Origin of the sequence: Achromobacter sp. HZ34 (assembly GCF_002209485.1) — a bacterium.
In the GTDB taxonomy this organism is placed as follows: Bacteria; Pseudomonadota; Gammaproteobacteria; order Burkholderiales; family Burkholderiaceae_B; genus Bordetella_C.
On the sequence record NZ_NJIX01000008.1, the window covers coordinates 1 to 230686 of the forward strand.

General features: G+C 65.3%; 194 protein-coding genes, 3 tRNA genes and 1 pseudogene (1 of these 198 cut by a window edge). 80 read left to right on the forward strand and 118 right to left on the reverse strand.

Going from position 1 to position 230686, the window contains the following annotated elements:
* A partial coding sequence (locus CEY05_RS31310) for a hypothetical protein (protein ID WP_233161716.1) occupies positions 1-241 on the forward strand: 241 nt, incomplete at its 5' end.
* A gap of 408 nt (positions 242-649) precedes the next feature.
* Positions 650-2134 carry a ribonuclease G gene (gene rng / locus CEY05_RS25990; protein ID WP_088600184.1) on the forward strand — a complete coding sequence of 495 codons (1485 nt, stop codon included), beginning with the start codon at positions 650-652 and terminating at the stop codon, positions 2132-2134.
* 2 nt (positions 2135-2136) lie between these two features.
* Here the strand turns inward: rng and msbA are convergent, their stop codons facing one another.
* Positions 2137-3915 (reverse strand): lipid A export permease/ATP-binding protein MsbA, encoded by a 1779-nt coding sequence (gene msbA / locus CEY05_RS25995; protein WP_088600185.1) that lies wholly within the window; start codon positions 3913-3915, stop codon positions 2137-2139.
* A 124-nt stretch (positions 3916-4039) separates the two neighbouring features.
* On the opposite strand from msbA, the gene CEY05_RS26000 reads away from it, so the two are divergent.
* The 5 genes from CEY05_RS26000 to CEY05_RS26020 all read left to right on the forward strand — a co-directional run bounded on the left by CEY05_RS26000 (position 4040) and on the right by CEY05_RS26020 (position 13088).
* A complete protein-coding gene (locus CEY05_RS26000) occupies positions 4040-5122 on the forward strand; it encodes a glycosyltransferase family 9 protein (protein ID WP_088600186.1) in 1083 nt (360 codons plus the stop codon).
* Positions 5123-5156: 34 nt separating this feature from the next.
* Positions 5157-5924, forward strand: a complete 768-nt coding sequence (locus CEY05_RS26005) for a YdcF family protein (RefSeq protein ID WP_088600187.1) — start codon at positions 5157-5159, stop codon at positions 5922-5924.
* Positions 5924-6193 carry a YkgJ family cysteine cluster protein gene (locus tag CEY05_RS26010; protein ID WP_088600188.1) on the forward strand — a complete coding sequence of 90 codons (270 nt, stop codon included), beginning with the start codon at positions 5924-5926 and terminating at the stop codon, positions 6191-6193. The genes CEY05_RS26005 and CEY05_RS26010 overlap by 1 nt, the downstream gene beginning before the upstream one ends.
* Before the next feature lie 216 nt (positions 6194-6409).
* Positions 6410-9718 (forward strand): S8 family serine peptidase, encoded by a 3309-nt coding sequence (locus CEY05_RS26015; protein ID WP_158219433.1) that lies wholly within the window; start codon positions 6410-6412, stop codon positions 9716-9718.
* 307 nt (positions 9719-10025) lie between these two features.
* The gene (locus tag CEY05_RS26020) at positions 10026-13088 is read left to right on the forward strand and encodes an autotransporter domain-containing protein (protein WP_088600190.1); all 3063 of its coding nucleotides are present in this window, start codon (positions 10026-10028) and stop codon (positions 13086-13088) included.
* 93 nt (positions 13089-13181) lie between these two features.
* Here the strand turns inward: CEY05_RS26020 and CEY05_RS26025 are convergent, their stop codons facing one another.
* From CEY05_RS26025 to dnaE, 6 genes are all read right to left on the reverse strand, one after another.
* Positions 13182-13907: a polysaccharide deacetylase family protein gene (locus CEY05_RS26025; protein WP_088600191.1), complete on the reverse strand. Its 726-nt coding sequence runs from the start codon at positions 13905-13907 to the stop codon at positions 13182-13184.
* A gap of 81 nt (positions 13908-13988) precedes the next feature.
* Entirely contained in the window at positions 13989-15110 is a 1122-nt protein-coding gene (locus CEY05_RS26030; protein WP_088600192.1) for a glycosyltransferase, read from the reverse strand.
* Positions 15107-15964: a glycosyltransferase family 2 protein gene (locus CEY05_RS26035; protein ID WP_088600193.1), complete on the reverse strand. Its 858-nt coding sequence runs from the start codon at positions 15962-15964 to the stop codon at positions 15107-15109. The genes CEY05_RS26030 and CEY05_RS26035 overlap by 4 nt, the downstream gene beginning before the upstream one ends.
* Entirely contained in the window at positions 15961-16890 is a 930-nt protein-coding gene (locus CEY05_RS26040) for a polysaccharide deacetylase family protein (RefSeq protein WP_088600445.1), read from the reverse strand. Before CEY05_RS26040 ends, CEY05_RS26035 begins: the two co-directional genes overlap by 4 nt.
* Before the next feature lie 35 nt (positions 16891-16925).
* The gene (locus tag CEY05_RS26045; protein WP_088600194.1) at positions 16926-18029 is read right to left on the reverse strand and encodes a glycosyltransferase family 4 protein; all 1104 of its coding nucleotides are present in this window, start codon (positions 18027-18029) and stop codon (positions 16926-16928) included.
* Positions 18029-21520 carry a DNA polymerase III subunit alpha gene (dnaE, locus tag CEY05_RS26050; RefSeq protein ID WP_088600446.1) on the reverse strand — a complete coding sequence of 1164 codons (3492 nt, stop codon included), beginning with the start codon at positions 21518-21520 and terminating at the stop codon, positions 18029-18031. The genes CEY05_RS26045 and dnaE overlap by 1 nt, the downstream gene beginning before the upstream one ends.
* Before the next feature lie 96 nt (positions 21521-21616).
* Here dnaE and lpxO point away from each other — a divergent pair, with 96 nt between their 5' ends.
* Positions 21617-22516 (forward strand): lipid A hydroxylase LpxO, encoded by a 900-nt coding sequence (lpxO, locus tag CEY05_RS26055; RefSeq protein ID WP_088600195.1) that lies wholly within the window; start codon positions 21617-21619, stop codon positions 22514-22516.
* A gap of 13 nt (positions 22517-22529) precedes the next feature.
* Here the strand turns inward: lpxO and CEY05_RS26060 are convergent, their stop codons facing one another.
* The 3 genes from CEY05_RS26060 to CEY05_RS26070 all read right to left on the reverse strand — a co-directional run bounded on the left by CEY05_RS26060 (position 22530) and on the right by CEY05_RS26070 (position 29662).
* Positions 22530-23189, reverse strand: coding sequence for a hypothetical protein (locus CEY05_RS26060; protein WP_088600196.1), 660 nt, complete (start codon positions 23187-23189; stop codon positions 22530-22532).
* Positions 23190-23686: 497 nt separating this feature from the next.
* Complete coding sequence (hrpA, locus tag CEY05_RS26065; RefSeq protein WP_088600197.1) at positions 23687-27775, reverse strand: ATP-dependent RNA helicase HrpA; 4089 nt, start codon at positions 27773-27775, stop codon at positions 23687-23689.
* Positions 27776-27847: 72 nt separating this feature from the next.
* The gene (locus CEY05_RS26070; protein ID WP_143220661.1) at positions 27848-29662 is read right to left on the reverse strand and encodes a DUF342 domain-containing protein; all 1815 of its coding nucleotides are present in this window, start codon (positions 29660-29662) and stop codon (positions 27848-27850) included.
* 497 nt (positions 29663-30159) lie between these two features.
* Here CEY05_RS26070 and CEY05_RS26075 point away from each other — a divergent pair, with 497 nt between their 5' ends.
* From CEY05_RS26075 to CEY05_RS26085, 3 genes are all read left to right on the forward strand, one after another.
* On the forward strand, positions 30160-30936 hold the full coding sequence (locus CEY05_RS26075) for an SDR family oxidoreductase (RefSeq protein ID WP_088600199.1): 777 nt from the start codon (positions 30160-30162) through the stop codon (positions 30934-30936).
* Between the two features lie 234 nt (positions 30937-31170).
* Positions 31171-32526, forward strand: a complete 1356-nt coding sequence (gene argA / locus CEY05_RS26080; RefSeq protein ID WP_088600200.1) for an amino-acid N-acetyltransferase — start codon at positions 31171-31173, stop codon at positions 32524-32526.
* 182 nt (positions 32527-32708) lie between these two features.
* Positions 32709-32981, forward strand: coding sequence for an oxidative damage protection protein (locus tag CEY05_RS26085; RefSeq protein ID WP_088600201.1), 273 nt, complete (start codon positions 32709-32711; stop codon positions 32979-32981).
* A gap of 104 nt (positions 32982-33085) precedes the next feature.
* Here CEY05_RS26085 and phoU read toward each other — a convergent pair whose 3' ends face one another.
* From phoU to rmuC, 3 genes are all read right to left on the reverse strand, one after another.
* Positions 33086-33820 carry a phosphate signaling complex protein PhoU gene (phoU, locus tag CEY05_RS26090; protein WP_088600202.1) on the reverse strand — a complete coding sequence of 245 codons (735 nt, stop codon included), beginning with the start codon at positions 33818-33820 and terminating at the stop codon, positions 33086-33088.
* Between the two features lie 193 nt (positions 33821-34013).
* A complete protein-coding gene (rpiA, locus tag CEY05_RS26095) occupies positions 34014-34691 on the reverse strand; it encodes a ribose-5-phosphate isomerase RpiA (protein WP_088600203.1) in 678 nt (225 codons plus the stop codon).
* Between the two features lie 69 nt (positions 34692-34760).
* Complete coding sequence (gene rmuC / locus CEY05_RS26100) at positions 34761-36113, reverse strand: DNA recombination protein RmuC (RefSeq protein WP_088600204.1); 1353 nt, start codon at positions 36111-36113, stop codon at positions 34761-34763.
* A 246-nt stretch (positions 36114-36359) separates the two neighbouring features.
* On the opposite strand from rmuC, the gene CEY05_RS26105 reads away from it, so the two are divergent.
* A complete protein-coding gene (locus CEY05_RS26105) occupies positions 36360-37118 on the forward strand; it encodes a YrbL family protein (RefSeq protein ID WP_088600205.1) in 759 nt (252 codons plus the stop codon).
* A 60-nt stretch (positions 37119-37178) separates the two neighbouring features.
* Here the strand turns inward: CEY05_RS26105 and CEY05_RS26110 are convergent, their stop codons facing one another.
* From CEY05_RS26110 to alr, 13 genes are all read right to left on the reverse strand, one after another.
* Positions 37179-37922, reverse strand: coding sequence for a DNA-3-methyladenine glycosylase (locus CEY05_RS26110; protein WP_088600206.1), 744 nt, complete (start codon positions 37920-37922; stop codon positions 37179-37181).
* A 54-nt stretch (positions 37923-37976) separates the two neighbouring features.
* Positions 37977-38333, reverse strand: a complete 357-nt coding sequence (locus CEY05_RS26115; RefSeq protein ID WP_088600207.1) for a Spx/MgsR family RNA polymerase-binding regulatory protein — start codon at positions 38331-38333, stop codon at positions 37977-37979.
* Positions 38330-39133: an ABC transporter permease subunit gene (locus tag CEY05_RS26120; protein WP_088600208.1), complete on the reverse strand. Its 804-nt coding sequence runs from the start codon at positions 39131-39133 to the stop codon at positions 38330-38332. The genes CEY05_RS26115 and CEY05_RS26120 overlap by 4 nt, the downstream gene beginning before the upstream one ends.
* Positions 39133-40038 (reverse strand): ABC transporter permease subunit, encoded by a 906-nt coding sequence (locus CEY05_RS26125; RefSeq protein ID WP_088600447.1) that lies wholly within the window; start codon positions 40036-40038, stop codon positions 39133-39135. Before CEY05_RS26125 ends, CEY05_RS26120 begins: the two co-directional genes overlap by 1 nt.
* Before the next feature lie 11 nt (positions 40039-40049).
* Entirely contained in the window at positions 40050-41177 is a 1128-nt protein-coding gene (locus CEY05_RS26130; protein WP_088600209.1) for an ABC transporter ATP-binding protein, read from the reverse strand.
* A gap of 6 nt (positions 41178-41183) precedes the next feature.
* Positions 41184-42230 carry a polyamine ABC transporter substrate-binding protein gene (locus CEY05_RS26135; RefSeq protein ID WP_369825998.1) on the reverse strand — a complete coding sequence of 349 codons (1047 nt, stop codon included), beginning with the start codon at positions 42228-42230 and terminating at the stop codon, positions 41184-41186.
* Between the two features lie 149 nt (positions 42231-42379).
* Positions 42380-43108 carry a 3-deoxy-D-manno-octulosonic acid kinase gene (locus CEY05_RS26140; protein WP_255407788.1) on the reverse strand — a complete coding sequence of 243 codons (729 nt, stop codon included), beginning with the start codon at positions 43106-43108 and terminating at the stop codon, positions 42380-42382.
* The gene (locus CEY05_RS26145; RefSeq protein WP_088600211.1) at positions 43098-43526 is read right to left on the reverse strand and encodes a group II truncated hemoglobin; all 429 of its coding nucleotides are present in this window, start codon (positions 43524-43526) and stop codon (positions 43098-43100) included. Before CEY05_RS26145 ends, CEY05_RS26140 begins: the two co-directional genes overlap by 11 nt.
* The gene (locus CEY05_RS26150; protein WP_088600212.1) at positions 43523-46075 is read right to left on the reverse strand and encodes an ABC transporter permease; all 2553 of its coding nucleotides are present in this window, start codon (positions 46073-46075) and stop codon (positions 43523-43525) included. The genes CEY05_RS26145 and CEY05_RS26150 overlap by 4 nt, the downstream gene beginning before the upstream one ends.
* Positions 46076-46216: 141 nt before the next feature.
* Positions 46217-46414 carry a hypothetical protein gene (locus CEY05_RS26155; protein ID WP_088600213.1) on the reverse strand — a complete coding sequence of 66 codons (198 nt, stop codon included), beginning with the start codon at positions 46412-46414 and terminating at the stop codon, positions 46217-46219.
* Positions 46415-46912: 498 nt separating this feature from the next.
* Positions 46913-48283, reverse strand: a complete 1371-nt coding sequence (gene radA / locus CEY05_RS26160) for a DNA repair protein RadA (RefSeq protein WP_088600214.1) — start codon at positions 48281-48283, stop codon at positions 46913-46915.
* Between the two features lie 122 nt (positions 48284-48405).
* Positions 48406-49125, reverse strand: a complete 720-nt coding sequence (locus CEY05_RS26165) for an SDR family oxidoreductase (protein ID WP_088600215.1) — start codon at positions 49123-49125, stop codon at positions 48406-48408.
* Positions 49126-49287: 162 nt separating this feature from the next.
* Positions 49288-50436, reverse strand: a complete 1149-nt coding sequence (gene alr / locus CEY05_RS26170; protein ID WP_088600216.1) for an alanine racemase — start codon at positions 50434-50436, stop codon at positions 49288-49290.
* A 181-nt stretch (positions 50437-50617) separates the two neighbouring features.
* Here alr and hpnC point away from each other — a divergent pair, with 181 nt between their 5' ends.
* From hpnC to hpnE, 3 genes are all read left to right on the forward strand, one after another.
* Positions 50618-51463 (forward strand): squalene synthase HpnC, encoded by an 846-nt coding sequence (gene hpnC, locus CEY05_RS26175; RefSeq protein WP_088600217.1) that lies wholly within the window; start codon positions 50618-50620, stop codon positions 51461-51463.
* A 127-nt stretch (positions 51464-51590) separates the two neighbouring features.
* Positions 51591-52454, forward strand: a complete 864-nt coding sequence (gene hpnD / locus CEY05_RS26180; RefSeq protein ID WP_088600218.1) for a presqualene diphosphate synthase HpnD — start codon at positions 51591-51593, stop codon at positions 52452-52454.
* Positions 52451-53890 carry a hydroxysqualene dehydroxylase HpnE gene (gene hpnE / locus CEY05_RS26185; protein WP_233161717.1) on the forward strand — a complete coding sequence of 480 codons (1440 nt, stop codon included), beginning with the start codon at positions 52451-52453 and terminating at the stop codon, positions 53888-53890. The genes hpnD and hpnE overlap by 4 nt, the downstream gene beginning before the upstream one ends.
* Positions 53891-53906: 16 nt before the next feature.
* Here hpnE and crcB read toward each other — a convergent pair whose 3' ends face one another.
* Positions 53907-54296, reverse strand: coding sequence for a fluoride efflux transporter CrcB (crcB, locus tag CEY05_RS26190; RefSeq protein WP_369825993.1), 390 nt, complete (start codon positions 54294-54296; stop codon positions 53907-53909).
* 261 nt (positions 54297-54557) lie between these two features.
* Here crcB and CEY05_RS26195 point away from each other — a divergent pair, with 261 nt between their 5' ends.
* The gene (locus tag CEY05_RS26195; RefSeq protein WP_088600220.1) at positions 54558-56216 is read left to right on the forward strand and encodes an AMP-binding protein; all 1659 of its coding nucleotides are present in this window, start codon (positions 54558-54560) and stop codon (positions 56214-56216) included.
* 90 nt (positions 56217-56306) lie between these two features.
* Here the strand turns inward: CEY05_RS26195 and thrC are convergent, their stop codons facing one another.
* The 3 genes from thrC to alaC are packed head-to-tail and all read right to left on the reverse strand — an operon-like array spanning position 56307 to position 60201.
* The gene (gene thrC / locus CEY05_RS26200) at positions 56307-57716 is read right to left on the reverse strand and encodes a threonine synthase (protein ID WP_088600221.1); all 1410 of its coding nucleotides are present in this window, start codon (positions 57714-57716) and stop codon (positions 56307-56309) included.
* Positions 57713-59017, reverse strand: a complete 1305-nt coding sequence (locus CEY05_RS26205) for a homoserine dehydrogenase (protein ID WP_088600222.1) — start codon at positions 59015-59017, stop codon at positions 57713-57715. The genes thrC and CEY05_RS26205 overlap by 4 nt, the downstream gene beginning before the upstream one ends.
* Positions 59014-60201, reverse strand: a complete 1188-nt coding sequence (gene alaC, locus CEY05_RS26210) for an alanine transaminase (protein WP_088600223.1) — start codon at positions 60199-60201, stop codon at positions 59014-59016. The genes CEY05_RS26205 and alaC overlap by 4 nt, the downstream gene beginning before the upstream one ends.
* Before the next feature lie 190 nt (positions 60202-60391).
* On the opposite strand from alaC, the gene CEY05_RS26215 reads away from it, so the two are divergent.
* Genes CEY05_RS26215 through CEY05_RS26225 form a run of 3 tightly spaced genes read left to right on the forward strand, consistent with a single transcriptional unit; the run spans position 60392 to position 63126 of the window.
* The gene (locus tag CEY05_RS26215; RefSeq protein WP_088600224.1) at positions 60392-60850 is read left to right on the forward strand and encodes an Mth938-like domain-containing protein; all 459 of its coding nucleotides are present in this window, start codon (positions 60392-60394) and stop codon (positions 60848-60850) included.
* Entirely contained in the window at positions 60850-61314 is a 465-nt protein-coding gene (locus CEY05_RS26220) for a peroxiredoxin (protein WP_088600225.1), read from the forward strand. The genes CEY05_RS26215 and CEY05_RS26220 overlap by 1 nt, the downstream gene beginning before the upstream one ends.
* Positions 61315-61368: 54 nt before the next feature.
* A complete protein-coding gene (locus CEY05_RS26225; RefSeq protein ID WP_088600226.1) occupies positions 61369-63126 on the forward strand; it encodes a PhoH family protein in 1758 nt (585 codons plus the stop codon).
* A gap of 141 nt (positions 63127-63267) precedes the next feature.
* Here the strand turns inward: CEY05_RS26225 and ggt are convergent, their stop codons facing one another.
* The 3 genes from ggt to CEY05_RS31535 all read right to left on the reverse strand — a co-directional run bounded on the left by ggt (position 63268) and on the right by CEY05_RS31535 (position 66680).
* Positions 63268-64866 carry a gamma-glutamyltransferase gene (gene ggt / locus CEY05_RS26230; protein WP_088600227.1) on the reverse strand — a complete coding sequence of 533 codons (1599 nt, stop codon included), beginning with the start codon at positions 64864-64866 and terminating at the stop codon, positions 63268-63270.
* A 138-nt stretch (positions 64867-65004) separates the two neighbouring features.
* Complete coding sequence (locus tag CEY05_RS26235) at positions 65005-66042, reverse strand: tripartite tricarboxylate transporter substrate binding protein (protein ID WP_088600228.1); 1038 nt, start codon at positions 66040-66042, stop codon at positions 65005-65007.
* Between the two features lie 218 nt (positions 66043-66260).
* Entirely contained in the window at positions 66261-66680 is a 420-nt protein-coding gene (locus CEY05_RS31535; protein ID WP_198952914.1) for a hypothetical protein, read from the reverse strand.
* A gap of 17 nt (positions 66681-66697) precedes the next feature.
* On the opposite strand from CEY05_RS31535, the gene CEY05_RS26245 reads away from it, so the two are divergent.
* From CEY05_RS26245 to CEY05_RS26270, 6 genes are all read left to right on the forward strand, one after another.
* A complete protein-coding gene (locus CEY05_RS26245; protein ID WP_088600229.1) occupies positions 66698-67597 on the forward strand; it encodes a LysR family transcriptional regulator in 900 nt (299 codons plus the stop codon).
* A gap of 354 nt (positions 67598-67951) precedes the next feature.
* Positions 67952-69049: a 4-hydroxythreonine-4-phosphate dehydrogenase PdxA gene (gene pdxA, locus CEY05_RS26250; RefSeq protein ID WP_088600451.1), complete on the forward strand. Its 1098-nt coding sequence runs from the start codon at positions 67952-67954 to the stop codon at positions 69047-69049.
* A 19-nt stretch (positions 69050-69068) separates the two neighbouring features.
* Positions 69069-69971: a LysR family transcriptional regulator gene (locus tag CEY05_RS26255; RefSeq protein ID WP_088600230.1), complete on the forward strand. Its 903-nt coding sequence runs from the start codon at positions 69069-69071 to the stop codon at positions 69969-69971.
* A 204-nt stretch (positions 69972-70175) separates the two neighbouring features.
* Positions 70176-71153 carry a tripartite tricarboxylate transporter substrate binding protein gene (locus CEY05_RS26260; RefSeq protein ID WP_088600231.1) on the forward strand — a complete coding sequence of 326 codons (978 nt, stop codon included), beginning with the start codon at positions 70176-70178 and terminating at the stop codon, positions 71151-71153.
* Positions 71154-71249: 96 nt separating this feature from the next.
* Complete coding sequence (locus CEY05_RS26265) at positions 71250-72617, forward strand: MmgE/PrpD family protein (protein WP_088600232.1); 1368 nt, start codon at positions 71250-71252, stop codon at positions 72615-72617.
* A gap of 204 nt (positions 72618-72821) precedes the next feature.
* Complete coding sequence (locus tag CEY05_RS26270; protein ID WP_088600233.1) at positions 72822-73817, forward strand: bile acid:sodium symporter family protein; 996 nt, start codon at positions 72822-72824, stop codon at positions 73815-73817.
* Between the two features lie 111 nt (positions 73818-73928).
* Here the strand turns inward: CEY05_RS26270 and CEY05_RS26275 are convergent, their stop codons facing one another.
* The 11 genes from CEY05_RS26275 to CEY05_RS26325 form a co-directional block, all read right to left on the reverse strand.
* Positions 73929-75317: a replicative DNA helicase gene (locus tag CEY05_RS26275; RefSeq protein WP_088600234.1), complete on the reverse strand. Its 1389-nt coding sequence runs from the start codon at positions 75315-75317 to the stop codon at positions 73929-73931.
* Between the two features lie 52 nt (positions 75318-75369).
* Positions 75370-76206, reverse strand: a complete 837-nt coding sequence (locus tag CEY05_RS26280) for a hypothetical protein (RefSeq protein WP_088600235.1) — start codon at positions 76204-76206, stop codon at positions 75370-75372.
* A 181-nt stretch (positions 76207-76387) separates the two neighbouring features.
* A complete protein-coding gene (rplI, locus tag CEY05_RS26285; protein WP_088600236.1) occupies positions 76388-76843 on the reverse strand; it encodes a 50S ribosomal protein L9 in 456 nt (151 codons plus the stop codon).
* A gap of 13 nt (positions 76844-76856) precedes the next feature.
* Positions 76857-77129 carry a 30S ribosomal protein S18 gene (rpsR, locus tag CEY05_RS26290; protein WP_057650238.1) on the reverse strand — a complete coding sequence of 91 codons (273 nt, stop codon included), beginning with the start codon at positions 77127-77129 and terminating at the stop codon, positions 76857-76859.
* Positions 77130-77213: 84 nt separating this feature from the next.
* On the reverse strand, positions 77214-77528 hold the full coding sequence (priB, locus tag CEY05_RS26295; RefSeq protein WP_088600237.1) for a primosomal replication protein N: 315 nt from the start codon (positions 77526-77528) through the stop codon (positions 77214-77216).
* A gap of 62 nt (positions 77529-77590) precedes the next feature.
* Positions 77591-77965, reverse strand: a complete 375-nt coding sequence (gene rpsF, locus CEY05_RS26300; protein WP_088600238.1) for a 30S ribosomal protein S6 — start codon at positions 77963-77965, stop codon at positions 77591-77593.
* A 426-nt stretch (positions 77966-78391) separates the two neighbouring features.
* Complete coding sequence (folE2, locus tag CEY05_RS26305) at positions 78392-79189, reverse strand: GTP cyclohydrolase FolE2 (RefSeq protein WP_088600239.1); 798 nt, start codon at positions 79187-79189, stop codon at positions 78392-78394.
* A gap of 237 nt (positions 79190-79426) precedes the next feature.
* Positions 79427-81325, reverse strand: a complete 1899-nt coding sequence (gene dxs, locus CEY05_RS26310; protein WP_088600452.1) for a 1-deoxy-D-xylulose-5-phosphate synthase — start codon at positions 81323-81325, stop codon at positions 79427-79429.
* 71 nt (positions 81326-81396) lie between these two features.
* A complete protein-coding gene (locus CEY05_RS26315) occupies positions 81397-82308 on the reverse strand; it encodes a polyprenyl synthetase family protein (RefSeq protein ID WP_088600240.1) in 912 nt (303 codons plus the stop codon).
* Complete coding sequence (locus tag CEY05_RS26320; protein WP_088600241.1) at positions 82305-82595, reverse strand: exodeoxyribonuclease VII small subunit; 291 nt, start codon at positions 82593-82595, stop codon at positions 82305-82307. Before CEY05_RS26320 ends, CEY05_RS26315 begins: the two co-directional genes overlap by 4 nt.
* Positions 82596-82734: 139 nt before the next feature.
* Complete coding sequence (locus CEY05_RS26325; RefSeq protein WP_088600242.1) at positions 82735-83571, reverse strand: IclR family transcriptional regulator; 837 nt, start codon at positions 83569-83571, stop codon at positions 82735-82737.
* Positions 83572-83690: 119 nt separating this feature from the next.
* Between CEY05_RS26325 and CEY05_RS26330 the strand changes: the two genes are divergently transcribed.
* The 3 genes from CEY05_RS26330 (at position 83691) to CEY05_RS26340 (ending at position 86942) form a co-directional block, all read left to right on the forward strand.
* Positions 83691-84653: a tripartite tricarboxylate transporter substrate binding protein gene (locus CEY05_RS26330; RefSeq protein WP_088600243.1), complete on the forward strand. Its 963-nt coding sequence runs from the start codon at positions 83691-83693 to the stop codon at positions 84651-84653.
* 175 nt (positions 84654-84828) lie between these two features.
* On the forward strand, positions 84829-85986 hold the full coding sequence (locus tag CEY05_RS26335) for an aromatic ring-hydroxylating dioxygenase subunit alpha (protein WP_088600244.1): 1158 nt from the start codon (positions 84829-84831) through the stop codon (positions 85984-85986).
* A gap of 215 nt (positions 85987-86201) precedes the next feature.
* Positions 86202-86942, forward strand: coding sequence for an HD domain-containing protein (locus CEY05_RS26340; protein WP_088600245.1), 741 nt, complete (start codon positions 86202-86204; stop codon positions 86940-86942).
* On the opposite strand, the gene CEY05_RS26345 is transcribed toward CEY05_RS26340, so the two are convergent.
* Together CEY05_RS26345 and CEY05_RS26350 are read right to left on the reverse strand one after the other, a co-directional pair.
* Positions 86908-87783, reverse strand: a complete 876-nt coding sequence (locus CEY05_RS26345) for a sulfurtransferase (protein ID WP_088600246.1) — start codon at positions 87781-87783, stop codon at positions 86908-86910. The two genes, CEY05_RS26340 and CEY05_RS26345, sit on opposite strands and share 35 nt — an antisense overlap.
* Positions 87780-88661, reverse strand: coding sequence for a DMT family transporter (locus tag CEY05_RS26350; protein WP_088600247.1), 882 nt, complete (start codon positions 88659-88661; stop codon positions 87780-87782). The genes CEY05_RS26345 and CEY05_RS26350 overlap by 4 nt, the downstream gene beginning before the upstream one ends.
* Before the next feature lie 250 nt (positions 88662-88911).
* Here CEY05_RS26350 and htpX point away from each other — a divergent pair, with 250 nt between their 5' ends.
* The 10 genes from htpX to gspN all read left to right on the forward strand — a co-directional run bounded on the left by htpX (position 88912) and on the right by gspN (position 96029).
* On the forward strand, positions 88912-89790 hold the full coding sequence (gene htpX / locus CEY05_RS26355) for a protease HtpX (RefSeq protein WP_088600248.1): 879 nt from the start codon (positions 88912-88914) through the stop codon (positions 89788-89790).
* A 1-nt stretch (position 89791) separates the two neighbouring features.
* Positions 89792-90229 carry a type II secretion system protein N gene (locus CEY05_RS26360; protein WP_088600249.1) on the forward strand — a complete coding sequence of 146 codons (438 nt, stop codon included), beginning with the start codon at positions 89792-89794 and terminating at the stop codon, positions 90227-90229.
* Between the two features lie 188 nt (positions 90230-90417).
* A complete protein-coding gene (gene gspG / locus CEY05_RS26365; RefSeq protein ID WP_304528860.1) occupies positions 90418-90849 on the forward strand; it encodes a type II secretion system major pseudopilin GspG in 432 nt (143 codons plus the stop codon).
* Positions 90842-91384, forward strand: a complete 543-nt coding sequence (gspH, locus tag CEY05_RS26370) for a type II secretion system minor pseudopilin GspH (protein WP_369826000.1) — start codon at positions 90842-90844, stop codon at positions 91382-91384. Before gspG ends, gspH begins: the two co-directional genes overlap by 8 nt.
* The gene (gene gspI / locus CEY05_RS26375; RefSeq protein ID WP_233161718.1) at positions 91371-91760 is read left to right on the forward strand and encodes a type II secretion system minor pseudopilin GspI; all 390 of its coding nucleotides are present in this window, start codon (positions 91371-91373) and stop codon (positions 91758-91760) included. The genes gspH and gspI overlap by 14 nt, the downstream gene beginning before the upstream one ends.
* A 49-nt stretch (positions 91761-91809) precedes the next feature.
* Positions 91810-92481, forward strand: a complete 672-nt coding sequence (locus CEY05_RS26380; protein WP_088600253.1) for a type II secretion system protein J — start codon at positions 91810-91812, stop codon at positions 92479-92481.
* The gene (gene gspK / locus CEY05_RS26385) at positions 92478-93572 is read left to right on the forward strand and encodes a type II secretion system minor pseudopilin GspK (protein ID WP_233161719.1); all 1095 of its coding nucleotides are present in this window, start codon (positions 92478-92480) and stop codon (positions 93570-93572) included. The genes CEY05_RS26380 and gspK overlap by 4 nt, the downstream gene beginning before the upstream one ends.
* Positions 93569-94576 (forward strand): type II secretion system protein GspL, encoded by a 1008-nt coding sequence (gene gspL, locus CEY05_RS26390; protein ID WP_088600254.1) that lies wholly within the window; start codon positions 93569-93571, stop codon positions 94574-94576. The genes gspK and gspL overlap by 4 nt, the downstream gene beginning before the upstream one ends.
* Positions 94573-95166 carry a type II secretion system protein GspM gene (gspM, locus tag CEY05_RS26395; protein WP_088600255.1) on the forward strand — a complete coding sequence of 198 codons (594 nt, stop codon included), beginning with the start codon at positions 94573-94575 and terminating at the stop codon, positions 95164-95166. Before gspL ends, gspM begins: the two co-directional genes overlap by 4 nt.
* A 62-nt stretch (positions 95167-95228) precedes the next feature.
* Entirely contained in the window at positions 95229-96029 is an 801-nt protein-coding gene (gspN, locus tag CEY05_RS26400; RefSeq protein WP_088600256.1) for a type II secretion system protein N, read from the forward strand.
* Positions 96030-96273: 244 nt separating this feature from the next.
* Here gspN and gspE read toward each other — a convergent pair whose 3' ends face one another.
* Entirely contained in the window at positions 96274-97704 is a 1431-nt protein-coding gene (gene gspE, locus CEY05_RS26405; protein ID WP_198952915.1) for a type II secretion system ATPase GspE, read from the reverse strand.
* Positions 97701-100379 carry a type II secretion system secretin GspD gene (gene gspD / locus CEY05_RS26410; RefSeq protein WP_088600257.1) on the reverse strand — a complete coding sequence of 893 codons (2679 nt, stop codon included), beginning with the start codon at positions 100377-100379 and terminating at the stop codon, positions 97701-97703. Before gspD ends, gspE begins: the two co-directional genes overlap by 4 nt.
* Positions 100380-100589: 210 nt before the next feature.
* Between gspD and gspF the strand changes: the two genes are divergently transcribed.
* The gene (gene gspF, locus CEY05_RS26415; protein ID WP_088600258.1) at positions 100590-101807 is read left to right on the forward strand and encodes a type II secretion system inner membrane protein GspF; all 1218 of its coding nucleotides are present in this window, start codon (positions 100590-100592) and stop codon (positions 101805-101807) included.
* Between the two features lie 131 nt (positions 101808-101938).
* Here gspF and CEY05_RS26420 read toward each other — a convergent pair whose 3' ends face one another.
* Positions 101939-103330: an L-serine ammonia-lyase gene (locus tag CEY05_RS26420; protein ID WP_088600259.1), complete on the reverse strand. Its 1392-nt coding sequence runs from the start codon at positions 103328-103330 to the stop codon at positions 101939-101941.
* A 217-nt stretch (positions 103331-103547) separates the two neighbouring features.
* Here CEY05_RS26420 and CEY05_RS26425 point away from each other — a divergent pair, with 217 nt between their 5' ends.
* On the forward strand, positions 103548-105221 hold the full coding sequence (locus CEY05_RS26425) for a Na/Pi cotransporter family protein (protein WP_088600260.1): 1674 nt from the start codon (positions 103548-103550) through the stop codon (positions 105219-105221).
* 86 nt (positions 105222-105307) lie between these two features.
* Here the strand turns inward: CEY05_RS26425 and CEY05_RS26430 are convergent, their stop codons facing one another.
* Complete coding sequence (locus CEY05_RS26430) at positions 105308-106099, reverse strand: dienelactone hydrolase family protein (protein ID WP_088600261.1); 792 nt, start codon at positions 106097-106099, stop codon at positions 105308-105310.
* 80 nt (positions 106100-106179) lie between these two features.
* Positions 106180-108897 carry a DNA polymerase I gene (gene polA, locus CEY05_RS26435; protein ID WP_088600262.1) on the reverse strand — a complete coding sequence of 906 codons (2718 nt, stop codon included), beginning with the start codon at positions 108895-108897 and terminating at the stop codon, positions 106180-106182.
* A gap of 55 nt (positions 108898-108952) precedes the next feature.
* Between polA and CEY05_RS26440 the strand changes: the two genes are divergently transcribed.
* The 9 genes from CEY05_RS26440 (at position 108953) to ureG (ending at position 116425) form a co-directional block, all read left to right on the forward strand.
* Positions 108953-109579, forward strand: coding sequence for a TIGR00730 family Rossman fold protein (locus tag CEY05_RS26440; RefSeq protein ID WP_088600263.1), 627 nt, complete (start codon positions 108953-108955; stop codon positions 109577-109579).
* A 443-nt stretch (positions 109580-110022) separates the two neighbouring features.
* Entirely contained in the window at positions 110023-110979 is a 957-nt protein-coding gene (locus CEY05_RS26445; RefSeq protein ID WP_088600264.1) for an urease accessory protein UreD, read from the forward strand.
* 123 nt (positions 110980-111102) lie between these two features.
* Positions 111103-111405 carry an urease subunit gamma gene (ureA, locus tag CEY05_RS26450; protein WP_088600265.1) on the forward strand — a complete coding sequence of 101 codons (303 nt, stop codon included), beginning with the start codon at positions 111103-111105 and terminating at the stop codon, positions 111403-111405.
* A 58-nt stretch (positions 111406-111463) separates the two neighbouring features.
* On the forward strand, positions 111464-112063 hold the full coding sequence (locus CEY05_RS26455; RefSeq protein ID WP_088600266.1) for a HupE/UreJ family protein: 600 nt from the start codon (positions 111464-111466) through the stop codon (positions 112061-112063).
* An 81-nt stretch (positions 112064-112144) separates the two neighbouring features.
* The gene (locus CEY05_RS26460; RefSeq protein WP_088600267.1) at positions 112145-112450 is read left to right on the forward strand and encodes an urease subunit beta; all 306 of its coding nucleotides are present in this window, start codon (positions 112145-112147) and stop codon (positions 112448-112450) included.
* A 31-nt stretch (positions 112451-112481) separates the two neighbouring features.
* Positions 112482-114185, forward strand: a complete 1704-nt coding sequence (ureC, locus tag CEY05_RS26465; protein ID WP_088600268.1) for an urease subunit alpha — start codon at positions 112482-112484, stop codon at positions 114183-114185.
* 111 nt (positions 114186-114296) lie between these two features.
* Positions 114297-115076: an urease accessory protein UreE gene (gene ureE, locus CEY05_RS26470; RefSeq protein ID WP_088600269.1), complete on the forward strand. Its 780-nt coding sequence runs from the start codon at positions 114297-114299 to the stop codon at positions 115074-115076.
* A complete protein-coding gene (locus CEY05_RS26475) occupies positions 115024-115740 on the forward strand; it encodes an urease accessory protein UreF (RefSeq protein ID WP_233161732.1) in 717 nt (238 codons plus the stop codon). Before ureE ends, CEY05_RS26475 begins: the two co-directional genes overlap by 53 nt.
* A gap of 58 nt (positions 115741-115798) precedes the next feature.
* Complete coding sequence (ureG, locus tag CEY05_RS26480) at positions 115799-116425, forward strand: urease accessory protein UreG (protein ID WP_088600271.1); 627 nt, start codon at positions 115799-115801, stop codon at positions 116423-116425.
* A gap of 6 nt (positions 116426-116431) precedes the next feature.
* On the opposite strand, the gene CEY05_RS26485 is transcribed toward ureG, so the two are convergent.
* The 3 genes and pseudogenes from CEY05_RS26485 to CEY05_RS26495 form a co-directional block, all read right to left on the reverse strand.
* The gene (locus CEY05_RS26485; protein WP_088600272.1) at positions 116432-117406 is read right to left on the reverse strand and encodes a tripartite tricarboxylate transporter substrate binding protein; all 975 of its coding nucleotides are present in this window, start codon (positions 117404-117406) and stop codon (positions 116432-116434) included.
* 375 nt (positions 117407-117781) lie between these two features.
* Positions 117782-118067 (reverse strand): annotated as a pseudogene (locus CEY05_RS26490) (IS30 family transposase); the annotation flags it as partial.
* Positions 118068-118166: 99 nt separating this feature from the next.
* Positions 118167-125360, reverse strand: coding sequence for an autotransporter outer membrane beta-barrel domain-containing protein (locus CEY05_RS26495; protein ID WP_088600273.1), 7194 nt, complete (start codon positions 125358-125360; stop codon positions 118167-118169).
* A 553-nt stretch (positions 125361-125913) separates the two neighbouring features.
* Between CEY05_RS26495 and CEY05_RS26505 the strand changes: the two genes are divergently transcribed.
* Positions 125914-127404, forward strand: coding sequence for a glucosyltransferase domain-containing protein (locus CEY05_RS26505; RefSeq protein WP_158219434.1), 1491 nt, complete (start codon positions 125914-125916; stop codon positions 127402-127404).
* Between the two features lie 4 nt (positions 127405-127408).
* Here CEY05_RS26505 and CEY05_RS26510 read toward each other — a convergent pair whose 3' ends face one another.
* Positions 127409-128335 (reverse strand): LysR family transcriptional regulator, encoded by a 927-nt coding sequence (locus tag CEY05_RS26510; RefSeq protein ID WP_088600276.1) that lies wholly within the window; start codon positions 128333-128335, stop codon positions 127409-127411.
* Positions 128336-128499: 164 nt separating this feature from the next.
* Here CEY05_RS26510 and CEY05_RS26515 point away from each other — a divergent pair, with 164 nt between their 5' ends.
* The 4 genes from CEY05_RS26515 to CEY05_RS26530 all read left to right on the forward strand — a co-directional run bounded on the left by CEY05_RS26515 (position 128500) and on the right by CEY05_RS26530 (position 135837).
* Entirely contained in the window at positions 128500-129636 is a 1137-nt protein-coding gene (locus CEY05_RS26515; RefSeq protein WP_088600277.1) for an alkene reductase, read from the forward strand.
* Between the two features lie 323 nt (positions 129637-129959).
* The gene (locus CEY05_RS26520) at positions 129960-132551 is read left to right on the forward strand and encodes an NERD domain-containing protein (protein WP_198952917.1); all 2592 of its coding nucleotides are present in this window, start codon (positions 129960-129962) and stop codon (positions 132549-132551) included.
* Positions 132548-134212: a lipopolysaccharide assembly protein LapB gene (locus CEY05_RS26525; RefSeq protein ID WP_198952918.1), complete on the forward strand. Its 1665-nt coding sequence runs from the start codon at positions 132548-132550 to the stop codon at positions 134210-134212. The genes CEY05_RS26520 and CEY05_RS26525 overlap by 4 nt, the downstream gene beginning before the upstream one ends.
* Positions 134213-134262: 50 nt before the next feature.
* The gene (locus tag CEY05_RS26530; RefSeq protein WP_088600278.1) at positions 134263-135837 is read left to right on the forward strand and encodes a Fic family protein; all 1575 of its coding nucleotides are present in this window, start codon (positions 134263-134265) and stop codon (positions 135835-135837) included.
* Between the two features lie 133 nt (positions 135838-135970).
* On the opposite strand, the gene typA is transcribed toward CEY05_RS26530, so the two are convergent.
* From typA to scpB, 8 genes are all read right to left on the reverse strand, one after another.
* Positions 135971-137791 (reverse strand): translational GTPase TypA, encoded by a 1821-nt coding sequence (typA, locus tag CEY05_RS26535; protein ID WP_088600279.1) that lies wholly within the window; start codon positions 137789-137791, stop codon positions 135971-135973.
* Between the two features lie 10 nt (positions 137792-137801).
* A complete protein-coding gene (gene truB, locus CEY05_RS26540; protein ID WP_088600280.1) occupies positions 137802-138539 on the reverse strand; it encodes a tRNA pseudouridine(55) synthase TruB in 738 nt (245 codons plus the stop codon).
* Positions 138540-138575: 36 nt separating this feature from the next.
* Entirely contained in the window at positions 138576-138977 is a 402-nt protein-coding gene (gene rbfA, locus CEY05_RS26545) for a 30S ribosome-binding factor RbfA (RefSeq protein ID WP_088600281.1), read from the reverse strand.
* Between the two features lie 24 nt (positions 138978-139001).
* Positions 139002-142322: a translation initiation factor IF-2 gene (infB, locus tag CEY05_RS26550; protein WP_088600282.1), complete on the reverse strand. Its 3321-nt coding sequence runs from the start codon at positions 142320-142322 to the stop codon at positions 139002-139004.
* An 84-nt stretch (positions 142323-142406) separates the two neighbouring features.
* Positions 142407-143894 (reverse strand): transcription termination factor NusA, encoded by a 1488-nt coding sequence (gene nusA, locus CEY05_RS26555; RefSeq protein ID WP_088600283.1) that lies wholly within the window; start codon positions 143892-143894, stop codon positions 142407-142409.
* On the reverse strand, positions 143891-144373 hold the full coding sequence (gene rimP / locus CEY05_RS26560) for a ribosome maturation factor RimP (protein ID WP_088600457.1): 483 nt from the start codon (positions 144371-144373) through the stop codon (positions 143891-143893). Before rimP ends, nusA begins: the two co-directional genes overlap by 4 nt.
* A gap of 428 nt (positions 144374-144801) precedes the next feature.
* On the reverse strand, positions 144802-146760 hold the full coding sequence (gene rluB / locus CEY05_RS26565) for a 23S rRNA pseudouridine(2605) synthase RluB (RefSeq protein WP_233161733.1): 1959 nt from the start codon (positions 146758-146760) through the stop codon (positions 144802-144804).
* Positions 146761-148103: 1343 nt separating this feature from the next.
* On the reverse strand, positions 148104-149462 hold the full coding sequence (gene scpB / locus CEY05_RS26570) for an SMC-Scp complex subunit ScpB (RefSeq protein WP_088600284.1): 1359 nt from the start codon (positions 149460-149462) through the stop codon (positions 148104-148106).
* Positions 149463-149541: 79 nt separating this feature from the next.
* On the opposite strand from scpB, the gene CEY05_RS26575 reads away from it, so the two are divergent.
* Positions 149542-149618 (forward strand) — tRNA-Met (locus CEY05_RS26575).
* A 652-nt stretch (positions 149619-150270) separates the two neighbouring features.
* Here CEY05_RS26575 and CEY05_RS26580 read toward each other — a convergent pair.
* From CEY05_RS26580 to otnI, 3 genes are all read right to left on the reverse strand, one after another.
* Positions 150271-151392 (reverse strand): GTP-binding protein, encoded by a 1122-nt coding sequence (locus CEY05_RS26580; protein ID WP_369825994.1) that lies wholly within the window; start codon positions 151390-151392, stop codon positions 150271-150273.
* 211 nt (positions 151393-151603) lie between these two features.
* Complete coding sequence (locus CEY05_RS26585; protein WP_088600286.1) at positions 151604-151870, reverse strand: hypothetical protein; 267 nt, start codon at positions 151868-151870, stop codon at positions 151604-151606.
* Between the two features lie 288 nt (positions 151871-152158).
* The gene (gene otnI / locus CEY05_RS26590; RefSeq protein WP_088600459.1) at positions 152159-152965 is read right to left on the reverse strand and encodes a 2-oxo-tetronate isomerase; all 807 of its coding nucleotides are present in this window, start codon (positions 152963-152965) and stop codon (positions 152159-152161) included.
* Positions 152966-153379: 414 nt separating this feature from the next.
* Here otnI and CEY05_RS26595 point away from each other — a divergent pair, with 414 nt between their 5' ends.
* Positions 153380-154054, forward strand: coding sequence for an O-methyltransferase (locus CEY05_RS26595; RefSeq protein ID WP_088600460.1), 675 nt, complete (start codon positions 153380-153382; stop codon positions 154052-154054).
* Here CEY05_RS26595 and CEY05_RS26600 read toward each other — a convergent pair.
* Together CEY05_RS26600 and CEY05_RS26605 are read right to left on the reverse strand one after the other, a co-directional pair.
* Positions 153985-155454: a heavy metal sensor histidine kinase gene (locus CEY05_RS26600; protein WP_088600287.1), complete on the reverse strand. Its 1470-nt coding sequence runs from the start codon at positions 155452-155454 to the stop codon at positions 153985-153987. The genes CEY05_RS26595 and CEY05_RS26600 overlap by 70 nt on opposite strands.
* Complete coding sequence (locus CEY05_RS26605; RefSeq protein ID WP_088600288.1) at positions 155427-156122, reverse strand: heavy metal response regulator transcription factor; 696 nt, start codon at positions 156120-156122, stop codon at positions 155427-155429. The genes CEY05_RS26600 and CEY05_RS26605 overlap by 28 nt, the downstream gene beginning before the upstream one ends.
* 255 nt (positions 156123-156377) lie before the next feature.
* Here CEY05_RS26605 and CEY05_RS26610 point away from each other — a divergent pair, with 255 nt between their 5' ends.
* From CEY05_RS26610 to CEY05_RS26620, 3 genes are all read left to right on the forward strand, one after another.
* The gene (locus CEY05_RS26610) at positions 156378-157001 is read left to right on the forward strand and encodes a hypothetical protein (RefSeq protein ID WP_088600289.1); all 624 of its coding nucleotides are present in this window, start codon (positions 156378-156380) and stop codon (positions 156999-157001) included.
* Positions 157002-157107: 106 nt separating this feature from the next.
* On the forward strand, positions 157108-157758 hold the full coding sequence (locus tag CEY05_RS26615) for a cytochrome b/b6 domain-containing protein (RefSeq protein WP_198952919.1): 651 nt from the start codon (positions 157108-157110) through the stop codon (positions 157756-157758).
* Positions 157759-157777: 19 nt separating this feature from the next.
* Entirely contained in the window at positions 157778-158539 is a 762-nt protein-coding gene (locus CEY05_RS26620; RefSeq protein ID WP_088600461.1) for a molybdopterin-dependent oxidoreductase, read from the forward strand.
* Between the two features lie 89 nt (positions 158540-158628).
* Here the strand turns inward: CEY05_RS26620 and CEY05_RS26625 are convergent, their stop codons facing one another.
* Both CEY05_RS26625 and CEY05_RS26630 read right to left on the reverse strand, forming a co-directional pair.
* Entirely contained in the window at positions 158629-159687 is a 1059-nt protein-coding gene (locus CEY05_RS26625) for an alcohol dehydrogenase (protein WP_088600291.1), read from the reverse strand.
* A 353-nt stretch (positions 159688-160040) separates the two neighbouring features.
* Positions 160041-161018, reverse strand: coding sequence for a tripartite tricarboxylate transporter substrate binding protein (locus CEY05_RS26630; protein WP_088600292.1), 978 nt, complete (start codon positions 161016-161018; stop codon positions 160041-160043).
* 371 nt (positions 161019-161389) lie between these two features.
* Between CEY05_RS26630 and CEY05_RS26635 the strand changes: the two genes are divergently transcribed.
* Positions 161390-161465: transfer RNA gene (locus CEY05_RS26635), tRNA-Asn, on the forward strand.
* Between the two features lie 404 nt (positions 161466-161869).
* Complete coding sequence (locus tag CEY05_RS26640; protein ID WP_088600293.1) at positions 161870-162307, forward strand: helix-turn-helix domain-containing protein; 438 nt, start codon at positions 161870-161872, stop codon at positions 162305-162307.
* Positions 162308-162378: 71 nt separating this feature from the next.
* On the opposite strand, the gene CEY05_RS26645 is transcribed toward CEY05_RS26640, so the two are convergent.
* Positions 162379-162454, reverse strand: a tRNA-Thr gene (locus tag CEY05_RS26645).
* Between the two features lie 260 nt (positions 162455-162714).
* On the opposite strand from CEY05_RS26645, the gene CEY05_RS26650 reads away from it, so the two are divergent.
* The 3 genes from CEY05_RS26650 (at position 162715) to CEY05_RS32030 (ending at position 165418) form a co-directional block, all read left to right on the forward strand.
* Positions 162715-163467 carry a GntR family transcriptional regulator gene (locus CEY05_RS26650; RefSeq protein WP_088600294.1) on the forward strand — a complete coding sequence of 251 codons (753 nt, stop codon included), beginning with the start codon at positions 162715-162717 and terminating at the stop codon, positions 163465-163467.
* Between the two features lie 246 nt (positions 163468-163713).
* Entirely contained in the window at positions 163714-165267 is a 1554-nt protein-coding gene (gene garD, locus CEY05_RS26655) for a galactarate dehydratase (RefSeq protein WP_088600295.1), read from the forward strand.
* Between the two features lie 67 nt (positions 165268-165334).
* Complete coding sequence (locus tag CEY05_RS32030) at positions 165335-165418, forward strand: hypothetical protein (protein ID WP_369826003.1); 84 nt, start codon at positions 165335-165337, stop codon at positions 165416-165418.
* Positions 165419-165427: 9 nt separating this feature from the next.
* Here CEY05_RS32030 and CEY05_RS26660 read toward each other — a convergent pair whose 3' ends face one another.
* From CEY05_RS26660 to CEY05_RS26670, 3 genes are all read right to left on the reverse strand, one after another.
* A complete protein-coding gene (locus tag CEY05_RS26660; protein ID WP_088600296.1) occupies positions 165428-165946 on the reverse strand; it encodes a DUF1993 family protein in 519 nt (172 codons plus the stop codon).
* Between the two features lie 115 nt (positions 165947-166061).
* Positions 166062-167018, reverse strand: coding sequence for a 4-hydroxy-3-methylbut-2-enyl diphosphate reductase (gene ispH, locus CEY05_RS26665; RefSeq protein ID WP_088600462.1), 957 nt, complete (start codon positions 167016-167018; stop codon positions 166062-166064).
* Between the two features lie 17 nt (positions 167019-167035).
* A complete protein-coding gene (locus CEY05_RS26670; protein ID WP_088600297.1) occupies positions 167036-167512 on the reverse strand; it encodes a peptidylprolyl isomerase in 477 nt (158 codons plus the stop codon).
* Positions 167513-167647: 135 nt separating this feature from the next.
* Here CEY05_RS26670 and radC point away from each other — a divergent pair, with 135 nt between their 5' ends.
* The 4 genes from radC to CEY05_RS26690 all read left to right on the forward strand — a co-directional run bounded on the left by radC (position 167648) and on the right by CEY05_RS26690 (position 172034).
* Complete coding sequence (gene radC, locus CEY05_RS26675) at positions 167648-168352, forward strand: DNA repair protein RadC (protein WP_088600463.1); 705 nt, start codon at positions 167648-167650, stop codon at positions 168350-168352.
* Between the two features lie 178 nt (positions 168353-168530).
* Positions 168531-168803: a type B 50S ribosomal protein L31 gene (locus CEY05_RS26680; protein ID WP_088600298.1), complete on the forward strand. Its 273-nt coding sequence runs from the start codon at positions 168531-168533 to the stop codon at positions 168801-168803.
* Between the two features lie 70 nt (positions 168804-168873).
* A complete protein-coding gene (locus CEY05_RS26685; protein WP_088600299.1) occupies positions 168874-170610 on the forward strand; it encodes a glycosyltransferase in 1737 nt (578 codons plus the stop codon).
* The gene (locus CEY05_RS26690) at positions 170607-172034 is read left to right on the forward strand and encodes an MATE family efflux transporter (RefSeq protein ID WP_088600300.1); all 1428 of its coding nucleotides are present in this window, start codon (positions 170607-170609) and stop codon (positions 172032-172034) included. Before CEY05_RS26685 ends, CEY05_RS26690 begins: the two co-directional genes overlap by 4 nt.
* Positions 172035-172098: 64 nt before the next feature.
* On the opposite strand, the gene CEY05_RS26695 is transcribed toward CEY05_RS26690, so the two are convergent.
* The 4 genes from CEY05_RS26695 to CEY05_RS26710 all read right to left on the reverse strand — a co-directional run bounded on the left by CEY05_RS26695 (position 172099) and on the right by CEY05_RS26710 (position 175878).
* A complete protein-coding gene (locus CEY05_RS26695) occupies positions 172099-173052 on the reverse strand; it encodes a 2-hydroxyacid dehydrogenase (RefSeq protein ID WP_088600301.1) in 954 nt (317 codons plus the stop codon).
* Between the two features lie 64 nt (positions 173053-173116).
* The gene (locus CEY05_RS26700; protein ID WP_088600302.1) at positions 173117-174106 is read right to left on the reverse strand and encodes a tripartite tricarboxylate transporter substrate binding protein; all 990 of its coding nucleotides are present in this window, start codon (positions 174104-174106) and stop codon (positions 173117-173119) included.
* A gap of 175 nt (positions 174107-174281) precedes the next feature.
* The gene (locus CEY05_RS26705; protein ID WP_088600303.1) at positions 174282-174860 is read right to left on the reverse strand and encodes an amino acid synthesis family protein; all 579 of its coding nucleotides are present in this window, start codon (positions 174858-174860) and stop codon (positions 174282-174284) included.
* A 127-nt stretch (positions 174861-174987) separates the two neighbouring features.
* Positions 174988-175878 carry an NAD(P)-dependent oxidoreductase gene (locus tag CEY05_RS26710; RefSeq protein ID WP_088600304.1) on the reverse strand — a complete coding sequence of 297 codons (891 nt, stop codon included), beginning with the start codon at positions 175876-175878 and terminating at the stop codon, positions 174988-174990.
* 286 nt (positions 175879-176164) lie between these two features.
* Between CEY05_RS26710 and dbpA the strand changes: the two genes are divergently transcribed.
* Positions 176165-177559, forward strand: coding sequence for an ATP-dependent RNA helicase DbpA (gene dbpA, locus CEY05_RS26715; RefSeq protein WP_088600305.1), 1395 nt, complete (start codon positions 176165-176167; stop codon positions 177557-177559).
* A gap of 80 nt (positions 177560-177639) precedes the next feature.
* Here dbpA and CEY05_RS26720 read toward each other — a convergent pair whose 3' ends face one another.
* From CEY05_RS26720 to orn, 3 genes are read right to left on the reverse strand one after another with little or no spacing between them, the layout of a single operon-like run.
* The gene (locus tag CEY05_RS26720; RefSeq protein WP_088600306.1) at positions 177640-178545 is read right to left on the reverse strand and encodes a LysR family transcriptional regulator; all 906 of its coding nucleotides are present in this window, start codon (positions 178543-178545) and stop codon (positions 177640-177642) included.
* A gap of 20 nt (positions 178546-178565) precedes the next feature.
* Positions 178566-179360, reverse strand: coding sequence for a 2-(1,2-epoxy-1,2-dihydrophenyl)acetyl-CoA isomerase PaaG (paaG, locus tag CEY05_RS26725; protein WP_088600307.1), 795 nt, complete (start codon positions 179358-179360; stop codon positions 178566-178568).
* A 31-nt stretch (positions 179361-179391) separates the two neighbouring features.
* Entirely contained in the window at positions 179392-179937 is a 546-nt protein-coding gene (orn, locus tag CEY05_RS26730) for an oligoribonuclease (RefSeq protein ID WP_088600308.1), read from the reverse strand.
* A 53-nt stretch (positions 179938-179990) separates the two neighbouring features.
* On the opposite strand from orn, the gene CEY05_RS26735 reads away from it, so the two are divergent.
* Both CEY05_RS26735 and rsgA read left to right on the forward strand, forming a co-directional pair.
* Positions 179991-181265 carry a M48 family metallopeptidase gene (locus CEY05_RS26735; RefSeq protein ID WP_088600309.1) on the forward strand — a complete coding sequence of 425 codons (1275 nt, stop codon included), beginning with the start codon at positions 179991-179993 and terminating at the stop codon, positions 181263-181265.
* The gene (gene rsgA / locus CEY05_RS26740; RefSeq protein ID WP_088600310.1) at positions 181262-182197 is read left to right on the forward strand and encodes a ribosome small subunit-dependent GTPase A; all 936 of its coding nucleotides are present in this window, start codon (positions 181262-181264) and stop codon (positions 182195-182197) included. The genes CEY05_RS26735 and rsgA overlap by 4 nt, the downstream gene beginning before the upstream one ends.
* A gap of 75 nt (positions 182198-182272) precedes the next feature.
* On the opposite strand, the gene CEY05_RS26745 is transcribed toward rsgA, so the two are convergent.
* The 16 genes from CEY05_RS26745 to CEY05_RS26815 form a co-directional block, all read right to left on the reverse strand.
* Positions 182273-183004 carry a CoA pyrophosphatase gene (locus CEY05_RS26745; RefSeq protein WP_088600311.1) on the reverse strand — a complete coding sequence of 244 codons (732 nt, stop codon included), beginning with the start codon at positions 183002-183004 and terminating at the stop codon, positions 182273-182275.
* Positions 183005-183226: 222 nt separating this feature from the next.
* Positions 183227-183628, reverse strand: coding sequence for a 50S ribosomal protein L19 (rplS, locus tag CEY05_RS26750; RefSeq protein WP_088600312.1), 402 nt, complete (start codon positions 183626-183628; stop codon positions 183227-183229).
* Positions 183629-183875: 247 nt separating this feature from the next.
* Positions 183876-184298 carry a hypothetical protein gene (locus tag CEY05_RS26755; RefSeq protein WP_088600313.1) on the reverse strand — a complete coding sequence of 141 codons (423 nt, stop codon included), beginning with the start codon at positions 184296-184298 and terminating at the stop codon, positions 183876-183878.
* Between the two features lie 20 nt (positions 184299-184318).
* Positions 184319-185536 carry a PA0069 family radical SAM protein gene (locus CEY05_RS26760; RefSeq protein ID WP_088600314.1) on the reverse strand — a complete coding sequence of 406 codons (1218 nt, stop codon included), beginning with the start codon at positions 185534-185536 and terminating at the stop codon, positions 184319-184321.
* Between the two features lie 211 nt (positions 185537-185747).
* Positions 185748-187046: a sulfate adenylyltransferase subunit 1 gene (locus tag CEY05_RS26765; protein ID WP_088600315.1), complete on the reverse strand. Its 1299-nt coding sequence runs from the start codon at positions 187044-187046 to the stop codon at positions 185748-185750.
* A 26-nt stretch (positions 187047-187072) separates the two neighbouring features.
* Positions 187073-187984, reverse strand: coding sequence for a sulfate adenylyltransferase subunit CysD (gene cysD / locus CEY05_RS31855; RefSeq protein WP_233161720.1), 912 nt, complete (start codon positions 187982-187984; stop codon positions 187073-187075).
* A gap of 108 nt (positions 187985-188092) precedes the next feature.
* Positions 188093-188899 carry a phosphoadenylyl-sulfate reductase gene (locus tag CEY05_RS31860; RefSeq protein WP_233161721.1) on the reverse strand — a complete coding sequence of 269 codons (807 nt, stop codon included), beginning with the start codon at positions 188897-188899 and terminating at the stop codon, positions 188093-188095.
* A 12-nt stretch (positions 188900-188911) separates the two neighbouring features.
* A complete protein-coding gene (locus CEY05_RS26775; protein WP_088600316.1) occupies positions 188912-189994 on the reverse strand; it encodes a sulfate/molybdate ABC transporter ATP-binding protein in 1083 nt (360 codons plus the stop codon).
* Between the two features lie 85 nt (positions 189995-190079).
* Positions 190080-191003: a sulfate ABC transporter permease subunit CysW gene (cysW, locus tag CEY05_RS26780; protein WP_088600464.1), complete on the reverse strand. Its 924-nt coding sequence runs from the start codon at positions 191001-191003 to the stop codon at positions 190080-190082.
* A gap of 41 nt (positions 191004-191044) precedes the next feature.
* Positions 191045-191962, reverse strand: a complete 918-nt coding sequence (gene cysT / locus CEY05_RS26785) for a sulfate ABC transporter permease subunit CysT (protein WP_088600317.1) — start codon at positions 191960-191962, stop codon at positions 191045-191047.
* Positions 191949-193010 (reverse strand): sulfate ABC transporter substrate-binding protein, encoded by a 1062-nt coding sequence (locus CEY05_RS26790; RefSeq protein ID WP_088600318.1) that lies wholly within the window; start codon positions 193008-193010, stop codon positions 191949-191951. Before CEY05_RS26790 ends, cysT begins: the two co-directional genes overlap by 14 nt.
* Positions 193011-193202: 192 nt before the next feature.
* On the reverse strand, positions 193203-193844 hold the full coding sequence (locus tag CEY05_RS26795) for a peroxiredoxin (protein ID WP_088600319.1): 642 nt from the start codon (positions 193842-193844) through the stop codon (positions 193203-193205).
* Between the two features lie 115 nt (positions 193845-193959).
* A complete protein-coding gene (locus CEY05_RS26800; RefSeq protein WP_088600320.1) occupies positions 193960-195819 on the reverse strand; it encodes an acyl-CoA dehydrogenase in 1860 nt (619 codons plus the stop codon).
* A gap of 235 nt (positions 195820-196054) precedes the next feature.
* On the reverse strand, positions 196055-196984 hold the full coding sequence (locus tag CEY05_RS26805; protein ID WP_088600321.1) for an electron transfer flavoprotein subunit alpha/FixB family protein: 930 nt from the start codon (positions 196982-196984) through the stop codon (positions 196055-196057).
* Positions 196985-196986: 2 nt separating this feature from the next.
* Positions 196987-197736 carry an electron transfer flavoprotein subunit beta/FixA family protein gene (locus CEY05_RS26810; protein WP_088600322.1) on the reverse strand — a complete coding sequence of 250 codons (750 nt, stop codon included), beginning with the start codon at positions 197734-197736 and terminating at the stop codon, positions 196987-196989.
* Positions 197737-197933: 197 nt separating this feature from the next.
* Positions 197934-198857, reverse strand: a complete 924-nt coding sequence (locus CEY05_RS26815) for a histone deacetylase family protein (protein WP_198952920.1) — start codon at positions 198855-198857, stop codon at positions 197934-197936.
* A 10-nt stretch (positions 198858-198867) separates the two neighbouring features.
* On the opposite strand from CEY05_RS26815, the gene mltB reads away from it, so the two are divergent.
* Positions 198868-200079 (forward strand): lytic murein transglycosylase B, encoded by a 1212-nt coding sequence (gene mltB / locus CEY05_RS26820; protein ID WP_088600323.1) that lies wholly within the window; start codon positions 198868-198870, stop codon positions 200077-200079.
* Between the two features lie 196 nt (positions 200080-200275).
* Here mltB and cysM read toward each other — a convergent pair whose 3' ends face one another.
* The 15 genes from cysM to gyrA all read right to left on the reverse strand — a co-directional run bounded on the left by cysM (position 200276) and on the right by gyrA (position 217289).
* Positions 200276-201190: a cysteine synthase CysM gene (gene cysM / locus CEY05_RS26825; protein ID WP_088600324.1), complete on the reverse strand. Its 915-nt coding sequence runs from the start codon at positions 201188-201190 to the stop codon at positions 200276-200278.
* A 313-nt stretch (positions 201191-201503) separates the two neighbouring features.
* Complete coding sequence (locus tag CEY05_RS26830) at positions 201504-202043, reverse strand: DUF655 domain-containing protein (RefSeq protein ID WP_233161722.1); 540 nt, start codon at positions 202041-202043, stop codon at positions 201504-201506.
* Between the two features lie 151 nt (positions 202044-202194).
* Complete coding sequence (rfaD, locus tag CEY05_RS26835; RefSeq protein ID WP_088600325.1) at positions 202195-203202, reverse strand: ADP-glyceromanno-heptose 6-epimerase; 1008 nt, start codon at positions 203200-203202, stop codon at positions 202195-202197.
* Positions 203199-204137, reverse strand: a complete 939-nt coding sequence (gene rfaE1 / locus CEY05_RS26840) for a D-glycero-beta-D-manno-heptose-7-phosphate kinase (RefSeq protein WP_088600326.1) — start codon at positions 204135-204137, stop codon at positions 203199-203201. The genes rfaD and rfaE1 overlap by 4 nt, the downstream gene beginning before the upstream one ends.
* Complete coding sequence (gene lapB / locus CEY05_RS26845; protein ID WP_088600327.1) at positions 204134-205372, reverse strand: lipopolysaccharide assembly protein LapB; 1239 nt, start codon at positions 205370-205372, stop codon at positions 204134-204136. Before lapB ends, rfaE1 begins: the two co-directional genes overlap by 4 nt.
* A 15-nt stretch (positions 205373-205387) precedes the next feature.
* The gene (locus CEY05_RS26850; RefSeq protein WP_088600328.1) at positions 205388-205708 is read right to left on the reverse strand and encodes a lipopolysaccharide assembly LapA domain-containing protein; all 321 of its coding nucleotides are present in this window, start codon (positions 205706-205708) and stop codon (positions 205388-205390) included.
* Positions 205709-205959: 251 nt separating this feature from the next.
* On the reverse strand, positions 205960-206328 hold the full coding sequence (locus CEY05_RS26855) for an integration host factor subunit beta (RefSeq protein WP_088600329.1): 369 nt from the start codon (positions 206326-206328) through the stop codon (positions 205960-205962).
* A gap of 6 nt (positions 206329-206334) precedes the next feature.
* Complete coding sequence (gene rpsA / locus CEY05_RS26860; RefSeq protein ID WP_088600330.1) at positions 206335-208059, reverse strand: 30S ribosomal protein S1; 1725 nt, start codon at positions 208057-208059, stop codon at positions 206335-206337.
* Positions 208060-208232: 173 nt separating this feature from the next.
* A complete protein-coding gene (gene cmk / locus CEY05_RS26865; protein WP_088600331.1) occupies positions 208233-208910 on the reverse strand; it encodes a (d)CMP kinase in 678 nt (225 codons plus the stop codon).
* The gene (gene aroA / locus CEY05_RS26870) at positions 208907-210262 is read right to left on the reverse strand and encodes a 3-phosphoshikimate 1-carboxyvinyltransferase (RefSeq protein ID WP_088600332.1); all 1356 of its coding nucleotides are present in this window, start codon (positions 210260-210262) and stop codon (positions 208907-208909) included. The genes cmk and aroA overlap by 4 nt, the downstream gene beginning before the upstream one ends.
* The gene (locus CEY05_RS26875; RefSeq protein ID WP_088600333.1) at positions 210259-211230 is read right to left on the reverse strand and encodes a prephenate dehydrogenase/arogenate dehydrogenase family protein; all 972 of its coding nucleotides are present in this window, start codon (positions 211228-211230) and stop codon (positions 210259-210261) included. The genes aroA and CEY05_RS26875 overlap by 4 nt, the downstream gene beginning before the upstream one ends.
* Positions 211227-212348 (reverse strand): histidinol-phosphate transaminase, encoded by a 1122-nt coding sequence (hisC, locus tag CEY05_RS26880; protein WP_088600334.1) that lies wholly within the window; start codon positions 212346-212348, stop codon positions 211227-211229. Before hisC ends, CEY05_RS26875 begins: the two co-directional genes overlap by 4 nt.
* Positions 212349-212378: 30 nt before the next feature.
* A complete protein-coding gene (gene pheA / locus CEY05_RS26885; RefSeq protein ID WP_088600335.1) occupies positions 212379-213464 on the reverse strand; it encodes a prephenate dehydratase in 1086 nt (361 codons plus the stop codon).
* Positions 213457-214590 (reverse strand): 3-phosphoserine/phosphohydroxythreonine transaminase, encoded by a 1134-nt coding sequence (gene serC, locus CEY05_RS26890; RefSeq protein WP_088600336.1) that lies wholly within the window; start codon positions 214588-214590, stop codon positions 213457-213459. Before serC ends, pheA begins: the two co-directional genes overlap by 8 nt.
* Positions 214587-217289 (reverse strand): DNA gyrase subunit A, encoded by a 2703-nt coding sequence (gene gyrA, locus CEY05_RS26895; protein ID WP_088600337.1) that lies wholly within the window; start codon positions 217287-217289, stop codon positions 214587-214589. The genes serC and gyrA overlap by 4 nt, the downstream gene beginning before the upstream one ends.
* Before the next feature lie 544 nt (positions 217290-217833).
* Between gyrA and ompA the strand changes: the two genes are divergently transcribed.
* The 4 genes from ompA to CEY05_RS26915 all read left to right on the forward strand — a co-directional run bounded on the left by ompA (position 217834) and on the right by CEY05_RS26915 (position 220696).
* The gene (ompA, locus tag CEY05_RS26900) at positions 217834-218421 is read left to right on the forward strand and encodes an outer membrane protein OmpA (RefSeq protein WP_088600338.1); all 588 of its coding nucleotides are present in this window, start codon (positions 217834-217836) and stop codon (positions 218419-218421) included.
* Positions 218422-218532: 111 nt separating this feature from the next.
* The gene (locus CEY05_RS26905; protein WP_088600339.1) at positions 218533-219186 is read left to right on the forward strand and encodes a hypothetical protein; all 654 of its coding nucleotides are present in this window, start codon (positions 218533-218535) and stop codon (positions 219184-219186) included.
* Between the two features lie 122 nt (positions 219187-219308).
* The gene (gene ubiG / locus CEY05_RS26910) at positions 219309-220025 is read left to right on the forward strand and encodes a bifunctional 2-polyprenyl-6-hydroxyphenol methylase/3-demethylubiquinol 3-O-methyltransferase UbiG (RefSeq protein ID WP_088600340.1); all 717 of its coding nucleotides are present in this window, start codon (positions 219309-219311) and stop codon (positions 220023-220025) included.
* A complete protein-coding gene (locus CEY05_RS26915) occupies positions 220022-220696 on the forward strand; it encodes an HAD-IA family hydrolase (RefSeq protein WP_088600341.1) in 675 nt (224 codons plus the stop codon). Before ubiG ends, CEY05_RS26915 begins: the two co-directional genes overlap by 4 nt.
* Here the strand turns inward: CEY05_RS26915 and CEY05_RS26920 are convergent.
* A complete protein-coding gene (locus CEY05_RS26920; protein ID WP_233161723.1) occupies positions 220693-221958 on the reverse strand; it encodes a YbfB/YjiJ family MFS transporter in 1266 nt (421 codons plus the stop codon). The two genes, CEY05_RS26915 and CEY05_RS26920, sit on opposite strands and share 4 nt — an antisense overlap.
* 165 nt (positions 221959-222123) lie before the next feature.
* Here CEY05_RS26920 and CEY05_RS26925 point away from each other — a divergent pair, with 165 nt between their 5' ends.
* Positions 222124-223047: a LysR family transcriptional regulator gene (locus tag CEY05_RS26925; RefSeq protein ID WP_088600343.1), complete on the forward strand. Its 924-nt coding sequence runs from the start codon at positions 222124-222126 to the stop codon at positions 223045-223047.
* A gap of 73 nt (positions 223048-223120) precedes the next feature.
* Here the strand turns inward: CEY05_RS26925 and CEY05_RS26930 are convergent, their stop codons facing one another.
* Entirely contained in the window at positions 223121-223792 is a 672-nt protein-coding gene (locus CEY05_RS26930; RefSeq protein ID WP_088600344.1) for a GntR family transcriptional regulator, read from the reverse strand.
* Between the two features lie 129 nt (positions 223793-223921).
* Here CEY05_RS26930 and CEY05_RS26935 point away from each other — a divergent pair, with 129 nt between their 5' ends.
* The 3 genes from CEY05_RS26935 to CEY05_RS26945 all read left to right on the forward strand — a co-directional run bounded on the left by CEY05_RS26935 (position 223922) and on the right by CEY05_RS26945 (position 226549).
* Entirely contained in the window at positions 223922-224494 is a 573-nt protein-coding gene (locus CEY05_RS26935) for an amino acid synthesis family protein (protein WP_233161724.1), read from the forward strand.
* A 193-nt stretch (positions 224495-224687) separates the two neighbouring features.
* Entirely contained in the window at positions 224688-225656 is a 969-nt protein-coding gene (locus tag CEY05_RS26940; RefSeq protein ID WP_088600346.1) for a tripartite tricarboxylate transporter substrate binding protein, read from the forward strand.
* 14 nt (positions 225657-225670) lie between these two features.
* The gene (locus tag CEY05_RS26945; RefSeq protein ID WP_088600347.1) at positions 225671-226549 is read left to right on the forward strand and encodes an alpha/beta hydrolase; all 879 of its coding nucleotides are present in this window, start codon (positions 225671-225673) and stop codon (positions 226547-226549) included.
* Positions 226550-226646: 97 nt separating this feature from the next.
* Here CEY05_RS26945 and CEY05_RS26950 read toward each other — a convergent pair whose 3' ends face one another.
* The 4 genes from CEY05_RS26950 to CEY05_RS26965 all read right to left on the reverse strand — a co-directional run.
* Entirely contained in the window at positions 226647-226880 is a 234-nt protein-coding gene (locus tag CEY05_RS26950; protein ID WP_088600348.1) for a DUF3820 family protein, read from the reverse strand.
* A 52-nt stretch (positions 226881-226932) separates the two neighbouring features.
* Positions 226933-228549, reverse strand: coding sequence for a methyl-accepting chemotaxis protein (locus tag CEY05_RS31965; protein WP_143220663.1), 1617 nt, complete (start codon positions 228547-228549; stop codon positions 226933-226935).
* 104 nt (positions 228550-228653) lie between these two features.
* Positions 228654-230060: a cytochrome c gene (locus CEY05_RS26960; RefSeq protein WP_088600350.1), complete on the reverse strand. Its 1407-nt coding sequence runs from the start codon at positions 230058-230060 to the stop codon at positions 228654-228656.
* A 9-nt stretch (positions 230061-230069) separates the two neighbouring features.
* Positions 230070-230686: the end of a GMC family oxidoreductase gene (locus CEY05_RS26965; RefSeq protein WP_088600351.1), read on the reverse strand. The gene runs 973 nt beyond the window's last position; the window shows 617 of its 1590 coding nt (coding positions 974-1590); its start codon lies off the right edge, out of view; its stop codon occupies positions 230070-230072.

The window sequence follows — 230686 nt, forward strand, 5'->3', positions numbered from 1 at the left end:
ACTACCTTGCTGCTTACTCACTCGCTTCGCTGCTTTCGCCGCGTTGCTGTTTCAGCAGCAGAGAAACGAGATTATGAAGCAGTTTTTCGAAGTTGTCAAATTCATTTCTGAACTTTTTTTACTTCTTTCAAACGCTGCGTGCTTCTTGGAAGTCACCGCCCTGCATTTGAAACCTGCTTTGCTCGATTCGTTGCCGGATCTCGCTGAAACCGTTTTTGGCGGCGCTAAGCGCTCAACCTGAAAACTGCTTCATCATCTCACTTCACCTTCGCTACCCTGCTTGGCTTCGAACCGTCTACCCTGGGGCTTCTGGTTCGTTGTCGCGTTTGCGTTTGAGCAGCGAAGAAAGAGATATTAGCACGGTTTTTTTGGCGTGCGCAAGTCAGCCGCAAAAAAACTTAAATATCTTGCTGAAGCACCCCTCCGCGCATCTTGAAGCGATGCCTGCACACGCCCACGGAGGTAGCGATATCGCCCCGGCAGGGTAATAAGCAGCTACCTGATTGCCTGGCCATACCGCGCCAACGCCACGGCGGCTCACTTTGTGGATAGACTTCAACCATTAACGGCCAGCCATCCGTCCTCATCCGCCGCATGGCCGCAACCGCTGCAGAACACCACATACATATATATAGAAGAAACATCGACCATGCCCTCTAGCACCGTGCTGCCTCAAGAAGACATACTGATCAACGTCACGCCTTTCGAAACCCGCGTCGCCATCATCGAGCAGGGCGCGGTCCAGGAGTTGCACGTAGAACGCAGCATCCAGCGGGGCCAGGTGGGCAACGTCTATCTGGGCCGCGTGGTCCGTGTGCTGCCCGGCATGCAGAGCGCTTTCGTCGATATCGGGCTGGAACGGGCCGCCTTCATCCATATTGCCGACCTGCGCGAGAACCGCAGCGAGCGCAGCCAGGGCCTGACGCCCACGCCGATCGAGAAGCTGCTGTTCGAGGGGCAGACGCTGATGGTGCAGGTGATCAAGGATCCGCTTGGCACCAAGGGCGCACGGCTGTCGACCCAGATCAGTATCGCGGGGCGCATGCTGGTCCACTTGCCGCATGATCCCCATATAGGCATCTCGCAGAAGATCGAATCCGAGGCCGAACGCGTGCAATTGCGCGAACGCCTGCATGCGCTGGTACCCGCCGAAGAAAAAGGCGGCTTCATCGTGCGCACCCAGGCCGAGGGCGCCACCGACGACGAATTGCAGGCCGATCTGGAATACCTGCGCAAGCTCTGGTCCAGCGTGCAGGCCCAGGCACGCAGCCAGCCCGCGCCGACCGTGTTGCACCAGGACCTGACGCTGGCCCAGCGCGTGTTGCGCGACATGGTGGGCCCGCGCACCGGCACCATCCGTGTCGATTCGCGCACCACCACTGTCAACCTGATTGAATGGGCCAAGCTGTATACGCCCTCCGTGGTCGAGCGCATTACGCACTACAGTGGCGAGCGGCCCTTGTTCGACATGGCCAATGTCGACGAAGAGATTGCGCGGGCGCTGTCGCGCCGCGTCGACCTGAAATCCGGCGGCTACCTGATCATCGACCAGACCGAGGCGCTGACCACGGTGGACGTCAATACCGGCGGCTTCGTGGGCGGGCGCAATTTCGACGACACGATCTTCAAGACCAATCTGGAGGCGGCCCAAGCCATCGCGCGGCAACTGCGGCTGCGCAATCTGGGCGGCATCGTGATCCTGGACTTCATCGACATGGAAGACCCGGAACATCGCGACACCGTGCTGTCCGAGTTGCGCAAGGCGCTGTCGCGCGACCGCACGCGCATGACGGTCAATGGCTTTACCCAGCTGGGCCTGGTGGAGATGACCCGCAAGCGCACGCGCGATTCACTGGCGCACCAATTGTGCGAATCCTGCCCGACCTGCCAGTCGCGCGGCCATGTGCGGACGGCGCGCACGGTCTGCTATGAAATCCTGCGCGAGATCCTGCGCGAGGCGCGCCAGTTCAATCCGAAGGAATTCCGCATCCTGGCGTCGCAGGAGGTGGTCGACCTGTTCCTGGAAGAAGAAAGCCCCCATCTGGCGATGCTGGGCGACTTCGTCGGCAAGAAAGTATCCCTGGAAGTCGAGGCCACCTACAACCAGGAACAGTACGACCTGATCCTGATTTGAAATCAGTCCGGGTCGCGGAACTGCATGCGGTATAGCGCCGCATACAGGCCGTTGGCCGCCAGCAGTTCTTCGTGGCGGCCATGTTCCACCACTTTCCCGGCATCCAGGACCACGATGCGATCCGCATTCTGGACGGTGGACAGGCGATGCGCGATGACCAGGGTGGTGCGGCCCTTCATCAGGCGCTCCAGCGAGGACTGCACCTGGCGCTCCGATTCGTTGTCCAAAGCCGAGGTGGCCTCGTCCAGGATCAGGATGGGCGCATTCTTGATCAGCGCCCGCGCAATGGCCAGGCGCTGGCGCTGGCCGCCCGACAGGCGCGCGGCGTTCTCACCGACCGGCGTCTGCAGGCCCTTGGGCAACTGGGTGACGAAGTCGCGCAGATTGGCGGCTTCCAGCGCGGCCATGACCTGCTCTTCATTCGCCTGCTCCAGCGAGCCATAGCCGACGTTGACCGCGATGGTGTCGTCGAACAGCACCACATCCTGGCTGACCAGCGACAGATGCGAACGCAGGCTGGCCAGCGTCAGGTCGTTGATCTCCACATCGTCCACCAGGATGCTGCCACCCGTGGGCAGGACGAAGCGGGGCAGCATGTTCACCAGCGTGGTCTTGCCGCTGCCGGAACGGCCCACCAGGGCCACCGTCTCGCCGGGCTGCACGCTGAACGAAATATCGCTGACCGTATCCTGGCTGGCATCGGGAAAGCGATGGCTGACACCGCGGAATTCGATCTTGCCGCGCACGGGCGCCGGCAGCGTGCGCGTGCCGCTGTCCAGCTCGGGCACCTGGTCGATCAGCGTGAACACGCTTTCGGCGGATACCAGCATGCGCTGCATCTTGCCGGCCAGGTTGGTCAGGCGCTTCACGGGATCGAACAGCTGCGCCAGGGACGCCATGAAGGCGGCAAAACTGCCGGCCGTGAGCGTGCCCGCGTTGGCCTGCCCCAACGCCACGGCGATGATGGCGGCCACCGAGATGGAAATGCAGACCTGCGTCAGCGGCGTCATGGCGGCGTCGGCGACGGCGCTGCGCATGGCGAAACGGCGCAGGCGCGAATTGACGTAGCCGAAACGGCCGCGTTCGTAGTCATAGCCGTCGAACAGCTTGATGACGCGCTGGCCATCGATGCCTTCGCCGACCACGCGGGTCAGCTCCGCGTTCATGTTCACCGTGTCGCGATTGATCTTGCGCAGGCGCCGGATGAACACCCGGGCGATCAGCACCGACACCGGCAACATGACCAGGATGATCAGGGTCAGCACCCACGACATGTACAGCAGCACGCAGATCAGCGCGACCACCACCAGCGACTCGCGCACCAGCACGGTGATCACGTCGGTGGCGTAGCCGGTCACGTTGCCGGCGTCGATGGTGAAGCGGTTGAGCAGCCGGCCGGTGTCGCCGCGCTTGAATTCGGCATCGGGCAGGCCCAGCAGGCGGTCGAACATCTCCTGGCGCATGCCGCGCAGGACGTTGTTGGCCACCCAGGCCAGCAGATAGTCGCTGAAGAAGTTGCAGGCGCCGCGCAGCAGGATCAAGCCGACCACGGCCAGCGGAATGGCCCAGACATAATAGGGTTTGGTCCCGGAAAAACCATCATCGAGCAAAGGCTTCATGATGACGGCCAGCGTGGGCTGGGTGCCTGCGGCGCCCGCCATCAGCAAGACCGCCAGAATCAGCGCTTTCCAATGGGTCCCGACACGGGAATAGATGCGGGACCAGATGACGGACTTGACCGCGTGGTTACCCGCCTGCGCGTTACGTGCGGCAGAATTCAAGAAATCTCTCGCTTTTATACAATCCTGAGCGGGGATTGTACCGTTGGCTCGCGAAAACCCATGTCGCGTGCTTGCCCGCTTTCCCGATCCTTGACAAAAGCTCCTTTATTCCCCCTCTTCTTTTATGCCGTCGAATCTCCGCCTGTACGTCAGACTGCCCAATTGGGTCGGGGACGTTTGCATGAGCCTCCCCTCCCTGTATGTGCTGCAGGCCACCGGCCTGCCCCTGACGATCTGCGCCCGCCCCTGGGCCCGGGATCTGCTGGCCGGCGTGGCGCCTGCCCACGACTTCGTACCGATGCGCGGGGCGTTCCGCGCGGATCGCGCCGCGCTGCGCCAGCATGTGCGCGACAGCGGCGCGCGCGGGCGCGACTGCCGCGGGCTGAGCCTGCCGGATTCGCTGTCCAGCGCCGCGGTGTTGCGCCTGGCCGGCATTCCCACCGCCGGTTACCGGGACGACGGGCGCAGCCTGTTGTTGCACTGGCCCATCGCCAAACCCAAGGCACCCCTGCATGCGGTGCAGTCCTGGTATCACCTGACGCGCACGGCGCTGGCCGCCTGGGGCCTGCCGGCCGGGGCCGAACAGCCCGGACCGGAGCTTGGGCTGACGCCGACCGCCGAGCAGGCCGCGGCGGCCGACGCCGCCCTTGCCGCCGCGGGGTTGGCCGATACAGGCGTGGACGCCAACGCTGCGGCCTACGGCACCCGGGCATCTGGCGACCAGGCCCATGACGGCATGGCCTCTGCCGCCACGATCCGTCCTTTCGTGCTGATCGCCCCCACCGCCACCGGCCTGCATCGCGGCCGCAACAAGGTCTGGCCGCACTTCGACACCCTGACGCGTAACCTGCAGGCGCAAGGCATCGAGGTCGTCATGTGCCCGCCGCCGGCCGAAGTCGATGAGGCGCGCCGTAATGCCCCCACCGCGCGCCTGTTGCCGGCCTTGGGCCTGGGCGCCTTCGCCGCGCTGACCACCCGGGCCGCCCTGGTCGTGTGCAATGATTCGGGCGTCTCCCACGTGGCGGCCGCCGCCGGCGCGCGCCAGATCACGCTGTTCGGCGTCACCAACCGCGAGCGCACCGGACCGTGGTCGCGCGGCGCCATCTGCCTGGGCTCGGACGAGCACTGGCCGGCGGTGAGCGATGTCGCACCGGTTATCAAAACCTGCCTGGAATCGAGCGGCCAGTCCGCGTGTTTCACTGATTGACAGACCAGCTCTGCCTCGGAACAATCGCTGCAGTATGGAAATCGCAAGTCTGCTGGCAAATCTGATCATTCCCCTGAACCTCTGCCTGACCCTGGTCGCCCTGGGCCTGGTTTTGGCGTTGTTTCGCCTGCGCGTCACCGGCGCCGTCCTGGCCGTCGTCGGGTTGGCCTGGGCCCTGGCGTGGTCGCTACCGGTCACTTCCCTATGGCTGGGCGGCGCGCTGGAGCGGCAGTATCCCTACCGGATACCCGCCGAACTGCCGATGGCGGACGCCATCGTGGTGCTGGGCGGCAATACCGCCAACAGCCGCCCGAACTGGTTCCTGCCCTTCGACCGCGACACGGCGGTCACCCGCCTGCAGACCGCCACCCAGTTGTACCTGGCCGGCCGCGCGCCCAAGATCGTGCTGTCGGGCGGCGCGCTGTCCGGCGACGTCAGCGAGGCCCAGGGCATGGCCCACGCCTTGCGCCAGGCCGGCATTCCCGAACGTGCCCTGATCCTGGAAAACTTCAGCCGCACGACCTACGAGAACGCCACGCTGACCGAGGACGAGTTGCGCGACCACCATCTGGGCACCGTGCTGCTGGTGACTTCCGCCTTGCACATGCCGCGCGCCATGGCGGCCTTCCGCAAGCAGGGCGTCACCGCCATCGCGGCGCCCTCGCTGCCGCAGATCGTCGTACCGACCACGCAGCCGCCCATGGATCTGTGGCTGCCGGACATGCGCACGTTCGAAGCCAGCCGGTCCATCATCAAGGAATATTCGGGCTTGTTCGTGTACTGGCTGCGGGGCTGGGTCTGATGGCCTTGTCCTGTCGCCCCGGCTGCGGCGCCTGCTGTATCGCCCCGTCCATCACCAGCCCCCTGCCCGGCATGCCGCAGGGCAAGCCCGCGGGGCAACGCTGCACGCAGTTGCTCGACGACATGCGTTGCGCGGTCTTCGGCAAGCCGGAACGGCCCGCTTTCTGTGGCGGGCTGCAGGCCGCGGCGGACATGTGCGGGCCGGATCGGGTGCACGCCATCGCGTGGCTGACGCAGTTGGAAATGGCCACGGCGCCTGCGTCGTCCTGATTTCACGCGCACGCGGCGGGCGCGCGAACCGTTTCGGGGCAAATCGTACTCACAGTCGATTTGCACCCCGATCCGTACAGCCAGATGACACCGCACAGGAACACCCCTCCCTCCCGCTCGACCGCCCTCGCCCTGCCCTGGCGCAAAGCCCAGCGCAACCATTTTCGCCTTTTGCCTCACGTCGGCGCGGTGATCCTGGGGCACGCTTGCTGCCCCATGGCATACGCCGAAGGTGACGATTGGAACCTGGATCGGGTCCAGGTCCATGAAGCACACCGCCGGGGCAAGACCGGCGCCGGTGCCCGGATCGGCATCATCGATACAGGCCTGTTCGCCAACGACCCGGCTTTCACCGGGCGCATCGATCCGCGCTCGGCCAATTTTGGCGATGGCGATGCCGGCGCCTATCAAGCGGTCGACCGGCAGGAGACGCACGGCAGCATGGTGGCCGCTATCGCCGCCGCTGGTGGCCGCAACGGCGATGTACGTGGCGTGGCGCCTGGCGCGGCTATCCTGCACCTGCGCGCACTGGAGGTAGGCGGTGAAGACCGGGGCTGGGAAGGCCCCACCGCGCGGGCGATCCGCCATGCCGCCGACGTTGGCGCCCATGTCATCAACGGCAGCTACGGGCCGCTCAGCATTTCCGAAAAATACCTCGTGGATTTGTCCACCGGCCAGCGCATCGCCAACAAGAATTACTTCGAGCAATCTGGGCAATACCTCTTTTTGAACCCGGTGACGGGTCGGCCTGATGAAGACGATTTTGCCGCGATCGACCATGCCGCGGCGAAGGACGTCCTGATGGTGTTCTCCGCCGGCAACGAATATGGCGATCAGCCCCGCGCCTCGCGCCATCCCACCGGTAACGCGCTATTGCCCCTGATCGCGCGGGCCAATCACGGCAGTGGCGTTTACCGCTTTATCGACCTGGACGAATATGCGGTGAACGGCATCGACATGGAGGACGTGCAACGCGAAAGCGACATGGCCCTCATGGACGGCGCCGATCCGCGCCTGGCTCGGGTCGACTATGCGCATCTCAAGCGGACCATCATCGCCGTGGTCGCCACCGATCGCGACAACCACATAGCCAGCTACAGCAACCGTTGCGGCGACGCGTGGCAATGGTGCATCGCCGCGCCCGGCGGCGACGTAGAACCGGGTCCGGAAGACACGAAAGAAATCGCGGCGGCCGGCGACAAGGGTGGCGGTGATACCGCCTATATCGATGCGCGCAACGGTGGCAAGGGGAAGACCGGACCGCTTGGCTTTCGCACGGTCGGCCCGAATGGCCGACGCCTGGTCCAAGCAGTGGGAACCTCTGGCGCGGCACCTCATGTGGCAGGCGCCGCCGCGATCGTGCGCGCCGAGTTCCCCTTCCTGACCGCCGGACAGGCCCAGGAGGTGATCCTGACCACCGCTGACAATAGAGGGCATCTGGGCGACCGCGGCATCTACGGGCACGGCCTGCTGGACGTCGACCGCGCTTCCCGCGGCCCCGGTGAGTTCGGCGCGGAAGGCTACGACAGGCTCTTCGACCTCGATACCAAGGGCGACGACGGCACTTTCTCCAACGACATCAAGGGGACAGGCGGCCTGGTCAAGCGCGGCGCCGGACGCCTGGCGTTGAGCGGGGCCAATACGTACAGCGGCGCCACGGTCGTGGCTGGCGGGACCCTGCATGTCAGCGGCTCGATCGCTGCCTCTGATGTCAGCGTGCAACGAGGCGCCTGGCTGACCGGCACGGGCGTCGTCGGCAACACGGTGTCCAACGGCATCGTCGCGCCGGGCGGCAGCGTCGCGCCGGGCGAAAGCGTCGCGCCGGACGGCAGCGTTACTCCGGAAGGCAGTGGAGCGCCCAATGACGGTGGCGCGCCGGATGCCAGCGGTGCGCGCCGCGCCGGCGTCGGCGGCCGGGGCGTGGCAAGCGCGACGACGCGTGCGGCGACAGGTGCAAGCTTGTCCGTGGCGGGCCACTTTATTCAATTGCCGCAAGGCGTGATTCGATCCACGGTGGCTGGCGACGGGACGCTGGCTCGTCTCGTTGTTGCCGGCAAGGCCGAGATCCGCGGCGGCACCCTGCAGGTTGCAGGCATCACAACTGCCGCGTTGGGCAAGCCGTTGACCCTGATCGACGCGCGGCAAGGCGTGACGGGCAACTTCGAACGCGTGCAAAGCGATTCGCTGTTCGCGTCATTGACGTCCTTCGCCCAGGGACGACGCTTGCAGGTTGCCGTCGGCCTCGACCCCCGCGGATTCGGCATCGTGGCCAGGAACGCCAACCAACGCAGCGTCGGCAAGGCCGTTGACCCGTTGCCGGCGAGCAACCCCGTGTTCGAACGCTTGTTCAACACCTATGACGCCAATGCGGCGCGCGGCAGCCTGATCCGCCTGGCCGGCGATATCCACCCCAGCGTCACGGGCATGCTGGCAGAACAGCAGGCGCAGACCCGCGCGACGCTGCTGGGCCAGGCACGTAGCGCCGGGGACGGCACGCGCGGTATGGCAGGCGCGGCCGGTACAGTGAATACGGTGAGGACGGTGATGACGGTGAGTACGCCGGGTATGCCGGGTACGCCGGGTATGCCGGGTACGGCGGGTACGGCTGGTGCAAACGGCAAGAACGGTGATGTGCGGGTCTGGGGCGAATACCTGAACAGCCGCGGCAACCTGTCCAGCGACGGTAACGCGTCAGGCCTGCGCCGCCGCAGCGACGGTGTGATTTTCGGCGCCGACACCGCTGTCTCGGCCAATTCGGTCAGCATGTCCAATTCAGCCAGCTCGGCCAACTCAGACAGCTCGGCCAGCCTGGCCCCCACGCGCCTGGGTGGCGCCGTGTCGTTCGGCAGCACTACCGCCCACACGCGGGGCTTGGGCGCCGGGCAGAAAGCCGACATCAGCAGCGTCTCGCTATCGGGCTATGGCTCGACCCAGGCAGGCGCGGTCCACCTGCGCTATGGCGCCTCGCTGGGCAGCAGCGAAGTCAAGACACGCCGCCACACCGGCTTCGGCACCGCCAAGGCCAGATACAAGGCTGGCACCGCGCAGATCTTCGGTGAGGCCGGCCTGCCGTTCTCCATGCCGTTCTCTTTCGGCGATGCGACAGTCGAACCCTATGTCGGCGCGGCCTGCGACCGGGCGCGGACCCAGGGCTTCAAGGAGTCCGGGGCGGACGCGGCGAGCCTGAGCGGCAAGCGCTCCACACAGGGCAACATCAGCAGCAGCCTGGGCGTGCGTGCGAATTATGCCTGGGACCTGGGGCGGCGCGGCAGGGTGAGCGTCCATGCGCAACTGGGCTGGCTGCACGCCTACGGCAATATCACACCCGCCACACGGATGCGCCTGACGGACTCGGCCGCCTTCACCACGCAAGGCTTGCCACGCAACCGCGACGCCTTGCTGGTGAGCGCCGCCACCACATGGAATTTCAGCCGCAGGGGGGCGATCGACCTGGCTTATGGCGGCGCTTTTGGCGGCCGTGCCAGGGACCATACCGTGCGGGCAACGGCAGGCTGGCGCTTCTAGGCGATAAGCGATGCCCGGGCATGCCGCGCCGAGGCTGGTAGCTGTGGCCCGGAGAACTCGGGACCTTGGGCCTGCCTGGCCGGCCTGGCCCGGCGCTGGGGCTGGCCTGCGGCTGCGGCTGCGGCTGGGTAGCTTCTATCGATTCATCAGAAAAAACCTCTGCTTTTCAGCCACTTAAGAGTCCATACAGTTCCTGTAGTCGAGATTTTTCTACTATTGACTATGACTGTTCAATAGTCCAATTCAATCACCATTTATCGATGCCCAGACGCATCCATGAACCGATTGAATCGAGAAGAGAACTGTCATGACGCAGACCCAAGCAAATTCCCCCCGAACCGTCGCCGCTGCGCCGTCCACGCGCTTCAACCTGCTTCCCAAGCTGAGCGTCCTGATGCTCGCGCAAGCCTTCACCCCTCTGGCCTTTGCCGCGGACACCGACTGGAACCTCGACCGCGTCCGTGCCAATGAAGCCTTTCGCCAGGGCAAGACCGGCGCCGGCTCCGTGATCGGCATCCTGGATGATGGCCTGTTCGACGATCCGGCTTTCGCCGGACGTATCGATCCCCGCTCGGCCAACTTCGGCCTTGGCGGCGCGGGCGCCTTTCGACCGACCGACCGCGAAAGTTTTCACGGCACCATGGTGGCCGGCATCGCAGCCGCCAATGGGCGCAACGGCGATGTGCGCGGTGTCGCGCCCGGCGCGACCATCCTGGTCGCGCGTGGCATCGGCGTGGAGAACGACAGAGCCGACGATGACAGCGACGACGCCAGCGCGGACGGCACCGAAAACGCCAGATCCCGTGCGATCCGCTACCTGGCCGACGCTGGCGCCAAGGTCATCAACGGCAGCTTCGGCCCACCCACCTTTTCCGAAAAAAAGGAGCTGGACGACACCCCCAACACGAACCACATCGAGCAGTCCGGCCACTACATCGCCTTCAATCCTGTAAAGGGCCAGCTTGACTTCGGCGATATTGCCGCCATCGGATACGCGGCATCGAAAGACGTTCTGATGGTCTTCGCCGCCGGCAACGAATACACGGACCAACCTGTTGCCGCGCGCAATCCTTCCGGCAATGCGCTGATCCCCCTTATTTCACCGGCCAATCACGGCAGCGGCGCCTACCTGTTCGTCGACGGCACCTCGACCAAAGAACGCGAGGACGTCAGGAGCGAGGCCGATATTCCCTTCATCCAACGCGCCGAGCCGCGCCTGGCCAGCATCGACTATTCGCATCTCAAGCGCAACATCATCGCCGTGGTCGCCACCGATCGCGACAACCAGATAGCCAGCTACAGCAACCGTTGCGGCGACGCGTGGCAATGGTGCATCGCCGCGCCCGGCGGCGAAGACACGCCCACCCCGGAAGACCAGGAAAAACCCGAGACGGCCAGCGGCGAAGGCAAGAACACGTCGTCCGATCCGCTCGGCTTTCGCAAGATCTGGCGTGACGGCGAACGCACGGTCGAACACTTTGCGGGTACTTCCGGTGCCACCCCGCACGTGGCAGGCGCGGCCGCCATCGTCCGTAGCGAATTCCCCTTCCTGACCGCCGCGCAGACCCAGGAGGTGATACTCACCACCGCCAACAACTCGGGGCATCTGAACGACCGCCGTATCTATGGCCGCGGCCTGCTGGACGTCGAACGTGCGTCGCGTGGCCCCGGTGAATTCGGCGCGGAAGGCTTCGACAAGGTTTTCGACATCGACACCAAGGGCTTGAGCGGTACTTTCTCCAACGACATCCGCGGCGATGGCGGCCTGACCAAGCGCGGCGCCGGCACCCTGGAGCTGACCGGCACCAATACGTTCAGCGGGGCCACCACCGTTGCCGGCGGCACCCTGCAAGTGAGCGGATCGACGCTGCGCTCCAACACCAAGGTGCAGGCAGGCGGCACGCTGACCGGCTCGGGCGCGGTCGGCAATCTCGTGTCCAGCGGTGTGGTGGCGCCGGGCGGACCGGCCGGCAAGACCTTGACCGTGGGGGGCAACTTCACCCAGCTGCCGCAGGGCGTTATCCGTTCCACCCTGGCCAGCGATGGCACGCTCGATCGCCTGCTGGTCGCCGGTAAGGCCGACCTGCAGGGCGGCACCTTGCAAGTGAACGGCGTCAACGCGTCGCTGCTGGGCAAGCAATTCGCGTTGATCGACGCCAAGGAAGGCGTGACCGGCAACTTCGATCGGGTGCAGGGCGACGAAGCGACGTTGTTCTCGTCGATCAACACCGCCGTCCGAGGCCAGAACCTGGTGGTCAGCGTGGAGCGCAACAAGGGTGGCTTCGGCGCCGTGGCGCAGAACGCCAACCAACGCGCCGTGGGCAAGGCCGTCGATTCCTTGCACGTGAGCAACCCCGTGTTCGAGCGTCTGTTCAACACCAACGACGCCAACGCGGCGCGCAACAGCCTGACCCGCCTGGCCGGTGATATCCACCCCAGTGTCACCGGCATGCTGGCCGAGCAGCAGGCGCAAACCCGCGAAACGCTGCTGGGCCAGGCGCGCGCGGGCAAGAACGGCGGGGGCGCCGCGTCCGGCGCATCCGGCAGCGGCGTCCGGATCTGGGGCGAATACCTGAACAGCCGCGGCACGCTGGCCAGTGACGGTAACGCGTCGGGTCTGCGCCGCAGCGGCAGCGGCCTGATCTTCGGCGCCGACACCGCGGTCTCGGCCAACACCCGTCTGGGCGGCGCGCTGTCGTTTGGCAGCACCACCGTCAACACCCAGGGGCTCGGCGCCGGACAGAGAGCCGACATCAGCAGCTTCTCCCTGTCGGGCTACGGCTCGACCCAGGCGGGCGCGGTCAACCTGCGCTACGGCGCCTCGCTGGGCAGCGCCGACGTCAAGACCCGTCGCAACACCGAATTCGGTACCGCCAAGGCCAAATACAGGGCCGGCACGGCGCAGATCTTCGGTGAAGCGGGCCTGCCGTTCGCCTTCGGCGATGCCACGGTGGAGCCCTATGTCGGCCTGGCCTACGACCGCGCGCTGACCAGGGACTTCAAGGAATCAGGCGCCGGCGCGGCCAATCTCATCGGCAAGGAGTCCACCCAGGGCAACCTCAGCAGCACCCTGGGTGTGCGGGCGCAGAACACCTGGGACCTGGGCTCCAACGGCAAGATAGGGGCACATGCCCAAGTGGCCTGGCAACATGCCTACGGCAACCTCACGCCGTCGACCCGGATGAATCTGGAGCGGTCGGTGACGTTCAACACCCAGGGCCTGCCGCGCAACCGCGACGCGCTGCTGGTGGGCGTGGGCTCGACGTGGGACTTCAGCCGCAACGGGTCCGTCAACCTGGGCTACGCCGGCACCTTCGGCGATCGCGCCAAGGACCACGGCGTCAGAGCGAACTTCACGTGGCGGTTCTGAGGGGCGTGGCAGGCCGGTGGCCGCGGTAAGCGAAACCAGCAAGCAACGCGGCATGGGTGGCCGCGGCTGACCCGGCACGAGCGCCGGCGTCCTTCAAGGGCGCCGGCGTTTGTCTTCGTAGGACGTCAACGTCTTGCGCAGGAAGCTGAACAGGCTGGTGCCGCCAGCGACCAATACGCGCTTCAATTCATAGGGATCGTCGCCGGCATGCACCAGGCCGCGCCGCGTCACGGTGGCGTTGTCGTAGCCGGCCGCGCGCGCCATGCGGCAATGGTCCGGCGTGTACTCGCCGTAGGGATAGCAGAAGGCAGAGACCGCCTGGCCCAGGGCCGCTTCCAGTTCGCGGCGAGACTCGGCGATCTGGCACATGGCGTCTTCCGGCGTCAGTTGCGGCAGGTGGACGTGATCCAGCGTGTGCGATCCCACTTCCATGCCGGCCGCTGCCCATTCGCGCATTTCCTGCACGGACATCAAGGGCGATGGCGGCACGCCTTTCCCTGCATCCCACACATTGGACCCGTCGAACTGGCGCGCGACGAAGTAATTGGTGGCCGTGTAGTCCAGTTCACGCAGGATGGGCAAGGCGTGGCGATGCACGTTGCGATAGCCGTCATCGAAGGTGATACCGATCACCTTGCCCTGGCGTTCGCCGCGCACATAAGGCATCAGGTCGCGCATCGACAAGCCGCGATAGCCGAAGCGGCGCAACCAGGCCATCTGGCGCCGAAAGCGCGCCGGATGCACGGTCAGGCCGCGATACGGCGATCCCGCCGGCGGCATCGGGCCGATCTGGTGATACATGAGGATGGGAATCGGCATGGAATCAGCGCCTGTTGATGTCATGGAGCCCGCGCTTGCCAATGACGAGCCGGCGGATCGGCAAATGATAGTGTCGGCCGGTTATCGCGAAGGACTTCCGGCCAGCGCTGCCTGGTACACCTCCAGCGTGCTGGCGACGAAAGGCGCCAGGCTGAATTCGCGCGCGCTGCGTTCGCGCGCGGCGCTACCCATGGTGGCGACACACGCGGGGTCATCCAGGATGCCGCGCAGCACGCGGGCGATGGCCTCGGGCGCGCGCACCGGCACGATCCAGCCGTCGACGCCGTCGATGACGTTTTCGGGCAGGCCGCCCGCATTGGTCACCAAGGCCGGCAAGCCCAGGGCCATCACTTCACGACAGGCGAAGGACAAGGCTTCGCGGTAGGACAGCACGAAGCCGACATCGCAGGCGGCCAGCGCCGGCCTGACGTCGTCCAGCAGGCCGGGAAAAATCACCAGGTCCTGCACGCCCAGTTCGCGCACACGCGCCATCTTGACGTCGTTGGGCGGATCGCCCGCCACCAGCACGCGGAAGCGTTCGCGCTGTGCCGGCGCCAGGGCCGCCAGGGCCGCCATCAGGTCCAGCCAGCCCTTGTCATAATCGGTACCGCCGGCACTGCCCAGCAGGATCTTGCCGCGCCAGGCCGGGCCGAAGTAACGCTCGCGCAGGGACTCGTGCAGTGATGCCGACGGCGGCGCGAAGTAGTCGGTATCGATGCCGTGCCGAATGGTGGTGATGGGCAAGGCGCGATACGGCGACTGGCGCAGCAGCCCGGCCACGTAGTCGCTGACGGCGATCACGCGGTCGGTGGCGTAGCGCGCGCGCAAGCGATGGCCCAGCGTGTCCAGCGGCAGGTCGTTGTGCTTGGTGAATACGATGCGCGGGCGCTTCATGCCCAACGCCGCCAGCATGATGTGCCGGTGATCGGATGAGCCGTTCACATGCACGACGTCGTAACGCTCGGCCGCCATCAACCGGCGCAGTGCCGCGCGTTCCGCGAAAAAGCCCGCGGCGCGCGTGCTGAAGCGGGCATCCACCACCTTGACGCCGGGGATGGCGCCCGCGTAGCGATACAGGCGGCTGGTGCCAGGCGTCGCCACGGTGATGTCATGCGCCGGCGCCAGGCCACGCACCAGGTTGAGTATGTAGGTGACGTGCCCGCCGCCATTGCGCGGGTGGAAATTTGTATAAAGGATCTTCATGGTCGCGTGTGTGACCCGGCATCGCCGCGGCGTTCCGCGGCGTCCTGCAGGCGCTTGTCCTCATCACCCATGAACATCAGCTTGGCATAACGGGAAAAGCTGCCGGCCGCGGCCGTCACGGCCAGCACCACGCCCTGGCGCCCATCGAGGAAACCGCGCCGGATCAGGTAGATGCGGATGAAGGTCCAGAACCCATGGCCCAGCGCGCTGAAGATCGACGCCCGCTTGCCGCGCGCGTACATCATCGTGGCGGCGTCGGAGGAATAGCGATTGCTCTTGGCGATCAGCGCGTCCAGGTCGGGATAGGAGTAGTGGATGAAATGGGCCTGCAAGCGCCCAGCTCGCCACGTCCCCACGGGCACCACTTTCTCGTGGACGGCGGCATCGGTAAAACGCCCCATGCCGCGGCGGAACAGCCGCAGCACCGGGTCCGGCCACCAGCCGCTGTGGCGGATGAAACGGCCACAGAATTCGGACAGGCGCGGGATTTCATAGGCGTCCTTGGCATCCGTGTCGCGGGACACGCCGGGAGCGGCTCCAGGACCTTTGCCGGCGTCTATCCCGATCTTGCGGCAAATCTCCGCCGCCAACTCCGGCGTGACACGTTCGTCGGCGTCGATGGACAGCACCCATTCGCCTTGCGCCAGATCCAGCGCGCGGTTCTTCTGGGGGCCGAAACCGGGCCAGTCCGCGGTCTGCAGCACCGTCGCACCCATCTCGCGCGCCAGTTCCACCGTGTTGTCGGTGCTGCCCGAGTCGACCACGATGAACTCGTCGGCGAACGTCACCGAATCCAGGCAATCGACGATATTTGCCGCTTCGTTCTTGGTGATCATGATGACCGACAGCTTCATGAACGGCGACCCCGCAGGCGCTTCCTCCAGGATTTCTTCCAGGACTTCCAGGCGTTGTACTTCGGCCCCCAGAAGGGATGCGCCGCCCACCACAGGCGCTTGGCCAGCCACGCGGCGGGCTGGTTGCGCACGGCGAAGCGGTAGATGTGCTCGGGCCCGCCGGAGCCAGGCGTGCCGGTAGCGTCGGGGGTGGCAGGCGTGCCGGGCGCCGCATTCGCCACGTTCTGGCCGAAGGGATCCGTCGTATAGAAATGCCCGAAGCCCGCCGTCCGGCCTTCCTGCATGTAGTCGCCGTCGAAATAGCCTTGCGGCCAGCACAGATGATCGCTGACCTCGCCCAGCCGCGCCTGCAAGGTCGCGCGCGAATCCGCCAGCTCCTTGGCGACGTGCGCCCGCTTGGACGCCACGTCCGGACCGCAGACCTGGTCCCAACGCGTATGGGTATGCGTATGGCTGTGGAACTCGAAGGTCCCCGCCGCGCGCATGGCCTCGATCTCGCTCCAGCGCAGCATGACGTCGTCATGGCGGCCGGCTTCGATCAGCTTCTTGCTGGCATCGTGGTCCGGCGCGGCCGGCAGGCTGGCCGCGGGCACGCCGTCCAGGCCTTCGTAGGGACGCACCGGGCCCTCGCCGATCCAGCCGGTAATCACGAACAGCACGGCATGCATGCCGTAGCGTTGCAGCACCGGATGCGCGTAGACCCAGTTATCCAGATAGCCGTCGTCGAAGGTGATCAGCACCGACTTGTCCGGCACCGGACGTCCCGCCAGATGGCCCGCGAAGCGTTCCGCGGTCAGCGCGGTATAGCCATTGCGCGCCAGCCAGGCGATCTGGCTTTCGAAATTGGCCGGCGTGGTGTTGATCATGCCGCCGGCCGGCGTGATGTGGTGATACATCAGCACCGGCACGTTATGCGCGGCCTTGATGGGCGCCACGCTCAGCGGATCCTTGATCACGTCCTTCATGCGCCGCGCTCCGCCAGCCACTTGCGGTAGACCGCTTCGGTGCGCTCGGCCAGGCGCTCCGGTGAGAAGATGCCTTCCTCGCGGATCATGCGCCGCCCCGCATCGCCCATGGTCTTGCGCAATGCCGGATCGTCGATCAGGCGTTGCAGCGCATTGGTCAACGCGGCCTGGTCATGCAGCTGCACCAGGAAACCGGACACCCCGTCCTTGAACATTTCCGACACGCCGCCCACGTCGGTACCCACCACCGGCAGGCCGCTGGCCTGGGCCTCGACATAGACGGTGCCGGATGCCTCCTGCTCCGTGGCCAGGGCGAACAGGTCGAAGCCGGCCAGCAGGTTGGGCACGTCGCGGCGCGTGCCCATCAAATGGATGTGCGACTGCAGGCCCAATTCAGCGATATAGGCCTGCACCCGCTCGAACGTGGGCGAACCGCTGCCGACGAAGACCAGGTGCAGATTGGGGCGCGTGCGCATCAAGGGCAGCATCGCGTCGATCAGCGCGCGGTGTCCCTTGGCGGGCCGCATCACGGCCACGCAGCCGACCACGATGTCGCTGTCGGACAGCTTCAATTCTTCCCGCAGCGTCGACCTTTCGATGGGCGGCGGCGGCACGATGGGCGAATACAGCGTAGCGACGCGTTCGCGCGGCACGCCACGCGTGATCAGGTATTCGCGCACGTGGTCGCTGACCGTGGTGACCCGATGCGGCAGCCACGTATACGACCACATCGAACCGACCTTGCTGGCAAGGTGACGGGTGCGCACGATCAGCGGCGGCGTGCCCGCCAGCCGCGCCGCCGGCGCGGCGATCACCGTGTCGCGCCGGCTGTGGGTATTCAGCACGTCGTAGTGGCCCGCGCGCAGGATGCGCTTGATGGCGGCGATGCCCTTGAAGTAGTTGGGCACGCCGGCCATGTCCACCTTGTGCACGGTGAAGCCCGCGTCACCCAGGCGTTCCACCAGTTGCGCGCGCGACTGCACCACCGCTTCCATATGGTGGCCACGCTCGCGCATGGCGATCATTTCCTTGAAGATGCGGTGCTCCTGGCCGCCGAAGGCGGTGGCGGCTTCGGAATGGAGTATGCGCAAGGGTTGCATCAGTACGAGATCTCCACGCCGTCTGGACGCGCCCACTGGCTCAGTTGCTCCAGCAGGGTATCCGCCATGCGCACCCGCCATTCTTCGCTCAGGCGTACCGTGCAGCGGAAGTTGTCCTTGTTGTATTCGACTTCGACCGGAATGCCGGCAATGCCGTTCTCCGGCTCGGCGCGATAGGGATTGAGCAGCTTGCGCAACTGTTCGGCGTTGGCATTGCCGTTCAGGCGCACACGCAGCACGCGGGCACGCGCTTCGCGCGCCAGTTGCAGGTCGTACAGCGAGTCGGCCACGATGCGCATGCCGCCCGAGTATTCGTCATTGCTGACCTTGCCCTGCACGATGATCAGCTGGTCCTCGCGCAGGCGATTACGGTGCTTCTCGTACAACTCGTTGAACACCGAGACTTCCACCTGCGCGGTACCGTCGTCGATCACCGCGAACACCATCTTGCCGCGCCGCGTCATCATCACGCGCACGCCGGCCAGCACGCCGCACATCCATTGCAGATCGCGTTGCGGTTCCAGGCGCACCAGCGTCATCGGCACGATGCGGCGCACTTCGTCGCGCCAGGCGTCGAACAGGTGGCCGCTGAAGAAATAGCCCAGCGCCTGCTTTTCCTCGGACAGGCGGGTGTGCAGGTTCCAGGGCGCCACCTTGGACAGCTCGCTGGCCACGACGTCGCTGCTGTCGTCGCCGAACAGCGAAACCTGGTTGGCGCTGCGCGCGGCCTGCTCGGCCGCTTCCATGGCCGTCGGCACCGACGCCAGCATGGCTGCGCGATTCGGCTCGATGGAATCGAAGGCGCCGGCGCGGATCAGGGCTTCGACGGTGCGGCGGTTGACCGCATGCTTGTTGACGCGGCGGCAGAAGTCGAACAGGTCCTTGAACACCCCGTCCTGTTCGCGGGCGCGCACGATTTCCTCGACCGCGCCCTGGCCGGTGCCCTTGACCGCGCCCAGGCCGTAGCGCATGGTGCGCGGCGGCTGGCCCTTGGCCGTGTAGTCGTCCTCGACCGGCAGGAAGCGGTAGCCCGACGCATTGACGTCCGGCGGCAGCACCACCACGCCGTTGTCGATGGCGTCGCGGCAGAAAATCTGCACTTTGTCCGTGTCGTCCATATCGGACGACATGGTGGCGGCCAGGAATTCCGTGGGGTGATAGGCCTTGAGCCAGGCGGTCTGGTAGGAAATCAGCGCGTACGCGGCCGAGTGCGACTTGTTGAAGCCGTAGCCGGCGAACTTTTCCATCAGGTCGAACAGCTTGACCGCCAGGTCGGGATCGTGCCCCTTCTCCACCGCGCCCTTCTGGAACAGCTCGCGGTGCTTGGCCATTTCCTCGGCCTTTTTCTTACCCATCGCGCGGCGCAGCAAGTCGGCGCCGCCCAGCGAGTAGCCGCCGATGATCTGCGAGATCAGCATCACCTGCTCTTGGTAGACGATGACCCCGTAGGTGCTCTTCAGGGTGGCTTCCAGATCGTCGTGGAAGTAGTCCACCGGCGCGCGGCCGTGCTTGCGGTTGACGAAGTCGTCCACCATGCCGGATTCCAGCGGCCCCGGACGGTAGAGCGCCAGCATGGCGATGATGTCTTCGAAGTTGCTGGGGCGCAGCTTCTTCAGCAGCTCCTTCATGCCGCGCGATTCCAGCTGGAACACGGCCGTCGTATTGGCGTCGGTCAACACCTTGTAGGCCGCCTGGTCGTCCAGCGGCAAGGCCATGATGTCGAAGTCGCGCTTGGTCTCGTTGAACTGGCGCACATAGCGCACGGCCCAGTCCAGGATGGTCAGGTTGCGCAAGCCCAGGAAGTCGAACTTCACCAGGCCGGCGGCTTCGACGTCGTCCTTGTCGAACTGCGACACGGCGCTGTTTTCCTGCCCGGGCTGGCAATACAGCGGGCAGAAGTCGGTGAGCTTGCCGGGGGCGATCAGCACGCCGCCGGCGTGCATGCCGATGTTGCGGGTGAGGCCTTCGAGCGGCTGGGCCAGGTCGACCAGGCCGCGCACTTCTTCTTCCTGCTCGTAGCGTTCCTTGAATGCCGGCTCGTCCTTGAGCGTGCGCTCCAGCGACCAGGGATCGGCCGGATTGAAGGGGATCAGCTTGGACAGGCCGTCGCAGAACAGGTAAGGCATGTCCAGCACGCGGCCGGCGTCGCGCACCACGGCCTTGGCGCCCAGCGTACCGAACGTGGCGATCTGGCTGACGGCCGCGCGGCCGTACTTTTCCTTCACGTAGTCGATGACGCGTTCGCGATTGTCCTGGCAGAAGTCGATATCGAAGTCGGGCATGGACACCCGCTCCGGATTCAGGAAGCGTTCGAACAGCAAGTCATAGCGGATGGGGTCGAGGTCGGTGATGCCCAGCGCATAGGCCACCAGCGAGCCGGCGCCCGAACCCCGGCCGGGACCGACCGGGACGCCGTTGCTCTTGCCCCAGTTGATGAAGTCCTGCACGATCAAGAAGTAGCCCGGGAAGCCCATCTGGATGATGGTCTTGCATTCCCAGCGCAGGCGTTCGTAGTACTGCTCGCGCTTGCTGTCACGCTCGGCCGCGTCCGGATAGAGGAACTCCATCCGCTTTTCCAGACCCTCTTCCGACAGCTGGACCAGATAGTCGTCCAGGCCCACGCCTTCGGGCGTGGGGAAGTTGGGCAGGCGCGGCTTGCCCAGCACCAGGGTCAGGTTGCAGCGCTTGGCGATTTCCACCGTATTCGCCAGGGCCGAGGGCACGTCGGCGAAGCGGCGCGCCATTTCCGTGCTGTCGGCCAGATACTGTTCCTCGGTGAACCGGCGCACCCGGCGCGGGTTGGCAAGGATTTCGCCCTCGGCGATGCAGACGCGCGCTTCATGCGCCTGGAATTCCTCGCGGTCGAGGAACTGCACGGGATGGGTGGCGACCACGGGCAGGTGGGCTTCGGCGGCCAGGCGCATGGCGGCCTGGGTATAGGCTTCGTCGCCATCGAAACCGGCCCGGTGCAGCTCGACGTAATACGCGCCCGGAAAGGCCTGCGCCCACACCCGCGCCAGGGCCAGCGCGGTCACCGCGTTACCGGCCTCCAAGGCCTGGCCGACGTCGCCGGCGCGACCGCCGGACAGCACGATGAGCCCGTCGCTGGCCAGCAGCCAGTCGCGCCGCACTTCGGCGCGGCCCTTGTGCTGATTGGTCAGAAAGGCGCGTGACAGCAATTCGCAAAGATTCAGATAGCCTTGGCGGTTGCGCACCAGGACCAGCACGCGAAACGGCTTGTCGCGGTCTTCGTCATTGGTCAGCCACAGATCGCAGCCGGCGATCGGCTTGATGCCGGCGCCGCGCGCGCCCTTGTAGAACTTGATCAGGCCGAACAGGTTGGACAGGTCGGTCAGCGCCACGGCGGGCTGGCCCAGCTTGGCGACGCGCTTGATCAGATCGGGAATGCGGACGAGTCCATCCACCACCGAAAACTCGGAGTGGACACGCAAATGGACAAAGGGGGACGGGGCTGTGACGGCTTCGGACATGACCGCGATTGTACCCAGGGCGCCTTTTTCGCGCGCGGTTTGGAGCCGTGTGTGCAAGAATAAGCGGTTATCTCAGATTGAACGGTGTTTTACGCTATGAAATGGCTGATTCCCGGCCTGTGGCTGGCCGCCATCCTCTATGGTCACTTTAGAGGCAAGGTGCGACTGTCGTGGTCGCGCGTATTCCTGGACCACTCGGTCCTGCTGGCGCCGGTCAACGCCTTCATGGTGCTGACGTCGCGCGTGCCGACGTCGCCCTATGTCTCGACGCGGGAGTTTCCCGAGCTGCAGAAGCTGCAGGACAACTGGGAAATCATTCGTGACGAGGCATTGCGGATGCAGGATCTGCGCCGCATCAAGGCCGCCGAGAACAACGATGACATCGGCTTCAATTCCTTCTTCAAGTACGGCTGGAAGCGCTTCTACCTGAAGTGGTATGACGCCCGCCACCCTTCGGCCGAGGAATTGTGCCCGCGCACGGTCGCCATCCTGAAGTCCATCCCGTCGATCAAGGCGGCGATGTTCGCCGAGCTGCCCGACGGCGGCAAGCTGAACAAGCACCGCGATCCGTTCTCCGGATCGCTGCGCTATCACCTGGGCCTGGCCACGCCCAACGACGACCGTTGCTATATCGAGGTGGACGGCCAGTCTTACAGCTGGCGCGATGGCGAAGGCGTGGTGTTCGACGAGACCTACATCCACGAAGCGCACAATCGTTCGGGCGCCAATCGCGTGATCCTGTTCTGCGACGTCGAGCGTCCCCTGAAATGGCGGTGGGCGGAAGCCTTCAACCACTGGTTCGGCCGCGTGGTGATGTCGGCCGCCAGCTCGCCCAACGACAGCGGCGACAAGACCGGCGCCATCAACCAGCTGACCCACTTCCACCACAAGATCGACCAGAAGCGCAAGCAGTTCAAGGCCTGGAACCGGACGGTGTACAAGAGCGTGAAGTGGGGGCTGGTGGTCCTGGTGATCGGCGCCTTCGTCTGGCTGTAGGCGGAGACGGGCGCTACAGCAGGACTTCGCCGCCCCTGCCCTCGGGGAAACGGGGCTTGGACGGCGGCTTCGGCACTTCATTAACCGCTGTCAACGCCGGCAGGCGGACGGAGGCATGGGCGACGAGCCGTAGCCCGGTCGGATGTTTCGACCTGATGAGATAGGCCCTGCGGTACATCTGCTCGCGGGCAATGTCGCCGATGCCCTTGCTGGCGAGGCCGCCAGCGGGATAGTAGTGCAGCGCGGCATGCAGCATGTCGTACTCCGCCCATTCCTGATCGGGCGGCAAAGGCGGCCGGGCTGACGCGTCATTGCCGGTGCCGGCAACCGTGGCGCCATTCGCGGCCGTTGAGCCACGGCCGAGATACGCGTCGTCCAGTGCCTTTTTGGCATCGTGGTACCAGGCGAACGGTGGCCAGAACGCTTCATTCCCTGGCCGGGGCGCGGGGATCACCATATAGTCGGTGGGTCCGCCCCAGAGACGTTTCACGAAAAATTCGAGCTTGCCGTCATCACGTTGTATCAGGACGTCGCCTGGCTGCATGCACAGGACCCAGGCAGCGCACTTGATGCGCGCGGGCCTGGAAGCGCTGTCGCCCGCCACCGCCCAAGCCGCCAATTCGCGCAGATAGGCGATGGAATAGGTGCTCTCGCCGATGCGGCAGTCATCCACGGGCGCCGCGCTGGCCGGACGGCCAGAGGCTGCGACGCTGGGCCCTTGGTCGGCCAGGACCCGCGCACGGCGCCCGGATGCCCTTGTAAAGGATGAAGCCCCCGTATCGCTGATGCTCGGGGTCGGGGTCTCGGCCGAATTGACGCCACCCGAGCGGCCACGCGCCCGTCCAGGCGACGAGGATGCTGCCGGGGTAGCGGGACCGTAAGGCGGATCCTCGGCGTCCGCATCCGCAGGGTTCGCGTGTGTGCATGACCACGCCATGGATGAAAAAATAGATTGAATCCCGCCCATCGTATGTCCCTCCGCAAATCTTTCAAAAAATAGAAAGATGTTGCTCAGGAACAGACGCGCGGCATCTGGTTCCACGCCGGCGGCGTGACGTAGCAACCGCGCACCTCCCCGCCCCTTTCCTGGCCGGGCCAGGGCGGGTGCAGGCGGAGCCGGGCGGGTCAGCGCGGCCCGACCGATTGGCTCCCGCGCGGCAAAACCTGCAATCAACGCTGCATGCTTTCCCAGGTCTTCATCAAGCGTTTGACCGACACCGGCATGGGGGTGCGCAGTTCCTGTGCGAACAGGGCGACGCGCAGTTCTTCCAGCAGCCAGCGGAACTCGTCCAGGCGCGCGTCGGGCGCGCCTTTCAAGGCACTGCGGGCGCGCTGGTACTGGGTCAGCAAGGGCGCCATCTCCGTCATCAGGCGCTGGTCGCGTCCGGGATCGGCGCGCAGCTTGTCGATGCGCGCCACCGCCGCCTTCAGATAACGCGGAAAGTGCGCCAGTTGCGCATAAGGCGTATCGCGCAGGAACCAGCGATGCACCAGCGCACCGACCTGCTGTTGCAGGTCGGCATAGGCCGCGGCGTGGGCCTTGGCCTGCGGCAGCTTGCGCTGCACAGCGGCCCATTCGGTCAGGATCGCGCCCGCCAGGCGCGCCACTTCCTGCGCCAGCAAGCCCACCCTGCCCTTGCCGTCATTGCGCCGGCTGTCGAACTCCTCGGCATTGGTGGGCCACGGGTCGCCCAGGCAGGCCTGCGCCAGCGCGGCGTCGATGATCTGGTCACGTAACTCTTCCAGCGTGCCCAGCGGCATGAACAGCATGCTGATGCGTGTCAGGTCGGTCAGGTTCTTTTCCAGGAACTTGACCTGCTCCCGCAGGCCCAGGCGGAACAAACGCAGCAGGCCCGCGCGATGATGGCGGCGCGCTTCGTCGGGATCATCGTAGACGTCGAGGTCGCAATGCGTGCCGCGATCGACCAGGGCCGGATAACCGATCACGGACAGGCCCTTGCGGCGGATCTCCATGATTTCCGGCAGCGGGCCGAAGGTCCAGGCCGTCAGGCCCTCCTGGGCCAGGGCTTGCGCCACCTGGGTATCGCGCGACGCCATCTGCTGGAAATCGGCCTGCGCCTGGCGGCCGTGCTCGGCCTTCAGCTGGGCCAGGTTGCGGCTGGCGGCCAGCATGCGGCCATGCTCGTCGACCACGCGGAAATTCATGAACAGGTGCGCGGGCAAGGTCTCCAGCTTGAAGTCCGAAGCCAGCGGGCGCACCTTGATCTGGTCCCACATATCCGCCGTCAGCGCGTCCACCAGGCCCTGCTGGGGTTCGGCCAGGCGGTCGAACCAGCGGTCATAGAAACCGGCCGCATAGTCGGGCAAGGGCACGCAATGGCGCCGGATCTTCTGCGGCAAGGACTTCAGCAGCAACTGCACCTTTTCCTTGAGCATGCCCGGCACCAGCCATTCGCAACGCGGTGCATCGACCTTGTTCAAGGCGAACAACGGCACCGACAGCGTCACGCCATCACGCGGCGAGCCGGGCTCGAAGTGATAGTCCAGCGGCATGGACACGCCCTGCCAGTCCATTTTCTTGGGGAACACCTCGGTGGTGACGCCGGCGGCCTCGTGCCGCATCAGCTCGTCGCGCGTCAGCTGCAGCGCGGCGGCGCCCGCCTTGTCCAGGCCGTTGACCCATTTCTCCAAGGTCGCGGTCTGGCTCATGCCGGCCGGGATCTGGCGGTCGTAGAACGCGTAGATCAGTTCGTCATCCACCAGGATGTCCGGACGGCGCGCGCGGTGTTCCAGCTTTTCGATCTCGGCGATCAGGCGGCGATTGTGCGCCACGAAGGGCAGGCGCGTGTCGATCTCGCCCGGCACCAGGGCCTGGCGGATGAACAGTTCACGGGCATGCTGCGGATTGATGCGGCCGTAATGCACGCGGCGGCCGGAATAGATCGTCAGGCCGTACAGGGTGGCGCGTTCGTTGGCCACCACCTGCCCGGCTTTTTTCTCCCAGCGCGGATCGCCCCAGTTGCGCCGCAACAGGTGGGCGCCGACACGTTCCACCCAGACGGGCTCGATGCGGGCCACGCAGCGGGCATACAACCGCGTGGTCTCCACCAGCTCGCCCGCCACGATCCAGCGGCCGGCCTTCTTGACCAGGCGTGAACCGGGATGGATGTGGAAGCGGATGTCGCGCGCACCCAGGTACTGGCCGGCGCCGGCGGCACTGGCTTCATCGCTCTTGAAACCGATATTGCCCAGCAGGCCCGACAGCAGCGCCAGATGCAGCTGTTCGAACGTGGCCTCGGCGGTGTTGATCCGCCAGCCCTGTTCGCCGATGACGCTGGACAACTGGCTGTGGACGTCGTGCCATTCGCGCAGGCGCAACGGCGACAGGAAGTTCTGCCGCATCTGCCCCGCCAGCTTGCGCTGCGAGGCCTTGTGCTCGACCTGCTCGTGGTACCAGCGCCAGAGCTTCAGATAGGAGACGAATTCCGATTTTTCGTCGGCGAACTTGGCATGGGCCTGTTCAGCGGCTTCTTTCTCGTGCATGGGCCGGTCGCGCGGATCCTGCACGGACAAGGCCGCCGCGATGATCAGCATCTCGGCCAGGCACTGCTGTTCGCGCGCCGCCAGGATCATGCGGCCGACGCGCGGGTCCACGGGCAGGCGGGCCAGCTCTTCGCCGGTGCGGGTAAGGGCGAAACGCGGGCTGCGTTCGGGCTCGGCGGCGGCGCTACGCTTGGGCGCTGTTGCGACGCCGCTGGCGCCGTCCGCATTCGCTACGGCGCCGGCGGCCACTTCCGTCGGATCGCCGTCCTCGTCACCCGCTGCGTCGCCGTCTTCACGCACGGCCTCGATGGCGCCCAGTTCCTGCAGCAGGTGATAGCCGTCCGCGATGGCGCGTCCCGGCGGTGCTTCGACAAAGGGGAAGTTCTCGATGTCGTTCAGGCGCAGCGACTTCATGCGCAGGATCACCGAGGCCAGCGAGGACCGCAGTACTTCGGGATCGGTGAAAGGCGGCCGGGCGTTGAAGTCATCCTCCGCATACAGGCGGATGCAGACGCCCGGACCGACGCGGCCGCAACGGCCCGCGCGCTGGTTGGCCGAGGCTCGGCTGACGGGCTCGATGCGCAGTTGCTCCACCTTGTTGCGCCACGAATAGCGCTTGACCCGCGCCAGGCCGCTGTCGATGACGAAGCGGATGCCGGGCACGGTCAGGGAGGTTTCCGCCACGTTGGTGGCCAGCACGATACGGCGGGCATTGCCGCGCGGGCGGAAGATCTGTTCCTGCTCGGCCTGCGACAGGCGGGCGAACAAGGGCAGGATTTCCGTGCCCGGAGGATGGTGCTTGCGCAGGGCCTCGGCCGCTTCGCGGATTTCGCGTTCGCCGGGCAGGAAGACCAGGACGTCGCCCGAACCGTGCCGCGCGCATTCGTCGACGCCGTCGACGATGGCATCGATCAGGTCGCGCTCTTCGTCGCCGGAACGGTCGCGGTTGCCGGGACGCGGGCGGCGTGTGGAGGTTTCCTCGATATCGTCTTCGGTCTCGTCCTGGCGCACCGGGCGGTAGCGGATCTCCACCGGGTACAGGCGGCCGGACACTTCGATGACCGGCGCCGGCTTGCCGTCGGCCCCGGCGAAATGCTGCGAGAAACGGTCGGCGTCGATGGTGGCCGAGGTGATGATGACTTTCAGGTCGGGCCGGCGCGGCAGCAGTTGCTTCAGGTAGCCGAGCAGAAAGTCGATGTTCAGGCTGCGCTCGTGGGCCTCGTCGATGATGATCGTGTCGTAGCGGCGCAGCAGTGGATCGCGCTGCGATTCCGCCAGCAGGATGCCGTCGGTCATCAGCTTGATGGCGGCGTTCGGGCCGGTGCGGTCGTTGAAGCGCACCTGGTAGCCGACCAGTTCGCCCATCGGCGTATTCAGTTCCTCGGCGATGCGCTTGGCCACGGACGTGGCGGCCAGGCGGCGCGGCTGGGTGTGGCCGATCATGCGCTGGCGGCCGCGGCCGGCGTCCAGGCAGATCTTGGGCAGCTGCGTGGTCTTGCCCGAACCCGTTTCGCCGCTGACGATGACGACCTGGTGGCCGGTGATGGCGCGCGCGATCTCATCGCGCCGGGCACTGACGGGCAGGTCCTCCGGATAGGTGATGGGCGGGATTTCGCGCGGCGGACGGCTCGGGCGGCCGCGGTCCGGCCGCGACGGCGGCGCCTGCTCGCCTGGCGTGGCGGCGGGTTCAGCGGGTCGGGAGGAGGATGCGGGAGCGGCGGGGCGCGTTGCGGAAGGCGAAGGCTTGACGGTCATTGCCCGAATTATAGAGGGGCGCCTCCCTGCCCGCCGGCTCAAGGGAGTCGCCGCCGCCCGCGCGGCAAGCAATCACCGGATGGTGAGCTTGCCCTCGCTGAGGGTGGCCTTGCCGCCGCCCATGTCCTCGATGATTTCCTCGCGGCGATTGCCGATCTGCAGGTCGACACCGCCGTAGATCCGCTTGCCGACCTCGATGGTCGCCCCATCGGTGGCGTCCTTTTCCGCGGCCAGTTCCGCTTCCTTGGCCTCCAGTGCCCCCAGGTCGCGGTTCAGCTTCACATGGGTCTGCAAAGCCCGCGCACCGATCCCGTTGGCGCCCTTCTCCGGATGCTTGCGCAGGAAAATCAGCAGCTGCTCCAGCTTGCCCTTTTCCTCGGTCAGGCGCAGGCGGGTCCGTTCCAAAGCCTCTTTCTGCATGGCCGCATGCGGGTTCACCCCCACCTGCACCAAGGTCTTGACGCCGGCCATGGTACCCAGCGTCACCGCACGCACAGACCGCAGCGCCCGCACCTGGCCACCATTGATGCTGCCCTGGGCGGCGCCCTTGCCACCCACGGTCACGCTGTCGCCGGCCGCTACGTCACTCTGGCGGATCTCGCTTTCCACCACCACATCCTTGCCGGCGCTGACCGTGGCGTTACCGATGAAGCGCGCCTGCACCGACCCCTTGGCGATGACGTGGGCGCTGCGCATCACCGGCTCGCCGCTACCCGACAGGCCGCCTTCGGCCGCGCCCAGGATGCCGCCCTTGACCACCACGTTGCCGCCCGCATCGATGTGCGCGGCTTCCACCGTACCGCTGACCACCACGTCGCCAGTCACCTTCACCTGCATGCCGGTGGTGATGTCGCCATTGACCTGCAGGGTGCCGTCGAAATCGATATTGCCCGAGGACAGGTCGACGGCCTCGACCTGCACCACGGGATTGACCGACATGCCATGGCCATTGGCCAGCAGGGACGGCGCGCCGGCAATGGCGGCGACGAGCACGTCGGGATCCTGCGCGTCACGCGTGACACCGGTCAGCTCGGGATCGTAGGGGATGTCTTCCGGTTCCGGCGCCGGCGCGGCCTGGCCCAGCACATTGATGCCGTCCTTGCCCCGCTTGGCGGGAATACGGCGCATCAGGCGCATGCCCGGCTTGACCAGCAGCAGATTGCCCAGCGTGCGGTAGTCCACCAGCGCGCGGTCATCGACCTTGGCGTGGGGGGCCTGGGAGTCCAGCAGGGATTTGAACTGGGTGGGCTCGCCCTCGCTGGGGGCGATGCCTTCGGCCACCACCAGGTCTTCACAGAAGCCTGCTTCGAGGGCCTGCAGCAGCTGGTCTTCCTTCACGCCGAACACCACTTTGTGGTCGGCCAGGATGGCGCGCACGTCGGCCAGGACGACGTGGCGGCCGCCGCGCGGCGGCTGCATGTTCAGGAACACCTGCATGTGGTCGGGCTCGATCGACAGCTCGAAGCTGCCGTCGTGGACCGCGCCAATGACTTGCTCGACGACGTCGGGGTCGCCTTCGGGCAGGTCCGGCAGGTCGTCCAGGGTGGCGGTATCGGCCAGCACCGGCGCGCTTGCCAGTTCGACCACGGCGCCCAGATGCGCCGCGGCGGATTCGATGGCGGCCAGCTCGGTGACCAGCGCCGCGCCTTCGTCGGCGCCCTGCGATGCCGCGGCCAGGCCACCCGCGTAGCGCGCGGCCACCTCACAGCAGCGGTCGATGAAGCGCGCCACGGCGTCGCCATCCAGGGCGTCGGCCGTCCAGCCGCGGGTCGCGACCACGGTTTCCAGCATGTCGACGCTGGGCGGCTCGGCATCCACGCCCGCGCGGAAACCCGCGCGCAGTTCGTGAGTGACCGGGTCCAGGGTCAACCAGTAGCGTTGCTCCACAGTGTGAACGTCCCCATTATTTACGCAAACGTGCCGAAAGATCCCGGGCTGGCTGAGTGCCGCAGCATAGAATGCCGTTTAGCCACGATCGGCAATTATTTCAAAATATTAATATCATTTTCCACCTTTTCCTTAGCTCGATACAAAATTTTTCTAAGCATAAGAAAACTTGTGAGCGACGCGGTCGTGGACTGTAGCGGCACCCGGGCGGCTGTTCAAAAGCGCCGTGCGCGTCTCCTGCCGTGGACGGCGTGCGGTTGCGCTCCGCATGCGCTGCGCGCAGCGGAGGGTGGCGGGGGTGGCGTGGTTTCCAAGGATAAGAAAACTTGTGAACGACGCGGTCGTGGGCTGTAGCGGCGCAGGCCGCGCGGGCGCGCGGCGGCACTGGTCGCCAGGACGGAAGACCTCTACGATGCAGGGCGCCAGGTTGCCGTCCGTACGCGGGAGGGACGTTGGCCAGGCAGGAACAGAATTTCTAACGGTGAAGGAGCATTTCGATGGATCTGGGTCTGAAAGGAAAGACGGCTTTGGTTTGTGCGTCCAGCAAAGGGCTGGGGCGCGCCTGCGCTTTGTCGCTGGCGCGTGAGGGCGTGAACGTGGTCATGTCGGCGCGCGGGGCCGATGCGCTGGAAGCAGCGGCCGAAGCGATCCGCGCCGAAACGGGCGTTCAGGTCACCACGGTGGTGGCCGACGTCGCTACCGCCGACGGCCGCGCCCGCCTGCTGGCCGCCTGCCCGCGCCCCGATATCCTGGTCAACAACGCCGGCGGCCCCAAGCCGGGCGACTTCCGCGACTGGACCCGCGACGACTGGATCGCCGCCCTGGACGCCAACATGCTGGCCCCGATCGAATTGATCCGCGCCACCGTGGACGGCATGATCGAGCGCCGCTTCGGCCGCATCGTCAACATCACATCGGCCGCGGTGAAGATGCCCATCGAAACCCTGGGACTGTCCAACGGTGCGCGCAGCGGCCTGACCGGCTTCGTCGCCGGCCTGGCCCGCCAGGTGGTGGCCCATAACGTCACCATCAACAATCTGCTGCCCGGGCCGTTCGAAACCGACCGCCTGCTGAACACCATGAAGGCGGCCGCAACGGCCAGCCAGACCGCCGAGCAACTATTCGAGGAACGCCGCCAGCGCAATCCGGCCAAACGCTTCGGCGACCCCGCCGAATTCGGCGACGCCTGCGCCTTCCTCTGCGGCGCCCGCGCCGGCTTCATCACCGGCCAGAACCTGGTGATGGACGGCGGCGCGTATCCAGGCACGCTGTAAAGCCACGCTACCGCGCGCCGCAAGCGAAGAAATGGCACGTCAGCGGAGGCGCCCGAGAAAACGCGTAGCACGCGCGTGCTACGCGTCGAAACGGTTTCTAAGCGCCCCGCCGCGGGCGACCGAAGCGCACGCCAGACCTTTACGTGACTAAATAGGCACGGGCCGTGCGGGTTATCCCTGCGTGGTCCTATAATTTCGAGTTCATTTTTCCTTTGCAGGAAGTCTCGCCGCATCATGTCCGACCAGGAACAAGACACCGTCTCCGCGCTGGAAGCCCCGGGCTTCGCCCCCGCCCAGTTCGTTCGTTGGTTTCGTGAAGTCGCCCCCTATGTCCACGCGTTCCGCGGCAAGACCTTCGTCGTCGCCTTCGGCGGCGAGCTGGTGCAAGCCGGTGCCTTGAACGTGCTGGTGCAGGACCTGTCCCTGCTCTCCTCGCTGGGCATCCGCCTGGTGCTGGTGCACGGCTCGCGTCCCCAGGTAAACGAACAGTTGCGCCTGAAAGGCTATACCCATCAATTCGACCGCGGCATGTCGCCCACCGACGCCGCCTCGCTCGAATGCGCCAAGGAAGCGGCCGGCGAAATACGCCTGGACATCGAAGCGGCGTTCAGCCAGGGCCTGCCCAACACGCCCATGTCGCACGCCCACATCCGCGTCATCTCCGGCAACTTCGTCACCGCCCGGCCTTCCGGCGTCATCGACGGCGTGGACTACAAGCACACCGGCCAGGTCCGCAAGATCGACGTCGACGCCATGCGCCAGGCCATGGAGCTGGGGTCGGTGGTGCTGCTGTCGCCGCTCGGCTTCTCGCCCACCGGCGACGCCTTCAACCTGGCGATGGAAGAGATGGCGACCAGCGTGGCCGTGGCCCTGCGCGCCGAAAAGCTGATCTTCCTGTCGGTGACCGACGGCGTGCTCAACGAAGACGGCAGTGTGGATACCGAATTGGCGCGCATCGATGCCGACGCGCTGCTGGCCAAAGGCGACCTGGACGAGGACACCTCGGCGTTCCTGCAGTACAGCTCGCTGGCGGTCAAGCGTGGCGTGGCGCGGGCGCACATCGTGCCCTTCACGCTGGACGGCGGTGTGCTGTTGGAAATCTTCACCCACGATGGCGTGGGCACCATGGTCGTCGAAGACACCCTGGACGATCTGCGCCCGGCGACGCTGGACGATGTCGGCGCCATCCTCAGCCTGATCGAGCCGCTGGAAGCCGATGGCACGCTGGTGCCGCGCGGCCGCGGCGTGATCGAACGCGACGTCGAGAACTTCACGGTGCTGGAGCACGACGGCGTCATCTACGGCTGCGCGGCCTTGCATCACTTTCCGGAAGAACAGATGGCCGAAATGGCCTGCCTGATCGTGCATCCCGAATGGCAAGGCTCCGGCGAAGGGGAAATCCTGCTGCGCCATATGGAATCGCGCGCCCGCAGCCTCGGCGCCAAGCGGCTGTTCGTGCTGACCACGCGTACCTCGCACTGGTTCCTCAAGCGCGGTTTCGTCAACGGCGGCATCGCCGACATGCCGCGCGAAAAGCAGCAGAACTACAACCGCTCACGCAACAGCCTCATCTTCATCAAGCGGCTGTAGGCAGGGGCTGTGGTGCCGCTGCCGCTGCTCCCGCGCAGCGCCTGCGGCAGCGCCTGCAGCCACGGCTGTAGAGCACTGCCCTTGCAAGCGCGACGCGCCACCGTGCACGCCGCAGGGGCTTTCCGGCCAGCGCCGCCGCCTCGGTTAAAATCCGCCCATTCACTTTTTTAGGCAATTCCGACATGGCCCGTACCGTTAACTGCGTCAAACTCAAGCGTGAAGCCGAAGGGCTGGACTTTCCGCCCTACCCCGGCGAACTGGGCACCCGCATCTGGCAGAGCGTGTCCAAGGAAGCCTGGGAAGAATGGAAAGGCGTGCAGACCCGCCTGGTCAATGAAAACCGCCTGAACCTGGCCGACGCCCGCGCCCGCAAGTACCTGCAACAGCAGATGGAACGCTTTCTGTTCGAAGACGGCTCCGTGGAAGCGCAAGGTTTCGTCCCGCCTTCGGCGTAATATCGCAGCCCCCATGAAAAACCGGCGCCGGACTGCAAAGTCCGACGCCGGTTTTTTTGACTCCGCCTGGCGCGGCAGTCAGTGGATCAGCAGGCTTCCCTGAATCAGGCCTGCACGTCGTTCCCGACCGATTCGTCCTCTTCGCCGCGCGCCTGGCGCTCGGCGTTCTTGGCGCCGGTGTGACGCACGTCGGCACCATGCACCATATAAATGACGCGTTCGGACATGTTCTTGGCATGGTCGCCGATGCGCTCCAGCGCGCGGGCCACGAAGATCACGTCGATGGACGGCGAAATGGTGCGCGGGTCCTCGATCATGAACGAGATCAGCTGGCGCAGCGCGGCCTTCCATTCCTTGTCCACGCTCTTGTCGCTACGCACCACCGCGGCGGCCTGCAGGGCATCCAGGCGGGCAAAGGCGTCCAGGGTCTGGCGCAGCATTTCGCGCACGGCATCGGCCATGTGGCGCAGGTCCACGCTGGGCGTGTAGCGCACTTCGTCATCATGGATACGACGAGCCACGGCCGAGATCTTTTCCGCTTCGTCACCGCAACGTTCCATATCGGTCAGCATCTTGGACACGGCCATCAGCGTACGCAGGTCGATCGCGGTGGGCTGGTGGCGCGCCAGGATCTGGCTGATGCGCTGGTCGATGTCGACTTCGTAGCGATTGACTTCCTTCTCACGCTCGCGAACCTTCTCGACCAGCAGCGTGTCGCCCCCCGTCAGCGCTTCGATGGACTCCTGGATCATGACCTCGACGACTCCCCCCATCGCCAGGAATTGCGAACGGACGGCTTCCAGATCGGCGTCGAATTGTTTGTTTGTATGCTCGGTCATCCGGGCTCCCAGCGGTTTTAACGGCTTGATGTCATGCGCTGCGCGCGCAGCCGGGCTTGGCTGTCGTGTATCAGCGTCGCCCGGAAGGTTATGACTTGTTTATGACAGGATTATGAACCGGTCCTCTCGCCCAGGCACGCGACCCTGACGGAAAGACAGGAGCGGCGGGCATTCATGCCGCCCCACCAGTCGTTCAGTCCGACCCCAGGCGCCGGATGCCATTCTGCGTGGCCAGCAGCGCCAGGTCGGCGCCGGGACGCGAAAACAGGCCGCAGGTCACCACGCCGGGAATATTGTTCACTTCCAGTTCCAGCGCCGGCGCATCGACGATATCCAGTCCGGCGACGTCCAGGATGACGTTGCCATTGTCGGTGGTGAACCCCTGGCGCACGACCGGGCGGCCGCCCAGCTTGGCCAGCGTACGCGCGACCGCGGCGGCGGCCATGGGGATCACTTCGACCGGCAGGGGAAAGGCGCCCAGGCGTTGCACCAGCTTGGATTCGTCGGCGATGCAGACGAAGCGGTCGGCCACCGACGCGACGATCTTCTCGCGGGTCTGCGCGCCGCCGCCGCCCTTGATCATGTGCAGGCGGCCATCGATTTCATCGGCACCGTCGACATAGACAGGCATGTGCTCGACGTCGTTCAGGTCGAATACGGCAATGCCGTGCCCTTGCAGACGCTTGGCGCTACGTTCGGAACTGGCGACCGCGCCGCGCACGCGGCCCTTGAAACGCGCCAGGCCGTCGATGAAAAGGTCGGCCGTGGAGCCGGTACCGACACCGATGATGACATCGGGGCCGGCCACTTGTTCAACGATTTCCAGGGCCGCATCAGCGGCCTGCTGCTTCAATTCTTGCTGGGAAAGCATGGCGGAGACTCAAAAAAGACGGAATGGAAGACGCGGCGGGCCCGCGCCAGCGGACCGCAACCCTGAAATTTAGCAGATCGGGGAGCTTCCCCCGCCGCCCACATCGTCTTCCGTCCCGTCGTGCCCGCCCAGCAAGCGTGCCGCCTGATCCTCCGGCAGGGACTCCACGCCTTTCAAGCTGCGCAGCATGGCGCGCGTGCGCACCTCCGTCTGCCCCAGCTTGTTGCCGGCCGTCTCCAGCGTGCGCTTGACCGCCGCCAGCGAGTCGCCGAAACGGCCGAATTCCGTCTTCACCGCCCGCAGGACCTGCCACACCTCCGAAGAACGCCGCTCGATGGCCAAGGTGCGGAAACCCATCTGCAAGCTGTTCAGCAGCGCCGCCAGATTGCTGGGCCCGGCCACGTTCACCCGCAGGTCGTGCAGGCGGTCCAGCACCCCGGGACGGCGCAGCACTTCGGCATACAGCCCCTCGGTAGGCAGGAACATGATGGCGAAATCGGTGGTGTGCGGCGGTGCGATGTACTTATCAGCGATCAGGCGCGCCTGGATTTCCACCGCGCGCGCCAGGGCCGCGCCGGCAGCCCGCGCGCCCTCGGCGTCGGCCGCCTCTTCCGCCGCGGTCAGGCGCTCGTATTCTTCCTTGGGAAACTTGGCGTCGATGGGCAGCCACACCGGCTCGCCCCCTTCGCCCCGGCCCGGCAACCGGATGGCGAATTCCACGATGGCATCGCTGCCGGGCACCGGCTTGACGTTGCGGGCGTATTGCTCGGTCGTCATGGTGTCTTCCAGCAGTCGCGCCAGTTGCACCTCGCCCCAGGTGCCGCGCGACTTGACGTTGGTCAGCACCCGCTTCAGGTCGCCGACACCGGCGGCCAGCGTCTGCATCTCGCCCAGGCCCTTGTGTACCGCTTCCAGGCGGTCCGACACCAGCTTGAAGGATTCACCCAGCCGCTGTTCCAGCGTGGCGTGCAGCTTCTCGTCCACCGTGCGGCGCATTTCCTCCAGCTTGGCGGCGTTGTCGGTCTGCAGGGCCGCCAACCGCTGCTCGACGGTCTGCCGTACTTCAAGCAGCCGGCGGTCGTTCAGTTCAACCAGATTGCGCAGTTCCTGCCGTAGCTGGCCGGCAAAGCGGTCCAGCGATTCGGCCGTCTCCACCCGGGCGGCCTGGGCATCGCGGCCTAGCGCCCCGCGCAGGGCCTCATGCGCATGCGTCAGTTCCTGGCGCAGGGCGCGATCGGCCGTGCCCAATTCATCACGCAGACCCCGCTGGTTTTCGGCCAGGTCGGCCCGTAGCACTCTTTCGAATTTCTCCAGCCCATCGAGCACCTGATCCAGGCGCCCATCGGCGGCCGGGCGGCGGCGCCAAGCCAATCCCGCCAGCAATGTGGCCAATAGGGACGCAGCGAGGCAAAGCCACAGCATTACATCTAAAGAAATGTTAGGCAAAAGGCCTCCATAAACGGAACAATCGGGGCAATTACGTGAAATTTGGCGCTAAATGCGCTTATGTAACTGCCATTATGTGGGCATAACACCACAGAATTCTGAGATTTTTCTTTGCCCCATGTGATAACGCGTTCAAACTACGGGCAACGTCGAATTTTCGTCATAAACAGGTGGCAACACATTGTGGAAACACATTGTTGTAAAGCCCACACTGCGTCTCTTATGAGCATAGTTCCACTGCAGCGGCGTCGAACCGCCGCCCAGCCCGCTCCGTTCCCCCCCCTCGTCCCCAGCCATGGATTGCCTTTCGGCGCCCTGGAACTGGACGAGATCGTGCCCATCGCGGCCGGGAACGAGCGCAGCGTCTACCAGCACCCTTATGAGCCCAACCTGCTCGTCAAGGTGGTGAACCGCGCGAGTTTCGCGGAGACGATGGACAAGCACCCCTGGCGCCGCCTGATCAAGACCCTGTTCCAGCGCGAAGGCGCCTACAGCGCGTATATCCACGAACTGTCTGAATACGCGGCGGCTTACAACGCCGCCGCCGGCCGCTGGCAGATTCCGATGGCCCGTGTCGTCGGCCTGGCCGAAACCACGCAAGGCCTGGGTTTGCTGGTGGAAAAGATTTCCGACGGCGCCGGCGGCCTGGCGCCCACGGTCGAAGACATGGTCCAGCGCGAAGGCCAGCTGGCTCCTGAGCTGGCGCGCCAACTGGCGTTCTTCTTCGACTCGCTGGCAGACCATCACATCATCCTCAACGACATCTCCGCTCGCAACATCGTCATGGGCGAAAACGCCCAGGGCAAGCGCGGACTGTATCTGATCGACGGTTTCGGCTCCAAGCAGGCGGTGCCGATATACGCCCTCAGCAAGTCCTTGAACCGCCGCCGCATCCAGCGCAAGGTGGATGCGATGATCGACCGCCTGAAAGCCCGCGCCGCGCGCGCCCAGCGGGCCAGCGTTGCCGAAATCTCCGAGTAGGGAAAGAGCGCGAAGCGCCGAGACACAAGCCGGACGGGGTCAGGCCGCGGAGGCCTGACCTCAGCAAGGCTCGCTGGACGGCTTACCCGAGCGCGTCACCCAGCTGTAGTCCTGGCCCGCCACCTGCCCTCTGCGCAGGGGATTGCGCGTGCAGAACACCGCGTAGGCGGGATCCACATAACGGTAAGGCAGATGTTCGTCACGGCCGGGCGGGATACCCAGGCGCGTCGTGCGCAGCAGGCGCGCCGGCCGGGCGCCCACGTCGTCGACGAAGAAGCGGCCGGGATCGAAGCCCTGCCCGTCCCATTCCGGTACTTTCAAACCCAGGGCCTTGCACAGCAAGGTCTGGCCGGCGCAAAGCCTTTGCGGTGAACGCGCCGCGCCGCCCGCGGCCGGACTCAAGGCCTGCATGCGCGCCAGGGCGTCCGCGCCGGACACGTCGTCCAGCCAGGGATGCGCCGACTTGATGAGCACCGCATTGCCCGGACCGGCCGCGCTGAAATTCAGCGAATCGCCGCCGCGCGCGTAGTACATGTAGATGGTGCCGCCATCCATGAACAGCGCGCGCCGCTTGTGCGTGTAACCCAGCGACGCGTGGCTGCCCTTCTCTTCCAGGTAATAGACTTCCGTCTCGATGATGCGCGCCGCCAGCCACAGATCGCCATCACGGCGCCGCAGCACCATGCCTATCAGTTCACGGGCAAGCTGGCGCGCGTCGCGGTGGAAGAAGGCATCGGGCAGCGGACGGCCGATGACCGCATCGGCGCGATACGCATAGGCCGGGTCACGCGCATCATCGGGCATCCACCGCTCCGCGGGCATCAGGCAGCATGGACGGTCTCGTGCGATTCGTACGCGTCAGGCGAAGCGCTCGCCATAGCGTTTTTCCGAAAAACCCACCGCCGCGGTGCCGTCCGGCGTCACGCTGACGGGCCGGCGCACCAGGGCTGGAAATTCCTTGATCAAGGCCAGCCATTGGGCGTCGGTGGTGGCGCCACGGCGCTCCTCGGGCAAGGCGCGCCAGGTCATGGACGTGCGATTCACCAGCTTTTCCCAACCGCCCAGTTGCTCGGCCCATGCCTTGAGCAAGGCCGGCTTCACCGGATGGTCGCGGTAGTCGATGAACTCGTGGCTCACGCCATGCTCGTCCAGCCACGTGCGCGCCTTGACGCACGTGCTGCACTGCTTGAGACCATAGAGGACGACTTGAGTCATGAAGATTGCTCCTTGCGGCGTTGCAGGCGGTTGGCGACGACCACGCAGATGCCGACGGCCAGGATGAACAAGGCGGCCAGCGCGTTGACCTCGGGCTTCAAGCCCAGTCGCACCCGCGAAAACACTTCCAGCGGCAGGGTCGTATAGCCCGGGCCGGACAGGAAGGAAGACAGGATCACATCGTCCAGCGACAGCGTGAACGACAGCAGCCAGGCCGACGCCAGGGCCGGCGCGATCAATGGTAGCGTGACCAGGAAAAACACTTTCAGCGGCGTCGCGCCCAGGTCCAGGGCGGCCTCTTCCAGGGACCGGTCCAGGTCGCGTACCCGCGACTGGATGATCACCGCCACGAAGGCCATGGCGAAGGTCGTATGGCCGATCCAGATGGTGAACACGCCATTGTCCGGCCAACCGATCAGGCCGCGCACTTCGACGAACATCAGCAGCAGCGAAATGCCCACCACCACTTCGGGGATCACCAGGGGCGCGCTGAGCATGCCCAGGTACAGCGAGAAACCGCGGAAACGGCCCATGCGCGCCAGCACATAGCCGGCCCAGGTACCGATAATGGTGGCGGCCGTGGCCGACAGCGCCGCCACGCGGAAAGACAGCCAAGCGGCGCTGAGCAGCGCGTCGTCATGGAACAGCGAGGCGTACCACTTGAACGAAAAGCCCGACCAGGCGGTCACCAGCGGCGAATCGTTGAAGGAAAACACCACCAGGCTGAGGATGGGCACGTACAGGAACAGGAACCCCAGCCCCAGCACCAGGGCCCGCAGCACGGGATTGGGACGCAGCATCATCGCTTGCCTCCCCCGTTCACATCGGCCTGCTTGACCTGGTTGTATTGGAACAGCGCCAGGGGCACCAACAGCAGCAGCACCATCACGCACGTGACGGAGGCGGCCATGGGCCAGTCGGCATTATTGAAGAACTCGCTCCACATCACCCGGCCCATCATCAAGGTATTGGCGCCGCCCAGCATTTCCGGGATGACGTATTCGCCCACCGCCGGAATGAAGACCAGCATGGCGCCGGCGATCACACCCGGCCGCGACAGCGGCACGGTGATCTGCCAGAACGCCTGCCAGGGCTTGGCGCCCAGGTCATAGGCGGCCTCCAGCAGGCGCAGGTCCATCTTCACCAGATTGGCGTACAGGGGCAGGATGAAAAACGGCAGATAGGAATAGACCATACCGATATAGACCGCCAGGTCGGTACGATAGATTTCCAGCGGCTGCGAAATGATGCCCAGGGAAATCAGCAATTTATTGAGCAGGCCGTCGTTGCGCAGGATGCCCACCCACGCATAGACGCGCAGCAGCAGCGAGGTCCAGAACGGCAGGATCACGCCCAGCAGCAGCAGGTTGCGGGTGGCGGGCGTGGACCGGGCGATGTAGTACGCCATGGGATAACCGATCAACACGCAGACCAGCGTGCTGATGCCGGCAATCTTCACCGAGCTCAAATAGGTGGCGAAATACAGGCTGTCCGTGAACAGCAGCACATAGCCGCGCAGATGCAGGCTGAACTGCAGCGCCTGGTCCTTGTATTCCACCAGCGACGTATAGGGCGGAATCCCGAACTGCAGATCGGCCAGGCTGATCTTGAATACCAGCAGGAAAGGCACCAGCAGGAACAGCACCAGCCACAGGAAAGGCGGCACCACCGCCAGCGCGCGTCCGGACGGCACCAGGCGGCGCATCACGCGGCCCATCATGAGGCCAGCACCGTCGCGCTATCCGCCGCCCAGCTGGCATGCACTTCCTCGCCCACCGCCGGCGCATCGCTCTGCGCCAACACGCGGCGCGGCACGGTGGCTTCGATCTGCACGCCCGAATCCAGGCGGATCTGGTACAGCGCGTAGCTGCCCATCCAGGCCATGTGCGACACCATGCCGTGGGCCCAGTTGTGCTCGGTCTGCGGACGTTCGCGCGTCACGATGACGCGTTCGGGCCGGATCGAGACGTGCACCTGCATGCCCAGCGGCTCGCTGACGCCATGGTTGACGTACAGCGGACGCGACAGTTCTTCGCATTCGATGGCCACGTGATCCGCTTCGTCGACCACGATGGTGCCCGTGAACAGATTGGTGGTGCCGATGAAGCCGGCGACGAAACGCGAGTTCGGAAACTCGTAGACGTCTTGCGGCGTTCCGCATTGGACGATCTGGCCTTCGGTCATCACGGCCAGGCGATGCGCCATGGTCATGGCCTCTTCCTGGTCGTGCGTCACCATGATGCAGGTCACGCCGACCTGCTCCAGGATGCGCACCAGTTCGATCTGGGTCTTCTGGCGTATCTGCTTGTCCAGCGCCGACATCGGCTCATCCAGCAGCAGCAGCTTGGGGCGCTTGACCAGGCTGCGCGCCAGGGCCACGCGCTGCTGCTGCCCGCCGGACAGCTGATTCGGCTTGCGCCGGGCATAACCGGCCATCTGCACCAGGTTCAGCGCCTCGAACACGCGATCGTGGATTTCGGCGCGATCCACGCCTTCCTGCTTCAGGCCGAAAGCGACATTGGCCTCGACCGACATGTGCGGGAACAAGGCGTAGGACTGGAACATCATGTTGACCGGGCGCCGGTAAGGGGGCACCGCCGTGATGTCCTCGCCGTCGAGCAGGATCTGGCCGGAAGTCGCTTCCTCGAAACCGGCCAGCATGCGCAGCAGCGTCGACTTGCCGCAGCCCGAACTGCCCAGCAAGGCGAATATCTCGTTGCGCTTGACGCTAAGGCTGACCGAACGCACGGCGACCGTGTCGCCGAATATCTTCACCAGGTCGGCGACGCGGACGAACTCGTCCGGATCCGCCGTGTGTTGCGCCGGATAACGGCTGTCACTCATGATTGCTTATCTTCCGGACTTCAGTTCGGCCCACATGCGGGTCTGCAGGCGCAGGATGTTCACCGGCTGCGGCTTGATCACATACAGCGTCTTGGCGACGTCCGCGGGCGGATAGATCATGGGATTGTCGGCGACGTCCTTGACCACGTACTTGCGCGCCTCTTTATTGGCATTCGGATAGAACATGGTGTTGGTGATGGCCGCATGCACCTGCGGAGTTTCGATGTAGTTGATGAAAGCCAGCGCTTCATCCACGTGCTGGGCGTCCTTGGGGATGGCCATCGTGTCGAACCACGCCGGCGCACCGCCCTGCGGAATGTAGTAGTTGACGTCGTAAGGCTGCTTGGCTTCCTTGGCACGCTTGCGCGCGATCATGACGTCGCCGGAAAAACCGTAGACCATGCACAGGTCGCCCACGGCCAGTTCGTCGATGTAGCCCGACGAACTGAACTGGCGGATATAGGGACGAATTTTCTTCAGGAGTTCCAGCGCTTCCTTGTAATCGTCCGGATTGCTGCTGTTGGGATCCTTGCCCAGATAATGCAGGACCGCCGGGAAAACCTGCGCGGCCTCGTCCAGCATGGAGATGCCGCAGTCCTTCAGCTTGGCGGCGTTCTCGGGCTTGAACAGCATGTCCCAGCTACCCAGGGGCGCGTCCTTGCCCAGGATCTGCTGGACCTTGGTGACGTTGTAGCCCAGGCCGTTGGTGCCGTAACCCCATGGCACCAGGTACTGGTTGCCCGGGTCGACCGTGGCGACCAGGGCCATCAGGTCGGGATCCAGGTACTGCCAGTTGGGGATCCTGGATTTGTCCAGCTTCTGGAACAGGCCGCCCTGCAACTGGCGCGCGGCATAGTGGGTCGACGGTACGACCACGTCGTAGCCGGACTTGCCGGTCAGCAGCTTGGCCTGCAGGGTGTCGTTGTTGTCGTAGACGTCGTAGCGGACCTTGATGCCGGTCGCTTTCTCGAAGCCGGGAATGGTGTCGGGCGCGGTGTATTCGGCCCAGTTATAGACGTTGACGACCTTGTCTTGGGCATGGGCTGTAGCCATGACCACGGTCGCCAGTACCGCTCCCGCTGCGTAGCGGATACCCGCGTTGAATCTCATCCAGGGCCCCTTGCCTAGAAAGTTATGCACCTATCGCTGCCCGAGTCCCCGGCGCGCCAAAGGCAAAATGATAATGGGTTTTACGCCCTGCGTCAGTCGGGGTGGCTGGCCATGCGGCGGCGGTAGGCCACTTCCAATTTTTCGTGCAAGGCCAGGCCGGCCGCGCCGCCGACCTTTTCCAGCGAACGGCGCAGGCGGCGCAGGTTGCCCGCGCGGGCCGGCGCGGTGACGCCGCCCTGGTGGCCGCGGTCGAAATCGATGATCCAGGCCTTGCCCGCGCCATCGATAAGGATGTTGTAAGCGTTGAGATCCGCGTGCCATACCCCGGCGTGGTGCATGCGCGCCACGGCGTCGGCGGCGGCCTCCCAGACCGGACTATCCAGCAACAGTGCCAGCGGCCGCACGTCGGGGATGCGTTCGACGATGATGGCTGCCTTGTAGGCCAGCCCCTGGCGCCAGTAGGCGGCAGCCAGCGGCGCCGGCACCGGCAGCCCCTGGGCCGCCAGCGACTCCAGCAAGCGAAACTCCCGGAAACTGCGGGTGCTGTCGGCGCCCAGCCAGAAATAATCGCGGTCGCTGATGCGGGCGACCAGGCCGCCACGCCGGTAATGCCGCAACACGCCAGCACCGAATTCGCCCTGGACGAACCACGCGGCCTGCCGCCCGCCCGCGGCCACGGGCTCGGCAGGGGTGCCGTAGGTGGCGGCATAAGCAGCGGCATCGAAAAGATGCGGACCGGGCCGGCTGATACGGGCCGCGTCATAAAGCATGGCGCCGGCGGGCGCCTCGTCCCACGCCAAAGCGGCGGTTTCAACCCTCACGATTGCGCATCCAGTCGGCAGTGCCGTAGAAGGAATGCAGCAAGCGGTCCATCAAGGCCTGTTCCAGCCCCTGTTCGGCCATGGCGCGCCCCATGCAGACGACCCATTGGTCGCGTTCGCGCGTGCCGATGGAAAAAGGCAGGTGGCGGGCACGCAGCCGGGGATGGCCAAAACGTTCGATGTAATGGTCAGGGCCGCCGAAATAGCCGCACAGGAACCAGAACAGCCGGTCGCGCGCGTTATCCAGGCTGGGACCATGGGCGGCGCGCAGGTCGGCCAGGTCGGCGTCCATGTCCATCAAGTCATAGAAACGCTCGACCAGCGCGCGTACGCCCGGCTCGCCGCCCAGTTGTTCGAAGATGCTGCGCGTGTGATCGATAGGCTCGAAGATCGGTTCGACGCGCGTCGTCGTAGTCATAGTGCTTCCCGCAAAGTGACCAGGGGCGGCGTCCGCAGTACGCCGCGCAAGGCCAAGGCACCCCCACCCCAGGCGCCCAGCATGCCGGCGGCGATGCCGGCCAGCCAGGGCCACAGGCTGAGCGTGATAGTGAAATCGAAAACGAAGCGCGACAGGGCCCAGGCCACCGCGGCAGCACCGGCCGCGCCCAGCAGGCCGGCCAGGCCACCCACCGCCAGCAGCTCCAGCCGCTGCGCACGCGCCAGTTGGCGCCGCGTGGCGCCCAGTGCGCGCAATACCGCGGCCTCGCGCACGCGTTCGTCGCGCGTGGCCGTCAGGGCGGCGGCCAGCACCAGTACACCGGCCGCCAGCGTAAATACGAACAGCAGCTGCACCGCCTGCACCACCTGATCAAGCACGGTCTGCAACTGCTTCAGGATGGCGCCGACGTCGAACACGGTCAGATTGGGGTAGTCGCGCACCAGCTGGGGCAGCAACTGCGGTTTGTCGTCGGGCAGGTGAAAGGAGGTGATCCAGCTTTGCGGCGCGTCGGCCAGCGCCGACGGCGACAGCATGGCGAAGAAGTTCACCCGCATCGTGTCCCAATCAACCGTGCGCAGGCTGGTGACGTCCGCTTCCACGGTCTGGCCGGCGATGTCGAAGGCCAGCTTGTCGCCCATCTTCACGCCCAGGGTGGTGGCGATGCCGGACTCCATGGACACTTCGCGCGAGGCCGGCGCCATCCAGCGGCCCTCGGCCAGGCGGTTGTACGTCGGCATCTTGTCGGCGTAAGACAGATTGAACTCACGGTCCACCAGGCGCTTGGCGCGGCCATCCTCGTAATCGGCCGCCGACACGGCGCGGCCGTTGATGGACACCAGGCGGCCGCGGATCATGGGATAGAGGTCGGCCTGGCCGACGCCGCCCTGCGTCAGGCGCGTGGCTACCGCCGCGCGCTGGTCGGGCTGGATGTTGATAAGGAAACGGTTGGGCGCATCCGCCGGCAAGGTGCGCTGCCAGCCGGCGATCAGGTCGGTGCGCGTCATGGCCAGCAGCAGCAAGGCCATCAGGCCGATGGCCAGGGCGCAGACCTGGGTGATGGTGGCGGCGCGGCGCCGGGTCACCCCGGCCAGGGCGAAACGCAGCGCCGGCATGCCGGCGGCGGCGTGGCGCACGCGTGCCAGCAAGGCCACGCAAAGTCCGGCCAGCAGGGCGAAGACCGCGAAGGCGCCCAGGAAGCCGCCGGCGATGATGCCACCCAGGCGGGCATTGCCGGCGAACCACCATATCAACAGCGCAAAGCCGGCGGCACCGATGATGTAGCCGACCACGCTGCCCGCCTGCAGGCCCGTATCGTCCCGCCGCAGCACGCGCGCCGGCGGCACGTGGCGCAATTGCGCCAGCGACGGCAGCGCGAAACCCAGCAGCAGCCACAGGCCGGTGGCCAGGCCCTGGGCCGCGGGCAGCACCGATGGCGTGGGCAGCGGCGTGTCGATCAGGCGGGCCAGCACCTGCACCAGTCCTTCGTGCACGGCATATCCCGCCACGCCGCCGGCCAGCGACGCCAGCACGCCGACCAGGATGAATTCCACGGTCAACATGCGCGTGATGGCCGATTGCGGCGCTCCCAGGCAACGCATCACCGCGACGCCGTCGCGATGGCGTTGCATGAAGCGATTCGCCGCCAGGGCCACCGCCACCGCGGAAATCAGCACCGCCAGCAGCGCCACCAGGGACAGGAAGCGCTGGGCGCGATCCAGCACGCGGCGCACGTCGGGACGGCCGGATTCGACCGTGGCGATTTTCTGGCCCCGCTGCAGGTTGGCGGTCAGCCAGGTCGAATAGGCCGCCACGGCGGGAGCTTCACCCGCGGCCAGCAAGGCATAGCCGACACGGCTGCCGGGCGCGATCAGATGCGTGGCCGCCAGGTCATCGGCGCGCATCATGACGCGTGGCGACACGTTGACGAACTGCAGGCTGCGATCCGGTTCGTAGGTCACCACACGGGCGATGCGGAATTGCGCATCGCCCAGCGTCAAGGTGCCGCCTACCGCCACATTGAGCATGCCCAGCAGTTGCGGATCGACCCAGACGGTGCCGCGGTCGGGCACGTCGCGCGTGGGGGCGTCAGCGCCGAAGGGGGCCTGGGCGGTGCGCAGGCTGCCACGCAAGGGGTAGCCCGGCTCGACGGCCTTCAGGGACACCAGCTGGGCGTTGTCGCCCGCGCCGGCCATTGAAGGGAATTGCCAGGTGTGCGCCAGCCGCAGGCCTTCCTGCAGCGCGCGCTGCTCGAAAGCGGGCGGCAAGGGCGAATCGGAATCCAGCACGACATCGGCACCCAGCATCTGGGCGGCGTCGCGCTCCAGCGCGCGGCCGACCCGGTCCGCCAGGAAGCCCACGCTGGTGACGGCGGCCACCGCGACGATCAGCGCGATGACCAGCAGCCGCAATTCGCCGGCGCGGGTATCGCGCAGCAAGGCGCGCACACCCAGGCGCAGCGGGTGCAGGAGTCCGCGCGTGGCGACGGGACGCGCGGCGGGGAAACGGGCGGCGGCGGAGGATTCTGGCATGGGCGTATCGTACCTAAAGCTGACGATAGTCTGGCGCTCTGCAGGAAGAAAAAGTCACGCCTGCGGGGCGGGATGACGCGGCGAAAATAAAAAGGCGAAGCTTCCTGGCGGAAGCTTCGCCTGGCCCTGCGCCCGCGAAAATTACTTGGCCGGGGTGGCGGGAGCCGTCTTGGCGGACGACTTGGCGCCGGACTTCTTGGCCTTGTGCTTATGGGTTTGCGAGGACTTGGGCTTGGCGGTCGTCGAAGCGTCGGCAGCGAAAGCCGCCGGCGCCGCGGCCAGACCCAGGGTCAATGCCGAGACGGACAGAAAAGCAGCAATGCGGGAGCGAGAGGTCATGAATAACTCCAGAATTAATAAGGCCACCGGGCCTTGATTCCACGGGCGCGGCGATCTTGCCGTGTTCCCCGTACTGCTTTTGAGCAGGGAGTTCAGGGAAGGTTGCATGCATTCGATAAAAAATTTCATACTCGATGCAACCTAATGCGAATACGCGAATTTTCGCGGGGAAACCCGGATATTTCCTTGCGATTTTTGCGGGATAGCTTTCGTTTTTCTTAAAGAGAACAGCTGATTTTGGTTAATGCGATTTCCTGGAAGCACAATCAAAAAATAATCGAGGGGGGAGACCCCCTCGATACTCCCTATTCAAACGACACCGGTTTTCATGGCAGCGTCAGAATATGGGGGGAATGCTGACCTGCTCAATAAGCCGAATAGGTTGTGTTGGCGCAATGGGCTATCGAGGAGCACCCTCCCCTCCGTGCATCGATCAGGTCTCCTGACCGCAGCGGCAGGAAAGCGAGGGAATTTCCTTCTATCCGCACCGGCGCGGCATCACGCTTCCTTCAATTTCTCCAAGGCGTCTTCCAGGCGGTCGCAGGCCCAGACTTCCAGGCCTTCGATGGGTTGGCGCGGGGCATTGGCCTTGGGGATCAGCGCGATGTTGAAACCCAGTTTCGCCGCTTCGCGCAGGCGTTCCTGGCCGCGCGGTGCGGGACGGATTTCGCCGGCCAGGCCCACTTCGCCGAAGGTCACCAGCCCCCGCGGCAAAGGCCGATCGCGCAGCGACGACATGATGGACAGCAACACCGGCAAATCCGCCGCCGGTTCCGTGATCCGCACCCCGCCCACCGCGTTGACGAACACGTCCTGGTCCGACGTCACCACACCCGCATGCCGATGCAGCACCGCCAGCAACATGGCCAGGCGGTTGCTTTCCAGCCCCACCGTCAGCCGCTTGGGATTGGGCGTGTGCGCCGCATCGACCAGCGCCTGGATTTCCACCAGCAATGGCCGCGTGCCTTCCTGCGTGGCCATCACGCATGAGCCCGCCACCTGGCGGTCGTGCTGCGACAGGAACAAGGCGGATGGATTGGCCACGCCGCGCAAGCCGCGATCCGTCATGGCGAACACGCCCAGCTCGTTGACCGCGCCGAAGCGGTTCTTGAAGGCCCGCACCAGGCGGTAGGACGAATGCGTATCGCCCTCGAAATACAGCACGGTATCGACGATGTGTTCGAGCACCCGCGGGCCGGCCAGGGCGCCGTCCTTGGTGACGTGGCCGATCATGACGATGGCGATGCCGGTCTGCTTGGCCAGGCGGGTGAGTTGCGCCGCGCATTCACGCACCTGCGACACCGAGCCGGGGGCGGCCGTCAATTCGCTGCTATATAAGGTCTGGATGGAGTCGATCACCGCCACCACCGGACGCTGGTCGGCGACCGCCGACTGGATGGCTTCCAGGCGGATTTCCGCCAGCAGGTTGACGTCGCCGGTGGGCAGCCCCAGGCGGCGGGCGCGCAAGGCCACCTGTTCCGCGGACTCTTCGCCGGTCACGTACAGCACTTTGGCGGTGGCCGACATCGAGGCCAGGGCCTGCAATAGCAGCGTGGACTTGCCGATGCCGGGATCGCCGCCGATCAGCACCACGGCGCCGGCGACCAGGCCGCCGCCCAGCACCCGATCGAATTCGTCCAGCCCGGTCGGTTGGCGCGGCACTTCGCGCGCTTCGATTTCGGCCAGGCTGCGCACGGGGCTGGATGCCGCCAGCGGCGCATAGCGATGCTGCGCCGCTGCCGCGGGGGCCGCGCTTTCGACGGTTTCTTCCAGCGTGTTCCAGGCATTGCAGTGCGGGCACTTGCCCTGCCACTTGAGGCTGGTGCCGCCGCATTCGGCACAGACGTAGACGGTTCGAGATTTGGCCATTGGGGGAGTGTAGCGAATGGGGAAGGAACGAGGACCGCCTTTGACTATGCGCAAAAGCAAAAGCCAGCCGTCAGGCTGGCTTTGCAATGGGGCGCGGGCGGCGCGCAAAGCGCGCTGCTACATCAGCTGCGGCCGGCGAGGCTGCCGCCGCCGTCCACGCCCAAGACCTGGCCGGTGATGAAACCGGCATCGTCGGACAGCAGGAAGGCGATGGCGGCGGCGACTTCGGCGGGGCTGCCGATGCGCTTCATGGGAATCCCGGACAACACGCGCTTTTCACCGTCGCTGCCAACCGGACGGCTGGCGCGGAACAATTCCGTTTCGATCGGGCCAGGCGCAACCGCATTCACCGTGACGCCGTATTCGGCCAACTCCAGCGCCCAGGTGTGCGTGCAACCCACCAACGCCGCCTTGGCCGCCGAATAGCTGGTGCGGTCCTGGCTGCCATGGATGGCACGGCTGACCACATTGACGATGCGGCCCGAACGGCGCGTCTTCATCGATTCGACGAAGGCCTGCACCACTTGCACGGCGACGCGCACGTTCAGGTCCAGTACGTTGTACAGCGACGCCAATTCCACCGAACCCAAAGGCTGGGGCAGCACCAGGCCAACGTTGTTGACAATGGCGTCGACGGGGAATTTCTCGCGGATCTCGCGCAGCACGTCTTCGGTCTTGCCGGCGTCGGCAAGGTCACAGGCGTACAGATAGCCCGGGAAATCGACGTCATTGGTATGTCGGGCAATTCCCACCACGTGACAGCCCATATCGGCCAGCCGGCGCGACAGCGCCCAGCCTATCCCCTTGGTGGCGCCGGTCACCAGCACGCATTTGTCTTTCATGGAACAACCTCGAATCTGCATTGGAGAGAATGTGCCAAGTAGACACCATCCGCGCGTGGCTGTCTTGCTTTTGCCCCGTGACGATGAGCAGCCTGCTTCACCGCGTTACGGCGCGGTGCGCATCCAGGTCCGCGGCAAGCTGACAATAAATTCAGCTTATTGTCAAATATCGCGCCCGTGCACCGGTACGCGCGGCGCCAGGGCGCACAGCAATTCGTAGCCTATGGTTTCGGCCGCCTGCGCCACCTCGTCCACGGTCGGACCGCCCTCGCCCCACAGCACCACCGGCGCACCGACGTCGGCCGTCGGCACCGGGGTCAGATCGACCGCCAGCATGTCCATGGAAACCCGGCCCAGCAGGCGCGTGCGCACGCCCGCCACCGTGACAGGCGTGCCCGTGCCGGCATGGCGCGGGTAGCCATCGGCATAACCGCAAGCCACCACGCCCACGCGCAAGGGGCGATCGGCGCTGAACAGGCTGCCATAGCCCACGGCGTCGCCGGCCTTCACCTGCTGCACGGCAATCAGGCGCGATGCCAGGGTCATGGCCGGCCGCAGGCCGAAACTGGCGGCATCCGCATCGGCGAACGGCGAACCGCCATACAGGCAGATGCCGGGACGGACCCAGGCGCCATGATCCTCGCGCGCCAACGCAAGGTCGGGATAGCGCAGCGTGGCGGCGGAATTGGACACGCTGACCGGACCGGGCAAGCCTTCCGTGACGCGGTTGAAGACGTCCATCTGGGCAGCGACGCCCGGCTGGCCATCGGCGTTGGCGAAGTGCGTCATCTTGCCGACGCTGTTGAGGATGCCGTCGTCGCGCAAGCGCAGCGCCTGCTGATAGGCGGCGCGATACGCATCCGGCGCGAAACCCAGCCGGTTCATCCCGGAGTTGAGCTTCAGGAAGACATCCAGGCGCCGCGAACCGCGGTTCCCCGCCAGGATGGTCAGTTGGTCCGGATGGTGCACGGACGTGGTCAGGTGATAGCGCTCCAGCACTTCCACGTCGGCCGGCTCGAAAAAGCCTTCCAGCAGCAGGATGGGGCCGCCCCACCCCGCTTCGCGGCAGCGTACCGCTTCATTCAGATCCAGCATGGCCAGGCCCTGGGCCTGCCAGAAACCGCGCACTGCCTGCTCGATGCCGTGGCCATAGGCATTGGCCTTGATGACCGCCCAGACGGACGGCGCGGCCAACGCCCGGCCCTGCGCCGCCGCGGCGGTGACGGCGGCCTGGTGGACGTGCTTGCGGACGACCTCGAGGTTGTGCGTGAGGGCGTCGACGGAAATCGTGGCGGTAATTGGGCGTGGCATGGCGAGGCGGATGTCGTACCGGCGGAATGGTGGGCCGGCGGAGCAATGGACCGGTTGTATGAGAGAAGGATATTTTTTGCGGCAGGCGTTGGTTTTGGCGGTCGGCGTTAGTCTACCCGATGCCCTGTGACGGGCTCACTAAAATAGCGTCGATTCCACCGAGGCGATTTTGCGCTGATCCATGTCCGTCGACCATTACGAAAACTTTCCCGTTGCCTCCGTTTTGTTGCCACGCCGCCTGCGCGGGCCGGTTACCGATATCTATCGCTTCGCGCGTAGTGCGGACGATATTGCCGACGAGGGCGACGCGCCGGATGCGCAGCGGCTGGGGGAACTGGCTGCCTATCGGACGGAGCTGTATCGCATCGCCAGCACGGCCGGGCAAAGCTATCGTCCCGTCGCTGAACGCCTGGCGCCGGTCTTCATGCCGCTGGCGGCGACCATCGCGCGCCAGCAGTTGCCCATCACGCCCTTCCTGGACCTGCTGTCGGCGTTCGAACAGGACATCACCGTCAAGCGTTACGCCGACGAAGCCGCCCTGCTCGACTACTGCGCGCGCTCGGCCAATCCGGTCGGACGGCTGATGCTGCATCTGTACGGGGTGGTCGATGCCACGGCCTTGCGCCAGTCCGATGCCATCTGCACCGGCCTGCAACTGGTCAACTTCTGGCAGGACGTGCGGGTCGACTGGTACAAGGATAGGGTCTACCTGCCGCAGGATGCCCTGCAACGCCATGGCGTCAGCGAGGAAGACCTGGCAGCCTGCCGCCTGACGCCGCAATGGCAGGCGCTGCTGGGCGAGCAGGTCGCCCGCACACGGGCACTGTTACACTCCGGAGCGCCGCTGACCCGGCGTTTGCCCGGCCGCATCGGCCTGGAGCTGCGCCTGGTGGTGCAAGGCGGGTTGCGCATCCTGGAACGTATCGAGCAGGCCCGCTACGATGTGTTCATGAATCGCCCGGAACTGGGCGGGCGCGACTGGTGCATCATGCTGGGACGCGCGTTGTTCCGGCGCAGCGCTGGCTGACTGGCTGACGCGCTTTCTCTGTACCCCCGTTCTTTCCGTACCGCATGCTGGCGAATTCAAGGCAGCATGCGTTGATCCACAACGTTACCGGCGACACGGGCACCGATCCCACTTCTGCCCCTTCGACATGACTCCCGACGAATACTGCCAGGACAAGGCCGCCAAGAGCGGGTCCAGTTTCTACTACGCCTTTCTGTTCCTGCCGCCGGAACGGCGGCGCGCCATCGTGGCGATGTACGCCTTCTGCCGCGAGGTGGACGACGTGGTGGACGAGGTCAGCGACAGTTCGGTGGCGCGTATCAAGCTGGCCTGGTGGCGCACCGAAATCGACCGCATGTATGGCGGCGCGCCTGATCATCCCGTGACGCGCGCGCTGGAGCCGCATCTGCAGACCTACGACATTACGCGCGAGCGCCTGCTGGCCGTGGTCGATGGCATGGAAATGGACCTGGACCAGACGCGTTACCTGGACTGGCCGGGCCTGCGCAAATACTGTTGGCACGCGGCCGGCGTGGTGGGCGAGCTGTCGGCTTCGATCTTCGGGTATGAGGATCCGGCCACGCTGGTTTATGCGGAGAAACTGGGGTTGGCGTTCCAGATGACCAACATCATCCGTGACGTCGGCGATGATGCGCGGCGGGGGCGCATCTATCTGCCTATCGATGAATTGCAGCGTTTCAATGTGAAGGCGGCGGATATCCTCAATGGGAAATATTCGGAGGGATTCACCGCGCTGATGACGTTCCAGGCGCAACGCGCGCGTGAGCTGTACCGCGAGGCCATGCGGGCGCTGCCGGAATCCGACCGGCGGGCGCAGCGGCCGGGGTTGATGATGGCCGCGATCTACCACGCCCTGCTGGATGAGATCGAACGTGACAACTGGCAGGTGCTGCACCAGCGCATCTCCCTGACGCCCTTGCGCAAGCTGTGGCTGGCGTGGAAAACCTGGGTCGGCGGTGGCCGCGGGCTGGTGCGGCGCCTGGCGCGATGAAGACGCCCGCTGCGGCTGGGGCGATGCCTGGCGCGACGCGGCCGCCTGCTGCGGCTGATGGGACGCTTGGCGCAACGCAGAAGCCCGCTGCGGCTGATGCGACCCCTGGCGCGACGGAGACGACGCGCGCGGCGCAGCGGCGGGTGGCGGTGGTAGGCGCTGGCTGGGCCGGCTTGGCAGCGGCGGTGGCTTTGCATGATCGGGGCTATGCCGTGACGGTGCTCGAAGCGGGGCGTACGCCCGGCGGACGGGCGCGGCGCGTCACGCACGCGGACTTCGATTTGCCCCTGGATAACGGGCAACACATTCTTCTGGGCGCCTACAGCGATACGTTGGCGCTGATGCGGCGGCTGGGCTGCGAGCCGGACCGCTTGCTGGCCCGGCTGCCGCTGGCCCTGGCCAGCCTGGACGGCGCCTTCCGGCTGCGGGCACCGCGACTGCCGGCGCCTTTGCATGCGGCGTACGCGCTGCTGACGGCGCGGGGGTTGGATGGGTCGGCCCGCATGGCGGCCCTGCGGCTGATGCGGGCCTTGCAGCGTGCGCAATGGCGGTTGCCGGCGGCGGACAGCGTGGCGGATCTGCTGGCGCGGCATGGACAGCCGGAAAGCGCCGTGCGGTGGCTGTGGGAACCTTTATGCCTGGCGGCCTTGAACACACCCGTCGCGCAGGCCGATGCCCAGCTCTTCGCCCATGTCTTGCGTGACAGCCTGGCCGGCGCACGGGCGGCGTCCGACCTGCTGCTGCCGCGCGTCGATCTTTCCGCGCTGTGGCCGGATGCCGCGGCGGCGCTGTGCGACGTGCGCTATGGCGTGACGGTTCGTCTGGTCGAGCCCTCGGCGGATGGTGTTCGCATCGATGGCGACTTCTACGACGCAGCCATCCTGGCCGTGCCACCTGCCAACGCCGCTCGGTTACTGGGCGCGGCGCTGGGCGATCGTTTGGCCGGCTTCGAATATTCCCCCATCGCAACCTTGAATCTGCGTCTGGACGCGCCTTGGCGCTTGCCCATGCCCATGATGATGTTGCGTGAAGACGCCGCGCGGGGCCACGATGGGCAATGGCTGTTCGACCGCGCCGGGTTGGCGGGCGATTCGTCACGCGGGGAATTGTCCATCGTCGTCAGCGCCGCGGCGCGGCTGGCGGATCGGCTGGCGCGGGATGACCGTGCCGCGGTCATGGCGCCGCTCATCGAGCAAGTGCGCGAACAGGCTGTGCGCGGAGGCCTGGCGGACTTGCCTGCCATCGCGCATGCGGAACTGCTGGTCGACAAACGTGCGACGTTTTCAGCTACGCCGGGTCTGGCGCGGCCTGGCAACGCCACGCCTTGGCCTGCGCTATGCCTGGCCGGGGACTGGACAGACACCGGCTATCCCGCCGTCCTCGAAGGCGCCGTCCGCAGCGGCCAACGCGCCGCCACACTGATCGCGGGGCGTTGACGCTATCGCGAGATGTTCAGCCCAGCGCCCGCACGGTGAACAGGCCCGCTGCGGTCAGTAGCAGGGAGCCGGCCAGGCTGATGCTTGCGTACAGTACCGCGCCGCCATATTCGCCCCGCTCCAGCATGCCCACGGTTTCGGCCGAGAACGTCGAGAACGTGGTCAGGCCGCCCAGGAAGCCCGTGATGCAGGCCAGCCGCACCCAGGCGGGCCAATCGGGATGCGACGCGACCAAGGCCACCATGATGCCGATCACGTAGCCACCGCCCAGGTTGGCCGCCAGCGTCCCCCACGGCATGCCCTCGGATCGGTTCATCACGAGAGCAAGCAGCCAACGCAACCATGCGCCACAGGCGGCCCCCAGGCCGATAGCGAGGAAGTTCAGCGGGGAAAGCAGCGGCAGCATGGCATTCCTTGGGCCAACGAGGAACGCCCATTATCGCCAGCGAAGGCTCGCCGTCAACGCATGCGGCCGCGCCACATGATTCGTATCGGGTGAGTAAAACCATTGCGCCCCCCTTCCAGCCCCATCGCGCGAAGAAGCTTGTATAAAGAAGCCAATTCGCCCCGACCATCCGTAGCGCAAGACGCACTGGCGGGATTTGAAATCAAGCTGGTCATATTACGAACCATTCCGAGAAACCAGCCAGCATCAGGAGACACAACCATGAGCTATGCAAAAGGCGCCACAGACGTCCCCCTCATCGAACAAACCATCGGCGACTTTTTCGACGGCATGGTCGAAAAGCAGCCTGGCCGCGATGCCCTCATCAGCCGCCACGAAGGCCGCCGTTTCACCTACCGCGAGTTGCAAGCCGAGTCGAACAAGCTGGCCAGCGCACTCCTGAAGCTTGGCCTGGTCCCGGGTGACCGTGTCGGTATCTGGTCCCACAACAACGTTGCCTGGGTGCTGCTACAGATAGCCACCGCCAAGGCGGGACTGATACTCGTCAACATCAACCCGGCCTACCGCACGGCCGAACTGGAATATGCACTGAACAAGGCGGGCTGCAAGGCGCTGGTAACGATGGCGAAGTTCAAGACCAGCGACTACCTTGGCATGCTGCGCGAGCTGGGCCCCACGCGCCTGCCGCGCCTGCAACATATTTTCTGGATCGACGACGCGGCTGGCGCGGACGTGGAGGACAGCGGCGTGCAGCGCTTCAGCCGCCTGCTCGCCACCGGCGACTCCACCGACCCCGCCGTGGCGCAAGTGCAGAAGCGCCTGAAGGCGACCGACCCCATCAATATCCAGTTCACCAGCGGGACCACGGGCTTTCCGAAAGGGGCCACGCTCACGCACCGCAACATCCTCAACAACGGCTTCTTCGTCGGCGAATGCATGAAGCTGTCGCCCGCCGACAGGCTGTGCATTCCCGTGCCGCTGTATCACTGCTTCGGCATGGTGCTCGGCAACCTGGCCTGCCTGACGCACGGCTCGGCCATCGTCTACCCGAACGATGGTTTCGATCCCCTCACCGTGCTCGAAACGGTGCAGGCGGAAAAATGCACCGGGCTGCACGGTGTCCCCACCATGTTCATCGCCGAACTCGATCATGCGCGCTTCAAGGAGTTCGATCTCTCGACGCTGCGCACCGGCATCATGGCTGGCTCGCCCTGCCCCACCGAGGTGATGAAGCGCGTGGTCGAACAGATGAACCTGCGCGAGATCACCATCGCCTACGGCATGACCGAGACCAGTCCGGTCAGTTGCCAGAGCAGTGTCGTGACGCCGCTGGACAAGCGTGTGTCCACCGTCGGCACGGTCCAGCCGCACCTGGAAGTGAAGATCATCGATCCCGGTACCGGCGCGCTGGTCCCGGCGGGCCAGTCGGGCGAGCTCTGCACCCGCGGCTACTCGGTGATGCACGGCTACTGGGAAGACGCGCCCAAGACACGCGAAGTCATCGACGCCGAACAGTGGATGCACACGGGCGACCTCGCCACCATGGATGCCGAGGGCTACGTCAAGATCGTCGGCCGTATCAAGGACTTGGTGATCCGGGGCGGCGAAAACATCTATCCGCGCGAGATCGAGGAATTCCTGTATCGCCATCCGAAGATCCAGGACGTGCAGGTGGTAGGCCTGCCCGATCGGAAATACGGCGAAGAACTCTGCGCATGGATCATCGTCAAACCGGGCCAGACGGCCACCGACACCGAGATCCGCGACTTCTGCCAAGGCCAGATCGCGCACTACAAGGTGCCCAGGTACATCCAGTTCGTGACCGAATTTCCCATGACGGTGACCGGCAAGATCCAGAAATTCAAGATCCGCGAGGCCATGAAGGCCCAGCTTGGCCTGGATGACGCCGATACCGCCTGAGGCGCCCACGGCTGAACGGAAATGACAAAGGGGGCTGGCAGCCCCCTTTGCATCACCCTGTGGACGCGTCCACGTGCGTCCGCGCGTGGCTTACAGCGCCGCGTGCGCCCGCACGTAGGCCCGCACGGCCTCGGCGTCATTGTCCATGACTTCGAAGCGCTGCGGCAGCGACTCCAGGCCCGCCAGCGCGGCAGGCGCAGGAGCCGGACGGCCCAGGGCTTCCTGAATGGTGTCGGAGAACTTCGCCGGCAAGGCGGTTTCCAGCACCACCATGGGAATGCCCGGCTCGACGAACGCCCGCGCCACCTTCACGCCATCGGCGGTGTGCGGATCGATCAGCACGCCGGACGCATCGTACGTCGCGCGGATGGTCGCCAGGCGGTCGGCATGCGAGCTGGCGCCGGCCACGAAACCATAGTTGTCGCCGAATTCGCCCAACTGCCCCGACAGGTCGAAATAACCGTCCTGCGCCAATTGGGTCCACAGGGCTTTCACGCGAGCGCCATCGGCACCCACCAGATCGAAGATGAAGCGCTCGAAGTTCGACGCGCGCGAGATATCCATCGACGGGCTGGACGTGGCATGCGTCTGCTGCGCCGATCGCGGCCGATAGATGCCGGTGCGGAAGAATTCTTCCAGCACGTTGTTCTCGTTGGTGGCCAGCACCAGGCGGCGGATGGGCAGACCCATGCGGCGCGCGATATGGCCCGCCAGGATGTTGCCGAAATTGCCCGACGGCACCGCGAAGGACACCTGCTCGCCAGCCTTCTTGGTGGCGCGCAGCCAGCCATGCACGTAGTACACGATCTGGGAGGCGATGCGCCCCCAGTTGATCGAGTTGACCGCGCCGATATGGCAGGCCGACTTGAATTCCAGGTCGCCGGCCAGCGCCTTGACGATGTCCTGGCAGTCGTCGAACACACCGCGCACTGCGATGTTGTGGATGTTGGCGTCCTGCAGCGAATACATCTGCGCGCGCTGGAAGGCGCTCATGCGGCCATGCGGCGACAGCATGAACACGGACACCCCTTTCTTGCCGCGCAAGGCATATTCCGCCGCCGAACCGGTATCACCCGAGGTCGCGCCCAGGATGTTGAGCGTGGTGCCGCGCTTGGTCAGCACGTATTCGAAAGCCTGGCCCAGGAACTGCATGGCCATGTCCTTGAACGCCAGCGTCGGACCTTCCGACAGCCCAAGCAGGCTCAGCTTGTCGTCCAGTGGACGCAGCGGCACGATGTCCTCGCTGCCGAAGATGGCCGGCGTGTAGGCGGCGTGCGTCAGGCGGCGCAGGTCGGCGGCGGGGATGTCGGTGATGAACAGCGACAGCACCTCGAACGCCAGGTCCGCATAGGGCAGCGCGCGCCAGGCTTCCAGTTGCGCGGCCGTCAGCTTGGGCAGCGTCTGCGGTACCGCCAGGCCGCCGTCCGGCGCCAGGCCTTCGAGCAGGATGTCGGAGAAAGGCAGCGGCGCCATGCCGCCACGGGTGGATACGTAGTTCATGCCAGGCTCTCCATGCGGATGCGCGTCACCTTGGATCGCACGAAAGCCATCGCCTCGATGCGGGCGATGGCCTGGTTGACGTCTCCTTCCACCGCTTCATGCGTGAGAAAGATGATGTCGGCGCCGCCAATGTTGGATGGCTGCTGGATCATGGAGCCGATGGAAATCGCCTTCTCGGCCAGGATGCGGGCAATGTCGGCCAGCACGCCAGGCTGGTCGTCCACCCGCAGGCGCAGGTAGTAGGACGTCGACACCTTCTCGATCGGCAGGATGGGCGTGTCCGACATGGCATCGGGCTGGAAGGCCAGATGCGGCACGCGGTTGCCCGGATCGGCGGTGTGTAGGCGCGTGACGTCGACCAGGTCGGCCACCACGGCCGAGGCGGTCGGCTCTTCGCCCGCGCCCTGGCCGTAATACAGCGTGGGGCCGACGGCGTCGCCGCGCACCAGCACGGCATTCATGGGGCCTTCCACATTGGCCAGCAGGCGGGTGCTGGGCACCAGCGCGGGATGCACGCGCAGCTCGATGCCTTCAGGGCGGCGGCGCGTGATGCCCAGCAGCTTGATGCGATAGCCCAGGCGCTCGGCGTGGGCAATGTCTTCCTGCGCCAGCTGCGAAATGCCTTCGACATAAGCCTTGTCGAACTGCACCGGCACGCCGAAGGCCAGCGACGCCAGCAGCGTCAGCTTGTGCGCGGCATCCACGCCCTCGACGTCGAAGGTGGGATCGGCTTCGGCATAGCCCAGGCGCTGCGCCTCGGCCAGCACCTCGGCGAAAGGCAGCCCGCGGCTGCGCATTTCCGACAGGATGAAGTTGGTGGTGCCGTTGATGATGCCGGCCACCCACTGGATGCGGTTGGCGGTCAGGCCTTCGCGGATCGCCTTGATGATGGGAATGCCGCCGGCCACGGCGGCCTCGAAGGCCACCATCACGCCCCGCGCGGAGGCGGCGGCGAAGATTTCATTGCCGTGTTTGGCCAGCAGCGCCTTGTTGGCGGTGACCACGTGCTTGCCCTGCGCGATGGCCTCCAGGACCAGTTCACGCGCCAGCGTATCGCCGCCGATCAGCTCGACCACGATATCGATGCTGGGGTCGCGCACGACATCCAGCGGGTTGGTGGTGATCGTCGCACCGCTGCCCACGCGGCTGGTCGCCTTGATCGTATCGCGCACGGCGATGTGGGTGACTTCGATACGCCGGCCCGCGCGACGCGCGATTTCTTCCGCGTTGCGCGACAGCACCGTCCAGGTACCGCCACCTACCACTCCAAGGCCCAGCAGGCCTACCTTCATGGGATTCATTTCAGCAATCCGTCCTTGCGGAACATTTCTTTAATGCCGCGCACCGCCTGACGGGTGCGTTGCTCGTTTTCGATCAGGGCGAAGCGAACATATTCGTCGCCGTATTCGCCGAAACCTATGCCAGGTGACACCGCCACCTTGGCGTCGGCCAGCACCCGCTTGGAGAACTCCAGCGAGCCCATGGCCCGGTAGGGCTCGGGTATCCGCGCCCATATGTACATGGAGGCTTTTGGAACCTCCACGTCCCAGCCGGCTTCGTGCAGGCCTTTAGCCAGCACATCGCGGCGGCTGCGATATTGTTCGACCACCTCGTCGACGCAGTCCTGCGGCCCTTCCAGCGCGGCGATCGCTGCCACCTGGATGGGCGTGAACGTACCGTAGTCGTGATAGCTCTTGATGCGTGCCAGCGCATGCACCAGTTCGCGGTTGCCCACCATGTAGCCGATCCGCCAGCCGGCCATGTTGTAGCTCTTGCTCATGGTGAAGAATTCCACCGCCACGTCGCGCGCGCCGGGCACCTGCATGATGGACGGCGCTACATAGCCGTCGAAGCAGATGTCAGCGTACGCCAGGTCGTGCACCACCAGGATGTCGTGTTCCCTGGCCAGTGCGACCACGCGCTCGAAAAAAGACAGGTCGACGCACTGGGCGGTGGGATTGCTGGGAAAGCCCAGCACCATCATCTTGGGCTTGGGTATGGATTCGCGCACCGCGCGTTCCAGTTCCTCGAAGAAATCCACGCCCGGCGTCATGCGCACCGAACGGATATTGGCGCCGGCGATCACCGCGCCATAGATATGGATGGGATAGCTGGGATTGGGCACCAGCACGGTGTCGCCCTGGTCCAGGGTGGCCAGCATCAGGTGCGCCAGGCCTTCCTTGGAACCGATGGTGACGATGGCTTCCGAATCGGGATCGATATCCACCGCGTAGCGGCGCTGGTACCAGGTCGAAATCGCCTTGCGCAGCCGCGGGATGCCCTTGGAAACCGAATAGCCGTGGGTATCGGCTCGCGTGGCGGCCTCGACCAGCTTGTCCACGATATGGCCCGGCGTGGGGCCATCCGGATTGCCCATGGACATGTCGATGATGTCCTCGCCCCGACGCCGTGCCGCCATTTTCAGCTCGCCCGTGATATTGAATACGTAGGGCGGCAGGCGCTCGATGCGCGAGAATTTCCTCATGACGAGAATCCTTGGGCGAACAGGGGGATTTGGGGCGAATTAAGGCGGAACCCGATAATCTAGCCTAACGCGGCCCCCTGGGCAAATTGAGCGAAAAGGGACCGTTCCCCCGTGCTTTCCCCTGTATATCCCGCGCAACATGCCGGCATCACGATGCGCTATCATCCACCCAACAAGCCGGAGCCATTTATTGAAGCTGCATACTGATCCTGCGTCGGCTGCCTTGAATACAGTCACCGCCTATGGCGATGACTATATCGAAGTCAACCAGGTACGCTTTTCCCACGCGGTCGCCTTCGGCCCTGAAGGCCCCGTCGCCCACTGGCCGGTCCAGGCGCCAGACCAGATCACCCCTGAACTCTTGCGCCAGGCCGCCGGATTGCCGGAAGCGGTGCGCGACCCCCTGGCCTTTCTCGACGAAGCCGAGGGCGCGCCAGCGCCCCTGCCGCCCGACGCCCCCGAAGTGCTGCTCATCGGCACCGGCGCGCGCCAGAAATTCCTGGCGCCCGACGTGTTGCGGCCCCTGTTGAAGGCCGGCATCGGGATCGAGGTGATGGATACCCAGGCGGCCGCCCGAACTTACAACATCCTGATGTCAGAAGGCCGGCGCGTGGTCGTCGCCCTGATCCCCCAAGGAGCACCGACCTGATGAAGCCTATCATCGGCAAACCCGCGCCGCTTTTCAACGCCGACAGCACGATCGGGCCCATCAGCCTGGAACAGTGCCGCGGCCGCGCCGTGGTCCTCTATTTCTATCCCAAGGACAACACGCCGGGCTGCACCACCGAAAGCCAGGACTTCCGCGATATGCACGCGGACTTCCTGGCGGCCAGCTGTATCGTGCTGGGCATTTCACGCGACTCCCTGAAGTCGCATGAGAACTTCTGCGCCAAATACGAGCTGCCCTTCCCGCTCATCACCGATGCCGACGAAACCGTGTGCGGTCTGTTCGACGTCATCAAGCAGAAAAATATGTATGGCAAACAGGTGCGTGGTATCGAACGCAGCACCTTTCTTATCGATGCCTACGGTTTGCTGGTCCAGGAGTGGCGAGGCGTGAAAGTGCCGGGCCATGCCAAGGAAGTCCTGCAAGCCGCCAAAAGCATAGGTTGATTTGTTGCCGGCGCGTCTGATCACGCGCTGGCTACCCACAGGAGAGTGACGCTCATGCCGCTTCCGAAGTTGCCCACCCGCCCCGCCGCTATCCTGACGTTCCCCACGGGCGAAGCCGCTCGTCCAGCATCACCCGCAGCAAAATCCGCAGCCGTTGAACCGGCTACCCTGCAACCCGAACTGGCCGGCATCACACCAGTGCGGGCAGCCGCGCCTGCCAGGCAGCCGGCGGCGCGCAAGGCAGCCTCTGGAAAGAAAGGGGCCAACCCCGCGGCCCTCGTGCCATCCACCGTGCCCGCCGCCCTCAAGCCGGTCACCGACACGGCGCCGGTGGCGTTGCAGCCGTCCGCGGCGTCCGCCGTGCCCACCCCCATCGCCAAGGCTTCCACCAGGTCCGAGCGCAAGTCGCGCACGCGCGCCGCCAATGCGGCGCGCAAGCTGTTCGTGCTGGACACCAATGTGCTGCTGCACGATCCGACGTCGATCTTCCGTTTCGAAGAGCACGACATCTTCCTGCCGATGATGACGCTGGAAGAGCTGGATCACCAGAAAAAAGGCATGTCGGAAGTGGCGCGCAACGCCCGCCAGGTCAGCCGCTCGCTGGACCAGCTGGTGGCGACCGCCACCGACCAGCTGGACCAGGGCGTGGCGCTGAGCGCGCTGGGCAACAAGGACGCCAGCGGCCGCCTGCTGTTCCAGACCACGGCCATCCACAGCACCCTCCCGTCGGACCTGCCCATGGGCAAGGCCGACAACCAGATCCTTGGCGTGGTGCGCGCCCTGCAGGAAAAATATACCGATCGTGAAGTGGCGCTGGTGTCCAAGGACATCAACATGCGCCTGAAGGCGCGCGCCCTGGGCATGGCCGCGGAAGACTACTTCAACGACCACGTCCTGGAAGATTCCGACCTGCTCTATACCGGCGTCATGATGCTGCCGGAAGACTTCTGGAACAAGCACGGCAAGGACGTCGAATCCTGGCAGCAGAGCGGCACCACGTTCTACCGTGTGCATGGTCCGCTGTGCGCGCAGTTCGTGGTCAATCAGTTCGTCTACTTCGAAGGCCAGATGCCGCTGTACGCGCAGGTGCGCGAAGTCAACGGCAAGACGGCGGTGCTGGCGACGTTGCGCGACTACACCCATGGCAAGAACAATGTCTGGGGCATCACCGCGCGCAACCGCGAACAGAACTTCGCGATGAACCTGCTGATGAATCCGGACATCGACTTCATCTCCCTGCTGGGCCAGGCCGGTACCGGCAAGACCCTGCTGGCGCTGGCCGCCGGCTTGACGCAGGTGCTGGAGACCAAGCGCTATACGGAAATCATCATGACCCGCGTCACCGTGCCGGTGGGCGAGGACATCGGTTTCCTGCCGGGCACGGAAGAGGAAAAGATGCTGCCGTGGATGGGTGCGCTGGAAGACAACCTGGACGTGCTCAACATGGGCGACGGCGAAGGCAATAACGACTGGGGCCGCGCCGCCACCATGGACCTGATCCGCTCGCGCATCAAGGTGAAGTCGCTGAACTTCATGCGCGGCCGTACCTTCCTGAACAAGTACCTGATCATCGACGAAGCGCAGAACCTGACGCCCAAGCAGATGAAGACGCTGGTCACCCGCGCGGGTCCCGGCACCAAGGTGATCTGCCTGGGCAACATCGCCCAGATCGATACGCCCTACCTGACCGAGGGCAGTTCGGGCCTGACCTTCGTGGTCGACCGCTTCAAGGGCTGGCCGCATTCGGGCCACGTCACCTTGCAGCGCGGCGAACGTTCGCGCCTGGCGGATTACGCGGGAGATGTGTTGTAGGGCGCTGCGTACCCTCTCAGACGCCAGGCCGGCGGTGACTTATGCCCCGCCGGCCTTTTTCATGCGTGGTCCTTTTTGTAAGCACCTTCTTGCGCGACTTGGCGGAGGCGACGCGCCAGCGGCCACGTCGCCCTGCCTGCTTCAATATCCGACCGCGTAGCCGTCCTTGCGATGGTCGGACGCCGCCAGGTAGCCTTCGTTCATGCGCATGGCCATCTGCGCGCTGCCGAACTCCAGGTTGAAGCGCGGAGCCACTTCGATGGTGTGGCCCATGTCGCGCAGTTGCGCGACCACTTCCGGCGGCGTGTTCCATTCCACCGCCACGCGCAGGTTGTCGTCGGTGATGCGCCAGCGCGGCGCGTCGCTGGCCGCCTGCGGGTTCTGGCCGAAGTCGGCCAGGCGGCTGACCATCTGCAGATGGCCCTGCGCCTGCATGGAGCCGCCCATCAGGCCGAAACTCATCAGCGGCTGGCCGTTCTTCATGACGAAGCCCGGGATGATGGTGTGGAAGGGGCGCTTGCCCGGCGCCACCACGTTGGCATGCCCGGCGCGCGTGCTGAAACCCCAGCCGCGGTTGTGCAGGGCGATGCCCGTGTTGGGAACCACCACGCCGGAACCGAAGCCCTTGAAGTTGGACTGGATGAACGACACCATGGTGCCATGGCGGTCCGCCGCCGTCAGGTACACGGTGCCGCCGCTATGCGGCGTGCCGGGACGGGGCGCGCCGGCGCGATGCGGGTCGATCAGCTTGGCGCGTTCGGCGAGATAGTCGCGATCCAGCAGTTGCGCGGCGGTGACCGGCATGTGGTCGGCGTCGCCCACGTATTCGTACATGTCCGCGAACGCCAGCCGCATGGCTTCGATCTGCAGGTGCAGCGTGCGCGCCGTGTCCAGACCGGTTTCGCGCAGATCGAAATGGTCCAGCATGCCCAACCCCATCAAGGCGCCGATGCCCTGGCCGTTGGGGCCGATTTCGTAGAGCTCGTGATCGCGGTAGCGCATGCTGATGGGCTCGACCCAATCGGGCTTGTGCGCGGCCAGGTCCGCTTCGGTCATCAGGCCGCCGGTTTCACGTGCATGGCGTGCGATGGCCGCCGCCAGCTCGCCGCGATAGAAGCTTTCGCCTTTGCTGCGGGCGATGCTTTCCAGCGTTTCGGCCTGACCCGCGCAGCGCCAGCGTTCGCCGGGCAGCGGCGCGCGGCCATTGGGGGCAAAGGACTCGGCGTAGCCGGGCTGGCCGCTGAGTTCGGGCACCTGCTTCTGCCATTGCCGGTGCACGGTGGGCGAGACCAGGTAGCCGTCGCGCGCGTAGCGGATGGCGGGTTCGAACAGGTCCTCGAAAGGCAAGGAGCCGAACTTTTCCCAGATGGCACGCCAGCCGGACACCGTGCCGGGCACGGTGACGCTGTTCCAGCCTATCTTGTCCATGCTGTCCAGGTGCGCGAAGCGCGCGGTGTCCCACGCGGCCGGTGCGCGGCCCGACGCATTCAATCCATGCATCTCGCCCTTGTGCCAGACGATGGCGAACATGTCGCCGCCGATCCCGTTCATGCAGGGCTCCACCACGGTCAGCGCGATGGCCGTGGCCAACGCGGCGTCGATGGCATTGCCGCCGCGCGCATACATCTGCAGGCCGGCCGAACTGGCCAGGGGCTGCGAGGTGCTGACCACGTTGTCGGCCAGCACGGGCATGCGTTGGGAAGGATAAGGAAGTTTCCAGAAGGGATCGGCTATGGGCATGGCTGATGATCGCTGAACGGGTGGAAAACGGCGGGCTGGTTTAGTGCGCTTGCCGGGCTTGATACGCTTTAATGCGCCTACTGCGCTGACTGCGCTTACTGGCTTGTCGGGCTTGTTGGCTTGTTGGCTTACCGCACCTTACTGCGCGGAAGGCGCGATGTGCAGGCTTTCGACTTTCTGTTTCCAGAACACGCGCTGGTCGTGGATGAAGCGCGGGGTGTCGGCGCCGGAGATGTCGCTGACTTCGAAGCCCGGCACCTCGATGGCCTTGCGGAAGGCGGGATCTGCCTGGACCTTCCTCAAGGCCTTGTCCAGGATGGCGACGCGATCCGGCGGCGTGCCCTTGGGCACCATCAGGGCGAACAGGTTCTCCGACTCCAGGCCATTGATACCCAGTTCCTTGAAGGTAGGCACGTCAGGCAGGGAGCTCAGGCGCTTGGCGGCGGCGACCGCCAGCACGTTGATGCGGCCGGCCTTCTGCTGCGGCAGGGAGCTGGAGGGGCTGTCGAAGAAGAAGATGGACGAGCCGGTGATGACTTCCGGCAAGGCCTGGCTGCTGCCTTTGTAGGGAATCTGCAGGGCCTTGATACCGGTTTGCTCCTTGAAGATTTCCCCTTCGAGGTTGGACAGCGTGCCGGCGCCCATGGAGGCGTAGTTATAGCCGTCGGGCTTGGCCTTCAGGCGCTCGACCAGGGTCTTGACGTCCTTGATGCCGCTTTCGCTGGGCACGACCAGGATGTGCGGGGCAGCGGCGATGCCGCCCACGGCGTCGAGGTCGTCCAGGGAGACACGCTGTTTGCCGTTGATGGCTTCGTTGATGGTGCTCGATCCCACCGACGAGATGTACAGGGTGTAGCCGTCCGGGGTGGCGCGCGACGCGGTCTGCATGCCGATCAGCCCTGCGGCGCCGGGGCGGTTGACCACGACGATGGACTGGTCCAGCGCGGCGCCCATCTTCACGGCCAGTTCGCGCGCCAGCACGTCGGTGGCGCCGCCGGGGGGGAAGGAAATGACCAGCTGGATGGAGGACTGGGCGGGGTAGTCGGCCGCGCAGGCGGGGCCGGCGAAGGCCGCGAGGCCTGCCACGAGGGCGGCGCTGGCCAGCAGGCGGCGGCGCAGCGCGGATTTGTCTTGGCCGCGCGGGGTGGGCGTGGCGGGAAGATGCGGGTGCTTCATGTGGATAGCCCTTGGTAATCGAAATGCGGGCGTTGTCTGCGGTTTGGTTTACGCCCAGGATGTATGGTCTCCGGGGGGATTTTAAGAATTGCGTTTTTCGCAATCAATTTCTAATATTCGATGTTGGATTGCTTTTTTGGCAATTTGGTTGTTGCGGAGAGCGATTTTTTAGTTGATGGGGGTCCCCCCATCGCCCCTCTTTTGGGGCTATCGCCCCTTTAGGCGACATCAGTGGCTGGCCTCCTAGCGCCGCCATTGGCAGGGGCTGGGGCCAAGGCAGGGCCAAGGGCCGGGGCCGAGGCCGGGGCCAGGGCCAAGGCCAGGGCCAGGGCCAAGGCCAGGGCCAGGGCCGGGGCCGGGGCCAGGGCCGGGGCCAGGGCCGGGGCCGGGGCCGGGGCCGGGGCCGGGGCCAGGGCCAGGGCCAAGGCCGGGGCCGGGGCCGGGGCCAGGGCCAGGGCCAAGGCCAGGGCCGGGGCCAAGGCCAAGGCCAGGGCAAGGGCCAGGGCCAAGGCCAGGGCCGGGGCCAGGGCCAAGGCCGGGGCCGGGGCCGGGGCCGGGGCCAGGGCCAGGGTCAGGGCCGGGGCCGGGGCCGGGGCCGGGGCCAGGGCCGGGGCCAGGGCGGCTTTGCTGATTAACAAACTGATTTTCACTCGCCATGCTCGATACCGCGCACCGTTATTTTCTGGAAGTCTTCCGCACTGGCAGCATCAAGGACGCAGCGGCGAATTTGCATGTGGTGTCGTCGGCCGTCAGCCGCCAGATCACCAAGCTGGAAGAAGAAACCGGTACGCCGCTATTCGAACGCCGGCCCAATGGCATGGCGGCCACCCGCGCGGGGAATCTGCTGTTCGACTACGTGCAGCGCGCCGCCATGGACGCGCAACGCGCACGCCACGAACTGCGCAGCCTGCGCGGCGGGGAGTCCAGCACCATCCGCATGGGCGTCAACGAAACCGTGGGCCGCAACGTGCTGGCCTCCATCCTGGGCGCCTACCGCAAAGCCCACCCGGAAGTGGTGTTTCGCCTGAAGACCGCATCATCGGCCGGCGTCACGCAAGCCCTGGTGGATGGCAGCGTGGACATCGGCCTGGCCTTCCACATCAAGACCAGCGCCCCACCCGCCAGCAATATCGACGTCCGCTACGAGGTCGATTCGCCGCTCAGTGCCATCATGGCGCCCGATCACCCTCTGGCCGGGCGCACGCAGATTGCCCTGGACGACCTGAAGCCCTATCCCATCGCCCTGACCGATTCGGGCGCCACCGTCCGCCTGCTGTTCGACGCCTGCGCGGGGACGGGCGACGGCTCGCCGTTCGACATCGCGTTTTCCAGCAACTCCTCTTCCATCATCTATGCCATCGTCAGAGGGGGGCACGCGATCACGTTGGGTGGAGAGATCATCCTGCGTGGTGAACTGGGCCGACGCGAACTGGTCAGCGTCCCGCTGACCGAACCCCAGTTTGCCAGCCGCACCTTGAGAATCCAGACCGCCGCCAAACGCCCCCTGCCCGAAGCCGCCGAAGCATTCGTCCAGGCCTTGATCGAGGCGATGTAGGAACGACCGCCGTAACGCCCGCGCCAAAGCCTATGAGGCTTTGGCGGGAACCGGGGCTGGGGCAAGGGGCTCGGGGCTGCGGCGGCTGCTGCGGCTGCGGCGGCTGCTGCGGCTGCGGCGGCTACGGCTACGGCTACGGCTACGGCTGGGGCTGGGGCAGGGGCTGCGGCAGGGGCTGCGGCTGGGGCTGCGGCTGCGGCTGCGGCTGGGGCTGGAGCGGGGCCGGCCGGCTGGGCTGGGCTGGGCTGGAGTTTGGGAAATAGCAAACGCGCTATTCTTGCTTTTCTCATTATTCCTTTGCCGCGCGCTATCGTGACTTCTGCTTCCGCCTCTCTCCTGCCGCTGGGCATCACCATGGGCGATGCCGCCGGCATCGGTCCTGAAATCATCGTCAAAGCCTACGCGCAGGGGCTGGGTGCGCCTGCCGTGGTCTACGGCGATGCCGGTACGATGCGGCGCGCCGTGGCGTTGCTGGGCGCCAACCTGCAGGTCGAGGAAATTGCCGGGCCCGCCTACGCGGCGCAGTCCAAGCCCTCCGCGGCCTCTTCGTCATCTTCGTCATCTTCGGCCTCTTCGTCATCTTCGGCATCTTCGGCAGCTTCGGCATCTTCGGCATCTTCGGCATCTTCGGCACCCAAGGCCTCTGCCACCTCTTCCGCCAAGCCAGGCATCATCCCCGTCATCACCTGTTCCCCCGCCCTGCCCGCCGACCTGCCACCGGGCCAGGTCAGCGCCGCAGCGGGACGGGCCGCCTACGACTACGTCTGCGCGGCCATCGATGACGCCAAGGCCGGCCGCATCCGCGCCATCGTCACCGCGCCGCTGAACAAGGAATCCATGAACGCCGGCGGCGCCGACTACCCCGGCCACACGGAAATCCTGGCGGAACGCTCCGGCACGCAAGACTTCGCCATGATGCTGGCCAACCACGAACTGCGCGTCCTGCTGGTGACCATCCACGTCGCCCTGGCCGACGTCTTCGCGGGCATCACGCAACAAGCCGAACTGCGCGCCATGCGTCTGGCCCACCACGCCTGCCGCCAGATGGGCATCGCCCATCCCCGCGTCGCCGTCGCCGGCCTGAACCCCCACGCCGGCGAAAACGGCAAGTTCGGCCGCGAAGACCTGGACATCATCGCCCCCGCCATCGCCGCCGCGCGCGCCGAAGGCATAGACGCATCCGGCCCCTGGCCGGGCGACACCGTCTTCATGCGGGCACGGCGCGGCGACTTCGACATCGTCGTGGCGCAGTACCACGACCAGGGCCTGATCCCCGTCAAGTACCTGGGCGTGGACGAAGGCGTCAACGTCACCGTCGGCCTGCCCTTCGTGCGCACCAGCGTGGACCACGGCACCGCCTTCGACATCGCCTGGCGCGGCATCGCCGACCACCGCTCCCTGATCACCGCCTTCAACGTGGCGCTGGCCATGACGCCGCAGGACACGGCCTAGCTATTTCCGGAAATCGAACATGCGCGTCAAGTTGCGGCAAATCGAAGGCTTCCTCGCGGCGGCGGATTCCTTGTCGTTCTCGCGCGCCGCCGAAAAGATCGGCATGACCCAGCCGGCCTTCTCGCAACTGATCCGCGACCTGGAAGGCGCACTCGACGTCAAGCTGTTCGACCGCAGTACCCGGCGCGTGCGCATCACCGACATCGGCGCACAGTTGCGCGACCAGATGCGGCGCGGCCTGCTGGAGATCGACAACGCCTGCAACAACGCCCGCGCCCTCACGCAACTCAAGCAGGGCCGCCTGTCGCTGGCCGTGCTGCCCTCCCTGGCGCTGGGCCTGGTCAACGACGCCCTGGCCGACTTCCACGACGCCCACCCCGAAGTGCGCGTGCGCCTGCACGAAGCCCGCAGCCCGCACATCGCCGACCTGGTGCTCAACTACGAAGTCGATTTCGCCATCTGCTCGCGTTTCGAATCGCCCCATCCGCTGGTGTTCGAGCGCCTGTTCGACGACGAGCTGGTGGCCGTGCTGCCGCGCGGCCACGCTTTGGCGCGGCGCCGCACCCTGACCTGGCGCATGCTGGAAGACCAGACGCTGATCTGGCTGCAGGCGCAGTCCGACCTTATCCGCAAGGCCTTTGCCGACAATGGCATCGCCAAGCAGGCCGACCACGAAGTGCTCAACACCGTCACCGCACTGAGCATGGTGCGGGCCGGCTTCGGCATCACCATCGTGCCGCTCATCGCCCTGCCCGAACTGAACTTGCGCGGAGTCACCTGCCGCCCCCTGCGCGCGCCGCAGCCCCTGCGGGAAATCTGCCTGTGCCGCCATGCCGAGCATGCGCTGTCACCGGCGGCTGAACGGCTGTGCCAGATGCTGCGCGACATGCCGCGCCGGAACACGGAAGTCATCCAGGCATGACCGGGCGCCGGCAGCCATGGGCCGCAGGCTTTCATCCATGCATCAGCTGCGCTGAGCGGGCTCCCGGTGACCAGGAATCACCGTCCGATTCATACGCTCAGCCTATGAATTCAAACGATCTTTCGAATTGTCCCCAGCGGTCGGCCGGGCTGTAATCAGCGCCGCGATTGGGTGGAATGCCCAGCCAGCTTCCAGGAGACAACAATGACTATCCGCTTCAAACCGGCCCTGCGCGCGGCGCTGCTCATCGCCGCGACGGCCTGTGGCCTGCCGGCGCATGCCGACGACTATCCCGCCAAACCGGTCAGGGTGATCGTGCCCTTCCCGCCCGGTGCCGGCGTCGACATCGTCACGCGCCTGGTCGCCGCCAAGCTGACCACCGAACTGGGCCAGACCTTCATCGTGGAAAACCGCTCCGGCGCGGGCGGCAACGTCGGCGCGGGCGAAGCGGCGCGCGCCGCGCCCGACGGCTACACCGTGCTGGCCGCACCGTCGTCCATCGCCATCAGCCAGAGCCTGTACACCAAGCTGCCCTTCAAGGTCGAGAAGGACTTCCGCTCCGTGGCGCTGCTGGCGACCGTGCCCTTCATCCTGGTGGTCAATCCCAAGGTCCAGGCCAAGAGCGTGGCCGAACTGATCGCCTTGGCCAAGGCCAAGCCCGATGCCCTCACCTATGCCTCCACCGGTAACGGCAGCTCGCCGCAGCTGACGGCGGAGATGTTCGCCATGGACAGCGGCATCAAGCTGCGCCACGTGCCCTATCGCGGCTCGGCGCCGGCCATGACCGACCTGATGTCGGGACTGGTGGACATGATGTTCGCCAACGCCCTGTCGGTGCTGCCGCAAGTACGCACCGGCCAGTTGCGCGCCCTGGCCACCACCAGCGCCCAGGCCGATCCCAATACGCCCGAACTGGCCACGATGCAGCAGTCCGGCGTGGCCGGCTTCGAGTCCAACACCTGGTTCGTGCTGATGGTTCCGGCCGGCACGCCCGAGCCCATCATCAACAAGCTCAACCAGACGGTCGCCAAGGTGATGCAATTGCCCGACGTGCAGAAGACCCTGCAATTGCAAGGCGCCAGCGCGGGCCACGGCACGCCCGCCGAGGTCGACGCCTACGTCAAGCGGGAAATCGACAAGTCCGCCGCCATCGTCAAGGCCGCGAATATTCACATCGACTGATCCCGCTTCCGTCGACGGATCCTGCATCGATAGATCGATCCAGCGCCTGCCGACAGATTCAACGCCTACCGACCGATACACCAGACCCTGCCCGCCATGCAAAACACCGCTGCTCCCCAGACCGACTCGCCCGTCACGCTCACCCTCGCCCGTTACCTGGTCAACGCGCGCTACGAAGACCTGCCGCCTGCCGTGATCCACGAGGCCTCGCGCGGCCTGCTCAACTGGATGGGCTGCGCGCTCGGCGCCGCCTGCCACGAAACCACCCAGGCCGTGCTGGACGCGCAATCGCCGTTCTTCGGCGCGCCGCAGGCCCAGATCGTCGGGCGCGCGCAGCGTGCGGACATCCTGCATGCCGCCTTGATCAACGGCATCAGTTCGCACGTGCTGGACTTCGACGACACGCACTACCGCGCCGTCCATCCCAGCGCCCCCGTGCTGCCGGCCATCCTGGCGCTGGCCGAATGGAAACGGTTCAGCGGCCGCGAACTGGTGCACGCCTATGTACTGGGCGTGGAGGCGGAGATCCGCATCGCGCTGTCGGTGTTCCCTGAACATTACGATCGCGGCTGGCACATTACCGGCACCGCCGGCGTATTCGGCGCCGCCGCGGCGGCCGGCAAGCTGCTGGGCCTGGACGAAACGCAGATGGCCTGGGCCCTGGGCATCGCCGCCACCCAGTCCGCGGGCTTGCGCGAGATGTTCGGCAGCATGTGCAAGAGCCTGCATCCCGGCAAGGCCGCGCAGAACGGCCTGAGCGCGGCATTGATGGCGCAGAGCGGCTATACCAGTTCGACCCGTTCCCTGGAGGCGAAGCGCGGTTTCGGCCAGGTCATGTCTTCGCGCTTCGACGCCGAATCCATCACGCGCGGCCTGGGCGAAAGCTATGAGCTGCTGCAGAACATGTACAAGCCCTTCGCCTGCGGACTGGTGCAGCACGCGGTGATCGACGGCGTGCTGCAACTGCGGCGCGAATATGGCCTGACACCGGACGACATCGAAGCGGTGCACGCCACCGTGGGCCCACTGGTGGTGGAACTGACCTCCAAGCCCGAGCCGCGTACCGGCCTGGAAGGCAAGTTCAGTGTGTTCCACGCCCTGGCGGCCGCCCTGGTCTACGGCGCGGCCGGGGAAACCCAGTTCGGCACCGCCGCCGTGCTCGACCCGCGCGTGGTGGCGCTGCGTCGGCGCGTGACTACCGAACTGGACCCGGCGATGCGCAAACTGGAGGGGCGTGTGCGCATCGTGCTGAAGGACGGCCGGCAACTGGAGCGCCACGTTCCCGAAGCATTGGGCACGCTGCACCGGCCGATGAGCGATGCGGACCTGGAAGAGAAGTTCCTCGGCCTGGCGGGCGACCTGTTGCCCGCGCAACAGACGGCGCGCCTGGCCCAGGCCTGCTGGGACGTGGCGCAACTGCCCGATGCCGGCGAGGTGGCGCGCCTGGCGGCGGGCAGTCGCTGAGGGAAGTCGCCGAGGGAAGTCGCTGAGGGGAGTCGCAGGGGGAAGCCGCTGGGGGAGGCAACTAAGGAAAGCCGTCAGGGGCACCCCTGCCGCCATCGAAGTACAATGCGGCAACTCTGATTCCCCACCATCCCTTGATTCGCGCCGAGCATCACTTCCGGGCCTTGCTACTCCCCCGGAAGCACCGGCAGCAACCCGCCTCCAATGAAACGCCTCGTAAGTCTCCTGCCTGATCGCTTCACCCTCTTCCTTGTCACCACCGTCATCATCGCCAGCTTTGTGCCGGCGCATGGGCAAGGCATCGCGTTTTTCAGCACCCTGACGAATATCGCGGTGGGCCTGCTGTTCTTCCTGCACGGCGCACGCCTGTCGCGCGAGGCCATCATCAAGGGCTTCACGCACTGGAGCCTGCACGCGGTGATCTTCTCCACCACGTTCATCCTGTTCCCCATCATCGGCCTGCTGATGAAGCCGGTGCTGATGCCGCTGGTCACGCCCGAACTGTATCTGGGCATCCTGTTCCTGTGCTGCCTGCCGGCCACGGTGCAATCCGCCATCGCCTTCACTTCGATGGCGCGCGGCAACGTGCCGGCGGCGGTATGCAGCGCCTCGGCGTCCAGCCTGATAGGCATCTTCGTCACGCCGCTGCTGGTGGGCCTGGTGATCGCCAATGCGGGCAGCGCACCGGTGTCCTTCGACGCGGTCCTGAAGATCATGCTGCAGCTGTTGCTGCCCTTCATCGTCGGCCAGATCATGCGCCGCTGGATCGGCGCCTGGGTGCACAAGCGCAAGGCCATGCTGAAGTTCGTCGACCAGGGTTCCATTCTGCTGGTGGTCTACACGGCTTTCTCCGAAGCCGTGAACGAAGGCCTGTGGCACAACACGCCGTTGAACGCCCTGCTGGGCCTGATCGTGGCATGCGCCGCCATCCTGGCGGTGGCCTTGCTGGTCACCACGCTGCTCGGCCGCCTGTTCGGTTTCAATCTGCCCGACCGTATCACCCTGCTGTTCTGCGGTTCGAAGAAGAGCCTGGCCAGCGGCGTGCCGATGGCCCAGGTGCTGTTCGCCGGCCATGCCGTGGGCGCCGTGGTGCTGCCGCTGATGCTGTTCCACCAGGTCCAGCTGATGGTCTGCGCCTTCCTGGCCAGCCGCTGGGCCAACCGTCCGGTCGATCCGCACGAGACCGACGACCACCATTGATGTCGTGGCGGTACATGTTCATGTACCGCCGCCTGCGAGGCGTCCAAGGCGTCTCGCCCCTCCTGCCCTCTCCGCGGAATCCTTCGGCGCCTTATCGGCCGGCAGGCGGAATCAGTACGACTGCTGTCCCGAAAAATTCAGGAAGCGCGTGCTCGCACCCTGGAAGGTCAGGCGCACCGTGCCGATAGGCCCGTTACGCTGCTTGCCGATGATGATCTCGGCCGTGCCCTTGTCCGGCGAATCGGGGTTGTACACCTCGTCGCGGTAGATGAACAGGATCAAGTCGGCATCCTGCTCGATAGCGCCCGATTCGCGCAGGTCGCTCATCACCGGACGCTTGTTGGGCCGCTGTTCCAGGCTGCGGTTCAACTGCGACAGCGCGATCAGCGGGCAATTCAGTTCCTTGGCCAGCCCCTTCAGCGACCGGCTGATTTCCGAGATTTCCGTGGCCCGGTTTTCGCTGCTGCCGCTACCCGCCATCAGCTGCATATAGTCGATGATGATCAGGCCCAACTGGCCGCACTGGCGCGCCAGGCGCCGCGAACGGGCACGCACTTCCATGGCCGTCAAGGCCGGCGTCTCGTCGATGTAGACCTGGGCATCCTGCATCATCTGCACGGCGTGCGTGACGCGCGGCCAATCCTCGGCCGTCAGCTTGCCGGTACGCATCCGGTGCTGGTCGAGCAGGCCGACCGAACCCAGCATACGCATGGCCAGCTGCACCGCGCCCATTTCCATGGAGAACACGGCTACCGGCAGGCCCTGTTCGATGGCGATTTGTTCGCCGATGTTCATGGAGAAGGTGGTCTTGCCCATCGAAGGACGGCCCGCCACGATGACCAGGTCGCCGCCCTGCAAGCCGGACGTCATCTTGTCCAGGTCGGTGAAGCCCGTGGGCACGCCGGTCACGTCGGATTCGGTATCGCGGTGATAAAGCTCGTCGATGCGCTCCACCACCTGCGTCAGCAGCGGCTGGATCTCGTGCCAGCCGCCAGCGCCCCGCTGGCCTTCCTGCGAAATCTTGAAAACCTTGGATTCGGCTTCGTCCAGGATCTGGCGCGCTTCCTTGCCCTGCGGATTCAGCGCCGCCGACGAGATTTCGTCGGCGATGGTGACCAGCTTGCGCAGCGTGGCGCGTTCGCGCACGATCTCCGCATAGCGGCGGATATTGGCGGCCGACGGCGTGTTGTGCGCCAGCGAGTTCAGATAGGCAATGCCGCCGGCGTCCTCGGACTTGCCGTTGGTGATCAGCGCCTCGTGCACGGTCACCACGTCGGCCGGACGCGACAGGCCGATCAGCTTGGCCATGGCCTGCCAGATCAGGCGATGATCATGGCGGTAGAAGTCCTCTTCCACCAGCACGTCGGCAACGCGATCCCAGGCCGCGTTGTCCAGCAGCAGACCACCCAGGACCGACTGCTCGCCCTCGATGGAATGGGGCGGCACGCGCAGGTATTCGAGGGAAGAATCGTTGCTGCTGGCGGCGGAGGGCGAGTTCATGGATGCACTTTAAATGGCGGATTCAAGGTGGGGCTTGCTGCCGGAAACGCAATCAGGATCGCGTCAGATCCCGCAATACATCCGCCACGCGGAAAAAACCCTGGACATCGCGCGACGACAGACGGCCCAGCAAGGGACGCAACACACGCGCGGCGCCCCCCAAGACATTGGCCAGACGCGTCAGGCGGGCCCGCACCCGCGCATCCGGATTCACTTCGAAATACCCCTGTACCATCGCTCGCGCCAGCCCGGGCATGATGCTCGAATCCAGAGCGCGCAAGGACAGCAGCGAGGCCACCAGCTGGAACAGATCGTAGGCCTGGGCCAAGGGCGGTGACAAGGCTTCGCCGATATTCTCTTCGAAATCGATACGCCACAACTCGTCGTTGCGTATCGTCAGGTTACGGATCTGCGCGCCGCCATGGCAATGGCCGCGCAGATGAAATTCGGCCAGGTCGCGCCCTGCCCGCAGGGCCCAGTCGCTGCGCATGGCGTCATCGCCATGGCGAATCACGGACGACAGGTCCTTGCCTACATGTTCCAGCACCAGCAGGCCGGGTTCCTCGTGCCAGATGGCGGGCACCCTGCAGCCGTCGGCCAGCAGCAGGCGCAAGCGGCGGGCTTCGAAAGCCAGGCCATTACGCAAAAGAACGCCAGGATTGGGGAATTCACCCAGGAACAGCTTGCAGCCCAGGCCCAGGAATAACGCGCGCAGATAACGCAGCACGTAGCTGATGCCGCCGCCAAGGCTGGCGCGCCGGCGCTTGACCACGAAATGGATGCCGTCGAGCTCGGTTTCCAGCACCTGCGGCTGCGGCCGCGTGGCGGCAGCTTCCAGCCACGCCTGCAAATCGGGCGGCGGCGACTGGTGGATGGGCGAGGAACTCACTGACGGACCTTGGAGCGATAGTCTGGCGAACCGGCCATGACACGGCCAATACTGGCCATGAAACGGTCTTACAAAAAATCAGAGCCGGCACCCGGCCGGCTCTGATCACGCAAATGTCGATCGCACCGATGGACGGTGGCGAATCGGGATGCGGCCGCCTGGGCAGCCGCGTCCTCGCGCTTTAGGCCATTTCGCCTTCAACCACCACGGAGATGTCGCTGACGACGTCGGCGTGCAGTGCAACTTGCACCGGGTATTCGCCAACCGCCTTCAGGGCACCGTTGGGCAGGCGCACGAACGCCTTTTCAACGGTTTCGAAACCCGCCTTGCGCAGGGCTTCGGCGATGTCGGCGTTGGTGACCGAACCGAACAGACGGCCGTCGACACCGGCCTTCTGCGAGATCTTCAGCACGTAGCCGTTCAGGCGCTCGCCCACGGACTGCGAAGCAGCCAGACGCTCGGCCTGGATCTTTTCCAGTTCGGCGCGACGCACTTCGAACGCTTCCAGCGCGGACTTCGTCGCGCGGGTAGCCTTCTTCTGGGGGATCAGGAAATTGCGGGCGTAACCATCACGCACGCGGACCACTTCACCCAGGTTGCCCAGGTTGACGACTTTTTCGAGCAGGATAACTTGCATGTCTGGCCCCGGATCAGTTGTGGTTGTCGGTGTACGGCAACAGAGCCAGGAAGCGGGCACGCTTGATGGCGGTGTCGAGCTGGCGCTGGTAGTGCGCCTTGGTACCGGTCAGGCGAGCGGGAATGATCTTGCCGTTTTCCTGAATGAAATCACGCAGCGTGTCCAGATCCTTGTAATCGATCTCTTCAACGCCAGCAGCCGTGAAGCGGCAGAACTTGCGACGCTTGAACAGCGGGTTCTGCTGCGGAAACTTGCGCTTTTCCTTCTTCTTGCCAAAGAAAGCCATGATGTGCCTCTTGATTTTCAGGGGTCCGTGGACCCGAATTCTTTACGTGTGACCTGGATATTCCAGGCCGCCTGTTTATCCAAACTAAACGGTGACCGGATCGCTGCCCGAAAGACGTGTCGCCTGCTGCATATGCAGCTTCAGCTTGACCGCATCCTTGCGTACCGGTGCCAGGAAACCCTGGACCTGCAGCTGTGCCCCCAGACCGACATCCGCCAACAACAGCGCCAGGTCTCCCAGCGCCACCGCCGCAATCGTCATTTCGACGCGACGGGGATGTCCGGCCTCGATCACTTCGGACTGGTGACTCAGCAGCATCTCCAGTGCGGGCAAACCCGCCGGGGTGTAGCGCAAGGCTTCTCTTTCGAGGACTTGGGCGCTGAGTACGACCTGATTCATGAAGTATTCCGGGGGCGTTCCGGTGGTGGACCTGGCGCGCGCGCCGCGATCCGCCTGGCCGTTTATTCGGGTTGAACCGCAGCCGCTTCCGCCGAGGCCTTGCGGGCCTCTTCACGCTCGACCGACTTCATCATGATCGAGGCGCCCGACTGGGCCTTCTTGGTCTTGATGACCAGGTGGCGCAGGACGGCGTCGTTGTAGCGGAACGAATGTTCGAGTTCGTCCAGGGTAGCCTGGCCGCATTCGATGTTCAGGCACACGTAGTGGGCCTTGACCAGCTTCTGGATGGGGTAAGCCAGTTGGCGACGGCCCCAGTCTTCGAGGCGATTCACCGAGCCGCCTTGGCCGGTGACCAGCGCCTGGTACCGCTCGACCATGGCGGGCACTTGCTCGCTTTGGTCGGGGTGGACGATGAACACTACTTCGTAGTGACGCATGGGTAACACTCCTAGTGGATGTCTGGCTCGATGCGCCCACCACGCCCGAAGGAAGGTGCCGGATCGAACCAGGGTCAGCCCGCCCCCAACAGTCAGGAGTCGAGCAGGAAAGCCTTACATTATTGCCGGAACTGGCAGATAGTGCAAATCGGCGGTGAAATCAATGGAATTACGGTGGATCGGCGTTGCTGCCGGGAGACAGGCGTCCGACCCTGCCCCAGAAGAACCACTGGCGGACCGGTAACCCGGTCCGCCAGTATTGTCGTGGGGAAGACATTCTCAGGACATCGGAACCGCATGCACCCGCCCTTCCCGCGAGGTCTTCCCCGCAGGTGCCTTCTGGCGGGGCCCTCCTGGGCTAAGCCGCCCGCCGTGCTGCTATCCGGCTCGTCCCGCCACCCCAGGGTGTCATTCGCGCCCAGCGAATTACCCTTCAACCACCGCGTAGGCGGAATGGTTGTGGATGGATTCGAAGTTTTCCGCCTCGACGCGGTAACGCTTGATCCCCTGGCGGGCCGACATGCGGGCGGCGACGTCGCGGACCAGGTCCTCGACGAACTTGGGATTGTCGTAGGCGCGCTCGGTGACGTACTTCTCGTCCGGCCGCTTGAGCAGGCCCCACAATTCGCAGGAACCCTCTTCCTCGACCGCGCGGATGACGTCGTCCATGCCGACATCATCGCCCAGCACCGCCGACACGGTGACGTGCGAACGCTGGTTGTGCGCACCGTATTCGGAAATCGCCTTGGAACACGGGCACAGGCTGGTAACCGGAACCTGTACCACCAGTTCGAACTCGACCTCTTCGCCGCTGGCGCGCGCAATCCATTGCACCTCATAATCCATCAGGCTCTGCACGCCGGAAACCGGCGCCGACTTGTTGATGAAATACGGGAACGCAGCGGTCAGGTCGCCTTTCTCGGCATGCAGCAGCGGCAACATTTCACGCGCCATGGCGCGGAACAGGGCCGGCGTCATGGGCGTGCTGCGATACTTTTCCAGCAGCGCCACGAAACGCGACATGTGGGTGCCCTTCTCTTCCGCCGGCAAGGCCACGGTCAAGGTCCAGTTGGCAACCGTAGCCATGGCGCTGCCGTCACCGGCCTGCACGAGCATGGGATGACGCACGCCGCGGATACCCACGCGCTGGATGGGAATGTGACGAGTGTCGGCCGAGCTTTGCACATCCGGCATGACAACGCCGGGGTCGATCGGGGAATTCATATTCGTTTACCTGCCACGAGCAGTCGCCGCGCGACCGCTCCAAATAGCTGAAGGACTTGCATTATTGCGTAAAAATCCCGCAAACCCCGTGAAAACCCTATTGCCGATAGGTAAGCGATAGTTCACAGGGTGAAATAACGCCACAACGTGGCGACGGGGCCACAAGCACGGGCGCACCGTGACAGCATCGGGGCCACAGCCTCGGACGCACAGCGCCGCGGCCATGTCCCCCGGGCCTCAACCTGCAACGGCCCGGTCGCGCGGCGCTTCGACCGCCAGCAGAGCGGCAAACCGCTGCCGCACCGAAGCCTCGATGCCCTTGGCATCCAGGCCCAGCCCGGCCATGAGCGCCTGCTGATCGCCATGATCGATGAAGCGATCGGGCAAGCCCAGTTGCAGCAGCGGACACAGCACGCCTGCCTCGTTGAGCGCTTCGGCCACCGCGCTGCCGGCGCCGCCCATGATGGCGGCATCCTCGACGGCCACCAGGCCGTCATGGCGCGCCGCCAGATCCAGCACCAGTTCGCGGTCCAGCGGCTTGACGAAACGCATGTCGGCCACCGTCGCGTCCAGCGCCTCGGCCGCGCGCAGCACGGCCGGCAGCAGCGTACCGAACACCAGGAAGGCGATGCGGCCATGGCCTTCGCGCCGGATCACGCCCTTGCCCAGCGCCACCTCGTCCAGGTCCGTGCCAGCCACCGCACCGCTGCCGCCGCCGCGCGGATAACGCACGGACGCCGGACCGGGGTAGTGATAGCACGTGGTCAACAGCAGGCGCGCTTCGGCTTCGTCCGAAGGCGTGGCCACGACCATATTGGGAATGCAGCGCAGGAAGGCGATGTCGTAATTGCCGGCATGGGTGGCGCCGTCGGCGCCCACCAGGCCTGCCCGGTCCAGCGCGAACGTGACGTCCAGGTTCTGCAGGGCGACGTCGTGCACCAACTGGTCGTAGCCGCGCTGCAGGAAGGTCGAATAGATGGCGACCACCGGCTTCTGCTGCTCACAGGCCAGGCCGGCGGCAAACGTCACGGCATGCTGTTCAGCGATGCCCACGTCGAAATAACGGGAAGGAAAACGGCGTTCGAATTCCACCAGGCCGCTGCCCTCGCGCATGGCGGGCGTGATGCCGGCCAGGCGTTCGTCGGTCGCGGCCATGTCGCACAGCCATTGCCCGAAGACTTGCGTGAAGGTGACCTTGGCCGGCGCCTTGGCCGGCACGATACCCACGGCGGGGTCGAATTTGCCGGGGCCGTGATACAGCACCGGATCCGCCTCGGCCAGCTTGTAGCCCTGACCCTTGCGCGTGACCACGTGCAGGAACTGCAAGCCCTTGAGTTCGCGCAGGTTCTGCAGCGTGGGCACCAGCGAATCCAGGTCGTGGCCGTCGATGGGGCCGACGTAGTTGAAGCCGAATTCCTCGAACAGCGTGGCCGGCGTGACCATGCCCTTGGCATGTTCCTCGATACGGCGCGCCAGCTCCAGCACCGGCGGCACGCGCTGCAGTACGGCGCGGCCGACGTTCTTGGCGGCGGCGTAGAAGCGGCCCGACATGAGACGCGCCAGATAGCGGTTCAAGGCACCCACCGGCGGCGAGATCGACATGTCGTTGTCGTTCAGGATCACCAGCAGATTGATATTGGACGTGACACCGGCATTGTTCATGGCCTCGAAGACCATGCCCGCCGACATGGCGCCGTCGCCAATGATGGCGATGTGCTGGCGCATGATGCCCGCGTTGCGCGACGCCACGGCCATGCCCAGCGCCGCCGAAATCGAGGTCGACGAGTGCGCGGTGCCGAAGGCGTCGTACTCGGATTCGACTCGGCGGGGAAAGCCGGAAATACCGCCTTCCTGGCGCAGCTTGCCCATCTCCGCACGCCGGCCCGTGAGGATCTTGTGCGGATAGGACTGGTGGCCGACGTCCCACACGATGCGATCGTGCGGTGTGTCGAAGACGTGATGCACGGCCAGCGTCAATTCGACCGTGCCCAGGTTGGAAGACAAATGGCCGCCGGTCCTGGAGACGGACTCCAGCACGAAGGCGCGCAACTCGTCGGCCAGATTTTTCAGCTCGCGGCGGTCCAGACGCTTGAGGTCGGCGGGACTGGCGATGGTGTCCAGAAGTTCTGTGGTCATGCTGTGAAGAATAGCCCCGCGGGCAATCGGATGCACATCGAGCGGTCCGGCGGCGCCGGCCCGCGCGAACGTCAACGATCTCTCAAAACGATGAAATCGGCCAATTCAGCCAGGCGCGCGCGGCCTTCGCCCAGCGGCACCAGGGCCTGTAGAGCGGTGTCGCGCAAGGACGACGCGAAACGGCGCGCCTCTTCCAAGCCCAGCAGTGAAACATACGTCGGTTTGTTCTCGGCCGCGTCCTTGCCCGCGGTCTTGCCCAGCTTTTCGGTGTCGGCGGTGACATCGAGGATGTCGTCCACCACCTGGAAAGCCAGGCCGATGGCCTGCGCATAGTCGTCCAACGCGCGGCGCGACACCGAACTGGCGCCCGCCACGATGCCGCCCAGCGCCACGCTGACGGCCAGCATGGCGCCGGTCTTCATGCCGTGCATCTGCTGCAGCTCGTCGCGCGTCAGGGTGCGGCCGACGGCGCCCAGGTCGATGGCCTGGCCACCCGCCATGCCACGGCTGCCGGCGGCACGCGCCAGCGCCTGGGTAGCCTGCATCACCAGCGCAGGCGCAATGGGCATTTCCGCCAGGAATTGAAAGGCCAGCGGCTGCAAGGCATCGCCCGCCAGCATGGCGGTGGCTTCGTCATAGCGCACGTGCACGGTCGGCTGGCCGCGCCGCAGCACGTCGTCGTCCATGCAGGGCAGGTCGTCGTGCACCAGGGAATAGGCGTGGATCAGCTCGACGGCCGCGGCGGCGCGGTCCAGCGAGGCTTCCACCGCGGCAGTGTGGCCACTGACGGGGCAGGCCAGGCCGGCGGCGTAGACCAGGGCGGCGCGCACGCGCTTGCCGCCACCCAGGACGGCGTAGCGCATGGCTTCATGCAGGCGCGCCGGCACGGCATCGGCGGGCGGCAGCAGTTCGTCGAGTTTCTGTTCGATGTGCTGCGCGCGGGCCGTCAGCCAGTCCGCGAAGGCAAGGTGGTTCTGCTTCATCCGTTCGTATCGTCGTCCAGCGCGCCGGGTTCGAGCGGCCGCAACAAATCGCCTTCCAGCACCCGCACCTGCTGCTCGGCCTGCGCCAGGCGTTCCTGGCAGATGCGCGTCAAGGCCACGCCGCGCTTGTAGGCAGCCAGGGAAGCCTCCAACGGCAGGGAGCCGTCTTCCATCGAAGCGACCAGATCCTCCAGTTGCGCCAGGGCACCTTCGAAATCTTGCGGCAGAAGGGCAGCGTCGGCCGTATCGGCCGCGGGGGTGACAGGGGGGACTTGCCTGGACGCCAAGCGGATCTCCGGAATGCGTAAGAAGAATCCCGCGATTGTAGCAAGGGGGAGGACCCCGTAGCGGAGCGCCTCCACCGTACCTCGTGCAGGCGATCCCCTGTCCGGTCCCTGCCTGGTTTCAGGCTTGCGCCTGATTACGTCAGACGGCTGAGCGCGACAAGGCCTGGGCCGTGCGGTGCAGGACCGGCGCGACCTCGTCGCGCAGGACGGCTTCCGACAGCAAGGTGGCGGGGCCACCGCAACTGATGACGAAGACGCCCTCCCCCGTGGCGGATTCGAAAGGCGCGGCGGCGGCGTTGATGCCGGACTGCCACTCGCCGAAGGCGAAGCAGCAACCCGTGGCGGCCAGGTCGGCGACACAGCGGTCGATCACGTCGGGCATGGGGGCCAGGGGGCCCAGGCGCAGCAACAGGTCACGGCGCGCCGCGGCCGGCAGCAGCGCCAGGTAGGCGCGGCCCATGGCGCTGTCCATGCTCACCCTGCAGCCCACCGGCAGGCGCAGGTACAGGGCGGACGATCCGTGGATGGCTTCGACATAGGCCATGGCATCGCCGTCGCAGGTGCCCAGCGCCAGGGCGCCGCCCGTCTGCTGCGCCAGGGACTGCATGGCCGGCTTGGCCAATTGGCGTACTTCCAGGCCGGACAGCAGGCCCAGGCCCAGTGCCAGCACGCCATGGCCGGGCGCATAGCGGCCGCTGTCGCGGTCGTAGCGCAGATAACCCAGTTCGGTCAGGGTGTAGGTGATGCGGCTGAGGGTGGCCTTGGGCAGCCCGGTCAGGCGCGCCAGCTCCAGATTGCCCAGCGCACCGCTGCCCGCCTGGAAGCAGCGCAGCACCTGCAGTCCGCGCGCCAGGGCCGTAATGAAATCCGCCGACCGCTCCGCCCCCTCCACCACCGGCGCCCGCCGCCGCCGCCCCGCCCGGTCGCGCAAGGGGACCGCGGACTCATCACCTACCTGGGGTTTTCCGGATTGCATTCGGCGCCATCCCTTTCTATATTGAATTCCGGAATACAAAATTTAATTCCGAGATACGGAATTTAGCCATAAGCGGTGGCTTTATCAACCGCTGATTCTTCAAACAGGGGATTTCTCGAATGCGACCTTGGCTCAAGCTTTTCGCCACCCTCGCGCTGGTCAGCGCCTGCGGCGCGGCCAACGCCCAATACCCGGACCGGCCCATCAAGGTGGTTTCGCCCTTCCCGGCCGGCGGCGCCACCGACGTGCTCACCCGCGTGCTGGCGGAACGCATGGGCAAGGATCTCAAGGCTTCGATGATCGTGGAGAACCGCGCCGGCGCCGGCACCGCCATCGGTGCGTCCTACGTGCAGCGTGAGCCCGCGGACGGCTACACCATCCTGATGGCGACCAACTCCACCCTGGTGACCAACCGCTTCCTGTATAAGGAACTGCCCTACGACCCGGACGGCTACGCGCCCATCGGCATGGTGGGCATCGGCCCGCTGGTCCTGCTGGCCGGCCCCAAGGAACCCTTCCACAACACCGCCGAACTGATCGCCTACGCCAGGAAGAATCCCGGCAAGCTCACCTTCGCGTCCTTCGGCCCCGGCACGTCGTCGCACCTGGCGGGCGAGCTGTTCAAGTCCCAGACCGGGATCGACATCCTGCACGTGCCTTTCAAGGGCGCCAACCAGGCCTTGCCGGCATTGATAGGCGGCGACGTCGACCTGTTCTTCGACATGGTCGCCACCGGCATGCCGCAAGCCAATTCGGGCAAGGTGCAGGTCTTCGGCATCACCAGCAAGCAACGCCTGGACAGCGAATCCAAGCTGGCGACCATCGCCGAACAGGGCTACAACAAGTTCGACATGAGCGCCTGGTTCAGCTTCGTCGCCCCCAAGGGCACGCCGCCGGAAGTCCTGGGCAAGCTGCAAACAGCCCTGGCCGACGCACTGAAGGATGAAGCCGTGCGTAAGAAAATGCTGGAAATGGGCATCCAGCCCAGCGACGGCACGCCCCAGGCGCTGACCGCCCAGATCAAGTCCGAACTGCCCGTGGTGCAGACACTGGTGAAGCAGGCGAACGTGGTCCTGCAATAAGCCCGGCTTAAATAATCACTGTCATAAAAGCGCTCACCCGAATTTAGACGGGCGCGGGTTTGGCCCCCGCTGCCCCCTGGGGTACAATCGACCACTTTGATCGGCCAGCCCGATTTTTCTTCGCGCCAGAACGGATCCGTGCCGTCCTGGCTTTTTTATCCGAGCGGAGGGAATCATGACCGACGTTGGTCGGATGGCGCATTTTGTGCCGGCTCGTACGCAGCTCCCCGTCAGCGCTTATTTTGACGAAGCACGCTTTAAGCGCGAGCAAGAAATCATTTTTAAACAGTCTTCTTTATACGTTGGCAACCAGAAGATGGTTCCCGAGGTAGGAGACTGGCGTACGCTCGTCCAGGAAAATGCCGGGCGGGTCCTGGTGCGCAACAAGGAAGGCATCGAACTCATCTCGAATGTCTGCCGCCACCGGCAGGCTTTGATGCTGGGCGGCGCGCCGGGAAATGTGGCCGGCAACATCAACACGGGGGGCAATCTGCGCGCCACCGGGGGCAATATCGTCTGCCCGCTGCATCGCTGGACCTACGACAAGCAGGGCCAGTTGCTGGGCGCGCCGCAATTCGCCTCCACGCCGTGCATGGACCTGCCGCGTTATCGCCTGCGCGATTGCCATGGCTTGCTGTTCGAAGGCCCGCGCGATCCGGCCAAGGACCTGGCCACGCTGTTCCAGCGGCCGGAGTTCGATTTCGGCGATTATGTGCTGGACCACGTCGAAGTCCACCAGTGCAACTACAACTGGAAGACTTTCATCGAGGTCTATCTGGAGGACTATCACGTTGCGCCCTTCCACCCGGGCCTGGGCCACTTCGTCACCTGCGACGACCTGGAATGGGAATTCGGCAATTGGCACAGCGTGCAGCGCGTGGGCGTGAATAACGCCCTGGCGCAGCCGGGATCGGATGTGTACCGCCAGTGGCACGACAACCTGATGCAATACCGGGCGGGCGATGCGCCGGAATTCGGGGCGATCTGGGCGACGTATTTTCCGACGCACATGATCGAGCTGTATCCCCACGTGCTGGTGTTGTCGACCCTGCATCCGCGCGGTCCGCAGGACACGGTCAATGTGGTGGAGTTCTACTACCCCGAGGAAATCGCCGCTTTCGAGCGCGAATTCGTCGAGGCGCAACGCGCGGCATATATGGAAACGGCGGTCGAGGATGACGAGATCGCCGAACGCATGGATGCCGGCCGCAGGGCATTGATGCTGCGCGGTGTCAGCGAAGCGGGGCCGTACCAATCGCCCATGGAAGATGGCATGCAGCATTTCCATGAATGGTATCGAACCATCATGGCCGAGACGGAACCGCATCCTTGATGCCCACACGGGCGGTCCTCTACAGGGGGCCGCCCGCGCTGCGTTTCACGCGGCCCCTGTTTTCAAGGGCTTTTTCGCGCCCACGCTCAACACAGTCCGTTACTCAACGTCTGCGTTTCTCCTCCTGTCCGTCATCAAAAAATCAAGTCGTGCTGGTCAACTGAACTGGACCACCAAAGCGCGCGCCACGCTGCGCGACCGCAAGGAGCACGGCAATGGGACTGACACTGGACCAGATAGCAAACCTTTTTCACCTTACCGGTGGCTCGCCCTACGGCGACACCTCGGTAACGCAAGCCGAGCATGCGCGCCAGACCGCCGCGCTGGCGCTGGCGGAAGCCGCCGCGCCGTCCCTGGTGACGGCCGCCCTGCTGCATGACCTGGGCCACCTGATTCTTCAGCATCCGGACATCATGCGCATCGAAGGCGCCGACTACAAGCACCAGTATTTCGTGCAGCCCTTCCTGCGCGGGCTGTTCGGCGCGGATGTGCTGGAGCCGATACGCCTGCATGTGGAGGCGCACCGCTATCTTTGCTTCGTCGAACCGGATTATCTTGGGCCACGCAATAGCGCCGCGCGCCTGGCGCTCGACCAGGCCGGCGGCATCTTCGACGCGGCCCAGGCCAGCGAGTTCTCGGCCATCCCCTGGGCGCCGGAGGCCATCCGCCTGCGCCGCTGGGACGACCAGGCCTGCCTGATCAGCGACGACCCGCCGCCGCCGCTATCCTATTTCCTGGAAATTGCCAGCGACGTCGCACAACGCCACCAGGCCACGCAGTTGCCCCGGCTGGGCACACTGCCGCATGCATCACCCGGGCAATCCGCGGCGCATCGGTCCGCGGCCCAGCAATCCACGCCCCATCAATCCGCGACCAATCACCTCGCGGCACGGCAGCGCGCCGTGCCGCATGCCGCGACGGTCAGCCCTTGGCCTGCGGCCGTGAAGCATCGCTGACCCATTCGCTCCACGAGCCCGGATACAGGCGCGAACCGCTCAGGCCCGCCACTTCCATGGCCAGCAGATTGTGCGACGCAGTGATGCCCGAACCGCACTGGTGCACGATGGCAGCAGGCGCGCGCTTGCCCAGCACGGCTTCGAATTCCTTGCGCAGTTCCTGCGGTGACTTGAAGCGGCCGTCGGCGGCCAGGTTGTCCGTATTGGGCCGGTTCAAGGCGCCCGGGATATGCCCGGCGACCGGATCGATGGGCTCCATTTCGCCGCGATAACGGGCCGCCGCGCGAGCATCCAGCACGGTGAAGCTGGGCTGCGCGATATTGGCCAGCACGGTAGCGGCGTCGACCGGCTCGGTCAGCGCCTGGCGCGGCGTCAGATTGCCGCCCGCCTCCTTGCCCGTGCCTTGGCCGATATCCGCGCGTTGCGGACCCGCGCCGCTTTCCACCGCCAGGCCGGCGGCCGACCAGGCTTGCCAGCCGCCGTCCAGCACCGCCACGCGATCGTGGCCCAGCCAGCGCAGCATCCACCACAAATGCGCCGCGAACTGGCCGCCGCTGGCGTCATAGGCAACCACCAGGGTGCTGGGCGTCACGCCGTGGCTGGACAACAAGGCGGCCAGGGCGGCGCGGTCGGGCAAGGGATGCCGGCCATTCTTGCCGGTGCGCGGCGCGGCCAGTTCGGTCTCGTTGTCCAGATAGCGGGCGCCCGTGATGTGCGACTGCTCGTACTGGCGCCGCCCGGCGGCGTGGTCCATCAGGTCGTGGCGCAGGTCGAACAGCCGCAGATCGGCGTCACCCAGGCGCGCGGCCAGTTCCGATGCGGAAATCAAAGTCATGGTCATACGGTGTTCTCCTTGGCAGTCTTGGTGATGGGGCGCCGTTCACGCATGGTGCGCCAGACCGACAGCAAGCCGGCCGCGATGATCAGGCCCATGCCGGACAGGGCGATGGCATCCAGATGATCGTGCCAGAACACCGTGCCCAGGCAGGCGGCGAAGATGATGGTCGAGTACTGCAGGGCGGCTGTCAACAAGGCCGAGCCCAGGCCGAAGGCGCGCGTCATGGCCAACTGGCCGCACAGGCCGGACAGGCCGATGCCGATCAGCGCCGCGTAGCCCACCAGGCTTGTCTGGCCCCAGCCGTGCACCAGCAAGCCCACCAGGCTGCTGATCGAGACCGCCAGGGAAAAGAACAGCACCGTGCGCCATTCCGGTTCGCCTATGCGTCCCAGTTCGCGGATCTGCATCATCGAGATCGCGGCGGCACCGCCCGCACCCAGGCCCATCAGGGCCGCCAGCCACTGGTCGTCGCCGATACTGGGCCGTAAGACGGCAATGACGCCCAGGAACCCCAGGGCGACAGACAGGATGCGGACGGGATCACGCTGCGCGCCGCCCCAGCCCAGCATGTAGCCGGCGATGAACAGCGGCGAGGTGTAGTTCAGGCTGGTGGCGGTGGCCAGCGGCAGGTGCGACAGGGCGTAGAAACCCAGCCACATGGAAGAAACCCCGGCCAGGTTGCGCCACAGATGGGGCCGCCATCTGGATGGCACGATGGAATGCCGTCCGGCGCGCGCCCATGCCAGGATCAGCAACACGGACGGCATGCCCCGGAACAGCACCACTTGCGCCAACGACGCCTCGTATTCGGTCGCGAGCTTCACGCAAGAACCCATGATGGCGAACATGAGCGACGCCAACAACATCCAAAGAGCCTGCATGAGACCTGCGTAATTCCGAATAGTGGCGGGGGTTGTGGCACGGGGTTGCAGCATATCCACCCCGGACCGGCGCAATACGACGTCATTTCCGGGGGGCCTCAGGCTCTCATGAAGGGAACCTGAAACAGAACCGATAATATACTGCTGTTCCGACGGAGAGCCGGCCGGAACCGGCGGTGCGGGCCGCCGGGAACCCAGGCCGGCCCGTCACGTCAAAGCTATACCTGCTCGCAGAGGATCCATAACAATCATGAAACGCATCGTACTTTTTGTGCTGACCAACCTGGCCGTCATGCTGGTGCTGTCCGCCACGCTACGCATTTTCGGCGTCGACCGCTTCCTGACGGCCAATGGCCTGAACATCACGCAACTGCTGATCTTCTCCGTCATCATCGGCTTCACCGGCTCCATCATTTCGCTGCTCATGAGCAAGTCGATGGCCAAGTGGAGCACCGGCGCGCAGGTGATCGACCCCAACGCACCGCGTTCGCAGCGTGAAGCCTGGCTGCTCGATACCGTGCACCAGCTGGCCGACCGCGCCGGCATCGGCCGGCCCGAGGTGGCCATTTACGATGGCGCGCCCAATGCCTTCGCCACGGGCGCGTTCAAGAACGAATCGCTGGTCGCCGTCAGCACCGGCCTGCTGGAAAGCATGACGGAAGAAGAAGTGGCCGCCGTGCTGGGCCATGAAGTCGCCCACATCGCCAATGGCGACATGGTGACGCTGACCCTGATCCAGGGCGTGGTCAACACCTTCGTGGTGTTCCTGGCGCGCGTGGTGGGCTATTTCATCGACCGCACCATCCTGCGCAATGAGCGCGGCCTGGGCGCCGGTTACTACATCACCGTGATCGTCTGTGAAATCCTGTTCGGCATCGCCGCGTCGGTCATCGTGGCCTGGTTCTCGCGCCAACGGGAATTCCGCGCCGATGCCGGCTCGGCCCATCTGCTGGGTTCGCGCGATCCCATGATCCGCGCCCTGGCTCGGCTGGGCGGCCTGGAAGCGGGCGAACTGCCCAAGTCCTTCGAAGCCTCGGGCATCAGCGGACGCAATGCCATCAGCGCGATTTTCGCTTCGCACCCGCCCATCCAGCAGCGCATCGCCGCGCTGCAACGTGGAGCGGCTTGAGATGCTTGCCCTTCGCCAGCCTTCTCCCGCGCAGCTTGCCCGCGTCCTTGCCATCCTGGCCGTGGCGGCGGGCCTGGGGGTGTGGGGCGCGATCCTGTTGGCGCCGCGCCCGGACACCTTGCCGCCGGCATTGCGTCCGGCGACCGTGCGGGCCACCGACACCACGCCCGCGGCGCTGCTGTTCGGCAAGGATGGCACCCTGAAGACGCAGGTGACCATCGCCGGCCTGATCGCCAGCGGCGATGAGGGCGCGGCCATCCTCAGCGTCGATGGCGGCCCGGCCACGGCCTGGCGCGCCGGCCAAGAGATCACGCCGGGGCTGCGGCTGGTGCGCGTCGACCGCAACGAAGTGGTGCTGGACCAGAACGGCACCAGCACGACCATCAGCGCCCCGCCCCTGCCGCCCGCCGCCGCGGGCATCATCGCGGTCAAGAACTGAGAAGCAAGACTGCGTGACACGTGCGGCTTCGTGATCACCGCTTCCGCGGAGACACGGACGGCGCGCTGCATCCGCTACGCCGGCCTGCACAGGCCACGCCAGCGCCCTGGTCCAGATACCGCATGGCCATAACATTACTGACATATTGATCGGTATAATTACAGCCTCGAGCTCAAACGGAGTGGGTTGTGCATCAGCGAGGCAGTGCCGCCATAGTGCGTCAGCAAGGTTTTACCCTGATTGAAATCATGGTTGTCGTGGTCATCATGGGGATCCTCGCCGCCTTGATCGTGCCCCGTGTGCTTGACCGTCCGGACCAGGCGCGCCAAGTGGCCGCCCGCCAGGACATCGGCGGCCTGATGCAGGCACTCAAGCTGTACCGCCTCGACAACGGCCGCTACCCGACGACGCAGCAAGGCCTGCAGGCCCTGGTCACGCGGCCGGAAAATACGTCCAACTGGCGCGCTTACCTCGACCGCCTGCCCAATGACCCTTGGGGCCATCCCTATCAGTACCTCAGCCCCGGCGTGAAAGGCGAAGTCGATGTATTTTCCTTTGGCGCCGACGGCAAGGCCGGCGGCGAGCAAAACGATGCGGACATCGGGTCCTGGGATCTCTAAGACCTCCAGGCCATCCCGGACCTGCGCCGCACAGTCGCGCTCAAACGCAGTCTCCGCGCGGCAGCGCGGTTTTTCCCTGATCGAAATCCTCGTGGTGCTGGTGATCATCGGCATCGCGGCCGGCATGGTCGGCCTGTCCGCCGTCGCCGCGCCGGACCGGCGCCTGCACGCGGATGCCGAGCGCCTGGTGCAGGTACTGTCGATCGCACAGAGCGAAGCCCGCAGCGACGGCCGCATCATCACCTGGCGCGCCGACGCCGGCGGCTACCGTTTCGAACGCCCGGGCCGGCGCACGGGCAGCACCGGCAGCGCCGAAGACGAAGCGATACCGCCACCCGACGACTTCCACGACGATCCCGATCTGCGGCCCCATGCGTGGTCGGCCGGTACCGTATCCGTCACGCCTTCCGGCCCCAAGGGCTGGCTGCGCTTCGACACCGAATGGATGGCCGACCCTATGCAAATCGTCCTCAGCGCCGGCGGCCGCAACGTGACCATCAACCGTGATGCCGGCGGCGCTTATGCGGTGCAATGACCCGGGCCGCGGCGGCGAGCGCGGCTTCACCCTGATCGAAGTGCTGGTGGCGCTGGCCATCATCGCCGTGGCGCTGGCGGCCGCCCTGCGCGCCACGGGCGTCATGGCGCAAAACAACCGGGCCCTGCGTGACAAGACGCTGGCGCTGGTCGCCGCCGAAAATCGCATGGCCGAGCTGCGTCTTGCCGAAATCCTGCCCGGCCCTGGCAAGCAGGACGCACCCTGCCCCGAAGGCCGGCTGGACATGCTGTGCGAAAGCACCTTCACCTATTCGCTGAACCGCGCGTTCCGGCAAGTGTCGGTGCGCGTCTATCTACGCGGCCAACCGGACCTGACGCTGGCCGAACTGTCCGGCTTGCTGACGAACGTTCGATGACAAGAACCGCCTTCCCATGGACTCCGCCGCCCGCTGAAGCGCCCGCCCGATGAATCGTCCCGTCCGCGCCACCACCGCCATGCAACGCGCCGCCACGCGCGGGGCGGCGCGCGCGCGCCGGCGCCAGGGGGGATTCACGCTGATTGAAGTGCTCATCGCCATCACCCTGATGGCCCTGGTCAGCCTGCTGGCCTATCGCGGCCTGAGCCGCGTCGCCGACACGCGTGCCTGGCTGGAGCGCGACGCTGCAGACAACGCCGTCATCGTGCGCACGCTGGGCCAGCTCGAACGCGACCTGACGCTGTCCAACGATGGCCACAATGCCGATAACGTCGCCCAGCCGGGTCAATTGCTCAGCGGCGTGGACGTCGACGTGGAACCCGGCAAGCCTTTGCAGCTGGAGATCGTGCGCACGGCCCCGGCCGACGACGGCAGTTGGCAGCAGGTGATCTGGCGCATCAACAACGGCGGCCTGTGGCGCTATACCGGCAAGGCCGGGTTGCAATATCCGCTGCCGCCGGCGCAGGGGGGCGCTGAAGTAATGGCCAACGTGGTGCAACTGTCGGTGCGCTTCTGGATCCCGGGACAAGGCTGGGTCGCGCCTTCCGCCAATGCCACCGGCGCGACCGGCGGCCGCTCCGCCAGCGGCATCGAGGTCGCATTCGAACGCAACTACAACGGCGTGCGCGAACGCTACACACGCGTGGTGGTGCTGCGATGAAACTGTCTGTCGCCACCCTGCGGGCACGCCTTCGCTGCGGCAACGGCAACGGCAATGACAACGGCAATGGCACTACGACTGCCACTGGCAATGACAATGGCACTGGCATCCGCGACCGCCACGGCCGCCAAGGCCATCGCAGCGGACGCGGTGAACGCAGCGACCGCAACCAGCGCGGCATGGCGGTGGTCAGCGCGCTGATCGTGGTGGCGGTGGTCGCGGCGTTGACCTCCGGCCTGTTCATGCGCCAGACCTCCACCCTGCGCCAGGTGGAAAACGAGCAGGCCCGCGTGCAGGCGCGCTGGCTGCTGGTCAGCGGCCTGGATTGGGCACGCCTGGTGATCCGCGAAAGCCTGCGCCGCGAAGCCACCATCCACGCCGGACAACTGTGGACCGTGCCCGTGCAGGACACGCGCCTGGAACGCCCCGGCGATGGCCGCGTCGCCATCTTCTCCGGCTTCATCGAAGACGAACAGGGCAAGTTCAACGTCTACAACGTGGCGCGCGGCGGCCTGGTCATGCCGGACCAGGTCTTGGTGCTCGCCCGCCTGCTGACGGCCCTGGGCGTCCATGACGGCCTGGCCCAGACGCTGGCCCAACGCGTGGCGCTGACCCAGCCCACCAAGCCGGTTACCGACCAGAACGGCGCCATCATCCGGCAAAGCGCGCCTCCCCGCGCGCCGGCACCGCGCGGCATCGACGACCTGCTGGGCAACCTGGGCCTGGAACCCGCGCTGCGCCGCGACCTGCAGCGAACGCTGACTTATCTGCCCGCCACCACCACCGTCAACGTCAACACCGCGCCGGCCGAGGTGATCGCCGCCCTGGTCCCCGACATGACCCTGGCGCAGGCCCGGGTGCTGATCGGCGAGCGCGAACGTGGCGCCTGGTTCAACGACGCGGCCGACTTCAGCAACCGCCTGGGCGGCGTGGGCGTGCAAGGCACGCCGGAAGGCATCGGCGCCACCAGCACCTGGTTCGCCGCCACCGGCACCGTCGCCTACGAGCGTGTCCATCTGGTGATGCGGGCCCTGATCCAGAGCGTCGCGGATCAATCCACCGAAATTATCTGGAAACGGGAAATCCATTGAAGAACACCTTACGCGTCGCGCTCCCCGACCTGGCCGAGCTGTCCGCGACGATGCCCCTGGCTTACGCCTGGTTCGACCGCCAGGGCCGTTGCGCGCGCAGCGGTGAACTGTCGGCCACAGCCCTGGCCACCGGTTTTGCCGGCGCGCGCGTCGAAGCGGTGCTGGTGCCCCACGACGCCATCGTCACCACCGTGCAGGTGCCGGCCGTGCCGGCCCGCCTGCTGACCGCCGCCGTGCGCGGCGCCACTGAACCGCTGGTGCTGGGCGACCTGGAAGAACTGGCCGTGGGCCACGGCCCGCGCGCCGCCGACGGCACGGTCACCGTGGCCTGGACCGCACGCGACCCACTGGCGCGTGCCTGGCGCCTGCTGTCCCAGGCCGGCCTGCGGGTGGATGCCCTGCTACCCGCGCAACTGGTGCTGCCGCGCGATGACGCCTTCCCGGAACAACGCTTGATGCTCCCGGCCGACGCCCGCTGGCACAGCGACGCGCCACGCTGGTCGCTGGCGCTGCCCGCGCTCAGCCCGCAACAGGCCTCGCCCTGGCGCGCCCCGATGTGGTGGGCGGCGGCCGCCGTGGCGGTGTGGGTGGTGGGGTTGAACATCCACGCCGCGCGCCTGCGTGCGGAAGCCGTCACGCTGCGCGCCGGCATGGAAGCCCAGGTGCGCGCGGCCTTCCCCGATATCCCGGTGGTGGTCGATGCACTGCGCCAGGCCGAACAGGGTCGCAATGCCTTGCTGGCCGGCCAGGGCAGCAGCAGCAATGCGGACTTCGTGCCGCTGGCGCTGGCCAGCGCCAAGGCCCTGCCCTTCGCCGCCAGCCATACCGCCGAACTGCGCTACGCGGATGACGCCATCACGCTGAAGCTGGACGGGGCCGACAGCAAGGACCCCGACCAACTGGGCCAGGCCCCCGCCATGGCGCAGGCCGCCGCCGCGCTGGGCCTGCGCATAGAAAAACAGGACACGCCGTTGACCTGGCGCATCTCCAGGAGCCAACCATGAAAAGTCCCGCCTCCACATTCGCCACGTGGCGCCTGAAGCTGCGCGACGCGCTGCGGCCGGTGGCCGTGTGGCATGCCGCGCTGACGCCGCGCGAACGCCGCCTGGTCGACGCAGGCGGCATCGTGCTGGCCTTGTTCCTGGTCTTCACCTTCGCCATCGATCCGGCCTTGACCACCATCACGCGGTCACGCACGGAACTACCGGCACTGCGCGCGCAGGCGGCCGCGGTGGCCAGCCTGACCAACGAGGCGCAGCGCCTGCGCCAACACGGCGGGCGCACATCCGGCGCGCCGCTGGCGCAGGCCGATATCGACGAGAGCCTGCGCCGCGCCGGCTTCGAGCCCGATAGCTGGCGCACCACGCAGGAATTGGGCAATGGCAATGGCAACGGCGCCAAGGCAGCCGCCTGGCGCATCGAATTGAAGCTGGCCCCGTCCACCGCCTTGATGCGTTGGAGCGATAGCGTACCGGCCGAACTGCGCCTGCGCGTGGCCAGTGTGGAACTGACCCGCGCCAGCACCGAATACGGCCGCCCCATCCCCGGTAAGGTCAACGGCACCGTGCGGCTGGCCGCGCCTTCGCAGAACTGATGGATCAGATGGGACCGTTCGAACAGATGGGACTGCTGGAATAGATGGGACGTTTGGAATAAATGGGACTTCTGGACACATGGCGCGCACGCCGCGCCGCCGGCGCGCGCGGACCTTACGGGCTGATCGTGGCCGGCGTACTGGTTGCGCTGGCCGCCGCGCTGGCCGTGCTGCCGGCGCGCTGGCTGATGCGCTTGGTCGATGACGATGGCCTGTTCGCCATCGTCGACGCCAGCGGCACGATATGGAATGGCACGGCCTTGCTGGCCTTGGGGCCGGCCGGTGCGCGCCGCACCTTGCCGCAGCCCGTCAGCTGGCAATGGACGTGGCACGGCGTCATGCTGGCGCATCCTTGGCTGGGCAGCACGGTACGCCTGGCGCCGGCCTGGCGCGGCCTGGCTACGCCGACTTTTTCAGTATCGGCCGGCACCATGCGCCTGCCCGCGGAGATCCTGTCCGCCTTCGGTTCGCCGGTGAATACGCTGGCGCCCGGCGGCAATCTGGAAGTGCGCTGGCCCGATTACGATGCGGGTGTCGCGCGCGGGCCGGAGCTGCTGCAGGTGCAATGGAGCGACGCCACGTCGGCGCTGTCCATCGTGCGACCGCTGGGCAGCTATCGCCTGCAGGCGATGCAGGGCAAAGGCGGCGGCAAGGGCAATGACGTGCAGGTCATGCTGACGACGCTGAATGGACCGCTGAAAGTGCAGGCCTCGGGCGTGTGGAACGGCCGCCGGCTGACGTTGAACGGCACCGCGGAACCGGATGCCGCCGCGCCGGATACCACGCGCGCGGGCCTGGAAACGTTGCTCTCCGCCATCGGCCGGCGCAACGGGCCGCAAAGCCTGTTCGGGACAGGGAAGTAGCTTTACGGTTGGCCCGTACATACGCGGCCGCAGGGAAAAATTAATAGAAAAAACCCCAAGGGGATTTTTCTATTTGGAACCTACGGAATATCGCCTGGCATGGAGGACTTTCGTCCGCGTCTACGCGAGACGTAGACCCACGATAAAAAATAATGGGCAAATCCCCTTTGGGGGATTTGCCCATTTAATATCATGGAACATCGCCCTGGCACAGGAACTCTGTCCACCCACCAGGCGCGTCGCGTCAATGATCCCGCGTCACGCGGACGATTTCCTCGGGTGACGTCACCCCATCGCGTACCCAGCGCTCGCCGTCCTGGCGCATGGACCGCATGCCCGCGGCCACGGCCGCGTGGCGTAGCGCCTGTTCGTCGCGTCCTTCATGCACCAGGCGTCGCACCTCTTCGTCCACCACGAACAACTCATGGATGCCGGTACGGCCGCTGTATCCCGTGTGATTGCAATGCGGGCAGCCCACCGGACGGTAGACCACCTGGCCGTCCTCTTCATGCGGCGCGCGGCAATGCTTGCACAGCCGGCGCACCAGGCGCTGCGCCAGCACGCCCAGCAGCGACGAGGCCAGCAGGAAAGGCTCGACACCCATGTCAGTCAAACGCGTCACCGCCGACACCGCATCGTTGGTGTGCAGCGTGGCCAGCACCAGGTGACCCGTCAACGAGGCCTGCACCGCGATCTGCGCGGTCTCCAGATCACGGATTTCGCCGATCATGATGACGTCCGGATCCTGGCGCAGGATGGCGCGCAGAGCCAGGGCAAAACTCATGTCGATCTTGCTGTTGACCTGGGTCTGGCTGACACCGGGCAGGTCGTATTCGATCGGGTCCTCAACCGTCAGGATATTGCTGGTGCTGGCATCCAGCCGCCCCAGCGCGGCATACAGCGTGGTCGTTTTACCGCTGCCGGTGGGACCGGTCACCAGCACGATGCCGTGCGGCTGCCGGATCAGCTTGTCCAGCTTGCCCAGCAAGCCGGCATCCATACCCAGCTTCTCCAGCTCCAGGCGCCCCGCTTCCTTGTCCAGCAAGCGCAGCACGGCGCGTTCGCCATGGCCGGTGGGCAGCGTCGACACCCGTACATCGATGGGCCGTCCGCCCACGCGCAAGGCAATGCGGCCGTCCTGCGGCAGGCGCTTTTCGGCGATGTCCAGATGGGCCATGATCTTGATACGCGAGATCAGCGCGGCATGCAGGGCCTTGCGCGGCGACACCACGTCGCGCAGCGTGCCGTCGACGCGATAGCGCACCACCGAATGCGTTTCGAAAGGCTCGATATGGATATCGCTGGCATTATCGCGCGCGGCCTGCGTGAACAGCGCGTTGATCATGCGGATGACCGGAGCGTCGTCCTGCGCCTCCAGCAGATCGGCGACCTCGGGAATGTCCTGCATGAGCCGGTCGAGATCGATTTCGTTCTCGGCCGCGCCCATCACCGTCGCCGCGTCGCCCGTGTCGCTATACGACGCCGTCAGCAAGGTCTCCAGCACCGCGTCATCGACCAGCTCGACGGGCAGCTCGCCATGCCGGCGGCGGATCTCGGCCAGCGCCCAGGACGGCGTGCGCGCACTGATGGTCAAGCGCGCCCGGCCCGCCTGCGTCGACAGCACGGCACGCTGCGCGCGCGCCCAGGCATAAGGCAGCGGCGGCAAGGCGCTCATGGCTGCGTCACCAGCTCCGGCTTGTAGCCCAGCTGCTTGAGCAGGGACAAGGCCGTGTCCACGCTGCGCGCGTCGCGCGGCACCTGCGAGCGCACCACATAGCCCTGGCCGCCGGGGCCGGGCTGGTCGTAGGCGTCCAGGCCGCTCATGCGCACCCGCGCGGCGATGCTTTGCGCCTGGTCCTGCCCGTTGGCGGTGGCGAATTGCAGCGTGGTCTTGGTGGCCTTGCCATCCCCATACAAGGCGGAGGGGTCGGTGGCGATGGTCACGCCTACCGGCAGATTGGCACGGATCACTTCATCCGGGGGCCGCGGCGTCTCGGGCAGCTGGCGCACGGCGAACGATTGCGTGGACTGCGGCGGCGATTGCTGCTGCATGGTCTGGGCGGCGTTGCCCGGACGCAGGTCGTAGGTACCCGCGGGCGCGGGTGAATTCGATACGCCGGGCACATTGGCCGGCGGCAGGATGGGCGCATTCATGTCCGGCAAGGCCCAATGGTCGCCCGGCTGCACCACGCTCTGCGCGCGCCGCATGTAGTTGTAGCGATCCAGCGTCACGCTCCTGCTGTCCTCGCTGCTGCGTATGACGTGCGGGCGCAGGAACACCATCAGGTTGGTTTTCTCGCGGCTGCGGGAATCGTCGCGGAACAGGGCGCCGAGGATGGGGATGGAGCTCAGGCCGGGAACGCCCGAATTGGTCGTCGAGACGCTGTCCTGCAACAGGCCGCCCAGCACGATGATCTGGCCGTCGTCGATCAGCACACTGGTGTCGATGGCGCGCTTGTTGGTGACGATGCCGCTGGTGCTGGTGGAGCTGGCGGTATCGATGGAGCTGACTTCCTGGTAGATGTCCAGCTTGACCGAGCCGCCTTCGGAAATCTGCGGCCGGATGTTCAGCTTCAGGCCCACGTCCTCGCGTTCGATGGTCTGGAAGGGATTGCTGCTGTTGCCGCTGCCGGAGGTCACGTACTGCCCCGTCACGAAGGGCACGGTCTTGCCCACCATGATGCTGGCCGCTTCATTGTCCAGGGTCATCAGGTTCGGCGTGGACAGGATGTTGGCGCCGCCGTTGGTCTTCAGCGCATTGGCCAGCAGGTTCAGGTTGAGGATCTGGCCGACACCGGGAATGGTGGTGGTGCCGCGCAGCAGGCCCACGCTCAGGCCGCCGGGCAAGGCGTCGATGGTGCTTGCCGCGCCGGTCAGGTTCAGGCCCGTGCCGCCGAAGTTGGAGCCGCCGATCACCGACGTGCCATTGGTATTGAGCCCACCATTTGTGGCACCGAACCACTGCACGCCGATCTGCGCCGCCTCGCTTTCGGTGACTTCGACGATCATGCTTTCCACCAGCACCTGGGCGCGGCGCTGGTCCAGCATGTCGATGACTTCACGCAGGCTGCGGTACTGCGGCTCGTTGGCGGAAATGATCAGGGTGTTGGTGGCCGGGTCGGCCTGCACCGTCGCGCCGTTGCCCGAGTAGGAAACGGGCTGCATATTGTTGCTGCCGTCGACCCGGGCGATGGCCTGCTGCTGGCCTGATCCGATGCCGCTGCTGGACGACGAGGTGCCGGTGGCGCTGCCGCTACCCATGCCGGTAGGCGTATAGGTGTTGCCGCTGCCGCCCTGGCTGTTCTGGCTGCCGCCCTGCTGCGCGGCCGCAGCGCCGCCATTGCGTTGGCCCTGGCCGCCGGCGCCATTGGCCCCCGGCGCGTTGGCGCCCTGGCCGGTCAGCAAGCCGCCCAGCACGGCCGCCAGGCGCACGGCCTGGGCGTTGCGCAGATACACGACGTGCAGATTGCCGGCGCCGGCCTGCTGTGTGTCCAGCTTCAGCACCAGATCGCGCGCCAGCGCGGTACGCGCCGGGCTGCCCGAGCGGATCACCACATTATTAGTGCGCGGATCGGCCACCACGGCGATCCGTTGGGTGGCGTCGGCGCTTTGCTGCTGGGCATCCAGCAGTTGCGACGCCAGCGCCGCCACGTCCGAAGCGATGGCATAGCGCACCGGCACCACCGCCGTGTCGATCGACGTGGGCACGTCGATGCTGGCGATGACGCGCGCGATGCGCTCCATGTTGTCGGCGTAGTCGGTCACCACCACGGTGTTGTTGCCGGGATAGGCGTTGACCGGATTGTTGGGCGGCACCATGGGGCGCAGCACCGGTACCAGGTTGGCCGCGTTCTCGTACTTCAGCGGGAACACGCGCGTCACCATTTCGCCGCCCGCCGCGCGGGCGGGGGCGGCGGCGGCGCCACCGTAGCCGCCATTGCGGCCGTTGCTACCCGGCCCGCGCCGATCGAACTCCTCTACCGACAAGGCACTGCCCTGCAGCTTGGCGTCGGCCTCCGGCACTACCCGCGTCACACCGCCGACCTCGACGATGGCATAGCCTTGCAGGCGCAGCGAACCGGCCAGCATATTCATCGCGGTCTGGCGATCCACCGGCTGGTCCGACACCAGCGTCATCTTGCCCTTGACGCGGGGATCGTACAGATAATTCCGTTTTGTAAATAGCGACAAGGCGCGCAATACCGCCGGGATGTCGACATCGACGAAATTGAGGGAGACCTTGTCGTCGGTACTACGCGCCGGTTGTTGCGCAAACGCCGTAAGGGGGACACCCAAGGCGAGGGTGAGAGACAGAGTTGCGGCGGTGAGCCGTTGCAGAACGCGTAGCATGGTTCCATCGTCGTTATGGCCAGAAGCGCGGCGATTATACTGATCGCGTCGCAATATTACTGTCATAAACAACGATGTAATACCAGTCATAATTGCCGGCGATATTAATCGCCAATAGCGCCGCGCAGCCGGCACGCCCCGGCCAGCTTGACGATCGTCGCTGGCGCCGTTGTTACCAGCAAGCGCCGCTTTATTAAGAATTCTTCATAAATGCCTTCCTATCGCTATACCGCCACCGATGCGCTGGGTAAAACCGTGCGCGGACTGATCGACGCGGATACCGCACGAGGCGCCCGCAATCAGCTACGCGCCCGCGGTTTGTTACCTTTGACGGCCGAACCCGCCGCCGGTGGCGGCAGCGGCGCGACCACGGCGCGCGGCTTGTTCGGCCCGAAACTGAACGACAACGACCTGGCCTGGCTGACCCGGCAACTGGCCAGCCTGCTGGCGGCCGGGCTGCCGCTGGATGCCGCGCTGAGCGCCGCACAGGACCAGGCCGAACGCAAGCACGTGGCCGAAGTGCTGGCGGGCGTGCGCGCCGACGTGCGCGCCGGCCACCGGCTGGCGGAAGCCCTGGCGGCGCGGCCGCGCGACTTTCCCGAGATCTACCGGGCGCTGGTCACCGCCGGCGAAGAGTCCGGCGAACTGGCCACCGTGCTGGACAAACTGGCTGTGTACATCGAAGACCGCAATGCCTTGCGCAGCAAGATATTGACGGCCTTCATCTACCCTTGCGTGGTCGGCTGCGTGTCGGTGGTGATCGTGATGTTCCTGCTGGGCTACGTGGTGCCGCAGGTGGTCTCGGCCTTCACGCAAACGCATCAACAACTGCCATTCCTCACCCGCGCCATGCTGGCGCTGAGCGACTACGTGCGGCAATGGGGCTGGCTGACGGGGCTGGTGATTGCCGGCGTGGTGTTCGCGTGGCGCCGCACGCTGCGCCTGCCCGCCGCGCGCCTGGCATGGCATGCGCGGGTGCTGCGCCTGCCGCTGGCGGGCCGCTTCGTCATGGGCGTGAACGTGGCGCGTTTCGCCTCGACCCTGGCCATTCTTACCGGCAGCGGCGTGCCGCTGCTGCGCGCACTGGATGCGGCGCGCCAGACCCTGGGCAACGATCGCCTGCGCGGTGCTGTCGACGACGCCACCGCGCGGGTGCGCGAAGGTGCGTCGCTGGCCTCGTCGATGCAGGTGCAGCGGGTGTTCCCTTCCCTGCTGGTGCACCTGACCGCCAGCGGCGAGAAAACCGGCACGCTGCCGGCCATGCTGGACCGCGCCTCGTCCACGCTGGCGCGCGAACTCGAACGGCGTGCCATGGCCATGACGGCCCTGCTGGAACCGGCCATGATCCTGCTGATGGGAGGCTTCGTGCTGATGATCGTGCTGGCAATCATGATGCCCATCATGGAAATCAACCAGATGGTGCGTTAATGCGGGGCCAGGCAAAAAGATTGACTCCCCCCACATAAAAGAAAGCCGCTCCCATACGGGGAGCGGCTTTCGTAAAACACATGGCAAGCCAGCAGTCCTTGCAGTCCGCGTTCCGGCGCCAGGCCTGCCCCTCAGCACTCGACGATATTCACCGCCAGCCCGCCGCGCGCCGTCTCCTTGTACTTGGTCTTCATGTCCGCGCCGGTCTCGCGCATGGTCTTGATCACCGAATCCAGCGATACATAATGGTGGCCATCGCCACGCAGCGCCATGCGGGCGGCGTTCAAGGCCTTCACCGACGCCATCGCGTTGCGTTCGATACAGGGAATCTGCACCAGGCCGCCGACCGGATCACAGGTCAACCCCAGGTTGTGCTCCATGCCGATCTCGGCGGCGTTTTCCACCTGCGACACATTGCCGCCCAGCACGGCGGCCAGCGCGCCGGCCGCCATCGAACAGGCCACGCCCACTTCACCCTGGCAGCCCACTTCCGCGCCTGATATCGAGGCGTTGTACTTGTACAGCAAGCCGATGGCCGCGGCCGTCAGCAGGAACTCGTGTATCCCGGCGCGGCTGGCGCCCGGCACGAAGCGATCGTAATAGTGCAGCACCGCCGGAATGATGCCGGCCGCCCCATTGGTGGGCGCGGTGACCACGCGGCCGCCGGCGGCGTTTTCCTCGTTGACCGCCATGGCGTACAGATTGACCCAGTCCATCACCGACAAGGGATCGGACAGGGTGCGTTCCGCCCGCTGGGTCAGGTGCCGATAAAGCTCCGGCGCGCGGCGGCGCACGCGCAACGGCCCGGGCAGCTCGCCATCCGCTTCCGGATGGTCGATGCCACAGCCGCGCGTCACACAGTCCTGCATCACGCGCCAGATGTCGTCCAGGCCCGCCAGCACGGCTTCTTCCGTGCGCCACATCTGTTCGTTGCGCAGCATCAGGCCGGCGATGGACAGGCCGGCGTCCTCGGCCATGCGCACCAGCTCGCGGCCGGTGCGGAAAGGGAAAGGCAGTTGATCGTGCGCGGCGATCACCTGGCTGTTCGACGCTCCCGCCGTCACCACGAAGCCGCCGCCCACCGACAGGTAGCGCGCTTCGCGCAGGCTGGCGCCCTGGGCGTCGAAGGCATGGAATTTCATGCCGTTGGGGTGTTCGGCCATGGCTTCGCGGCGATAGAACATCAGGTGCTCCTTCTCGACGAAGGGCACGGCGTGCTCACCCAGCAGCACCAGGCTGCGGCTGGACCGAACCTGCTGGATCAGGCCGGCGATGGCATCGGGGTCCACCGTATCCGGCGCCTGCCCCATGAGCCCCAGCAATACGCCCTTGTCGGTGCCGTGGCCCTTGCCCGTGGCGCCCAGCGAGCCATACAGCTCGGCCCGCACCCTGGCCACCGCCGGCATCAGCCCGTCGCGCTTGAGCCCGGTGGCGAACAGCAAGGCCGCCCGCATGGGCCCTACGGTGTGCGAGCTGGAAGGACCGATGCCGATCTTGAACAGGTCGAAAACAGAAACAGCCAAGGTAACCCCATCTCTTGTCGTGGCGGCTGGCCGATCAGCTACGCGCCCCTGCCACCGTAATCAGTGTGACGCCATCATATACCCGGCGTTTCACAGGCCGGCGACCCGCCCTGGCGCTTCGCCAAAAAAGCCGCTTATGGCACGCATAAGAATATTTATGAGAACGTTTTCATTCTCGATTCGACCCAGGGCAACTTCTCGTGCGATGATTCCGCCTATGTTCGGAATCATCACGCTACTCGACTTCGCTGGCTATGTCGCCCTCCTCCTGTGGGGCGTGCACATGGTGCAGACGGGAGTCCAGCGCGCGTTCGGAGCGGCCCTGGGCACGTTCCTGGGACGCGCATTGGGCACCCGCCTGCGCGCCTTCTGCGCGGGGCTGGCCATCACCGCCGCCCTGCAAAGCAGCACGGCCACCGGCCTGATGATCACCGGCTTCGCGGCCGGCGGCGTGGTGGCCCTGGTACCGGCCCTGGCCGCCATGCTGGGCGCCAATGTCGGCACCACCTTGATCGTGCAGCTGCTGTCCTTCGACCTGACGGCGCTGGCTCCCATCCTGATCCTCGTTGGCGTCTGGATGTTCCGCCGCTATCCGCCGGGACTCACACGCGACCTGGGCCGCGTGTTCATCGGCCTGGGCCTGCTGCTGATGTCGCTGCATTCCCTGGTGGACCTGTTCGCGCCCTTCCAGACCGCGCCGCTGCTGCGCACCATCCTGGATGCCCTGGCCACCCAGCCGGTCGCCGCCATGCTGCTGGCCGCGGCCCTGACCTGGGCCGCCCATTCCAGCGTGGCCGTGGTGGTCCTGATCATGTCCATGGCCAGCCATCATCTGGTAAGCGGACCGGCCGCCTTCGCCATGGTGCTGGGCGCCAACCTGGGCACGGCCATCAATCCCATCATCGAAGGGGTCACGGGCGACGATCCCGCGGCGCGCCGCCTGCCCTTGGGCAATCTGCTGACCCGCCTGGCCGGCGTGGTGCTGGGGCTGCTGCTGTTGCCCTGGGTGCAGCCGTGGATGGAGGGGCTGTCCGACGATGGCGCGCGCGCGGTGGCCAATTTCCACACCCTGTTCAACGCCGTCATCGCGGTGGTGTTCCTGCCCTTCCTCACGCCCTACGGTGCGCTACTGACGCGCTGGCTGCCCAAGCGCGCCAACCCCGACGATCCTTCGCTGCCGCATTACCTGGACGAGGCGGCGCATGACGTGCCGGCGGTGGCATTGGGCAATGCCTCGCGCGAAGCGCTGCGCATGGCCGACATGCTGCAGACCTTGCTGCTGCTGGCCCGCGCCGGCTTCAAGCGCGACAACCGCCATCGCCTGGTGCAGGCGCGCCAGCTGGACAGCGCGCTGGACAAGCTGGAGACGGCCATCACCCTGTACCTGGCCACGCTGGATCGGGAGAACATGACCAGCGACGACACGCAGCGCATGGAAGAGATACTGGCGTTTGCCAGCAATATCGGCCATGCCGCCGATGCCGCGTATCACGGCCTGCTGGCGCATGCGAACAAGCTGCGCAAGCAGGGCCTGGTGTTGGCGCCGGAGCAGCGCGCGGAGCTGGACGAGGTGCTGGGCCAGCTGCTGGCCAACGAACGGCGCACAGCCGCCCTTTTCGTCAACGCCGACCTGCGCCAGGCACGCGCGCTGGCGGGTGAGAAGGAAAGGCTGCGGGCGCTGGAAATCCGCGCGTCGGAAGCGCATCTGAACAAGATCAAGTCGGGCCAGGTGGATGCCGCCGAAGTCGGCCAGGTCTACCTGGACATCCTGCGCGACGTGAAGAGCATCAACTCGCACCTGGTCGGCGCAGCGGCTTATCCAGTGCTGGCCAAGCAAGGTGAACTGCTGCCGAGCCGGCTACGGGAAAGCGTCAACGAAGCGGGGAATTGAAACCGGGCCGAGCCCGCCCGGGCTGCGTGGGAACGCGGGCAGCGACCCGCGCCACGGCCGCGCCCTTGCGGCGCGGCCTCGCCCGCTTAGTTCAAATATTGCGCGAACCAGTCCACCAGGCGCTTCCAGCCGTCCTTGGCCTCGGTTTCGCGATAGCTGGGACGGTAGTCCGCGTAGAACGCATGGCCGGCATCCGGATACACCACGAACTTGGACGCCTTGGCCGCCGCGTTGCCCTGCGCCAGCTTCACCTTGACCTGTTCGATGGTATCCAGCGGAATGCTCTCGTCCTTGGCGCCATACAGGCCCAACACGGGACCGTGCACCTTGTCGGCGATATCGACCACGAACTGCTTGATGAGCGGGCCGTGGCCCGTCGTCACCTTGCCGTACCACGCCACGCCGGCCTTCACGTCGGGATTGTGCGCGGCATACATCCAGGTGATGCGGCCGCCCCAGCAGAAGCCCGTGATGCCCACGCGCTTGGCGTCGCCGCCGTTTTGCGCGGCCCAGGCCACGCTGGCGTCCAGGTCGGACATGACCTGCTCGTCCGGCACCTTCGAGACGATCTCGGCCACCAGCTTGGGGATGTCGGTATAGGTCGACGCATCGCCCTGGCGTTCGTACAGGTTCACGCCGATGGCGAAATAGCCTTCCTTGGCAATGCGGCGGCAGACGTCCTGGATATGTTCATGCAGGCCGAAGATTTCCTGCACCACCAGCACGATGGGCAGGCTGGTCTTGCCTTCGGGCAAGGCGTAATAGGCCGGCACCGTGCCGTCCTTGACGGGCAGGTCGATCAGGCCATGGGTCAGGCCTTGCGGGCTGGTGTGGATGACCGTGGGCTGCACGGTACCGGCGGCGGGAGCAAAACTCATGGTGGGTTCCTTGTCGTGGGACGGGGGAAACCCTGATTATGCCTGCGCCACACTGACCGGCAACTAAAGCCGGACGCCCATCAATGCGCCTGCTCCCAGTTCTTGCCCACGCCCACCTCGGCCACCAGCGGCACATGCAGCTCTGCCACGCCGCACATCAGTGCGGGCAACCGTTCGCGCACGAGTTCCAGCTCATCGTCGGGCACTTCCAGCACCAGTTCATCGTGCACCTGCATGATGATGCGGCTGGCCAGCTGTTCCTTGTCGATCCAGCCCTGCACCGCCACCATCGCCAGCTTGATCAGGTCGGCGGCCGTGCCCTGCATGGGCGCGTTGATGGCGGCCCTTTCAGCCGCCTGGCGGCGCGGCCCCGAACCGCCGTTGATTTCCGGCAGCCACAGGCGGCGGCCGAACACCGTCTGCACGTAGCCTTGCTGGCGTGCCAGCACGCGGGTCGACTCCATGTACTGCGCCACGCCCGGATAGCGGGCGAAATAGCGGTCGATGTACGCTTGCGCCGCATCGCGCGTGATGCCCAGGTTGGACGCCAGGCCGAACACACCCATGCCGTAGATCAGGCCGAAATTGATGGCCTTGGCCGCGCGCCGCTGCTCGGTGGCGACATCCTGCAGCGCCACGCCGAACACCTCCGCCGCGGTGGCGCGGTGGATGTCCTCGCCCGCCGCGAAAGCCCGCTGCAGGTTGGCATCGTCGGACACGTGCGCCATGATGCGCAGCTCGATCTGCGAATAGTCGGCCGACACCAGCACGCCACGCTGCGGCACGAAAGCCTCGCGCACGCGCCGGCCTTCCGCCGTGCGCACGGGGATGTTCTGCAGATTGGGATCGGACGACGCCAGGCGGCCGGTGATCACCGCGGCTTGCGCATAGTGCGTGTGCACGCGGCCGGTGGCCGGATTGATCATGCGCGGCAGCTTGTCCGTGTAGGTGGACTTCAGCTTGGCCAGGCCCCGGTATTGCAGCAACACCTGCGGCAGCGGATAGTCCTGCGCCAGCTTGGTCAGCACTTCCTCGTCGGTGGACGGCACGCCGCTCGCGGTCTTGCGCACCACCGGCAATTCCATCTTGCCGAACAGGATCTCGCCCAGCTGCTTGGGTGAGTTCATGTTGAAGGGCTGCCCCGCCAGCTCGTAGGCACGTGCCTCCAGCGTCAGCATTTCCTGGCCCAAGGCATGGCTCTGGCGGCCCAGTTCGTCGGCATCGACGCGCACGCCGGTGCGCTCGATCCGCAGCAACACCTCGGCGACCTGCAATTCCAGCTTGTAAACGAACTCCAGCCCGCTTTCTGCGCTCACGCGGGGGCGCAGCACATTGTGCATCTGGATGGTGAAGTCGGCGTCCTCGGCCGCATAGAACCCGGCCTTCTCCACCGCCACTTCATCGAAGCCGATCTGCTTCGCCCCCTTGCCGCACAGTTCCTCGTAGGTAACGCCCTTGCGGCCCAGCCAACGCTGGGCCAGATCGGCCAGGCTGACGCCGCGATGCGACTCCAGCACGTAGGCCTGCAGCATGGTGTCTTCCTGCACGCCGGCCAGCTTGATGCCTTCATTGGCGAAGACGTGGGCATCGTATTTGGCGTTATGCAGCAGCTTGCCCGCCTGCGCGTTTTCCAGCCAGGGCTTGAGACGCGCCAGCACCTCGGCCATCGGTAATTGTTCGCCGGCCTCGGGGCCGCGATGCGCCAGCGGGATGTAGCACGCCGTGCCAGGTGTCACGCACAGGGAAATACCCACCAGGCGCGCCTGCATCTCGTCCAGGGAGGTGGTCTCCGTATCCAGCGCTACCAGCGGCGCGGCCTCGATCAGGGCCAGCCAGCGCTCGAAGCCGGCCCAGTCGGTGATCACCTGGTAATCGGTCTGTTCGGGCGCCGTGGGCACCACTACCGGCGCGCGCGCGTCGCCGGTCGGAACATGTTCGGACTCCCCGCTGATTTCGCGCAGCCAGGTGCGGAAACCATAGCGATCGTACAGCTCCAGCAGGACCTCTTTGTCCACCTCGCGCGGCAGCAGATGCTCGGGCGCAACGATGGTTTCGCCCAGGTCGCAATCCCGCTTGACCGACAGCAGCTCGCGCGTCATCGCGAAGCTGGGGATGGCCGTGCGCAGGTTATTGCCGGCCACGCCCTTGATGCCGGCGGCCGCTTCGATCAGCTTGTCGACGCTGCCATGTTCGGTAAGCCATTTCACCGCGGTCTTGGGACCCACCTTGTCGACACCGGGCACGTTGTCGACGGCGTCGCCGATCAGCATCAGATAGTCGACGATGCGGTCCGGGGGGACGCCGAATTTCTTCACCACGCCGGCCGGATCCAGTACTTCGCCGCTCATGGTGTTGACCAGCGTGACGTGATCATCGACCAGCTGGGCGAGATCCTTGTCACCGGTGGACACCACCGTTTTCAAGTCATGTTCCGTGGCGATGCGGGCCAGCGTACCGATGACATCGTCTGCCTCCACGCCCTCTACCGCGAAGACGGGCCAGCCGAGCGCGCGCACGGCTTTGTGGATAGGCTCGATCTGTGCTGCAAGGTCCTCGGGCATGGGCGGCCGATGCGACTTGTATTCGGGATAGATATCGTCACGAAAAGTCTTGCCTTTGGCATCGAAAATGCACGCGGCATACTCTGCCTTATGATCTTGGACCAGCTTGCGCAGCATATTGATCACGCCATAAATCGCTCCCGTGGGCTCGCCTTGCGCGTTACGCAAGTCAGGCATGGCATGATAGGCACGGTATAAGTAGCTGGAACCGTCAACCAATAACAGGGTTTTATTCATGTTGAAAGTGGCAGATGGCAAGGAGACTCCTGCCGGTACGCAAATACCGGTGATTATGTCAGAGTTGCATAACGCAGCAGAAAAGCTGGGCCATATCGGTCCGGCCGTCAGTGTATTCGGCAGTGCCCGCATCAGCCGGGAATCCCCTTTTTATGACAAGGCGCGCGCGGTGGCGGACGCGCTGGCGCAGGCGGGGTTCGCCGTGATCGCCGGCGGTGGGCCGGGCATCATGGAAGCCGCCAACAAGGGCGCTTTCGAGGCCCAGGGCACCAGCGTCGGCTTGAACATCAAGCTGCCGCACGAGGCCAGCAATAACGCATTCCAGACAATCAGCCTGGATTTCGAATATTTCTTCTCGCGCAAGGCGACGTTCTTCATGCACAGCTTCGCCTATGTCGCCCTGCCGGGCGGCTTCGGCACGCTGGACGAGTTGTTCGAGGCGCTGACCCTGGTGCAGACCGGCAAAGTGCCGCCCGCCCCCATCATATTGATGGGCAGCGAGTTCTGGGAAGGCGCCGTCAAATGGCTGGCGAAGACGGTGTTCGGCAACGGCATGATAGGCCAGCGCGACCTGGAGCTTTTCATCATCGAGGACGATCCGGCCAAGGTGGTCAAGCACGTGGTGGACTTCCACACGCAGTTGCTGTCGCAGGAACGCTACGAGCCGTCGCTGCCCGCCTGAGGGGGGCGAGGCGACGGGCAAATGGTACCGCGCGGGTGACGCGCGGCCGCGCGGGCGCGCCGTCGATACAGCCTGCTTGATCAGGCTGGCGCCGTTGCAGCCGTAGGCCGCAACGGGCGGCGTCCTCGATGTCGGCTGGCCCGGAGAACACGTGCCGGTGCCGAGTCTGCAGCAGGCCGTGCCGGTGCGGCACGGTGGAATAAATTGCACCACTTCTGTTCACTTGACTGACAAATGCCCCATTTTGGGGCATTTTTTTGCCCTTTATGGGGCCTGGAAAGGCCACGCACGACTTCCTGCCCCGGGCCGGTGCACCTGCAAACTGGCATACATCTTGCGTTCGGTCAGGGGGCACGCCATGTGGCGCGTCCCCGATTTTCGACCGGCGTGTCATCGCATACCGACCCGTCGCCTGCTGACCCGCCGACTTCCCCACCGACCGCATGAATGGATTCCTGCCTCTGCTGGGCGCGCCGCATACTGGCGGCTGGCGCGCTTCGCTGGCCCTGGGCCTGGCGCGGCGTGGACCGCGCACGGTCCTGGCGCGCCGAACGCACGTCGGACCGTTGAACGTGCAGAAGGCGCTTTATCCCGAGCCCGATCCGGCGATCTGCCATCTGACCCTGCTGCATCCGCCGGGTGGCCTGGCGGGCGGCGATCGCCTGGCGCTGGATCTGGAGCTGGAGGCCGAGAGCCATCTGGTGCTGACCACGCCCGGCGCCACCAAGTGGTACAAGACCAGCCCCGATCATCCTGCCCATCAGGATGTCCGCATCACGCTGGGACGCGGCGCGCGACTGGACTGGCTGCCCCTGGAAAACATCTATTTCGATCACAGCGAAGCACGCCAGAGCCTGGAGTTGCGCTTGGCTGAAGGCGCCACCGCCATAGGCTGGGATGCTGCCCTGCTGGGCCGCCAGGCTTCCGGCGAGACGTGGCGCGCGGGTTCGCTGCGCACGCTTACCCGCTTGCGGGACGCCAGCGGCCGGTTGCTGTGGACGGAGCGGCAGGTGCTGCAGGCCGATGCCGCCTTGCGCGATGCGCCGCAAGGGTTGGGCGGCCAGCCCGCCTACGGCACCCTCTGGGCCGTCGCGCCCGCCTGTGACAGTGCGTTGGCGGAAGCGTGGGCGGCCGGCCTGGCGTATGAAACTGGGGCGGGGCCGGCCGCAGAATCGGTATCAGCCACGGGGCTGGGGCTGGATTCGGGCTCGGGCTCGGGCTCGGGATCCGGACTGCGGCTGCGTGCTGGCATTACCAGTCCGGTTCCAGGGCTGATCCTGGTGCGCGCCGTTGCCGACAACATCGAACCGATACGCCTGCTCTTCAACGATCTCTGGCTTCGTCTGCGCCCGCTGGTCCATGGCGTACCCGGCCGGCCTTTGCGTTTGTGGGCGACATGACGGCCTTTCGCCATAGCGCCCTGCCGCCGATCGCCCGCCGCCTTATCGCCAATGGGCAATCGGCGATTGGCCAGCAACCGCTGAGAAATTGATTATCTCCGTACATCCATCCTCTGGAATCTCATGAAGCTAACGCCCCGAGAGAAAGACAAACTGCTGATCTTCACCGCCGCCCTGCTGGCGGAGCGGCGCAAGGCGCGCGGCCTGAAGCTCAACTATCCGGAAGCCGTCGCCTACATCAGCGCGGCGCTGATGGAAGGCGCCCGCGACGGCCGCAGTGTGGCTGAACTGATGGACTTCGGCACCACCTTGCTAAGCCGCGACGATGTCATGGAAGGCGTACCCGAAATGATCCCCGACGTACAAATCGAAGCCACCTTCCCCGACGGCACCAAGCTGGTCACCGTCCACCACCCAATTCCGTAGAAAAGTGCCGCGCATCCCGCGCCCGCCCCCTGACACCATTCCAACAAGAGAGGCCCCCATGCACCGCTCCCGCATCGCCCGCACCGCCGCCTTGCTCGCCCTCCTGGCGGCGGGCGCCGCCCAGGCCCATCCCGGCCACGAACACATTGCCGAAGCCGCCGGCTGGGCCACCAGCGCCGCCGACGGTTTCATGCACCCGCTCACCGGCGCCGACCACCTTTGCGCCATGATCGTCCTGGGCGTCTGGAGCGCCATGACCAGCCGCCGCGTGTGGCTGGCGCCGCTCGCCTTCGCGTCGGTGCTGCTGCTCGGCGCCCTGCTGGGCCTGGCGCGCGTGCCGCTGCCCGCCGTCGAGCCGATGATCGCCGCGTCTCTGCTGGTGCTGGGCCTGCTCACCGCCACGCGCGCGCGCCTGCCGGAGATCGCCGGTGCCGCGGTGGCCGGCGTTTTCGCCCTGTTCCACGGCCATGCGCACGGCTACGAACTGCCCGAGGCCGCCAGCGCCCTGCCCTATATCGCCGGCTTCATGGTGGCGACCATCACCCTGCATTGCGTCGGTATTGCCGGCGGCCTGGCGCTGCGCCGTGGCGGCGCCTGGCTGCCGCGCGCGGCGGGCCTGGGCGTGGCCGCCTATGGCGTGCTGCTGCTCGCCGCCTGAGCGGCCTGGCCGGCGCGCCGGCCCTGGCGCACACCCTGAGACCAATACGCAAGACCGCCAAGACTTGATAAGGATCCCATCATGATTCCCGGAGAACTGCTGGTTGACGACGGCGAGATCGAACTGAACGTGGGGCGTGACACGATCACGTTGACGGTGGAGAACACCGGCGACCGCCCTGTGCAAATCGGCTCCCACTTCCATTTTTACGAAGTCAACGACGCCCTGGTCTTCGATCGTGCCCAGGCGCGTGGCTTCCGCCTGAACATCACCGCCGGCACCGCCGTGCGCTTCGAACCGGGACAGCGCCGCGGCGTCGAACTGGTCGCCCTGGCCGGCAACCGCGAGGTATATGGCTTCTCCGGCCGCGTCATGGGGAAACTGTGATGCGCCCGTTCACCGCTACTGGAGCCCCAGCATGAGCCTGAAAATCGGCCGCCGCGCCTATGCGGAAATGTTCGGCCCGACCACCGGCGATCGCCTGCGCCTGGCCGATACCGACCTGCTCATCGAAATCGAGCGCGACTACACCACCTACGGCGAGGAAGTGAAATTCGGTGGCGGCAAGGTCATCCGCGACGGCATGGGCCAGTCCCAGCGCGGCGGTGCCGACGTCGTCGATACCGTCATCACCAACGCCGTGATCCTCGACCACTGGGGCATCGTCAAGGCCGACATCGGCTTGAAGGACGGCCGCATCATGGCCATCGGCAAGGCCGGCAACCCGGACATCCAGCCCGGCGTGAACATCGTCATCGGTGCCGGCACCGAGGTCATCGCGGGTGAAGGCAAGATCGTCACGGCCGGCGGCATCGACTCCCACGTCCACCTGATCTGCCCGCAGCTCATCGACGAAGCCCTTTCCGCCGGCCTCACCACGCTGCTGGGCGGCGGCACGGGCCCCGCCACCGGCACCGCCGCCACCACCTGCACGCCGGGCGCCTGGCATATGGAACGCATGCTGGCCGCGGTGGACGGCTGGCCCATCAATATCGGCCTGTTGGGCAAGGGCAATGCCAGCCAGCCGGGGCCGCTACTGGAACAGATCGAGGCCGGTGCCATCGGCCTGAAGCTGCACGAGGACTGGGGCACCACCCCGGCCGCCATCGATTGCTGCCTGGACGTGGCCGAACGTACGGACACCCAGGTCGCCATCCACACCGACACCTTGAACGAAAGCGGCTTCGTCGAAACCACGATAGGCGCTTTCAAGAACCGTTCCATCCACACGTATCACACGGAAGGCGCGGGCGGCGGCCACGCGCCGGACATCCTCAAGGTGGCGGGCCTGCCCAATGTGCTGCCCTCGTCGACCAACCCGACGCGGCCCTATACGGTCAACACCGTGGACGAGCACCTGGACATGCTGATGGTGTGCCATCACCTGGACGCCGCCATCGCCGAGGACGTCGCCTTCGCCGAATCGCGCATCCGCCGCGAGACCATAGCCGCCGAGGACATCCTGCAGGACCTGGGCGCCATCTCGATGATCTCCAGCGATTCGCAGGCCATGGGCCGCATCGGCGAAGTCATCATGCGTACCTGGCAGACCGCTCACAAGATGAAGGTGCAACGGGGCGCGCTGGCGGGCGACGGCCGGGCGGACAACGCGCGGGCCAAACGCTATATCGCCAAGTACACGATCAACCCGGCGCTGACGCATGGCATCGCGCATGAAGTGGGTTCGGTGGAGCCCGGCAAGTGGGCCGACCTGGTGTTGTGGGAGCCGGCATTCTTTGGCGTCAAGCCCGAGATGGTGCTCAAGGGCGGCATCATCACCACCGCCTTGATGGGCGATCCCAACGCGTCCATCCCTACCCCCCAGCCGGTACACTACCGGGAGATGTTCGGCGCGCGCGCCGGCGCGCTGGCACGTGGATCGCTGACCTTTGTGTCGCAGTCCGCGTACCAGGCGGGCGTGGCCGCGCGTTATGGCTTGTCCAAGCGGGTGGTGCCGGTGCATGGCGTGCGCGCAGTGCGCAAGTCGCACATGATCCACAACGACTGGCAGCCGCATATCGAGGTCGACCCGGAAACCTACCGCGTGCTGGCCGACGGACAGGAATTGATCTGCGAACCGGCGGCGGTCTTGCCGATGGCGCAGCGCTATTTCCTGTTCTAGGCGACGGAGGATCGCTGCCCCACAGGCTACGGTTGCCAGGGCATGGCTTGAGACCCTGGCAGTCTCCCATCCCTGCCGTGCCAGCGCGCTTTATCGTAAGAACAAGGCATCATGAAACGCATCGAGAAAATCGTCGGACCTGGCCAGGGCGTGGCCAAGGCATTGCTGCGGCGCGCGGCGACGTTGACGCTGCCGTATGACCAGCGCAGCCGCAGCCGTCTGGCCGCCACGCTGGACGACGGCGAGGAAGTGGCGCTGTTCCTGCCGCGCGGCACGATATTGCGCGATGGCGATGCGCTGGTTGCCGAGGATGGCAGCTTCGTTCGCGTGGTCGCCGCGCCCCAGCCGGTGCTGCGCGCCACCTGTGTCGATCCGCATGTCCTGCTGCGGGCGGCGTATCACCTGGGCAACCGGCATACGCCGGTGGAAGTAGGTGCGGATTACCTGCAACTGGAGCTCGATCCGGTATTGCGCGACCTGCTGCTGCGGCTGGGCCTGAAGGTGGTCGAGATCGAAGCGCCCTTCCAGCCCGAAGCCGGCGCCTACGGCGGCGGGCACAAGCATGGCCATGACGAGACCTACGCCGAGGACTACGCGCTGGCGCAGCAGGTGTATCAGGACAGGCATGGTCATGATCATGACCACGACCATAAGCATGACCACGACCATAAGCATGACCATGACCATAAGCATGACCACGGTCACAAGCATGGGCATGAACACGCGCACGACCACGATCACGATCATGACCACGCCAGCTGCGGCCATGACCACGGCCACGGCGGCCACTCGCACAAACACGATGACCATGGACACGACCACGACCACGGCCACGGCCATGACCACGACAAGCCTGCTGGCGGCGCCGGCACCGGCAAGCACCGGCACTGAGCTGATCGCCCTGCTGCACCTGGCGTCACCGGCATTGCCGATCGGCGCCTTCAGCTACTCGCAGGGTCTGGAGGCCGCCATCGACGCCGGCCTCGTCCATGATGCCGCCAGCGCGCACGGCTGGATCGCCGCCGGCCTGGACGTGGCCGCGCGTGGCGAGGCGGTGCTGCTGGCCCAGCAATATCGCCACTGGGCCAGCGCCGACACGATCGCGCTGGCCGACTGCAATGACGAACTGCTGGCCATGCGCGAGTCCTTCGAATTCCGCCAGGAAACCGAGCAGATGGGCTGGTCGCTGGCGCGCCTGCTGGACGAGCTGGCCTGGGGCCCGGAGTCCGCGCGCGCCATCCTGCGGTCCATGCGGCCACTGAGCCTGCCCACCGTCTATGCCTATGCCATGCAGAGTGCCGGCGTGACGCTGCCGGAAGGCCTGCAGGCATGGCTTTTCGCCTGGACCGAAAACCAGGTCGCCGCCGCGCTCAAGGCAGTCCCCTTGGGCCAGGTGGCGGGCCAACGCATCCTGTTCGGCCTGCGCCAGGACATCGCCGCTGCTGCCGCACGCGCCGCGGTCACGCCTGTCGAAGACGCGTCCACCTTCGCCCCCATGCTGGGCATCCTGTCCGCGCGCCACGAATCGCAGTATTCAAGGCTGTTCCGGTCATGAAGCGAACTTCCATACCTCTTCGCGGCATGGTTGCCGTAATCCTCATCAGGACCATCGTATGACTTCACGCACCAAGAAAAACCCTCCCCTGCGCGTCGGCATCGGCGGCCCGGTGGGTTCCGGCAAGACCACCCTGACCGAAATGCTGTGCAAGGCCATGCGCGACAAATACGATCTGGTGGTCATCACCAACGACATCTACACCAAGGAAGACCAGCGTCTGCTCACGGTGGCTGGCGCCCTGCCGGCGGAGCGCATCATGGGTGTGGAGACGGGCGGTTGCCCGCACACCGCCATCCGGGAAGACGCGTCCATCAACCTGGAAGCGGTCGACCGCATGCTGACGCGCTTTCCCGATGCCGACATCGTCTTCATCGAATCCGGCGGCGACAACCTGGCCGCCACGTTCAGTCCTGAACTGTCGGACCTGACGCTTTACGTCATCGATGTCGCCGGCGGCGAGAAGATTCCGCGCAAAGGCGGCCCCGGCATCACCAAGTCCGATCTGCTGGTCATCAACAAGACCGACCTCGCCCCGCTGGTAGGCGCATCCCTGCCCGTGATGGAAGAAGACACCCGCAAAATGCGCGGCGCCCGCCCCTACGTCATGAGCGACATGAAAGCCGGCAAGGGCCTGCCCGACATCGTCGCCTTCATCGAGAAGCGCGGTTTGCTGACGGCTTGATGCGCCTTACTCCACCTTCCCTATCTTCTGCACCGCCAGCGCCAGCGACGCCGAGTCCTTGCGCCAGTAGGCGTCGAAGTCCTTGGCGTCCAGGTACTGTACCGGGCTGCCCGTGCCCGCGATCAGCGCCTTGACCTTGTCGTCATTGGCGGCTGCTTGCACGGCTGACCGCAGCCGGTCCAGCACGGGTTGCGGCGTTCCGGCCAATGCGAACACGCCGGACCATTGCACGAACGTCACGTCGTAGCCCAGGGACTTCAGGGTGGGCACTTGCGGCATGCTCTCCAAGGGCGCATCGCCCCATTGGGCCAGCGCCTTCACCCTGCCTGACTGCACCAGTTGCGTGATCGACGACGGGCCGGTAGCCAGCACGTCCACCTGCCCACCCATCAAGGCCTGCACCGCCGGCGCCGCGCCCGTGAACGGCACGTGCAGCATGCTGATGCCCGCGGCGTTCTGCAGCATCGCCATCGGCACGTGCATGGTGCCGTAGATGCCCGAACTGCCGTAGCTGAGCTTGCCAGGCTGCTTCTTTGCCGCATCGACCAGATCCTGCACGCTATTCCACGGCTTGTCGGCGCGCACCACCAGCACCGTCGGATCCGCGGTGATCCGTCCGATCGGTACAAACTGGTCCAGCTGGTAAGCCGGCTTGCGTTCGAGCACCTTGTCGGCCTCGGGCAGGATGGAGATGGACGACAGGCTCATCAGAATCGTATAGCCGTCCGGCTTGGCCCGGGCGACCTGGCCGATCCCCAGCGCGCCTCCCGCGCCGCCGCGATTCTCGATGATGACTGGCTGCCCCAGTTGCTCCCCCAAGGCCTGCGCCAGGGGCCGTCCCACCACGTCCGCCACCCCGCCGGGTGGAAACGGCACGATCATGCTGATCGCATGCTCCGGATACTCCGCCTGTGCCGCGGCCGCGGCTCCCAGGCACAAAGCGGCCATCGCCGCCTGCTTGACCAGCGTACGCAATCCCATGTCTGTCTCCTCCAGGCCCACCGTACGTCGCGGTCCGGCCTTGGCTGATGCTGCCCGTTATGGATATCCATCGGTCGAGGGCTGGCCTCGCCATGGAGAGACGCCGCCAGAACGCAGACCAATTGGTATTCTTTTTCTACTTAGCGTTCGTAAGAATATCTGAATCGATGAAGAAATCCCACCATATCCCGCAAGAAACGGAAAAAAGGATCTAAGAAAGAACAAACCAATTGGCTCCACACAGCCACCCATATAATGGGGACAATTGCCCGGCAAACAGCACATAGTCAGCACAGGAGGCGGTGGCGTGCTTTGCATGAATTGTGGATCGGGGGTCGAACGTGAAGACCGCCTTTGCGGTGTGGATTCAGACGGTCAGTGCAACATTGCGTCCAGCGCTTCAGCAGGGGTCTTGAACCCCAACGTTTTTTGTGGGGCGGGAGTTTAGCTTGGCGGCAACTGCATCAAGCTCGCACTGCGTGTAGCTTGCCAAGCCTGTTCTTTTTGGGAAGTACTGGCGTAGCAGGCCGTTCGTATTTTCGTTGGTGCCTCGCTGCCAGGGGCTGCCCCGATCGCAGAAGTAAACGACCATATTGGTAGCAATACTAAAGTGCCTGTGCGCTGACAACTCAGCCCCGCGGTCCCGGGTTAGGCTTTCCTTAGTCTGAATCCACAATCGCTAAAAATGAGGGAGTTACCCCCCGACCGGTCGGCTGCCGGCAGGACGGATGCACCGCCTGCCAGCGCCACTCACAGTTGATCAGAAGTGATAAGCGAACCTCGCCGTTGCGCTTTGGCTCAAGTACGAATGACCGATATCGGCCGTGTACCCTGCCCTGAATTCGTAGCCTCCGGCGCGGAACAGTTGCACACCCAGGTCGACCTTGCCCAGCACTTCCGGCGACTTGATGTAGTCGTTAAAGGTGCCGTTGGCGGAGTCCGCGCCGGAGAAGCTGGAGCGCACCGTACGCGTGTTATCAGGACGCCAGCTCATGCCGAAGGCCGCATAGGCGCGTATCGTGGTCTTCGAGTCCAGGTCGCCACGCCGGCCAAATTCCAGCATGGGCGAGAACGCCAAGTTGGTCTGGTCGGCGCTGCGCACATTCAGGGCGTAGGGCGAAGAGCCGCTTTCCTTGAAGCCTGGTGCGTGCGTGTACACCACGTCCACGTCGCCGTAGGGTCGTATATACCAGTCACCGCGATCGAACTCGTACCCCGCGCGGAACCGTCCGCCCGCCAGGAAAATATTGGAATCGCTGCCCAGCGAGGTCGACTCGCCGAACACGTTGACCTGGCGGTTATTGTTGAACGAACCCGTTGCCATCGCCAGCGACCCGGCGAAATACCACGGTCCCATCAGGTGTTTTACCGTGAGCGAACCATCGTAGACGTCGCCATCGCCAGACGAACCGCCCTTGGCGCGCGCGTAGCTCTGCCCCGCCGCCAACGAGCCGCCCACGAACCAGTTCGGCGCAACCTGGTGCTGCGCGCCGATGCGATACGTGGTGCTCGACACGTGATAGCCATGGATGTCGCTGGTGGACGATTGATCGGTCCAGCGGCCGTTGATCTGCCCCCAGACGCAATTATTTTCACCCAGCTGCACGCTGTCGCCGACGAAAACCGGGCAGCTCATGCCGGCGCCCAGGATGGTGCCGGCAGACTCGATAACGGCCATCGACTGTGCCTGCGTGCCCTTGCTCGACAGGTTGTTCAGCGTGTTCTTGTACGTGCCTACGTCATCGATATGCGACAGGCCCGCGAATGTCGTGGCCAGACCGCGATCGATGTTGTTCCAGCCGCGGCTGTAGTAGTTCGCCAGCGAGGACTGGCTGCCGTTCAACGCACCGATATTCGGCGTGAAGCTTGTGGGCTTCAGCGTGATCGTGTTGCCCGAGGTCCTGGCATCCCAGTCGAATACCAGTGAATCCTTGGCCTGGGCCGTCGAAGTAAGGGTACCGGACGTCAGCACCGGCACCTCGCCTTGAAGCAAGGACACCGCATTGGGAACGATCAAGCCATCCACCACGGCGGTGGCGCTGACCTGGAACAGGCTGGCATGGTTGTTCAGCGAATCGATCATGGGACTCAGGCGTCCGCTGCTGGACTGGATGAAATGCCCATTCACCTTGGTCACCATCGCCGCGTCGTCGTACTGGATGAAACCCTCGTTGTAGATATTCGCATTGGCCGATGGGCCCGGCGTCCAGGTGCCCCCGTTGAGCAGGGTGCCACGCACTTGCGGCTCTCCGCCGATCTGGGTAATGGGGCCCGGACTGAACCAGCTGCCGGTGTCCGAAATCAGTGTGCCCAGCGTGTTCAGGTTAAGGTTGCCCTGGATGCCCCCAAGATTGGTTACCACGATACTGCCGCCGCCGCTGACGTTGATGGCAGTGCCCTGCGAGCCCTGCGACGTATTGATGACGCCGCCCTCCTGTACCTTCACTGTTGCCTGATCCACGCCGACCCCTGAATAACCGCCGGGTAGATCGACCCAAACGCCAGCGCCACCCGGTCCACCGGTTACCGTCACCTGGTTACTGGGATCGCCATCGCCCACAATCACATTGGGATTGCCGAAGGGGATGAGCGGCCCCCAACCCGCGACTTGCGCGAAGATACCGATGCCGTTCTGTCCCGTGGCCGATACGGAACCGCTGTTGATGGTTACGTTGACGCTGCCGCCCGTGGCGGCCACCTCGCTGCAGAAGACTTGGGAACATGGATAAGGCGAACCGGCATACAGCGTGGAACCGTTCAATATCAGCCCGCCGCCGTCTCCCACGCTTTGCGCGAAAATGCCGATTCCCCCCGCGCCATTCGCGGCAATGGTGCCCCAGGACGTGACATTCACAGAGTCGCCGCTGCCAAGGTTGGGAACGGGCTGTAGCGCCAAGGCGGCATTGCTTCCGGTCGTCAGCGAGGGGGTTGTGTTCAAGCCGTCGTTGACTCGGATAATGCCGCCACCGCCACCGACGGACTGCGCCAGCACGCCGATGCCCGCGGTGCCGCGGGCATTGATAATCGAGCCGGACGCCAGGGCGACAGCAACCGGTCCGCCGTTAGGTAAACCTTCGGCCTGACCGCCAAGGTACAGCGTCGGCGCCCCCGCACCTGCCTGGTTCGCAATGACGTTGCCGCCGCCCCCGCCTATGCTCTGCGCCAGGATGCCGTACGCGCCGAAACCGCTGACGTCGATCATGATCGGGGTGTTCAAGGCATTAATGTACACTGCCCCGCCTAGACCCGTGCTGAGAGCACCGCCTCCCGCCGAAAAAACCATACCTTGCGTGGTCGCATGGGAAACCGGATTTCCGGTAGGCGAGCCCCAGATGCTGGACCCCGCGCCCGCGATACCGCCGCCGCCGCCGATCGATTGAGCGTTTATGCCGTCTGCGAAGGTTCCGGACGTCGTGATCACACTGGCCGTCGCCCCACTGGTATTGATGTTGACGACCCCCCCGCTGCCGGAGGCGCCGGCCGCGCGATTTGTCGCTACACCTACCGACAGCTCCCCGCCGAGAGCATCGGAGCCGTCTCCTGCCATGCCGCCACCGCCGCCGATACTCTGCGCCACGATGGCCGTGGCGCCGTAGCCTACGGTCTGCACGGCGCCATTCTCTTGCAGGTAGATATTTACGGCCCCACCGTTGCCCCCAGAGCCCCCGGTACCGCCAACCGCCTCGTTGTAGGAGTCGTTGTACTCGGCCCAGTCGGCCCCCTTTGCGCTGGAAAATGCAGTTCCGCCCTTGCCGCCGCCGCCGCCTATGGATTGCGCCACGATGCCATGCGCCCAGTCGCCGCTGCTTGCCTGCTGGTTGCCCCCTGCTGTCACAGGATTTCCCAACGTAAAGATCTTCCATGGCAGATATACCGATACCGCACCGCCGTTACCCCCTGTGCCCCCCGCGCCACCGACGTCCACCCTTAGCACTGCGTTGGTGGTTACCGGGTCGTCGCTTGCACCCATTTGATTGGCGACATCGCTGAGAAATTCGCGGCCTTGCAACGCCTGCAGCACGGGGTTGTCGCCCGAACTGTCCGATGTGGATCCTCCGCCCAGGCCGCCGCCGCCGCCGATCGACTGCGCGAGAACGCCGGTGGAATCGTTGCCATGGGTGGTAATGGGCGCGACCACGTTGACGCTGACGCTGCCGCCGTTGCCACCTACGTCGCTGGGCCGGTTGCCCAGCACGAGCGTCAGGCCCGGCTTGATGCCCGCCCCTGACTGCGCAAGGTTCAATCCTCCGCCCTGCGACGTGCCGCCACCACCGCCGATCGATTGGGCGATGACGCCGGGCGACCCCGCGCCCCAGGTCGTGATTCCGTTGCCCGGCAAAAGCGCGACAGTCACATTGCCACCGGCGCCACCCGGCGAGCCGCTGCTGCCCACGGTGAAACCGACTGTGGAGGTAGTGCCGGTGCCGAAGTCCTGCGTATTGCCCGAGCCCGTGCCTGCATCACCGCCGCCGCCGCCGATGGATTGGGCCTTGATCCCGGCGGCGAAATCGCCGTAGGTAGTAATGCTTGTAGTCGAGCTGCCGTTGGTATCCTGGGTAATTGCCCCCGCCGCTGTCACCGTGCCGCCGATGACAACCTGGACAGTGTTTCCGTTGCCCGCCTTGCCCCCATTTCCTCCGACGGTCGTTTGCAGTTGCAGGCCGTACGACTCCCCGCCGGGCGACGCGCCGGACCCGTAGCCGACCGACGCGGACATGGCCGACGAGTCGCCACCATCGCCCCCGCCGCCGCCGATGCTCTGCACCATCACGCCCGTCGCGCCGTTGCCTAGCGTGGTGATGGTTGTGGGGGCTGGCCACGCGCCCGGGGCACCGCCCGACATCGCGAACGATGCGAGCCCGCCGTCGCCACCGGATCCGCCCTTGCCCCCTACCGACACCGATGTACTGACCGAACCCGGCGTACCCGGCGCGACGATCGCCATCGCCGACGCCGCGGCATTTCCGCCATGACCGCCCCCGCCGCCTATGCTTTGAACAAGCACGCCAAAGCTGTCCACCGGCGATACGTTGCACGCGCCATTCGACGTGCCCGGGCATATCTGCGCAGGCCCATTCGAAGGGCCTATCAGGTCTGCCGCCTGTCCGGTCGTGATCGAACCGCCCACCATGGTTACCTGGACGGGTCCGCCGCCGTTGGCGCCGGAGCCGCCTTGCCCGCCAACTGCAACGGACACGTCGATGCCCGGGCCGATGGACGCCCCCTGTGCCCCGCCACCCGTACCGCCACCGCCGCCGATGGACTGCGCCACCAGGCCGACGGATTTGTTGCCTTCCGTCAAAATGTCCGAGCCATACAGATTCACGTTAACCGGGCCACCGCTACCGGCAGAAGCACCGGTACCGCCGACGCTGACCGAAAGGTTGGCTCCGGTCGTCGTGGCGTTGCCGCCATTGCCGCCGCCGCCGCCGATGGACTGCATGACAACGGCATGGGCGAAATCGCCGAAGGTGAAGACCTGCGAAAGGAAGTTCAGATTGGCGGTGATCGCACCCGCATTCGGCGAAGTGCTGCCGCCTCCGGTCCCACCGTTGCCGCCGACGCTCACCGTAATACCGGTGGCGCCGCCCCCATCGCCGCCATTGCCGCCCGTGGACTGGCCCAATACACCGATGGCGCCGGCGCCGGCCGTGATGATGGTGCCATTGTTGACGAAGTTGATGTTGCCGCCGGCACTTGCGTCACCGCCGCCTCCGCCGACGTTGGCAATGACGCCGGAAGCGCCACCGCCCGCCCCACCTCCGCCGCCAAACGCCTGTATGAGGACACCGGCCGAGCTATCGCCTGCCGTAGTGATCGCACCGTTGTTCGTGACATTGATCGTGCCTGCCTGGCCGGCGTTGCCGCCGGCGCCGCCGGCATCGTGCACGATGGACCAGCTGGAGCTGCCCGATCCACCCGCTCCGGCCATCGCCTGCGCGAGGATGCCGCGCGAGGCCGGACCGAAGGTGGTAATGGCGCCGCCGTTGGTGATCGACATCGTGCCGACATCCCCCCCGGCGCCGGCAGTGGCGGCGGCACCGCCGAAGGTGCCGTTGCTGCTTTGGGAGGCCCCGCCGGCGCCGCTCAGGCTTTGCGCCAGGATCCCCGAGGAAGCAATGGCGCCGTTGCCCGTCGTGATGGACGTGTTGGCATCCGTCGTAATGGTAATGTTGCCCGACGCCCCCCCGGCGCCGCCATTGCCGGCTGCGGCGGTGGTGCCGTTGGCGAAACCGCCGGTGCTGCCAGCGGCACCTTCCGAATCCACGACGATCCCGGGGGAATTGGACTGGTTCGTGGTGATGTTCGTCTGGATCAAAGAGATATCGATATTTCCCCCTGCCCCACCCGCCCCGCCGGCGCCGCCCGTCGACGGCCCCAGGGCGCCTGTCTCGGCCGAGCCGCCATAGTTGCCGGCACCGCCCTTGCTGGACGCATAGATTCCAGGCGAACTGGCGGCATTGGTGTCCAACGCAACGGTGTTGGCGCCCTGCCCTTGGACCAGGATGTTGATCGAGCCACCCGATCCCCCCGCACCGCCCACCCCGCCGCTGGACGAACCTCCTATCGACGTCTGGCTGAATCCGCCGAACCCGCCGGCTCCGCCCTGTTGTACCGCTGCGATAGCAGGCGAAGAGCCCGCGCCGCCGGATGCGGTCGATATCGACATGGAACGGGTTTGCGCCGTCACGTTAATGGTCGCGCCACCCGTGCTCCCCCCTAACCCGCCATTCTCATTCGGATTCGCTCCCGCATTTACGAAACCCGTTCCGCCGTCGCCGCCCGCGCCGCCTTTTGTATAGGCCAGCAAGCCCGGCATGTTATCGCCGTTGCTCGTGATGAATGCGTCGACATCGAAGATTTGCACGCCGGACGTGTTGCCGCCGTTGCCGCCGGAATTGCCGTTGCCGACGGTGGCCGCGCCACCGGCGCCGCCGGTACTGATGGCCGCCACTGCCGCGGTCGGCAAGGGTGTGCCTGCAGAGGGAGGCGTGCCTTGCACGTTGACATTGACGTCGCCGAATTTGGTCAACGTCACGATGGCCTGCTGGCCGTTGCCGCCGGCACCGCCATTGGCTCCGTTCATGCCGGTGGTCGACACGCCGCCCGCACCGCCCTGCGATGCCGCCAGGATGCCATAGACACCCGAATTGGAGCCGCCCGTGTTCTGCCAGGTCCAGTCGACGACGGTCGACGACCCGGACGTTACCTCCACTTGCCCGGCGCTGCCCCCCCGGCCAGTGCTTATCCCGGCGCCGCCGGCGGACAGGGCCTGGATGCCTGCGAAACCCTGCGACCCGGTCAGCTTCGCCGTGATCGCGCCGTTGTTGTTGATGGTGATGTTCGACGATGTACCGCCGCTTCCGCCGTAGCCCAACGCGTTCGCGTTGCCCCCCATGTCCGCCGCCCAGATCGCCGCGCCCCCGACTACGGGCGCATTCGGCGCCTGCATGGAAATCTGGCCGTTGCTGGTGATGGTGATGCCGGTGGCGGTAGGGCTGCCGTTGCCGCCGTCCGAGGCGGCCTGCTGGGCCCAGATACCGAACACTTCATTGTTCAGCGACATCTGCCCGGTAAGCTTGATACCGCCATTGGCGCCCGTCCAGACCTCCAAGCCCTGGGGGGAACCGCCGGCGGAAGATACGGACAGCGCGGTGCTTGACGAAGGCGTCAGGGCAAACGTCAGGCCATCCCAATTGGTGACCTGCGTAAAAAGTGGGTTGGGCGACTGTACCGGCGCAGTGACGGCGATGGGAGTGGTCGTATTCGCCGTTCCAGGCGCGTTCGAACACACATATTGGGGATTCGAAAAGCCGTTTTGCTGATTCTGTACCTGGCACGCGATCTGACTGTAGGCGGGCCCTGCCGCAAGGGACGTGGCGCCAAACAGCGCGGCCCACAGTAAGCGTTGAGTAAAGGCCTTGCGATCCTGCGCCGCTTGCCCGATTTCCAATCGCTTAACCGTCCGCATACCTGCTTCCTAGTCTGCCTTACTGGAGCACACCCAAGTGAAGGACTCTGCAACGGTCCCCCCGTGATGTGAAGAAGTAATTCCATTCCGCCTGTAATGTTGCGAAATGCAATTTTCGCGGGCAATCCTACCAAATTCCGCCTCCTCAGCTGACATCTGCAGCTTTGTATTTCTTATGGATTTATTGTGTTACTTCAAGCTTGAGCAGAGTTACCTGGCTCTGGGGACGGGGTAATCCCCCCGCAAAAGCAACCGCTGGCTCGCGGCACTGCGGGAACACAAGATCATCGAGATCTGGCTGCGAAGGCCTGAGCACACGAAAGTCTTGTAAGTCGGCGTAGAACGCGGCTTGCAAGAAGGCTGCAAGACGCCCCCCAAGCATCCGTTAAATTTCCGTCAAATTGCGAAGAAATGAAGACGTGCCATGGCTGACGCACCACAGTTCCCCCATGTCCCAAACCATGTCTCCACGGTCCATCGTGCGGTGGATATACTGCCCGCGGCAGCACGCCCGTCCACGCTATCTCCCCCGCCAATGTCCCGCTCTTTCCCCCGCAATGCCTTCTCCGCGGCGCTCATCCTGTTCGGCCTGATCCTCTGGCCCATCCTTCACGCCGACCGTCTCTACATCGATGACATGGGCCGCGCCAGCGCAGGCTATCTGGGCTGGGGTTCCGATGGCCGGCCATTGGCCAATGTGCTCATGGAGGTCGTCAACGCGGGCACCCCGCTGACCGACATCACACCGGTGCCGCAACTGGCCGCCCTGCTGATGCTGGCCGGGCTCGCCGCGCTGATAGGCCGGCGCTTCCAGCTGCCAGGCAGCTGGCTGCCGGCCCTCTGCGTGCTGCCACTGGCCGGCAGTCCCTACTACCTGGAAAACCTGTCCTATAAATTCGACGTGCTGACCATGACGGCGGCATTGGTGCTGGCGGCGATCGCCGCGCTGGACCCCATGCGCGGCAGGCTGCAGCTGCCGCGCAAGATGCTGCTCCTGCTGATGGCCCTGTGCCTTTACCAGCCTGCCGCCAATGTCTACGTGCTGCTGGTCATCGCGCAGATCGTCGCCGGACAATGGCGCGATACGGCTCCAGGCATCTTGCTGCGCCAACTGGGCAGCCAGATCGGCGCCACGCTGCTCGCGTGCCTGCTCTATGCCGTGGTGCTCAAGCAGACCGTGCGCGGCGGCTATTCGAACGCACACAGCAGTATCGATCCCACGGCTGTCGCCGCCAACCTGGCCCACTTCTGGCATTACGTGCTGATGACCATGACCACGCTGCGCGGCTGGGTCCTGCTGGTCCTGGCCGGCGTGGCGGTGCCGCTGGCCTTGATCGGCGCGCTACGTTACGCCATCCGGACGTGGCCGCATGCGGGCGTCGGCACGCGCATCGCGCTGGGCCTGGCGGTACCGTTACTGCCGCTGGCCCTGCTGGTCGCGCCATGGGGTCCCATGCTGGTCCTCGCCGACCCCGTGTTCGCGCCACGCGTGATGATGGGCTTCGGTGCCTTGATGGCCGCATCGGCACTGATCCTGGCCACCGCGGTGCCCCGTTTGCGGGTCGACCATCGCTACGCCATCGGCCTGCTGGTCGTGCCGGCCGCCGTGATGGTGCTGATCGCCTCCGTGTACGGCAATTCACTCGAACAGCAGAAAGCCTACGAAGATAATCTGTCCGGCAACATGGTGGACGACGTCGCCGCCCTGCGCCTGCAAAACCAGCTGGACGGCATCGCCCTGGTCGGCGAGGCCGGCCATCCGCCCATCGTGCGCCACAATATGCGCAAGCATCCCATCCTCGCGGAACTGCTGCCCGTGCACCTGACGCAGGGCTGGGGCTGGGCCACGGAGCAACTACGCATGTTCGGCCCCGTTCCGCCCATGCGTACGATTCCAGCGGAAACCATCGAGCAATTGGCCAACCAGAAACCCGACATCGCCCGCGCCGCCTATCGCGTCTATGTGCGCGACCACGTGGCGATCTTCATGTTCAAGCGCAACGGCGAGCCGCCACCGATACGTTGAACGATCAAATCACCACATTCCACGCCGGGGGCGACCCGATCTTTTCCTGCAGGAAATTCGACAGCGCCTTGACCTTGCGCGATCGCAGCCGCCCTTGCGGATACAGCAGATGGATATCGTGCGGCTCGGGCTCACCCGCACCGTCCCATTCGCGCAGCAAGGGCACAAGACGTCCTTCCGCGAACACGCGCGCGCCAAAGATCCACGACGGAAACAGCACGAGCCCCCGCCCCGAGAGCGCGCCATCGACCAGCGCTTCGGCATTGTTGCTCTTGAAGTTTCCCGCGACCTCGCACACCGTTCTCACGGACGCCTGCGGCCTGCGGAAATACCATTTCTGCTCGCCGGACTGTCCTCTGTAAAGGAGGCAGTTGTGCGCCTTCAAGTCGTCAGGGCTGGCAGGACGCCCCATCCGGTCCAGATAGGCCGGGCTGGCGCATAGCAAATACGTCTGGGTGCCCAGCGTTCGCGCCACCAGGCCGGAATCGGCCAGCTTGCCGATGCGCACCGTGATGTCCATGCTCTCCTGGATCGGATCCACCAGCGTGTCGGTCAGCGTCAATTCAACCGCAATCGCCGGATGCAGATCCTGGAACGCCGCCAGCAGCGGCGCGATGTACATCTTCCCCAGGCTGACCGGCGCGTTGACACGAATCACCCCGCTCAAGGGCGCGTCCTCGCCGACCAGGCCATCCGCCGCCGCGTCGATCAAATCCAGGGCAGGTTGCACGTCGGCCAGATACTGCGCGCCTGCCTCCGTCAGCCTGACGGCCCGGGTATGGCGTAGCAGCAACTGCTGACCGAGTTCAGCTTCCAGCGCAGCGATCTGGCGCGACACCGTCGATTGCGGCACCCCGAACCGTCGCGCCGTCATGACGAAGCTGCCCGAGGCGGCGATATGCACGAAGTATCGCAAGGTACTGATCTTCATGGAGTTGCTGGTTTTGCATTAGTGATATGTGATTATGCCGGATTGTTGAATCATGCTGGCCGGCCTAGCATTTGTTCCTTATCAATCGACTCTGCTCGCCGCTGCGCATCCCTGCATACGCCTCCGCCACGACGGATCCAGACGCGGCAGCGCCCAGGAAACTCATGTCCAACCTGTTCCAACCCTTCAATCTGTCCGGCGTCACCTTGCAAAACCGCGTCGTCATGGCGCCGATGACGCGTTCGCGCGCGCCGCAGGACATCGCGACGGAAACCATCGCGCTTTACTACGCGCAGCGCGCCACCGCGGGCCTCATCGTCAGCGAAGGCACGCCGATCTCCCGCGAGGGCCAGGGCTACCTGTTCAATCCTGGCATCTTCACGCCCGAGCAGATCGCCGGCTGGCGCCTGACCACCCAGTCGGTCCACGCCCTTGGCGGGCGCATCTTCGCGCAACTATGGCATGTCGGACGCGTGTCCCACCCGTCGATCCAGGAGGATGGCAAGGCCCCGGTCAGCGCCAGCTCCAAGCTCGCCGAGGGGGCGACGGCATTCGGCTACGACGACCAAGGCCAGCCGGCGCTGATCCCGGTGACCGAGCCGCGCCAGTTGGCGACCGAAGAAGTACCGCGCATCGTGCAGGACTTCGCGGATGCGGCCGCCAATGCCATCGAGGCCGGCTTCGACGGCGTCGAGATCCACGGCGCCAATGGCTATCTGTTCGAACAGTTCCTCAACCCGAAGATCAATGATCGCAAGGACCGGTACGCCGCCGACACCATGGACGACCGGCTGCGCTTCGCCCTTGAGGCGGTCGATGCCGTAATTGCCAGGATCGGGCGTGAACGGGTAGGCATACGCCTGTCGCCCTATGGCAAGCTCTTCGACATGCCGCATTACGATGAGATCGACGAGACCTACACCGCCCTGGTGACGGCACTGGGCCAGCGCGGCCTGGCATACGTGCACATCATGGATCAATCGGGCTTCGCGGTCGCCGACACGATCAAGACCACCGGCGCCTCCGTCTCCGATCGCATCCAGCATCTGCTTACGGTGTTCCGCGCCGTACTGCCGCATACGGCGCTGATCCTGGCGGGAGGCATGACCCGTGAGCGCGCCGAACGTTTGATAACGGATGGCGTAATAGACTTGGCCGGCTTCGGCCAACCGTTCATCTCGAATCCCGACCTGGTGGCGCGATTGCGCAACGGCTGGACGCTGGCCGAGCCCGATCGCAGCACGTACTACGGTGGCGATGCGCGCGGACTGATCGACTACGCACCACACGCCGCCGCGTAAGCGGCGCCAGGCGCCAGCCATATCAACGCCCCCGAGACGAAGGGCCGGCGCGTCTGCCATACGCGCCGGCCCTTCGTTTGCTTCCGCCTGACTTACGCCTGCGCCGGACAGCATGGCGCTGCTCATCTGCCAGCCTGATAAACTGGCGTCCATCTTCCATCAGCCCGAACATGCGATGAAAGGCTGCCTCTGTTCCGCTAGCACCCGCCCAAGCCGCTGACGGAAACTTGCGACGAAGTTTCTGGGTCGTGCTGGAACGACCCAAAAGGGTAAATCGTGAACTCAAGGCACCTCGTGGTCAGCTCGGAAAGACGAGGTGGCCAATGACTATCCTCGTCTACGGAAAGAAGGCTGGTCGCACCACTGAAAACCAGATGCTCCAAGTCTTCCTGGATCGTCTGGATCTACGCTGGGGAACCAGCACAGACTGGATCATCGTCATCGCCAATGCCTTGTGGAACGGCGCCGAGATCGATCTGGTCTGCATTTTGCCTTCCGCTATTCTGGTTGCCGATTTCAAAAGCCATGATGGCAGGCTGATCGGCACTGAAAACGGTCCATGGCAGGCCGATGGTGCAGTGGTCAAAGGCGGGCGTAAAGATAATCCCTATCAGCAACTGCGCGATAACAAATTCTCAGTCCTGAACTGGCTGCAATCCAAGTCGCTGCTCACTGGCCGCAATCTCGGACATATTTCAGCCGGCGTCGTATTTGGCGGCGATATCGAAGATCACCTGGAACTTCCAGCCAAAGTTCGCTCGTGGTTCTATCCAACGAACCTGAACAACTGCACAGCGCTGCTGGATCGCCTCGCTTCGCCCGAACTGCATATCGATCCAAAGGAAGCGCAGGACATTATTCATCAACTGGGCGTCCAGCCAGTCGAGTGGCTCTCCAGCCACCCCAAAGTGCGGGACATCGGCCAGGAGCCGTTCAAGCCATTGCCCCGCACGCTCCTGACCGCACACCAGCACGAGGCGCTACAGACACTGACCAATTTCGTTTCCACGGACGGGCTGATTACCTTCTCCGTTCTCGGAATGACCTCGACTGGTAAGAGCCGTTTGTTGGCCACTCTAGTTTCCGAGATCCAGAAATCCCGCAGGACGCCTATCGTGTTGGCGCCCAATCGGCGCTTGGCAGTGCATGCCCCCGTGGAAGCCGAAAGCATTTACGCGCACCTCTTCGGCGGCGTCAATTCCCAAGGCAAGAAGGATGATGTCGCCAAGGAAAGCGCGGAGCCCGATGTCATTCCCATGCGCCTTTGTGAAGACGACGAGGACGCCGTCTATCTGTTGGATGATGCTCATCTCCTAAGCAACTCCCGGTTCACCACGCCGGATCGCAAGCAATACGGCTCAGGTCACCTGCTCGACGATTTTTGTGACTTCACTGAGCTGGGGTCAGGTAAACGCAAAGCAATCTTCTTTGGCGATCCCTATCAGATCCAGCGCTCGGGCGACAACGATTCCGCTTTGTTAGGGCAATTTCAGAAGAGCCGGGAACTGAAGCATCAGTTTCTGGAATTGTCCCAGGTGATCGATACCACCGGTGGCTCCGCCAAACTAGCCAACGCTGAACGCCTGGTGAAGGCCATTCGTTCGGAGCGATTCGCGGAACTGGACTTATTGAAGGATGAGGGGTTCCGACAGGCCGATAGACAAACTGCAGCTTCGGAGATCCTGGAGCGATATAGGTCCGACCCCAGTTCTGTTTGGTATCTCGCCGAAACCCACGCGAAGGCGAATGCATTGACCGTCTGGGTGCGCGAACGATTGCACGGCAAGAAGCGGCCTATGAGCCTTGAGCCGGGTGACCTGCTGGAAATTTATGTCAGTGGGGAGGACAAGGATTTTGGTGGTCGCCGGCTGGTGACCTCGGTTGGCCTCAGGGAAACGTACGAACAGCCGCTAAAGGGACGTGACGCTCAAATCGTGTTCCATTCCATGAGTTGCTCACTGGATAAAACCGAGCACAATCCGGTAGACGTATTCGAGGAGTTTCTCGTTTCTGAGAGACCCGAACTCAGCGCGGATATTGCGATTGCGGAATGGGTTCGCCGCAAGTCCGAGACTCTCCCCCCATTGCCAGCTTTCGCTTACGTGCGTTACGGCTACGCCTCTACGGTCCATCATGCCCAGGGCATGTCCCAGGCGATTTGCTATGTGAACTGCGATCATGCGGCAGGCCACCATTCGGAAGGCTTCTTCCGCTGGCTTTATTCGGCACTCACCGTTCCCGAGCGCGAGCTGGTGCTGGTGAATTTCACCGACATCCAGCCATACGACTCGGCCGTTTGGAAGACCGCGGCTGTGTCAGTGGCCGCAGACATCCCGATCGGTGCGGGGTGGTCCTTCCAGCCCAATGGCATCGCCTCGGAGCAAGACCAGCAGCGCAGTGTGCCGCCGGGCTTGGAAGAATCCAAGGACTTTCACAAATCGCTAGCCATCTGGCTGCGCATCGCCAAGGCGGCGCAGGCGTTGGGCTGGCATGTGGCCAAAGCTGCCTGCCACTCCTATCAGGAGCAATACGACCTTGTCGGCCCGAAGGGTGAGCTATCCAGGCTGCGCATCGCGTACAACGGCAAGAACGTCGTTACCGCCATACACGTCAATGACTCGGCACATTGGTCGTTGCTCGCCAGCCTGGCCGCGGAATGCCTGCAGGCCAATGGTTACTCACCGGAAGTCGAAAGTTTGCTGACTTCCGCCAGGTCGCGGCTGGGACCTTATGGCTGGAAGATTGTCTCGGCGACTGAAGCTGCATATCGCTTGCACCTCGTTGTCGCACGGGATCATGAAGAGCGCGTTTCCATCGAGATCAACTTCGGCAAGCAGGGGCTGGTTTCCAGCCTGCGCCCGCTCCACACCAGCAACTTGGCTCTGCTCGATGAAATCAAGGAGGCGTTGTTGTGACTTGGCAGGATGTCCAAAGGTTGCGCAAGGAAGGAAAACTGAAAGAGGCCCGCGAAGCAGCGGGCTACGTGCTTGCGGCGAATCCGGACGACTTCAAGACCCGCTCACAACTGGATTGGGTTATTTTCGACGAGATCAAACAGGCGGTTATTCGAATCGACGCGGCGCTGAAAGCCAGTCAACGAGCCAGTCATCAGGACTTGAACTACGTAAGGACGCGATGGGATGAATACCTACAATCCCAGCCTCGCGTGCCGGAAATGGCCTGTTCGATGATCGTCGGGCAAATCACCAAGATTGCTCACTTGTTGCCGACGTACGCTTCCATCATCTATTGGCTACGGCTGGACGGCCTCCGCGACGAAGATTGGCAGCCCAATGAATACCAGGAAAAATCCCTTCCATCCTTGGCCACGAAGATTGCCTTGGGTCTGTGCAAATGGATAAAGACCCACTCGGATGCAGCCACGGATGAAGACGTGGATATGGCCTTGGAGTGGATCGAGGCGGCGAAAAAGAAAGCCACGGGGGACTTCCCACTCTGGTTGAACTGGAATGCAGCGATTCTGTTCCGCAACAAAGGCAATTTTCAGCGGGCTACCGAACTTTTGACCAGCGTCATCAAGGCCAAGCGAAATGAATTCTGGGTCTGGGCAGAAGCCGGGAGGTTGTACCAATCGGAGCAGCCGGAACTAGCTTTATCTTGCTTCTGCCGCGCACTGGAATGTCCCGCCGAATCGAAGTTTCTGGTGAAGGCGCATCGAGAGTTGGCCGAATTGCTGGCAGAGCAAGAGGATTATGCCCAGGCCAGCAGGGAAATTGCCATCACGATCGATATCCGTCAGGCCGAGAAATGGCCGATTGGACGGGAGCTCGAAGCGTTGATTGCCAGACCGTGGTACGACCCGTCTGCAAACGAGGCTGAAGAGCCGAAAGAATTCTATGGTCGCCATTCGCCTGCGGCGCTGGCGCTTTGCTTTGATGTCGTGGAAACCGCGGCTGCGACCTATCTGGGCCTTCTGATTCCACATATGCCTAAGGAACCGCGTCCCGGTTGGAGACCGAGAGCCTTGCCGCGATTCGCCATCAAGGATGGCCAAGGAAAGGCCTGGAGTCTGGTCGGATCAGGCATGAAAAAACTCAAAATGGAGCCTGGACGTCCAGTTACGGTCGTGATTGGACGCCAAAATGGTGAAGGCAGGGCAACCATCGTCCATGTTTCCGGCAGGCCCGAAGGAAAGCGCTGGGACTGCCTTGAATCGGGATCGGGAATAGTCGTGCGCGAAGCCTCCCAAGAAAAACCGTTGAAGGTTTTCATTGCAGGGACTGGCGATGAATTGGGTACGGAGGCTTCCATCGCCAGATCCCTTTGTGTGGGCGATAGTGTGCGACTCGGCCTGGCGCGCAATCCCAAGAACGATCGATTGGATGCATTCAGCGTGGAGCGGGGGGAGCTGCCCGACAAAGACGTGAAGCTCGTCCAAGGAAAGCTACGACGTAATCCCAAGGGATTCGGCTTCGTGGATGATGCTTACGTGTCCTCGGATATTGTTGAATCAGTCGCTTCTAGCGTAATCGACGTGGCCGCGTTGGCTGTGTTCGCAAAACACCCAACCAAAGGCGAACGCAGCTGGCGAGTCATCAAGTTGAATCCTTTATGAACAGGTCCAGCCAGCCACCTGGCAATCGGCTATCGCATTGAGAGAAGGCAATGGTGATCGCAAACAATAAGCTCCCTATCAACCTTGAGGATTTGCTGCGGCAGCGCACCGTGGAGGGCGAGCGCATCGAATACAAAACCGGGTGGAACCCGGACGCTATCATCCGCACGCTTTGTGCCTTTGCCAACGACTTCGAAAACCTGGGTGGTGGCTATGTAGTGATAGGACAGAACTGCAACGCCGATGGCCAACCGGTGTTCCCGCCGGTCGGGCTGCCAGACAATCAACTCGACAAGATTCAGCTAGGACTTCTGGCGTACTGCCAATTGATCCAGCCGCCCTACTTCCCCATGTTGAGTGTTGAGCAGGTCGAAGGCCGCAACCTGATCGTGTTGTGGGCACCGGGCGGTCAGACTCGGCCATACAAGGCACCCGAGGCCGTTACCGCCAACAAGAAAATATGGCGCTATTACATCCGCCGCTATAGCAGCACGGTCGAGGCCAAGGGTGACACCGAGCAGGAATTGCTAAGCCTGGCGGCCAAGGTGCCATTCGACGACCGTTTCAACCAAACGGCGTGTGCGGAAGATTTGTCCAAGCCCTTGATGCAGGGCTTCCTGGAGGAAGTAGACAGCGCGCTGGCGGCGGATGCGCCGAAGCTTTCCGCCGAAGCATTGGGTCGGCAGATGTCTGTAGCGGGGGGCCCCGTCGAATCACCCTGGCCCAAGAACGTCGGCCTGTTGTTCTTCAACGAGACGCCGGACAAGTTCTTTCCTGGCGTACAGATTGACGTGGTGTGGTTCCCCGAAGGCGCGGGCGGCAATCGCTTCGACGAGAAAATCTTCAGGGGCCCGCTTGCGCGGATGACGCGCGAGGCATTGAGCTACATCCAGCGCAACTACCTGCACGAAACGGTTATCAAGCATCCGGATCGCGCGGAAGCCACGCGGATCTGGAACTTCCCATTCTCCGCCATCGAGGAAGCCGTGGTGAACGCGGTTTACCACCGCTCCTACGAGGAGCGCGAACCCATCGAGGTGCGTATCAGCCACGATGAATTTGTAGTGGCGAGCTACCCCGGTCCGGATAGGTCGATCCGCATGGAAGACCTGAGAGTGGGCCGTGCCGTCAGCCGTCGCTATCGCAACCGGCGCATCGGCGAGTTCTTCAAGGAACTGGAGATGACCGAAGGGCGCTCCACCGGTATCCCGAAAATTTTGAAGGAAATGGCGGCCAACGGATCGCCCGCGCCGCTATTCGAGACAGACGATGACCGCCTGTCGTTCGTGATCCGACTGCCGCGGCATCCGTTGTCCCTCGTTCCCACCGGGGAAGTCACCGGGGAAGTCACCGGGGAAGTCACCGGGGAAGTCGAGCGCCTGTTGCGCGTTGTGGTCGGAGAGATGTCGCGACAACAGTTGCAGGAGGCGCTGACGCTCAAGCATGAAGATCATTTCCGCAAAACTTACTTGCTGCCAGCCCTCGGACTGAGCGTCCTGGAAATGACGCTCCCCGAAAAGCCCCGCAGCAGTAAGCAACGCTACCGGCTGACGGCAGTCGGACGGCAATGGCTGCAAGCGCATTCTGACGGCGCCCAAGGCGGCCCGGCACTGAAGTCATCGTGAAATGAAAAAAGCCCGTGCACATGATGCACGGGCTTTTCTTAAGAACCACAACGCTTTGGGAGCACCGCGGAACAGGTCTTCCGGTCCGCGGGCGTAGCCCGCTGGAGCGTTTGCGCTCCTCAAGGTAGGGCTATTACGCGCGGGACATGCGCTTGCGCTCGTTTTCCGTCAGGTAGCGCTTACGCAGCCGGATCGACTTCGGCGTGACTTCAACCAGTTCGTCATCGTCGATGAATTCCACCGCGTATTCCAGCGACATCTGGATCGGCGGCACCAGGCGCACGGCTTCGTCGGTACCCGACGCACGCACGTTGGTCAGCTGCTTGCCCTTGATGGGGTTGACCACCAGGTCATTGTCGCGGCTGTGGATGCCGATGATCATGCCTTCGTACAGCGGCTCGCCCGGATTCACGAACATGCGGCCGCGATCCTGCAGCTTCCACAGCGCGTAGGCCACGGCATCGCCGTTGTCCTGGCTGATCAGCACGCCATTGCGACGCTCGCCGATGCTGCCTTCGCGCACAGGGGCGTACTCGTCGAAAATGTGGCTCATCAAGCCGGTACCGCGCGTCATGGTCAGGAATTCGTTCTGGAAACCGATCAGGCCACGCGCCGGAATGCGGTATTCCAGGCGGGTACGGCCACGGCCGTCCGGCTGCATGTCCAGCAGGTCGCCCTTGCGGCGGCCCAGTTCTTCCATCACGCCGCCCTGGTGCGGATCTTCCACGTCCACGGTCAGCAGTTCGAAAGGCTCCTGGCGCACGCCATCGACTTCCTTGAACACCACGCGCGGACGCGACACGGCCAGCTCGTAGCCTTCGCGACGCATGGTTTCCAGCAGAATCGTCAAGTGCAGTTCGCCACGGCCCGACACTTCGAACACGGTGTCGTCACCGGTATCGCGCACGCGCAGTGCCACGTTGGCCTTCAGTTCGCGATCCAGACGGTCGCGCACCTGGCGGCTGGTAACGAACTTGCCTTCGCGGCCGGCCAGCGGCGACGTGTTGACCATGAAGTTCATGGTCAGCGTCGGCTCGTCGATGCGCAGCATGGGCAGCGCTTCGGTGGCGGGCGAGGCGCTGTCCAGCACCGTGCAGCCGATGCCCAGGCCTTCGATGCCGTTGATCAGCACGATGTCGCCGGCTTCGGCTTCGGTGACCTGTTCACGCTCCAGGCCCTTGAACTTCAGCACCTGGTTGATACGGCCCTTGCCGGATTCGCCGTCAGGACCGAAGCGGTACTGCACGTCCATGCCGGTGCGGATGCGGCCACGGTTGACGCGACCCACGCCGATCTTGCCGACGTAGCTGCTGTAGTCCAGCGAGATGATCTGCAGTTGCAGCGGGCCGTTGGGATCGTCATTACGCTGCGGCACGTACTTGAGGATGGCGTCGAACAGCGGACGCATATCGCCTTCACGCACGTCGGGGGTCTCGCCGGCATAGCCCGACAGGCCCGATGCGTAGATCACGGGGAAGTCCAGCTGCTCTTCCGTCGCGCCCAGCTTGTCGAACAGTTCGAACGTGGCGTTGATGACGAAGTCCACGCGCGCGCCGGGGCGGTCGATCTTGTTGACGACGACGATGGGCTTCAGGCCCAGCGCCAGCGCCTTGCGCGTCACGAAAATGGTCTGCGGCATCGGGCCTTCGACCGCATCGACCAGCAGCAGCACGCCGTCGACCATCGACAGCACACGTTCCACTTCGCCACCGAAGTCGGCGTGTCCCGGGGTGTCGACGATGTTGATGTGCGTGCCTTCATACTCGACCGCGCAGTTCTTGGCCAGGATGGTAATGCCGCGTTCCTTTTCCAGGTCGTTCGAGTCCATGACCCGTTCGGCCACGGCCTGGTTCTCGCGGAAGGTGCCCGACTGGCGCAGCAGCTGGTCGACCAGCGTGGTTTTGCCGTGATCGACGTGGGCGATGATGGCGACGTTGCGCAATGCGCGACTCATAACGGATCCTTTAGGTTTTGACAGGCACCAGGCCCGCCGGCAATTCATTCATGGGCAGCAATGTCTGCTTGGGATCAGGCATCGCTTGCAAATCTTCCAGCGCCACCGCGTGCGTCAGCGAAAACGGCCCCACCTGGGTGCGCCGCAGCGCCGACAAGTGGCCGTAGCATCCCAGCGCACGCCCGATATCCTCGGCCAGCGTCCGGATGTAAGTCCCCTTGCTGCACGCCACATCGATCTGCGCGCTCATGCCTTCGCAGGCAAGCAGTTCGATGCGGTAAATCGTCACCTGACGCGGTGGCCGCTCAAGTTCAATGCCGGCGCGGGCGTACTCATACAGCGGCTTGCCATCACGCTTCAGCGCCGAATACATAGGCGGAATCTGCTCGATGGTGCCGACGAAACGTGACAGCACGTCGCGCAGCGCGGTTTCGTCCACGCCGGCGAATCCCGCCGGCGCCGTTGCCACCACGTTGCCGGTCAGGTCACCCGAATCGGTTTCCTCGCCGAAACGCAACGTCGCGACATAACTTTTGTCGGCGTTCAACATCGCGCCGGCAATCTTGGTCGCCTTGCCCATACAGCACACCAGCAAGCCGGTAGCGAAGGGATCCAGCGTTCCGGTATGCCCCGCCTTGGCGGCATCCAGCGTGCGCCGCACGCGCTGCAAGGCATGATTGCTGGACAGTCCTACAGGCTTGTCCAGCAGCACTACTCCGTCGAGCACCTGCCCGCGTCGTTTGGCCATCGTCGTATTCCAGGAAAAAGCAGTGACGACAGCCGCTCAGGACTGGTCTTCAGGCTCGTCGGGCTTGTCACGATAGGAATCGGGACGGTTGGCACGATCGATCAGTTGCGACATTTCAATACCGCGCGCGATCTGCTCATCGTGGAAGAAGCGCAGGGTCGGCACGGTATGGATGTGCAGCATGCGGTACAGCTGCGAATGCAGCCAGCCCGCCTTTTCATTGAGCAGGGCGGTGGCCGCTTCCGGCTCCGCGCCCATGACGGTGAAATACACCTTGGCATGGGCATAATCCTGCGACAGTTCCACCCCGGACAGCGTAATCAGACCGCCGCGCGCGACGTCGATTTCCCGCTGGATAAGCACGGCCAGATCCTTCTGGATCTGGTCGGCCAGCCGCAGATTGCGGCCCGGGATGGCTTTGGACTTGTGACGACTCATGATCACCGATACGCGACGCTCGCCTTACAGCGTACGCGCGATCTCCCTGATCTCGAAGACTTCCAGCTGGTCGCCCACCTGGATGTCGTTGTTGCCGCGCAGCGTCAGGCCGCAATCGAAACCGGACTTGACCTCTTTCACGTCGTCCTTGAAGCGGCGCAGCGATTCCAGATGGCCGGTCCAGGTGACCACGTTGTTGCGCAGCAGGCGCACCTGCGAGTCGCGGCGCACGATGCCGTCCAGGACCATACAACCGGCGATATTGCCGATACGCGAAATCGAGTAGACCTCGCGGATCTCGACCAGGCCGATGATCTCTTCGCGCTTCTCCGGCGCCAGCATGCCCGACATGGCCGACTTCACCTCATCCACGGCGTCGTAGATGATGTTGTAGTAGCGCAGGTCGATGCCGTTGTTGTCGGCCAGCTTCTTGGCGCTCAGTTCAGCACGCACGTTGAAGCCGATGACAACCGCATTCGAGGCGATGGCCAGGTTGATATCGCTTTCGGAGATGCCACCCACGGCGGCGTGCACCACTTGCACACGCACTTCCTCGGTCGACAGCTTGGTAAGCGCGGAAACCAGGGCTTCCTGCGAACCCTGCACGTCGGTCTTGACGATGAGGGCCAGGGTCTGCGTGCCTTCGCCCAGGTTGTCGAACAGCGAATCCAGCTTGGCGGCCTGCTGGCGAGCCAGCTTGACGTCGCGGAACTTGCCTTGGCGGAACAGCGCGATTTCGCGCGCCTTGCGCTCGTCGCCCAGCACCATCAGTTCGTCACCGGCGGCCGGCACTTCGGTCAGGCCCTGGATTTCCACCGGGATGGAAGGACCCGCGGTCTGCACCGGCTTGCCGTTCTCGTCCAGCATGGCGCGCACGCGGCCGAAGCTGGCGCCAGCCAGCACGACGTCGCCGCGCTTGAGCGTACCGCTCTGCACCAGGATCGTCGCCACGGGGCCACGGCCCTTGTCCAGGCGCGCTTCGATGACCAGGCCCTTGGCCAGGGCTTCGACGGGCGCCTTCAATTCCAGGATTTCCGCCTGCAGCAGCACCTGTTCCAGCAGGTCATCGATGCCCGCGCCGGTCTTGGCCGACACCGAGACGAACGGCACATCGCCGCCGTACTCTTCCGGCACGACCTCTTCGGCCACCAGTTCCTGCTTGACGCGCTCGGGGTTGGCACCCGGCTTGTCGATCTTGTTCACCGCGACCACCAGCGGCACACCGCCCGCCTTGGCGTGGTGGATGGCTTCACGCGTCTGCGGCATCACGCCGTCATCAGCCGCCACCACCAGGATGACGATGTCGGTGGCCTTGGCGCCACGGGCACGCATGGCCGTGAAGGCCTCGTGGCCCGGGGTGTCCAGGAAGGTCACCATGCCGCGCTCGGTTTCGACGTGATAGGCGCCGATGTGCTGCGTAATGCCGCCGGCTTCGCCCGCGGCAACCTTGGCGCGGCGGATGTAATCCAGCAGCGAGGTCTTGCCGTGGTCGACGTGGCCCATGACGGTAACCACCGGAGCGCGCGGCAACAGTTCCGCTTCTTCGCCCGGGGTAGCGGTGTCTTCCAGGAAGGCTTCCGGATCGTCCAGCTTGGCGGCGATGGCCTTGTGGCCCAGTTCCTCGACCACGATCATGGCCGTTTCCTGGTCCAGTACCTGGTTGATGGTGACCATCTGGCCCAGCTTCATCAATTGCTTGATGACTTCAGCGGCCTTGACGGACATCTTGTGCGCCAGGTCGGCCACGGAGATGGTTTCCGGCACGTGCACTTCGCGGGAAATGAATTCCGCCGATGCGGCTTCCTGCTGGTGACCGCCACCGCGACGATCGTTCTGGCCGCGTCGGCCACCACCCTTGCCGCCGCCCTTGCCACCCGCGCGCCAGCCGTCACGGCTGGCGGGAGCGGCCGGCTTCTCGGCGGGTTTCTTGCCGCGGTTGTCGTCGCTCCAGGAGGACGACACCTCGGTGGTCTTGATGGTCTTCTTGGTGCCCGGTGCGCCAGTGGTGCCAGGCTTGGCATCCTTCTTGGCGGCCGCGGGCTTGCCGGCCGGCTTGTGCAGCGTACCCTGCAGGTTCGCAGGATTGGCAGGCGCCTCCGGTTCGGGCGCACGCAGCACCTTGCGCGGACGGTTCAACATTTCACGCAGCGCGGCAGCCTCGGCTTCGGCGCGTTGACGGGCATCGTCACGCTGCGCGGAGGTCAGCGTGGCGGCGGCCGACGCGGCGACGGGCGGCGGACCGCGGCGGGCTTCACCGGCACGCGGACCACGCGGGCCCTGGGCCGGCGCTTGTCCTTGGGGTACGCCGGGTCGGGTCGCGACGGGCGGCGCGCCAGGCGCCGGCTTGGCGGCCGACGGGGTCGTGGACGGTTTAGCGGCGCCCTCGGCGGCCGGCTTTGCGGACTGGGTTGCGCTGGACTGCGCAACCGCGACAGGTTCGGAAATCTTCACGGGCTCTTGCTGGGCAACGGCGGCGACCGGCTCGGCGGCGGGGCCGGCGGCGGGTGCCGCGGATGCCTCGTGTTCGGGTTCCGGCTGTCGGGAAACAGGTTCTGCTTGGGTTTCGGTCGCCACCGATTTTTCGGCAGCGTTCTCTTGGGGCGTAGTGCCAGGCTTGGCTTCGGCCGGCTTGGCCTCCGCCACCGGGGCGTCGGCCGCCGGCTTGGTTTCAGCGTCAGCCGCCAGGGCAGCCTTGGCGGGCGCCTCGGGCGCAGCTTCGGCCTTGGCCTGGACTGGCGTCTCGGCGGGCTTCGGTGCACTGGCCGCTTCCGCGGCAGGCGCAGATTCGGCAGCCGCGGGGGTGCTGGCCACGGACTCGGCCGGCGCGGCGGCTGCCTCGGCGGATGCCGTTTGACCGGATGCCGAATCGGAGGATGCCGCCGGTGCTGAGGCCGACTGCGACGCCTGGCTATCGGCCGCTGCCGATGCCGTGGCCTCGACAGCAGGCGTGCCGCTGGCAGTCGCCGGCGTGGCAGCGGATTGCTCGTCGGCAGCTTCCGCCGCGATGCCATCCTGCTCGGCGGCGGCCTCGGCGGCCAGCTCGGCCGGATCACGCTTGACGAACACGCGCTTCTTGCGCACCTCCACCTGGATGGTGCGCGAGCGTCCGGTCGCGTCAGCCTGGCGGATTTCCGAGGTCTGGCGACGGGTCAAGGTGATTTTCTTGCCTTCCGCGGCGCCACCATGAGCGCGGCGCAGCGAGTCGAGCAGTTTCGCCTTGTCGCTGTCGGTGACGGAATCGTCTACCGATTTGAGTTCAACGCCAGCCGAGCGCAACTGTTCCAGTAGCACATTGGCAGGCATTTTCAGCTCGGTAGCGAACTGGGCGACGGTGTTGCTCGACATTAGGCGTTCTTCCTGTGTACGGCGATCTAACAATATGACTAGCGCAATCCAATAAAACGATTACCAGGCGGGCCGCTCAGCAGCCTACCCCCCTTCCTTCTCGTCGAACCAGTGCGCGCGGGCGCGCATGATCAGATCGCTCGAAGCCTGCTCATCCAGGCCCGAGATTTCCGCCAGCTCGTCGGTGGCCAGCTCGGCCAGGTCATCACGGGTGTGGACTTGGCGTTCGGCCAGCTTGGCGGCGAGTTCAGACGTCATGCCTTCCAACGTCAGCAAATCCTGCGCCGTTTCCAGGGCTTCTTCCTGGGCAATGGCTTCGGTCAGCAGAGCGTTGCGCGCGCGAGTACGCAGTTCGTTGATCGTGTCTTCGTCGAAGGCCTCGATCTCCAGCAGTTCCTGCATCGGCACGTAGGCGATTTCTTCCAGGCCCGCGAAACCTTCATCGATAAGGATGTCGGCCACTTCTTCGTCCACGTCCAGCTTGTTCATGAACGTCGTCCGCAGCGTCGAACGCTCGGACTGTTGCCGGTTCTGGCTTTCTTCCGGCGTCATGATGTTGATCTGCCAGCCGGTCAGCTCGGAGGCCAGACGCACGTTCTGGCCCTTGGCGCCGATCGCCTTGGGCAGGTTTTCCTCATCCACCACCACGTCCATCGCGTGCTTGTCTTCGTCGACCAGGATCGACTCGACGTTCGCCGGCGCCAGGGCGCCGATGACGAATTGAGCGGGCTCTTCCGACCACAGGACGATGTCGACCTGCTCGCCGCCCAGCTCATTACGCACCGCGGTCACGCGCGAACCGCGCATGCCCACGCAGGTACCGATGGGATCGATACGCTTGTCGTAGGCGATCACGGCAATCTTGGCGCGGACGCCGGCATCGCGTGCCGCCGCCTTGATTTCCAGGAGGCCCTGCTCGATCTCGGGCACTTCGTTTTCGAAGAGCTGGCGGATGAAGTCAGGCGCCGTGCGCGACAGGATCACCTGTTGGCCGCGCGCGGCGTGATCGACCTTGAGCACGAAGGCGCGCACACGATCGGCCACACGGATATTTTCCTTGGGGATCATCTCCGAGCGCGGCAGACGAGCTTCGATCTTGCCGGTTTCGATGATGGCATCGCCCTTGTCCATACGCTTGACGGTACCGGACACGATGGTCTCGCCACGGTCCAGGAAGTCGTTCAGCACCTGTTCGCGCTCGGCGTCGCGGATCTTCTGCAAGATGGCCTGCTTGGCCGCCTGCGCGCCGATACGACCGAACTCGATGGGTTCGAGCGGTTCCTCGATGTATTCGTCAACTTCGATATTGGGCACGATTTCGCGGGCGTCCGACAGCATTTCCTGCTTGTCGGGTTCCTGCAGGCCAGCTTCGTCCGGCACCACCAGCCAACGGCGAAAACCTTCGTGACTGCCGGTTTCACGATCGATGGAAACACGGATGTCCGCATCGTCCTTGAACCGCTTTTTCATGGCCGAAGCCAGCGCACTTTCGAGCGCTCCGAACACAACCTCGCGCGTTACGTTCTTTTCGCGCGCCAAGGCGTCGACCAACAGAAGAATTTCGCGACTCATCGCTTTTTGCCCTTGAAATCCAGAACGGGATCCAGCTTGGCGCGCTCGACATCATCGAACGTGAAACGCACCACCTGGATATCGTTCTTCTTTGCCTCAAATTCCACACCGAAAGTGGTCTTTTCCTGCTCCTGCGCCGCTTCGTCGGCGACCAGGATGCCGTTAAAGACCTTGCGGCCCTCCACGGCGTCACGCAGCTTGACTTCCACGCGCTCGCCGGCAAAACGGCGCAGATCGGCTTCGCTGCGCAAAGGGCGGTCTATGCCAGGCGAACCCACTTCCAGCCGCTTGTAATCGATATTCTCGACCTCGAACACGCGCGACAGCTGACGCGACACCTGTTCGCAATCCTCGATACGCACCCCTTCGGGACGATCGATGGTCACGCGCAGCAGGCCCAGGGCGGCACGTTCGACGTCGACGAGTTCGACGTCCATGCCGGCCAGCGCCTCTTTGGTCATTGCGAATAAATCAGCCATATGCTCGAAAAAAATGGGCTGTACGCCCAGCCCATCGTGTTGTGCGGGAAGCACGCTTGAAAGCAATGCTACCCACGCCTTTATTTGTTCACTCGTCGTTGACCGGGATGCTTGGCGACCGTGACGGCGGTAGACAAGGATAAATGCCTCGTTGCCAGCCATGCGGAAACGCCAAAACCCGCCTGTGCCTTGCTGTACGTATCGAGTACGCGTACGGGGTACGAACAGCTGCAAACACAGGCAGGCACAAACGACGAGCCTGCGAAACCCGGAATTTTATCAGATTTTCGGGAAATTGCTTGCTACGTCTAGGAGTTACGAAATTCGGGACGGCCTTCGTCCCGGATTACGCCTGATGTCCTGACGCATCAAGGCCTATCCTGGCGCCCTGGGGCTTGCCCTGGCGCCATGAGGCCCGCCTCGGCGCCTTAACGGTTGCCGCGACCGCGCAAATCCGCGATGCCGATGCGCGACTCGTGCGCCGAGGCGCCACGCGGCTGCCAATCGTCGCCCTTGGAGCCGCCACCATTGCCACCGCCGTTGCCGCCGCCAGCACTCCGATTACCGCGCGGCTTGTTGCCCTGCGGTCCCGCCGGCTTGCCAGTGCGATTGCCCTTGGGCGGACGCGGCGAACGCGGACCCTTGGACTGCCCTTCGGCGCCCGGCTGAGCGTGCTGGCGCTGGCCTTCGCCCTGCCCTTGCTGACGGGGACCGTCACCCTGGGCATGCTGACGCGGACCGTCGCCCTTGCGAGCATTGGGATTCCTGCCGCCATGCGGACCACGCGGCTTCTGGCCCGGCTTGCCGCGGCCTGGGCCTTGGCCCCGCCCCTGGCGCTGGCCCTGCTCCTGGCCTTCCTGGCCCGGGGCATAACCTTCGCCACGCGCCTCGTAGCCCTGGCCCTGGCCCTGGCTTTGACGCCCACGGCCCTGACCCGCGCCCTGGCCGCCCTGAGCACCCTGGCCGGGACCGCGCTTGCCGCCACGGCGGCCGCCCTTGGCGTTACCGCCGCCGGCACCGCCATTGCCATTGCCGTTGCCCTTGCCGCGGCCACCGCCGTCATGTCCCAGTGGATGCCCGTTGGCATAGCCGCCGGTGATCATCAAGCCGGTGCCGAAGGGGTCGGAAGGCGAGGATGCCGTCTGGCCGCTGCGGCCGGGCTTGCCGCCCTGCAGCTTGCCGCGCCGGCCGATGCGCGCGCCGTTCATGCCGTTGTTGTCCAGCGTACCGAAGCCCGGGGGCAGCGCGCTGTCGTGCGATTGGGGCTGCTTGGAACGGCCACGGCCATCGCCGTCGTCGTCATCGCGCAGCAGGCCCAGTTGCACCATCAGCGCCGTGCACAAATTAGGATCCAGCTCTTCCCAGCGGCCGCGCCGCAGCGTGGTCGGCAGCACGATGTCGCCGAAGCGCGTGCGGATCAGACGGCTCACCGTCACGCCGATGGCTTCGAACATACGGCGGACTTCGCGATTACGGCCTTCCTGCAGGGTGACGCTGTACCAGCGATTGCTGCCGTCACCGCCGATGAAGTCCAGCGATCCGAAAGCGGCCTTGCCGTCTTCCAGCTCGATACCCTCGACCAGCGAAGTCCGTTGCGCATCGTCCATGGTGCCGAGCACGCGCACCGCGTATTCACGTTCCGTGCCGTAGCGCGGGTGCATGATGCGATTGGCCATCTCGCCCGACGTCGTGAAGATCAACAGGCCTTCTGTGTTCAGGTCCAGGCGGCCGACCGACAGCCATTTGCCGGTGCGCAGCTTGGGCAGGCGGGCGAACACGCTGGCACGGCCACCGGGATCGTCGTGGCTGACGATTTCACCGGCCGGCTTGTGATACAGGATCACGCGCGGCGGCTTGCGGGTATTCAGACGGGTGATGACGCGGCCATTGACCCGCACCTGGTCATTGGCGGCAACGCGCTGGCCGATGTGGGCGGGTTCGCCATTGACCGACACGCGGCCGGCAACGATGAGCTCTTCCATTTCCCGGCGCGAACCGATGCCGGCGTCGGCCAGGACCTTGTGCAGCTTGGGCATGACGACCTCGCTGTTCAGGTACTTGCCCAGCCGCTGCTCCATGCGCGCGCTCTTTTCCAGGTACGTCAGGGCCTGCTCGGCCTCGCGCTCGTTGCCGCGATCGTGGCGCTGGTCGCCGGCGTCGGAAGCGGCGTAGCCGTCAGCCGGCGCATTCGCGCCCGCGGCACCCTGCCCACCCGCAACACCTTGCGCGGCGTGACCGCCGGTGTTTTCCACGGCGTCGCCACGGCGCCGGCGGAAAGGCGTGCGCAACTTGCGGCCACGGGTGCGGGCGCCGTTGTCGCCTTCGCCGCCTTGACCTTGATTTTGACCTTGGCCCGGGTTGGACGCATCGCCGGATGCCGAGGCTATCGGCTCGAAGGCCGGCGCGGCAAACAGGTCACCGCTTTGGCCCTGGGACGTGGCGGCGGATTCATTCGATGCATACTCATTACCCGCCTGGGCATTGGCGCCCCCGGCATGGGTGTCGCCGGCATTCGCACCCCTGGCACCCGTGCCGCGGGCATTGGCGCCCCCGGCATGCGCGCCGCGGTCATTCGTGCCGCGATCATTCGCGCCGCGTGCGGAGCGATTGCGCGGCGGCTTGCCGTCGCGCTGCGAGGAAGCGCGTGCGCCTTGTTCGCCGAGTTCGCCCAGCGAGCCCTGTCCTGCGTGCGCGCCATCCGCGCCAGGCTGCACGTAGCCGGCATCCGTGCGACGGCGCGAGCGTGCGCGGGGGGCCTGCGTTTCGTCGCCGGCGTTGGCGGCGGCCGGCACATTGTCCGCCGCGCCACTGGCGGGCGGCGCGAACGATTGTGCGGGTGCCTGTGCCTGGCCGGGCGCCTGCATTTGTGCGGGTGCCTGCATTTGTGCGGGTGCCTGCATTTGTGCGGGTGCCTGCATTTGTGCGGGTGCCTGCATTTGTGCGGGTGCCTGCGATTGCGCGGGCGCCTGCGTTTGTGCGGATGCCTGTGCCGGCGCAGCCGAGGGCTCGGATGCCCCTGCAACCATAGGCGTCGGCGCCTGGGCGGCTGACGCTTCTGCTTTCACTGCCTGCTTGCGTGCCGATGCGCGCTTGGGTGCAGCCTGCGCAGGCGCCGCGTCCGCGGTTTCGGTACGGGCGGATGCGCTTGCGGACGGCGAATCCGCCTGCCCGGTAGCGCCGCGCGCGTCGCTTTGCATCTCAGTCCGCTGGGCCGTCGATGCCACTTCGCCCGCTGCAGCGGCCGCACGCGGCGCGCGCGGTACGCGGGGCTTCTTGGCCGGTGCCGCGTCAGCCTGGCCAGCGTCAGTCAGGCCGGCGCCGGTCTGGCCGGCGTCCGCCGAGCCTGCTTCGGCCGCGCCAGCCTTCGTCCGGCGGGCCTTTGCCACAGCGGCGGGACTTGCCACAGCAGCGGGACTTGCCGCCGCCTGCACCACCTGTGACTGCCCATCCACCGCCGTCTCCGGCGCCGCCTTGGCGCGAGTCGACTTGCGCGGTGCGCGCGGACGGGCAGCATCCACCGTTTCCTGAGCCGGCGTGGCAACCACGGCCGACGCAGTCGCCGAACCGGTGGCGTCAGCAGCGCCAGCAGCATCAGCGCTGGTCACGCGGCGTGCGCGCGGCTTGCGCGCCGGCGCAGCGGCGCCATCCTGCGCGGCAGCGCCGGCAGCATTCGCGTGTTCATTCACGGGGACGACTTCGTCCTGCGCTTTCTTATTAATGGTCACTAGAACTACTCCGGATTTCTATCTTTGCGGGAAGCGGCGTGCGCATCCTCATCGTCGGACTGCTCGGACGAGCCTGCGGGCGTGTTGTCCGGCTTGGGTGACGGAATTTCAGGCTCCCCACTTCGCGGCTGGATTTCCGGCGCGACGTCGGGAGGCGTTATCTCTGGTGTACGGGCAGGTTGAGGGACCTGCGCCCCGTCGCCGGGCTGATCTATGGTGTCGTGCCCAGGCGGCGGCATATCTGGCCGGCCGGCAACGGGCGCCGCCAAAGCGGACACCTGCTCGTTCTCATGATCGATGGACAAATCGGCGTCGGCTGCGTTCCCGGCAGTTCCGGAATTTTTCGCGGAAGCCATATCCGCGGGAGCCGCGCCGGTCCGCTCCGTCGCCTGGCGCACATCGTGCGCGGCATCGTCAGCGGCTGGCGATAACGGGGATTCTACGCCAGATGCCGCCGCCCGTGCATCCTCTTCGGCCGGAATATCCACATTTCCCTCCTGCTGAAGGGCCCGAGTGGACCCAGAAACCACATTTGCGTCGTCCAGGGGCGGATCTGCGGGGGCATCGGATGCCTCGGACGCCCCTGACGCTTCCGACCCGCCAAATACATTGCTCAACTCGGCATCCCCTTCGGGATCGCCCGGCTGAACACCAGCAATGGCATCGGCATCGCCAACAGCATCCGCTGCAGCATCGGCATCAGATCCGGCATCGGCATCCGTCACTGCATCATCCGCGGCGACGGGTTCGACGGGTGTCCCGTCGAGGGCAGCCTGGAGGGCGGGCGGGGTGACTTCCTCGATCTCGATGCCGCCCAGGTCCAGGCCGGCCAGCGCCGCCGCCGCGCCTTGCGCTTCAAGAGGAGGCAGCTCATCCAGGGCCCGCAGTCCCAGATCGTCAAGGAACTGCCGTGTGGTCCCGAACAAGGCGGGACGCCCAGGGGCATCGCGGTGGCCAATGACTTCTATCCAGCCGCGATCTTCCAGTGTCTTGACGATCTGCGACGACACCGTCACCCCGCGGATATCCTCGATATCGCCACGCGTGACCGGCTGGCGCCAGGCCACGATGGCCAGCGTCTCCATGACAGCGCGCGAATACTTGGGAGGCTTTTCGGGATCCAGCCGTTGCAGATAGCGTTGCATATGCGGGCGGCTCTGGAAGCGCCAGCCGCTGGCGAGCGACACCAGTTCCAGGCCGCGGTCGGTCCAGAGCTGCTGCAGCGCTTCGAGCAAGCTGCCCAGTTTTGCGTCATCGATGTCATCGTCATCGTTGAACAGTTTGCGGATTTCGCCGCGCGGCATCGGCTGCGTTGCGCAGAGCAACGCGGCTTCGATGACTATAGTTGCCTCGCTTTCATTCATCGATCTATTCAATCTTTCTTAAAAAACAGGCAAAGGACTTGCCACAGTTCTGAAATAGGGTTAATATTCTTTTCTCAGACGCGGGGTGGAGCAGTCTGGCAGCTCGTCGGGCTCATAACCCGAAGGTCGTAGGTTCAAATCCTGCCCCCGCAACCAGATACACAGAAAAGGCTTGGCGAAATCGCCAAGCCTTTTTTGTTTTGCTGCTTGCTTCCCAGCCGCGCAGTTCATTTGAACCAAAGCGCGCGCAGCAACGCCCGCACCGGCTACGGCGTGGTGACGTGCGGAATTGCGACGACAGGTCGAAGGCGTGAACGCTGCTGCGCTTATCGCGGGCATTGACGGCGGTACGTACGAAAGGAAAGCTTGCAAAAAGACCTCGACCAACAAGGTTGGGCGCGAAAACAGGACAGCGAAAACACGACAGGTTGGGGCGAATTGCCGACCATGCGGCAAGGCACCAGGCAACGGACATCACTTAGGAGGTCCGATCCGGCGTTGCGTCAAATTTCGATCTGGAATGCAATCCTGAGCAAGTGGAGTGCCGTTGCGGTATTACCGGGCGCCACAAATGGCCAGCGCCGTGACCGCACATAGTCAACCGCATCGAGAGAATCCGGGATCAAGAAAATCGCGGACGCCGCGGACAGGCTGCATGCACCCCACGGCAGATCCGGAAAACAAAGCGGCTTTGCACTAACCCGGACCGCGCTGCAGGTATGCGGTCGATTATACGCGGCATTATCCCGAATGGGAAAAAATCGGGACGCAATCGAAAATCCCGGAATTCGGTCCCGCATCCGGGCGGCTACAGCCTTTCCCGCAGCATCGTGGCCAACGCCGCGCTGGACATGCCGCGTACGATGAACACCAGCCGCGAAGCGTGATCTTGGTAGGGGTGATCGTGGTCGGGCCAGCCGTCGAGGGCGACCAGGGGATAAAGCTCCCGGTGCACCCCGTGTACTACCCACGGTCCACTGCCGTCGGAAAAGTAAACCAGCCCCTTCACCCGCAGCAGTGATTCCCCAAGGGACTCCTGCAACGCAGACATACGCAGCAGGAATGCCGCCCGCGCGACCGGTTCGGTGTAGACATGGGTGCACACCGCCACATCATGCGCAGCGCCACCAGCGCTGAACCGAATGCCGGCCTCGGCACCTTCGCCCTGGCCGCCGGCCATGCCTTCGCCACTCGCCGACACGAAACGGCCCAACCACCCTGCCCCGCTTGCCGGGCTGCCTTTCCTGTAGCCGCCATCCGCCAGCAACAGGGAAGGCAGTTCCGCATCCGGCCGCAGCACGTGTACCGCCGCGGACGGATTGATCGCGCCAGCTCGCGCGCGTGCCGAGTCGATCTCCCGTGGCGACGCCAGATCCGCCTTGCCGATGACAATCTGGTCCGCCAGTGCCAACTGCTGCGTCATCTCGGCCGGCAACGGCAGCAGCGTTGGCGAAGCGTCGGGGGTGGGCACTGTGGTGGACGTCGGGGCGCGCATGGGCTCAGCCGACGGCACACCGGCCAATTGCCGCGCATCGGCAACCGCGATCGTCCCTTCGTACACATACCGCTCCGCCAGGAAATGCTCATGCCGCAGCGTGAACAGTATCGGCGCCGGGCTGGCCAATCCACTGGTCTCGATGATCAGGTGACGAAACGGCTTGATCGTCCGCCGCAGCGCCTGCATGAACAGATCCCGCAGCGTATCGGCCAGCGCCCCGCGCACCAGGCAGCAGATGCAGCCACCTTCCAGCACCGTGACGGTATCCGCGCTGCCGCGCACCAAGTGGTGATCGATCCCCACGCTGCCGTACTCATTGATCACCACAGCCGCACCCGCGAACCGGGGCGTCCGCACCAGGCGATTGAGCAGCGTCGTCTTGCCGCTGCCGAGAAATCCTGTGAGCACCGTCACACCGATGCGCTTGTCCAAGATGGCAGCGTCCCGGCTATCTTCAGCAGGCACCGGCATTCAGCCCACTCAGCGCACCGCAGTGCAAATGTGGAATCAGCGGCGCATGGGGCGTTTCAAGAAGATCCATCATTGAAGCGGTCCGATATTCTGGAAACCGGGACTATATCGGACCATGGAGCGGCCCGCCTGGCAGGCTGCCGATAATGAGCAAAACCGCGCGGCAAAACTGTCAAGCCGCGCGCCGTTGCCCTTCGGCGCCCGCCTCACCCAGGCCCGCGCCACTTCCTCGCGACGCCAAGCCGTGCGCATAGGCATACGCCAGGCTCATCGCCTTGCCCACCGCCACCTGCTCCGAGTGGGACACTGAACTATCACCCATGGGCGGCATGCCGTCGACCAGTGCACGCGCAACAAAGCCGGCCTCTACCGACGCTATTTCAATCGCGAATGCGCGGCCGCGTATGACGCCGCGCGCGACATGATGCCATCTGATCACAGCACGCTCCTCCGGGACGTTTTTATGACCCCATGCTCGCGCAAATGCCAAATCAACGAACTGCAGGCTCTTTCCGGGTGTTACCAGAAGTGCGCGACACCGCCCGCGACCGCCCCGCCGCGCCGCCAAATTGCAATCGACGCTTGCAAACGAGCCGCGCGCGATGCAACAACCTCCCATCCATCCGCCGACAAGGCAGCAGAACGGACGAAGGGCGACGATGGGGGTAACCCGTGACCGACGGCAAATATCAGCAATCAATCGCAAACCGCGCGTCGGCCGGCGGCCTCACGCAGCAGCAGCAGCAGCACCGGCTTGCCACTGGCGCAACCATCCCAAGCCCGCCGATGTCTGCCCGCGCGGCCGGTACTCGCAGCCTATCCACCCGTCATATCCCAACTCATCCAAAACGGTGAACAGATAGGGATAATTCACCTCGCCGGTGTCGGGCTCCTGGCGCCGCGGCACACCGGCGATCTGCACATGGCCCACGCGGCCCGCGGGCAAATACGTCCTTATACGCGTCTCCAGATCGCCTTCGACGATCTGGCAGTGATACAGGTCCATCTGCACCTTCAGGTTAGCTGCACCCACCTCCTGGACGATGGCATGCGCCTGCGCCTGATGATTGAGGAAATACCCGGGCATATCGCGCGGATTGATGGGTTCTATCATCAGGTCCCGCCCCAGCGGCGCAGCCTGGGCCGCGGCCCAGGACAGGTTTTCCACGTAGACATCGCGCAGGGACTGCCAGGTGGCATCCGCCGGCGCCACGCCGGCCATCACATGCACACGCGGGCAATCGAGGACATCCGCGTATTCCAGCGCGCGCAGAATGCTGTCGCGAAAGGCCTCGCGCCGGTCGCCCAGGCTGGCCATGCCGCGTTCGCCGGCCGCGTAGTCCCCGGGGTGCGCGTTGAACAGGACCTGCTGTAAGCCCGCCGCGCGCAGCCGCGCCGCGATATCGTGCGCCGGCCATTGATACGGGAACATGAATTCGACCGCGGTGTAGCCGTCAGCGGCCGCTGCCTGGAAGCGGTCGAGAAAGTCGTGCTCCGTGTACATCATGCTTAGATTGGCGGCAAACCTGGCCATGCGGGCCTCCATGCGGGTCGACAAAAAAATCAGCAGTTGCGGATCGCACCATACCGCAAAACACGCAGCCCGATGGCGCCAGCGGTGACCGGTAATCGTGAGCAGAAATGCGAGCGGCACCGCATCGAAGCCTGCCATGGGCAGGCACCCACCCTACGGAATCTCTTGCCCACAGGGGCAATCCGCGCGCCTCGCCCTCGTCGATCACGCCAGAAAATGCGAGCAGGAACGCGAATAGAAAATACGCACGGCGAGTCGTATTCTTTAAAAATGCGAGCAAATAATCGCATTTAAAAAACGCACTGGAACACACACCCAGCGCAACCCCGCAGCAAACCCGACACAACCCCAAACGCAAATCAAACGCGCAACGCAAAGCGCTTCCCCATGCAAACCGGAAACCACGCCATGTCCATGACCACGACTTTGACCTCCGCACCGCTGGCGCCCTTGCTGGAACAACTGTTCCAGCGGGCCGATGCGGCCACCAGCCCTGCCGCCGATGCGATCCCGCACGACGAACGCGATCGGCTGATGAACAGCAAGACCGAATACCTGGACCTCTATGGCCGCCTGAAAGACCTGTGGCTGCCTGTCTCGCGCGACACCGGCACCCTGCTCTACATGCTGGCGCGCAGCATCAAGGCACGCACCATCATCGAATACGGTACGTCCTTCGGCATCTCCACCCTGCACCTGGCCGCGGCCCTGCGCGACAACGGCGGCGGCCGCCTGATCGGCAGCGAATTCGAGCCGGGCAAGGTCGCCAAGGCACGCGAGCACATGATCGCGGGCGGCGTCGACGACCTGGTGGAAATCCGCGCGGGCGACGCCTTGAAAACGCTGGCGGTCGACCTGCCCGACAGCATCGACCTGGTGCTGCTGGACGGCGCCAAGGCCATCTACGACGACGTCCTGCGGCTGCTGGAGAGCCGCCTTCGGCCCGGCGCGCTGATCATCGCCGATAACGCGGACCGCTGCCCCGCCTATCTGGCTCGCGTCCGCGCGCAGGACAGCGGCTACCTGTCGGTGCCGTTCGCCGACGACGTCGAACTGTCGATGCGCTCAGCGCCGGGTTCGCGCGGATAGGTCAGCGTGAAGCGCACCCGCCCCGACGTCCCCGCCGCCACGCCATCCATGCACTCCGCCGTGGCGGTGCCACCATGCAGCACCATGATGGCCCGCACGATGGACAACCCCAGCCCGCTGGCGTCGGAGTCCGCGCTACGCGACACGTCGGCACGGTAGAAGCGGTCGAACAGCTTGTGCAGGCGTTCGGGCTCGATATAGGGCCCGACGTTCTCCACATGCACCATGACGAAATCCGGCCCTTCCTGCGCGCTCAACGTGACGACACTGTCGGCATCCGCGTACCGCACGGCATTGGCCACCAGATTGCCAAGCGCACGGCGAAACAGGATGGGATCGGCCTGCACGCGGCCCTGCGCGCGGGACGCCAGGCGTATGCCGCGCTCCTCCGCCAGCCCCTCGAAATATTCGGCGATGCGATCGAACTCGACCGTCATGTCCAACGGCGCATAGTCCAGGGCCGATTGGGCATTGTCCGCGCGCGCCAGGAACAGGATGTTTTCGACCAGGCGGGCGATGCGCTCAAGCTCCTCGACGCTGGAGGCCAGCACCACCTCGTATTCCTCCGGGCTGCGCCGTTGGCACAAGGCCACCTGGCAATTACCCAGCAAGGCGCCGATCGGCGTGCGGATCTCATGGGCCAGATCGGCCGAAAACTGCGCCATGCGCTCATATCCATCGGCCAGGCGGTCGAGCATCTCGTTGAACGACGCGGTGACTTCACGCAATTCATGCGGCGTGTCCCGTATGCTCAGCCGCCGGTCCAGGCTGCCCGGCGTGATGCCCGCCGCCTGTGCCGCCAGGTTGCGCAAAGGCCGCAGCCCGCGCCGCAGCGCCACATAGCCCAGCACGGCGATGGACAGAAAGGCCACCAGCACGGACGCCACGATCTGCGCGCGATACTGGCGCAGCATGCGAGTCTCGCCCAACATCACATGGCCGGCGCTGACTTCCAGTTGGGCCCCATCGGCCGTGACCGTCATCGCCGTGACCCAGCGCACCGGCACGCCCAGCGTACTGTCCTGGCCGTGCACGGCTGCCGTCGTCAGGGCCTGCCGCAGCGGCACGGGCACCAGGTCGGGCAAGGCCAGCTTGCCGGGATTGACGTTCACCAACGGTGCGTGACTCGGCTCGCGGAACACCAGGATGTCCTGCTCATTGCCCAGCATGTTCTCGAACAGCTGCGGCCGCGCGCGGATATCGTCCAGCCTCAGCGTCTGTTGCATCAGCGAGCGATAACGGTCCACCCGTCCGACCAGGCCCACATCGCTGCGCGCGATCATGTTCGCCTCCATGGACATGTACAGGTACAGGCCCAGCACGCTGACCACCACGGCAGCCAGCAACGCAAACAGCAGCGCGGTGCGCAGCGTCAGGGAGCGGGAGCGCTTTCGGCGCATTCGCGCACCTCGCAGACGTAACCCATGCCACGCACGGTATGAATGAGCTTGGGCTCGAAGGGCCGGTCGATCTTGGCGCGCAGGCGCTTGATGGCGACATCGACCACATTGGTGTCGCTGTCGAAGTTCATGTCCCACACTTGCGAAGCGATCAGCGTGCGCGACAGCACCTCGCCTTCGCGGCGCACCAGCAGATGCAACAGGGTGAACTCCTTGTTGGTCAGCGCGATGGTGGTGCTCATACGCGTGACACGGCGCCTGAGCACGTCGATGTGCAGGTCAGCCAGGCGCAGTTGATCCGCCTCACGCACCACACCGCGGCGCAGCAGGGTGCGGATGCGCAGGACCAGTTCCGTAAATGAAAACGGCTTGACCAGGTAATCGTCGGCGCCCAGCTCCAGGCCTTGTATGCGGTCCTGCAGCTGGTCACGCGCGGTAAGAAACAGGACCGGCACGTCCTGCTGCGCGCGCAGCGCCTGCATTACCTGCCAGCCGTTCAAGCCAGGCAACATGACGTCCAGCACCACCAGGTCATAGGCGGTCTCTGTCGCCATGTGCAGGCCATCGGCGCCATTGCGCGTCCAGTCGACGGCGTAGCCCGACTCGCCCAGGCCTTTTTTCAGGTATTCCCCGGTCTTCGCATCGTCCTCGACCACCAATATCCGCACGCATCACCTCTGTGCATCATCTCTGTATCAGAGACTGCATTTTATCGATCCGGCGCCGCGGACTGGATGACATTTTTGTCATCCACGGGTCATGCTGGCGTCCCCTGCCCGGGAGGATCATGGATTCCGCTGTTCCCGACGCATGGACTGTCCGGACCCGCCGAGCCCTTGGCCCGGTGGGTCTCGTCAGCCCCGTCGGCCCCGTCCTTCTTCGGACTTCAGGTGTCTCAATGACACCGTGTGGAGATCAACACGATGAAATCTTTCCAGATTCGCGCCCTTGCAGCCAGCGTACTCCTGGCCGGCGGATTGGCCGCGGCGCATGCGCAACCGGCGCAACCCGCCCGTACGGCCGTGCGCGGCACGATAGACCAGGTCAGCGCCACCTCGCTGGAAGTCACCGCCCGCAACGGCACGAAGTCCACCATTACGCTGCCGGCCAATGTGCGCGTAGCCGCGGTGTCCGTCGCCAAGCTCACCGACATCAAGCCTGACAGCTACGTTGGAACCGCCGCCGTGCCGCAAGCCGACGGCACGCTGAAAGCCCTGGAAGTGCATGTATTCGCGGCCTCGCTGCGCGGCATGGGTGAAGGTTTCCGGCCCTGGGAAGGCGCCGACGGCAAGAAAGGCAGCATGACCAATGGCACGGTCGGCAGTGTGGTGACGACCAGCGGCACCACGATGAAGGTGAAATACAAGGAAGGAGAGAAAACGGTCGTGGTGCCGCCTGATGTACCGGTGGTCTACCTGGAACCGGGTGACGCCACCCTGATGAAGGTGGGCGCGCCGGCGCTGGTCTTCGCGCAGAAGGGCGATGGCGGAGCCTTGACGGCCATGAACGTCATCATCGGCAAGGACGGCACCATCCCGCCGATGTAAGCCCGACCGGTGTCCTTGCCTGATCGGGAGGGCAGCCGCTGCCTCTGCTCCTGGCCAAGGACACCGCCTGGTCACCAATGACGCCAATGCCGTTCAGGACATCCGCTTGAATACTTCCCGCTCCCCTCGCCCGCCGACACGCGTGCGGGTCCACACGCTGCCGGTGCGCCTGACGCATTGGGTAAACGTCTATGCCATGGCCTGCATGTTCATGAGCGGCTGGGCCATCTACAACGCCTCGCCCATTTTCGGTTTCAGCTTTCCAGAGTGGGCCACCCTGGGCGGCTGGCTGGGCGCGGCCACCATCTGGCATTTCGCCGTGATGTGGCTGCTGGTGGCCAACGGACTGCTCTATCTGCTGGCGGGCATATTCAACGGCCATTTGCGGCGCGACCTGCTGAGCGTCAGCGTGGCGGACGTGCGGCACGACGTGATAGCCGCCCTGCGCATGCGGCTGGGCCATCGCATCGGGCATTACAACGCCGTGCAGAAGGCCATGTACCTGGGCGTCCTGCTGCTGGGCCTGCTGCTGGTGCTGTCGGGCCTGGCCATCTGGAAACCAGTGCAGCTGCAGGAACTGACCGCGCTGTTCGGCGGCTTCGCGGCCGCGCGCGTGGTGCACTTCCTGGCCATGGCGGGCATCGGCCTGTTCGTGGTGGTGCATCTGCTGATGGTGCTGCTGGTGCCCCGCACGCTGCCGCCCATGATCACGGGGCGGGCAAGGCTGCATCCGGCCGGGGAGCGGCACGATGCCTGAACGCAAGCAGACCCGATCGATGCCGGAACGCAAACAGGCCAAGCTGGTGCTGGAGCCGGCGCAACGCACCGCCCTGGTCAACACGCAGCGGCGCCTGCTGCTGCGCGGGGGCTTGAGCCTGGGCGGCCTGGCCATGCTGTCCGGCTGCAATCTGCAGGACGGCGATACCTTCGACAAAGTACTTTGGGCCATGTCCCGCTGGAACGACAAGGTGCAGGCGTGGCTGTTCAGCCAGGACAAGCTGGCGCCCACCTACAGCGCCAGCGACATCACCAAGCCCTTCCCTTTCAACGCTTTCTATCCCGAGTACAACGTACCGGAGATCGACCTGTCCGATTACCAGCTGGAAGTATCCGGCATGGTGGCGGATAAGAAGCCCTGGACCCTGGAAAAGCTGCGCGGCCTGCCACAGGCCAGCCAGATCACGCGGCTGATCTGCATCGAAGGCTGGAGCGCCATCGGGCAATGGGGCGGCGTGCCGCTGAAGACGTTCCTGCAGCACATCGGCGCCGACTTGAGCGCGCGCTATGTAGGCTTCAAGTGCGCGGACCGCTATTACTCCAGCATAGACATGGCCACCGCCCTGCATCCGCAGACCATCCTGGCGCTGGATTTCGGTGGCGAGGCCCTGCCGCCCGATTTCGGCAACCCGCTGCGCCTGCGGGTGCCGACCAAGCTCGGGTTCAAGAATCCCAAGCACATCATGGCGATCTTCGTGAGCAATACCTATCCAGGCGGGTATTGGGAAGACCAGGGCTATAACTGGTTCAGCGGGATCTAGACGTAGCGGCCGTAGCGGCGGACCGACGGCCCGCGCGGCAGGTCGCGCCCGCCAAGCTGCCCCTTTGGGCTGCCCGGGGTCCGTGCGGCTCAGGCAGTCAGCACCGCGCGCCCCACGACCTTGCCGGCCGCCAGCGATGCCAGCACCGCGTCGGCCTGGTCCAGGGGATGACGATGCACCGGAATCGGCTTGACCTTGCCCTCGCGCACCAGCGCCATCAACTCGCGCAGCTCTTGCAGATTGCCCACATAGCTGCCGATGATGGAGATAGCCTTCATGGGAATCAGCGCCAGCGGCCAGGTCGCGCCGCCGCCGAACAGCCCCACGATGACCAGTTTGCCGCCCTTGATCATGGCGTCGAAGGCAGCGCCCGTCGTGGCCGGCGCGCCGACCAGGTCGACCGCCGCCTGCAGGGGCTTGCCGCCATTGGCCTTGACGATCTGCTGCGCCGCATCGGGGGCGGCGCCGTCGATGGCCGCCAGGGCGCCCGCGTCCAGCGCCGCCTGGCGCTTGGCGGGATCGATGTCCACCACGATGGCGCCCTTGCCACCCAGGGCATGCAGGATCTCGATCGCCATCAAGCCCAGGCCTCCGGCGCCGAAGATGGCGATGGGATGGTCGCGGTAGATTTCCGCGCCGATCTGGCGCAGGGCCGAATAGGTCGTCAGGCCCGAGCACGCGTAGGGCGCCACGGTAGCGGGATCCAGGTCGCCGATGTCGATCAGGTAACGCGCGTCGGGAACCCGCAAGTATTCCGCGTAGCCGCCCGGCCGATAGACGCCCAGCGACTGGGGCGCCGCGCAATGATTCTCGCGTCCGCTCGCGCAGGCGGGGCAGTCGCCGCAACCTATCCACGGAAAGACCAGATAATTGCGGCCGGCCTCGACGCCCTTGGCCTGCGGGCCCATGGCGTGCAATGCGCCGACCGTCTCATGCCCCAGCGTCAAGGGCAGCTTGACGCCGCGGTCCTTGAGCGACAAGCGCTTGCCCTGGCCCAGGTCATAACCGCCCTCCCACAGATGGAGGTCACTGTGGCACACCCCGGCCGCCCGCACCCGCAACAGCACTTCGGCGCCCTGTACTTCGGGCATCGGCTGTTCGAGCAATTGCAGGGGTTGGTGGAAGTCGACGACGCAATAGCATTTCATGGCATGTCTCTCCGTTCTTGTTGTCAGCACCAGAAGGATGAAATACGCCGTGGCGGGCATGCGCTGTCGGCCAGCGACAGGCACGCCTGGCCCGCGGGCGCGCTGGACAGGATACGCCAGAAAATGCCTGACCGCCTTTCGCTGCGCGCCGGCCGTCTCTATCGCTCCGCGCGCACGATGCGGCGATGCCAGGCGATGGCCCCGCGCACGGCGAGCCCGCGCGGCGTTGCGGGACGCAGCCCGCTTGGCCGTTCGAAAGCCAAGGCGTCGGCCAATTGGGGCAAGGGCGCGGGCCCCACGGCAAGGACCAGGCGACCGACCCGGCTACTGCCTCGGCGCGAAGCCCCGTCGCCCTATTCCGGCTTGATGTTGTTTTCCTTGACGACCTTGCGCCAGCGGGCCTCTTCCTTGTTCACGTACGTATCCAGTTCGGCGGGATCGCCGGTGCGCACCGCCAGGCCCTCGTACTCCATGCGCTTGCGGAAATCATCCGACTGGGTTGCCTCCCGCGCGGCGGCATTGAGTTTCTGGATGACGTCCTTGGGCGTGGCCGCGGGCACATACAGGCCATACCAGCTTTCCACCGAATAACCCGGCAGCGTCGCGGCCACGGTGGGGACGCCCGGCCAGGCCGCCGACGGCTGCGGGCTGGTCACGGCCAGGGCGCGCAGCTTGCCCTGCTGCACAAAGCCGGACACCGCGGCGGCGGTGGCGAACATCACGTCGATACGCTCGCCCAGCAGGTCGGTCAGCGCCGGGCCCGCGCCCCGGTAAGGCACGTGCGTCATCGGCACTTTGGCCAGATTGGCGAACAGCTCGCCAGCCAGGTGGGCCGACGTTCCTATGCCCTGTGACGCATAGGTCAAGCCCTTGTCCTTGGACCTGGCCGCGGCGATGACGTCCTGCACGCTGTGAAACGGACTGTTGGCGGGCACCACCATCACGTTCGGACCGGTCCCTATCAACGCCACCGGCGCGAAGGCGGTCTTGTAGTCATACGGCAAGGAGGGCTGCAGGCTGGGATTCACGGCATGGGCGAACGAAGCCATGTCGATGGTGTAGCCGTCCGGGGCACTCTTGGCGACGAAGTCGGTGCCGACGATGGTACCCGCCCCCGGCTTGTTGTCGACGATGACCGACTCCTTCAAGACCTTGCCCATGCCCGCCCCCAGCGTACGCGCTATGGTGTCCGTGCCGCCGCCGGGCGCGAAAGGCACGACCAGCCGTATCGGTTTATCCGGGAAGGCTGCCAGCGCAGTGTGGGTGGCGGTGCTCGCCAACAAGGCCAAAGCAGCGCAGGCGTATGCCTTGCGCAGGAATCCTGGGGTCATCTCTCGTCTCCGTCGCGGCCTGGGCCGGCTTGTTTTTCTACGCGCGTCACCGATGACGTCACGATGGCCTAGCTTAGATGGACGCTGGACGGACCGACAGCCTCGATTTTCAATAGACGGAATGAGGAGCAGCGCGCGATGCGGTGCGCGTGATTCCTCCCTTCACTGATTTCCTTGCTGCTTCGTTGTTCTTGTGAGCCATCAAGCGGGATGAGTTTGCGCAATGATTACGCAAACTCGAAGAAAACTGCGCAATAACTGATCAAAACACCGTGAGATCGGAAAAATTTCTTCGACTTATCGAAAAAAATCGCAGAGAGACTTGCGCACTCAAAAAAATACGTGCTATATTCTCTCTTCTTCACCGCCGGTCCCCGATAGCTCAGTCGGTAGAGCGACGGACTGTTAATCCGCAGGTCGCTGGTTCGAGCCCAGCTCGGGGAGCCATACAAAAGGTTGTGAAGAGAAGTACCGACACCAGAAACCGCCGCAAGGCGGTTTTTGCTTTGGGCCGCCGCAAGGCGGCCCTTGGCATTTGGGCCTTGTATTCGCGTGGATCAGGCGGGCGTTTCTCCTCTTCAGCGTGGTGCGATAACGACATAGCGCTGTGGAAATTAGTCGCAAACTCGCGACTGATGTATGCATGTTTCATGCGATATGCCGGTTCATTTCAACAAAACGCAGTTCTTGACGTTTTGTTCTCCACTGCCTCTTTTGCTCTACCAAATTGGTGATTCGGTTTTTGTATTTAAGAGATAACATACAAACATCACGCCTTGGAGGTGGGCCAGATCCCACCAATTTGCTGGTGGCGATCCCACCAATTTCACCCGTTTTTTTTGAGCACCAGTATGAACACGGATCTGCGCGCCACGGTAATTCAACTCGACGCTGGCTTGCGCATGATCCACAGCGCACTCGAACATCTTCGGCAACACCTGGAACCGCGTGTCGAAGTGGGCTGGCGGCTTTCGGAAGAAGGTTGGATCCTGGTCACGCCCGATAATCGCAAGCTGCAATTAGGCAATGCTGAAAGAGCCCTGCTGCTGGCCCTGGCCCGCCATCCGGCGCGGCAGATGAAGCGTGACGAGTTGGTTCAGACGATCAACGACACGCTGGAATCGGATCACTACAACACCGCTGCCCTGTCGGTGATGATCAGCCGCCTGCGCAAGAAAGCGACCGCCGATGGTGTCGACCTGCCCTTGCACGCCGTGCGTGGGCAAGGCTATGCCTTGTCGAGCGGCATCGACATCAGCACGCCGGCACCCAAGGCAGTGCGCGGATAAGCGCGCAGATATACGGGCGCAACGCGCGCATGCAAAAAGGGCAGCCCGTTGGGCTGCCCTTTTCACTTTTATGGTGCCGGCAAGAGGAGTCGAACCCCCGACCTTCGCATTACGAATGCGCTGCTCTACCAACTGAGCTATGCCGGCTAAAACCTGTACTTACCGCGCTGAACTACCCGGCATCACTGCTGAGGAACTCTCGATAAGAGCCCGCAACTATAGCACAAGAAATTTGGCTGCATAGCGCCATATAGAAAAATTTTGGCATGTCGAACCTACCCCTCCCTTTGCAAACCCGAATGGACACGAGCACCCAAGCATTACCTTAATAAAATTCATTTATATGATATATATAAATAATTGTCCTCTGTGCGGTACACTCCACGCCTGCTTCCGGAACGTGTTTCATGAATAACCTGTATTCCCCCGCCATGCCCTTGGGCAGCCCCCTGTATGAACAGATCAAGCATGCGCTGCTGGCGGCGCTGGCGCAGGGTGAATGGAAGCAAGGCGACGCCATCCCGCCGGAAAAAATCCTGGCGGAACGCTTCGGCGTATCGATAGGTACGCTACGCAAGGCCATCGACGAACTGGCGGCGGAAAACATCCTGGTGCGCCATCAAGGCCGCGGCACCTACGTCGCTGTGCATACGCGCAACCCGCACTTCTTCAAATTCTTCCGCATCGTGCGGCAGGATGGCAAGAAATCCTACCCCACCACACAGCTGATGCGCTTTCGCCGCGTGCGCGCGGCCGCGGCCGTGCGCGAGAAGCTGGGTCTGGCCAGCGGCGCGCAAGTCTTCGAGTTCAACAACGTGCTGTCGCTCAATGGCGACGTGGTCATGGTCGACGAGATCTGCCTGCCCGAAGCCCTGTTCCCCGCCATGACCGAGCAGCAGTTGCGTGAACGGCCCAGCACGCTGTACAGCCTGTACCAGGACGCCTTCGGCGTGAATGTCATCGGCACCGACGAACGCCTGCGCACGGGCCTGGCTGGCCCCGCGCATGCGCAATGGCTGGGCGTGCCCGAAGGCGAGCCGCTGTTGCAGATCCGTCGGGTCGCCTATTCGTATCACGGCATGCCCGTGGAATGGCGCGTCTCGCATGTGAACACCGAGGCCTATGAATATTTGGGCCAGGAACACACAACGATCAGTTGAGACCAGACGGGGCAGACTAGCTGAGGGGCATCGCCCTCGTGCCCCGCAGACTATCAGGGAATGCCGACCAAGTTGTACGTCATCGTACAAATAAAGACTTCCTCTCACGCCCAGCTTTTTACAAGCACTCCGGCCGCAATCGGTTTATATTGTTTGGCGTCAGCTGACGGGTCGGACATAGAATCACGGCCCCAGGTTGTACGATGACAAACAATACCGTGAACCGCCCAGGAGACGCTGGTCCCCATGCAAGCCAAGCCCGCCCCGCTCTATATCCGCATCCACGACGACGACAACGTGGCCATCGTCGTCAATGACGGCGGCCTGCCCGCCGGCACCGAATTCCCCGACGGCCTGGTCCTGCGCGAGCATGTGCCGCAAGGCCACAAGGTCGCCTTGCGCGACCTTGCCACGGGCGACGCCATCGTGCGCTACCACGTGACCATCGGCTACGCCGCGCAGGAATTGCCGCGCGGCAGTTGGGTCAACGAACGCGTGACCACCATGCCCGCCGCCCCCGGCCTGGACGACCTGCCCATCGCCACCCGCGTGCCGCCGCCTGCCCCGCCGCTTGAAGGCTATACCTTCGAGGGCTATCGCAATGCCGACGGTTCGGTGGGCACCCGCAACATCCTGGCCATCACCACCACCGTGCAATGCGTCTCGGGCGTGGTCGAACACGCGGTCAAGCGTATCCGCGCGGAATTGCTGCCGCGCTATCCGCACGTCGACGACGTGGTGGGCATCGAACACACCTACGGCTGTGGCGTGGCCATCGACGCGCCAGACGCCATCATCCCCATCCGCACGCTGCGCAACATCAGCCAGAACCCCAATTTCGGCGGCACGGCGATGATGGTCAGCCTGGGCTGCGAAAAGCTGCAACCGGACCGCCTGCTGCCGCCGGGCAGCATTCCCCTGCTGGATCGCGGCAATCGCGTCGATACGGTGACCTTGCAGGACGAGGCCCATGTCGGTTTCGAGTCCATGGTGACGAACATCATGCAGACTGCCGAACGCCACCTTGAAGAACTGAACAAGCGGCGCCGCGTCACCTGTCCGGTCTCCGACCTGGTGGTCGGCGTGCAGTGCGGCGGCAGCGATGCGTTCTCCGGCGTGACCGCCAACCCCGCGGTCGGCTTCGCCAGCGACCTGCTGGTGCGCGCCGGCGGCACGGTGATGTTTTCGGAAAACACGGAAGTGCGCGACGGCATCGCGCAGTTGACCGCGCGCGCGGCCACGCCGGAAGTGGCTGAAGCCTTGATCCGCGAGATGGATTGGTACGACCGCTATCTGCAACGCGGCATGGCGGACCGCAGCGCCAACACCTCGCCCGGCAACAAGAAAGGCGGCCTGTCCAATATCGTCGAAAAGGCCATGGGCTCGATCGCCAAGTCGGGACACTCGGCGATCTCCGGCGTGCTTGCACCCGGCGAAAAACTCAAGACCAAAGGCTTGATCTACACCGCGACGCCCGCCAGCGATTTCATCTGCGGCACGCTGCAATTGGCGGCCGGCATGAACCTGCATATCTTCACCACCGGCCGAGGCACGCCTTATGGCCTGGCCGAAGTGCCGGTCATCAAGGTGGCCACGCGCGATGACCTGGCGCGGCGCTGGTTCGACCTGATGGACGTGAACGCCGGCAGCATCGCCACCGGGCAGGCCTCCATCGCCGATGTCGGCTGGGAGTTGTTCCACTGCATGCTGGACGTCGCCAGCGGCCGCAAGAAGAGCCGGGCCGAAGCCCTGGGCCTGCACAATTCGCTGGCCCTGTTCAACCCGGCACCGGTGACCTGAAAGCGTCACGTTAATACAGCAGCGCCACACGTTGGCGCTGCACGCCGGCCACCGTCTTGACGAGACGTTGATCTCCCGCTCGACATCGGACGCGCCGTTCCAGCTGACCGGGTGTTATCACAACCTGCTTCGCAGATGGAGCGACGTCTGAGGATCCCGCTCAGGCCTGCAAGGCGAAGGACAGGTCGCCCAGGTAGTCCATCTTGCCCAGGGGCACGCCCTGGTTGCGCAGGATGTCGTAGGCGGTGGTGACGTGGAAGTAGAAATTCGGCAGCGCGAACGTCGTCAGGTAGGGAACGGGCGTGAACTTCAAAGTGCCGCGGCCGGTCTTGATCTCGATCGGGCGTTGCATGTCGGCGTTGACGTCGTCTTCCGCCACCGTTTCCAGGAACTGCACGGTCTTGGCGATGCGTTCGCGCAATTCCGCGAAGGTGGTCTCGGTGTCGGCCATGGACGGCACGGCCAAACCGGCCAGGCGCGCGCCACCGGCCTTGGCCGCATCGCTGGCGGATTGCACCTGGCGTACCAGATTGAACATATCCGGCGCCAGTTTGGCCTGCAGCAACTGGTCAGCGGGCACACCCTGCTCCTGCGCATGGGCTTCGCCCTTGCGCAGCAGTTCGGCCAGCACGTTCAGGCCACGCAGGAAAACGGGAATGGAAACTTGGAATAGCGGCATGAGGGCATCCTCGATAGATTGGGGCATAAACATATGGCCCGGCATATAGCGCGCTCGATACTACGCCTGTCCCCTGACACCAAGTTTGAATCCCCCAGGCCGCACCGGGTTGCTTCTATTCCGCCGCCAGCTTGCGCGACAGATCCTTGGGCAAGGGGAAAGCAACGCTTTCTTCGAGCCCGGGCATGGTGCGCACCGACACCGCGCCAAGTTCCTTGACGCGGTTGATCACCTGCTGCACCAGCACCTCAGGCGCCGACGCGCCAGCCGTGATGCCGATACGCTGGCGCCCCTCCAGCCACTCGGGCTCGATGGAAGCAGCACCGTCGACCAGATAGGCGGCCACGCCGATGCGTTCCGCCACTTCACGCAGGCGATTCGAATTCGAGCTGTTGGGACTGCCCACCACCAGCACCAGGTCGCATTCCGGCGCCAGCACCTTCACGGCGTCCTGGCGATTCTGCGTGGCATAGCAGATATCGCTTTTGCGCGGCTCGGCGATGGTGGGAAAGCGCGCCTTCAAGGCCCCCGCGACGGCGGCGGCGTCGTCGACCGACAGCGTCGTCTGCGTCACATAGGCCAGATTGTCCGGATCCTTCACCACCAGGGCAGCGACGTCCTCGGCCGTTTCCACCAGGTACATGCCGCCCGCCGCCTGGCCCAGCGTGCCTTCGACCTCGGGATGCCCCTTGTGGCCGATCATCACCACCTCGCGGCCGGCGGCGCGCATGCGCGCCACTTCCACGTGGACCTTGGTCACCAGCGGACACGTGGCGTCGAACACGCGCAGGCCGCGCGCATCGGCTTCGGCGCGCACCGCCTTGGACACGCCGTGCGCGGAAAACACCACGATGGCGCCGGCGGGAGCGTCCTCCAGTTCGTCGATGAAGATGGCGCCCTTGCCACGCAAGTCTTCCACCACATAGCGGTTGTGGACGATTTCATGGCGGACGTAGATCGGCGCGCCGTGCAGTTCCAGCGCGCGCTCGACGATGTCGATGGCGCGATCGACGCCGGCACAGAAGCCGCGCGGCTGCGCCAGCAGCACTTGGGCGTCCAGCGCGGTAACCATGGAAACGCCGGCACGCATCACAACACCCCCAGGATGTCGACGTCCAGGCGCAAGGCCGTGCCGGCCAGGGGATGATTGAAGTCGAACACCGCGCCGGTGTCGTCCAGGCTCTTCAGGACGCCCGAGTAGCGGCCGCCGTTGGGGGCCTTGAACTCGACCAGATCGCCCGGCTCGAAAGTGGCGTCAGGACCGGCATGCTCGGTCAGCATGGTGCGCGTGACGCGTTGGATCAGGTCCGGATTGCGGTCGCCGTAGGCCTCGGCCGGCGTCAGCGTGGTGCTGAAGACGCTGCCTTCGGGCTGGCCCAGCAACGCGGCCTCCATGCCCGGCGCCCATTGGCCCGTCCCCATCTGCAGGGTGGCGGGCCGGCCCGTGAAGGTATCGGCAAAGGTGGAACCCGCGGCCGGGCCCGACGCCAGCACGATGCGATAGTGCAGGGTCAGGTAGGAATCCGGACGGACAAATACTTGCGTGGAGTCAGCTGCGGCGCTCAAGGTCTGTCACCGTTAAGGCGAAATGCAAAAGCGTGATTTTAAAGCTTTATTGAAATGCTTTTTTGAGCGCGCTTTTCCAGCGCCCCGCCCCGGGGCCGCCCGCCCTCCTCCTCCTTGACGTCCCAGGCCATGACCATGCACGCGAAACTGTTCCCTTGCCCCACCGACCACCTGTCGGTACAAGCCCCCGACCGCCCGCGCGAACGGCTGCTGCGCCTGGGCCCCGCCGCGCTCGACGATGCCGAACTGCTGGCCGTGGTACTGTGTACCGGCCTGCCGGGCCGCCCCGTCATGGCGCTGGCACGGCAGATCATCGAGCGTTACGGCGGCCTGCGCGGCCTGCTGGCGGCGCCACCCGAAGTCCTGCGCGCCACCCCGGGGCTGGGCAGCGCCAAGACCTGCCAGTTGCTCAGCGTGCTGGAACTGGCCCGCCGCGCCCTCCATGAAGCACTGGCGCAGGGGCGAGCCCTGGATCACCCGGACCTGGTCAAGCAATATTGCGTGGCACTGCTGGGCCACCGCAAGGTCGAGCACTGCCTGGCCCTGTACCTGGATAACGGCTTGCGCCTGATCGCCACTGGAGAAGTGGCGCGCGGCACCCTGACCAAGGCCGCCGTCTACCCGCGCGAAATCGTCCGGGATGCCCTGCGCCATCATGCGGCGGCGCTCATCCTGACCCATAATCATCCATCCGGCCGCGCCGAACCCTCCGAAGCGGACCTGCGCCTGACACGGCATGTCCGGCGTGCCCTGGCCCTGGTGGAGATCCGCCTGCTGGACCACTTGATCGTGGCGGGCGGCGCGGTGCTGTCGCTGGCGGAACACGGCAAGCTTGGATAGGCCTTGCCCTGAATCGCCAATTCGGGCTAGAATCGTGAGTTACTTTTTGGATACGTGGCCCCTTGCCGTCTCCGCCCGGCTGTCAGGAACCTGACGGCAACCGGGTAGCAGATACCCATGGCAGGCAAGCGCGGAGCAGTAGCGCTGGCTGGCGACCCGCCCAACCCCTGAGGAAGAAATGAAAGAGAATACTCACCCCGAATACCGCGAAGTGGTGTTCCTGGACGTCCAGACCCAAAAGAAGATCATCACCCGCTCGACGATCAACACCCGTGAAACCATCGAAATCGATGGCAAGACTTACCCGTTGTTCAAGTGCGACGTGACCTCGGATTCGCATCCCTTCTATACCGGCGCCCAGACCCGCATCGTCGAAACCGGCCGCGTGGAAAAATTCCGTGCCCGTTTCGCCCGCACCACCGGCGCCGCCAAGCCCGCCGCTTCTGCCTGATACGGCTAAGCGCACGCGCGAAGAAAGCAGCCTGCGGGCTGCTTTTTTTTCTACCCGGTAAATTACCTACGTGTCACCACTCTCACGAACCACCCCGGCACGGCTGACCGCCACCGCCACCGTCAAGCTGCCGCGCCTGGTCCTCATCGTCCTGGCCCTGGCTTATATCGTCTCGGGTCTGTTCATGCGCGACCCGTGGAAGACGGACGACGTCGTCGGCCTGGCGACCATGCTGACGGCGGTGCGCGACGGCGCCTGGCTGCTGCCTCAGGTCGGCCACCTGGCCCATGCCGAGGAAGGCCCGCTGATCACCTGGGTGGGCGCGGCGTCGGTGCATTTGTTCGGCCCCTGGATCGGCGATATCACCGCCGGGCGCCTGCCCAACCTGCTGTGGTTCGGCATCACCACCGTTTGTGTGTGGTACGGCACCTACCTGCTGGGCCGCCGGGCCGAAGCGCAGCCGCTGGCGCTGCCTTTCGGCGGCGAACCCACCGTGCGGGACTACGGCCGCATGCTGGCCGATGCCGCCCTGCTGCTGTTCCTGGCGACGGTGGGCATCCTGCAGCGCCTGCACGAGACCTCCGAAATACCTGCCATCATCGCCGGCCAGGCCGTGGTGTATTACTCCCTGGCCCGCATGCTGGACCGGCCCATAACCGGCGCCATCACCCTGGCCCTGTCCCTGGCGGGTTGCTTCCTGACGCGCGGCTGGGTCGGCGGCGCACCGGTCATGCTGGCCACGTTGCTGGCCTTCTATCCGCGCAGCGCGCTATGGGAACGGCGCCGCTGGCTGCCCCTGGTGGCCATCGCTACCGCGCTGCTGATCCTGGCATGGTGGATACCCGCCACCCACACCAGCGAGTATTGGGTGCGCAACTGGAAGTTGTGGAACCTGAATAATTTCGACTGGCCGGATGCGGCCGACCTGCTGCGCACCCTGCGCGACCTGCCCTGGTACCTGTGGCCCACGTGGCCGCTGGCATTGCTGGCGGTGTGGCGCTGGCGCGCCTGGCGCTTTTCGCCGCACATCTGGCTGCCCTTGAGCCTGCTGATCTGCGCGGTGCTGCTGCTGGTCTTCATCGACGAACCCAGCGAGTCCGAGTTCGTGATGCTGTCGGTGCCTTGCGCCGTGCTCGCGGCCTTCTCCCTGCCTACTCTGCGCCGCGCCGTGGTCAACACGCTGGACTGGTTCGCGGTGATGTGTTTTTCGCTGACCGCCGCCACCGCCTGGCTGGGCTGGGTCGCGCTGAATTTCGGCATCCCTCCCAAGATCGCCCATAACATCGCGCGCCAGACCACCGGCTATGTGTCGGAAATCTCCTGGCCGGCCACCCTGCTGGGGCTGGCGGTCACCGCGGGCTGGGTGGCCCTGGTCGTCTGGCGCCTGCGCGTGCGGCCCACGGCCTTGTGGCGCGGTACCGTGATGTCGGCGGCGGGCCTGGCTTCGACGTGGATACTGCTGGTGCTGCTGTGGCAACCGCCGGTCGACTACGCGCGCAGCTATCGCCAGGCCTCCCATGAATTGGCGGCCGCCATCGCGCAGACGGTGCGGCCGGGCGAATGCGTGCGCGGGCTGGGCCTGGGCAATGGCCAACGCGCCTCCTTCCTGGTCTTCGACAACCTGAACTTCCCGTACGACAGCAGGTGCACGGTGGTGCTGCAGCAGACCACGCGCAACAGCTTGCGCGACGGCACCGCCGCCTATAGCGATGGCGCCGAGGTGCTTTGGCAAGGCGGCCGTTTGGCCGACCGTACGGAAGTCTTCCGCCTGCTGCGCGTACCGCCCCTGCCCTCCGGACCGCGATGAGCACCGCCGTACCGCCCACCGCGTCCTTTGGCGCGGCGCTGCGCGCCATCGTGCGCCAGGCCTGGCCGGTCCTGATCAGCCAGTGGGCCGGTATTGCCTTCGGCGTATTGGATACCGCCATGACCGGGCACTCCAGCCCGGCCGACCTGGCCGCCATGTCGCTGTCGGCTTCGGTCTACATCACCGTGTTCGTCGGCCTGATGGGCGTGGTGCATGCCCTCATTCCCATCCTCGCCCAGCATTACGGCGGCGGCCGCCACCACGATGTGGGCGCGACCTGGGGCCAGGGAATCTGGCTGGCGCTGGGCCTGTCCGTGGTGGGCGCGGTGCTGATGCTGTTTCCCGATATGTGGCTGTCGTTCTCGGGCGACGTCGCGCCGCAGGTACGCGAGCGCATCGCCTCCTATCTGCAGGCGCTGGTGCTGGCCTTGCCGGCGGCGCTGGTCTTCCGCACCATCTATGCCCTGGGTACCGCGGTCTCGCGGCCCAAGCTGGTCATGGGTATCAACCTGGCGGGCGTGGCCCTGAAGGCCTTGCTGAACTGGGTGCTGATCTACGGCAAGCTGGGCCTGCCGGCCATGGGCGCCACGGGCGCGGGCCTGGCCAGCGCCATCGTGTCCTGGATCAGCCTGGCGCTGGGCCTGTGGATGCTGCGCACGGACAGCTACTACCGGCGCTTTCATCTGCGCCTGGGACGGCCGCGCTGGGCCCCGCTGAAGGAACTGCTGCGCCTGGGCCTGCCCATGGGCGGTTCCTATCTGGTCGAAGTCTGCGCGTTCACCTTCATGGCGTTGCTGGTGGCGCGCGAAGGCACGCTGGTCAGCGGTGGGCACCAGATCATGTCCAACCTGGCCGCGCTGTGCTACATGATGCCGATGGCGTTGGGGGTGGCGACCGCGGCGTTGACGGCGCAGGCCATCGGTGCGGGCCAGTTTCATCTGGCGCAGCGTACCGGCCTGGCGGGCCTGGCGCTGGGTGTGATGGGCGCGCTATTGACCGCGCTGGTGCTGTGGACGGGACAGCCGCTGATCATCGCGGCGTATACGGATAATGCCCAAGTGGCCCTGGTGGCCGCCAGCCTGCTGCAGGTGATCCCGCTTTTTCATCTGTTCGATGCCATGCAGTGCATCAACAGTTATCTGCTGCGTGCCTACAAGGTGGCGGTGGTGCCCTTGCTGCTGCAGGTGCTGGCCTTGGGCCTGGTCGGGCTGGTCGGCGGCTGGTGGCTGGGCTTCGGTCCGGCGGCGGGCGGCCTGGACTGGTTGCGCGAGATCGTGATCCCCAGCTCACCGCGCGGCGCCGGCACCATGTGGCTGATGGCCATGGTCGGCCTGGCCCTTTCGGCCGCGCTGCTGCACGCCTGGTATTGGCACATCGTGCGCCGCAGCTTGCGCGGGGAAACACCGGGGGCGGTCACGGCGTGAAGCCGTGGCCATGGCGGTTGGCTGCGCTCCGGCGCTGGATGCGCGCCGGCACGGCCTGTCCCCCTCAATATACCGGCGTGACCAGCGGCTTGCCGGCGAAGAAGCACTCGGCGTTTTCCAGGAACTTGCGCACGGACGCGTCGATGGCCTGCGGCGAGATGCCGGCGATGTGGGGCGTCAGCACCGCGTTGTCGAAATCGAGCAAAGGCGCGGGCGGGGTCGGTTCGTTTTCGTAGACGTCCAGGGCAGCCGCGTGCAGGCGGCCTTCGCGCAGGGCGTCGGCCACGGCCTCCGTATCCACCAGCGTGCCGCGCGCGATGTTCACCAGCACCCCTTGCGGTCCCAGCGCGTCCAGGATGGCGCGGTTGATGATGTGGTACGTCGCCGCGCCGCCCGGTGCGGCCACCACCAGGAAATCGGCCCATGCGGCCAGGCTGGCCAAGTCTTCGAAATAGGTGAAATCGACGTCGTCGCGGCGGCTGCGGTTGTGGTACCCGACCTCCATGTGAAAGCCCAACGCGCGCCGCGCGACCTTCTTGCCGATGGCGCCCATGCCCAGGATGCCCAGGCGGCGGAACGAGACCTGGGGCGGGCGCGGGATGTCGTCGCGCCACAGGCCATTGCGCACGCCGGTGTTCAGGAAAGGCAGGCGCCGCACGGCCGCCAGCAACAGCATCATGGCGTGATCGGCAACCGCATCGTCGTTGGTGCCGGCGGCGTTCGACACGGGAATACCCAGCTCGCGGGCGCGCGCCACCGCGACGTTTTCGTAGCCGACGCCGACGGTGGAGATCAGCCGCAGCTTGGGCAGGCGGTCGATTTCGCTGGCGAGCAAGCCGTTGGTGCCATTGGTCAGGACCACTTCGATTTCATGTCCCCGCGCTGCGATCTGTTGCTCGCCGTTGGAGCGGTCGGCGCCCAGTTGCGCATTCGGGGCGTAGATCATGTGGAAGCGTTCAGCGACCAGGGCGCGGTGTTCTTCGGACAGGAACACCAGCACGAGTAAAACGGGTTTCATGCTTGTCTCGATTCCTTGTATTTGCCCCCGAGGGGTGTTGATCCTGGCGGCCGCGCGGGCGGCGTCACTCCACTTTCGCTCCGGAGGCGCGCACCAGATTACCCCATTTGATGATCTCGGCATCGACCAGTTTGCTGAATGCGGCGGGGCTGTCGCCGGCCGGTGTCGACCCCTGGTCGGCCAGGGTCTTCTTCACGGCAGCCTCTCCCAGCACCGCGTTGATGGCCTTGTTCATCTTGTCGACGATGGGAGCCGGCGTACCGGCAGGCGCCCACACGCCATTCCACAGCACGATTTCATAACCGGGCAGGCTTTCCGCCACGGCCGGCACGTCCGGCAAACGTGGCGAACGTTGCGCGGTCGTCACCGCCAGCGGCCGCAGCTTGCCGCTGTCGATGAAAGGCAATACCTCCACCAGTGGCGAAAACACCGCCTGGATCTGCCCGGACAACAAATCCATATTGGCCGGCGCACCGCCCTTGTACGGCACGTGATGCATGCTCAGATGCGCCATCTCGTTGAACATCGAACCGGACAGATGCTGCGAAGTTCCATTCCCGGCCGACCCGTAATAAACCGGCGTCTTGCTGTCCTTCGCATATTCGATGAAGGACTTCAACGACGTCACGGGCAACTTGGTGTTGACCATCAGCACATTGGGAATCAGCGACACCCGCGACACCGGTTGCAGGTCTTTCTGCACGTTCAAGGGCATGTTCGCGTACAGCGTCACGTTGGCGATCAGCGTGGTGGTCGAGAACAGGAACGTATAGCCGTCGGCGGCCGACTTGGCCACGTGGTCCGCGCCGACGTTGCCGCCCGCGCCAGCCCGGTTCTCCACCACCACCGGCTGCCCCAGGTAATGCGGCAGGCGCTGCGCCAGCAGGCGCGCGGTCGAGTCCGTGCTACCGCCCGGCGCCAGGGGCACCACCAGCGTCACGGGCCGCGCCGGCCAGGCACCGGCGCCCTCGGCCGCCGTAGCGGCATGCGCGGCCCCAGGCAGCGCCAAGGAACACAGCAGGGCCGCACAAGCGGCCGCGAATCGGGTTGTCATGTCGTCTCCTCCGGCGAACTATCTTGGTTCGCTCTATCAGGTATGGTCGGAATCCGGTGGTCCGGATACTGCTATTCAATCCTGCGCCTTCCCGATACAGGCATAGCGTCATCAAGACCGCATCGAGCGCGCCTGTCCACGGCAAACCACCTTCATTGGCCGTGGGGCCCTGCCATCAACGTTGCCCGTCGCCGACGCTGATCTTGTCGGCGCGCAAGCCGCCCAGGCGTTCATGCACGCGCGTGCCGGTGGACACGACCAGCGCGTAAAGCAGTTCGTGGGGCCGCGGACTGTCGATGGCGCCAACGTCCATGGTCGTGAAGTGGCTGCGCACATAAGCCGCTTCGATGTGATGCAAGGGGATCTGCAGCCGCGTGCCGGCCGAGGCCACCACTTTGGCCGCCGGCACGATGGACTTGGCCTGGGGCAGTTCCGCCCGCATGGACCAGCCGCCCGCCTCGTGCCAGATGGCGCCATGTTCCAGTTCGCCGCCCAGGCCGACGATGGCGCCCTTGCCATAGGCCTGCACCTTGTCCGCGCCCCCCACCGCCGCCAGCAGCTCCGGCACGATGGCCTTGGCCAGCACCTTGGCGTCCTCCACCAGGCCGGACAGATCTTCGACGTAGCGGCCGGCGTAGGGGTTCTTCAGCACCACGGCGATGCAGGCCATTTTGATCGGCTCACTGCGCGGCGGGCCGCCTTCGTGATAAATGGATTCAACGGTCAACAGCTTCTTGCGGATTTCCACGGGCATGTCTCGGTCTCCAGGAGATATGGGGGTGTTGGATGGGATGGGAAAAAGAAAGGGTTCGCCCAGGCGCATGCTTCAATTCCTGGTCTCCTTTTTTATTCTTGACGGCGGCCCCAGGCGGCCCGCCGTGTCAGTCGCGCGGCGCCGTGCCGAATTCGGCGCCGGCCCAGCGTTCGATGTGGCGGATGACTTCGACGTTGTCGCGCGGCCCGTCGCCCTGCGACAACGCAAATGCCAGGAACTGACGCGCGGCCGGATTGACCCGCATGGGCACTCCCAGCTTCTCCGCCTCGTCCAGGCACATCTTGACGTCCTTGTGCAGCAGCTCGGTGGTGAAGCGCACCGGAAAACTGCGGTCCAGCACGCACTGCGGAATACGTTCCAGCGTGGCGAAGGAGCGGCCGCTGGAAACATTGAGCACGTCCAGCAACGTGCGCGGGTCCAGGCCGGCCTTGACACCGTAGACCAGCGCTTCGCAGCTGGCGATCATGCTGGTGGCGTACAGCGTGTTGTTGATGATCTTGGTGGTCTGCCCCAGGCTGGCGTCCTCGCCCAGATAAAACAGGTTCTTGCCGATCACCCGCAATACGGCCTCCACTTCCTCGAAGGCCGCGCGCGGTCCGGCCGCCATCACGGCCAGCGTGCCCTTCTCCGCCGCCACGGTGCCGCCGCTCACCGGCGCGCCTATCATCGTCACGCCTTGCGCCGATACGATGGCCTCCACCTCCTTGGTCACCGAAGGCCCGGTGGTCGACATGTCGACCAGGATGCGCAGCCCCTTGACGTCCGCCAGCTCGCGCGCCACCTCGGCCACGATGGCCGGCATGGGCAGGCACAGCAGCACCACCGGCGCTTCAGCCGCCAAGGCGCGCACGCTGTCCATGCCACGCGCCCCCGCCTGCACCGCACGCGCCTGCGCCGCGGCCGAACGGTCATGCACCAGCAGTTCATGGCCCGCGTCCAGCAGGCGTTGCGCGAAATGGCGGCCGATATTGCCGACCCCGATCAAGCCCAGTTTCATCTCAGTCTCGCTCCAACGATGCGTGGGGATGCCGGATGCGGATCCCTCTGCCAGCATCCTAGGCAGCGGCGTCCGCGGTGGCGAGTGCTGAATCGGGGGTGGGGTATAACCTGAAGCTAATCGATGGCCTGCACGCGATGAGGGATGGGCCGGGCCGACCTATGCCCCGATGAGGGTCGGATTCAGCCGGGAAGCAGGCCGTGCGCCGGCAAACGCATACACTGTCGGTCATCCCCCGCATTTAATTGAATATTCAGCGGATCTTGCCATCCGCCCGCGCCCTACCGTGACCGATACCTCCCTGCCTTTCTCCTCCCTGCCCCTTCTGCCCGCCTTGCTGGAAAACCTGCAAGGGCTGGGTTTCGAGCAGATGACGCCTATCCAGGCGCACAGCCTGCCCCTGATCCTGGAAGGCCGCGACATCATCGCGCAAGCCAAGACCGGCAGCGGCAAGACCGCGGCTTTCGGCCTGGGTGTGCTGCAAAACCTGGATGTCAGCCGCCTGGTCCCGCAAGGGCTGGTGGTCTGTCCCACCCGCGAACTGGCCGACCAGGTGGCGCAGGAGTTGCGCCGGCTGGCCCGCCTGATCCCCAACGTCAAGATACTGACGCTGGTCGGCGGCGCCCCTGCCCGGCCCCAGGCCGAATCGCTCGCGCGCGGTGCGCATCTGGTGGTGGGCACGCCTGGCCGCATCCAGGACCACCTGGAACGGGCCAGCCTGGACCTGTCCAACCTGAACACCCTGGTGCTGGACGAGGCCGACCGCATGGTGGACATGGGCTTCCATGACGACATCGCCGCCATCGCGGCGCAATGTCCGGCCAAGCGCCAGACCCTGCTGTTCTCGGCGACGTATCCCGACAACATCCGCAAGCTCAGCGCCCGCTTCCTGCGCAATCCGGCCGAAGTGAAAGTGGCGGCGCAGCACGATGCCAGCCGCATCGAACAGATCTTCTATGAAATCGGCGAGAAGGACAGACTGGAGGCCGTGGCCACGCTGCTGGCCCACTTCCGTCCCGTATCCACACTGGCTTTCTGCAACACCAAGATCCGCAGCCACGACCTGGTCGAACATCTGCGGGCCAAAGGCATCAGCGCCCAGGCGCTCAATGGCGACCTGGAACAGCGCGAGCGCGATGAAATCCTGATCCAGTTCGCCAACCAGAGCTGCGCCGTGCTGGTCGCCACCGACGTGGCCGCGCGCGGGCTGGACATCCAGAACCTGGGCGCCGTGATCAATGTGGACGTGACCAAGGACACCGAAGTCCACGTGCACCGTATCGGCCGCAGCGGCCGTGGCGACCAGAAGGGGCTGGCGCTGAGCCTGTGCTCGCCCGAGGAAATGCGCTTCGCCACCCTGGTCGAGCAATACCAGGGGGCGCCGCTGCAATGGGCCGATTTGAAAACGCTGCGGCCCAAGGCCGACCGGCCCCTGCGCGCGCCCATGGTCACCCTGTGCATCCAGGGCGGCAAGAAAGACAAGCTGCGTCCCGGCGACCTGCTGGGCGCCTTGACCGGCGACGGCGGCCTGACGTTCGAACAGGTGGGCAAGATCAACATCACCGAGTTCAATGCCTACGTCGCCCTGGATCGGCAGATCGCCAAGCAGGCGTTTTCGCGCATCTCCAACAGCAATATCAAGGGCCGCCGCTTCCGCATGCGGTTCCTGGAAGAATTTTGAGCGGGCCGGCCTGCCATCGTGCCAGGCGATGTCAGGGAACCGGACTCCGGACTCCAGTCACCGGGCTCGGGGCACCGGGCTCAGGTCACTGATTTCAGGTCACCCGCAGTCGTCTTGCGCAGCAATTCGATGAACTTGTCGGCGTGGCTGCGGCCGGTGTCGAAGACCGACCGCACCACGCTGGGATAGAGCAGGATATCTTCCGCCAGCGGCAAGACCTGCACGTCGGGCCAGGCCATGCCGGCCATGGTGAACTCGTCGACCACGGCCACACCCGCGCCGGCACGCACCAGGCTGCACGCCATATCGGTCTGGTGGATATGGACGGACACCCGCATCGCCACGCCCGCCTTGTCGAACGCCGACGCCACCAACTGGCCGAAAGGAATATTCGGGTGATGCGCGATCAGCGGATGGCCGCCCAGGTCCGCCAGGCTGACCCGGCGCTTGCGTGCCAGGGCGTGGCCACGCGGCACCACGCACACCATGCGCCCTTCCAGGAAGGTCTCGACGCGCAGATTGGGATGCTCGATGGGCAGCACCGAAATCGCCAGGTCGACCTTCTTGCTCAGAACTTCCTGCGCCATGCCATTGAGCAGGATCTGGACAAAATTTACCTGGATATTGGGGTACTCGCGCACGAATGCCGTGATGGTGGCCGCCACGACGCCACGGCTCAGCGCCGGACTGCAAGCCAGGTTCAAGGTCCCCGACTGGCCGCTGGCCAGGCCACGCGCGAACTCGTCGATGCGCAGCACATGTTCGTAGCAGTGATTCACTTCACGGTACAGCGCCTCCGCTTCGACGGTGGGCACCAGCTTGCCCTTGACGCGGCGGAACAGCGCCAGGCCCAGGGTGTTTTCCGTGTGGGCGACGATACGGCTGAGGGCCGGCTGCGACGTGAACAGCAGCTTGGACGCGCCCTTGATGGAGCCGGTCAGCATGACTGCCCGGAACACCTCCATCTGGCGCAGGCTGAATCGCATGGGGAATGCGCTCTAAAAAGTCAGCGGCCCTTGAAGACCGGCTCGCGCTTGGCCATGAACGCGGCCACGCCTTCGGCATAGTCCTCGCTGCGGCCCAGTTCGGCCATCATGCCGCGTTCCAGTTCAAGCTGCTGCGCCAGGTCATTACCCAGGCTGGCGCGCAAGGCGCGCCGGGTATGAACCAGCCCTTTGGTCGGCGCCTGTGCCAATTGCCGCGCCAGGCTGTCCAGCGTCGCGTCGAATTCCTCGTCCGGCACGCACTGCCAGATCATGCCCCAATCCTGGGCCTGGCGCGCGCTGATGCGATCGCCCAGCAAGGCCATGCCCATGGCGCGGGCGCGGCCCACCAGGCGCGGCAGCACATAGGTGCCGCCCGAATCCGGCAGCAGGCCCAGCCGGCAGAACGACTGGATGAAGCTGGCCGACGCCTTGGCGATGACGATGTCCCCCGCCAGCGCCAGATTGGCCCCGGCGCCCGCGGCCACGCCGTTCACGCCCACCAGCACGGGCATGGCCAGGGCATCCAGGCGGCGGATCAGCGGGTTGTAGTTTTCACCCAGGGTCTGGCCCAGGTCGACGGGCGGCGCGCCAGGTTCGCGCTTGCGTTCGCCCAGGTCCTGGCCGGCGCAAAAACCACGGCCGGCGCCGGTCAGCACCAGCACGCGCGCCCCGCCCTCGCCCGCTTCGACACGGCTCATGGCGTCACGCACTTCCTCGTGCATGGCGGCCGTGAAGCTGTTCAGCTTGTCCGGGCGATTCAGGGTAAGGCGGGCGACGCCCGCTTCGATCTGGAACTGGATGTCTTGATAGGACATTCTCGTGTGTCTCCTCCGGGCGCTGCCGCCCTTAAACTTTCAGGAAATGTTCCCGGTAATAAGCCAGCTCGGCGATCGACTCATAGATGTCGGCCAGGGCCTCGTGGCGGCTCTTCTTGTCGAAGCCGCGATAGACTTCCGGACGCCAGCGGCGCGCCAGTTCCTTCAAGGTGCTGACGTCGAGGTTGCGATAATGGAAGAACTGTTCCAGGCGCGGCATGTATGCGAACATGAAGCGGCGATCCTGGCTGATGGTATTGCCGCACAAGGGCGATTTGCCCGCCGGCACGTGCTTGGCCAGGAATTCCAGCAAAATGTCCTCGGCCTGGGCTTCGCTGGTGGTGGACGCCTTGACCTTGTCGATCAGGCCGCTTTTGCCGTGGGTGGACTTGTTCCAGTTGTCCATGGCGTCGAGCTGGGCGTCGGATTGGTGCACCACGATGACCGGCCCTTCGGCTACCACGGTGAGGTCGGGTTCGGTCACAACCACCGCGACTTCGATGATGCGTTCCTTCTCCGGATCCAGTCCGGTCATTTCCATGTCGAGCCAAACCAGGCGGTTCTCGTTCAGAGCCATATAATTTGCCTTATAAAAAAGCGATTTTCTCACACCGGCTGCTCATCGTTCCCATGCTTACACTCTTGTTCGTCGTCCTGCTGCTGGCAGGCATCATTGTCCGGGTCTGGCTTTCCAGCCGGCAAATCCGGCATGTGGTGCGCCACCGCGACGCCGTACCGCCGGAATTTGCCGCCCGTATCGGCCTGGCCAGTCACCAGCGCGCCGCGGCCTACACCGTGGCCCGCGTCCGCCTGGGCATCAAGGAAAGGTTCTTCGACGCCGCCGTGCTGATCGGGCTGACCCTGCTGGGCGGCCTGCAGGCCATCGATACCTGGGTTTCCGGGCTGACCAGCCACGATTTCCTGCGCCAGCTGCTCCTGATCGCCGCGGTGGGCCTGCTGTTCGCCCTGCTGGAGCTGCCCTTCACCCTGTGGCGCCAGTTCCACCTGGAAGGCCGCTTCGGCTTCAACCGCATGACCCCGGGCCTGTTTTTCCGCGACGCGGTCAAGGGCCTGCTGCTGACCGCCATCATCGGCCTGCCGCTGGCCGCCGCCGTGCTGTGGCTGATGGCGCAAGCCGGCGCCTATTGGTGGCTGTGGGCCTGGGCCCTGTGGATAGGCTTCAGCCTGCTCACCCTGCTGCTGGCGCCCACCGTGATCGCGCCGCTGTTCAATAAATTCACGCCCCTCAAGGATGCCGACCTGTCCAACCGTATCCAGCAACTGGCGCAACGCTGCGGCTTCGCCATCAACGGCCTGTTCGTGATGGACGGTTCGCGCCGTTCCGGCCACGGCAATGCCTACTTCACCGGCTTCGGCAAATCGCGCCGCATCGTGTTTTTCGACACCCTGCTGGCCCGCCTGGACGGCGCCGAGATCGAGGCAGTGCTGGCGCACGAGCTGGGGCACTTCGCCCACCGCCACATCATCAAGCGCATCGTCATGAGCTTCGTGCTGGCCTTGGGATTCTTCGCCCTGCTGGGCTGGGTGGCCGGACAGCCCTGGTTCTATACCCAGCTGGGCGTCCTGCCCCATATGAACGGCCGCAACGACGCCATGGCGCTGCTGTTGCTGTTCATGGTGGTGCCGGTCTTCACTTTCCTGTTCACGCCCCTGAGCAGCTGGTATTCGCGGCGCGACGAATTCCAGGCCGACCGTTATGCCGCGCAGCAGAGCTCGTCGACGCAATTGATATCGGCGCTGGTCAAGCTGTATGACGACAACGCCGCCACGCTGACGCCCGACCCCGTTCACTCGGCCTTTTATGACAGCCATCCGCCCGCGGCCATACGCATCCGGCACCTGAACCTGGCGCCCGTCGCGCCGGCGGTGGCGGTTCATTCATGAGGCCGCGTCCGCAGGGCAGTCCCGCTCCCGCCGACCGTCCCGGCCTGGTCCAGGGACGCGTCATCGGCGGCCATGGCCGGCATTTCCTGGTCGAATTCGCCGATGGCTCCCAGCGCCTGTGCTTTCCCCGAGGCAAGAAGGCGGGCGCCGCCGTCGGCGACCAGGTCATGGTTTCACTGGAAGGACGGGACGATGGCGCCATCGATGCCATCCTGCCGCGCAAGAACCTGCTGTACCGCTCCGACGAAATGCGCAGCAAGCAGTTCGCCGCCAATGTGGACCGGCTGTTCATCGTAGTGGCGGTGCAACCAACTTTCTCCGACGACCTGGCCGGCCGCGCGCTGACCGGGGCGTGGAGCGCGGGCATCGAGCCCTATCTGGTCTTGAATAAAGTGGACCTGGGAACCGGCCTGGCCGAGGCGCGCGCGCGTCTGGCGCCGCTGGCCCGCCTGGGCGTGCCGGTGCTGGAAGTCAGCGCGCAGGACCAGGACCAGGCCCGCGCCGTCCTGGCGCCGCATATGAACGGCCACGCCAATCTATTACTGGGCCAGAGCGGCATGGGCAAGTCGACGCTGCTCAATGCACTGGTGCCAGGCGCCGCCGCCCCGACGCGCGAGCACTCCACCGCGCTGGACATGGGCAAGCACACCACCACCAGCACGCGGCTCTACCACCTGCCCAGCGGCGGCGACCTGATCGACTCACCCGGTTTCCAGGGCTTTGGCCTGGGCCACCTGTCGGGCGAGGATATCGTGCGGGGTTTTCCGGAATTCAAACCGTACGTGGCGAATTGCCGCTTTTACAACTGCGCCCATCTGCATGAGCCGGGTTGCGGCGTCTTGGCGGCCTTGCGCGAAGGGAAGATCGAACCGGCGCGGCATGCCTTGTACGAGCGCATCGTCGCGGAGAACGCAGCGCAGGGGCGTTACTGAGGCCCTGCGTTACTGAACGCCCGGCGTTATTGAACCCGGGCGTTGCATAAGCCCGGCTTTGCTGGAACCCGCTTACTAACGCTCGTCGCGTCCGCCGCCCAGCAGGTAGTACAGATTGCGCAGCATGGCGGCGGTCGCCCCCCAGATGAAGAAATTGCCCCAGGGCATGGAGTAGTACTGCCGCACCCGGCCATCGGGCAATTCCGCCCGATGCAAACGATGATTGGCCGGGTCGACGATGAAGCTCAAGGGCACTTCGAACACTTCCGCCACCTCGAAGGCATCCGGCGCCAGCGTGAAGCCGGGCCGCACCAATCCCACCACGGGGATGACGGAAAAACCGGTTGCCGTCATGTAGCGTGGCATGGTCCCCAGCACTTCGACGTAGTCCGGCGTCAGCCCCGTCTCTTCCTGCGCCTCGCGCAAGGCGGCGGCCACCGGGCTGGCGTCGCTGTCCTCGATGCGGCCGCCGGGAAAACTGATCTGTCCCGCATGGTCGTGCAAGTGCGCGGCGCGTTGCGTCAGCAGCACATACACCCCATCGGGCCGCGTCACCAGCGGCACCAGGACGGCGGCCATCACGGGCGTGCCTTCGCGTCCCGGATAACGCGTGTCGTCATTCAGCGGCAATTGCACCGACCAGGACCCTTCTCCCGTCAAGTGATCGCGCAGCGCCTGTTCGCTTAGCCGCGCGAGCGGCAGCGCCGGCAAGCCGTCATTGGCCACCACCCAGGGGGTGGATGCGGGATCGAAGGCTGGCCCCGCGGCAGGGCGGCGTGGGCGCGCAGGAGAAGGTCGGTCTGACATATGCCTATGAAAACAGGGCCTGTGAAAATATGCCTAGGGGATATGCCTGTGGGATATGCCTGCAAGAAACAGAAAAGGCACCCTGCGGGGTGCCTTTCCCATGGGAGTTACCCCATGCAGTCGCGGAAAGGGCGGCACGCGAGCGCCGCCCCTTCATCTCCGCATCCCTGCACGCGTACAAGCCATATGGCCAGTCTCGCATGCGGGACACGGACATCGCGATCAGGACGCGGCCTTGGCCGACTGAGCGGCAGCCTGACGGCTGACCAGCTTTTCCTTGATACGCGCCGACTTGCCCGAGCGGTTGCGCAGGTAGTACAGCTTGGCACGACGCACGTCACCACGACGCTTGACTTCGATCGAGGCGATTTGCGGCGAGTACAACTGGAACGTACGCTCGACGGCTTCACCCGACGAGATCTTGCGCACGATGAAGGCCGAATTCAGGCCACGGTTGCGCTTGGCGATGACCACGCCTTCGAAGGCCTGGACACGCTTGCGGTTACCTTCAACCACGTTGACGCTGACGATGACGGTGTCGCCGGGGGCGAACTCGGGCAACGTCTTGTTGTCGCCGAGCAGGCGCTTGATTTCTTCCTGTTCCAGGATCTGGATGAGGTTCATTTGAACTCCTGATTCATCATATCTGTGCGGGATTCGCGGCCATCACAATGGCTTGCGCGCGCCTTCGAGAAGAAGGCCCGAGTAAACCGCCGGGATGTCTTGCCAGTAAAGTCGCCACGACTATGTATCGCCACAACCACGAGGGTTGCTTTGCGGAAAAGACTTCCGTTTTAGCCGCACGCAGAGGATGAGTTTTGGCAAACAGGCAATTCTACATGAAATCAGTCAGTTACGTAAACCATCCCGCTCAGAATCCCAACGCGGAACCCAGCCACATCATGCCGGGAATCATGGCGGCCCACATGCCGACCAGCAGGACATCCGTCACCATTTCGCGGACGCTGACTTCGGCGGGGTTGACGGCCTTGCCGACCGGGGCGGCATGGCTGCCCTGCTCCGGCACCGGGCGCGTTTGGCTGCTGCCCGAGACATGGCCCGGGGCCTGCGCTGGAGCATGATCCTGGGGCACCGGGCGGAACGGCCAGTTCCCTGTGAGCTTACCCACCAGCTTCCTGGGCAGGCCAGCCGCCGGCCGGCCGTTGCCGAGGCGCTTGCCGCGCGGCGCCGTGCCGGGCGTGGCACCCGCGAGCGCGCCGAAAGTACCGGCGATGCTGCCGGAAATGTCATGGGAAAAAGCAGTGGAAAATTGCGGTTGGGCGGCAACGGTCATGGTGGGCTCCTGGCTGGCGCTTATGCGTCAGGACTAAGCGTCTGCGCGGCGGGTGATACAACGGGGCCGGGCTGGTCGAACAGGCTCAATTGCGGGGACGGCGCCCGGTTCTGCCGTCCCGCCGCGCCGCCCGCCGGGGACGGCGCGACGAATCGTTGGGTATCCAGCTCCAAGCGCTGGCGGTTCAAGCCGTGCTTGCGCACAGCCAATTCGAAACGTTGACGCAACAGGTCGGCCCAACCGCCGGTGCCGCGCATACGCGTACCGAAACGGGGATCGTTGCGCTGGCCGCCCCGCATGTCCTCGATGCGATGCAGCACACGCTGCGCGCGATCGGGGAAATGGGCCTGCAGCCACTGTTCGAACAGATCCTTCACTTCCCACGGCAGGCGCACCACCGTGTAGTTGCCGTAGTAGGCGCCAGCCTTGGCGGCGGCTTCGAGGATACGTTCCAGATCGACGTCGTTGATGAAGGGAATGACGGGTGCCACCAGCACTCCCACCGGCACGCCCGCCTCGGTCAGCTTGCGCACGGCCTCCAGCCGGCGCTGCGGCGCCGAGGCGCGCGGCTCCAGGGTGCGAGACAGGTCGTTGTCCAGGGAGGTGATGCTGATATAGACGGACACCAGGTTGCGCTGCGCCAGGGCGCTCAGCAGATCCAGATCGCGCTCCACCAAGGCATTCTTGGTGACCAGGGTCAGGGGGTGGCGGGTTTCCAGCAGCACTTCGAGCAGGCCGCGCGTCAGGCGCCAGTCACGCTCGATAGGCTGGTAGATGTCGGTAGCCGAGCCCAGGTTGATGGGCGACACCCGGTAACCAGGTCGCGCCAGCTCCGCACGCAGGGCGTCCACGGCATTGGCCTTGGCGACCAGCCGGGTTTCGAAGTCCAGGCCGGGCGAATAACCCAGATAGGCGTGGGTGGGCCGGGCGTAACAATAGACGCAACCATGCTCGCACCCACGATAGGGGTTGATCGCCTGGTCGAAGCCGATGTCCGGCGAATCGTTGCGGGAAAGGATGCGGCGCGCCTGCTCGACTGCCACGGTCGTGGCCAGTCCGCGCGGCGGCTGGAAATAAACAGGGACGGTCTGAGCGGGGTCGTGGTCGACGGCGGCACGGCGCTCGTCCTGCTGGAACCGATGTCCAACATTAGTAACCGCACCCCGACCGCGCAAGGCGGCGGGGGCGGCAGCCGGGGACCCAGAACCGGCGGAAGCAAAATGTTCAGTGCGTTCCATGAAAGTACTGTACAAGCATCCAGTACTTGATGCAACCCACTGAACGTCGTTTTGCGACGACGGTTCACTTTACTCCAAGACCGCCCGGCATGAGCAGGTATATTTTTTCTGCTGTGGCTTTGAAGCAAAACCCATATAAACAGCGCGTCTCCGCCGAAGTGCTCACTTCAATAACGGTTCCGCGGGGCTTGACAAACCGCCCTGCCGGCGTTCATCGCAACATGCCGGCGGCGGCGGTTTGATGCGTCGCTTCGTCGATCAGGATGAAGGCGCCGGTGGACGGATTTTGCGCATAGGAATCGACCGTCAATGCTTCGCGCGTGGCGATCACCACGCGACCGATATCGTTCATCGACAGGCTCGCATCTACCGCTTCGATCTCTTCGAGTTCATGGATGTCACGACGCGAGGTCACCTGCTTGATGCGTGCCGCGGTCAGGCGCGTACCGTGTTTGAGCAGATACTTGCGCGCGGGATTCAAGGCTTGTGCATCGAACCAGCACAGCTCGGCTTCGAACTCCCGCGCGACACGCGCGGGCGCGTCCACATGCGCGAGCACGTCGCCCCGCGACACGTCCACATCACGATCCAGTTCCACCATGACGGAGTCGCCCGCATATGCGCGCTCGCGCGTTTCCGTATGCGCGAGGATGCGGCGCACGCGTGCGGTGGCGCCGGCCGGCTGCACCAGCACCTCGTCACCGACCCGCAGGGTGCCGCTGGCGACGCGGCCCGCATACGCGCGGAAGTCGGTGGCGGTATCGCCATCATGGCGCGCCACCCACTGCACGGGGAAACGCAGCGGCGCATCGGCGGATGCATCGCGCGTGTCCAGTGCTTCAAGCAAGGGCAGCAACGGTTGGCCGTCGTACCACGGTGCGGCGTCGCTGCGGTTCACCACGTTGTCGCCGCGCAGCGCGGAGATCGGCAGGGCCTGGTAACGCTCGATGCCGATGCGGCGCGCCAGGTCGGCATAGGCCGCGTCGATGCGCCGGAACACCGCCTCGTCCCAATCCACCAGATCCATCTTGTTGACGGCCACCACGATGTGGCGGATGCCCAGCAGATGGGCCAGCATGCTGTGCCGCCTGGTCTGCGGCAGCAGTTGCCCGTCGGCGGCGCGCGTGGCGTCGATCAGGATCACCGCGACGTCGGCGGTGGACGCGCCGGTGACCATGTTGCGCGTGTACTGTTCGTGGCCCGGCGCGTCGGCGATGATGAATTTACGCTGGGGCGTGGCGAAGTAGCGATAGGCCACATCGATGGTGATGCCCTGCTCCCGCTCCGCTTCCAGGCCGTCGGTGAGCAGGGAAAAATCGATGCCGTCACCGCTGACGCGCTTGTGCTTGGCACGCGCGATAGCGTCGAGCTGGTCGGCGAACACGCCCTTGCTGTCGTACAGGAGGCGGCCGATCAGGGTGGACTTGCCGTCATCGACCGAGCCGGCGGTGATCAGGCGAATGACGCCGCCGTCGGTGGACGGCAGGAAGGATTCATTGATGGCGTTCATAGTGATGTTCAGTTCCAGTCGACGGCTTAGAAATAACCTTCACGCTTGCGCCGTTCCATGGACGCCTCGGAGGTCTGGTCGTCCATGCGCGTGGCGCCGCGCTCGGTGATGTCGCTGATGGCGGTTTCGGCGATGATGGCGATGTTGTCGGTCGCGTCCGATGCCACGGGGCAGGTGCAGGAGATGTCGCCGACGGTACGAAAGCGCACCGACACGTTCTCCACCTGCTCCCCGTCCTTGGGCGGAGTCAGCGGCGTCACCGGCACCAGCAGGCCGCTGCGCCGCACCACGTCGCGTTTATGGGCGTAATAAATAGACGGCAGGGCCAGTTGCTCGCGCTCGATGTACTGCCAGACGTCCAGCTCGGTCCAGTTCGAGATGGGGAACACGCGCATGTTCTCGCCGCGATGCACGCGGGTGTTGTACAAGTCCCAGACCTCGGGCCGCTGGTTCTTGGGATCCCACAGGCCGAATTCGTCGCGGAAGGAGAAGATACGCTCCTTGGCGCGCGCCTTCTCTTCGTCGCGGCGGGCACCGCCGATACATGCATCGAAGCCGAACTCGGCGATGGATTCCAGCAGGGTCACGGCCTGCGCGGCATTGCGCGAATCGTTTTCGCGCCGCAACACCACCGAACCGCGCGCGATGGAATCCTCGACGCTGCGCACGATCAACTGCTCGCCCAGCTCGGCGGCGCGCGCGTCACGGAAGGCGATCACCTCGTCGAAGTTATGGCCGGTGTCCACGTGCAACAGGGGAAAAGGAAAACGTCCGGGACGGAACGCTTTCTCCGCCAGCCGCAGCAGGACGCAGGAATCCTTGCCGCCGGAAAACAGCAGGACGGGGCGCTCGCATTCGGCGGCCACTTCGCGCATGATGAAAATGGCTTCGGATTCCAGCCAATCCAGATGGCTGCGGGTGTGTTGAACGGTGGACATATGGCTCTCGAAAAACAGGAATCCCATGGCGGGGGTTCCATGACGCTATGACGCCGTGACGCCGGGGCCCTGGGACTCCGTGGCGCGATGACTCGGTACTTCTGACTGCTATGCCTGCGGTTTGATCGGAAATCGGTTGCCGGCGTGCAGGCCGCATTCCTTGGAGTCGGAGGACTCCCACCACCAGCGCCCGGCGCGCACGTCCTCGCCGGGGCGGATGGCCCGCGTACAGGGCTCGCAACCGATCGAGGGGTAGCCCTGGTCGTGCAGGGGGTTGTAGGGAATGCCCAGGGCGCGGATGGCGGCCCAGACTTCGGCCTCGCTCCAATCGGCCAGCGGGTTGAACTTGTACAGGCCGAAGGTGGTGTCCTGCTCCTCTTCGGGCAGCTCGCTGCGTGTGGCCGACTGCGCGCGGCGCTGGCCGGTGATCCAGGCCTTGCGTCCCGCCAACGCACGGCGCAGCGGTTCCACCTTGCGGATTTCACAGCAGGCCTTGCGCAGCTCGACGCTTTCATAAAAGGCAAACGCGCCATGCGCCGCGACGTGCGCCTCGACGGCGGCGGCATGCGGGCGATAGATGTCCGGGCCACGGCCGTAGCGCGCTTCGATCACTTCCAGCAGCGCCAGGGTTTCAGCATGCAGGCGGCCGGTGTCCAGAGAGAAGATGCCCAGGGCGATGCCACCGTCCAGGATGGCGTGCGTCAGCAACATGTCCTCGGCCGCCAACGACGAGGCCAACGCCGCGTCAGGATAGCGCCGCGCGATATCGGCCAAGCGCAGGCCCAGCGCCTGCCACTTGGCCGCAAGCGGGGCAGGCAGACGGCCGGACAAATTCGCTGGCTGTGACACGGGAGATACCGCGGATCGGGCGCCACCTTGCGGCAACTGCTCGTCGATCACCGAAATCGGGCTCATACGCTAATTCCTTTATGCGCGCCGCGCGGCGGCTTCGGTCTGCGCGGCGAAGATACGGCCCCGGCGCGGGCGGGCCAGCAATTGCTCGCCGTCGGCCAGGCCCAGCGAGCGGAACTCTTCCTCGGGCAATTGCGCTTCCAGCAAGCCGCCGTCTTCACGCGACAATTCCAGGAAAGCGCTGGGGCCGGCCAGATAGGCGTGGTTCAGCCGCACGGCAATGCCATCGGTGGCGGGCGCATAACGCAGCACCTCCAGCTCGTGCGGCCGCACGTAGGCCACCGCCTGCTGCTCGTCCAGCCCATCGAAAGACGGCGCCGGCAGCGATACGCCGCTGGCGCGCCAGATACCGCCAGCCGCCAGGCCGGCGATCTGGTTGACGTCGCCCAGGAAGCCGTAGACGAAAGGCGTGGCGGGCTGCTGCCACACTTCGCGCGGCGTACCCACCTGTTCGATGCGGCCGGCATTCATCACCACCACGCGGTCGGCCACTTCCAGCGCTTCTTCCTGGTCGTGCGTCACGAACACGCTGGCCACGTGCAGCTCGTCATGCAGGCGCCGCAGCCAACGGCGCAGCTCCTTGCGCACCTTGGCGTCCAACGCGCCGAACGGCTCGTCCAGCAGCAGCACGCGCGGCTCCACCGCCAGCGCGCGCGCCAGGGCGATGCGCTGGCGCTGGCCGCCGGACAGCTGCGCGGGATAGCGATCGCCCAGCCAGTCCAGTTGGACCAGGTTCAGCAGGGCATGGACTTTTTCCTGGATGACGGCCTCCGTCGGGCGTTGCGACCGCGGCCGGATGCGCAGGCCGAACGCAACGTTCTCGAACACCGTCATGTGGCGGAACAGCGCGTAATGCTGGAACACGAAACCGACCTGGCGGTCGCGTACGTGCACGTCCGTGCTGTCCTCGCCGGAGAAATACACACTGCCGCTATCGGGCGTTTCCAGGCCGGCGATGATGCGCAGCAGCGAGGTCTTGCCGCAGCCGGACGGCCCCAGCAAGGCCACCAATTCACCTGAACCGATATGCAGATTGATGTCGCGCAAGGCCTGGAAATTGCCAAAGCGCTTGCTGACTGCCTTGATTTCGATGTCCATGTCTATCCTGTCTGTTCTTTCCACGTCGCGATGGCACCACGGGCCGGGTGTGGTCGAGGCCTCGATTCGATCCTGGTGCCGCGCTTCACGCTGCCGCCCGCACGGGCACCTTGGCCACCGGGGACGGCGTGGCACCCGGCCGCGCATCCGCCGCCGTCAAAGCCAGCTTCCGGGCGTGGCGCTCGTGGCGCCATTCCAGGAAGGACTTCACGCACAGCGTCAGCAGCGCCAGCAAGGCCAGCAATGAAGCCACCGCGAAGCCTGCCTGGATCTGGAATTCGTTATAGAGAATTTCAACTTGCAGGGGGATTGTATTGGTCAGGCCGCGAATATGGCCCGACACCACCGAGACCGCGCCGAATTCACCCATGGCGCGGGCATTGCAAAGGATGACGCCGTAGATCAGTCCCCAACGGATGTTGGGCAGGGTCACGTGCCAGAAAGTCTGCCAGCCGCCGGCGCCCAGCACCACGGCGGCCTCCTCCTGCTCGCTGCCCTGCGCCTGCATCAGCGGGATAAGCTCGCGTGCCACCAGCGGCAGCGTGACGAAGGTCGTCACCAGGACGATGCCCGGCACGGCGAAGATGATCTTCAGGTCGTGATCCATCAGCCACGGGCCGATCCAGCCCTGCGCGCCCAGCACCAGCATATAGGCCAGGCCGGCGACGATGGGCGACACCGAGAACGGCACATCGATCAGGGTGACCAGCACCGACTTGCCGCGGAAATCAAAACGGGCGATGCACCACGCGGCGGCGACACCGAAGACCACGTTCAACGGAACGGCGATGGCGGCGGTCAGCAAGGTCAGGCGGATGGCTGCCCACGAATCGTCATCGGACAAGGCCTTGAAGTACGCGTCCACGCCCTTGCGCAGGGCCTCGGAAAACACCACCGCCAAAGGCAGCACCAGGAAGGTCAGCAGGAAGATCACCGCCACGGCGATCAGCGCGATGCGCACCCAGCGCGTCCCGGCATCCGCATCCTTGCGGCGTGCCGGTTGGATCATTGCGTCGATGGCCGGGCTTGGGGTCGGGTTCAGGGCTTGCTTCATGGCCGGCCTCCGTGCAGGCGGCGCTGCCAGAACTGCAGACCGTTGATCGCCAGCAACAACACGAAAGAAGTCACCAGCAACACGGATGCCACCGCGGCGGCGCCGGCATAGTCGAATTGTTCCAGCTTGACCAGGATCAGCAGTGGCGTGATCTCCGACACCATCGGCATATTGCCGGCAATGAACACCACCGAACCGTACTCGCCCACCGCGCGGGCGAAGGCCATGGCGAAACCGGTCAGCAGCGCCGGCGTGATGGCCGGCAGGATGACCCTGCGGAAAATCTGCCATGGGGTCGCGCCCAGGCTGGAGGCGGCCTCCTCCAGTTCTTTTTCCACATCCTCCAATACCGGCTGCACCGTGCGCACCACGAAAGGCAGGCCGATGAAGGTCAGGGCCACCACGATGCCGGCGGGGGTGTAGGCCAGCTTGATGCCCAATGGGACCAGGTGCTGGCCGATCCAGCCATTGGGGCCCAGCAGCGCGGCCAGCGAGATACCGGCCACGGCGGTGGGCAGCGCGAAGGGCAGGTCCACCAACGCATCCAGGATGCGTTTGCCGGGAAAACGGTAACGCACCAGCACCCAGGCCACCAGCAGGCCGAACACCAGGTTGATCACCGCCGCGATCAGCGACGCGCCAAAGGTGACGCGATAAGCGGCCAGCACGCGCGGCGACGACACCGCCGCGACGAATTGCGGCCAGGTCAGCGCGAAGGACTTGATGAACAGCGCGGACAGCGGCAGCAGTACCAGCAGGCCCAGGTAGAACAGCGTCACGCCCAGGGTCAGGTTGAAGCCGGGCAAAACACGCCGCCCGCGCCTTCCGGAGCGCCCCGAAGGTGAGCCGAGCGGCGCAGCGCCAAGCCCCGGCAGGCCGGAGTGCGCCAGCACGGCGGCCTTATTGCTTGACATAGATCTGGTCAAAAACGCCGCCATCCGCGAAATGGGTCTTGTTGGTCGTGGGCCAGCCGCCGAAGTTCTTGTCGATGGTCACAAGGTCGATCTTGGCGAATTGCTTCGCGTACTTGGCCTTGGCCTGCTCGCCGGTGGGGCGATAGAAATTGCGGCCGATGACGTCCTGCGCGGCATCCGAGTACAGATAGTTCAGATAGGCCTCGGCCACCGCGCGCGTACCCTTGCGGTCGACGTTCTTGTCCACCACGGCCACGGTCGGTTCGCACAGGATGCTGACGCTGGGCGCAACGATTTCAAACTGCCCCGGCCCGAATTCGTTGAAGGCCAGGAAGGCATCGTTTTCCCAGGAGATCAGCACATCGCCCACGCCACGCTGGGCAAAGGTGATGGTCGAACCGCGCGCGCCCGAATCCAGCACCGGCACGTTCTTGAACAGCTTGGCAACGAAGTCCTTGGCGCCGGCGTCGCCGCCGAATTTGCGCCGACCGAATTCCCACGCCGCCAGGTAGTTCCAGCGCGCGCCGGCCGACGTCTTGGGATTCGGGGTGATGACGGACACGCCCGGCTTGACCAGGTCGTCCCAATCCTTGATGTTCTTGGGATTGCCCTTGCGCACCAGCAGGATGATGGTCGACGTATAGGGCGAGGAATTGTGCGGCAGGCGCTGCTGCCAGCCTTCCTTGACCCAGCCGCCGTGCGTGACCAGGGCTTCGACGTCGGGCGCCAGGCCCAGCGTCACCACGTCGGCGGGGGCGCCGTCGATGACGGTGCGCGCCTGCGCGCCCGAGCCGCCGTGGGAATTCTTGATGACGACGTCCTGGCCGGTCTTGGCTTTCCAGTACTTGGCAAACACGGGGTTGTACTGCGCGTACAGCTCGCGGGTCGGGTCGTAGGAAACGTTCAACAGTTCGACGGGCTTGGGCGCATCGGCGGCACGAGCCGTGGCGACGCTGCCCAGGACGCCCAGGCTACCGCTGGCCGCCGCCGCACCGAGGGCCAGGGATTGCTTTAGAAACGTGCGCTTGTTCGAGCTGGTTTTCATCATTTCCCGCAGTCGTAGCGTTATAGGGTTCTCATGCCTCTGAGGCATTAGGCGTATGGCATTGTGCGGGGCGGCGGTTCCATTCCCAACGAATAAGATCTTTGTTCTTTATTGCCGGAGGAAATACCGCCGGGGCAAAAAGAAACGCCGGCATCCTCTCGGATGCCGGCGTTCTTCGTTCAGTGCCGTGCTTGCTTACTTGTTCGGCTGCGGGGTAATACGCAGGTAAGGACGCACTGCCTTGTAGCCCTTGGGAAACTTCTGCTTGATGACTTCCTCGTCCTTCAGCGACGGGACGATGATCACGTCATCGCCGTCCTGCCAGTTCACCGGCGTGGCCACGCTGTGGCTGTCGGTCAACTGCAGCGAATCGATCACGCGCAGGATTTCGTTGAAGTTGCGGCCGGTGCTGGCCGGATAGGTAATGGTCAGCCTTACCTTCTTGTTCGGATCGATGATGAACACGGAACGCACGGTGGCGGTAACGCTGGCGTTCGGGTGGATCATGTCGTACAGCTCGGCAACCTTGCGGTCATCGTCGGCCAGGATGGGGAAGTTGACCGTGGTGTTCTGCGTCTCGTTGATGTCGTCGATCCACTTGCTGTGGGAATCGACCGGATCCACCGACAGCGCCAGCACCTTGACGTTGCGCTTGGCGAACTCACCGGCCAGCTTGGCGGTGAAGCCCAGTTCCGTCGTGCAGACCGGCGTGAAATCCGCCGGGTGAGAGAACAGCACGCCCCAGCTGTCGCCCAGGTATTCGTGGAATTTGATCGTTCCGACAGACGATTTCTGTTCAAAATCGGGGGCGGTATCGCCCAAGCGCAATTGAGTCATGTTGGTCCTCTTCGAGTGAAGGTTAAGCGGAGGCCCCGGCCCTGCCCGCATGGCGGGAATTCTTCATCATTTCACCAAGCCGGTAAACCAAGAAAAAGTACGGGGCTACATAACTTTAAGTAATATTCGCGCGCGCGGCCCAGATATCGACGATCTCCCCCGCGCGCACCGCCGCGCCCAGTGCCCCCGCACGCGGCAGGATGTGCGCGCCGTAGAAAAATGCCGTCGCCTGCTTGGCTTGCAAGAAGGTGGTATCGCCACCCTGCCCGTCCTTCAGCATCTTGCGGCAGGCGAGCACCGCGCGTGCCATCTGCCAGCCGCCATGCAGCACGCCGGTCAGCATCAGGAAGGGCACGCTGCCGGCGAAGACCGCGCGCAGATTGCCGCCTGCCTGCGCCCGCATGAACGCCAAGGCTTCGCCCTGGGCATGCATCGCGCGCCGCAAGTTATCGCGCAGCAGGCCGATGGCGGCGGCATCCGCTTCCTGCCTGGCCTCTTGCGCCGCGGCCGCCTCGGCGTCCAGTTCGGCGGCGGTCAGGCCCATGGCCTCCAGCAGGGTCAGGGCAGTGGCACCGCCATCGCGCAGCAGCTTGCGGCCGATCAGGTCATTGGCCTGGATGGCGGTCGTGCCCTCGTAGATCGGCAGGATGCGGGCGTCGCGGTAATGCTGTGCCGCGCCGGTCTCCTCGATGTAGCCCATGCCGCCGTGCACCTGCACGCCCAGCGACGCCACCTCCACCGCGCATTCGGTGGAGAAGCCCTTGACCACCGGCACCAGGAATTCGTAGAAGGACTGGTTACGCGCGCGGATCTGCGCATCGGGATGGTGGGTGGCCAGGTCACGCGCCGATGCCGCCACGTAGGACACCGCGCGCGTTGCCTCGGTCAGCGCCCGCATCGTCAACAGCATGCGCTGCACGTCGGGATGGTGCGCGATGGTAACCGGGCCGGCCGAGCCTTCGATGGCGCGGCCCTGCACCCGTTCACGCGCGTAAGCCAGTGCCTGCTGGTAGGCGCGTTCCGACACGGCGATGCCCTGCTGGCCCACCGCATAACGGGCGGCGTTCATCATGATGAACATGTACTCCAGCCCGCGGTTTTCCTCGCCCACCAGATAGCCGACCGCGCCGTCGTCGCCCACATCGCCTTTGCCCGAACCGTACAACAGCACGGCCGTCGGACTGGCGTGTATGCCCAGCTTGTGTTCGAGCGACGCGCACCAGACGTCGTTGCGCGGGCCCAGGCTGCCGTCTTCCGCCACCAGGAATTTCGGCACCACGAACAGCGAGATCCCCTTCACCCCGGCCGGTGCATCCGGCGTACGCGCCAACACCAGGTGAATGATGTTTTCCGCCAGGTCGTGCTCGCCGTACGTGATGAAGATCTTCTGGCCGCTCAAGCGATAACTGCCGGGATACGGGCCATCCTGCTGGAGCACCGCGCGGGTGCGTACCAGCGCCAGGTCCGAACCCGCCTGCGGCTCGGTCAGGTTCATCGTACCGGTCCACTTGCCCGAGACCAGGTTGGGAACATAGGTCTGGCGCAAGCGCTCGTCACCGACGGTGAGCAAAGCCTCGATCACGCCGTCGGTCAACAGGGGGCATAAGGAAAATGCCAGGCTGGCCGCGTTGATGTTTTCATTGGCGCAGGCCGCCACCACCTTGGGCAAGCCCTGCCCGCCCCACTGCACCGGATGCTGCAAGCCTTGCCAGCCGCCGGACGCGTAGGACTGGAAGGCCTGCACATGCGCGGGCGACGTGGTCACCGCGCCATCGCGCCAGGTGGGCGGGTGGACGTCGCCAGGCTGGTTCAAGGGCGCCACCACGCCTTCGACGAAGCGCGCGTTCTCGTCCAGGATGGCATCGACCAGATCGGGGGAGATGTCCTCGAAGCCAGGTTGGGCCAGGACGTCGTCCAGGCCAGCCAACGCCTTGAGAACGAAGCGGATGTCCGCGAGCGGTACGGTGTACGTCATGTCGTCTCCGAAACGGCTGCTGCCTGATGGTCAGCCTGATGGCCACTGAGCGGCTGCCTGGCGCCTGGGCCAGGATATGGCCGTTGCGCTCTGATGTTGATTGCCCAGGCGTCAGTCTACGCCACAAAAAAGACCGGTTCGAGATGGGTGCGCTTTTTGCCCAGGGCCGATCCGGTGCAAAAAAAAAACCTCGACCACAAGGCCGAGGCTTTTTTGCCGCTGGCGGCGCGCGGGTCTAGAGTGCGCTGGCCAACTGCGGTACCAATTCGAACAGATCACCCACCAGGCCGTAATCCGCCACGCCGAAGATCGGCGCCTCGGCGTCCTTGTTGATGGCGACGATGACCTTGGAATCCTTCATGCCGGCCAGATGCTGGATGGCGCCCGAGATCCCCACGGCCACATACAGCTGCGGCGCGACGATCTTGCCGGTCTGGCCCACCTGCCAGTCGTTCGGCGCATAGCCCGCGTCGACGGCGGCACGCGATGCGCCCAGGGCGGCGCCCAGCTTGTCGGCCAGCGGATCCAGGATCTTGAAGTTTTCGGCGCTGCCCAGGCCGCGGCCGCCCGACACCACCACGCGCGCGCCGGCCAGTTCCGGACGATCGCTCTTGGCGACTTCGCGGCTGACGAAGGTCGACAGGCCGCTGTCGGCCACGGCCGTCAGGTTTTCCACCGCCGCCGACCCGCCTTGCGCGGCAACCGCGTCAAAGCCGGTGGTACGCACCGTGATGACCTTCACCGCATCGGCCGACTGCACCGTGGCGATGGCGTTGCCCGCATAGATGGGACGCTGGAAGGTGTCGGCCGACTCCACCGCGGTGATGTCGGAGATCTGCGCCACATCCAGCTTGGCGGCCACGCGCGGGGCCACGTTCTTGCCCGACGCGGTGGCCGGGAAGAGGATGTGGCTATAGTCTTTTGCGATGGCCAGCACTTGCGCCGCCAGGTTTTCAGCCAGGCCTTCGGCCAGTTGCGGCGCGTCGGCCAGCAGCACCTTGGACACGCCGGCGGCCTGCGCGGCCTGGTCGGCCACGGCGCGGGCATTGCTACCGGCCACCAGCACGTGCACGTCGCCACCGATCTTGGCGGCGGCGGCGATGGTGTTCAGGGTCGCGCCCTTGAGCTGGGCGTTGTCGTGTTCGGCAATAACCAGAGTCGTCATCTTCAGACCACCTTCGCTTCGTTCTTCAGTTTGTCCACCAGCGTGGCCACGTCGGGCACCTTGATGCCGGCCTTGCGCGCGGGCGGCTCGGAGACCTTCAGGGTCTTCAGGCGCGGCGCGGGGTCCACGCCCAGGTCTTGCGGCGTGACGGTGTCCAGCGGCTTCTTCTTGGCCTTCATGATGTTGGGCAGCGTGACATAACGCGGCTCGTTCAGGCGCAAGTCGGTGGTGACGATGGCCGGCAGCTTCAGTGTCAGCGTTTCCAGGCCGCCGTCCACTTCGCGCGTCACCGTGACCTTGTCGCCGGCGACTTCGACCTTGCTGGCGTAGGTAGCCTGCGGCCAGTCCAGCAGCGCGGCCAGCATCTGGCCGGTCTGGTTGGCGTCGTCATCGATGGCCTGCTTGCCCAGGATGACCAGCTGCGGCTGTTCCTTGTCGACCACGGCCTTGAGCAGCTTGGCCACGGCCAGCGGCTGCAGTTCGGCGTCGGTCTGCACCAGGATGCCGCGATCGGCACCGATGGCCATGGCGGTGCGCAAGGTTTCCTGGCTTTGCTGCACGCCAGCGGAAACGGCGATCACTTCCGTCGCCGTGCCCTTCTCCTTCAGGCGCGTGGCTTCTTCCACCGCGATTTCGTCGAACGGGTTCATCGACATCTTCACGTTGGCGATGTCCACGCCGGTTTGATCCGACTTCACGCGCACTTTGACGTTGTAATCAACGACGCGTTTTACAGGTACCAGGACCTTCATCCAGCAGCCTCCAGAGGGTGATTTGCCTTTATATTGGCGAAACAATTATTCGTAGCGGCGGAGTGTGCGCAGGCAGCAACGAGGCGCCGCGCAGACCGACAAGCTACCCGATTCTACAGCCTGTTGACGCCCGTCGCGCCCAGGCGCCGGGCAGTTGACCATACAGCGGACTACCGGGGCGACGCCCAGGGGAGACTTCACAGGCCGCCTAGTGCGCGGATATGCGCCACTACGCTGCGGCCCAGGGCGGACAGGTCGTAGCCGCCCTCCAGCATGCTGACGATACGGTGGCCGGCATGGCGCGCGGCCACTTCCACCAGGCGCTCGGTGATCCAGGCGTAATCCGCCTCCACCAGGCCCATCTGCCCCAGGTCGTCCTCGCGGTGGGCGTCGAAGCCGGCCGATACCAGGATCAACTCGGGGCGGTGCGCCTCCAGGCGCGGCAGCCAGTGTTCGGCCACCAGTTTGCGCACCAGCGTGCCGTCGCTATAGGCCGGCACCGGCTCGTTCAACATATTCGGTGCCGGATCATGGGTGCCGCAGTTGGGGAAGAACGGGTGCTGGAAAAAGCTGCACATGAGCACCCGTTCGTCGCCCGCCAGGATGTCCTCGGTGCCATTGCCGTGATGCACATCGAAATCGATGATGGCCACCCGTGACAGGCCGTGGTGCGACAGGGCATGCAGCGCCGCGATCGCGATGTTGTTCAGGAAGCAGAACCCCATGGCGCGGTCGCGGCAGGCATGGTGGCCGGGCGGCCGCACGGCGCAGAACGCCGTCTGGGCCTGGCCCGCCATCACCGCGTCCACCGCCTGGATACCCGCGCCGGCGGCGTGCAACGCGGCCTCCAGCGTGTGCGGGTTCATCAGCGTGTCCGGGTCAACCATGTAGTGACCCGAGGTGGGCAGATGGCGGCGCAGGCTTGCCAGGTATTCGGCGGAATGCGCACGCAGAAGGGCTTCGTCCGGGGCCGGCGCAGCCTCCGCTTGCGCCAGATAGGACATGATCCCGCTGGACAGCAGCTGGTCGTTGATGGCGTCCAGCCTCTGCGGGCTCTCGGGATGCCAATCCCCCATTTCATGCAGGCGGCATGAGGGGTGAGTAAGATACAGGGTCTCCATAGGGAAGATTATGTTCACCAGTCGACGATTCCTGCAAATCGCCTTGGCGACGACCGCCTTGGCGGGTTGCGCCAGCACCCCACCGAAAGCCGGCCCGGAAGTGGCCACGGGGGTGCCAAGTAACACATCAGCGGCCGCCGCTGATGGCGAAGTGGCCCGGATCCGTATCGGGCCGCCGCCGGCTCAGGGAGCCTTGGCCAGCATGGATAGCGAGCCTGGCGATGAGCCCTCGGCGGTGCTGTCCCCGACCGGCCAGCTGCGGCCGGAAGTCCAGGCCTATGCGCGGCAGTTGGCCGCCGACCGCAACCTGCGGGTCGATGCCGTGGTCAGCGCGCTGTCCGGCGCCCGCTATAGCGAAACCGTGGCGCGCCTGATCGCGCCGCCGCCCGGCAAGAAGATATCGCGCAGCTGGATCACCTATCGGTCGCGCGTGGTCGAGCCCAAGACCATAGGCTGGGGCGCCACGTTCTGGCAGGAAAACCAGGATACGCTGGACCGCGCGGCGCAGCGCTTTGGCGTGCCAGCGTCGGTGATCGTTGCCATCATCGGGGTGGAAACCCGCTATGGCCGCAATATGGGCAGCTTCCGGGTGCTGGATTCCCTGTCGACGCTGGCCTTCGATTATCCGGACCCCTCCAAGCCCGAGCGGGCGCAGATGTTCCGCGATCAGCTGAGCGATTTCCTGACCCTGGTGATGCAAGGGAAACTGGATCTGCAGACACGCGGGTCCTATGCGGGGGCCATCGGCATGCCGCAATTCATGCCGGGGAGTGTCATGCGCTATGCCATCGATGGCGACGGCACGGGGCATATCGATCTGGCCAACAGTGCCAATGATGCGATTCTGTCGGTCGGCAATTTCCTCATGGAGCATGGCTGGCAGCGGGGATTGCCGGTATTCGCACCGGTGACCCTGCCGGCCGATCCTTCCATCCTGGTCGACGGCGGGTTGAAGCCGCAGCGCGACTGGCCGACCTTGCAGGCCGCCGGGGCGACGGTGCGGCCGGTGACGGCGCAGGCGGGGTATGGCACTACGTGGCAGCAGGGGCCGCTGGGGGTGGTCGACCTGCCGGAGGAATCCGCGGGCACTGCGGAGTACCGGACCGCGACGGTCAATTTCTTCGCCTTGACCCAATACAACCACAGCTATTTCTATGCCACGTCGGTGGCGGACCTGGCCGAAGCCGTGCGGCAGCGAATGAATCTGGTGGCTGGACGATAGATGATTTTTTCAGGAGATTTCCTGGACGTGCCGCCAGATCCGGGTAAGCGCCAAGCGTTTCCAATATGAAAATCCCTGAAGGGATTTTCATATTTTCTGGGGGCAAAACCCCGACGCTTTGAATCGCAAACCGCCCCGCAGGATGCCCATGCTCTGCGCCGGAAACCCCGGCCCTGGGCAAACGCTAAAGAATCCTTCAACCGTTGAACACGCCCGTCGACAAGTACCGGTCGCCACGGTCACAGACGATGAACACGATCGTGGCGTTTTCCACGCGGGCGGATACGTTCATGGCGGCGACCAGGGCGCCGGCCGAGGAGATGCCGCCGAAGATGCCCTCTTCCGCCGCCAACCGGCGCGCCATGTTTTCGGCATCGGCCTGCACGATCGACTCGTAGCCATCGACACGGCTGCGGTCGAAGATGGCCGGTAGATAGGCTTCCGGCCATTTGCGTATCCCCGGAATCTGCGACCCTTCGGCCGGCTGCGCGCCGATCACCTGGATCCCGGCATTCTTCGACTTCAGATAGGTCGACACCCCCATGATGGTCCCGGTGGTGCCCATGGCACTGACGAAGTGCGTGATCCGCCCCCCCGTCTGCGTCCACAATTCCGGCCCGGTGCCTTCGATATGCGCACGCGGATTATCGGGATTGGCGAACTGGTCCAGCACCTTGCCCTTGCCCTCGCTTTGCATTGCCAGCGCCAGGTCGCGGGCGTACTCCATGCCGCCCTTGTCGGCCGGCGTCAGGATCAATTGGGCACCGTAGGCAGCCATCGCGGCGCGGCGTTCCACCGACAGGTTGTCGGGCATGATCAGGATCATGCGGTAGCCACGCATCGCCGCCACCATGGCCAGGGCGATGCCCGTATTGCCGCTGGTGGCTTCGATCAAGGTATCGCCGGGCTGGATCTCGCCACGCGCCTCGGCGTGGCTGATCATGGACAAGGCCGGCCGGTCCTTGACGGAGCCGGCGGGGTTGTTGCCTTCCAGCTTGGCCAGGATGACATTGCCCCGCGCGTCGTTGTCGGCGCCCGGAATGCGTTGCAGACGGACCAGCGGCGTGTTGCCGACGGTCTGCTCGATAGTGGGATAGGTAGCGGAGTTCATGTTGGAAATATACCTTCCCCCGGCAATGCCGCAAGACATGGCCGCACCATCGCCAGGGATACCGCCCCCTCCGGCCGTCCCGGCGATGGCCATTTGCAAGCAAATCCTGCGACGTCTAACCGATCGCGCTGGTCCGGCCCGCCCGCGTCATGACGGGACGGGCTGCGTCGTATCCGGACGGATCGTGGTCGCGGCCGGACGGGCCGCGTTGCGTCTGAAGGGGGGACATCGGTGTCGGCGGCGCCGGACTGAACGCCCGTAAGCGCGCCAGGCATACCCGCGGTAGTGGGACCTGCGCCGGCGCTGCGTGCGCTCAGGGCCGGCTGCTGCCGCGGCGCGATCCTTGCCGTCCCGGACGGGCGGCGGGCCTGGCCGGATCCACGCCGGGCTGAGCGCCGGCGGGCGCGCCGGGCCTGCCCGCGGCGGGGGCGCCAGGTCCCGCGCCTGCCCCGGTCCCCGGGCCGATGCTCAGGCCCGCCTCCTGCAGGGCGCGTGCCTTCTTCGCGCCGATCCCGCGCACGCGGTCGGACAGGTCTTCCATGGACTGGAAATTCCCGCCGCGCTGCCGCTCGTGAATGATGATGGCGGCCGTCTTCGGCCCCACCCCGCGCAAGGACTGCAGCTGCTCCGCGGTCGCGGCATTGACGTCCATCGCCGCCGCCGACGCCGCCGTCAGCGACATGCCCGCCGCCAGCGCCAGCATGCCAAGACGGCGCCCCCAGCGCCGGCCCGCCCCCCGGCCGGCAGCGGCGTCACGCGCCAGGGCGCGATCCAGCGAAGCACCGACTGCCGGGGCACGAACGGACGCGCCAGCAGGCGCGAGGGCAACAGGGTTATGCAGGAAAGGATTCATGACAATCTCCTGGGCAAGCCCCGGACGGCACCGGATACTGCCCGCAAGGTGGAAAAAAATGGCGGCGTACCCATCGAGTACGCCGCCATCCATCTTGCGCCGGCCGGGCGCGCCGCAAGGCCGCCAGTCAGCAAAACATCCATGCGGAAGACTACGCGGCCTTGCCCTTGCCGCCGCGCTCGCGCCAGTAGCGCACATACTCCGCCACGCCCGTCTGCACGTCGCGCATCGGCTGCGTGAAGCCCGCGTCGACCAGGCGCTCCGTATCCGCCTGCGTGAAGCTCTGGTAGCGCCCCTTCAAATCCTCGGGAAACGGGATATAGCGGATCAAGCCCTGCGCCACCAGCGCTTCCAAAGGCTGAGGCGCATGCCCCTGCTCGGCCAGCAGCGTATTCACCACCGCCGCCGCGACATCGTTGAAAGGCTGGGCCCGGCCCGTGCCGCAGTTGAAGATGCCCGACTTGCCCGGGTTGTCCAGGAAGTGCAGATTCACCGCCACCACGTCCTCGACCGAGATGAAGTCCCGGCTCTGCCCGCCATTCTCGTAACCATCCCAGCCTTCGAACAGGCGCACATGCCCTTCGGCCAGGAACTGGTTCATGTTGTGGAAAGCCACCGACGCCATGCGCCCCTTGTGCTGCTCATGCGGGCCATACACGTTGAAATAACGCAAGCCCACCGCCTGCGCCGTCAACGCATGCATACGCGTGCGCAGCACCTGGTCGAACAGCAACTTGGAATAGCCATAGACGTTCAACGGCGCTTCATTGGCCGGATCCTCGACATACGCCGTCGGCGAACCATAGGTCGCCGCGGACGACGCGTACAGAAAAGGCACGCACTGCGTCTGGCAGTACTCGAACAGTTCGCGGGTCACGCGATAGTTGTTGTCCATCATGTAGCGGCCATTGCGCTCGGTGGTGTCCGAGCAGGCGCCCTGATGCAGTATCGCGCGCAATTCCGGCAGGCTGCCGTCCTTCACGCGGCCACGGAATTCATCCTTGTCCAGATAGTCGGCGATCTGGCAATCGACCAGGTTGGCGAACTTGTCGCCTTCGAGCAGGTCGTCCACCGCGATGATGTCGCGGATGCCGCGGCGGTTCAGCCCCCGCACCAGATTGCTGCCGATGAAGCCGGCCGCGCCAGTCACTACGATCATGATAATTCTCCCAATTCCTGCGCACTGACGGTGGACGTGCCCAGCTTGCCCACCACGATGCCGCCAGCGCGGTTGGCCCAGCGCATGGCATCGGGCCAGTCCATGCCCACCGCGCGCGTGACCGCCAGCGTGGCCAGCACGGTATCGCCCGCGCCCGACACATCGAACACCTCATGCGCCTGCGCATCCACATGCTCGCGGCCGCTACCGGTAAACAAGGTCATGCCCTGCTCGGACCGCGTCACCAGCAGCGCTTCCAGTTGCAGTTGGCCGCGCAGTCGCTGGGCGCGCTCGTCCAGGTCCGCCTCCGACTGCCAGCGCCCCACCGCTTGCTGCATTTCCGAACGGTTGGGCGTCACCAAGGTGGCGCCGTGATAAGGGGTGTAGTTATCGCCCTTGGGATCCACCAGCACCGGGACACCGGCGGCGCGCGCGGCGGCGATCAGGCTTTCGACTCGCGTCAACGTACCCTTGGCATAGTCCGACAGCACCACCACGTCATGCCCCGCCAGATGGCTGGCTACCTCGGCATCGATGCCGTCCAGCGCGGCAGCGCCCGGATGTTCCTCGAAATCCACGCGCAGCAGCTGTTGCTGGCGGCCCAGCACGCGCATCTTCAGCGTGGTCGGCAGGCCCGCATCGGCCACCAGCGCAGCCTCGATGCCCGCCTCGCCCGCCAGCCGCTGGATGCACTGGCCCGCCTCGTCGCTGCCGACGATGCCCACCAGGGTCGCCTGCGCGCCCAGCGCCACGATATTGCGCGCCACGTTGGCGGCCCCGCCCAGGCGGTCTTCGCGGCGCGCCACGCGCACCACGGGCACCGGCGCTTCCGGCGAAATACGCTCGACTTCACCGAACCAATAGCGGTCCAGCATCACATCGCCGATCACCAGAATGCGGCAGGCGGCGATGGCGTCCACGGGGAAAGTGCTCATTCCAGTTCTTCCAGCCGGCGCGGCGAATAAGTCTCCCAGGCATTGCAGCCGGGACATTGCCAATAGTAGCGGCGCGCCTGGAATCCGCAATTGCGGCAGGCATAACGGTCCAGGCGCTGGGTGTGCTTGTGGATCAGGCTGCGCAGCAGCGTCAGGTCGGCACCCGGGACCGGGCTGGGGCTGGCGCCGGGGTTGCCATCGGCTTCCGCGCCCGTGGCGGACAGCTCGGCCTCCAGCAGGCGATCCAGGCCCAGCAGCGACGGGTGCAGGCGCAGGGCGCTGCGGGCGAAGGCCCAGGCGGTGTCCGAGCCCTGCTGCGCGCGCAGCTCGCGGAACACGATATTGAAGAGGTCCAGCGAAGGATGCTTGGTGTACTGCTTTTGCAGCAAATCCAGCACCTGCGCCGACTCGCCCGCCGCGCGGTAGCTTTCCAGCAGCGCCTCGGCCACCAGGCCGGCGAATTCCGGCTCATCGGTGAGCACGGATTCCAGATGCATGCGTTCCAGCTCGGTATTGCCTTCCAGCCGCGCCAGGGCCGCCCGCAACATGGCGATGCGCACGCGCGAGGCCTTGCTGGCCACGTGGTTCCTGGAAGACACATTGGCTGCATGATCGGCCGCATCCAGCGCCACCAGCACGGCGTCGGTATTGGGCGGCTTCTGTGCCAGCGCATGCTGCGCCTGCTCGCAGTGGTAATGCACCAGCTGCGGCACCGGCTCGTCGACCAGGCCGCGCAGGGTCTTCACCGCTTCGATGGCGCGTGGCCAGTCGTGTTCGGATTCATAGATGCGGATCAGCGACCGCAAGGCGTCCAGGGCGTAACGGCTATCGCCCAGGGCCTTGAAGCCCGCCTCGGCGCGATCCAGCATGCCCGCCTTCAGGAAATCCTGGGCCAGCTCGTGCTGGGCGTGCTCCCGTTCCGCCGTGGGCAGATCGGCCCGATTCAACAGGCTCTGGTGCACCCGGATGGCCCGCTCCATCTCGCCGCGGCGGCGGAACAGGCTGCCCAGGGCAAAGTGCAGCTCGGTGGTTTCAGGGTCGAGCTTGGCCACCTCGACGAAGGCGTCGATGGCGCGATCCGGCTCTTCATTGAGCAGGAAGTTCAAGCCACGAAAATAGGAGTCAGGCAGGACCCGGGTTTCCGACAGCATCTGCCGGATATCGAACCGCGCCGCCAGCCAGCCCAGGGCAAAAAGGACCGGGACGAAAATCAACCACCAGGGTTCAAAATCCACGTTGCGCGCTCTCGATCAAAGCGGCGACATGGGCGCGATGGTTTCCGGCGCCACCTGGGCCGGCACCTGCTGGCCATTGACAGCCGTCTGGATGCGATCCAGTTCACGGCGCAGGCGTTGCGCTTCACGGCGGCGGCGCATCGACGCGGGCACCGTCAGCAGCAGGCCGAACAGGGCGCCGACGACGAACGTAATCAACATGACCACGATCAGTGGCACGTCCTGCACGACGAAGTCGTTGTAGAAATTGACGGCGACCGGATTGGTGTTCTTCAGTGCGAACATCAGCACCACGACAAACACAATCAATCTCAGGGCCCAGATCAGGTAGCGCATGGCGCATGCTCCAGCAAACAGCGGAACCGATGATTGTAAGCGAAGCGCAAAAGTCGGGGGGCTTGGCGGCCGGCCGCCCCGGTCCGACGCGCTTGCGCCAGGCGCGGCCGCAAGTCACGGACCGGGGCGCAACACCGCAAAGGCACGGCAAACACACCGTAAAGAAAAAAAAAGACCTCGGTCGAAACCGAGGTCTTCTTCTTTGAGACGACAAGACGGGGGAGGACCACCCGTTTGGCTACGCCACCTGCTTAATGCATGGCGTGCAGGTCCAGGGCCGACGGTACTGAATCGGACGAGCCTTCCAGGGAAGACTTGCCGTCCGACGCCGCGGGGTCGGCCACCAGATCGACGCGCTCGCGCAATTCCTTGCCCGCCTTGAAGTGAGGCACCTGTTTGCCAGGCACCAGCACTTGTTCGCCGGACTTCGGATTACGGCCCACACGCGGCGACCGCTGCGACAACGAGAAACTGCCGAAACCGCGAATCTCGATGCGCTGGCCCGAGGCTAAAGCCTGGGCCATCGCATCCAGCATGGTCTTGACAGCGTAGACGATGTCACGCCCGGCCAACTGCGGATATCGAGCCGCCAAGGCGGTGATCAGCTCCGACTTGGTCACGTGGCATTAACCGTCGTTGCGCTGTTGGTCCAGCTTGGCCTTCAGCAGAGCACCCAGGTTGGTGGTGCCCGACGAAGCGCTGGCATCCGACATGCGCTGCAGGGTATCGGCGGTTTCAGCGTTGTCACGAGCCTTGATCGACAACTGGATCGAACGCGTCTTGCGGTCGATGTTGATGATCATGGCGTCGATGTTGTCGCCGGCGTTCATCACGGTCGTCGCATCTTCCACACGGCCAGCGGACATTTCCGAAGCACGCAGGTAGCCTTCGACGTCCACCGACAGGGTCACCACAGCGCCCTTGGCTTCGACCGACTTGACGGTACCCGGAACCACGGCGCCCTTGTCGTAGGTGGCAACGAAGTTGTTGAAGGGGTCGCCTTCCAGCTGCTTGATGCCCAGCGAGATGCGTTCCTTGTCGGTATCGATGCCCAGAACCACGGCTTCGATCTCGTCGCCCTTCTTGAAGTTGCGCACGGCTTCTTCGCCGGTTTCCGTCCACGACAGGTCGGACAGGTGAACCAGGCCATCGATGCCGCCGGGCAGGCCGACGAACACGCCGAAGTCGGTGATCGACTTGATCGCGCCCGAAACCTTGTCACCGCGCTTGAAGTTCGTGGCGAACTCTTCCCACGGATTCTGGCGGCACTGCTTCATGCCCAGGGAGATACGGCGACGGTCTTCGTCGATTTCCAGGACCATGACTTCGACTTCTTCGCCCAGGGTGACAACCTTGCGCGGATCGACGTTCTTGTTGGTCCAGTCCATTTCCGAAACGTGCACCAGGCCTTCGATGCCGGCTTCCACTTCGACGAACGCGCCGTAGTCGGTCAGGTTGGTAACCTTGCCGAACAGGCGGGTGCCTTGCGGGTAACGACGGGCCAGGCCCACCCACGGATCTTCGCCCAGCTGCTTGACGCCCAGCGAGACGCGGCTCTTTTCCTGGTCGAACTTGAGGACCTTGGCTTCGACTTCCTGACCCACTTGCAGGACTTCGGAGGGGTGACGCACACGGCGCCAGGCCATGTCGGTGATGTGCAGCAGACCATCGATGCCGCCCAGGTCGACGAACGCGCCGTAGTCGGTGATGTTCTTGACCACGCCCTTGACCACGGCACCTTCGTGCAGGGTTTCGAGCAGCTTTTGACGCTCTTCGCCCATGCTGGCTTCCAGCACTTGACGACGCGACAACACAACGTTGTTGCGCTTGCGATCGAGCTTGATGACCTTGAATTCCAGGGTCTTGCCTTCGTACGGCGTGGTGTCCTTGACGGGACGCAGGTCGACCAGCGAGCCGGGCAGGAACGCGCGGATGCCGTTGGTCATGACCGTCAGGCCGCCCTTCACCTTGCCGGTGATGGTGCCGGTAACCAGTTCGCCGTTTTCGAGGGCTTGTTCCAGTTGCAGCCAGGCCGACAGGCGCTTGGCGCGGTCACGCGACAGGATGGTGTCGCCGTAGCCGTTTTCGAGCGAGTCGATGGCCACCGAGACGTAGTCGCCCGGTTGCACTTCGAGTTCGCCCTGGTCGTTCAGGAACTCTTCCAGGGGGATCAGCGCTTCGGACTTCAGGCCGGCGTTGACGACGACGAAATTGTGGTCGATGCGAACGACTTCCGCGCTGATGACCTCACCGGACTTCATGTCCTGGTTCTGGAGGCTTTGAGCGAACAGGTCGGCAAAGCTTTCGCCGCCGGAGGTGTTGGGAAGAGAAGACATTAAGGTTAGGTCCATAGGCCCGGGATTGGGCCAGGTTGAGAACACGCCACCCCGCAAAATCCGAGACAGCGGAGTTGAACAATTCCATCCTTGGCGGCCGGCCATTGCCGGTGGTACGCCGCGGACGGTACGGGTACTACGATGTACAGCAAATCAGTAAAGCAGCCCGGCGGAAATCACGGCAACGATCAGGACCGTGCCGGAGCCTTGGCCCGCCAGAGGTCCAGAATGGCCTGCACGGTTTCCTGCGCGGTCATCCTGGACGAATCCAGTGTGTGGGCATCGGCCGCCGCGGCCAAAGGCGCCACGGCTCGCTGGGTATCGCGCGCGTCACGCTCTCGCATATCACGCAACAGGTCTTGCAATTTAGCAGAAATACCCTTTTCCATCAACTGCTTACGCCGCCTTTCCGCGCGGGCGTTGACGTCGGCCACCAGGAACACCTTGAGGCCGGCATCGGGGAACACAACTGTCCCCATATCGCGGCCGTCGGCCACCAGGCCGGGCGGCCGCCGAAAGGCGCGCTGGCGCTCGAGCAGCGCTTGGCGCACCGAACCGAAGGCGGCCACCTGGGAAGCGAAGTTGCCGACCTTCTCCTGGCGGATGTCGTTGCCGGCCTCGTGGCCTTCCAGGTAGATGTGGCCGCCGTCGAAGCGCACGTCCAGCGCTTCGGCCACCGCCGCCACGCCCTGCTCATCCGTGGCCTCGATGCCGCGCCGCAGGCTGGCCAGCGCGGTCAGGCGGTACAGGGCGCCGCTGTCCAGCACCGCCCAGCCCAGCCGGCGCGCCACGCCGTGGGCCACGGTGCCCTTGCCCGACGCGGTCGGACCGTCGATGGTGATCACAGGCGCAAGGATGTCGCTCATGGTTGCCCCCCGGATTGCTCCGCGCTGTCCACGCCGCTGACCAGAGCCGCATAGACGTCGAAATAGGTCGGGAAGGTCTTGCTGACGCAGCCCGGATCCAGGATGCGCACGGCGGCCGGCCCGAATGCGGCCAAGGACATGCTCATGGCCATGCGGTGATCATCCCACGTGCCGATGTGCGCGTCACGCCAGGCTTCCCGGGTCGGCGGCGTCACGCGCAGCCAATCCGGACCGGACTCGACCGTGGCGCCCAGCTTTTCCAGTTCGGTCTGCATGGCGTGGATGCGGTCGGTCTCCTTGACGCGCCAACTGCCGATATTGCGCAGCCGGCATGGGCCGTCGGCGAACAGGGCCAGGGCCGCGGCCGTCATGGCCGCGTCGGGAATCAGGTTGAAATCGGCATCGAAAGCGCGCAGCTTGCCGCCGCTGGCCGCATGCACGCCGCTGGCCTCGATCCAGTCCGCGCCCGCCTCGATGCGCACGCCCATGCTTTCCAGCGTATCGGCAAAGGCGATATCGCCCTGGATGCTGTCACGGCCGACGCCGGTGACCCGTACCGGGCCGCCGCCGACGGCGCCCAGCGCCAGGAAGTACGAAGCCGACGACGCGTCGCCCTCGACCGCGATGCGGCCGGGACTGATGTAGCGCGCCTGGGCCGGCACCGTGAAGCGGCTCCAGCCCGTGCGTTCGACCTGCACGCCGTAGCGTGCCATCAGGTTGAGCGTGATCTCGATATAGGGCTTGGAGATCAGGTCGCCGACGATGTCGATGACCAGGGGCTGGCCGGTGGTGGCGGTGAAGATGGGCGCCGCCAGCAGCAAGGCGGTCAGGAACTGGCTGGACACGGTGCCCGGCATGCGCGCGGCCTGCCCGGCGCGCAACGTGGCCGCGCCGATGCGCAGCGGCGGATAGCCGTCCTGCCCGGTGTATTCGATCTCGGCGCCCAGCTCGCGCAACGCCCCCACCAGGTCGCCGATGGGACGCTCGTGCATGCGCGGCACGCCGGACATGCGGTAGTCGCCGCCCATCAAGGCCAGTGCCGCGGTCAAGGGCCGCATGGCGGTGCCCGCATTGCCCAGGAACAGGTCGGCCGCCGCCACCGGGAAACGCCCGGCGCCCTGCACCGTGACACGGCCTTCGCCGTGTTCCTGCACGCCCACGCCCAGCGCGCGCAGCGCCGCCAGCATGACCCGCGTATCGTCGGAATCCAGCAGGCCCGTGATTTCCGTGGCGCCCTGCGCCAGCGCGGCCAGCAGCAGCACGCGGTTCGAAATACTCTTGGAGCCAGGCATGGCCACCACGCCGCGTGCGTCTTCGGCGTGCGGCAGATCCAGATAAGACAGACTGCTCATTTCGTATTCCCCAAGCGCCAACCGCGCCGGCAGATCGCGGCCTCTTCCAGCAGCGCCTCCAGGGCGGCGCCGTCGCGCTGCTCCAGGGCCTGCTCGGCGCTGTCCAGCACGGCACGCAGCGCGGCCAGCTCGGTCAGCATTGCCTCGCGGTTGGAAAGAAAGATATCGCGCCACATTTCCGTCGATCCCGCGGCGATGCGCGTGAAATCGCGGAAGCCCGAACCGGCCAGCGCCAGCCGTTCGGCGGCGTCGGCGCTGCGCGCCACCTGCGCCACATAGACCGAGGCCAGGAAATGCGGCATATGGCTGACCGAACCCAGCACCCGATCATGCGCCTGCACGTCCATTTCGCGCACGTGGGCGCCGCAGGCTTCCCACGAGGCACGCACCAGGGCGACGTCGGCGGGAGCATTTTCCGGCAAGGGGGTCAGGATGACATTGCGGCCGGCATACAAGCCGCCGTCCGCCGCCTCCGGGCCCACGCGTTCGCCGCCGGCGATGGGATGGCCCGGCACGAAGCAGGCGATGCGATCCCCCAGCGCGGCGCGCGCGGCCTGCACGACTTCGGCCTTGGTGCTGCCGGCATCCGTGATGACCACGCCGGGCTTCAAGTGCGGCCGCATTTCCGCCAGCACCCTGGCCATGGCGCCCACAGGCGCGGCCAGCATGATGACGTCGGCCTGCGCGGCCGCCTCGGCGGCCGTGGCGGTGTCATCGATCAGGCCCAGTTCATAGGCCCGCGTCAGCGATTGCGCGTTACGGCCCACGCCCAGCACGCGGCCGACATGGCCGGCACGGCGCAGGGCCGCCGCATAGGAACCGCCGATCAGGCCCACGCCGACGACAGCCAATAGCGGAATCGCCGGTCGCACGTCGCCCGAGGGCTCGACCACCCGGATCACCCCCGGCGCGGCCCCGGCAACGTTGTTGAAGGATTCGCCAACGGGCGGCCGGGCGGCTTGGCTCATGATTTCAGGATCTGCTTGAGCGCCGCGACGAACGTTTCGTTTTCTTCCGGCAAGCCGATGCTCACGCGCAGGAATTCCGGCAGGCCGTCGCCGGCCACCGGACGCACGATGACGCCGCGCTTGAGCAGTTCCAGGTTGATGCGCGGGGCGTCGCCCACGTGCACCAGCACGAAATTGCCGAAGCTGGGCACATACTTCAGGCCGAGCGCGTCGAAGGCCTTGTACAGCTGGGCCTTGCCTTCCTTGTTGACCTGGTAGGAACGTTGCTGGAAGTCGGTGTCGGCCAGCGCCGCGATCGCGGCGGCCTGCGCCAGCGAGTTCACGTTGAAGGGTTGGCGCACGCGGTTCAGGATGTCAGTCAGGCCAGGCTGCGCAGCGGCAAAGCCCACGCGCAGGCCGGCCAGGCCATAGGCCTTGGAGAAGGTGCGCGACACCACCAGGTTGGGGAAACGCTTCACCCACGCGGTGCTGTCGAAGCGCAGCTCCGGCTCCAGGTATTCGTTATAGGCCTCGTCCAGCACCACCACCACGCGATTGCCATGGCGCGCATGGACCTGCTCCAGGAAGGCCTCGACGCGCGCGGCCGGCTGGAACGTGCCGGTGGGATTGTTGGGGTTGGCGATGAAGACGACGCGCGTGTCCGGCTCGATGGCCGCCAGCATGGCGTCCAGGTCGTGGCCATAGTCGACCGCCGGCACCACGATGTGGCGCGCCCCGCGTGCCTGCGTCGCCAGGCGGTAGACCGCGAAGGAGTGCTGTGCATAGACCGCCGACGTACCCGCGTCCAGCAAGGCCAGCGCCACCAGTTCCAGGATGTCGTTGGAGCCATTGCCCAGCGTGATCCATTCCAGCGGCAGGTTGTAGCGTTTGGACAGGGCGGACTTCAGGTCGAAGCCGTTGGGATCGGGATAACGGCCCAGGCCGTTGACGATCGCCAGCATGGCCTGGCGGGCCGATTCAGGAATGCCCAACGGGTTCTCGTTGGACGCCAGCTTGACGATGCGCGCCGGGTCCAGCCCGAATTCGCGCGCCAGCTCCTCGATGGGCTTGCCCGCCTGATAGGGAGCGATGGCGGTGACATGCGCGGGAGCGTCGTAGGTTTTGTTATCGGTCGTCATGGACTTGCTGCGGATGAGGAACGGAAGGAGCTATTGCGCCGGATAGGAGCCGAGCAGCTTGAAAAAGGCCGCTTGCGCCTGCAGGGTCGCAAACGCCTGCGCCACATGGGCTTCACCCGCGTGGCCAAGCACGTCGACGTAGAAATAGTATTCCCACTGGCCCGTGCGCGCCGGACGCGACTCGAAGCGCGTCATCGACACCTTGTTCTCGGCCAGCGGCGCGAGCATGTCGTACACCGCGCCCGCGCGATTCGGCACTGCCAGGATCAGGCTGCTCTTGTCCTTGCCGGTGGGCAAGGTATCGATATTGCCCAGCACCAGGAAACGCGTACGGTTCTGCGCATCGTCCTGGATGCCGGCGCTGACGACCTGCAGGCCCCAGGTGGCGGCCGCCGATTCGCCGGCGATGGCGGCGACGGTGGGGTCCTGCGAGGCCACGCGCGCGGCCTCGGCATTGCTGGCGGCCGCGGCCCGCGCCAGTTGCGGATGATTGCGATTGAGCCAGCCCTGGCACTGCGCCAGCGACTGCGGGTGAGCCATGATGGTCTGCACGCCTTCCATCGAACCGCTTTGGCTCATCAGGCAATGCCGGATCACCAGCGAGCGCTCGCCCATCACCTTCAACGGCGTGTTCAGCAGCAGGTCCAGGGTGCGGTTGACGGCGCCTTCGGTGGAGTTCTCCACCGGCACCACGCCGACGTCAGCCTGCCCCGCCTCGACGGCGCGGAAAACTTCATCGAATGACGGGCAGGCCAGCTTGTTCACCGCGTGGCCGAACTGTTCCATCGCCGCCTGTTCCGAATAGGAACCCGTGGGGCCGAGAAAGGCCACGGTAAGCCCCTTCTCCAGACCGCGACAGGCCGAGATGATCTCGGTCCACAAGGCCGACACCGCGGCGCCAGGCAAGGGCCCCTGGTTCAGCCCCTGCAAGCGCCGGATCACTTCGGCTTCGCGGTCGGGACGCAGCACCGGGCCATCCGCGTGGAAGGCGTGCTTGACGTCGCCGACTTCCTGCGCCGTGCGGGCGCGCTGCGTCAGCAGGTCGAGGATCTGCGCGTCGATCGAATCGATGCGTTCGCGCAAGGGCTTCAGTTTGGCGGCGAGGGCTTCATCCATGGCGTTGCTCGAAATCACGCAGGTAGGCGACCAGATCCTGCACCGCTTGCAGCGGCACGGCGTTGTAGATGGAGGCACGCATGCCGCCGACGCTCTTGTGACCCTTCAGGGCCAGCAGGCCTGCCGCTTCGGCGCCCTTCAGAAAGGCGTCATTGAGCGACTCATCGTGCAGGATGAAAGGCACGTTCATGCGCGAACGCACGGGACCGTGAATCGGATTGCGATAGAAGGACGAGCCGTCCAGGTAGTTGTACAGCAGCTCGGCCTTGGCGATGTTGGCCTGCTCCAGCGCCTGCACCCCACCCTGCTCCTTGATCCATTTGAAGACCAGGCCGGCGATGTAGATCGCGTAGGTGGGCGGCGTGTTGTAGCGCGAATGCTCGGCGGCGACATTGGCGTAGTCGAAGGCCGACGGGCAGATGGGCAAGGCATGGCCGATCAGGTCGCGGCGCACCATCATGATGGTGACGCCGGCCGGACCCGCGTTCTTCTGCGCCCCGGCGAACACCAGCCCCGCGCGCGTCACATCCATGGGACGCGACAGGAAATGCGAAGAGGCATCCACCACCAGCGGCACATCCGGCGCGCCCAGGCTGGCCGGCGTGGGCCAGTCGTTGAATTCGACGCCGCCTATGGTTTCGTTGCTGCAGAAGTGCAGGTATTCAGCATCCTTGCGCACCTGCCAGGTATCGGTGGCGGGCACCCAGGTCCAGGGCTTGAAGGCCTGGCCGTCCAGCGTGGTTTCGCTGCCGCTGCTGGCGGCGATGCCAATGTCGCCATAGCGCAAGGCTTCCTTGTGCGACTTCACCGACCATTGGCCGGTGAGCACGAAGTCGGCCTTGTTGGTGCCCCGGCGATTGATCAGGTTCATCGGGATGATGGCGTTCTCACCCGACGCACCGCCCTGCATGAACAGGATGGCGTAGTCGGAGGGCGCGCCCAGCAGCTCGCGCAGGTCGGCTTCCGCTTCGTCGCAGATCTGCACGAACTGCTTGCCGCGATGGCTCATTTCCATGACCGACATGCCGCTGCCGTGCCAGTCGAGCATTTCCTCGGCCGCCTGCCGCAACACCGCCTCCGGCAACGCCGAAGGTCCCGCTGAAAAATTCCAGGGTCGACTCATCATTCTTCCGTAGGTTCCGAAGGATCGCTGTCCGGCACGTCGCCGGGTTCCTCATTGCCGCCAGCACTGTCGCCATCCGCCCCTTCGGCCTTGGCATCGCCATCGGCTTCGGCATCGGCTTCCGCATCCACGTCGGCGTCGCTCTCGACCACGCGGCGCACGCCCGACAGATGGCTGCCGTCATCGACGCTGATCAGCGTCACGCCCTGCGTGGCGCGGCCCATCTCGCGGATTTCCGACACCCGGGTGCGCACCAGCACGCCGCCCGTGGTGATCAGCATGATCTCGTCGATGGTGTTGACCAGTACCGCCCCCACCACCTTGCCGTTACGCGAGCTGGTCTGGATGGCGATCATGCCCTTGGTACCGCGGCCATGACGGGTGTATTCAGTAATGGGGGTGCGCTTGCCGTAGCCATTTTCCGTGGCGGTCAGCACGCTCTGCGCTTCGTCGCCGGCCACCAGCATGGCGATCACCGCCTGGCCGTCTTCCAGCATCATCCCGCGCACGCCGCGGGCGTTGCGGCCCATCGGGCGCACGTCGTTCTCGTCGAAGCGGACGGCCTTGCCGGAATCGGAGAACATCATGACGTCGTGCTTGCCATCGGTCAGGTCGGCACCGATGAGGAAGTCGCCCTCGTCCAGGTCGACCGCGATGATGCCGGCCTTGCGCGGATTGGAGAAATCCGACAACGGCGTCTTCTTCACCGTACCGCGCGAAGTCGCCATGAACACGTAGTGATCGTCGCTGAATTCCTTCACCGGCAACACCACGTTGACCTTCTCGCCTTCGGCCAGCGGGAACATGTTGACGATCGGACGGCCGCGCGAGCCGCGCGTGCCCTGCGGCACTTCCCAGACCTTGAGCCAGTAGACACGGCCGCGGTTGGAGAAGCACAGCAGATAGTTGTGGGTGTTGGCGATGAACAACTGGTCGATCCAGTCGTCTTCCTTCATGACCGTGGCCTGCTTGCCACGGCCGCCACGCTTCTGCGAGCGGTATTCGGACAAGGGCTGGCTCTTGATGTAGCCGCCATGCGACAACGTCACCACCATATCGGCGGGCGTGATCAGGTCTTCGGTGTCCAGCTCGGTGGCGTTCATCTCGATTTCCGAGCGCCGTTCGTCCTTGGCGCCGGTGCCGAACTCGGCCTTGATGGCCTGCAGTTCGTCGCTGATGATCGTGGTGATACGTTCCGGTTTGGCGAGGATGTCCAGCAGATCGGCGATGTTCGCCATTACTTCCTTGTACTCGCCAACGATCTTGTCCTGCTCCAGCCCGGTCAGGCGTTGCAGGCGCATGTTCAGGATTTCCTGGGCCTGGGTGTCGCTCAAGGAATACATGCCATCGGCCTGCATGCCATAAGAAGGCGACAGGCTTTCCGGGCGATAGGCGGCGATGCCTCCCGGCGTATCGCCGTCGGCCCGCTGCAACATCTCGCGCACCAGGGAGGAATCCCACGAGCGCGCCATCAATTCCTGGCGCGCCACCGGCGGCGTCGGCGCCGCCTTGATGATCGCGATGAAATCGTCGATGTTGGCCAGCGCCACCGCCAGGCCTTCCAGCACATGGCCGCGCTCGCGCGCCTTGCGCAGCTGGAACACGGTGCGGCGCGTGACCACTTCGCGCCGGTGCTGCAGGAAGTACTCCACCATCTGCTTCAGGTTGAGCAGGCGCGGCTGGCCGTCGACCAGTGCCACCAGGTTCATCCCGAAGGTGTCCTGCAGCTGGGTGTTCTTGTACAGATTGTTGAGCACCACCTCGGGCACTTCATTGCGCTTGAGCTCGATGACCAGGCGCATGCCGTCCTTGTCCGACTCGTCGCGGATGTCGGAAATGCCCTCGATCTTCTTCTCGTTGACCAGCTCGGCAATACGTTCCTGCAGCGACTTCTTGTTGACCTGGAAGGGAATCGCGTCGATCACGATCGCCTGGCGATTGCCCTTGTCCATGTCCTCGAAGTGCGTCTTGGCACGCATCACCACCCGGCCGCGGCCGGTGCGGTAGCCTTCGCGCACGCCGGACATGCCGTAGATGATGCCGCCCGTGGGGAAGTCCGGCGCCGGAATCAGCTCGATCAGCTCATCAATCGTGCACTCAGGATTACGCAGGCAGTACAGGCAGCCGTCGACCACTTCCGACAGGTTGTGCGGCGGAATGTTGGTGGCCATGCCCACCGCGATGCCGGAGCTGCCGTTGACCAGCAGGTTGGGCAGGCGCGACGGCAACAGCAGCGGTTCTTTCTCGCTGCCGTCGTAGTTGGGGCCGAAGTCCACGGTTTCCTGGTCGATGTCGGCCAGCAACTCGTGGGCGATCTTGGCCAGGCGGATTTCGGTGTACCGCATCGCCGCGGCGTTATCGCCGTCGATGGAGCCGAAGTTACCCTGCCCATCCACAAGCATGTAGCGCAGGGAGAAATCCTGCGCCATGCGGACGATGGAGTCGTAGACCGCCTGGTCTCCGTGCGGGTGATACTTACCGATGACGTCGCCAACGATACGGGCGGACTTCTTGTAAGCCCGGTTCCAGTCGTTGTTCAGTTCGTGCATCGCGAACAAGACCCGACGGTGCACGGGTTTGAGACCGTCGCGTACGTCCGGGAGTGCCCGCCCTACGATCACGCTCATTGCGTAATCGAGGTAGCTGCGGCGCATTTCTTCTTCCAATGAGATTGGAAGCGTTTCCTTGGCGAAGGAATCCATATGTTTATACGTAGGGACGGAAGCTGAAAAGGCGGGCACACCCCGAGGGGGTGGCGAACAGGAAATTCTATCACTCTGTAGAAATTGGCCTTTAACGTCGCCAAAAAGGCGGACAGGGACGGGACAAAGCCCGGGCCACGCCCCGGCAGGTTGCGCACCATGACGGCGCATTTGACGAATCGTCGACGGGAGTCTCCGGGGCGGGGAGAAAGCCCGATTCGGGACGGCCTCACCGCCGCCACTTGCATGCGCTCGCGTCATGTAACAAAATGCCGCCATGCTGCCGAGCTGGGTTTTGCCCTGCCGCGCCTGTTGCCTAAAACCAACAACGGGCCTGCGATGGGCGGCGAAATGGTCATCTCGGACGTGAATGCGCCTGCCAGGGCACGACAAATGCCTTAAGATTGTTTCCAGCACGCAGGAAACCCAGTCGCGATTCCCTTGAAGTCGTTTTTGGCGTTGCTATACTGGCCCCGTTTTCCTGATATGCGGCGGGGGTTCGCTGCGAGTCACTTATCCAGCTTCAAGCTCAACGAGGAGAAACATGAATAAACCCTCCAAATTCGCTCTGGCGCTTGCCTTTGCTGCCGTCACGGCCTCCGGTGCAGCCTCGGCCCAGACCGTCGACAACTGGCGCAATCCGTTTGGCAACGTCTGGAAGAACGGCACGAATGAACTGTGCTGGCGCGATGCCTTCTGGACCCCCGCTACCGGCGTCCCCGGTTGTGATGGCGTGCCGGTCGCTCAAGCCGCCAAGCCGGCCGCTCCCACCCCGATGGCAAGCAAGGTCGTCTTCAATGCCGACACCTTCTTTGACTTCGACAAGGCGACTCTGAAGCCTGAAGGCCGTCAACTGCTGGATCAAGTTGCTACGCAAGCTCGCAGCATTGATCTGGAAACCATCATCGCTGTCGGCCACACCGACTCGATCGGTACGGTTGCGTACAACCAGAAGCTGTCCGAGCGCCGCGCTGCCGCGGTCAAGTCGTACCTGGTCAGCAAGGGCATCGACCCGAACCGTATCTACACGGAAGGCAAGGGCAAGAGCCAGCCCGTGGCGACGAACAAGACCAAAGAAGGTCGTGCTCAGAACCGCCGTGTGGAAATCGAGATCGTCGGTACCCGCAAGTAATTGCGATTACCGCCGTAGCGCCGGTCGCTACGAATCAAAGGCCTGTGCTTATGCGCAGGCCTTTTTTTATTCCCCTTTTTTCCCGGCACCCGTTTTCGAGGAGACAGCCCGGTGGAATTCGGCAATCACGCGCAGGAAGAAACGAACCGGCTGAACGCCGCGCCCATCGAATTCGATGCGGTAGTCGTCCTCGACGACGTCGTTGCGCTGAATATGGAGATATACAAGATGCCGGCGCTGAAGGCAGGAAGGCTGCGCCGTGATCTCCTGCTCATCCTTGCCGCCCCCCTCTTCCTGGCCGTCGTGCTGGTTGCCTTCAATCTGGCCGACCAGACCTCGCACAGGCCGCCACTGGCCGACGTCTTCCGCTTCGTCCTGCTGGAGCACCCGGGCTATCCGCTGGCCACCGTGGGTATCGCCGTCGCCATCGTCGTAATGCAGAGGCTGTTGATGCGCCCGCGCATGCGCCTGCACTTCCGTAAAGCCATGGCGCAGCGCCCGGACGTCGACAAATCCGATCCGCGCCTGCCCTTCTCCGCGCACGTGATCTTCAGCGAGGACGGTATCGAGAGCCAGACCGTGCCCCATACCATCCGCTTCAACTGGTCCAGCCTGACGTTTTGGAAAGAGAAAGACAGCCGGCTCATGTTGCTGGGCGACAGCATGCAGGGCATGTGCGTCTCCCTGGCGGGCCTGGCCCTGCCGATGCAGGCGGCCATCCGGGCGCTGGTCGAGCGCAAGCTCGGCAAGCCACGCCTGGACTGACGGCAGGCCACCCTGTGGAAGCCCCCTCTCGCGGCAGGCAGACCGGCGGCTGGCACCCCGGGCCGGGCTCGCCCGATATCCGCTCTATATAATTACCGGCTGAATTCTTCCCCCGGATAGCAATGAGCACCTCTACTGAATCCCGCGTGAACGTCGACGAGGCCGAACTGGCCAAATTCAGTGCCCTGGCGGCCCGCTGGTGGGATCCGGACAGTGAATTCGCCCCTCTGCATGCGATCAATCCCCTGCGCCTGGGCTGGATCCAGGAAATCGCCGGCAGCCTGGCCGGCAAGCAGGTGCTCGACGTGGGCTGCGGCGGCGGCATTCTCGCCGAGAGCATGGCCGCCACGGGCGCCACCGTCACCGGCATCGACCTGGCGGAAAAATCACTCAAGGTGGCCCGCCTGCATGGCCTGGAGTCCGGCGTGAAAGTGGAATACCGCGCCGTCCCCGTCGAAGACCTGGCCCGCGAGCAACCCGAACGCTACGACGTCGTCACCTGCATGGAAATGCTGGAACACGTGCCCGACCCGGCCTCCATCGTGCGTGCCTGCGCCGAGCTGGCCAAACCCGGCGGCCTGGTTTTTTTCTCCACCTTGAACCGCAATCCCAAGTCCTTCATGTACGCCATCGTCGGCGCCGAACACATCCTGCGCCTGCTGCCTCGCGGTACCCACAGCTACGAAAACTTCATCAAGCCCAGTGAGCTGGCCGCCGCCGTGCGCCAGGCCGGCCTGACCGCCACTCGCATGGCAGGCATGCAGTACAACCCTTTCACGAAAATCTACGGGCTGTCCGGCGACACCTCGGTGAACTACCTGATGGCGACCCGCAAATGAAAGCCCTGATCCTGTTCGACTTCGACGGCACGCTGGCCGATACCGCCCCGGACCTGGCCGCCGCCGCCAATCTGCAGCGCACCAAGCGCGGCATGGAGCCGATGCCCTACGAACTGCTGCGGCCGGTGGCGTCGCAAGGCGCGCGCGGCCTGCTGCGAGTCGCATTGGGCATGCAGCCGGACCACCCGGAATTCGACACCGCCCGAACGGAATTCCTGGCTGACTACGCGGCCAGCTCCACCGTCCACAGCACCCTGTTCCCCGGCATCGCGGAACTGCTGCGCGATATCGAGGCGCGTGGCCACGCCTGGGGCATCGTCACCAACAAGGTTACCTACCTGGCCGAGCCCATCGTCGCCCATCTGGGCCTGGCGCAGACCACCGCCGTCCTGGTGTGCGGCGATACGGTGGGCCGCGCCAAGCCCTACCCCGATCCCCTGCTGCACGCCGCCAAGGAAGCAGGCTACACGCCGGACCGTTGCGTCTACGTCGGCGACGACCTGCGCGATGTGCAGGCCGCCCATGCGGCCGGCATGCCCGCCATCGCGGCCGGCTATGGCTATCTGGGCGGCGACGAGGACATCACCCTGTGGGAAGCCGACGCTTGCGCGGACGATCCCCGGGACCTGTGGGCCGCCATAGAAGGCCTGCTGCCCGCCGGCACGGCTTAGCTTCTGCGCGCGCTCGCCGCCACGGCCAGGTCGATCGCCAGCGCCAGCACCATGGCGGCGGCGCCAAGTTGGAACAGTTGCGCGTAATCGTGGCCATTGCTGGAAAAGAGGAAGGACAAGCTGTAGGCAGCGATGGCCTGGAACAGCGCGAAGCCGACCGTCGCCGTGCGCCACGCCGGCCCCTGTTGCGCCGGATGATGCGCCAGCAACTCGTGCACACGCCCCAGCACCAGCGGAACCGTGCCCGTGACGAAAGCCCCGACCACCACGCTGGACAGGATCAGCCAACCGTCGCTCCAGCCCAGGGCCGGTACCAGCACCGCCCCCGCCTCCAGCACGAAGGCCGCCCGCAACGCCCAGGCGAATCCCACCCGGTCGGCCAGCAAGCCCGCCAACACCGGTCCCACCGTGGCGCCGATGCCGAACAACACCCAATACTCCGCGCCCGCCTGCAGCCCCTTGCCCAAGCCATGCGCGACGAAATCGACCAGGAAGATCATGTGCGGCACCCAGCCGGCGGCGTTAAGCGCATAGCTGGCATACAGCGCGCGCAAACTTCGTCCCGGCGCCGGCGGCGCGCGGTGATGCACGGACGCCGCGGACGTTGCCGAAGCGACCGATGCGGCCGAAGTCGCCGAAGCTGCTGACGTTGCCGACATTGCTGACGTATTTTGCGTGACCGGGCGCGGCTGGGCGGCCGGCCAGCCTTTCCAGGCAATGGCCGTCAGCACCAGGGACAGCACGCCCAGGCCCAACCACGTCGGGCCCACGCCTTGCCGTAGCCACAACGGCACCAGCGTGCCGGACAATGCGACGCCTGCCCCCACCCCGGTAAAAATGATCCCACCCGCCAGCCCGCGCCGCGACGGCGGCACCAGCGGCAGCACCGCGGGCGCGGCCAGCACCATCAGCGCGCCGCCGGCCAGGCCGGCGAGAAAGCGCCATGCGAAATACCAGGCGAAGGAAACCGGCCAGGCACAGGCAAAGAAAGCGGCGGTGGCCAGCAACATCATCGCGCGCAGGATGACGGACGTCGACACCCGGGCCGCCATGGGCCGGCCCGCCAGGGCGCCGGCCAGGTAACCCGCCAGATTGGCCGCGCCCAGGTACGCCGCCACCGAGCGCTCGAACCAGTGCGCATCGATGATGGCCGGCAATAACGGCGTGTAAGCGAAGCGCGCCAATCCTATTCCCACCAGGCTTGCGCAGAAGCCGGCCACGATGCCCCAGGTCGCTCCCTCGCGCCGGGAGCCAGCTGCCATCGATACGTCCATGATGAACGTCCTTTCTCAAATTCAGATAGCCCAGCTTACGCGCCATCAATTATCTGAAGAAGCGAGTATATTGAATCGTGGCTATCTGAATTTTTGATACGTACCGGATGCCGTCGCCACGTTAAGGTGATAGCACTATACCCGGACCCCACCATGGATCTGACTGACCTCAAAACCTTCGAAGCCGTCGCCCGCCACGGCAGCATGAACAAGGCCGCGGCGGAGCTGCATACCGTCCAGTCCAACGTCACGGCCCGCATCCGCGCCATGGAAGACGACCTGGGGCTGCCACTGTTCCAGCGCCATGCGCGCGGCGTGGTCATGACGCCGGCGGGCCAGCGCGTGCTGCCCTATGCGGGCCGCATCGCCAAGCTGCTGACGGAGGCCCGCGCGGCGGCGTGCGACGACGGCCGGCCGCGCGGCACGTTGACGCTGGGCGGCCTGGAGACCACCACGGCCTTGCGCCTGTCGCCCGCGTTGACGGCCTACGCGCGCGCCTATCCCGACGTGCGCCTGGTGATGACCACCGGCACCACCGCGCAACTGGTGCAGGACGTCATCGACTACCGCTACGACGGTGCTTTCGTCGCCGGCCCCGTGAACCATCCGGACCTTGAAGCGACCACGATCTTCGTCGAGGAACTGGTGCTGGTCGCCAGCCCTGCCCTGAAGTCCTTGAAGGACCTGCCCGGCCTGCCCGACCTGCGCACCGTCGTATTCCAGGCCGGCTGTTCCTACCGGCAAAGGCTGGAGGCCTTCCTGGGAGAAAAAGGCATCGTGGCCACGCAGCCCCTGGAATTCGGGTCGCTGGATACCATCGTCAGCTGCGTATCGGCCGGTGTCGGGGTGACGATGCTGCCGCGTGTCGTCGTGGCGGAGGCGGCCAGGGCGGGACGCGTGAGCCTGCACAACCTGCCCGCGCAACAGGCCAGGGTGGAGACGCAGTTCGTGCGACGCCAGGACGCATACGTGGCGAGCGCACTGACGGCGTTCCTGGAGACTGTCCGGGCCTTCCACAAAAAGCCCGCGGCGCGGCCCACCGCGAAAGCCGACGCGGACGCGGCGTCCCTGGCCTGAGGCCAGGCGGTCATGTGGTGATGCGGTGATGCGGTAAAGCGGTAATCCGGTGATGCGCGACTGCGGAATTGCGCTATTGCGCCGCTGCGCGTGTCCTGTCGAACATGACGCGCGCGGATTCGCGGGCGGCTTCGACGTGCTGCCGGGCAGCCAGGCGGGCGGCCGCCTCGTCATGGCGCGCAATCGCCTCGTGCATCGCCGTCAGTTCGCTCAGGCTTTGCAGTGAACGTCCGGGATTGTCCATGCTCTTGGCACGCAGCACGTTGATGCGCGCGACCAGGCCCTGGATCAGATCGCCCATGATGCGATGCCGGCTGGCAACGATCAGGGCTTCATAAAAATCCGTGGTGGTGGTGATCCGCAGCAGGCGATCGCCGTTGTCCACCGCCTGCGCGAATGCATCCAGCGCCTGCCGCATGGCGGCCAGATTGTCCGCCGTCGCATGGCGGGCGGCATGGGCCGCCACCTCGCTTTCCAACAGGATGCGGGTCTCGTAAAGCTGCTCGGCATCGGCCCAATCCATGGCGGCGACCGACGGCCCGCGATTGGGCGTCAGCACCACCAGCTGCTCGGCCGCCAGCACGCGCATCGCCTCGCGCAGGGAGTTGCGGCTTACCCCCAGCCGTTCGCACAGGCTGGACTCGACCAGCCGCTCACCGGGCCCGAAATAGCCCGTCATGATGGCTTCGCGCAGCTTGCGTACGGTTTCACCTTGGACGCTAAGGGGGGAGATCTTCAGATCCATGACAGAAGTGCGGTGGCAAAGCGCCCAGCTTATACGGGTTAACGTCAATTTGCTAGATTGTTGAACAATCCCACAATTGGGGCAACAATACACGTCAGCCAGCGTTACACCATTGCAAGGCAGGAAGGCATGCAGATCGATATCACGAAGTGGATCGTCATCAACGAGACCCAGCCGGTGCCGCAAGGCGAGGATGGGCCGCCCTTGCGCAAGGTGGCGGTGATCGCCATCGTGAAGAACCCCTTCAAGGTAGGCCAGGCCGACCTGTCCGAAGGCATCGCGGCGAGCGAGGCGCTGGGCAGCGCCATGGCACGCCAGCTTGCCACCGCCATCGACCTGTACGATGTGCGCAGCTACGGCAAGGCCGGGCTCGTCGGCATCGCCGGTGAGCAGGAACACGCCAATGCCTTGCTCACCACCACGTTCGCTAACCCGCTGCGTGACGCTATCGGTGGCGCCAAGGCCTGGATTCCCTCCGTCACCAAGGTGGGGCCGGCGGGGACGTCCGTGGATGTGCCGCTGGCGCACAAGGACGCGCTGTATGTCCGCTCGCATTACGACACGATGACGTTGAGCATGGGCCAATCGCCCTTGCCTGACGAGATCGCGCTGATCTTCGCCGTGGCGAACCGGGGCCGCCTGAACGCACGCGTGGGCGGCCTGCACGCGGACGATGTCGTCGGCAAGGACGGGCTGACCTGATATCGTTGCGCGCTACCGCGGCAATCGAAGGCTTCAACACGGCGCTACCCGCAGCCTTCGACACCTGAATACCTGAATACCCAAAGGCAGCAAGACCTCGATACCTCGACACGCACGGCGCCAGTCCGCACTACGGCATTACCGCAAGACCGCTTGACCCTCTTACCAAGTTGGATGTCTTCCCGGAGCTGAAATGAAAATCCTCGCGCGACTGGTCGTGCTTCTTTCCGTGGCTTGCGCCGCTTTGCCGCAAGCCCAAGCCGCGTCATATCCCGACCACCCCATCCACATCATCCTCAGCACGTCGCCTGGCGGCGGTGCCGACGTCACCATGCGCCTGCTCGCGCCCAGGCTGGCGGAGCGCCTGGGACAAAGCGTCGTCATCGAGAACAAGCCTGGCGGCTCGGGCATGATCGCCGATTCCTTTGTCGCGCGCTCGGCCCCCGACGGCTATACCTTGCTGGTGGACATCACCACCTTCACGGTGAATCCGGCGCTGCACAAGGACATGAACTTCAAGCCGCTGGAAGACCTGGCGCCGATCACGCAGACGGCGCGGGCCGCCAACGTCCTGGTGGTCAATCCCGCCGTGCCGGTGCACAACGTCAAGGAGTTCATCGAGTACGCCAAGAAGCAGAAAGGCGCGATGACGTACGCGTCGTCGGGCCTGGGTTCGTCGCAACACCTGGCGATGGAGATTTTCACCCGCGCCGCCGACGCCCCCATGACGCACGTGCCCTACAAGGGCGGCGGCGCGGCCATGGCCGACCTGCTGGCCGGTCACGTGCAATCCTTCTTCGCCTTCATTCCCACGGCGTCCGAACATATCAAGCAAGGCCGCCTGCGGCCCTTGGCCACCACCGGCGCCACGCGTTCGGCGTCGTTGCCCGACCTGCCCACCATCGCCGAATCGGGCTTCCCCGGCTTCCAGAGCTATGACTGGAACGGCATGTTCGCGCCGGCCGGCACGCCGCCCGCCATCATCGACCGCCTGCAGCAGGAAATGAAAGCCGTGCTGGCCGAACCCGACATCCAATCCCGCCTGAAGGACCTGGGGCTGGAGCCGGTTGCCAGCACGCCCGCCGACTTCAAGGCCTTCCTTACCGCTGAGATCAAGAAGGCCCAGGACATCGTCCAGCAAGCCAACATCAAACTCGATTGAGGAGGCGGTTCGCCATGAACATGCTGGCCGACGATCTCGCGCAGCACAACGGCACGGGCGCCGCGCCGGACTTGCGCAACGAGTCCGACTACAACGTGCAACGCCGCCATCCGGAGCGCACGGAAATCTACGCAGGCTATGCGCGCCGCAGTGAAGCGCTGCGTGCCGACGTGCCGTGGCAAAACCTGCGTTACGACAAGCCCGAACGTTGCACGCTGGACTGGTTCCCCGCGCAGCAACCGGCTGGCGCGCCGCTGCTGGTTTTCATGCACGGTGGTTTCTGGCGCGGCGGCGACAAGCGCGTGTTCAGCTTCATCGCCGAGAACCTGCGCACGGCCGGCATCTCGACCGCCTTGGTCGGCTACGAGCTGGCCCCCGCCGTCACGGTGACCACCATCTCGGCGCAGATCCGCGCGGCCGTCACTTTCCTGCTGCGCAACCAGCGGACCTTGGGGTTCGATCCGGAACGCGTGACGCTGTCGGGTCATTCGGCCGGCGCGCACCTGGCCGCGATGACCAGCGCCTATCCGCAGGAATTGCCCATCCTGGGGCGGCACTTGCGGGTGATCGGTGTCAGCGGCGTGTATCAGTTGGCACCCGTGCTGGCGACGTCGCTGCGGCAGGAAATCCAGTTGACGCCCGAAGTGGCGGCGGAACAAAGCCTGCCGGAAGGACGCTGGTTGCATGCCAGCCGCTACCTGGTGGCCGTGGGCGGCGGCGAAACGCCGGGCTTCCTGGCGCAGAGCACGCATTTCCACGATGCGCTGCGCCAGCGCGGTTTGAACACCCAGCTCGTCATCGAGCCGGGCCGCACTCATTTCGATATCTTCGTGCCGCTGACCGAACCGGGGCACGCCTTGCACGAACAGGTGCTGGAAATCATCAAGCAGTAGGGCTCGGCCGGCAGCAAGGCCGAGGTTGTACCGGGGCTTGGCCCGGTGCTGGCGGGTTGTCCGGGATCTGATCCTGGATCCCCCGCCAGCACCGCCGTCAGGCTCGCCGATTTTTTACCGGCGCGCCACGCAGCGGATCCAGCAGCGGCTTCAGGCCGTTGTGGTCCAGCTCGTGCATCAGCGCGAGCAACTGGCCCAGACGCCCCGGCGGAAAGCCTTCGCGCGCGAACCACGTCAAGTAATAGCCAGGCAGGTCCGCCAGCAGGCGGCCCTTGTACTTGCCGAAGGGCATGGTCCAGGTGACGAGGAGTTCGAGGTCTTCAGTGTTCATGGCGGGACGCGGAATGACAGCGCCTGATTTTATGCCGGCCCGCCGTTCGGCGTTACGCGCCCAGCATCGCGGGGGACATGCCGGTCAAGCGCCCGCCATCCACCTCGATCACATCCGATGGCGACAGCTTGAATTTCGCTACGGCCGCTTGCAGGCCCTTGGCCTGGTCTTCCAACGATGCGGTCGCCGCGGCGGCCTGTTCGACCAGCGCCGCGTTCTGCTGCGTGACCGCGTCCATCTGGCTGACCGCGAGGTTCACCTGCTCGATGCCATCAGCCTGCTCTGACGAAGCGGCGGCGATTTCACCCATGATGTCGGTCACGCGCTGAACGGCGCCGACAATCTCCTGCATGGTGGATCCAGCGCGTTCGACCTGCTGCGATCCCATGCCGACCTTGTTGACGGAGTCTTCGATCAGCTGCTTGATCTCCTTGGCGGCCTGGGCGCTGCGCTGCGCCAGCGAACGCACTTCGCCCGCGACCACCGCGAAGCCCTTGCCCTGCTCGCCGGCCCGCGCCGCTTCCACCGCGGCGTTCAAGGCCAGGATGTTGGTCTGGAAGGCGATGCCATCGATGACGCTGACGATATCGGCGATTTTCGCCGAGCGCTCGGATATCTCGCGCATGGTGCCCACCACTTCTTCCACCGCCACGCCACCGCGCCGCGCCACATCCATGCTGCTGGTCGACAACTGGTTGGCCTGCCTGGCGTTGTCCGCGTTCTGCTTGACGGTGGAGGCCAGCTCTTCCATGCTCGACGCCGTTTCTTCAAGCGAGGCGGCCTGTTCCTCGGTACGGCTGCTGAGATCGGCGTTACCCGCGGCGATTTCGCGCGCGCCCGAATCTATCTGGTCCACGCCCTGGCGCACCTGCTTGATCAGGTCGGCCAGGCTTTGTTGCAAGCCTTGCAGGCCGCTCAGCATCTGGCCCATTTCGTCGCGCGACTTGATCACGATGCGGGTGGAAAGGTCGCCGCCAGCCATGGCGCGGAAGGTGCGCAGGGCTTGTTCGATGGGCGCGACGATGGCCTGGCGCAGCGAACGCCAGACCAGCGCGGAGATCACCAGGACCAGGAACAAACTGGCGCACGTGACGATCACGAAAGTCCGGAACACCTCGACCGAGGTCCCGTAAAGCGCTTCGGCCCGTTGGGCCTGGTACTTCTGCAAGGCGGCCGACGCCTCGCTGGTGCCGTTGAACAAGTCCCGCATATTGCCCCAGGCGGTGGCGACGCCAGCCGCGTTGCGGGCGTTATGCGCGTCCACGATGGCTTGATAGCCTTTGCTGGCGAAGGCCGCGCGCTTGGCGCTGAGGTCGCGCGCCAGGCGCTCTTCCTGGGGATCGTCGGCGGCGACCAGTTTTAAATAATCCGCCCAGGCCTTGTCCGATTGCTTGAACAGGCCCAGGGAGCGCCGGGCCTGCTCATCGGCGCCGGCGTTGTCCGGGGCCAGGCCCAGGCGATAGATCGCCAGGAAACCGCGCGCGTTATAGATGTCGGCCTGCGAAACCGCGATGGCGGCGGCAAGCTCGCGCTTGTACATGGTCTGCTGCGTGTCGTTGCCGTAGTTGAAGCCCCACATTCCCATGGCACCGCCCACCAGCAGCAGTACAGCAAGGAAACTGATGACGAGCGCAATACGGGCCTTGATGGAGAGATGCATTCTTTTCATGATGGGTTCAGATCGTCTTCCAGAAATGGCGAATGCCGCTACCCGGAACTGGGTAGCGGCCTGTGAGGGCTAAAGCAATGGCGGGTTCAACGGCACGGGTTCAACTACGCGGCGCGCCGGCGGCGCAACAGCCAACCCGCCAGCAGCAGCATCACGACGATGGCCAGGGCCAGGCCGACTCGCGCATAGGTCACGATCGGACCTGGCCGCGCCGGTTCGCGCAAAGCCTTGACCTGCGCCGCCGTCACCACCGGCGCCTGCGGGTTGCCGAAGGTCTGCCGCACATAGGTTGCGAGCATGGCCACTTCCTCGTCGTTCAACTCGTGCGCGAAGGCCGGCATGCGGCGCGGCGTACCGGCGCTGCGATACACGCCGTCCAGTATGGTCATGACCAGGTTGCTCGGGTCGTCGCGGCCTACGGCGGACACATGCAGCAAGGACGGCGGACCGCCCTGCTCCACGCCCGTGCCGGACGCCTGGTGGCAGGAAGCACAATTGCCGCTATATAGCGCCGCACCGGTCGTCTGGCCCATGGAAGCACCGCGCAGCATGGCTTCGTCCCTGGCCGGCGCGCCATAGGCATACGAGGGTTTGTCGGCCGCGGCGCCGGCGACAGGAGCCGCTGTCTTGATATAGACCGCAATGGCGTTCAAGTCCGCATCGGTCAGCTTGCTCAGGCTGTGATCGATGGCCTCCGCCATCGGACCCGCGGCCAGCGCATGGCCAGGCGCGTGGCCCGTCTTCAGATAGGCGACCAGGGTCTCCTGGCTCCAGCCGCCGATGCCATGGACCGGATCGCTGCTGATATTGGGCGCATACCACTTGCCCAGCGACGCGCCGCCGAAGGCGCGGCTGCCGTCCTCGGCCATCAGGGCGTTACGCGGCGTGTGGCAGGTGGCGCAATGCGCCAGCGCCTCGGTCAGGTAGGCGCCACGCAGCCATTGTTCGGTCTTGCCGGCCGTCGGCTCGAAGCGCTTGTCGCTGTTGAACAGCAGATTCCAGCCCTTCATCGATGCCCGGATGTTGAACGGGAAAGGCAGCGTGGTCTGCGGCGACGGCAGATCGACGGGGGCCACGCCCTGCATGAAGTACGTATACAGCGCATGCACGTCCTCATCGCTGATCTTCGTGTACGACGTATAAGGCATGGCTGGATACAGATTCGCGCCGTCGGCGCGCACGCCTGCGCGCAAGGCCTGCGCGAACTGGGCTTCGGTGTAGTTGCCTATGCCCGCCGTCTTCGATGGCGTGATATTGGTCGACCAGATCGTGCCCACGGGCGACGCGATGGGATTTCCGCCGGCGTAAACCTTGCCGCCCTGGGCGGTGTGGCAGGCGACGCAATCGGCGGCGACCGCCAGGTAGGCGCCGCGCTGTACCAAGGTGGCCTGGTCAGCCGCGGCGGGTGCCGTGCTTGCAGGCGTGGCGGCGGCAGCCGTTGCGGCGCCTGCAAGCAGCAGCGCGGCAGCCCCGCGCAGGACGCCGCGCAGCGAAGTGATTGCTGTGGTCATGGCGTTTCCTCAGATCGAATGCAGGACGGCATCGGCGGTGCGCAAGGCCAGGGCCGCCGCGGTCAGCGTGGGATTGACCGTGCCCGTGGTCGTCAAGACGTTGGGGCCGACGATGTACAGGTTGGCATGGTCGTGGGCGCGGCCATGGGCATCTACCACCGACGTTTTCGGATCGGCGCCCATGATGGTGGTGCCCTGCGTGTGCGGATGCACCCACGTCAGGGGTGAATACTCGGTGGCGCCGAATAGCTCGGCCACGCGTTTGTAGACACGTTTGGTGTCTTCGAAGCCGGCCAGGAAGTAGGCGTTGTCGCGATTGAAATGGACCACCGGCGTGGGCAGGCCCAAGGCATCCTTGCGGGTGGTACTCAACGTGACGCGGTTCGACGCCTCTCCGGGATACTCGTGCTGCGTACTCAACTCCATGATGCGCGAAGACTGGTCGCGGATCATCTCGTCCAGGCGCGGACCGATGATGCCTTTCTTGAGCAGGTTGCCAGTGATCCTGTCGTTAGGCGAGTTGTTCACCACCACATGCTTGGTACCGGCGCGTTCGCGGCGGAAATCGCCGTCGCGCGCGGTGAAGAAGGTCTGGGGATGCACGGGGCCGCGCCCAGGCCACAAGG

Bases quoted from the DNA above. Each gene is read 5' to 3' on its own strand.
- rng (WP_088600184.1), top strand. From the start codon at position 650: ATGCCCTCTAGCACCGTGCTGCCTCAAGAAGACATACTGATCAACGTC.
- CEY05_RS26000 (WP_088600186.1), top strand. From the start codon at position 4,040: ATGCCGTCGAATCTCCGCCTGTACGTCAGACTGCCCAATTGGGTCGGG.
- CEY05_RS26005 (WP_088600187.1), top strand. From the start codon at position 5,157: ATGGAAATCGCAAGTCTGCTGGCAAATCTGATCATTCCCCTGAACCTC.
- CEY05_RS26010 (WP_088600188.1), top strand. From the start codon at position 5,924: ATGGCCTTGTCCTGTCGCCCCGGCTGCGGCGCCTGCTGTATCGCCCCG.
- CEY05_RS26015 (WP_158219433.1), top strand. From the start codon at position 6,410: ATGGCATACGCCGAAGGTGACGATTGGAACCTGGATCGGGTCCAGGTC.
- CEY05_RS26020 (WP_088600190.1), top strand. From the start codon at position 10,026: ATGACGCAGACCCAAGCAAATTCCCCCCGAACCGTCGCCGCTGCGCCG.
- CEY05_RS26025 (WP_088600191.1), bottom strand. From the start codon at position 13,907: ATGCCGATTCCCATCCTCATGTATCACCAGATCGGCCCGATGCCGCCG.
- CEY05_RS26030 (WP_088600192.1), bottom strand. From the start codon at position 15,110: ATGAAGATCCTTTATACAAATTTCCACCCGCGCAATGGCGGCGGGCAC.
- CEY05_RS26035 (WP_088600193.1), bottom strand. From the start codon at position 15,964: ATGAAGCTGTCGGTCATCATGATCACCAAGAACGAAGCGGCAAATATC.
- CEY05_RS26045 (WP_088600194.1), bottom strand. From the start codon at position 18,029: ATGCAACCCTTGCGCATACTCCATTCCGAAGCCGCCACCGCCTTCGGC.
- dnaE (WP_088600446.1), bottom strand. From the start codon at position 21,520: ATGTCCGAAGCCGTCACAGCCCCGTCCCCCTTTGTCCATTTGCGTGTC.
- lpxO (WP_088600195.1), top strand. From the start codon at position 21,617: ATGAAATGGCTGATTCCCGGCCTGTGGCTGGCCGCCATCCTCTATGGT.
- hrpA (WP_088600197.1), bottom strand. From the start codon at position 27,775: ATGACCGTCAAGCCTTCGCCTTCCGCAACGCGCCCCGCCGCTCCCGCA.
- CEY05_RS26075 (WP_088600199.1), top strand. From the start codon at position 30,160: ATGGATCTGGGTCTGAAAGGAAAGACGGCTTTGGTTTGTGCGTCCAGC.
- argA (WP_088600200.1), top strand. From the start codon at position 31,171: ATGTCCGACCAGGAACAAGACACCGTCTCCGCGCTGGAAGCCCCGGGC.
- CEY05_RS26085 (WP_088600201.1), top strand. From the start codon at position 32,709: ATGGCCCGTACCGTTAACTGCGTCAAACTCAAGCGTGAAGCCGAAGGG.
- phoU (WP_088600202.1), bottom strand. From the start codon at position 33,820: ATGACCGAGCATACAAACAAACAATTCGACGCCGATCTGGAAGCCGTC.
- rpiA (WP_088600203.1), bottom strand. From the start codon at position 34,691: ATGCTTTCCCAGCAAGAATTGAAGCAGCAGGCCGCTGATGCGGCCCTG.
- rmuC (WP_088600204.1), bottom strand. From the start codon at position 36,113: ATGCTGTGGCTTTGCCTCGCTGCGTCCCTATTGGCCACATTGCTGGCG.
- CEY05_RS26105 (WP_088600205.1), top strand. From the start codon at position 36,360: ATGAGCATAGTTCCACTGCAGCGGCGTCGAACCGCCGCCCAGCCCGCT.
- CEY05_RS26110 (WP_088600206.1), bottom strand. From the start codon at position 37,922: ATGCCCGATGATGCGCGTGACCCGGCCTATGCGTATCGCGCCGATGCG.
- CEY05_RS26115 (WP_088600207.1), bottom strand. From the start codon at position 38,333: ATGACTCAAGTCGTCCTCTATGGTCTCAAGCAGTGCAGCACGTGCGTC.
- CEY05_RS26120 (WP_088600208.1), bottom strand. From the start codon at position 39,133: ATGCTGCGTCCCAATCCCGTGCTGCGGGCCCTGGTGCTGGGGCTGGGG.
- CEY05_RS26125 (WP_088600447.1), bottom strand. From the start codon at position 40,038: ATGCGCCGCCTGGTGCCGTCCGGACGCGCGCTGGCGGTGGTGCCGCCT.
- CEY05_RS26130 (WP_088600209.1), bottom strand. From the start codon at position 41,177: ATGAGTGACAGCCGTTATCCGGCGCAACACACGGCGGATCCGGACGAG.
- CEY05_RS26135 (WP_369825998.1), bottom strand. From the start codon at position 42,230: ATGGCTACAGCCCATGCCCAAGACAAGGTCGTCAACGTCTATAACTGG.
- CEY05_RS26145 (WP_088600211.1), bottom strand. From the start codon at position 43,526: ATGACTACGACGACGCGCGTCGAACCGATCTTCGAGCCTATCGATCAC.
- CEY05_RS26150 (WP_088600212.1), bottom strand. From the start codon at position 46,075: ATGCCAGAATCCTCCGCCGCCGCCCGTTTCCCCGCCGCGCGTCCCGTC.
- CEY05_RS26155 (WP_088600213.1), bottom strand. From the start codon at position 46,414: ATGACCTCTCGCTCCCGCATTGCTGCTTTTCTGTCCGTCTCGGCATTG.
- radA (WP_088600214.1), bottom strand. From the start codon at position 48,283: ATGGCCAAATCTCGAACCGTCTACGTCTGTGCCGAATGCGGCGGCACC.
- CEY05_RS26165 (WP_088600215.1), bottom strand. From the start codon at position 49,125: ATGAAAGACAAATGCGTGCTGGTGACCGGCGCCACCAAGGGGATAGGC.
- alr (WP_088600216.1), bottom strand. From the start codon at position 50,436: ATGCCACGCCCAATTACCGCCACGATTTCCGTCGACGCCCTCACGCAC.
- hpnC (WP_088600217.1), top strand. From the start codon at position 50,618: ATGTCCGTCGACCATTACGAAAACTTTCCCGTTGCCTCCGTTTTGTTG.
- hpnD (WP_088600218.1), top strand. From the start codon at position 51,591: ATGACTCCCGACGAATACTGCCAGGACAAGGCCGCCAAGAGCGGGTCC.
- hpnE (WP_233161717.1), top strand. From the start codon at position 52,451: ATGAAGACGCCCGCTGCGGCTGGGGCGATGCCTGGCGCGACGCGGCCG.
- crcB (WP_369825993.1), bottom strand. From the start codon at position 54,296: ATGCTGCCGCTGCTTTCCCCGCTGAACTTCCTCGCTATCGGCCTGGGG.
- CEY05_RS26195 (WP_088600220.1), top strand. From the start codon at position 54,558: ATGAGCTATGCAAAAGGCGCCACAGACGTCCCCCTCATCGAACAAACC.
- thrC (WP_088600221.1), bottom strand. From the start codon at position 57,716: ATGAACTACGTATCCACCCGTGGCGGCATGGCGCCGCTGCCTTTCTCC.
- CEY05_RS26205 (WP_088600222.1), bottom strand. From the start codon at position 59,017: ATGAATCCCATGAAGGTAGGCCTGCTGGGCCTTGGAGTGGTAGGTGGC.
- alaC (WP_088600223.1), bottom strand. From the start codon at position 60,201: ATGAGGAAATTCTCGCGCATCGAGCGCCTGCCGCCCTACGTATTCAAT.
- CEY05_RS26220 (WP_088600225.1), top strand. From the start codon at position 60,850: ATGAAGCCTATCATCGGCAAACCCGCGCCGCTTTTCAACGCCGACAGC.
- CEY05_RS26225 (WP_088600226.1), top strand. From the start codon at position 61,369: ATGCCGCTTCCGAAGTTGCCCACCCGCCCCGCCGCTATCCTGACGTTC.
- ggt (WP_088600227.1), bottom strand. From the start codon at position 64,866: ATGCCCATAGCCGATCCCTTCTGGAAACTTCCTTATCCTTCCCAACGC.
- CEY05_RS26235 (WP_088600228.1), bottom strand. From the start codon at position 66,042: ATGAAGCACCCGCATCTTCCCGCCACGCCCACCCCGCGCGGCCAAGAC.
- CEY05_RS26245 (WP_088600229.1), top strand. From the start codon at position 66,698: ATGCTCGATACCGCGCACCGTTATTTTCTGGAAGTCTTCCGCACTGGC.
- pdxA (WP_088600451.1), top strand. From the start codon at position 67,952: ATGGGCGATGCCGCCGGCATCGGTCCTGAAATCATCGTCAAAGCCTAC.
- CEY05_RS26255 (WP_088600230.1), top strand. From the start codon at position 69,069: ATGCGCGTCAAGTTGCGGCAAATCGAAGGCTTCCTCGCGGCGGCGGAT.
- CEY05_RS26260 (WP_088600231.1), top strand. From the start codon at position 70,176: ATGACTATCCGCTTCAAACCGGCCCTGCGCGCGGCGCTGCTCATCGCC.
- CEY05_RS26265 (WP_088600232.1), top strand. From the start codon at position 71,250: ATGCAAAACACCGCTGCTCCCCAGACCGACTCGCCCGTCACGCTCACC.
- CEY05_RS26270 (WP_088600233.1), top strand. From the start codon at position 72,822: ATGAAACGCCTCGTAAGTCTCCTGCCTGATCGCTTCACCCTCTTCCTT.
- CEY05_RS26275 (WP_088600234.1), bottom strand. From the start codon at position 75,317: ATGAACTCGCCCTCCGCCGCCAGCAGCAACGATTCTTCCCTCGAATAC.
- rplI (WP_088600236.1), bottom strand. From the start codon at position 76,843: ATGCAAGTTATCCTGCTCGAAAAAGTCGTCAACCTGGGCAACCTGGGT.
- rpsR (WP_057650238.1), bottom strand. From the start codon at position 77,129: ATGGCTTTCTTTGGCAAGAAGAAGGAAAAGCGCAAGTTTCCGCAGCAG.
- priB (WP_088600237.1), bottom strand. From the start codon at position 77,528: ATGAATCAGGTCGTACTCAGCGCCCAAGTCCTCGAAAGAGAAGCCTTG.
- rpsF (WP_088600238.1), bottom strand. From the start codon at position 77,965: ATGCGTCACTACGAAGTAGTGTTCATCGTCCACCCCGACCAAAGCGAG.
- folE2 (WP_088600239.1), bottom strand. From the start codon at position 79,189: ATGAATTCCCCGATCGACCCCGGCGTTGTCATGCCGGATGTGCAAAGC.
- dxs (WP_088600452.1), bottom strand. From the start codon at position 81,325: ATGACCACAGAACTTCTGGACACCATCGCCAGTCCCGCCGACCTCAAG.
- CEY05_RS26315 (WP_088600240.1), bottom strand. From the start codon at position 82,308: ATGAAGCAGAACCACCTTGCCTTCGCGGACTGGCTGACGGCCCGCGCG.
- CEY05_RS26325 (WP_088600242.1), bottom strand. From the start codon at position 83,571: ATGCAATCCGGAAAACCCCAGGTAGGTGATGAGTCCGCGGTCCCCTTG.
- CEY05_RS26330 (WP_088600243.1), top strand. From the start codon at position 83,691: ATGCGACCTTGGCTCAAGCTTTTCGCCACCCTCGCGCTGGTCAGCGCC.
- CEY05_RS26335 (WP_088600244.1), top strand. From the start codon at position 84,829: ATGACCGACGTTGGTCGGATGGCGCATTTTGTGCCGGCTCGTACGCAG.
- CEY05_RS26340 (WP_088600245.1), top strand. From the start codon at position 86,202: ATGGGACTGACACTGGACCAGATAGCAAACCTTTTTCACCTTACCGGT.
- CEY05_RS26345 (WP_088600246.1), bottom strand. From the start codon at position 87,783: ATGACCATGACTTTGATTTCCGCATCGGAACTGGCCGCGCGCCTGGGT.
- CEY05_RS26350 (WP_088600247.1), bottom strand. From the start codon at position 88,661: ATGCAGGCTCTTTGGATGTTGTTGGCGTCGCTCATGTTCGCCATCATG.
- htpX (WP_088600248.1), top strand. From the start codon at position 88,912: ATGAAACGCATCGTACTTTTTGTGCTGACCAACCTGGCCGTCATGCTG.
- CEY05_RS26360 (WP_088600249.1), top strand. From the start codon at position 89,792: ATGCTTGCCCTTCGCCAGCCTTCTCCCGCGCAGCTTGCCCGCGTCCTT.
- gspI (WP_233161718.1), top strand. From the start codon at position 91,371: ATGCGGTGCAATGACCCGGGCCGCGGCGGCGAGCGCGGCTTCACCCTG.
- CEY05_RS26380 (WP_088600253.1), top strand. From the start codon at position 91,810: ATGAATCGTCCCGTCCGCGCCACCACCGCCATGCAACGCGCCGCCACG.
- gspK (WP_233161719.1), top strand. From the start codon at position 92,478: ATGAAACTGTCTGTCGCCACCCTGCGGGCACGCCTTCGCTGCGGCAAC.
- gspM (WP_088600255.1), top strand. From the start codon at position 94,573: ATGAAAAGTCCCGCCTCCACATTCGCCACGTGGCGCCTGAAGCTGCGC.
- gspN (WP_088600256.1), top strand. From the start codon at position 95,229: ATGGGACTTCTGGACACATGGCGCGCACGCCGCGCCGCCGGCGCGCGC.
- gspE (WP_198952915.1), bottom strand. From the start codon at position 97,704: ATGAGCGCCTTGCCGCCGCTGCCTTATGCCTGGGCGCGCGCGCAGCGT.
- gspD (WP_088600257.1), bottom strand. From the start codon at position 100,379: ATGCTACGCGTTCTGCAACGGCTCACCGCCGCAACTCTGTCTCTCACC.
- gspF (WP_088600258.1), top strand. From the start codon at position 100,590: ATGCCTTCCTATCGCTATACCGCCACCGATGCGCTGGGTAAAACCGTG.
- CEY05_RS26425 (WP_088600260.1), top strand. From the start codon at position 103,548: ATGTTCGGAATCATCACGCTACTCGACTTCGCTGGCTATGTCGCCCTC.
- CEY05_RS26430 (WP_088600261.1), bottom strand. From the start codon at position 106,099: ATGAGTTTTGCTCCCGCCGCCGGTACCGTGCAGCCCACGGTCATCCAC.
- polA (WP_088600262.1), bottom strand. From the start codon at position 108,897: ATGAATAAAACCCTGTTATTGGTTGACGGTTCCAGCTACTTATACCGT.
- CEY05_RS26440 (WP_088600263.1), top strand. From the start codon at position 108,953: ATGTCAGAGTTGCATAACGCAGCAGAAAAGCTGGGCCATATCGGTCCG.
- CEY05_RS26445 (WP_088600264.1), top strand. From the start codon at position 110,023: ATGAATGGATTCCTGCCTCTGCTGGGCGCGCCGCATACTGGCGGCTGG.
- ureA (WP_088600265.1), top strand. From the start codon at position 111,103: ATGAAGCTAACGCCCCGAGAGAAAGACAAACTGCTGATCTTCACCGCC.
- CEY05_RS26455 (WP_088600266.1), top strand. From the start codon at position 111,464: ATGCACCGCTCCCGCATCGCCCGCACCGCCGCCTTGCTCGCCCTCCTG.
- CEY05_RS26460 (WP_088600267.1), top strand. From the start codon at position 112,145: ATGATTCCCGGAGAACTGCTGGTTGACGACGGCGAGATCGAACTGAAC.
- ureC (WP_088600268.1), top strand. From the start codon at position 112,482: ATGAGCCTGAAAATCGGCCGCCGCGCCTATGCGGAAATGTTCGGCCCG.
- ureE (WP_088600269.1), top strand. From the start codon at position 114,297: ATGAAACGCATCGAGAAAATCGTCGGACCTGGCCAGGGCGTGGCCAAG.
- CEY05_RS26475 (WP_233161732.1), top strand. From the start codon at position 115,024: ATGACCACGACAAGCCTGCTGGCGGCGCCGGCACCGGCAAGCACCGGC.
- ureG (WP_088600271.1), top strand. From the start codon at position 115,799: ATGACTTCACGCACCAAGAAAAACCCTCCCCTGCGCGTCGGCATCGGC.
- CEY05_RS26485 (WP_088600272.1), bottom strand. From the start codon at position 117,406: ATGGGATTGCGTACGCTGGTCAAGCAGGCGGCGATGGCCGCTTTGTGC.
- CEY05_RS26505 (WP_158219434.1), top strand. From the start codon at position 125,914: ATGTCCCGCTCTTTCCCCCGCAATGCCTTCTCCGCGGCGCTCATCCTG.
- CEY05_RS26510 (WP_088600276.1), bottom strand. From the start codon at position 128,335: ATGAAGATCAGTACCTTGCGATACTTCGTGCATATCGCCGCCTCGGGC.
- CEY05_RS26515 (WP_088600277.1), top strand. From the start codon at position 128,500: ATGTCCAACCTGTTCCAACCCTTCAATCTGTCCGGCGTCACCTTGCAA.
- CEY05_RS26520 (WP_198952917.1), top strand. From the start codon at position 129,960: ATGACTATCCTCGTCTACGGAAAGAAGGCTGGTCGCACCACTGAAAAC.
- CEY05_RS26530 (WP_088600278.1), top strand. From the start codon at position 134,263: ATGGTGATCGCAAACAATAAGCTCCCTATCAACCTTGAGGATTTGCTG.
- typA (WP_088600279.1), bottom strand. From the start codon at position 137,791: ATGAGTCGCGCATTGCGCAACGTCGCCATCATCGCCCACGTCGATCAC.
- truB (WP_088600280.1), bottom strand. From the start codon at position 138,539: ATGGCCAAACGACGCGGGCAGGTGCTCGACGGAGTAGTGCTGCTGGAC.
- rbfA (WP_088600281.1), bottom strand. From the start codon at position 138,977: ATGAGTCGTCACAAGTCCAAAGCCATCCCGGGCCGCAATCTGCGGCTG.
- infB (WP_088600282.1), bottom strand. From the start codon at position 142,322: ATGTCGAGCAACACCGTCGCCCAGTTCGCTACCGAGCTGAAAATGCCT.
- nusA (WP_088600283.1), bottom strand. From the start codon at position 143,894: ATGAGTCGCGAAATTCTTCTGTTGGTCGACGCCTTGGCGCGCGAAAAG.
- rimP (WP_088600457.1), bottom strand. From the start codon at position 144,373: ATGGCTGATTTATTCGCAATGACCAAAGAGGCGCTGGCCGGCATGGAC.
- scpB (WP_088600284.1), bottom strand. From the start codon at position 149,462: ATGAATGAAAGCGAGGCAACTATAGTCATCGAAGCCGCGTTGCTCTGC.
- otnI (WP_088600459.1), bottom strand. From the start codon at position 152,965: ATGGCCAGGTTTGCCGCCAATCTAAGCATGATGTACACGGAGCACGAC.
- CEY05_RS26595 (WP_088600460.1), top strand. From the start codon at position 153,380: ATGACCACGACTTTGACCTCCGCACCGCTGGCGCCCTTGCTGGAACAA.
- CEY05_RS26600 (WP_088600287.1), bottom strand. From the start codon at position 155,454: ATGCGCCGAAAGCGCTCCCGCTCCCTGACGCTGCGCACCGCGCTGCTG.
- CEY05_RS26610 (WP_088600289.1), top strand. From the start codon at position 156,378: ATGAAATCTTTCCAGATTCGCGCCCTTGCAGCCAGCGTACTCCTGGCC.
- CEY05_RS26620 (WP_088600461.1), top strand. From the start codon at position 157,778: ATGCCGGAACGCAAACAGGCCAAGCTGGTGCTGGAGCCGGCGCAACGC.
- CEY05_RS26625 (WP_088600291.1), bottom strand. From the start codon at position 159,687: ATGAAATGCTATTGCGTCGTCGACTTCCACCAACCCCTGCAATTGCTC.
- CEY05_RS26630 (WP_088600292.1), bottom strand. From the start codon at position 161,018: ATGACCCCAGGATTCCTGCGCAAGGCATACGCCTGCGCTGCTTTGGCC.
- CEY05_RS26640 (WP_088600293.1), top strand. From the start codon at position 161,870: ATGAACACGGATCTGCGCGCCACGGTAATTCAACTCGACGCTGGCTTG.
- CEY05_RS26650 (WP_088600294.1), top strand. From the start codon at position 162,715: ATGAATAACCTGTATTCCCCCGCCATGCCCTTGGGCAGCCCCCTGTAT.
- garD (WP_088600295.1), top strand. From the start codon at position 163,714: ATGCAAGCCAAGCCCGCCCCGCTCTATATCCGCATCCACGACGACGAC.
- CEY05_RS26660 (WP_088600296.1), bottom strand. From the start codon at position 165,946: ATGCCGCTATTCCAAGTTTCCATTCCCGTTTTCCTGCGTGGCCTGAAC.
- ispH (WP_088600462.1), bottom strand. From the start codon at position 167,018: ATGGTTACCGCGCTGGACGCCCAAGTGCTGCTGGCGCAGCCGCGCGGC.
- radC (WP_088600463.1), top strand. From the start codon at position 167,648: ATGCACGCGAAACTGTTCCCTTGCCCCACCGACCACCTGTCGGTACAA.
- CEY05_RS26680 (WP_088600298.1), top strand. From the start codon at position 168,531: ATGAAAGAGAATACTCACCCCGAATACCGCGAAGTGGTGTTCCTGGAC.
- CEY05_RS26690 (WP_088600300.1), top strand. From the start codon at position 170,607: ATGAGCACCGCCGTACCGCCCACCGCGTCCTTTGGCGCGGCGCTGCGC.
- CEY05_RS26695 (WP_088600301.1), bottom strand. From the start codon at position 173,052: ATGAAACCCGTTTTACTCGTGCTGGTGTTCCTGTCCGAAGAACACCGC.
- CEY05_RS26700 (WP_088600302.1), bottom strand. From the start codon at position 174,106: ATGACAACCCGATTCGCGGCCGCTTGTGCGGCCCTGCTGTGTTCCTTG.
- CEY05_RS26705 (WP_088600303.1), bottom strand. From the start codon at position 174,860: ATGCCCGTGGAAATCCGCAAGAAGCTGTTGACCGTTGAATCCATTTAT.
- CEY05_RS26710 (WP_088600304.1), bottom strand. From the start codon at position 175,878: ATGAAACTGGGCTTGATCGGGGTCGGCAATATCGGCCGCCATTTCGCG.
- CEY05_RS26720 (WP_088600306.1), bottom strand. From the start codon at position 178,545: ATGCGATTCAGCCTGCGCCAGATGGAGGTGTTCCGGGCAGTCATGCTG.
- paaG (WP_088600307.1), bottom strand. From the start codon at position 179,360: ATGTCCTATCAAGACATCCAGTTCCAGATCGAAGCGGGCGTCGCCCGC.
- orn (WP_088600308.1), bottom strand. From the start codon at position 179,937: ATGGCTCTGAACGAGAACCGCCTGGTTTGGCTCGACATGGAAATGACC.
- CEY05_RS26735 (WP_088600309.1), top strand. From the start codon at position 179,991: ATGCTTACACTCTTGTTCGTCGTCCTGCTGCTGGCAGGCATCATTGTC.
- rsgA (WP_088600310.1), top strand. From the start codon at position 181,262: ATGAGGCCGCGTCCGCAGGGCAGTCCCGCTCCCGCCGACCGTCCCGGC.
- CEY05_RS26745 (WP_088600311.1), bottom strand. From the start codon at position 183,004: ATGTCAGACCGACCTTCTCCTGCGCGCCCACGCCGCCCTGCCGCGGGG.
- rplS (WP_088600312.1), bottom strand. From the start codon at position 183,628: ATGAACCTCATCCAGATCCTGGAACAGGAAGAAATCAAGCGCCTGCTC.
- CEY05_RS26755 (WP_088600313.1), bottom strand. From the start codon at position 184,298: ATGACCGTTGCCGCCCAACCGCAATTTTCCACTGCTTTTTCCCATGAC.
- CEY05_RS26760 (WP_088600314.1), bottom strand. From the start codon at position 185,536: ATGGAACGCACTGAACATTTTGCTTCCGCCGGTTCTGGGTCCCCGGCT.
- CEY05_RS26765 (WP_088600315.1), bottom strand. From the start codon at position 187,046: ATGAACGCCATCAATGAATCCTTCCTGCCGTCCACCGACGGCGGCGTC.
- cysD (WP_233161720.1), bottom strand. From the start codon at position 187,984: ATGTCCACCGTTCAACACACCCGCAGCCATCTGGATTGGCTGGAATCC.
- CEY05_RS31860 (WP_233161721.1), bottom strand. From the start codon at position 188,899: ATGAGCCCGATTTCGGTGATCGACGAGCAGTTGCCGCAAGGTGGCGCC.
- CEY05_RS26775 (WP_088600316.1), bottom strand. From the start codon at position 189,994: ATGGACATCGAAATCAAGGCAGTCAGCAAGCGCTTTGGCAATTTCCAG.
- cysW (WP_088600464.1), bottom strand. From the start codon at position 191,003: ATGATCCAACCGGCACGCCGCAAGGATGCGGATGCCGGGACGCGCTGG.
- cysT (WP_088600317.1), bottom strand. From the start codon at position 191,962: ATGTCAAGCAATAAGGCCGCCGTGCTGGCGCACTCCGGCCTGCCGGGG.
- CEY05_RS26790 (WP_088600318.1), bottom strand. From the start codon at position 193,010: ATGATGAAAACCAGCTCGAACAAGCGCACGTTTCTAAAGCAATCCCTG.
- CEY05_RS26795 (WP_088600319.1), bottom strand. From the start codon at position 193,844: ATGACTCAATTGCGCTTGGGCGATACCGCCCCCGATTTTGAACAGAAA.
- CEY05_RS26800 (WP_088600320.1), bottom strand. From the start codon at position 195,819: ATGACGTACACCGTACCGCTCGCGGACATCCGCTTCGTTCTCAAGGCG.
- CEY05_RS26805 (WP_088600321.1), bottom strand. From the start codon at position 196,984: ATGACGACTCTGGTTATTGCCGAACACGACAACGCCCAGCTCAAGGGC.
- CEY05_RS26810 (WP_088600322.1), bottom strand. From the start codon at position 197,736: ATGAAGGTCCTGGTACCTGTAAAACGCGTCGTTGATTACAACGTCAAA.
- CEY05_RS26815 (WP_198952920.1), bottom strand. From the start codon at position 198,857: ATGGAGACCCTGTATCTTACTCACCCCTCATGCCGCCTGCATGAAATG.
- mltB (WP_088600323.1), top strand. From the start codon at position 198,868: ATGTTCACCAGTCGACGATTCCTGCAAATCGCCTTGGCGACGACCGCC.
- cysM (WP_088600324.1), bottom strand. From the start codon at position 201,190: ATGAACTCCGCTACCTATCCCACTATCGAGCAGACCGTCGGCAACACG.
- CEY05_RS26830 (WP_233161722.1), bottom strand. From the start codon at position 202,043: ATGAATCCTTTCCTGCATAACCCTGTTGCCCTCGCGCCTGCTGGCGCG.
- rfaD (WP_088600325.1), bottom strand. From the start codon at position 203,202: ATGATCGTAGTGACTGGCGCGGCCGGCTTCATCGGCAGCAATCTGGTG.
- rfaE1 (WP_088600326.1), bottom strand. From the start codon at position 204,137: ATGAGCACTTTCCCCGTGGACGCCATCGCCGCCTGCCGCATTCTGGTG.
- CEY05_RS26850 (WP_088600328.1), bottom strand. From the start codon at position 205,708: ATGCGCTACCTGATCTGGGCCCTGAGATTGATTGTGTTTGTCGTGGTG.
- rpsA (WP_088600330.1), bottom strand. From the start codon at position 208,059: ATGGACCTAACCTTAATGTCTTCTCTTCCCAACACCTCCGGCGGCGAA.
- cmk (WP_088600331.1), bottom strand. From the start codon at position 208,910: ATGAGCGACATCCTTGCGCCTGTGATCACCATCGACGGTCCGACCGCG.
- aroA (WP_088600332.1), bottom strand. From the start codon at position 210,262: ATGAGCAGTCTGTCTTATCTGGATCTGCCGCACGCCGAAGACGCACGC.
- CEY05_RS26875 (WP_088600333.1), bottom strand. From the start codon at position 211,230: ATGAGCCAAGCCGCCCGGCCGCCCGTTGGCGAATCCTTCAACAACGTT.
- hisC (WP_088600334.1), bottom strand. From the start codon at position 212,348: ATGACGACCGATAACAAAACCTACGACGCTCCCGCGCATGTCACCGCC.
- pheA (WP_088600335.1), bottom strand. From the start codon at position 213,464: ATGGATGAAGCCCTCGCCGCCAAACTGAAGCCCTTGCGCGAACGCATC.
- serC (WP_088600336.1), bottom strand. From the start codon at position 214,590: ATGATGAGTCGACCCTGGAATTTTTCAGCGGGACCTTCGGCGTTGCCG.
- gyrA (WP_088600337.1), bottom strand. From the start codon at position 217,289: ATGGATTCCTTCGCCAAGGAAACGCTTCCAATCTCATTGGAAGAAGAA.
- ompA (WP_088600338.1), top strand. From the start codon at position 217,834: ATGAATAAACCCTCCAAATTCGCTCTGGCGCTTGCCTTTGCTGCCGTC.
- ubiG (WP_088600340.1), top strand. From the start codon at position 219,309: ATGAGCACCTCTACTGAATCCCGCGTGAACGTCGACGAGGCCGAACTG.
- CEY05_RS26915 (WP_088600341.1), top strand. From the start codon at position 220,022: ATGAAAGCCCTGATCCTGTTCGACTTCGACGGCACGCTGGCCGATACC.
- CEY05_RS26920 (WP_233161723.1), bottom strand. From the start codon at position 221,958: ATGGCAGCTGGCTCCCGGCGCGAGGGAGCGACCTGGGGCATCGTGGCC.
- CEY05_RS26925 (WP_088600343.1), top strand. From the start codon at position 222,124: ATGGATCTGACTGACCTCAAAACCTTCGAAGCCGTCGCCCGCCACGGC.
- CEY05_RS26930 (WP_088600344.1), bottom strand. From the start codon at position 223,792: ATGGATCTGAAGATCTCCCCCCTTAGCGTCCAAGGTGAAACCGTACGC.
- CEY05_RS26935 (WP_233161724.1), top strand. From the start codon at position 223,922: ATGCAGATCGATATCACGAAGTGGATCGTCATCAACGAGACCCAGCCG.
- CEY05_RS26940 (WP_088600346.1), top strand. From the start codon at position 224,688: ATGAAAATCCTCGCGCGACTGGTCGTGCTTCTTTCCGTGGCTTGCGCC.
- CEY05_RS26945 (WP_088600347.1), top strand. From the start codon at position 225,671: ATGAACATGCTGGCCGACGATCTCGCGCAGCACAACGGCACGGGCGCC.
- CEY05_RS26950 (WP_088600348.1), bottom strand. From the start codon at position 226,880: ATGAACACTGAAGACCTCGAACTCCTCGTCACCTGGACCATGCCCTTC.
- CEY05_RS31965 (WP_143220663.1), bottom strand. From the start codon at position 228,549: ATGAAAAGAATGCATCTCTCCATCAAGGCCCGTATTGCGCTCGTCATC.
- CEY05_RS26960 (WP_088600350.1), bottom strand. From the start codon at position 230,060: ATGACCACAGCAATCACTTCGCTGCGCGGCGTCCTGCGCGGGGCTGCC.